Source organism: Streptomyces sp. NBC_00376, from assembly GCF_036077095.1.
Taxonomy (GTDB): domain Bacteria; phylum Actinomycetota; class Actinomycetes; order Streptomycetales; family Streptomycetaceae; genus Streptomyces.
This window is the reverse complement of the sequence record NZ_CP107961.1, coordinates 1-230,686: the sequence shown is the minus strand read 5'-3', so window position 1 is coordinate 230,686 and position 230,686 is coordinate 1. Positions and strand designations below refer to the sequence as shown.

Genomic DNA, 230,686 nt, shown 5'->3' with positions numbered 1-230,686 from the left:
TCGTACGCCTCCTGGTAGCGGCCGGGCATCGTCGCCCGGTGCCGTCTCAGGTCCTCCTCGACGAGGCGTCGCAGCTCGTCGACGTTCTCGGGGGTGAAGCGCTTCTTCCCCCGGGCGAAGTCGTTGACGTAGCGGGTGCAGCGGGCGGTGTCACCCAGGGTCTCCGAGATCTCCTCGGCAAGGGCCCACAGGCGTCCTTCGAGCCATGGGATGTCGTACTGGTCGAGAGAGAGCGCCATCGGGGGCGGCGGTTCGTCGTCCAGCCGGTACTTCGCCAGCTGCTTGGACACGGCGGGCTGGCTCATGGCCGCGAGCCGGGCGATCCTGTCCTGCGTCCAGCCGAAGCCGATGAACAGCTTGATCATTTCGGCGCGCAGCTTCCGCATCTCCTCGCCCGCGCGGATGACCTCGTTCATGTCGGCGAGCATCCGCCCGGCCTGTTCCTCGGTCAGCGCCTCGGGGACCCGGTCCGTGCTCTCTTCGCCTGCCATGTATCGGTTATACACCTCGCCCCCTCCGAGTCATAACCAGGTTGTACAACTTGGTTATGACTGGCATGGTCCTTGCCATGCCCACCTTCTGCGCACCTGACGGAACCCGGATCGCCTACCGCATACACGGAGGCGGAGACGCCTCTACCAATGGCGACCGCGACCCGGTCGTCTGCATCCCCGGAGGTCCCGCGGACTCCCGCTACCTCGGCGACCTCGGCGGCCTGTCCGCACACCGCCGGCTGATCGTCCTGGACCTTCGCGGCACCGGACGGTCCGCGATCCCCGACGACACCTCCTCCTACCGCTGCGACCGCCTCGTCGAGGACGTCGAGGCCCTGCGCACCCACCTCGGACTCCCTCGGATCGATCTGCTCGGCCACTCGGCCGGAGCGAACCTCGCGACGCAGTACGCGGCACGTCACCCGAAGAACGTCGGCAGGCTCGCCCTGATCGCCCCGGGCACCCGGGCCCTCGGAATCACGATCACCGGGCAGGCGCGACGTGAACTCGCCCGGCTTCGCAGGGACGAACCGTGGTTCCCGACGGCGTACGCCGCCCTGGAGGCGGTCACCGGGGGAACCGGCAGCGACTGGGAGGCCATCAGCCCCTTCTTCTACGGCCGGTGGGACGACACGGCGCGGCAGCACCTGGCGGCGAGCCGGCCGGACAACGAGGAGGCCGTCGCCCTCTTCGCGGCCGAGGGTGCCTTCGCGCCGGATGCCACCCGTGCGGCGCTCGCCGGCTTCGCGGCCCCCGTCCTGCTGCTCGCCGGAGAGTTCGACGTGAACAGCCCGCCCCGGTCGGTGGCCGAGGCGGGCGAGTCGTTCCGCGATGCCGAACTCGTCGTACAGCCAGGGGCAGGTCACTATCCCTGGCTCGACGACGCGGACCGGTTCACGGCAACCGTCGCGGCGTTCCTGGGCTGACGCCCGCACCCCTCCTGCCGGCTACTCCTGCGCGAATCGCTCGAACGCTTCGTACAGGGCCGCGCTCATGGCGGCGCTGCCCTTGTGGCCCGAGTCCTCGATGACCACGAGTTCCGAGCCGGGCCAGGCCCGGGCGAGTTCCCAGGCCGTGTCGAGCGGTCCGCTGATGTCGAGGCGGCCGTGGATCAGGACGCCGGGGATGCCCGCCAGGCGTCCCGCATCGCGGATCAGCTGACCCTCCTCCAGCCAGGCTCCGTGTGCGAAGTAGTGCGAGCAGATCCGTACGAGCGCCAGCATGGCCCGGGGCGGCCTGCTGCCGTACGGGTTGGGCGAGCCGTTCGGCTCCGCGGACAGGACCGCGTCCTCCCAGGCGCACCAGTCGGTCGCGGCCTTGGCCCGTACGTCCGGGTCGGGGCTGCCCATGAGACGCGCGTACGCCCCGACGAGGTCGCCCCCGCGGTCGGCCTCGGGGACACCGTTGCGGAATCGCTCCCACGCATCCGGGAAGAACCGGCCCGCACCCCGGTAGAGCCAGTCGATCTCGGAGCGGCGGGTGCTGGTGACAGCGGCGAGGACGATCTCCGACACCCGCTCCGGGTGCCGTTCGGCGTACGCGAGAGTGAGCGTGGACCCCCAGGAGCTGCCGAACAGCAACCACCGTTCGACACCGAGGTGTTCGCGCAGTTGCTCCATGTCGGCGATCAGATGCTCGGTGGTGTTGAGCTTCATCTCGGTGGTGGGGTCGGCGGCATGGGGTGTGCTCCGGCCGCAGCCGCGCTGGTCGAAGAGGATGATCCGGTAGCGCTCCGGGTCGAAGGACTTGCGCGGGCCCGTCGAGCAGCCCGAACCGGGGCCGCCGTGGACGACGAGGGCGGGTTTCCCGTCGGGGTTTCCGCAGGTCTCCCAGTAGACGAGGTTTCCGTCGCCGGTGTCGAGCATCCCGTGGTCGTAGGGGTCGATCGGTGGATACGGGGCTGTCATGTCCGGTTCTCCTACATCGAGTTCGTCGAGTTCGTCGAAGGCACAAGCCGAACACCATACGCACAAGTCGACGGCGTCACCTGTTTGACCGGTGACGAATCGCGTGGAACAGTCATGGCACACGGGCCCGCGGCGCCGCCGCACCGCCGCACCGCCGCACCGCCGCACCGCCGCACCGCCGCACTTCGATGTCCGCACTTCGACACGCACGGAGCGGAGTCCGGCCATGCAGGCCAATAACGCCGCGAACACGATGGACAGCGCCGCAGCGGCCCGGCACGAGCGGTTCGGGAAGCTGCCCGAGCGCGTCCCCTACCAGGACATGGTCGAGGTGAAGCCCGCCTCGCCGAAGGAGTCCGCGAGGGATGCGTACAACCCGGAGGGCTCGTGGATGTCCTTCTCCTGCCTGGCCGCCGACCTCGCGGTCTGTAGCCGGCCGTCCGACCGTCGTACGGCAAGAAATTGCGTGAGGCCGCCGAGGGGCTGCTGCTAAGCTCGCGAGAGCCTTGATCACGTTTTGAGGAGACCAGACATGGTGGGTGACGACGACATCTCGGGGTGAGACCCCGTTCTGTCAGGCCACCGGCCGATGCCCAGGAGCATCGCCGTCGTGGCCGTTCAGTCGTCCCCTTCTTCCATGTCCCGGGCAGCAGTCCGTGCCTGCCCGTATCTCATTCGAGGTCTCTCCATGTCCGACGCCGCCATCATCTGCTCGAACCTGTCCTTCGCCTGGCCCGACGACACCCCGGTCTTCGACGACCTCTCCTTCGCCATGGGCAGCGGCCGGACGGGCCTGGTCGCGCCCAACGGCTCCGGCAAGAGCACCCTTCTCAAGCTGATCGCCGGCGAGCTGCGGCCCGGCACCGGTTCCGTGTCCGTCGGTGGCACGCTCGGCTATCTCCCGCAGAGCCTCCCCCTGACCGGTGATCTCACGGTGGCCGAGGTCCTGGGCGTCGCCGAGGTGATCCGGGCCCTGGACGCCGTGGAGTCCGGGGACGTGGGCGAGGAGCACTTCACGGTCATCGGCGACGACTGGGACATCGAGGAACGCACCCGGGCCCAGCTGGACCGGCTCGGCCTCGCCGATCTCGCCCTCGACCGGAGCCTGAACACACTCAGCGGCGGCCAGGTCGTCTCGCTCGGCCTGGCGGCCCAGCTGCTGAAGCGGCCCGACGTACTGCTGCTCGACGAGCCGACCAACAACCTCGACCTCGACGCCCGGCACAAGCTCTACGACGTGCTGGAGGACTGGAACGGCTGTCTCCTGCTGGTCAGCCACGACCGGGCGCTGCTCGACCGCATGGAGCGCATCGCCGAACTCGAACGCGGCGAACTGCGTTTCTACGGTGGCGACTTCACCGAGTACGAAGAGGCCGTGCGGGCCGAGCAGGAGGTCGCCGAGAAGAACATCCGCAACGCCGAACAGGAGTTGAAGCGGGAGAAGCGGGAGATGCAGCAGGCCCGCGAACGCGCCGAGCGCCGGGCGAGCAATGCCGCCCGCAACCTCAAGAGCGCGGGCCTGCCGCGCATCTTCGCCGGAAACATGAAGCGCGGTGCCCAGGAGTCCGCGGGCCGGTCGGGCCAGCTGCACTCGTCCCGGGTCAGCGAGGCGAAGGCCCGGCTGGACGAGGCGGGGCGTGCCCTTCGCGACGAGCAGCGCATCACGCTGGACCTGCCGGACACCGATGTGCCCGCCGGACGCACACTCGTCCTCGGCGAGCAGATGCAGGTACGCCACGGCGGGCGGGCCCTGTTCGCCGAAGCGGGCGTCGACCTGACGGTCCGGGGCCCCGAACGCATCGCGCTGACCGGTCCCAACGGCTCGGGCAAGACCACACTGCTGCGGCTGCTCAACGGCGAACTGGGGCTGGACAGCGGGCAGATCAAGCGGGCCGACGGCCGGATCGCCTACCTCTCGCAGCGGCTGGACCTGCTGGACCTCGACCGAACCGTCGCCGAGAACTTCGCCGCGTTCGCACCGCACCGGACGGAGGCGGAGCGGATGAATCTGCTCGCCCGCTTCCTCTTCCGGGGCCCCCGGGCCCATCTCCCGGTCGGGGTGCTGTCCGGCGGTGAGCGGCTGCGCGCCACGCTGGCCTGCGTGCTGTGCGCCGAACCGGCTCCGCAGCTGCTGCTCCTGGACGAGCCCACGAACAACCTCGACCTGGTGAGCGCGGGCCAGCTGGAGGGCGCGCTGGGCTCGTACCGGGGAGCGTTCGTGGTGGTCAGCCACGACGAGCGTTTCCTCGCCCGGATCGGCGTGGACCGGTGGCTGCGGCTGGCCGGCGGTGAGCTGACGGAGACCGGAGCGCCCGAGACGGGAACTCCGGGGACGGGAGTGCCGGTTACGGGAGCGCCGGAGGTGTGAACCGCTGATGTGCTGACCGGGCCCGCGCCCGAGGTGGGTCACCCACCCGGCGGGCCGAACACCGATCGCATCAGGTGGAACACCATGTCCCGACCGGCCCTGCTCGCCCACGACGTCGTCCGCACCCTGGGGACCCGACGGGTCCTCGACGGCGTCTCCCTCACCGCCTCCCCCGGCCACCGCATCGGGCTGATCGGGGAGAACGGCGTCGGCAAGTCGACACTGCTGCGTCTGCTCGCCGGAGTGGACGAACCCGACGCCGGGAGCGTCACACGCCCTGCCGACCTGGGCTTCCTGCACCAGGAGCTGCCGTTCGACGACGCGTCGACGATCGCCGACGTGCTGGACGAGGCCCTGCGCGAGGCCCGCGACGACCTGGCCGAGCTCGACCGTCTCACCGAGCGGCTCGCCCACGTACCGCAGGACTCCCCCGGGTACGCCGAGCTGCTCGACGCGTACGGCAGACGGCTCGAACAGGCCCAGGAGCGGGAGGTCTGGGACGCCGACCGGCGTGCCGCGATCGTGCTCGACGGACTCGGCCTCGGCGCGTTCCGGCACGACCGGGTGCTCGGCTCCCTCTCCGGCGGGCAGCGCGGTCGGCTGGCGCTGGCCGCGCTGCTGGTCAGGCGCCCTTCGGCCCTGCTGCTGGACGAGCCGACCAACCATCTCGACGACGGCGCCGCCGCGTTCCTGGAGGAGCAGGTGCGCGGTCTGCCCGGGGTCGTCGTGGTGGCCAGCCACGACCGGGCCTTCCTCGACGCCGTCTGCACGGATCTGGTCGATCTCGACCCGGCCATGGACGGCCCGGTCCGCTACGGCGGCAACTACAGCGCCTACCTGGCCGAGAAGCGTGCCGAGCGGGAGCGCTGGGAACGGCGGTACGCCGAGGAGCAGGAGGAACTGGCGGCGCTGCGCCACGCGGCCGGGGTCACCGCGCGCCTCGTGGCACCGGACCGGGAGCGGCGCGACAACGAGAAGATGGGCTACGGCCATCGCGCCGGGCGGGTGCAGAGCCAGGTCTCCCGGCGGGTACGCAACGCCACCCGCCGGCTGGACGGACTGGAACGCCGTCGGACCGGTGAGCCGCCGCAGCCGTTGCGTTTCCACGGCACCGCACTCGCCGTCGCCGCACCCGCCGGCACCGCGCTCGGCGCCACTTCGCTCGACGAGGTGTCGGCGGACGGCGCCCTCGTCTCGCTGCGCGACGTGCGGGTGCCGGACCGGCTCGACGTCCCGCGGCTGGACGTGACGGCGACCGAACGCCTCCTCGTCACGGGAGGCAACGGCGCGGGGAAGTCGACGCTGCTGTCCGTGCTCGCCGGGCGTCTCGCGGCCGAGGGCGACGTGAGACGGCGGCGGGGGCTGACGGTGGGACTGCTGGCCCAGGACACCGTGTTCGGCCGCCCCGACCGGACCGGGCGTGAGACGTACGAGCGCTCGCTCGGCGCCGAGCGGGCGGAGACGGTCCCACTGCGCTCGCTGGGCCTGCTGCACGAGGCGGATCTGGACAAGCCGGTCGGTCAGTTGTCGGTCGGTCAGCGCCGCCGGCTCGCGCTGGCGCTCCTGGTGGCGCGTCCGCCGGAGCTGTTGCTGCTCGACGAGCCGACGAACCACTTGTCCCCGCGGTTGTGCGACGAACTGGAGGCCGCCCTGGGTACCGGCCCCGGCGCGATCGTCCTGGCCAGCCACGACCGTTGGCTGCGCAGACGCTGGCAGGGCCGCGAGATCCGGCTGGCCGCCGGCGGTCCGGCGGGGTGCGGTCCGGCGGGGTGCGAGCCTTGCTGACGCGATCGTCACCTGCCAGAATGGTGATGTGAATCTGGATCATGTCTTCGTGTGCGGAAACCCGGCACTCGACTTCGCCGCGACACTCCGGGCACGGCGCTCGGTGCGGTTCGAGATGTTCGTGACGCCGGAGCGGCTACGGGCGTGGTACCTGGAATCCGGCATCGTCGACGCGGTTTCCCCGGGCGACCGGGCCGACATCGATCGGGCGAAGTCCGTACGGGAAGCCGTCTACCAGCTGGTCACGGCCCGCCGCCTCGGCGAGGAGTACGCCGACGAGGCGCTGGACGTGCTGAACGGTGCGGCGCGCAAACCGCCCGCCGCACCGCAGCTCACCGCCTCGGGACGCTGGACGGAAGCGACGCCGGACGAAGCCCTGTCCACCGTGGCACGCCTTGCGATCGAGCTCCTGAGCGGGCCGGACGTACCCCTGCTCAAGGAGTGCGGGAATCCCGAGTGCACCCGTATCTACATCGACCGCTCCCGGGGCATGCGGCGGCAGTGGTGCGGCATGGAGTCCTGCGGGAACAAGATCAAGGCGGCCGCCTACCGGGCGCGCAAGAAGAGCACGCACACCGCGGCGGCACAGTAGCGGGCGCGCCCGGTTCCTCCGGGGCTCAGGCGGGGAGGATGGTGGGCGCCTCCCGGGGCCGAGCGATCGGGAGCACCCTGGGCTCGGCCAGTCGCTGGTAGTCGGCCGTGGCCAGGGCCACCGAGCGGTCGAGGCGGGCGGCGTTGAAGTAGATCTCGTCGTGGGCCAGGAGGCCCGGGTCGGCGAGCAGTTCGAGCTCCTGGTGGAAGGCGAACGGGATGATGGTCCCGCGCACGCTGCCGGCCAGTTCCTCGGCGACATCGGGGGCGGCGAACGACGCCTCGGTGCCGTCGTACAGATCGCGCAGGCGGTCGAGGTCGACCCTGCGGTCGCCGGGAATCACGGCCAGCACGTAGCGGCGCGCCTTCCGGCCCAGGGCCACCCGTACGACCAGGCACTTGGCCGCCTGGGCGAGGGGATGGCGGCGGAGCTCACTGGCCGGGGCGGTGCGGCCCTCGGGGGCGTGGTCGACGAGGCGGTAGCGGGCGTCGTTCTCGCCCAGCAGGTCGATCAGCCTCTGGTAGGTCGTGGTGGTCATGGCCACTGAGTGTGTGAGTGCACGCTCAGCTCGCGGTGGTGACCAGCTCGGGACGTCGGCTCACCGCTATCCGGACGCTCCCGGTGCCACACAACGCACTCTCTCCTCTTCGGCTCTCTTCTTCCTTCCGGCTCTCCCTCCTTCCGGCTCTCCCTCCTACGGGTCTCGAACGCTGCTCCAGCGATTCCTGAGACCGTGCCGTGGTCATTGGGTCCAGGTACCACGGGAGGCAGTTCATGTCCGCGTCTGTGTCCGAGTCCCCGCTGGAGGTGGCGGCGGCCGTCCCGACGGAACCCGGCCGGCGCGCCAGGCCCGCGCTCGCGCTCGCTGTCATCGCCGGCTGCAACGCGATGATCCAGCTCGACGACCCCATCATGAACATCGCGCTGCCGGGGATCAGGGCGGACCTGGGGCTTTCGACACTCGCCGCGTCCTGGGTGATCGGCGCCTATCTGCTGGCTTTCGGCGGGCTGTTGCTGCTCGGCGGCCGGGCCGGAGACATTCTGGGGCGGCGCCGGATGTTCGTCGCGGGCGTGGGGCTGTTCACGGCCGCGGCCGCCGCACGGGCCGCGGTCACCGGTGGCGAGCTGCTCATCGCGGTACGCGCGGCGGAGGGCGCCGGGGCCGCGTTCGCCGCGGCCAACGGGTTCGTACTGATGCTCGCCACCTTCCCCGAAGGTCCCGCCCGCAAGCGGGCGATCGCCCTCTGCACGGCGGTCGGTGCGTCCTCCACGGCCGGCGGCCTGCTGCTGGCGGGGGCGTTGGGCTCGGTCGGCTCCTGGCGCTGGCTGGTGCTGTTGAACGTGCCGGTGGGGCTGGCGATCGTCCTGCTCGCACCGCGCGTCATCGAGGAGACGGAGCGGGTCCGCGGGCGCTTCGACCTGCGCGGCACGCTGCTCTCCGCGACCGGCGTCGGCGCGGTGGTGTACGGCCTGTCGCAGGCCGGCGAACATCCGTGGAGCTCCGCGCGGGTGGCGGGGCCACTGCTGGCCGGACTGGCGCTGCTCTCCCTGTTCATCGGCTCGCAGCGGCGTACGGACCAGCCCATCGTGCGGCTCGCACTGTTCAAGGACCGTGACCGGGCACTGGCGTTCGGCAGCATGCTGGTGCTGCCCGGCGCGCTGATCGGCGCGTACTTCTTCCTCAGCCAGTTCTTCCAGCAGCACCACGGCTGGTCGGCGCTCACGGCCGCGTTCGCGCTGCTGCCGGTACCGCTGGCGATGGCCGCCACCGCGGCGGTGGCCCCGCGCATCGAACGGCGCCTGGGGCCGAAGCCGATGATGGCCATCGGTGCCACCGCGCTCGCCGTCGAGAACCTGTGGCTGTCGCACCTGCGGTACGGGGATGCGTATCTGACGGAGGTTCTGCCCTCGCTGGTCCTGCTCGGCGCCGGCATGACGTTCTGTGTGGTTCCGGCGACCGTGCTGGCCACCTCGCGGCTGCGGCCCCACGAGCTCGGCTCGGCGGGCAGCGTCCTCAACGCGTTCCAGGCCATCGGCGGTTCACTGTGCATCGCACTGCTGGTCACCGCGTCGGCGGGGTACTCCGACTTCGCCGACACCATGTCCGCCGGGTTCACCACCGGCTCCGGGTTCGCCGCAACGGGGCTCCTGATAGCCCTGGCCCTGCGCCCCGGCCCCACGGCCACCGCACGCCGGTCCTGGGCCTCACGCCTGTCCCGGTGACGTGCGGTGATTCGCGGCGGACGGCGAGGGACGCCTGCGGACAGTGGGCAACGGCGAGGGACGCCTGCGGACGGCTGCTGACGACGAAGGACGACGGCGGACGGCGGGGCGGATACTGCTGCGCCTCGCCGGCTGCGCTTCGCGCGCGCCGGCGAGGCGCGGTGCCGGGTGCCCGACGCCGTCCCGGACGGGGGATGACCGAGACGGCGTGGGGGTCCGGACGACCCCCGCTCCGGTGGTGGCCGGAGGGGAGCGGCTGGGGTGGAGCGGCCGGGTGAACGGCTGTCAGGACCGCCGTCTCAGCGCGTGGCGTGGCTGAGTACGGGCAGTACGGCGCGTTCCTCCGGGCGCAGTGGCGGCTCGGTCAGCGCCGGGACCTCGAATCCGCGGCGCAGCGCGGCGAGCAGCCACGGGGTCTGGATCTCGGCGACGGTGGTGGAGAGGGTCATCAGACCGACGGCGGCACGGCTGACCTCGCGGTTGCGGGTCGCCACACTGCTCATCACGTCCGAATCGCGGCGCCGGGTGCCGTCGTCGTCGGTGAGTCGCGGGTCACGGCTGTCGACCTCGACGTCGGGGTAGTTCACATCGCCGGAAGTGGCCAGTATCCAGGCGTCGTCGACCGCCTTGGCGACGGCGCGCTGAACGGCACGGCCGAGGCCCGGATCCAGGTCGCGCAGCTGTATCTGCTTCTCGAAGGCCGCGACGCTGCGAGCGGCGGCGCTCATGCCGTGCCCGTAGACGGGGTTGAAGGCCGTCGCCGCGTCACCGAGGACCACAAGTCCCGCGGGCCAGACCGGGAGACGGTCGTAGTGCAGGCGTCGGTTGATGGTGGAGCGGGAACGCTGCACGCCGGTGAGCGGTTCCAGGCCCGCGATCAGGTCCCCGATCAGGGGGTGCCGGACGCTTTCCCGGGCGTACGCCATGAACCCGGCCTCGTCCGCGGGCGGTTCACCGCCGCGGGTGCCGGAGAGCGTGACGATCCAGCGGTCGTCCTCGATGGGCATCAGCACGGCGTTGCGGCCGGGCCCGCCCTGGCGCGAGTCGGCGAGCACGCTGACGAGCGGGAACGTGCCGCCGGCGGTCTCGGGGGCGCGGAAGATCCGGGTCGCGTAGACCATGCCGGTGTCGACGGACTCCTCCTGCGGAGCCGCGATGCCCAGGCCGCTCAGCCATCGCTTCATCGCGGAGCCGCGGCCGGTGGTGTCGACGACGATGTCCGCCTCCAGCACCCGTTCCTCTCCGGAGGCGCTGTCGCGTACCCGGACTCCGGTGACGCGTTCGGCGGTGCCGGTCAGTCCGAGTGCCTCGGTCCGGTCGAGGACCGATATCCGGGGGTTGCGCAGCGCCTGATCGCGCACGGTCCAGTCGAGCAGCGCGCGGCTGCAGGCGATGGTGAACTCGGACTCCGGAAAGCGGTGCTGCCATCCGAAGGCGGTGTAGGAAACAAGGCCGTTCGGAATTCCGATACGGTGCGCGCCGGCCTCGATCAGGCGGTCGGTCGTCCCCGGGAGGAGCGACTCCATGATTCGGGCGCCGCCGGACCACAGAATGTGGCAGTGGCGGGCCTGTGGAACGCCCTTGCGAAGCTCTGGTCCGTGCGGGTATTCATCCCGGTCGATGACTGTCACGTCGTCGACATACCGGACCAGCATCGAAGAGGTGAGTGCGCCGGCGAAACCACCGCCCAACACCACGGCACGTCGATTTCCAGTCATCGGTCACCCGGTCCTTTCCCGCTGTGTGGAATCGCCAACTACCGTACGGTGAATCGGGGCGCAGTGATCCGTTCACCCCGTACCCCTCCAGAGACAGGGGTGTCTAGGGGTACGTGTAGGGGTAACCGGGATAATTTCCGTGGCGTACGGGGAAATCGCAGATCACCATGGCAGCGGCCGGTCACAAGATGTTTTCTGTACGACTGAAATCCCTACATCTCTGGCTACCGAATGACTGGTCATCCTCATTAGAGTTCCGCCCATGACGACAACACACAGGGCGACACCGGTGGTTGGATTCACCGGCGCTGTCAAGGAGTTCGGCGCGGTGCGCGCCGTCGACGGACTCGATCTCACCATCGGACCAGGCGAGAGAGTCGCCCTGCTCGGTCGCAACGGCGCGGGCAAGTCGACGGCCATCAGCCTGCTGCTGGGTCTGGACGACCCGACCACCGGCACGGTGGAACTGTTCGGGCAGGCCCCGGGCCATGCGGTGGGCGAGGGCCGGGTCGGCGCGATGCTGCAGGATTCCAAGCCGGTTTCCCGGGTGACGGTGCGTGAGCTGGTGTCCTTCGTGACCCGTACGTATCCGAACCCGATGGCGGTCGACGAGGCGCTTGAGCTGGCGGGCCTGACCGAGCTGGCCGGGCGGCGCGCGGACAAGCTCTCCGGGGGCCAGGCCCAGCGGGTCAGCTTCGCCATCGCGCTGGCCGGGGACCCCGATCTGCTGGTGCTGGACGAGCCGACGGCGGCGCTCGACGTGGAGGCCCGACGGCTGTTCTGGCAGTCGATGCGTGCGTTCACCGACCGTGGCAAGACGGTGCTGTTCTCCACGCACTATCTGGAGGAGGCGGACCAGAACGCCGACCGGATCGTCGTCATCGACCGCGGCCAGCTGATCGCCGACGGCAGCAGCGCCGACATCAAGCACACGGTGGGGTCCAGCATGGTCTCCTTCACCGTGCCGGACGGACCGGTGCCGGACGGCCTGGCCTCGCTGCCGGGTGTGCTGTCGGTCGAGATCGTCGACGGCCGGGTGCGGCTGCGTACGTCGGACTCGGACGCGACGGTGAGCGCCCTGCCGGGAGTGGTGACGCCGCGGGGCCTCGAAGTCGCCCCGGCGGGCCTGGAGGACGCGTTCCTGGCCCTGACGGCGCACCACTCGGGTCGTGACGGGGGCCGCCCGTTCGTCCCCTCCGCCTCGTCCGATTCCGCTGTCCAGACCCCGAAGGCAGGCGCGTGATGGCCAGTTCGATCGCCCTTGTTTCCAACTACGTAAATCTTGAGCTGCGTCGTACGTTCCGTGACACCGGCTTCGTGATCTTCGGCATCGGCACGCCGGTGCTGATGTACATCATGTTCACCAATGTCGGCGGCGGCTCCGGCGGGACGGACGAATGGGCCGTGACCGCGATGGTGGGCCTGGCGGCGTACGGCGCGCTGAGCGCCGGGCTCAGCTCGGGCACGGCGGTCGCCGAGGACAAGGCCGTGGGGTGGCTGCGGCAGCTGCGGATCACGCCGCTGTCTCCGGCACAGGTGGTCTTCGGGCGTGCGGTGACCGGCTCGCTGATGGTGCTGCCGGCGATCGTGGTGGTTCTGCTCACGGCCATGATCGTCAATGGTGTGCGGCTGGACGCCTGGCAGTGGCTCGTGCTGACGCTGCTGCTGTGGGTCGGTTCGCTGCCGTTCACCATGCTCGGGATCGCCAACGGCTACCAGCTCTCGTCCCAGACCACGAACGTCACGAACATCGTCTGCAACCTGGCGCTCGCACTGGTCGGCGGGCTGTGGTTCCCCATCAGCGAGTTCCCGGGCTGGATGGCTTCGGTGGCCAAGTGGACTCCGGGTTACCGCTTCGGTGAACTGGGCTGGAACACGACGGACGGCGAGGCGCCGAGCATGACGGGCATCGTGGTGCTGGTGGTCTGGCTGCTGGTCTTCGGCGCGTACGCGGCCTTCGCCTACCGCCGTTCGGGCCGTAAGGCATAGGGCGCAAGGCGCAAGGGCTCGTATCCCTCTCTGCACACATGGCTGTGGGCGGCACCCGGTTCGGGTGCCGCCCACAGCCATGTGTTGTACGGGGGTGCGGTGCGGGTCAGTCGACGGCGCGGCGGGTGAAGCCGCGGATGCCGACCACCGAGGCCACCACGATCGCGGCCGCGAGGACGGCGAGGTCGATGCCGAGCGGCACGGAGTCCACCTTGTCGAGGAGGACCGCGCGCAGGCCCTCGTTGATGTACGTGATCGGGTTGATGCCGACGACCACCTGGAACCACTTCAGCCCGTGCAGGCTGAGCAGCGAGTACTGTGCGGCCGCGGTGAACATCAGCGGCGTCAGGGCGAGGCCGAAGACCACACCGACGCGACGGGCCGGGACGACGGTGCCCAGGACGAGGCCGAGGGCGCCGCCGAGGAGCGAACCGAGCACGAGAACGGCCAGGATCGGCGGCAGGGCGGAGGCCGGCCACCAGGACACGCCCAGCACGAGGATGCCCACGGGGATCATGAGGGCGGCGGCGATGAAGCCGCGGATGCCGCCGAAGACGATCTTCTCCAGGGCCACCAGCCGGATGCCCACCGGGGCCATCAGCCGGTCCTCGATCTCCTTCGAGTACGAGAAGTCCATGACCAGGGGCAGTGCGGTGGCCTGGAGGGCGCTGATGAAGGCGGTCAGGCCCACGATGCCGGGCAGGAGCAGCGGAACGTAGGAACTGTCGACGTAGTCCATGTCGGCGAGGACCTTGCCGAAGATGAACAGGATGAAGAGCGGCTGGAGCAGCGCCTCCGCGAGGAACAGCCAGGGCTGGCGGGCGGTGACCAGGATGTCGCGCCACAGGATGGACCCGAGGATGCGACTCTGCGACACCTTCCGCGGCCCGGTGGACGCGGAGGACACGGTCGGCGCGGAGGGCGTGGGCAGCCCGGAGGGCGTGGTGGCCGCCGTCGCGTCTGCGGCTGTTTCTGCGCCTACGCCTGTGTCTGTGGCCGTGGCGGGCGTGGAAGTTGTGACAGTCACCGAAGTCCCCTACCAGTCATGTGAATGAAGACGTCCTCAAGGCTTGCCTCCCGGACGGTCAGGTCTCTGACCTCGCAGTTCAGCTCGCCGAGCACCTTGAACACGCCGGGCAGCACGTCACCGGCGCCGGACTCGACGCTGATCACGAAGCGGTCCTCCTCCGGCTCCGGGGCCGGCATGCCCGGGAAGGGGGGCGCAGCGGGTGCGCCGCCCGTCACGAATTCGGCGGCCGCGACCCACGGCACAGCGGTGAGCGCCTCGGTGACGGACTCCGGGGTCTCGTCCAGGAGGTTCAGCTTGAGGGTGAGCACCGTGCCGCCCGGCAGCGAGCGGATCAGGCCGTCGGGCGTGTCGACGGTCAGGAGCTTGCCGTGGTCGACGATGCCGATGCGGTCGCAGACCTTGGCCGCCTCGTCCATGTCGTGCGTGGTGATCACGACGGTCACGCCCTGCTTTCCCAGCTCCTCGACGAGGTCGTGCACGAAGAGCCGTGCCTGCGGGTCCAGGCCGGTGGCCGGCTCGTCCAGGAACATCACGCTCGGGTCGTGCATCAGGGCGCGGGCGATCATCACGCGCTGCGCCTGACCGCCGGACATCTGGTCCACCAGCGAGTCGGCCTTCTCGGTGAGCTGCATCCGTTCCAGCAGCTTGTCGGCGCGGCGGCGCCGCTCGGAGCGGCTCAGGCCGTGGTACGCCGCGTGGAACGTGAGGTTCTGCCTGACCGTCAGCGAGCGGTCCAGGTTGTTGTGCTGCGGGACGACCGCCAGCACGCCGCGCGCCCGGTCGGGGTGGGCGATCACGTCGATACCGTCGAGGGTGGCCCGGCCCGACGTGGCCTTGGCCATCGTGGTGAGCATGCGGATGGTGGTGGTCTTGCCCGCTCCGTTGGGGCCGAGGAGGCCGAAGACCTCGCCGCGCGCCACGGTGAAGCTCAGCCCGTCGACCGCCCGGGGCATGCCGGGCAGGTACTCCTTGACGAGATCCTCGACTATCACCGCGTCAGGTGCGGCTGTGTCCGTTTCTGGCACTTTGTGCCTCCTCATCGAAATCGAAAGAAAAACTCAGGCATTGATCAGCCGTTGATCAGCCGTCAATCAGCCATTGGCTCGACCGCTGTTCGTGGTCAGGATTTTCCGAACTCGCGCTGGATGAGATCGAACAGCTCGTCCGGCGTCGCGGTCTCGAGCAGGTCGTCGACCACGGGCTCCGGATCGCTCCGGTTCGCCCCTTGTGTCGCATTCCAGTGGGACAGGAGCGCTTCCAGTCGCTTGGTGATGCCGGCTCCGTCCGCGCCTTGTGGAGAAATGGACGTGAGAACGCGCTCAAGCCTCTCGATCTCCGCAACGGCTTCGGATTCGTTCACGGGTCCGCCGGCCCGGCCCGTGTTCTGCTGAGCGAATTGCTCACCGAGATGACGGACGAGATCGACGGATGTCGGGAAATCGAAAATCAGAGTTGCGGGAAGCCGGAATCCGGTCTGCTTCGTGAGCCCGTTGCGCAGTTCGACCGCCATGAGGGAGTCGAAGCCCATCTCGACGAACCCACGCCGCGGCTTTATCTGCGCGGGCGTCGTGATTCCGAGCACCCGGGCGGTCTCACCACGTACGAGTTCGAACAGAATTTCGTCACGGGCCGCCTCGTCCCCGGCAGCGGAGAGACGCTCCCGGAGGGCAGCGGCAGCGTCGCCGGTGCCGGCGGCAGGGGCCTGTTCCTGCAGGGCGGCCGCCTCGGCGAGCCGCTGGTTCTCGGGCAGATCGCCGAGCAGCGGGCTCGGCCGCATGGCCGTGAATGCCGGTGTGAAGCGGTCCCAGATCACATCGGCGACAGCCAGGCAGGTCTCGTCGCCGGTCAGCGCCTGCGCGAGCGCGGCCAGGGCACTCTCCGGTTCCATGACCGGCAGGCCACGGCGGCGCAGCATCTCCTCTTCCTCGACGTCCACGAGGCCGCCGCCGCCCCAGGGGCCCCAGGCGATCGAGGTGGCGGCCTGGCCACGGGTCCGGCGTTCCTGGGCCAGGGCGTCGAGGTAGGCGTTGGCCGCGGCGTAACCCGCCTGCCCACCACTGCCCCACACCGCGGCGATCGAGGAGAAGAGCACGAACGCATCCAGATCGGCATCCGCGAAGACGGCATCCAGATTCGCCGCACCGGCGACCTTCGCATGCAATACGTCGACCAGCTCAGCGCTCCCGATCTCGGAAAGCGGAGTGAGCTGACCGATACCTGCGGCATGGACGACGGTACGGACCGGGGTTCCGTCGGCTTCGAGGGAACGGGCGAGGGTGGTGAGGGCGGTCAGGTCGGTCGCGTCGCAGGCGACGACGGTTGCTCCGGCTCCCAGCTCCTGTATTTCTGCGACGAGTTCGTTTGTGCCGGGGGTGTCGGGTCCTCTGCGGCTGGTGAGGACGAGGTGCTGGGCGCCGTTGGTGGCGGCCCAGCGGGCGACCCGGGCACCGAGGCCTCCGGTGCCGCCGGTGATCAGGACCGTGCCCCGTACCTTCCAGTCGCTGTGCGGGCCTGCGGCGGCCCGCACGACACGCCGCACGAAGGCACCTGAGGACCGGACGGCGACCTGGTCCTCGCTCCCGCCGTCGCCGTGGTCACTGGCGTTGGCCAGGATGGTGGCGGTGCGGTCGAACGCGCGGGCGTCCAGGATCTCGGGCAGGTCGATCAGACCGCCCCAGCTCTTCGGGTGCTCCAGCGCCACGACCCGGCCCAGACCCCAGACCTGGGCCTGGACGGGGCTGCGCAGCGGGTCGGCGGGACCGGTCGAGACGGCGCCCCGGGTCAGGCACCACAACGGCGCCTCCACCCCGGCCGAGACCAGGCTCTGGACCAGGTGCAGCGTGGAGGACAGACCCGGGGAAACACCCCGGTCGGGAGCACTGTCGTCGATGCCCAGGAGGGAGACGACACCGGCAACGTCGAGGTCGGAGGGCAGGCCGGTGCCGTCCGCGCGGACGACCTGCGCACCGGCCGCACGCAGACCGGACTCGCACCAGTCCACGACATCCATGACGTCCGCAGGACCCGATTGCGGTACGACGAGCAGCCACCGGCCCGACAACGCGCCCGCCTGCGACTGCACGGGCTGTATGGGCTTCCAGGTGACGCGGTATCGCCATCCGTCGACCTCGGAACGCTGCTGCTGCCGGCGCCGCCACGACGACAACGCGGGCAGAACCTCGCCCAGCGGAGCATCGGCCGACAGCTCCAGATCACCGGCCAGCCCGGACAGATCCGCCCGCTCAACAGCCTCCCAGAACTCCGCGTCGACGGCCGAGTTCTTGTCTGTGCTGCGGGGTGCCGAGGTCTCCTTCAGCCAGTAGTGCTGGTGGTCGAAGGCGTAGGTGGGCAGATCGGTGCGCTGGGCGCCGGTGTTCGCGTAGTACGCGGCCCAGTCGACAGCCTTGCCTCGGACGTGGAGTTCGGCGAGGGCGGTGGTGAGGGCGTCGGGTTCGGTGCGGTTCTTGCGCAGGGCGGATACGAAGCCGGCCTCGTCGTCGGTGAGGCAGGACTGGCCCATGGCGGAGAGGACGCCGCCGGGGCCAAGTTCCAGGTACGTCGTGACGCCCTGGGACTCCAACTGCCGTACGCCGTCAAGGAAACGGACCGCCTGGCGGACGTGGTCCACCCAGTAATCGGCGCTCAGCAGCTCCGCGCCGGCGAGTTCGCCGGTCAGGTTGGAGACGATGGGGAGCTTCGGGGCGTGGAAGGTCAGGTTCTCGGCGATGGTCTTGAACTCGGCGAGCATGGGCTCCATGCGCGGCGAGTGGAACGCGTGGCTGACCCGCAGCCGCTTCGTCTTCGCGAAGCCGGATGCGATGGCGAGTACGGCGTCCTCGTCGCCGGAGATGACGACGGAGTCCGGACCGTTCAGAGCGGCGATCGAGACGCCGTCGACCAGCAGCGGCAGGACCTCTGCCTCGGTGGCCTGGACGGCGACCATGGCTCCGCCGGTGGGCAGTGCCTGCATGAGGCGGCCCCGGGCGGCGACCAGCGCCGCCGCGTCCTCCAGGGACCAGACGCCCGCGACGTGCGCGGCGGCCAGCTCACCGATGGAGTGGCCGAGGAGGTAGTCCGGGGTGACGCCCCAGTGCTCCAGCAGCCGGAAGAGGGAGACCTCAACAGCGAACAGTCCGGCCTGGGTGTAGACGGTCTGGTCGATCAGCTCCGACCCGTCGAACACGATGTCCTTGACCGGCTGGTCTAGATGCCGGTCGAGTTCGGCGCAGACCGCGTCGAACGCGTCGGCGAACACCGGGTACGCCTCGTACAGCTCACGGCCCATCCCGGCCCGCTGCGAACCCTGACCCGAGAACAGGAACGCCGAACGACCACCATGGACCGACCCACGCACCACACCCGGCACCGACCGGCCCTCGGACACCGCCCGCAGCAACGCCTCACGGTCCTCACCGACCACCACCGCACGGTGCTCGAAGACACTGCGCGAAGACACCAGCGACCAGCCGACATCCAACGGAGAAGCTTCCGCCAGACCGAGCAACCGCTCCGCCTGACCCGCCAACGCCTCCTCAGACTTCGCCGACAGCACCCACGGCACCACCGGCAACACCGACCCGACAAACGGCGCCTCAACAGGCTCTTCCTGCGCCTGCTCCAAAATCACGTGCGCGTTCGTCCCACTGATCCCGAACGACGACACACCCGCCCGACGCGGGCGACCACCCACCTCCGGCCACTCCCGCGCCTCCGCCAGCAACTCCACCGCACCCGCCGACCAGTCCACCTTCGACGAAGGCACACCGACGTGCAGAGTCTGCGGCAGTACGCCGTGACGCATCGCCAGGACCATCTTGATCACACCAGCGACACCCGCCGCAGCCTGCGTATGACCAATATTCGACTTCAACGAACCCAGCCAGAGGGGCCGGTCCTCCGGGCGATCCTGCCCATACGTGGCCAACACCGCCTGCGCCTCGATCGGGTCACCCAACTTCGTACCGGTGCCGTGGGCCTCCACGGTGTCCACATCGGCGGTGGTCAGGCCGGAGTTGGCCAGGGCCTGGCGGATGACGCGCTGCTGCGACGGACCGTTCGGGGCGGTCAGGCCGTTGGACGCGCCGTCCTGGTTGACGGCGGATCCGGCGACGACCGCGAGGACCTGGTGGCCCTTGCGGCGGGCCTCGGAGAGCCGCTCGACCAGCAGAACCCCGGCACCCTCGCCCCAGCCCGTACCGTCCGCATCGTCCGAGAACGACTTGCACCGGCCGTCGGCGGCCAGGCCGCCCTGCTTGCTGAACTCCACGAAACCGCTGGGCCCGGCCATCACGGTCACACCGCCGACGAGGGCCATCTCGCACTCGCCCGAGCGCAGCGACTGGGCCGCCAGGTGCAGGGCGACCAGCGACGACGAACAGGCCGTGTCCACCGTCACCGCCGGACCCTCCAGGCCGAAGGCGTAGGAGACGCGGCCCGACAGGACACTGGTGGCCGTTCCGGTCAGCAGCTGTCCACTGACACCTTCTTCACCCTGGGCGAGAGCTCCGGCACCGTACCCCTGACTGCAGCCACCGGCGAAGACACCGGTACGGGTGCCGCGTACGGACATTGGGTCGATCCCTGCCCGCTCGAACACCTCCCACGAGGTCTCCAGCAGCAGCCGCTGCTGCGGGTCCATCGCGAGGGCCTCGCGCGGCGAGATCCCGAAGAAATCCGGGTCGAAGTTTCCGGCGTCGTGCAGGAAGCCGCCCGCGCGGGCGAACCCGAGGTCCGTATCGCGGCCTCCGGAGGGTGCGTCCTCCCATCCACGGTCGGATGGGAAGCCGGTGATGCCGTCGGCGCCCGCGCTCACGAGTTGCCACAGCTGATCCGGGGACCGGACGTCGCCCGGCAGGCGGCAGCTCATTCCCACGATCGCGATCGGCTCGTCGTCGGACCCGGTCTGCTGGGACTGGCGGGCTCCGTGGGCGGTCTCCCGCTCCAGGATCCCGTCGACGAGGTGGTCGGCCAGGCCGTGGGCGTCCGGGTAGTCGAACACCAGGGTGGCGGGGAGCTGGAGTCCGGTCTCCTGGACCAGGCGGTTGCGCAGTTCGACCGCTGTGAGGGAGTCGAAGCCCAGATCGCGGAAGGCCGTCGTGGCGGGGATGGCGGACGGGTCACCATGGTTGAGCACTGCCGCCGCGTGCGTGCGGACCACGTCGAGGAGGACGGTGTGGGCTTCCGCTGCGTCGAGGCCCCGCAGCCGGTCGACCAGCTCCGGCCGACCGTTCCCCGTCGTACGCGTGAGCGCGTCGCCCACGTCGGCGTTGTCCGTCGCGTACAGGCGGGCGACTTCGGGGATGTCGCCGAGCAAGGGACTGGGCCTCAGCGCGGTGAAGGCGGGTGTGAAGCGGTCCCAGGCCACGTCGGCGACAGCCAGGCAGGTCTCGCTGTCGGTCAGCGCCTGTGCGAGTGCGATCAGGGCGTTGTCCGGTTCCATGACGGGCAGGCCACGGCGGCCGAGTTGTTCCTCGCCCTCGGCAGTCACGAGGCCGCCGCCGCCCCAGGGGCCCCAGGCGATCGAGGTGGCGGCCTGGCCACGGGTCCGGCGTTCCTGGGCCAGGGCGTCGAGGTAGGCGTTGGCCGCGGCGTAACCCGCCTGCCCGCCACTGCCCCACACCGCGGCGATCGAGGAGAAGAGCACGAACGCATCCAGATCGGCATCCGCGAAGACGGCATCCAGATTCGCCGCACCGGCGACCTTCGCATGCAATACATCGACCAGCTCAGCACTCCCGATCTCGGAAAGCGGAGTGAGCTGACCGACACCTGCGGCATGGACAACGGTACGGACCGGGCTTCCGTCGGCTTGAAGACCGGTGGCGAGGCGCGCCAAAGCTGCGCGGTCGGCGACGTCGCAGGCCGCGATGGTCACCCGTACGCCCATGGCGGTGAGTTCGTCGCGAAGTTCGTTTGTGCCGGGGGTGTCGGGTCCTCTGCGGCTGGTGAGGACGAGGTGCTGGGCGCCGTTGGTGGCGGCCCAGCGGGCGACCCGGGCACCGAGGCCTCCGGTGCCGCCGGTGATCAGGACCGTGCCCCGTACCTTCCAGTCGCTGTGCGGGCCTGCGGCGGCCCGCACGACACGCCGCACGAAGGCACCTGAGGACCGGACGGCGACCTGGTCCTCGCTCCCGCCGCCGCCGTGGTCACTGGCGTTGGCCAGGATGGTGGCGGTGCGGTCGAACGCGCGGGCGTCCAGGATCTCGGGCAGGTCGATCAGACCGCCCCAGCTCTTCGGGTGCTCCAGCGCCACGACCCGGCCCAGACCCCAGACCTGGGCCTGGACGGGGCTGCGCAGCGGGTCGGCGGGACCGGTCGAGACGGCGCCCCGGGTCAGGCACCACAACGGCGCCTCCACCCCGGCCGAGACCAGGTTCTGGACCAGGTGCAGCGTGGAGGACAGACCCGGGGAAACACCCCGGTCGGGAGCACTGTCGTCGATGCCCAGGAGGGAGACGACACCGGCAACGTCGAGGTCGGAGGGCAGGCCGGTGCCGTCCGCGCGGACGACCTGCGCACCGGCCGCACGCAGACCGGACTCGCACCAGTCCACGACATCCATGACGTCCGCAGGACCCGATTGCGGTACGACGAGCAGCCACCGGCCCGACAACGCGCCCGCCTGCGACTGCACGGGCTTCCAGGTGACGCGGTATCGCCATCCGTCAACCTCGGAACGCTGCTGCTGCCGGCGCCGCCACGACGACAACGCGGGCAGAACCTCGCCCAGCGGAGCATCGGCCGACAGCTCCAGATCACCGGCCAGCCCGGACAGATCCGCCCGCTCAACAGCCTCCCAGAACTCCGCGTCGACCGGGTCGGCGGAGGTTTCGGGGGCCGCCTTGGGCGGCGCCGGCCAGTACCGCTCGTGCTGGAAGGCGTAGGTGGGCAGATCGACGCGCTGGGCGCCGGTGTTCGCGTAGTACGCGGCCCAGTCGACAGCGGTGCCCCGCACGTGGAGCTCGGCCACAGCAGCCATGAGCGCTTCGGCCTCGGCGCGGTCCTTGCGCAGCGCCGGTACGAAACCGGCGTCCTCCGTCACGCACGCCTGGCCCATCGCGGAGAGGACTCCGCCGGGCCCGAGCTCCAGGTACGTGGTCACGCCCTGGGTTTCGAGGTGACGGATGCCGTCGAGGAAGCGGACGGCCTGGCGGACGTGGTCCACCCAGTACTCGGCGCTCAGCAGCTCCTCACCCGCAACCTCACCGGTCAGATTGGAGACGATCGGCAGCTTCGGAGCGTGGAAGGTCAGGCCCTCGGCGACCGCCTTGAACTCGGCGAGCATGGGCTCCATGCGCGGCGAGTGGAACGCGTGGCTGACCCGCAGCCGCTTCGTCTTCCCGAAGCCCGACGCGATGGCGAGTACGGCGTCCTCGTCACCCGAGATGACGACAGCATCCGGACCGTTCAGAGCGGCGATCGAGACGCCGTCGACCAGCAGCGGCAGGACTTCCGCCTCCGTCGCCTGGACGGCGACCATCGCGCCACCGGTCGGGAGCGCCTGCATCAGACGGCCCCGGGCGGCAACCAGCGCCGCCGCGTCCTCCAACGACCACACGCCCGCGACGTGCGCGGCGGCCAGCTCACCGATGGAGTGGCCGAGGAGGTAGTCCGGGGTGACGCCCCAGTGCTCCAGCAGCCGGAAGAGGGAGACCTCAACAGCGAACAGTCCGGCCTGGGTGTAGACGGTCTGGTCGATCAGCTCCGACCCGCCGAACACGATGTCCTTGACCGGCTGGTCGAGATGCCGGTCGAGTTCGGCGCAGACCGCGTCGAACGCGTCCGCGAACACCGGGTACGCCTCGTACAGCTCACGGCCCATCCCGGCCCGCTGCGAACCCTGACCCGAGAACAGGAACGCCGAACGACCACCCCGCACAGCGCCACGCACCACACCCGGCACCGACCGGCCCTCGGACACCGCCCGCAGCAACGCCTCACGGTCCTCACCGACCACCACCGCACGGTGCTCGAAGACACTGCGCGAAGACACCAGCGACCAGCCGACATCCAACGGAGAAGCTTCCGCCAGACCGAGCAACCGCTCCGCCTGACCCGCCAACGCCTCCTCAGACTTCGCCGACAGCACCCACGGCACCACCGGCAACACCGACCCGACAAACGGCGCCTCAACAGGCTCTTCCTGCGCCTGCTCCAAAATCACGTGCGCGTTCGTCCCACTGATCCCGAACGACGACACACCCGCCCGACGCGGGCGACCACCCACCTCCGGCCACTCCCGCGCCTCCGCCAGCAACTCCACCGCACCCGCCGACCAGTCCACCTTCGACGAAGGCACACCGACGTGCAGAGTCTGCGGCAGTACGCCGTGACGCATCGCCAGGACCATCTTGATCACACCAGCGACACCCGCCGCAGCCTGCGTATGACCGATATTCGACTTCAACGAACCCAGCCAGAGCGGCCGGTCCTCCGGGCGATCCTGCCCATACGTGGCCAACAACGCCTGCGCCTCGATCGGGTCACCCAACTTCGTACCCGTACCGTGGGCCTCCACGGCATCGACCTGATCGCCCGAGAGCTGAGCGTTGGCGAGGGCCTGGCGGATGACACGCTGTTGCGACGGGCCGTTCGGAGCCGTCAGACCGTTCGACGCACCGTCCTGGTTGACCGCCGAGCCGGCGACGACCGCCAGCACCTGGTGGCCCTTGCGCCGGGCCTCGGAAAGCCGCTCGACCAGCAGAACCCCGACACCCTCGCCCCAGCCCGTACCGTCCGCATCGTCCGAGAACGCCTTCACCCGGCCATCGGCGGCCAGGCCGTTCTGGCGGCTGAACTCGACGAAGCCGGCCGGGGTGGACATCACGGTCACACCGCCCGCGAGCGCCATGTCGCACTCCCCCGCCCGCAGCGCCTGGATCGCCCAGTGCAGGGCGACCAGCGACGACGAGCAGGCGGTGTCCACCGTCACCGCCGGGCCCTCCAGGCCGAAGGCGTAGGAGACGCGGCCCGACAGGACACTGGCGAGGCTTCCAATGACTCCGTGTCCGGCGAGCGCGTCGTCGGCGTTCTGGACGAGGTCGCCGTAGTCCTGGCCGTTGGTGCCGACGAACACGCCGGTGCGACTGCCCCTGAGCGAGGTCGGGTCGATGCCCGAGCGTTCGAAGACCTCCCAGGCGGTCTCCAGCATCAGCCGCTGCTGCGGGTCCATCGCCAGGGCCTCGCGCGGGCTGATCCCGAAAAGGGCCGGGTCGAAGCGGGCGGCGTCGAGAAGGAACGCACCCCGGTCGACGTACGAGGTATGCGGCCTTCGCCGCTCCGGGTCGTAGAGCGCATCGATGTCCCAGCCACGGTCGGCGGGGAAGGTGGTGATGCCGTCGGCGCCTTCGGCGAGCATGCGCCACAGGTCCTCCGGGGAGTCGACACCGCCAGGGAAGCGGCAGCTCATGCCGACGATCGCGATCGGGTCGTCGGCCCCCGTGCCGTCGTCGGCCGGGGTCCCGGTGGGACGGGTTGCGGTGTCGTCGGAACCGCTCAGCTCAGCAAGGAGATGGGCCGCGAGGGCAGCCGGGGTGGGGTAGTCGAAGACCAGGGTCGTGGGCAGCGTCATCCCGGTGACGACGCCCAGGTTGTTGCGCAGGTCCACGGCGCTCATGGAGTTGAAGCCGAGGTCCTGGAAGCTGCGGTCGCTCGGGACCTTGTCCGCGTCGGTGTGGCCGAGGACGGTCGCGGTTTCGCCGCGTACGAGGTCGAGGACGGCACGGGCCCGCTCGGGTGCGGCGAGGGACAGCAGGTGAGCGATCTGCGAGGGGGCGGCGGAGCCGCCGGGCGCGCGGTCGGCCGCGCCTGACGTAAACCGGCCGGTGGCGTCGGAGCCGCCGGAGAAGTCCGGGAGGTCGCGGAGCAGCGGGCTCGGGCGCCGGGTCGCGGTGTGCGCGACCATGCGCTCCCAGCGGATGTCCGCGACGACGACGCAGGTCTCGTCGTGTTCCAGCGCCTGCTCCAGCGCGGTCAGGGCGGTCTCGGGGTCCATGGCCCCGGCACCGATGCGCTCGAAGCGCTCTTCCGCGTCCCCTTCACCGAGGCCGGCTCCGGCCCAACGCCCCCAGGCGATGGACGTGGCGGGCAGGCCGAGGGAACGGCGTTGCTGGGCAAGTGCGTCGAGGAAGGCATTGCCCGGGGCGTAATTGCCCTGGCCGGGGGCGCCGACCGTGCCGCTGAGGGAGGAGAAGAGTACGAATGCGGACAGGTCCAGGTCTCGGGTGAGCTCGTGCAGGTTGCGGGCGCCGTGGACCTTGGCCCGCAGCGCGTACGCGATCCGGTCCGTGGTCAGCGAGTCGATGAGGCCGTCGTCGAGCGCCGCCGCCGCGTGCACGACGGCGGTGAGCGGGGTGTCGGCCGGAATGGACGCGAGGAGTTCGGCGACGGCTTCGCGGTCGTCGGCCTCGCAGGCGACGATACGCACCCGGCAGCCCGTGGCTTCGAGTTCGGCGAGCAGGGCATCGGCGCCCGGCGCGTCCGCTCCTCGGCGGCTGGTGAGGATGAGTTGCTCGGCACCGCTGCGGGCCAGCCGGCGCGCGACGTGTCCGCCGAGGGCTCCGGTGCCGCCGGTGACCAGGACGGTCCCGCCCGGGATCCACTGCCGCTCGGCGGCTGAGTCGTCGAGCGGGGCGCGGACGAGACGGCGGGCGAAGGCGCCGGTGGCCCGGATCGCGATCTGGTCCTCGTCCTCGGTACGGGCCAGGACTCGGCGCAGCTGCGCGCGGCCGCGTCGGTCGAGTTCCTCGGGCAGATCGACGATTCCGCCCCAGCGCTGCGGGTATTCGGTACCGAAGACTCCGCCGAAGCCCCAGGCCATGGCCTGGACGGCACTGACGACGGGTTCGGAGGGCCGGGCCGCCACGGCACCGCGGGTGGCGGTCCACAGGGGTGCGTCGAGGCCCGTGTCGTCGAGTGCCTGGACGAGGGCGACGGAAGCGGCGATGCCTGCGGGGACCCCCGGGGCCCGGGAGTGGTCGCTCTCGTCGAGCGGGAGCAGGGAGAGTACGCGGTCGATCCCGGACGGCTGGTCGGGGTCGGCGAGTACGTCGCGGAGCTGCTGCGCGATTTCCTCGCGGGCCTGTCCGGCCGGCAGCCGGAGGGTGATGGTCCGGTCGGCGCCGAGGGCGAGCAGGCATGCCTCGGCGAGCGGACCGCTCGCCGCCTGTTCCGGTACGACGAGCAGCGAGACGCCGGGCAGCTCCGGTACGGCGGAGGCGGAGCCGGGGATGCGCCGCCAGGTCGTGCGGTACCGCCATGAGTCCACGGTGTCGGACGCGTGGCGGCGCCGCCGCCAGTCGGAGAGTGCGGGAAGGACCTCGCTGAAGGGTGCGTCCGGGCCGACGGCCAGGGCCTGCGCGAGTGCTTCCACGTCGCCTTGGGCCACGGCGTCCCAGAACGCGGAGTCCATGGCGGGACCGTCGGTGATCGTGCGGGGACGGGACGAGGCGTTGAGCCAGAAGCGCTGCCGCTGGAAGGCGTAGGTGGGCAGGTCGACACGCTGGGCGCCGGTGTTCGCGTAGTACGTCGTCCAGTCGACGAAGGCGCCTCGGACGTGGAGCTCGGCAACGGCGGTGGTCAGCGCCTCGGTCTCGGTACGGCCCTTGCGCAGAGCCGGTACGAAAGCGGCCTCGTCCGTCACGCAGGACTGGCCCATCGCAGAGAGCACTCCGCCGGGCCCGAGTTCCAGGTACGTCGTGACGCCCTGGGCCTCCAACTGCCGTACCCCGTCAAGGAAACGGACCGCCTGGCGGACGTGGTCCACCCAGTAGTCGGCGCTCAGCAGCTCCTCACCGGCCAGTTCCCCAGTGAGGTTGGAGACGATGGGGATCCGCGGTGCATGGAAGGTCAGGCCCTCGGCGATGGTCTTGAACTCGGCGAGCATGGGCTCCATGCGCGGCGAGTGGAACGCGTGGCTGACCCGCAGCCGCTTCGTCTTCCCGAAACCGGACGCGATCGCGAGTACGGCTTCCTCGTCACCCGAGATGACGACGGAGTCCGGACCGTTCAGAGCGGCGATCGAAACGCCGTCGACCAGCAGCGGCAGGACTTCCGCCTCCGTGGCCTGGACGGCGACCATCGCGCCACCGGTCGGGAGCGCCTGCATCAGACGCCCACGCGCGGCAACGAGCGCCGCCGCGTCCTCCAACGACCACACGCCCGCGACGTGCGCGGCGGCCAGCTCACCGATGGAGTGGCCGAGGAGGTAGTCCGGGGTGACGCCCCAGTGCTCCAGCAGCCGGAACAGCGCAACCTCAACAGCGAACAGGCCCGCCTGGGTGTACACGGTCTGGTCGATCAGCTCCGACCCACCGAACACCACATCCCTGACCGACTGGTCGAGATGCCGGTCGAGTTCGGCACACACCGCGTCGAACGCGTCGGCAAACTCCGGGTACGCCCCGTACAGCTCGCGCCCCATCCCCGACCGCTGCGAACCCTGACCCGAGAACAGGAACGCAGTGTCCCCGCCCGTGACCGAGCCGCGCACCACGCCCGGTGCCGAGCGGCCCTCGGCCAGCGCTTCCAGGGTGTGCAGGAAGCTCTCGCGGTCGCCCGCGACGACGGCGGCGCCGTGGTCGAAGCGGGTTCGGGTGAGTGCCAGGGACCGGCCCAGGTCGGTGGGGGTGAGCGCGGGGTTGTCGCGTACCAGGTCGAGAAGGCGGCTTGCCTGGCCGGTCAGGGCCTGCGCGGTCCTGGCCGACAGGATCCACGGGACGGCCGGGAGGGTGCGTTGCGGGGTGACCGGTTCCGGAGCCGCCGCCGGCTCGGGCTGTTCCAGGATGACGTGGGCGTTCGTACCGCTGACTCCGAAGGAGGAAACTCCCGCGCGGCGCGGGCGATCTCCGGTGTCCGGCCAGTCGCGGGCCTCGGTCAGCAGTTCCACCGCGCCCGCCGACCAGTCCACCCGGGTGGACGGCGTTTCGGCGTGCAGGGTGCGTGGCAGCACACCATGGCGCATCGCCAGGACCATCTTGATGATTCCGCCGACGCCTGCCGCTGCCTGTGCGTGGCCGATGTTGGACTTGAGGGAGCCCAGCAGCAGAGGCCGGTCCGCAGGACGGTCCTGGCCGTACGTGTCGATGACGGCCTGTGCCTCGATGGGGTCGCCGAGGGTGGTGCCGGTGCCGTGGGCCTCGACGGCGTCGACTTCGGCTGCGGGGACACGGGCGTTGGCGAGGGCCTGGCGGATGACGCGTTCCTGCGCCGGGCCGTTGGGCGCGGTGAGGCCGTTGGACGCGCCGTCCTGGTTGACGGCGGAGCCTCGGATCACACCGAGTACGCGGTGGCCGTTGCGGCGGGCGTCGGAGAGCCGCTCGACCAGGAGCATGCCCACGCCCTCGGACCAGCCGGTGCCGTCCGCGCCGTCCGAGAAGGACTTGCATCGGCCGTCGGAAGACAGGCCGCCCTGGCGCTGGAAGTCGACGAAGGCGCTGGGGGTGGCCATGACGGTGGCGCCGCCCGCCAGGGCGAGCGTGCACTCGCCGGAGCGCAGGGACTGGACGGCGAAGTGGAGGGCGACCAGGGAGGAGGAGCAGGCGGTGTCGACGGTGACGGCGGGGCCTTCGAGACCGAAGGTGTAGGCGACGCGGCCGGAGGCGACGCTGCCGATGTTCCCGATGCCGAGCAGGCCGGCCACGCCGTCGGGGATGTCGGTGTCGGCGAGCTGGGCGGCGTAGTCGTGGTACATGAGGCCGGCGAAGACACCGGTCCGGCTGCCTCGCAGGGAGGCCGGGTCGATGCCCGCCCGCTCGATGGCCTCCCAGGAGGTTTCCAGCAGGAGGCGCTGCTGGGGGTTCATGGCCAGCGCCTCGCGCGGCGAAATCCTGAACGGGTCCGGGTCGAAGTCGCCCGCGTCGTAGAGGAATCCGCCCGCGCTCATCCCGGGGACCACGGGCTGGATGCCCTGGGGGTCGTACAGGTTCTCGGTGTCCCAGCCACGGTCGGTGGGGAAACCTCCGACCGCGTCGGTGCCGGTGGCGACGAGCTGCCACAGGTCGTCGGGGTCGGCAACGCCGCCCGGGTACCGGCAGCTCATGCCGACGATCGCGATCGGCTCGCGGTCCTTCGCCTCGGCCCGGCGCAGCCGCTCGCCGGTCTCGTGCAGGTCAGCCGTGACTCGCTTCAAGTATGAGCGGAGCTTGTCTTCGTTCGCCATCAGAGCGTCACCTGTCCGGGTACCGACGAGCTGGGAGTTCATGGATCAACACCCGTGGGGCCGACGGGTGTTGATGGTTTGGGGCGGGACGGCGAAAGCGGGCGGAGAGCGGCCTGTCCGGCCACGCCGCCCGCCCGTCCCGGTGCCTTGTGTCGTTGCGTGTGACGCAGCGTCCGTCGTGGCGTGTGTCGTTGTGCTTCTCGCCGCGTGTGTCGCTGTGCTGCTTCGTCGCTGCGCTGCTTAGTCGCTGCGCTGCCTCGTTGCCGTGCTGCTTCGTCGCTGCTACGTCGCGCCGACCGCGACGGGGGCCAGTCGGCCGGAGATCGTCCTGAGCATCGCCGGCTGGTGGTCGGTGAGGAAGAAGTGCCCGCCGGTGTAGGTGTTCATCTGGAAGTCGGCGGAGGTGTGGGTGGACCAGGCGCGTGCCTCGTCCAGAGTGACCTTGGGGTCGTTGTCACCGGTGAAGACAGTGATGGGGCAGGACAGGGCGGGCCCCGGCTCGTACACGTACGTCTCGGCGGCCCGGTAGTCGTTGCGGATGGCCGGCAGGGCCATGCGCAGGACCTCCTCGCTGCCCAGGACGCGGTCGTCGGTGCCGCTGAGTTCACGCAGTTCGGTGAGGATTCCCTCGTCGTCGCGCAGGTGCACGGACTCGTCGCGGGAGCGCGACGGGGCGCGGCGGCCTGAGGCGAAGAGGTGGACGGGGGCGGCGTCGCGCTCCTCCATCAGGCGGGCCATCTCGAAGCCGAGGGTGGCGCCGAGGCTGTGGCCGAAGAGGGCGATCGGCTGTCCGCCGGGCCGCGGGTCGAGAACCTCGACGATCTGGCGGGCGAGCTCACCGATGGTCTCCACGCACTTCTCCTGGCGGCGGTCCTGCCGACCCGGATACTGGATCGACACGACGTCCAGTTCGGAAGAAAGGGCTCGCGACACCGGGAAGAAGAAAGAAGCCGAACCGCCGGCGTGCGGCAGGCAGACGAGTCTGGTCTTCCGGCCGGGCATTTCGTGGAAATTGCGGATCCACAGTCCGCGGTCTATCTCCGGGACAGCCATATGAGAGATCGGTCCTTTCCGCTTTTCCCGCCACTTGATGACGACGGTAGGAGGCGGGGGCCGCTCCCCCAACCCCTCCGGTCCTTGCTATTCCCCCTATATTCGGGATTCCGGTAGGGGTCGGGGCCGCTCAGTGGTGGCAGTCGTCAGGTGAGAGCGGGCTCGGGAAGGCGGGCGCCCTGGCGGAGCAGCTCGCCGCGCACGTCTTCGGTGCTCAGCGCGATGCCGTCACGGGCGACGAGCGCGGCGGCGATACCGGCGGCCTGTCCGGTGGCGAAGGCCGTGCCCATGACCCGCAGGGATCCGCCCGCCATGCGGTCCCCGTCCACGTTCCGGCCCGCCGCGAACAGGTTGTCGGTGTCGACGCTCCACAGGGCGCGGAGGGGGATCTCGAAGTATCCGTCGTCGTCGATGAAGAACCACTGGGAGGGGACGCCGGGGGCCGGGTGGTACTCGATGGGCCAGGCGCCGACGGCGATGGCGTCGTCGAAGTGGGCGCCGCCGAGGACTTCGTCGACGCTCAGCCGGTAGCGGCCGGCGATGTGGCGGGACTCGCGGGTTCCGATCTCGGGCCCGGTGCTGACGATGTAGGCGTTCTCGCAGCCAGGGAGCGTACGTATGACGTCGAGGTAGGCGCGGGCCTGGACCCGGGCGCTGGCCTCGGCGCGGCTGACTTCGGCGGAGTCCCGGGCGTCGTAGCCCTCGTCGACGATGTACGCGATGACATCGCCGGACAACGGCAGCCGGGCCACCAGTCCGTTGGCGGAGACCAACGGGCCGATGCCGCGTTCGCGGGCCGCGTGGACTGCGGCGGAGACGCGGGCGCGGGAGACGTCCGCGTGCTGCGGGATTCCGCCGAAGCGGACGCCCAAGGAGCCGTTCTGAACCATGCCGTCATTGCCGTAGCGGACGGCGGAGCCGGCAAAGGCGGCGAGATCGGCCTCGCCGGTGGCATCGACGAAGGCCTCGGCGGTGACCTCCGTGATGCCGTGGTGGTCGGCGATACGGACGGATGTGACGCGACGGCCCTCGCGACGGGCCTCGGCGACGTGGCTGTACAGACGCACGTCGACACCGGCCTCGGCGCACAGTCTGTCGAGGGCGCGTTTGACGGCCTCGGGGTCGAAGACCACGCACACGCCGTTGAAGCGCTGGGGGGCGGTGACGGCGCCTTCGGCGCGCAGCGCCGCCAGGACCTCCTCGGCGATGCCGAAGACCACTTGGCGGGGCGGGTCCTCACGGGTGTAGATCCCGCAGTACGTGAGGACGTTGCGCAGGGTGGCCGCGCCGCCCAGGCACGGTCCGCGCTCCACGAGCAGGGTGCGGGCACCCGCCCTGGCGGCGGCGACCGCCGCTGCGACACCGGCGGACCCGCCGCCGGCCACGATCACGTCGTACTTCTCTGCCATGTCCCTGCCCTCTGAATCGGTCGGTGGTGGTGGTTCCAGTACGGGGTGCGGGGGTGCTGGGGGTCTGGGGGTGCGGGGGTGCCGGGAGTGCGGGAGGTCAGGCGGTCCGGCGCTTTGGTGAGGCCCCGTCCGGGGCTCCGTCCGAGGCCGGGCGGGGGCCCGGTACGGCGCGCAGGCCGCTGCACGGGGCGTCGGTCCAGCCGCGGGCGCCGGTGACCACGCCGATCTGGAACCGGCTCCTGACGCCGGTGCGGGTGAGCAGGTCGGACATGGTGCGGCGGACGGTCCGAAGGGATACGCCGAGCCTGCGGGCGGCCATCTCGTCGGTGAGCCCTTCGCAGAGCAGTTCGAGCAGCGCGTGTTCCTGGTCGCTGAGCCCGTTCTCGCGCCGTTGCGGCTGTACGCCGCCGGGCAGCGCCGCAGCCCATTCGCGTTCGAACAAGGCGTACAGGGCGGTCACCAGGATCGGGGAAGTCACGAGTTCGGCGGCGCCGGACGTGCCCGTCTCGTCGTCCGGGGTGCTCTGCACGACGGCGACGGAGCGGTCCACGACGGTCAGGGGTACGGGTACGGTCGCGGCGGTCCGGATCTCGGCGCCGCAGTCGGCGAGCCGACGGCCGTACGCGCTGCGGGTCGCGCTGTTGCGGGCGCCGGTGAGGTGCAGGGCGCGGATACGGACGCCACGGGCCAGGGCTCGTTCGGCGGTGTCGGGTTCGCCCTGCAGGACGTGCTGGAGTCCGGAGGTGCCGGGCAGGGCGCAGGCGATCTCCCCGGCAGCCTGGCGGAACAGCCGGTCGAGGCCGAGCCGTATCTCCTCGGGGCCTCGGAGGCGGGTGACTCCGGCGTCGGCGGTCCCGGTGCGGCGGGGTTCGTTGGCCGCCAGCAGCGACATGACGGCGGCACGGCTCTCGTGCGCCTCGTGGGCGCGGCGGGCGAGGTCGGCCTCCTGGCGGGCGAGGAGGGCGCCCAGTCCGAGCTCGGGTGCGACGACGGTCCAGACGGCGGGGCTGCCGGGCAGGCGGCGGACCAGGGAGAGTTCGGCGAGGCGGCCGAGCGCCTCGTCGACGCTGTCCTCCTCCTGGCCGAGACAGTCGGCGAGTTCGGCCGCCCGCCGGCCGTTCCGTTCCAGGAGCGCGCGGTACACGGGCTGCATTCGGGCGTCTATCCCCAAGGTTTCCACCAGAAGATCCCCTTCCAGCCTTTTCCGGCGTCCGGGATTCCGATCCGAACGGCATATGAATTAACGACAGTTACCCTCATGAGATCAGGAGAGGGTGCCCCCTACTCAAATCCCTGGCCCCCTATAGGGGGGAATCAGGGGTGCCCGGAACAGGGTGCCCGAAGAAGAATCGAAATCGAGACGAGAGGTGTTCCCATGCCAAATATCATCGCTATCTCCGCCGATACGGCGAAGGACCCCGTCCGACTCGAAGGAGGGCCTGTCGACCTTTCCGGGACCGTGAATCTGGCCGACTACAACAACGAGGTGATCTTCTCCGACGAGAAGATCAAGATCCGCTATGGCAACGGGTACGAGCACTACACGCCCCTCGACGTCGCAGTCGAAGCCGGCACCGGGATCGGGCCGGGCCCCAAGACCTTCCAGTGGGTCGGCCGCACCAAGATCGCCGAGTAGCCCACCACGCACGTCGGCCCCCTTCGGGCCTGCCCCGCCGCGGACGGCGGGGCAGGCCCTTTGTCGTTCTCTCCTGCCGTTCTGTCTTTCAGGAGGCGCTGAAGCGCTGGTCGATGAAGGCGAACAGCTCGTCGTCCGTCGCGGAGTCCAGCTCCTCACGCATGTCTTCCGAGCCGGCCCCGTCGGCTCCGTGGGGCCCATCGGGTGCGTCGGGGTTCTCCGCCATGGCGGCGAGCGTCTCCCGGGCCTCGCGCCATTGCGATGCCAGAGCCTTCAGACGGTCCGCCACCTCGTCCATCGCCTCGCTGTCGGGGGCCAGCTCCCGCACCCGTTCCGGGGTGAGCGCGGCGAACGCCGCCTCCAGTCGGTGCAGTTCCGCACCGGGATCGGCCGGTGCCGGGGTGGTACTGGCACCAGTGCCGGTACCGGCCGGAGCCGCCAGGCCGAGGATGTGAGCGGCCAGGGCTTCGGCCGTCGGGTAGTTGAAGATCAACGTCGGGGGCAGCCGCAGGCCCGTCGCAGCACCGAGCCGGTTCCTGAGCTCGACGGCCGTCAGGGAGTCGAAGCCCAGTTCGCTGAAGGTCTGCTGCGATTTGATCCGGTACCCGGGCGCGTGGCCGAGCACCGCGGCCGCCTCCGTGGTGACGACCTCCAGCATGGCACCCCGGCGTTCCTCCGGGGCGAGCGCCTCCAGGCGGGTCCACAGCGACTCCTCCGGCGCAGACACGCCCGAGTCGTTCGCGGCCCGTCGCGGTGTGACACGTACGAGCGACCGCATCAGGTGCGGGACGACGCCACTATCCGAGGCCGCACGGCGCCATTCGGACAGGTCGAGCAGGACAGGGACGACAGCGGGCTCACCGGACGCAACAGCGGTGTCGAACAGTTCCAGCCCCTCGGCCGACGACATCGGCACCATTCCGGACCGCCTGAGCCGTCGTACGTCGGCCTCGCTCATCCTCCCGAACATGCCGCCCTCGGCCCACGGCCCCCAGGCGAGGGAGGTGGCAGGCAGCCCTCGGGCCCTGCGGTACTGCGCCAGCGCGTCCAGATAGGTGTTCGCCGCCGCGTAGTTGGCCTGGCCAGGCTGCCCGACCACGCCGGAGACGGAGGAGAACAGGGCGAAGAAGGAGAGGTCCAGGTCCGCGGTCAGCTCGTGCAACTGCCAGGCCGCGTCGACCTTCGGGCGGAACACACCCGAGAGGCGCTCCCCGGTCAGCGAGCCGAACACCCCGTCGTCGAGGACGCCCGCGGTGTGCACGACACCGGCGAGCCGGCCCGTGGCGCGTATTCCGCCGACGAGCGCGGCGAGGGCCTGCCCGTCCGCCACATCGCACGCCTCGAAACGGACCGAGGCGCCGAGGGCTTCCAGTTCGGCGACGAGTTCGGCCGCACCCCGTGCCTGCGCGCCGCGCCGGCTCACCAGGACGAGATCCCGCGCACCCCAGGCTCCGGCGAGGTGCCGGGCCATCAGGCCGCCGAGGGTACCGGAGGCACCGGTGACGAGGACCGTGCCCTCGACATCCGGGCGCCCGGCGGTGGCGTCATCGGTCCCGGTGGGGGCCGTCCGGATCAGACGGGCGGCGTGGAGCTGTCGGCCGCGCACGGCGAGCTGCGGCTCTCCGACGGCGACGAGCACGCCCAGATCGGGATCCGGGTCCTGAACGTGACTGCGGTCCTGATCATGATCATGTTCGTGGTGCGTATCGATGAGAACGATGCGGCCGGGGTGTTCGGACTGGGCGGCACGTACGAGGCCCCACACAGCCGCCGCACCGAGGTCCCGCACCTCCTCGCCCTCGATCGCAACGGCACCACGAGTGGCCACGACCACCCGCTCGCCCTCGGGGCGCTCCTCGGACAGCCACACCTGCAACCGTTCCAAGGCCCGCGTCACCCGGTGGTGAACGTCGGCCACAACGTCCACACCGCCGGCCGGGCCCGGCACCTCGATGACATCGACCTCCGCAGTCGCGCCGGCGGCCGGCCGAGCCGCGTCCAGCGGGCTCCAGCCGATCCGATACAGGGATCGGGCACCTCCGCCGGAACCGTGGTTCCGTTCCGCCAGCTGCTCCCGCGTCACGGGCCGCAGCGCCAACGAGCCGATGGAGGCCACGGGAGCACCCGTACCGTCCGCGAGCACGACCGAGGCGCCCGGACTCTCCGGGTCGGCCGGATCACCGGTCCGGGTGATCCGCACCCGCAGCCGCTCGGCACCCACCGCGTGCAGCCGTACGTCGCTCCAGGCGAAGGGCAGCCCGGCACTGGTGCCCAGGCCCATGGGATGCAGGGCGGCGTCCATGAGCGCGGGATGAAGCCCGAAGCCGTCAGCTGCGCCGCGCAGCGCCTCCGGCAGGGCCGCCTCGGCAAAGATCTCGTCGCCACGCCGCCAGAGGGCGCGCAGGCCGCGGAAGGCCGGCCCGTACTCCAGGCCGAGTCCGGCGAGCTCCTCGTAGACCGCATCGACCTCGACCTCGACGGCCCCGGTGGGCGGCCAGTCCGTGAGCGACTCGACGTCCGCCACCGGGGCGTCCGCCAGCACACCCGAGGCATGCGAAACCCAGGTGCCACCGATGTCGGCGGCGGCACGCGAATGGACGCGGACGACACGCCGCCCATCCTCCGCCGGGGCCTCCACGGCGATCTGCACGACTACGGCGCCCTGTTCGGGCAGGACCAGCGGAGCCTGCAAGGTCAGCTCCTCCAGCACTACGGCACCCACACGCTCGCCCGCGTGAAGGGCCCACTCGACCAGGGCGGTACCCGGGACGAGCCGCGTGCCCATGACGACGTGATCGGCGAGCCAGGGGTGCAAGGTGGCAGCAAGGCGCCCGGTGAAGAGGACCAAGCCGGCACCGGCCATCTCGGTCATTGCACCGAGCAGCGGGTGCCCGGCCGATTCGAGGCCGAGATTGCCAGGATCCCCAGCGGAATGGCCTGAGGACACCAGCCAGTAGTGCTGGTGGTCGAAGGCGTAGGTGGGCAGATCGGTGCGCTGGGCGCCGGTGTTGGCGTAGTACGCCGTCCAGTCGACGGCCCGGCCCCGGACGTGGAGTTCGGCCACAGCAGCGACGAGCGCTTCGGCCTCGGCGCGGTTCTTGCGCAGGGCGGGTACGAAGCCGGCCTCGTCGTCGGTGGCGCAGGACTGGCCCATCGCGGAGAGCACTCCACCGGGGCCGAGTTCCAGGTACGTCGTGACGCCCTGGGCCTCCAACTGCCGTACGCCGTCGAGGAAACGGACCGCCTGGCGGACGTGGTCCACCCAGTAGCCGGCCGTCAGCAGCTCTTCTCCTGCGACCTCGCCGGTGAGGTTGGAGACGATGGGGATCCGCGGTGCATGGAAGGTCAGGTTCTCGGCGATGGTCTTGAACTCGGCGAGCATGGGCTCCATGCGCGGCGAGTGGAACGCGTGGCTGACCCGCAGCCGCTTCGTCTTCCCGAAGCCGGATGCGATGGCGAGTACGGCGTCCTCGTCACCCGAGATGACGACGGAATCCGGACCGTTCAGAGCGGCGATCGAGACGCCATCGACCAGCAGCGGCAGGACCTCTGCCTCGGTGGCCTGGACGGCGACCATGGCTCCGCCGGTGGGCAGTGCCTGCATGAGGCGGCCCCGCGCCGCGACCAGCGCCGCCGCGTCCTCCAGGGACCACACACCCGCCACGTGCGCAGCGGCCAGCTCACCGATCGAGTGGCCGAGCAGGTAGTCCGGGGTGACACCCCAGTGCTCCAACAGCCGGAACAGCGCAACCTCAACAGCGAAGAGTCCGGCCTGGGTGTACACGGTCTGGTCGATCAGCTCCGACCCACCGAACACCACATCCCTGACCGGCCGGTCGAGATGCCGGTCCAACTCCGCACACACCGCATCGAACGCATCGGCGAACACCGGGTACGCCTCGTACAGCTCACGGCCCATCCCGGCCCGCTGCGAACCCTGACCCGAGAACAGGAACGCCGAACGACCACCCCGCACAGCGCCACGCACCACACCCGGCACCGACCGGCCCTCGGACACCGCCCGCAGCAACGCCTCACGGTCCTCACCGACCACCACCGCACGGTGCTCGAACGCCGTACGCGTCACGGCCAGCGAGTAACCCACATCCAGCGCCGACGCAGCACCCACCAGGCCGAGCAACCGCTCCGCCTGACCCGCCAACGCCTCCTCAGACTTCGCCGACAGCACCCACGGCACCACCGGCAACACAGACCCGACAACCGAAGGCTCGACCGCCGCCTCCTCCTGCGCCTGCTCCAAAATCACGTGCGCGTTCGTCCCACTGATCCCGAACGACGACACACCAACCCGACGCGGACGATCGCCCACCTCCGGCCACTCCCGCGCCTCCGCCAGCAACTCCACCGCACCCGCCGACCAGTCCACCTTCGACGAAGGCACACCGACATTCAGAGTCTGCGGCAGCACACCATGACGCATCGCCAGAACCATCTTGATCACACCAGCGACACCCGCCGCAGCCTGCGTATGACCAATATTCGACTTCAACGAACCCAGCCACAACGGCCGCCCCTCCGGGCGATCCTGCCCATACGTGGCCAACAACGCCTGCGCCTCGATCGGGTCGCCCAACTTCGTACCCGTACCGTGCGCCTCGACCGCATCGACCTGATCGCCCGAGAGCCGAGCACTGGCAAGGGCCTGGCGGATCACCCGCTGCTGCGACGGACCGTTGGGGGCGGTCAGACCGTTCGACGCACCGTCCTGGTTGACCGCCGAGCCGGCAACGACCGCCAGCACCTGATGGCCGTTGCGCCGGGCGTCGGAGAGGCGCTCGACGAGGAGCATGCCGACGCCCTCGGACCAGCCGGTGCCGTCCGCGTCGTCCGAGAACGGCTTGCACCGGCCGTCGGCGGCCAGGCCGCCCTGGCGGCTGAACTCTATGAACGAGCCGGGCCCCGCCATGACGGTCACACCGCCCGCAAGTGCCAGGTCGCACTCCCCCGCCCGCAGCGCCTGGGCCGCCAGGTGCAGGGCGACCAGCGACGACGAGCAGGCCGTGTCCACCGTCACCGCCGGGCCCTCCAGGCCCAGGACATAGGAGACGCGGCCGGAAGCGACGCTGCCTGCGGTGCCGGTGCACACGTATCCCTCGGCCGCGCCGAGGGCGGCGCCGATGTCGTCGGCGTAGTCGTGGTTCATGAGGCCGACGTACACGCCGGTCCGGGTACCGCGAAGGGAGCGCGGGGTGATGCCCGCGCGCTCCAGGGTCTCCCAGGAGGTCTCCAGCACAAGGCGCTGCTGCGGGTCCATCGCGAGTGCCTCGCGTGGCTTGATGCCGAAGAAGTGGGCGTCGAACTCGGCGGCGTCGTGCAGGAATCCGCTGTCGCGGACGTACATCGTGCCCGGGTGCTCCGGGTCGGGGTGGTAGAGGGCGGTCAGGTCCCAGCCCCTGTCCTCGGGGAAGGGCGTGATGCCGTGGCCGCCGTCGGTGACCATCTTCCAGAGGTCGTCCGGTGATGCGATGCCGCCGGGGAGTCGGCAGGCCATCGCGACGATCGCGATCGGCTCGTCGGAAGTAACACTGGCCTTGGTGGTGTGCTCCGTCGAAGTGCCCGGGAGGCCCGTACCGATACTCGTGTCCGCGCTGGTCAGGAGTGTGTGGAGGTGGCGGGCGACGGCTTCCGGTGTGGGGTGGTCGAAGGCCAGGGTGGCCGGGAGGACGAGGCCGGTGGCGGCCGTGAGGCGGCTGCGGAGCCGGACGGCCGCCTGGGAGGTGAAGCCGAGGTCCTTGAACGCCCGGTCCGGCTCGATCTCGTGTGCCGTGGGCAGTTGGGCGACCTCGGCGGCTTCGGTGCGGACGAGTTCGAGGAGGCTTCGCAGCTGTTCATCCTCGCTCTGGCCCACGAGCTCGTCGCGCAGTCGCCGGACGGTTGCGGGTTCGGGTGCGGCGGACTGCGGCGCGGGCTCGGCCGCCGCAGTGGCCTCGGGGTCCGCGACGAGGCAGTGTTCGTCGTCGAGCAGCAGTGCGGCATCGAGCGCGGCCGTGCGTGCGCGGCCCGTGAGGCCGGCTCCGATCGTCAGGGCGAGAGCGGGCAGGCCGCGTGCGTGGCGCTGGGCTGCGAAGGCGCGCGCGAAGGCCTCGGCGGCGGGATCCGTGCCCGGCGGGGCGATCAGCAGGAGGCGGGCGGGCCCGGCGATGTGCTGGAGGGGCAGGGTGGTGTCGACGGCCGCGCGCAGCCCGGCGGGGAGGGTGTGCACCACGAGGGAGAGTGGGTGCGGGATCAGGGTGGCGAGAGCAGCCGGGTCTGCGGGGTCGACGGCGGCGGGGTCGACGGCGATGGCGGTGATCTCGGCTTCCGTGTCCGCCAGTTCGGCGCTCAGGGCCGTCGCCGTGTGCTCCTCGGTGGTGTACGGCAGCAGGACGCGTCGTACTCCGTGGGCATTGACGAGGTGACGAACGAGGTCGGCCGTGGCCGGGTCGTCGGCGCCGGTGACCAGGACCGTGCCCCGGGGGTCGAGTGGGCTGTCGGAGGATGTCCCGGACCCGATGTGGGGGATGTCGCGCAGTCCGGGAACGAGAACCCGGCCGTGGCGGACGGCTCCCTCGCCGACGCCGCTGTCGACGGCGTCGAGGAGAGCGAGCAGCTCCTGGTCCTCGGGGGCGGCCGCTTCCAGGTCGATGCGGGTGCAGCGGCCGGGGTGGCTGTCGTCGAGGGTGCGCAGGGCACTGCGTACCGCTGCCTGGGCCGGGTCGTGGAGCGGGTCTCCGGGGCCGGTGGACACCGCGCCGTGGGTGACCACGACGAGTCGGGCGGCCTGGAGGGCGCCGCACGCGAGGAGTTCGTCGACCGCTCCGGTCAACTCGTCCACGACGGCGACCGGATCGCTGTGCGCGACGGGCAGGAGCAGGACCCGGTCGGGCGCCGCGGCACCGCCGGCCAGGTCGGCGATGAGCGAGGCCGCATCGGGATGGGTCCGTACGGTGGACCCGGCGTTCCGCAGCGCGGACACCAGCCCGGATACGGGTGCCGGCCCGGATACGGGTGCCGGCCCGGATACGGGTGCCGGCCCGGATACGGGTGCCGGCCCGGCCCCACCCCCTCCGAGCACCGCCCAGCTCCCCTGCGCTGCGGTCCGGCCGCCGCCGGACGTGGCCGGGAGGGGGGACCACCGGGGGCGGTGGAGGACGTTGTCAGCGGTGGACGCGGCCAACAGGCGCGCAGGGTGGTCGAGCAGGGCGTGGCGGGTGATCTTGCCCGAGGCGGTACGGGGGATCCGGGCGACGGCGTGGAACTCGTGCGGGGCCTTGAAGTACGAGAGGTGGGTCCGGCAGGCGGCGAGGAGTTCGGCGGGGGCGGGCAGTCCTCCGGGGCCGGGCACGAGGAAGGCAACCGGAACTTCGCCGAGGACGGTGTCCGGCTTCCCGGTGACGGCGACGTCGGCGACGCCGGGCAGGGCGCGCAGGACGTCCTCGACCTCCGTGGGGTGGATGTTCTCCCCACCACGGATGATGAGTTCCTTCAGTCGGCCGCTGATGGTGATGTGGCCCGACGGAGCGCGGCGGGCGAGGTCGCCGGTCCGGTACCAGCCGTCGGTGAGGACTTCGGCGGTGGCCTCGGGCCGGTTGTGGTAACCGGCCATCACGTTGGGGCCCTTGACCCAGATCTCGCCCTCGGCGCCCGGCGCGCTGTCCCGTCCGCAGTCGGGGTCGACGAGTCGTACGTCGAGGCCGGGGACGGGCAGGCCGCAGGAGCCCTCGACGCGGGGGCCGGTGGCGGTGTTCATGGTGATGGCGCCGCAGGCCTCGGTACTGCCGTAGAGGTTGAGCAGCGGTACGCCGTACGCCGATTCGAAGGCCGTCTGGAGCGCGGCGGTCGTGATGGCGCCGGCGACCATGCAGGTGCGCAGTCCGGTGCCCCGGAGCGACTGTCCGTCGGCGGCGTCGACCAGATGCTGGTAGAGGGCCGGGACGCCGGCGAGGAAGGTGGCGGACTCCTCGCGCACGGCGGCCGCGACGTCCTCGGCCGAGAAGCCGTCGAGGATACGGGCGGTGGCACCGACGGCGGTCACGCCGACGACGCACGCGATGTGGGAGAAGCTGTGGAAGAGCGGGAGCGGCCAGACGACCCGGGCCTCGGCGGACAGCCCCGCGATCGGCGCGTACGAGGCGGCGACCGACCACAGGGCGCTCCGCTGGGTGGAGAGCACACCTTTGGGTTTGCCGGTGGTTCCGGAGGTGTACAGCTGCCAGGTGATGTCGTCCAGACCGAGGGAGTCCCGGGCGGGGGTGACGGGTTCGGTGGTGGCGAGCGTCTCGTAGCAGACGGTGCCGGGTCCAACGGCGGATTCCGGGAAGGCGGTGTCCGGAACGACGACCAGAACAGGCGCCCGGCCGGCAGCACTCGCAGCGCCCCCAGCACCACCGGGACCACCGGGACCACCGGCCGCACCAGGCTCACCAGCACTCCCGGCGCCCCCACCCGTCCCCGCGCGCCGGACCTGGTCGACATGTGCCGGGTCGGTGATGACGGCGCGGGCGCCGCTGTCGGCGAGGATGTGGGCGAGCTCGGTGTCGGCGGAGTGCGGGTTGACGGGGACGCCCACGGCCGCGGCGCGGATCGCCGCGAGGTAGCTCTCGACGGTCTCGACACGGTTGCCGAGCAGGATCACGACACGGTCCCCGGGTTCGAGCCCGAGGGCCGCCAGGTGTCCGGCGAGCCGACCGGTGCGCTGCTCCAGATCTGCGTACGTGACGGCCCTGCGCGCGTCGCGGAATGCCGTTTTCCCGGCGGACCGTTCGGCGTGCCCCCGCAGAATTTCAGGGAATGGGCGGATCAGCTCGGCACGCAGCATGTCACCATATCCGTCTCTCGATTCGGCCCCTCATGGCCTTGGCCCGCTTGGACCGCGTGCACCCTCTTGGCCTCGCACACGAGCGGCGGACTCCGGTCCGGAGTGTTGCGGACAGTTTGATCCGCCCGGATACGGGGGCTGAACCCCTGTCACCCCCTGTGTTGCCCCTGCGGGTGCAGGCCGAGGACGTCGATCCGCAGATCCGCGGGGAATCCGGCATCCGGTCCACCGACCCTGCGCGCGAACTCGGTGAGGGCAGCGAGCTGCCGTGGCCCGAAATCAAAATCGAGACCGTTGAGGTAATAGTCCTTCAGCGTCTCCGAAGTGAACGTCTCCCATTCCGCGGCCTGTTCGCAGATCAGGTCGATTTCCTGGAGGGAGAGGTCCCGCGCGATCCTGAGGTCCTCGTGGACGCGGTGGACGATTCCGGGCTCACGGGCCAGGAATTCCCGCCGGACGGCCATGACCGCGAAGACGAAGGGCAGTCCCGTCCAGTCCCGCCACATTCCGCCGAGGTCGTGCACCCGCAGGCCGAGCCCCGGGGCCTCGTACAGGGCGGCGCGCAGCGCTACATCACCGATGAGCACACCGGCCTGGGCGTCGCGCATCATCACGTCGAGATCGGGTTCGGTGACCTCGTACCGGGGGTTCACCCCGATCTGCTCGCCGAGCAGCAGCTGGGCGAGGCGGACGGAGGTGCGGCTGGCGGAACCGAGGGCGACCTTCGCGCCGTCGAGTTCGTCGAGCGGCACCTTGCTGAAGATCAGGCAGGACTGCACGTCGCCGTCGCTGCCGATCGCGATGTCCGGCAGGACGACCAGGTCCTCGGCGTGCTTGAGGAACTCGAAGACGCTGATCGGGCTGATGTCCAGCCGGCCCTCGGCCAGGGCGGCGCTGAGGATTTCGGGGCTGTCCCTGGTGACGTCGAGGTCGAGCAGGCTGCCGGTCTTCGCCAGGCCCCAGTACAGGGGCAGGCAGTTCAGGAACGAGATGTGGCCGACACGGGGGCGGTTCCGCTTGAACGTCGCAGCCCGCCCGAATTCACCGAACTCGCCGAACTCCATTCCAGCGAATTCCCGGTCCGTGCACTCCAGCGATCCGGAGAGCTGCGAAGGTTCTATTTCCGTCGTCTGTGCGCTCAAGGTTATCAACGCTTCCGATTGCTCGAATTCTGAATCCCTGACCGTGGCCGACAGGCTGCCGGAACTTATTTTTGGTGCATTTATCGGCCGCCGCCAAAGAGCTGTGAGAGCAGCCACCGTAGCGCGCCCCCGAGAGCGAACTCCGCTTTCCGGAGTGGCACCAAGTGTCCTTGCAGCAAGTGTCCTTCAACGGTAGGGGTGACACCCCTACCGATAAGGGTTGCCCACGTTTCTGGGCGCTCGTAGCCTGCTCGAAAAGCACTTGGCATTCGCTCACGACATCTCGACAACGAATGGAGACTTATGTCTTCCCATACGGAGGTGGCAAGCATCGTCGATCCGGTCTTGCACCTGGACGATGCGGAGAAAGCCGAACTCACCGCCCTGGCCGAAGAACTGTCCGGTACGGCTCCCCGTCTGATCGACGACCCCCGCTGGATCGCCGCCGCGCGCTCGCTGTCGAGCGAGCTGCCGTCCAGGCTGCGGGCCCGGCTGCGGGAGTTCACCTGGGATCCGGGGACCGACGCGATGCTGCTGTTGCGCAACCTGCCGCAGCATGCGCACGGCGAGACACCGGCCACGCCGTCCGTAGCCGGCTCGGTGCAGCGCACCGTCACGGTGCCGGCCGCGGCTCTCGCCCTCATCGGCATGGCTCTGGGCGAGGTGGTCGCCTTCGACAAGGAGAAGTCCGGCGCACTGGTGCAGGACGTGGTGCCGGTGCCCGGGATGGAGAGCTTCCAGGGCAACGCGGGCTCCGCCAAGCTGAACATGCACACGGAGAACGCCTTCCACCCGCTGCGTCCGGACTTCGTCGGCCTGATGTGTGTGCGCAACGACCACGCGAACGTGGCGAAGCTGCGCATAGCGTCGGTCCGCCGCATCGTGCCGCTGCTCCCGGAGCCGGTCCGGGCGATCCTGCACGAGCCGCGTTTCACGATCGCCGCACCGGCGTCGTTCGCCATGCCGCCGGGCAGCGAGGAGCCGCGCGGTGTCCTGACCGGCAGCGTCGACGACCCGGATCTGACGGTCGATTTCAGCAGCACGACGGCGCTGGACGACACCGCGGCCGACGCTCTGCTCCTGCTGGAGAAGGCGGTCGACCACAGCTACCAGGAGCTCCTGCTGGCTCCGGGCGACCTCGCGCTGGTCGACAACCGGATGGCGTTGCACGGCCGGAACGCGTTCCAGCCGCGCTATGACGGCGCTGACCGCTGGCTCCAGCGGATTTTCGTACACATCGACCACCGGAGGTCGCGCGCGTCGCGGCCGGGCGGCGGCCAGGTGCTGCAGAGCTCGGCACCCGGCCCGCTGAACACTCCGGACCGCTGAACACCAAGGAGAGGTAGCAGACCATGCCCATCGGGGCGGACCCCACCATCTACAGTCGGCCGGTCTCCCCCATGGAGGCCTGGTTCCTGGTCTATCCGGACTCGGTGCCCGGTGTCATGCATCTGTTCGTGCAGGGCACCGGGCTCGTCGGCCGGCCCGAGCTGGCCGCCGCCGTCGAGCGGGCGGCGCGCTCCTGCCCCGGTACCCGGCTCACCCGCACGGGCATGACCTGGACGGACAGCGGTGAGGCACCGGCCGTTCGGGAGCTGCCCGAAGGCAGCCTGGACCCTGCCGCCGACGCACCGGACCTGCACCGCCCGCTGATGGGCGACGGCGGACCCACCTGCGAAGTACTGCTGTCGGGGCACTCCGGTGGTACGCACATCGTCTTCCGTGCCTTCCACGGCGCGCTCGACGGCAAGGGCCTGATGTTCTGGGCCGAGGAGGTGTTCCGGGCGCTGCGCGGTGAACCGCTGCTCGGGGCGCCGGACGCGGTGAGCGAGGCGCAGCTGCTCGACCGGCTCGACGCGGCGGGCGTGAAGTCCTCCCCCGGTATCCAGGCGGATCTGGACTGGCCGTCCGCGCTGGGCCCCCGGGCCGCCGGCGGCGAGAACCGGGGCTTCTTCTGGCGCCGCCGCACCATCGACGGATCGCACCCCGGTGCGGTCGCCAAGGTGGCGCTCGCCATCGCCCGGGCCCGCGGTGTGCGGACCGGGCGTTTCATGGTTCCGGTGGACCTGCGCCGCTACGCGCCCGAGCTGCGCTCGACGGGCAACCTCACCCACAATCCGCTGTTCGAGGTGGATGCCGACGCGGGGTGGGAGGACGCTCATGAGCGAATGCTGACGCTGCTGGCCGAGGGGCACGACCTGGCGGCCCGCGCCGACACCGTCATGACGTCCGTGCCGCTGGACATCCTGCGCCGTCAGATCTCCGAGCTCGACGCGTACTCGGCCGCGCAGAACAAGTACTCCGCTCTCGCGACGCTCTCCAACATGGGGAGGATCACCCCGGACGCGCTGAGCACCCCGGCCTTCCGGGCCACCGACGTCTTCGCGCTGCCGAACTCCGGTCCGGTCGGTCCTCCGGAGGTGGACCTGCTGGAGTTCGACGGCCGTACGGAGATCACCATCGGCTGGCACGACGGCCCCGGGACCGCCCAGCGGGCGGAGGCGCTTCTCGACGCGATCGAGGAAGAGCTGTCGCCCGCCCACCGCAGGGAGTGGGCGGGCAACGCCCCGGCCCTGCCGCCGGCCCGGACCGGGACGGTGGTGGAGCAGTTCGAGGCGCAGGCGGCCCGTACGCCGGACGCGATCGCGCTGAACGGGCCGGAGGGGCCGGTCAGTTACGCGGAGCTGAGGCGCAAGGCGGACGCGATCGCGGCGGAGCTGCGGGACCGGGGGCTGGGCCGCGGTTCGGTCGTGGGTCTGGCGGCGGGTCGGACCGTCGCGGCGATGGCGGGCATCTGGGGTGTGCTCAAGGCCGGTGCGGCGTATCTGCCGCTGGACCCGGCCCACCCCGACCAGCGCCTGTCCGGGCTGCTTCGGGACGCCCGCGCGAGCGTGTGCCTGGTCGACCGGGCGCTCGCCAAGCGTGAGCTGGTGCCGGTGGGGTGCGAGGCAGCGGTCCTGGAGGACCTCGCCGACCGCGGAGGCCGCCCGGCCGCAGGCGGCGACGACAACGTACGGCCCGGCGATCTCGCGTACATCATCTACACGTCCGGCTCGACGGGCCGCCCCAAGGGTGTGGAGATCGAGCACGCCCAGCTGACGGTGTTCGCCGACTGGGCGATCCGTACCTACGGCGTGAACGACACCACCTGCTACCCGCTGTTCACCTCGCTGGCGTTCGACCTGTCCAACACGGCGCTGTTCCTGCCGCTGCTGGTCGGCGGTTCCATCACCCTGGTCCCGGACGACCTCGACCATGTGGTGCTGCGGGAGATGCTGACCTCCTCGGGAGCCAACGCGCTCAAGCTCACCCCGACCCACCTGGACCTGATCAGCCGGCTGGGGCTGCGGCCCACGGGCTTCCGTACGGTCGTCGCGGGGGGCGAGCTGCTGCGCGGCTCGGTCGCCGCGCGGGCGCAGGAGATCTTCGGCCCGCAGTGCCGCATCTTCAACGAGTACGGTCCGACGGAGACGACGATCGGCTGCATGTCCCGGGAGTTCGACCCGGCGCGCGATGCCGAGCTGGCGTCGGTCCCGATCGGCCTGCCGACCCCCGGCACCCACATCCATCTGCTGGACGCGCGCGGCTGCTTCGTCGAGCCGGGCGAGGTCGGCGAGATGTTCCTGGCCGGGGACCAGCTCGCCCGCGGCTACCGGGGCCGCCCCGACCTGAACGCGGAGCGCTTCCTGCGCCTCGCCGACGGCACCCGGGTCTACCGCAGCGGTGACCTGGCCCGGCTGCTGCCGTCCGGCGAACTGGAGTCGGCGGGCCGCACCGACGAGCAGGTCAAGGTGCACGGCCACCGGGTGGAGCCGGCCGAGATCGCCCACACCCTGGAGGAGCACCCGGCGGTGGCCAGCGCCTTCGTCGCGGGCCTGCCGCGCCCGGGGACGACCGACAAGGCGCTGTACGCGTGGGTCGTGCTCGACGACGCGGAGGTGCCGACCGACGCACTCGCCGCGTACGTCGCCGAGCGGCTGCCGCGCTACATGGTCCCCGGCACGACCCTGGTGATCCCGGAGCTGCCGCTGACCCCGAACGGCAAGGTCGACGTCTCCGCCCTGCCGACCCCGTTCGAGACATCCGGGGAGCCGTCGGAGGCACCGGACCCGGCCGGGGAACGCTCGGGCATCGAGGCTGCGGTGGCGGAGATCTGGTCCGACACCCTGGGCCTGCCCGCGACCCGACTGGGCCAGGAACCGGACTTCCACGCCCTGGGCGGCGACTCGGTGACCCTGCTGACGATGCTGGCCCGGGTGGCCTCGCAACTGGTGCCCCCGGCCCGGGAGAAGGAGTTCATGTCCCACCTGGCACGCTTCATCGCACGCCCGACCCTCCGACACGTCACGGAGGTCGCGGAGAGCCTGCGCTGACGTACGCCCCCGGCATGGAGGAGCACGACCCGCAACGGCTCAGCGCCGTCTGCAGCCCCGCAGTGCCTGCGGGGCTGCAGTTCGTTGCGACAAGGCCAGAATCACTCTCCAGCGGTCAGCACGGAACGTGCCGTGGTTCGGGACGCCGGACGGTCTGGCGGCCCGTTCAGCACCGCCCTGCCACCCGGCATCATGTGGGCCGCGTCCTCGCCACAGACGAGGCATACAGCCGGCCCGCTCACCACAAGAAGGGCACCAAGCCCAGGCGAACCGTCGCGGAGCTACCAGATCAGACACCTTGAGTGCGAGTGACGGCAGCAGCGATGCCGGACTCCCGAAGCGCGCGGGCCAGGTGCTCCATCTCGGGAAGCGTTCCTGAGTAATCACCGTCCAGCACACGGTTCAGCACAGCCTTGGCGCACTTCAGATCAATGCCGAGCTCAGCCCGTAGCACACGCATGATGACGACGCTCTTCGTCGGTGGACTGCTCACCTGCAGCCTCGCGGGTCCATGCTCGGAGAGCATCTGATCCCGCCGTTCGGCCGGCACGTCGGCACCGCACGCGGCAACCACAGATCCACAGGCGGAACAGGTTGATTCGACGTCCCATCGCAACCGGCCGTCCACCAGGGCCTGAACTCCCCAGCACTCCAGCTCAGCACCGCAGTCCCGGCACTCGGCGGAGTACCTGACGGATTCGAAAACCGCCTGCTCCATCCCCACCCCCAACGGAGACGAGGTTAAACGACGAGCCGAACTTGTTCTTTGACCTGCGCGCTGGCTGCGGGCAGTGACGGCCCTCTTTCGGTGGCGGCACCGCCCCTGTGGTCACCGCCGGTCATCGGTGCTTCGGGCGGCCTCGAGGCGGTTTCTATGGACGGCGGTGGCCGCAGTGGCTACATTCCGCGAATGATCACGGCACTGGACACCCTGACTGTGGACCTGGTACCCCACACCCAGTCGGTCACACGTGAGGGTTGGACGGGCAAAGATTCGGCGCGCCCACTGAGCCCACAGGGCCTGAGCCAGGCCGGCTCCCTGGCAGCGGTCATGCGGGACAGCATCGATGCGATCTATTCCAGCCCGGCGAAGCGGTGTGTGCAGACGGTTGAGCCGCTGGCCCGGTCCTTCGGCCTGAGCATTGCGACCGCTCCGGGCCTGGCTACCCCCGATGGCATCTACCAGCCGCAGGAATGGACCGAAGGGTTCTTCTCCCCGTTCCAGCGGGAGCTGGGCGGAGCCTGGATGGCCGGAGCAGCCCTTGCGGTGCTGATCACGATGGGCAACGCCCACCCAGGTGGCCACGTGGTGGCCTGCTCGCACGGTGACGTCATCCCTGTGCTTGTGGCCCAGGCGCTGGCCCTCTACGGCCGCTCGTCCCCGCCCCCCGTCGTGGACCGGGGCGGCTGGCACCGGATGCGGTTCGGCACAGATGCACTGACCATCGAGTCCCACGGTCCCGTGGTGTCACTGCCTACCCGCGCAGATTCGATCTGAGCACGCCTTCCGGCCGTTCAAGCAGACCCTCGTCTGGACCCGGCCGAAGATGGACCCGGCAGCCCCTGACCAGGACGCCCACCAGACTCCAGGAACCGCAGGCACCAAGTCACAGGCGGGCGTGCGTGATCCGGGCCAGGGGCCGCACAACCACCCAGCGGCGGAGCAGGATCTCTTTGGCCGCGTCGGCCCAACGGGCCATGAACCCGTAGCACGTGCGCCACGGCGGGAAGTCCTGGGGCAGGGCCCCAGGCTCCGGGCGGGGATTCCCACTCGCCGTCGTGCGAGGTCGCGTGCCTGTTCACGGCCGTCGGCCGGTCGGCGGAGGCGTCCGTCGTGGGACGGGCGCCTCCGACCGGCGGGATTGTCAGGGAACGGCTACAGACCCTGGTCGTTCAGCCACTCCTGGATGCGCTTGGCGACGTCCTCCGAGTGGTCGCCCAGCATCGTGAAGTGGTCACCGGGTACGTCGACCACATCGTGTTCGTACGGCCACTGGGCGCGCCAGTCGGCGTCCTCCGGGATGGTGCCGAGCGGGTCGGCCGCGCGGACCAGGAGGGTGGGTACGTCGAGCGGCTGGGCCTTCCAGTCGAAGAAGAACTGGAGGTACGCCGCCCAGGCCGTGGTGCGGTAGTCGTCCATCGGTGTGTACGCGCTGTCCCGTTCGACCATTCCGTCGAGCATCTGCGGGATCCAGTTGACGAGCACCTCGCTGTCGACGGGGTAGCTGTCCATGAGGACAACCGCGTCGGGGGCGCGGCCCTGGCGGGCCAGTTCCAGTGAGAGGACGTTGGCGACCATGGCGCCGCCGGAGTGGCCGGTGAGGACGAACGGGCGGTCGCCGACGGTACGCAGGACCGTGTCCGCGTGGGTGCGCAGCAGTGTGTCGCGGCTCGCGGGCAGGTCCTGGCCGGCTCCGAACCCGGGGTGCGGGAGGGCGTAGACGTCCCGCACCCCGCGGAAGCCCGCCGCCAGGCGTGCGTACTCGTGGGCGCCGGACAGCATCGACATGGTGCAGCAGCTGATCAGCGCGGGGCGTGCCTCCTCCCCGCCGGTCCGGCCCAGCGGGACCGCGCGGTGCGGTGTCTCCAGGCTCGTGTGGTCCTCGTACGTCGGGCGGAAGGAGGCCAGGTTGATCAGCAGTTCCGTGTACTCCACGGGCTTGCCGATGTCACGGCTGTGCCGGAAGAGCTGCCCGAGCAGGCCGTTGGCGCCGGGCTGCGGGGTCTCGTCCGCGGTCTCGTCGTCCTCGGCTCCGGCCTCGGCGCCGAGCAGACGTTCGGCGAGGTGGCGGGCGAGCCGGACCGGTGTGGAGTGGTCGAACAGCAGGGTCGGCGACAGGGTGACGCCGAGGACCTGCTGAAGGTTGTTGCGCATCCTGAGCGCGGTCAGGGAGTCGAAGCCCTGCTCAAGGAAGTTGGTGTCCTTCTCGATGGCCTCGGCCGAGTCGTGGCCCAGGACGGCGGCGGCGTGCTGCGTCACGAGGCCGACGAGCAGCCAGTGCCGCTCGGCGGCGGGCGTGTCCCGCAGGCGCGCGGCGAACTCCTCGCTCGCCTGGGCCACCTCTTCCTCGTCGATCGTCCCGGCCGACTCGCCCGAGGGCGCGGGGGCCGGGAAGAAGGTGCCGGGTGCGGGCGGGGCCGGCCAGTAGTGGGTGCGCTGGAAGGCGTACGTGGGGAGGTGGGTGCGGGTGGCACCGGTGTCGGCGAAGACGGTCTGCCAGTCGACAGTGGTGCCGTGGCAGTGGGCCTCGGCCAGGGAAGTCAGGAACCGGTCCTGGCCGCCTTCCTGGCGGCGCAGGGTGCCGAGGACCGCGGCATCGGCGCCGACGTTCTCGACGGTGCCCTGGAGGCCGATCGCGAGGACGGGATGCGGGCTGACCTCGATGAAAATGCTGTGGCCGTCGGCCAGGGCTGCGCGGGTGGCCTGTTCGAACTCGACCGTTTCACGAAGGTTGTTGTACCAGTAGCCCGAACCCATCTCCGTACCGTCGAGCAGCCTGCCGGTGAGGGAGGAGTAGAGGGGCGTACCGCCGGTATGCGGGGTGATGCCCGCCAGCAGCTTCGCGAGCTCGGGTTCGATCTCTTCGACGTGGGCGGAGTGGGAGGCGTAGTCCACGTCCACCTTGCGGGCGCGGATCTTGTCGTTCCGGCACTCGGCCAGCAGCTCGTCCAGGGCCTCCGGGTCGCCCGAAACGACCGCGGAGGAAGGGCCGTTGACGGCGGCGATGGAGATCCGGCCGTCCCAGGTCTTGATCTTCTCGCGCACCCAGGTTGCGGACTGGGCGACGGACACCATGCCGCCGCGGCCGGCGAGGGCGGTGATGGCCCGGCTGCGCAGGGCGACGACCTTGGCCGCGTCGCTCAGGGACAGGATGCCGGCGACGGCTGCCGCCGCGATCTCGCCCTGGGAGTGGCCGATCACGGCCGCCGGCTCGACACCGTACGACCGCCACACCTCGGCGAGGGACACCATCACGGCCCACAGCACCGGCTGCACCACATCCACCCGGTCGAGGCCCGGTGCGCCGTCCGCGCCGCGTACGACATCGGTCAGCGACCAGTCGGTGTACGGCTCCAGCGCCGCCGCGCATTCCGCCATCCGTGCCGCGAACACCGGGGAGGAGTCGAGCAGTTCCACTGCCATGCCGGTCCATTGGGCGCCCTGGCCCGGGAACACGAACACGGGGCGGGAGCCCCGGCCGGCCACGCCGGACATGGCCGTGGCCGCAGGTGCGCCCTCGGCGAGGGACTCCAGGGCGGTGAGGAAGTCCGCGCGTTCACCGGCCACCACGGCCGCCCGGTGGTTGAACGCCGTCCGGGTCAGGGCGAGGGAGTAGCCGATGTCCGTGAGGGACGTGTTCGTGTCCTCGCGTACGCGGTCGAGCAGGCGCCCGGCCTGGGCGCGCAGGGCCTTCTCCGTCTTGGCCGACAGCACCCAGGGGACGACGCTGGGCCCGGCCACGGAGGCTGCCTTCCCCGGCTCCCGCTCCGGCGGCGCGGGCTGCTCCTCCTCCGGCGCCTCCTCCACGATGATGTGGACGTTCGTACCGCTCATGCCGAACGAGGAGACACCCGCCCGGCGTGCCCGGCCGGTCTCGGGCCAGGGCTGCTGCTCGTCGAGCAGCCGGACCGCGCCCGCCGACCACTTGACGTGGGTCGACGGCTCCTCGGCGTGCAGGGTGCGCGGCAGGATGCCGTTGCGGATGGCCATGACCATCTTGATGACGCCCGCGACACCGGCGGTGGCCTGCGGGTGGCCCATGTTCGACTTCAGGGAGCCGAGCCACAGCGGGCGGTCCTCGGGGCGGTTCTGGCCGTACGTGGCGAGCAGGGCCTGGGCCTCGATCGGGTCGCCCAGGGTGGTGCCGGTGCCGTGTGCCTCGACGACGTCCACGTCGGCCGTGGTCAGGCGGGCGTCGGCGAGGGCCTGCCGGATGACCCGGCGCTGGGCCGGGCCGCTGGGGGCCGTGAGGCCGTTGCTCGCGCCGTCCTGGTTGACGGCGGAGCCACGGATGACGGCCAGTACCTCGTGTCCGTTGCGGCGGGCTTCCGAGAGCCGCTCCAGGAGCACCATGCCGGTGCCCTCGGCCCAGCCGGTGCCGTCGGCGGAGTCGGCGAAGGCCTTGCAGCGGCCGTCGGCGGCCAGCCCGCCCTGCTTGCTGAACTCGGAGAAGACACCGGGGGTGGCGATGACGGCGGCGCCGCCCGCGACGGCAAGCGTGCATTCGCCCTTGCGCAGCGACTGGACGGCCAGGTGGAGCGCCACGGACGACGACGAGCACGCCGTGTCCACGGTGACGGCGGGGCCCTCCAGGCCGAAGGCGTAGGAGATACGGCCGGAGAGCACACCACCGGCGGTACCGGTGAGCAGGTACGACTCGCTGCCCTGCGCGTCTCCGTACATGGTCGCGCTGTACCCGGAGGCCGAGCAGCCGACGAAGACGCCGGTGGGTGTCCCCTTCAGCGCGGTCGGGTCGAAGCCGCCGCGTTCGAAGGCCTCCCAGGTGGCCTCCAGCAGCAGGCGCTGCTGCGGGTCCATGGCGAGGGCCTCGCGCGGGCTGATCCCGAACGGGGCCGGGTCGAAGCACGGGGCGTCGTGGACGAAGCCGCCCTCCAACGAAACCGGTGCGTCGGCCGGTTCGTCGGGGCCGCGCAGCCACGCCGGGTCCCAGCCCCGGTCGGTGGGGACGGCCGAGACGGCGTCCCGGCCGTCGAGCACGAGTTGCCACAGCGCCTCCGGGGAGTCGGCGCCGCCGGGCAGCCGGCAGCTCATCCCGACGATGGCGATGGGCTCGGTCGACGCGTCGGTCAACCGCTGGTTCTGCAGTTTCAGCCGCTCGTTGTCCACGAGGGCGGAGCGGAGCGCCTCGACGATCTGGTCGGCACCGGAATCCATCAGCTGTTCCCCCTGTACGTTCGAGCCCTCATGCGCTCTTCGTCTCCAATGCCATGCGGATCAGCTCCTGGACGTCCATGGCCTTGATCTCGTCACTGCGGTCGGTGCGGTCACCGTCGACGCGGTCGTCACCGGCCTGCTGCCCGGCAACCGGGACGCCGTCCTCGTCGTCCGCCCCGGCGGCCGTGTCCGGCAGCAGTTCGTGGCGGATGCGCTCGGCGAGCGTCTCGGGCGACGGCTCGTCGAAGACGATCGTCGATTCGAGGTCCAGCCCGGTCGCCTCGTTGAGGCGGTTGCGCAGTTCGATGCCCATCACGGAGTCGAAGCCGAGGTCGCGGAAGGCCCGGTCCGGTTCGATCGCGTGGGCGGACGCGTAGCCGAGCACCTGCGCGGCCTCGGCGCGCACCAGCTCCTGAAGGATCCGCCGCTGTTCGTCGGCCGGTGCGGAGACCAGTCGTGCGTGCAGGGCGGCGGAGGCTTCCTGGGACCCTTCCGGAGCCTGGTCGGTGTCCGCCCCGGTCCGGCCTCCGGGCCGCGGGTCGTACAGCTCGCTCAGCAGCCGGCTGGCGCGCAGGGCTGTGAACGAGGGGGCGAACTTCTCCCAGGCCACATCGGCCACGGTGACGCATGCCTCGTCCAGGGCGAGTGCCCGGTCCATGGCCGCGATGGCGGTGTCCGGATCCATCAGGGTCAGGCCCCGGCGCTCCAGCTGTTCCACGGCCTCGCCCTGGGCGAGACCACCCCCGGCCCAGGGGCCCCAGGCGAGGGAGGTGGCGGCCAGGCCACGGGCTCGGCGTTCCTCGGCGAGGCCGTCCAGGTAGGCGTTGGCCGCGGCGTAGCCGCCCTGCCAGCCGCTGCCCCAGGTGGCCGAGATGGAGGAGAAGAGGACGAACGCGTCCAGGTCGGCGTCCGCGAAGACGGCATCGAGGTTGGCCGCGCCGGTCACCTTGGCGTCCAGTACGCCGGCCAGCTCCTCCGGAGTGATGGCAGCCAGGGCGGTGGCCTGTCCGACTCCCGCGGTGTGGACCACGGAGCGGACCGGTGTGCCTGCGGCCTCCAGCGAGCGGGCCAGTTCGGTGAGTGCGGTCCGGTCGGTCGCGTCGCAGGCGACGACCGTGGCGCGGGCGCCCAACTCCTCTATCTGCGCGCACAGTTCGGCGGCCCCGGGGGCATCCGTGCCGCGCCGGCTGGTGAGGACGACGCGGTCGGCGCCACCGGCGGCGGCCCAGCGGGCCACCCTGGCGCCGAGTCCGCCGGTACCGCCGGTGATGAGTACGGTGCCGCGTACGGTCCAGGCGGAGTCCGGCCCGGTCCGGCCGCGCACGACGCGGCGTACGAAGGTCCCTTCGGCGCGGATCGCGGCCTGGTCCTCGCCGTCGGAGCCCGCGAGGAGGGCGGCGGCCCGGTCCCAGGCCGTGGTGTCGAGGGTCTCGGGCAGGTCGATCAGGCCGCCCCAGCTCTTCGGGTGCTCCAGGGCGACCACCCGGCCCAGGCCCCAGACCTGAGTCTGGGCGGGGCTGCGCAGCGGGTCGGCCGGCCCTGTGGAGACGGCGCCCCGGGTGAGGGCCCACAGCGGTGCCTGGACACCGGCCTCGCCGAGCCGCTGGACGAGGGCGAGCGTTCCGGCCAGGCCGGGGGCCACGCCCTGTACGAGGGCCGTGTCGTCGGGGGCCGTGTCGTGGAGAGTCGTGCCGTCGAGTCCCAGCAGGGAGAGGACGCCGACGGCGTCGGTGTACGCGGAGAGGTCCGTGGCGCCGGGCTCCAGCCGGACCACCTCGGCGCCGGCCGACTTCAGGCCCTGTTCCGCCCACTCGGCGAGCTCGGCGGTGGCGAGCGACGCGGGGACGGCCAGCAGCCAGCGGCCGGAAAGCACGGTGCCGGAGGCGGGAGTGGACGCGGCGGCGGCGAAGGGGTGCCAGGTCGCCTCGTAACGCCAGTTGTCCACGGTGTCCTGCCGGCGCCGTCGTTGGCGCCAGGTGGACAGGGCGGGCAGGGCGTCCTTGAGCGGTACGTCACCGGTCAGGCCGATTCCGGCCAGGAGGGCCGAGAGGTCGCCCGAGTCGATGGCTTCCCACAGCGCCGTGTCGACCGCGTGCTCGGCGGGTGCGGCGGCGGCCGGGGCGGGGAGCACCGGCTGCTCGGGGGCCTGCGGCCAGTATCGCCGGCGGTCGAAGGCGTACGTGGGCAGGTCCACGCGCCGGGCACCGGTCCCGGCGTAGAAGCGGCTCCAGTCCAGGGGCGCGCCGTGCACATGGGCGGCGGCGATCGCGCCGATGACACTGCGTGGCTCGTCCAGCGCCTTGCGCAGCGCGGGGATCAGCGTCTTCTTGCGGGGGTCGACGAGGCAGTCCTGGCCGATCGCGGCGAGCGCGCCGCCGGGGCCGAGTTCCAGGTAGGTGGTGACGCCCTGGGTTTCGAGGTGGCGGATGCCGTCGAGGAAGCGGACGGCCTGGCGGACGTGGTCCACCCAGTAGTCGGCGCTCAGCAGTTCCTCGCCGGCGAGTTCGCCGGTCAGGTTGGAGACGATCGGGATCTGCGGTGCGTGGAAGGTCAGGTTCCTCGCGACCGCCCTGAACTCGGCGAGCATGGGCTCCATGCGCGGCGAGTGGAACGCGTGACTGACCCGCAGCCGCTTCGTCTTCTCAAAACCGGACGCGATGGCGAGTACGGCGTCCTCGCCGCCCGAAATGACCACGGCCTTCGGGCCGTTGATCGCGGCGATCGAGACGTCGTCGGTGAGGAGCGGCAGGATTTCCGCCTCGGTGGCCTGGACGGCGACCATCGCTCCGCCGGTGGGCAGCGCCTGCATCAGACGGCCCCGGGCAGCAACGAGTGCTGCCGCGTCCTCCAACGACCAGACGCCCGCCACGTGCGCGGCGGCCAGCTCACCGATCGAGTGGCCGAGCAGGTAGTCGGGCGTGATGCCCCAGTGCTCCAGCAGCTGGAAGAGGGAGACCTCGATCGCGAACAGTCCAGCCTGGGTGTAGACGGTCTGGTCGATCAGCTCCGACCCGTCGAAGACGATGTCCTTGACCGGCTGGTCGAGATGCCGGTCGAGTTCGGCGCAGACCGCGTCGAACGCATCGGCGAACACCGGGTACGCCTCGTACAACTCACGGCCCATCCCGGCCCGCTGCGACCCCTGACCCGAGAACAGGAACGCCGAACGGCCTGTGGTCGCCTGGCCCTTCACCACGCCCGCGGCCGTCGCTCCGGCGGCCAGGACCTCCAGGCCGCGCAGGAGTTCGGCGCGGTCGGCCGCCACCACGGCGGCCCGGCGCTCCAGTTGGGCCCGGTGCGTGACCAGCGAGTGGCCGATGTCGACGAGCGAGGAGCCGCCGTCCTCGCGGATGCGGGCGAGGAGCCGCTCGGCCTGGCCGGCCAGGGCCTGGTCCGACCTGGCCGACAGCACCAGCGGGACCAGTGGCGGCAGCGTCGCGGGCGTCGGGCCCGCATCGGCGGACTGCTCCGGATCGGCCGGTGCCTGCGCGAGGATCACGTGCGCGTTGGTGCCGCTGATACCGAAGGAGGAGACGGCGGAACGGCGCGGGCGGTCGCCCGTCTCGGGCCAGTCCCGGTTGCCGGTGAGCAGCTCGACCGCGCCGGCCTCCCAGTCCACCTGGGTGGAGGGCCGGTCGACGTGCAGGGTCTTCGGGAGTACGCCGTGGCGCATGGCCAGGACCATCTTGATGACGCCCGCGACACCCGCCGCCGCCTGGGTGTGGCCGATGTTCGACTTGATCGAGCCGAGCAGCAGGGGCTGTCCGCCCTCGGTGCGCTCACGGCCGTATGTGGCGAGCAGGGCCTGCGCCTCGATGGGGTCGCCCAGTGTCGTCCCCGTACCGTGTGCCTCGACCGCGTCGACCTCACTGCCGGACAGGCCGGCGTTGGCGAGGGCCTGGCGGATGACGCGCTGCTGGGAGGGGCCGTTGGGGGCGGTCAGGCCGTTGGAGGCGCCGTCCTGGTTGACGGCGGAGCCGGCCACGACGGCGAGGACCTGGTGGCCGTTGCGGCGGGCGGTGGAGAGCCGTTCGACGAGCAGGACGCCGACGCCCTCGCCCCAGCCGGTGCCGTCGGCGGAGTCCGCGAAGGCCTTCACCCGTCCGTCGGCGGCGAGTACGCCCTGCTGGCTGAACTCCAGGAACACGCCCGGGGTGGACATGACGGTGACGCCGCCCGCGACGGCGAGTTCGCATTCGCCGGTCCGCAGCGCCTGGACGGCCCAGTGGAGCGCGACGAGCGAGGAGGAACAGGCCGTGTCGACGGAGACCGCGGGGCCTTCGAAACCGAGGGTGTAGGCGATGCGTCCGGAGAGCACACTCGCGGAGCTGCCGGTGGCCACGTAGCCCTGGACGCCCTCGGTGGAGCCGATCAGCAGATTGGCGTAGTCCTGGCCGTTGGTGCCGACGAACACGCCGGTGCGGCTGCCCTTGAGCGAGGTCGGGTCGATGCCGGCCCGTTCGAAGGCGTCCCAGGCGGTCTCCAGCAGGAGCCGTTGCTGCGGGTCCATGGCGAGGGCCTCGCGCGGCGAGATCCCGAAGAAGGCGGGGTCGAACTCGCTGATGGCGTCGATGAATCCGCCTTCGCGGACGTGCGAGGCGCCGGGCTTGTTCGGGTCGGCGTCGTAGTACTGCTCCAGGCTCCAGCCTCGGTCGCCCGGGAGCGGCGAGATCGCGTCGGTGCCCGCGGCCAGCAGGTCCCACAGCTGCTCGGGCGAGCTGACTCCGGCCGGGAAGCGGCAGCCCATCCCCACGATCACCACGGGATCGTCGGCATCGGCCGGGAGGGCCGGGGCGGCGACGGCCCCGGCGGCCGAGGTGCTCGCCGTGGGGGCCAGCTCCGTGTGCAGGAAGGCGGCCAGATCGTTGGGGGTCGGGTAGTCGAAGACCAGGGTGGCGGGCAGGCGGAGCCCGGTGGTGGCGGCGAGCAGGTTGCGGAGCTCGACGGCGGTCAGGGAGTCGAAGCCGAGCTCCCGGAACGCCTTGCCGGGCTGCACGTTGTCGTCGGACTTGTGGCCGAGCACCGCGGCGGCCTGGCCGCGCACCAGGTCCAGCAGCATCCGGGTGCCGTCGGCGGGCGAGAGTTCGGCCAGCCGGGCGGCGAGGACTCCGGTGCTGCCGGTGTCGGCGGAGGCGGCGGAGACGGTCTGGGCGGTGAACGTGGCGGCGGCCCGGCGTACGTCGTCGATGTCGCCGATGAGCGCGGCCCGGCCGGTGGCCAGCCGGCCCGGCGCGAGCACGGCCCAGTCGACGTCGGCGATGGCGGCACACGCACCGCCGGCCGCGACGGACTTGGCCATGACGGCGACCGCGACCTCGGGGTCCATGGCGGGCATGCCGCCGCGCTCCATGCGCTGGGCGATGAGCGGGTCGGTGGCGAGGCCACCGCCGCCCCAGGCGCCCCAGGCGATGGAGGTGGCCGGGAGGCCGAGGGAGACGCGGTGGTGGGCCAGGGCGTCGAGCAGCGCGTTGGCGGAGGCGTAGTTGGCCTGGCCCGCGTTGCCGAACGTCCCGGCCAGCGAGGAGAACACGACGAACGCGTCGAGGTCGAGATCCTGGGTCAGCTCGTGCAGATGGACCGCGGCGGTCGACTTGGCGTCGAGGACCTGCGCGAAGCGCTCGGGGCTCATCGAGGGCAGCACGCCGTCGTCGAGCACGCCCGCCGTGTGGACGACGGCGGTCAGCGGGTGCTCGGCGGGAACCTGTTCGAGTACGGAGACCAGCGCGTCGCGATCGGCGACATCGCAGGTCGCGACGGTGACCGAGGCACCCAACGCGGTGAGTTCGTCGCGCAGTTCGGGCGCGCCGGGGGCGTCGAGGCCGCGTCGGCTGGTCAGTACGAGGTGCTGGGCGCCGTTGCGGGCCAGCCAGCGGGCGACGTGCCCGCCGAGGGCCCCGGTGCCGCCGGTGATCAGGACGGTGCCGCGCGGCGACCACTCGTCCGCCTCGGCGGCGAGCGGTGCGCGGGTCAGGCGGCGGGCCAGCACGCCTGCGGTGCGTACGGCGAACTCGTCCTCGGTGCCGTCGCTTCCGGCGAGGAGCCCAACCAGCCGGTCTGCGGCACGCTCGTCCACGACGACGGGCAGGTCGACCAGACCGCCCCAGGTGGCGGGCTGCTCGATGGCCACGACCTGGCCGAGCCCCCAGACGGCGGCGCGGGCGGGGTCGAGCAGGGTGTCTGCGCCGTTGACGGCCACCGCGCCGTGGGTGGCGCACCACAGGGGGGCGTCGACTCCGGCGTCGTTCAGCGCCTGGACGAGGGTGAGCTCGGCGGCCAGCCCGGCGGGAACGGCCGGGTGGTCACCGTGTGTGCCGTCGGCCAGGGAGAGCAGGGAGAGCACACCGGACAGGTTCCAGTCGCCCGCGAGCAGTCCGGCGAGTTCCTCGCGATCGGGAGCGCTGCCGGAGACGGTGATACGAGCGGTCCGGGCACCGTGCCGGGCCAGGCCCTCGGCGACGGTCTCGACGAGCAGGGTTTCGTCGGCGGAGAGGTCCGCGGGTACGGCGAGCAGCCAGCGGCCCGTCAGGGTGGCTTCGAGTGCGCTAGGGAGGGGCTTCCAGGTGACCCGGTAGTGCCAGGAGTCGGAGGCCGAGCGCTCACGGCGGTGGCGGCGCCATGCGGCCAGGACGGGCAGCACGGTTTCGAGCGAGGCCGCGGTGGGCTCGTCGACACGGCCGAGGGTCTCGGCGAGCGCGTCCAGGTCCTGGTGCTCGATGGCCTCCCAGAAGGCGGCGTCGTCCGGGTCGATGGCCTCGACCAGTGTCGCGGCGGGCGAGTCCGGCCAGTAGTGGGCGCGTTGGAAGGGGTAGGTGGGGAGGGGGACGCGGGTGGCGCCGGTGCCGGCGAAGACGGCCGTCCAGTCGACGGTGGTGCCGTGGACGTGGGCCTCGGTGAGCGAGGCCAGGAACCGGTCGAGTCCGCCCTCGTCGCGGCGGAGCGTGCCGAGGACGGTGGCGTCCGTGTCGGCGTCTCCGATGGTGCCCTGGAGGCCGAGGGAGAGGACGGGGTGGGGGCTGACCTCGATGAAGACGGAGTGTCCGTCGGCCAGGGCGGCGCGGGTGGCCTGCTCGAACTCGACGGTTTCGCGCAGGTTGTTGTACCAGTACCCGGCACCCATCTCCGTACCGTCGAGCAGTCCCCCGGTGAGGGACGAGTACAGGGTCGTACCGCCGGTCTGCGGTGCGATGCCCCCGAGGAGCTTCGCGAGCTCGGGTTCGATCTCCTCGACGTGGGCGGAGTGGGAGGCGTAGTCCACGTCCACCTTCCGGGCGCGGATCTCGTTGGCCTGGCAGTCGGTGACCAGCTCGTCCAGGGCCTCGGGGTCGCCGGAGACGACGACGGAGGAGGGGCCGTTGACGGCGGCGATGGAGATCCGCCCGTCCCACGCCGCGATCTTCTCCCGCACCCAGGCCGCAGGCTGCGCAACCGACACCATGCCACCACGGCCCGCGAGCGCGATGATCGCCCGGCTGCGCAGCGCAACGACCTTCGCCGCATCGCCCAGCGAGAGAATGCCTGCAACGGCGGCCGCCGCGATCTCACCCTGCGAGTGACCGATGACCGCCGCCGGCTCGACACCGTACGACCGCCACACCTCGGCGAGGGACACCATCACGGCCCACAGCACCGGCTGGACCACATCCACCCGGTCCAGACCGGGCGCGCCGTCGACGCCACGCACGACGTCGATCAGCGACCAGTCGACGTACGGCTCCAGCGCGGCGGCGCACTCCGTCATCCGTGCGGCGAACACCGGCGAGGACTCCAGCAGCCCCACCGCCATCCCGGCCCACTGCGCACCCTGACCCGGGAACACGAACACCGGACGCACCTCCGCGTCCGCCGCCACCCCCCGCACCACACCAGGAGCCGGACCACCCGCAGCAACCGCCTCCAGCGCGGCAACGAACTCCCCACGCCCACCGGCCACCACACCGGCCCGATACTCAAAACGAGACCGGGTCAACGCCAACGAATACCCCAGGTCAACCACCGAAAGCCCGGCATCATCACGAACCCGGGCCAACAGACGACCCGCCTGATCCGCCAGAGCCTGCGGCGACTTCGCCGACAACACCCACGGAACCGCCGACAGCCCCACCCCCACCGGACCCGCAGCACCCGAAACCTCCAGGACCTCGGGGGCCTGCTCCAGGATCACGTGGGCGTTCGTGCCGCTGACGCCGAACGCCGAGACGCCGGCCCGGCGCGGGGCGCCGGTCTCGGGCCAGTCGCGGCGTTCGTCCAGGAGCCGTACGTCGCCCTCGGACCAGTCCACGTGGGTTGACGGCTTGTCGATGTGCAGGGTCTGCGGCAGGACGCCGTGCTGCAGGGCCAGGACCATCTTCATGACCCCGGCGACACCGGCGGCGGCCTGCGTGTGGCCGATGTTCGACTTCAGCGAGCCGAGCCACAGCGGGCGGTCCTCGGGCCGGTCCTGGCCGTACGTGGCGAGGAGGGCCTGGGCCTCGATGGGGTCGCCCAGCGTCGTGCCGGTGCCGTGCGCCTCGACGACGTCGACCTGGTCGGCCGAGACCTTCGCGTTGTCGAGGGCCTTGAGGATGACGCGCTTCTGCGACGGCCCGTTGGGGGCGGTGAGGCCGTTGGAGGCGCCGTCCTGGTTGACCGCGGAGCCGCGTACGACGGCGAGGACCTGGTGGCCGTTGCGCTGGGCGTCGGAGAGCCGCTCCACGAGGAGCATGCCGACGCCCTCGGAGAAGCCGGTGCCGTCGGCGGCGTCCGCGAAGGCCTTGCAGCGGCCGTTCGTGGCGAGGCCGCGCTGGCGGCTGAAGTCGATGAACATGCCCGGGGTCGCCATGAGGGTCACGCCGCCGGCCAGGGCCATGGAGCATTCGCCGTTGCGCAGCGCCTGGGCGGCCAGGTGCAGGGCGACCAGCGATGACGAGCAGGCCGTGTCGACGGTCACGGCAGGGCCTTCCAGGCCCATCGTGTACGAGATGCGGCCCGAGACGACGGCCGCCGCGCTGCCGGTGCCGAGGTAGCCCTCCAGGCCGGCCTGGTTGCCGACGAGGAGGAGCGGGTAGTCCTGGCCGTTCGTTCCGGCGAACACGCCGACCTGGCTGCCCCGTACGGTCTCGGGGTCGATGCCCGCGTGCTCGAAGGCCTCCCAGGAGGTCTCCAGGAGGAGCCGCTGCTGCGGGTCCATCGCGAGGGCCTCGCGGGGCGAGATCCCGAAGAACCCCGGATCGAACTCGGCGACTCCGTCGAGGAATCCTCCGTCGGCGACGTAGGAGGTCCCCGTCTGGTCGGAGTCGGTGTCGATGATCGATCCGAGGTCCCATCCCCGGTCCGTCGGGAAGGGCGCCATGGCGTCGGTGCCGTCGAACACCAGCCGCCACAGGTCCGCGGGGGTGCGTACACCTCCGGGGAACCGGCAGCTCATGCCGACGATCGCGATCGGCTCCGTGTCACGGGCCTCCCGCTCGCGCAGGCGCTCCTGCGCCACGTCGAGATCGGTGCTGACCCGCTTGAGGAAGTAGCGGAGCTTCTCTTCGTTCGCCACCCTGACGTCCTTTCCTTGGCGTGACCTTGCCGCGCTGGGCAGCGGTTACGAAATGCCGAACTTCTTGCCGAGCAGCTGGAACATCTCGTCGTCCGAGGCGGAGTCGATCTCCGCCGCTGCCGAGGCCGGCACGTCCCCGCGCGGTTCCTCCTGCCAGCTGGCGACGAGCGCCTGCATGCGCAGGAGGACACGGGTACGGCCGACGTTGTCGGCACCGACTGTCGCCATCGCGGCCTCGATCCGGTCGAGTTCCTCAAGGGCGGCGGTCGCCGCGGCCTCACCGTCCTGGAGTAGCTGTTCGCGCATGAACGCGGCCAGAGTCTTGGACGTGGGGTAGTCGAATGCCGTGGTGACCGGCAGTTTCAGACCGGTGCGCAAGGACAGCCTGTTGCGCAGTTCCACGGCGGTGACGGAGTCGAATCCCATCTCGCGGAACGCCTTCTTGACCGGCACGGCCTCGTTTCCGGAGAAGCCGAGGACCGCGGACACGCACTCGCGGATCAGCTCGACGAGGGCGTTCTCCTGCTCCTGCTCGGTCAGGCCGGCCAGGCGCTGGACGAGTTCGGAGGGCTCGGCGCCGCTGCCCGCCTCGGCCATGGCGCGGGCGATGTCCCGGACCTCGGGTACGTCCTCCAGCAGGGGGCTGCTACGGATCGCCGTGAACGCGGTGTAGAAGCGTTCCCAGTCGATGTCGGCGATGAGCAGGCTGCTCTCGTTCTGCTCCACCGCCTGCTGGAGGGCGCCGGTGGCGAGGTCGGGCTGCATCTCGCGCAGGCCGTGGCGGTTGAGCGTGTCGCCGAAGTCGCCGTCGGCCATGCCGCCGCCGCCCCAGGCGCCCCAGGCGACGGAGGTGGCGGGCAGCCCCTGGCCGCGCCGGTGCAGGGCGAGTGCGTCGAGCACGGCGTTGCCGGGGGCGTAGTTGCCCTGGCCGGGGGTTCCGACGGTGCCGCCGAAGGAGGAGAACAGGACGAACGCCTTGAGGTCCTGGTCCCTGGTCAGCTCGTGGAGGTTGAGCGCCGCTCGGGCCTTGGCGTGCAGGGCCCGGTCGATCTGGTCCAGGCTCAGCGAGTCGATGACGCTGTCGTCGAGGACCGCCGCGGTGTGCACGACCGCGGTGAGCGGCTGGTGTGCGGGCAGGGACCCGAGCAGGGCGGCCAGGGCGTCGCGGTCGCCGGTGTCGCAGGCGGCGATGGTCACCTGGGCGCCGAGGCCGGTGAGTTCGGCGTACAAGGCGTCGGCGCCGGGGGCGTCGGTACCGCGGCGGCTGACGAGCAGCAGGTGCTCGGCGCCGCTGCCGGCCAGCCAGCGGGCGACCTGGCCGCCGAGGGCGCCGGTGCCGCCGGTGATCAGTACGGTGCCCTGGGTGCGCCAGGAGCTGTCGCCGGTGGCCGCCTTGAGGGGGAGGCGGCGCAGCCGGCGGACGAAGGTGCCGGCCGGGCGGACGGCGAGCTGGTCCTCCGGGCCCGAGTCGCCCAGGGCCCCGGCGAAGAGCGCGGTGGTGCGCTCGTCGAAGGTGGCCGGCAGGTCGATCAGGCCGCCCCAGCGGTCGGGGTGTTCGAGAGCGGCGACGCGGCCCAGGCCCCAGACGGCGGCCTGGTACGGGGCGTCGAGCGGGTCGGCGATGTTGACCGAGACGGCGCCTCGGGTGGCGGTCCACAGCGGGGCGCGTACCCCTGCCCGGCCCAGTGCCTGGAGCAGGGTGACGGAGGCGGCGTAGCCGCGCGGGACGGCGGGGCCGTCGGGGTGCGGGGTGCCGTCGAGGGCCAGCAGGGACAGGACGCCGGTGGGGGGCGAGAGGTGTTCCGGCGCGAGGGTCGCTTCGATGCGGTCGGCCAGCAGCTCGGGGTCGGTGGTCGCGGTCTCGTCGACGGTGAGGACGACGGTTTCGGCGCCCTGGGCCGTGAGGGCGTTCAGGACGTCGGCGGTGTACGGGTCGTCGGCGAGGCTCGCGGGCAGGGGGACCAGCCAGGTGCCGGCGAGGCGGCCGGCCGAGGGCTGGGAGTGGACGCGCCAGGAGACCTCGTAGCGCCAGTCGTCCGTGGCGGACTTGTCGCGCAGCCGCTTCCGCCAGGAGGACAGCAGCGGAACCATCGTGCCGAGGGTCTGCTCGGCGTCCTCGCCGTCCACCCGGAGCGTCTCGGCGAGGCCCTGGAGGTCGGCCCGTTCGACGGCTTCCCAGAAGGCGCTGTCGGTGGCGTCGGCCTCGTTCGTGGCGGCTGCCGCGAGGAGCGGGGCGATCTCGTCGGCGATCCAGTAGCGGGTGCCCTGGAAGGCGTAGGTGGGCAGGGCCACGCGGCGGGCGCCGGTGTTCGCGAAGACCGCCTCCCAGTCGACGGCCGCGCCGTGGACGTGGGCCTCGGCGAGCGAGGTCAGGAACCGGTCGAGTCCGCCCTCGTCGCGGCGGAGCGTGCCGAGGGTCGCCGCTTCGGCGTCCGCGTCGTCGATGGTTCCCTGGAGGCCGATCGCGAGGACGGAGTGGGGGCTGACCTCGATGAAGACGGAGTGTCCGTCGGCCAGGGCGGCGCGGGTGGCCTGCTCGAACTCGACGGTTTCGCGCAGGTTGTTGTACCAGTACCCGGCACCCATCTCCGTACCGTCGAGCAGTCCCCCGGTGAGGGACGAGTACAGGGTCGTACCGCCGGTCTGCGGGGCGATGCCCGCGAGCAGCTTCGCCAGCTCGGCCTCGATCTCCTCGACGTGGGCGGAGTGGGAGGCGTAGTCCACGTCCACCTTGCGGGCGCGGATCTTGTCGTTCCGGCACTCGGCCAGCAGCTCGTCCAGGGCCTCGGGGTCGCCCGAAACGACCACGGAGGAAGGGCCGTTGACGGCGGCGATGGAGATCCGCCCGTCCCACGCCGTGATCTTCTCCCGCACCCAGGCCGCGGGCTGGGCCACCGACACCATGCCGCCACGGCCCGCGAGCGCGATGATCGCCCGGCTGCGCAGCGCCACCACCTTCGCCGCGTCGCCCAGCGAGAGAATGCCCGCGACCGCCGCAGCGGCGATCTCACCCTGGGAGTGGCCGATCACGGCCGCCGGCTCGACACCGTACGACCGCCACACCTCGGCGAGGGACACCATCACGGCCCACAGCACCGGCTGAACCACATCCACCCGGTCGAAGCCGGGCGCGCCCGAGACGCCGCGCACGACGTCCAGCAGCGACCAGTCGACGTACGGCTCCAGCGCCGCCGAGCACTCCGCCATCCGCGCCGCGAACACCGGCGAGGACTCCAGCAGCCCCACCGCCATCCCGGCCCACTGGGCGCCCTGACCCGGGAAGACGAACACGGGCTTTGTGGCGCGTGCGGCGGATCCGGTGGCCACGTCGGAGCCGGGTTCGTCGGCGGCGACGGTCTCCAGCGCGTTGACGAACTCCTCCCGCGTACCGGCCACGATCGCGGCCCGGTGCTCGAAGCGGGACCGGGTCAGAGCGAGGGAGTAGCCGATGTCCGTGGCGTACGTCTCCGTGTCCTCGTCCTCGCGGATCTGCGCCAGCAGGTTCGCCGCCTGGTCTCGCAGTGCCGTGCGGGACTTGGCGGACAGGATCCAGGGGACGGCCGGGAGGCGGCTGGGCCGGGTCTGGACCGGGTCGGCCGCCTGCTCGGGGGCCGGCGGGGCCTGCTCGATGATGACGTGGGAGTTGGTGCCGCTGACACCGAACGAGGAGACGCCGGCGCGGCGCGGGGCACCGGTCTCGGGCCACGGGGTGGGCTCGGAGACGAGGGCGAGCTCGCCCGCGTTCCAGTCGACGTGCTCCGAGGGCGTGTCGATGTGGAGCGTGGGCGGCAGCACGCCGTGGCGCATCGCCATGACGGTCTTGATCAGCCCGGCGGCGCCCGCGGCGGCCTGGGTGTGGCCGATGTTCGACTTGACCGAGCCGAGCATCAGGGGCCGGCCCTCGGGGCGGCTCCTGCCGTACGCGGCGAGCAGCGCCTGGGCCTCGATCGGGTCGCCCAGCGTCGTACCCGTGCCGTGTGCCTCGACGAGGTCGATCTGGGCGGGCGAGAGGCCCGCGTCGTCGAGGGCGGCGCGGATGACGCGGGCCTGGGCAGGGCCGTTGGGTGCGGTGAGGCCGTTGGAGGCGCCGTCCTGGTTGATGCCGGAGCCCCGGATGACGGCCAGCACCTCGCGTCCGGCGGCCTGGGCGTCGGAGAGCCGCTCGACGAGGAACATGCCGATGCCCTCGCCCCAGCCGGTGCCGTCGGCCTCGGCGGAGAACGCCTTGCAGCGGCCGCTGGTGGACAGGCCGCGCTGGCGGCTGAACTCGGTGAACGCCCCGGCGTTGGCCATGATCGTCACACCGCCGACGAGGGCCATGGAGCACTCGTTCTTCCGCAGCGACTGGGCGGCCATGTGCAGGGCGACCAGCGAGGACGAGCAAGCGGTGTCGACGGTGACGGCGGGGCCGTTGAGGCCGAAGGTGTACGCGACCCGGCCCGAGGCCACGCTGATGGTGGTGCCGATGCCCAGGTAGAGCTCGGTGCCCTCCGGCGGGTTCTCGATGGAGGCGCCGTAGCCCTGGAAGCTGGTGCCGATGAACACACCGGTCTTGGTGGAGCGGAGCGACGCCATGTCGATCCCGGCCCGCTCGACGACCTCCCAGGCGGTCTCCAGGACGATGCGCTGCTGCGGGTCCATCGCAAGGGCCTCGCGGGGCGAGATCCCGAAGAACTCGGCGTCGAACTTGGGGACGTCGTAGACGAATCCGCCTTCGAGCGAGTACGACTGGTCGGGCTCGTCGGGGTCCTTGAAGAAGAGGCCCTCGAAGTCCCAGCCACGGTCCTCGGGGAAGGCGGACAGGGCGTCGGTGCCCGAGTGGACGACCTGCCACAGGTCCTCGGGGGAACGGACGTTGCCCGGGAAGCGGCAGCTCATCGCCGTGATGGCGATGGGCTCGTGCTCCTTGGCCTCGGCGGCCTGGAGCTTGCCACGGGTCTCCTGGAGGTCCGCCGTAACCCGCTTGAGGAAGTAGCGAAGCTTCTGCTCGTCGGTCTTCGATTCGTCAGTCATGGTGGGGTCGCTCCTCGAAGCGGATCTGGGTCGGTGAGGTCCGGCGGTGTCGGCGGAGGCTGCGGCTGCGACGGAGGCGGAGGCTGCAACTGCGGCTGGTCATGAGATGCCGAACTCCCGGCCGAGGAGGTCGAAGATCTCGTCGTCGCTGGCCTCGTCGAGACCGCCCGCGGTGTCCTCTCCCGCGGTGGTGTGCGCGGGGGCCCACTGGGCGAGCAGGCCCTTGAGCCGGTCGGTGATCTGGGTACGGGCGTCCTCGTCCCCGATGCCCGCCAGGACTGCCGCGAGCCGGTCGACCTCGGCGAGGACGGGGGTGGCGGCGTTGCCGGCGGCGTCGGGGACGACCTCGCCACGCACGTAGGCGGCGAGTTCCACGGGGGTCGGATAGTCGAAGACGAGCGTGGCGGGCAGCCGCAGCCCGGTCACGGTGTTGAGCCGGTTGCGCAGGTCGATGGCGATGAGGGAGTCGAAGCCGAGCTTCTTGAACGCCCCCTGCGGGTCGATGGCGTCCGGTGTGGCGTGGCCGAGCACGGCGGCGGCGTGGGTGCGGATCAGGTCGAGGACGACCCGGTCGCGCTCCTCCTCGGAGAGGCCCGCCAGCCGCTGCGCGAGCGGGACGACGGGGGCGCCGCCCGTGTCGCCCGCCCGCTTGACCTGGGCCCGGACGAGCTTGCGCATGATCGGCGGGAGACCGCCGGATGCGGCGCGGGCCCGCAGGGCCGCGAAGTCCAGCCGGATGGGCAGGACCAACGCACCGGCCTGCGCGGTGGCCCGGTCGAAGAGGTCGATGCCCTGCTCGTTGCTGAGTCCGGTGACACCGGCGCCGCTCATGCGGCGTACGTCGGCGTCGCCGAGGTGCCCGGTCATGCTGCTGGCCTGGGCCCAGAAGCCCCAGGCGAGAGCGGTGGCGGGCAGGCCGTGGGCGCGGCGGTGCTGGGCGAGCGCGTCGATGAAGGCGTTGCCCGCCGCGTAGTTGCCCTGTCCGGAGCTGCCGAGGGTTCCGGCGGCGGAGGAGAAGAGCACGAACGCGGCGAGGTTCCGGTCCTCGGTGAGCTCGTGGAGGTGGACGGCCGCGTCGATCTTGGGCCGCTGCACGGCGGCCATCCGCTCGGGGGTGAGGGAGGTGATGACACCGTCGTCGAGGGTGCCCGCCGTGTGGACGACCGCGGTCAGCGGGTGTGCGGCGGGGATCGAGTCGAGTACGTGGGCGAGCGCGTCGCGGTCCGCGACATCGCAGGCCACGGCTGTCGCCTCGGCGCCCAGGCCGGCCAGCTCCGCCACGAGTTCGGCGGCGCCGGGGGCGTCGCCGCCGCGCCGGCTGAGCAGCAGGAGCCGTCGTACGCCCTTCTCGGCCGCCAGGTGGCGGGCGATGTGGCCGCCGAGGACTCCGTTGCCGCCGGTGATCAGTACGGTGCCCTCGGGGTCGAGGGCGAGGGCGGCGTCCTCGTCGGGGGCCGGGGCCCGGTCCAGGCGCGGGGCGAGCACATTGCCGTCGCGCAGGGCGAGTTGGGTCTCGGCGAGGGACAGTGCGTCGGGCAGCGCGGTCCAGGAGGCGTCGCCGCCGTCGGTGTCGACGAGGGTGAAGCGGTCCGGGTGCTCGGACTGGGCGGACCTGACCAGACCCCACACGGGGGCGACGGCCAGATCGGTGACGTCCTCGCCGGGCACCGCGGCCAGGGCCCCGGTGGTGGTGAGGATGAGCCGGGTGTCCGAGAAGCGTTCGTCGCCGATCCACTGCTGGAGCAGTTCGAGGGCGCCGAGTCCGGTGGCGTGTGCCGCTTCGGCGAGCGAGGCGGCGGCGGTGGAGCGAATGTCGGCGACCACGAAGTCCGGCACCGGGGTACCGGCGTCCACGGCGTCGACGAGCGCGGCCAGGCCGGCGTACTCGCCGGGGCGGCTGCCCGCGACGGTGAACGGTGCCGGGCCGGTGCCGAGGAAGGCCCAGGTGCCGGCCGGTGCGGGCACGGTGGCCGGTACGGGGATCCAGTCGAGGGTGAACAGGGCGTCGTTGCCGCTGTCCTGGCTCGCGGCCTTGAGCTGCTCGGGCTCGACGGGCCGCATGGCGAGCTCGCCGATGGTGATGACCGGGGCTCCGGTGGCGTCGGCGATCTGGAAGCCGATGCCGTTGGCGCCGACGGGCAGCAGCCGGGCCCGCAGCACCGAGGCGCCGGTGGCGTGCACGGTCACCCCGCGCCAGGCGAAGGGCAGCCGCGGCTTGCCCGCGTCCTCGCCCTGGCCGGTGCCGGGCTTGAAGTCGCCGACGCCCATGGACTGGAGGGCGGCGTCGAGGAGGCCGGGGTGCAGGCCGTAGTCGGCGGCCTCGGCGCGGCCGTCCTGCGGGAGGGCGAGGTCGGCGTAGATGTCCTCGCCCAGCTGCCAGGCGCGGACGATGCCCTGGAACATCGGGCCGTAATCGAAGCCGGTCAGGAGCGCCTGCTCGTAGAAGCCCTCCATCGGCAGTTCGGTGGCACCGGCGGGCGGCCAGGCCGCGAAGTCGTACGCGGGTGCGGCACCGGCCTCGGCGGTGGCCAGTACGCCGGTGGCGTGCCGGAGCCAGGGCGTCTCGAATCCGGTGTCGGCGGCCGCTTCGGCGGGCCGGGAGTGGACGGTGAGGGTGCGGCGGCCGGTCTCGTCCGGAGCACCGACGGTGACCTGGAGCTGGCGGGCGCCGCCCTCGGGCAGCACCAGCGGTGCCTCGATGGTGAGTTCCTCGACGGTGTCGCACCCGGTCCGGTGGGCGGCGTGGGTCGCCATCTCGACGAATCCGGTGCCCGGCACGATGACCGTGCCCATCACGACGTGCTCGGCCATCCACGGGTGGCTCCCGGTGGAGAAACGGCCCGTGAACACGTACCCGTCGGAGTCAGCGAGCGGAACGGCGGCGCCGAGCATGGGGTGCTCGGTGACGCCGAGACCGACGGAGGCGAGGTCCCCGGCGCCGTCGCCCGGCATGGGCAGCCAGTACCGCTCGTGCTGGAAGGCGTAGGTGGGGAGGGCGACGCGGGTGGCGCCGGTCCCGAAGACGGTCGTCCAGTCGACGTCGACACCGTGGCAGTGCGCCTCGGAGAGGGACATCAGCAGCCGCTGCGCCTCGTCCTCGTCACGACGCAGCGTGCCGAGGGTCGCGGCGTCGGTCTCGGTGTCCTCGATGGTGCCCTGGAGCCCGATCGTGAGGACCGGGTGCGGGCTGACCTCGATGAAGACCGCGTGACCGTCCGCGAGAGCGGTACGGGTGGCCTGCTCGAACTCCACGGTCTCGCGGAGGTTGTTGTACCAGTACCCGGCACCCATCTCCGTACCGTCGAGCAAACCGCCCGTGAGCGACGAGTACAGGGCCGTGTCACCGGACTGCGGAGCGATACCCGCCAGGAGCCGGGCCAACTCGCTCTCGATCTCCTCCACATGGGCGGAGTGGGAGGCGTAGTCGACATCGATCCTGCGGGCGCGGATCTCGTTGGCCTGGCAATCGGTGACCAGCTCGCCCAGAGCCTCCGGATCACCCGAAACAACCACGGACGAAGGGCCGTTGACGGCAGCGATGGAGATCCGCCCGTCCCACGCCGCGATCTTCTCCCGCACCCAGGCAGCAGGCTGGGCCACCGACACCATGCCACCACGGCCCGCCAGCGCGATGATCGCCCGGCTGCGCAGGGCCACCACCTTCGCCGCGTCGCCCAGCGAGAGGATGCCCGCGACCGCCGCAGCGGCGATCTCACCCTGCGAGTGACCGATGACCGCCGCCGGACGGACCCCGAACGACCGCCACACCTCGGCAAGCGACACCATCACGGCCCACAGCACCGGCTGGACGACGTCCACCCGGTCGAGGCCGGGCGCGCCGTCGACGCCACGCACGACGTCCAGCAGCGACCACTCCACGTACGGCTCCAACGCCGCCGCGCACTCCGCCATCCGCGCCGCGAACACCGGCGAGGACTCCAGCAACCCCACCGCCATCCCGAACCACTGCGCACCCTGACCCGGGAACACGAACACCGGACGGGCCGACGGCCGGGTCCGGGCGGAGACCGTGCCCGGTGCGGCCAGGTCGGCCACGAAGGATTCCAGGCCGCGCAGCAGTTCGGCGCGGTCGCGTGTCACGAGGGCGGCCCGGTGGTCGAAGTGGGCGCGGGTGGCGGCCAGCGACCAGGCGATGTCCGCGAGGGCGGGCTCGGGGTGGTCGGTGAGGTGCTGGAGCAGGCTCTCCGCCTGGGCCCGGAGGGCCTGTTCGCTCTTCGCGGAGAGGACGAACGGGGTGGCGGGGGTGTTGAGCAGCGGGCCCTCGGCAAGGTCGGGGGTGTCGCCGGCCGGCTCGGGCTCGGGCGCCTGCTCCAGGATGATGTGGGCGTTGGTGCCCGAGACGCCGAAGGAGGACACGGCGCCTCGGCGCGGCTGCCCGGTCTCCGGCCAGTCCTGCTCCGTGGTGAGGAGCTCGACGGCACCGGCGGTCCAGTCGACGTGCGTGGACGGCTCGTCGATGTGGAGGCTCTTGGGCAGGATCCCGTTCCGGATCGCCATGACCATCTTGATGATGCCGGAGACTCCGGCGGCGGCCTGGGTGTGGCCGATGTTCGACTTGACGGAGCCGAGGCGCAGCGCGCGGCCTTCGGCGCGGTCCTGGCCGTAGGTGGCCAGCAGGGCCTGGGCCTCGATCGGGTCGCCCAGCTTGGTGCCGGTGCCGTGGGCCTCGACGGCGTCGACGTCGGCGGTGGTCAGGCGGGCGTTGGCGAGGGCCTGGCGGATGACGCGCTGCTGGGAGGGGCCGTTGGGGGCGGTGATGCCGTTGGAGGCGCCGTCCTGGTTGATGGCGGAGCCGCGGACGACGGCGAGGACTTCGTGTCCGTTGCGGCGGGCGTCGGAGAGCCGTTCGACGAGGAGGACGCCGACGCCTTCGGACCAGCCGGTGCCGTCGGCCGTCTCGGAGAAGGCCTTGCAGCGGCCGTCGGAGGCGAAGCCGCCCTGTCCGCTGAGGCCGGCGAAGGCGGCCGGGGTGGCCATCACCATCACGCCGCCGGCGAGGGCCATGGAGCATTCGCCCTGGCGCAGTGCCTGGGTGGCGAGGTGCAGGGCGACGAGGGAGGAGGAGCAGGCGGTGTCGACGGTGACGGCGGGGCCTTCGAAGCCGAAGGCGTACGAGACGCGGCCGGAGACGACGCTGGCGGTGGTGCCGGTGAGGAGGTAGCCCTCGTTGCCCTCGGAGGCGTTGAGCAGCGCGGAGTAGTCCTGGCCGCTGGAGCCGGCGAAGACGCCGACGCTGGTGCCCTTGACGGTGGCCGGGTCGATTCCGGCCCGTTCGAAGGCCTCCCAGGAGGTTTCCAGGAGCAGTCGCTGCTGCGGGTCCATGGTGGTGGCCTCGCGCGGCGAGATGCCGAAGAAGGCCGGGTCGAAGCCCGCCGGGTCGGCGACGAAGCCGCCGCGCAGTTCGAAGGGGCCGCCGTCCGGGCCGGTCTCGACGCCGGGCAGGCCGTTGATCCTCCAGCCGCGGTCGGACGGTACGGGGCCCATGGCGTCGACACCGTCGCGGACCAGCTGCCACAGGTCCTCGGGCGAGCGGACGTCGCCGGGCAGGCGGCAGCTCATGCCGATGATGGCGATCGGGTCGTCGTCCCCTGCGGTGGCGGCGGCGAACTCGGCGACGGCGGCGGGGCTGCCGAGGAGTTCGGCGCACAGGTGGTCGGCGAGGACGGCCGGGGTCGGGTAGTCGAAGACGAGAGTGGCGGGCAGGCGCAGTTCAGTGGCCAGGCTCAGCCGGTTGCGCATCTCGACGGCGGTCAGCGAGTCGAAGCCGAGGTCGCTGAAGGCCCGCTGGGCCTGGATGTCGTTCGCGGAACGGTAGCCGAGCACGGCGGCCGCGGCGTCGCGTACGACGTCCAGGACGAAGGCCGTACGGTCCGGCTCGGGCAGTTCGACGAGCTGCCGGACGAGCGAGGAGACCACGGTGGTGCCGGCGGTGGCGGCGGACGGGCGGGCGGTGGCCCTGATCAGGCCGCGCAGGATCGGCGGCACCGCCTCGGGGCTCTCGGCCCGCGACGGCAGGTTGATGTGCGCTGGGATGATCATCGCTTCGGGGCGGGCGGTCGCCGCGTCGAAGAGGGCGAGGCCGTCCTCGGAGGCGATGGCGGTGACGCCGGAGCTGTTGATGCGCTGGAGGTGGGACTCGTCCAGGTTGGCGGCGAGTCCGCTGCGTTCGGCCCACAGGCCCCAGGCGAGGGAGACGGCGGGCAGTCCGCGCTGCCGGCGCCACTGGGCGAGCTGGTCGAGGAAGAGGTTGGCGGCGGCGTAGTTGCCCTGGCCGGGGCCACCGAAGGTGGCGGCGAGGGAGGAGAACAGCACGAAGGACGTGAGGTTCAGGTCCTGGGTGAGTTCGTGCAGGTGGACGGCGGCGTCGGCCTTGGGGGTGAGGACGCCGTCGACGCGCTCGGGGGTCAGGGCGGTGAGGATGCCGTCGTCGGAGAGGCCGGCGGCGTGCAGGACGGCCGTGAGCGGGTGCGCGGCCGGGACGGTGCCGAGGGCCCGCGCCAGGCTGTCGCGGTCCCCGGCGTCGCAGGCGGCGAAGGTGACGTCGGCGCCCAGCTCCTCGAGTCGGGCGGTCAGCTCGGCGGCGCCCGGCGCGTCGGCACCGCGGCGGCTGAGCAGCAGCAGGTGGCGGGCGTCGTGGGTGCGTACGAGGTGCTCGGCGAGGAGGGTGCCGATGGCGCCGGTGGCACCGATGATCAGGACGGTGCCCTCGGGGTCGAGCAGCGGGCGGGGGGTGTCCGGGCCGTCGGCGCGGGGGGCACGCGCGAGACGGGGTGCGTACAACTCACCCTCGCGGACGGCGAGTTGTGGCTCTCCGGCGGCGAGGGCCTGGGGCAGTGCCCGGCGCGAGGGCTGGGTCCCGTCGAGGTCGACGAGGACGAAGCGTCCCGGGTTCTCGTTCTGCGCGGAGCGGATCAGGCCCCAGGCGGCGGACTGGGCGAGGTCGTCGAGGTCCTCGTCGGCGGTGGTGGCGACGGCCCCTCGGGTCACGAGGACCAGCCGGGACTGTTCGAACCGCTCGTCGGCCAGGAGTGCCTGGGCGAGTTCCAGTGCGCGGTGCGCGGCGGCGTGGGTGCCGGTGGCGAGCGGGGTGCCGGGGCGGGTGTGCAGCGGCGCGACGATGGTGCCGGGCAGCGGCATCCCCTCGTCGACGGCCGTGGCGAGGGCGTCGAGGCTGTCGAAGCGGGCGCCGGCGGGGAGCTTGAGGGTGTTGTCGCCGAGCAGCACCCAGTCGTCGGTGTCGTGGGCGGCGGTTGCGGGCACCCCGGTCCAGTCGACGCGGAACAGGGATTGGTTGCCGCTGCCGCCCCGGCCGTTGCCGAGCTGTTCGGCGGAGACGGGCCGGAACATGAGTTCCCCGACGGTGGCGACGGGTGCGCCGGTCTCGTCGGCGAGCCGGACGGTGACGCCGTCGCTGCCCGCGGTGCGGGCGAGCCGGACGCGTACCGAGGAGGCACCGGCGGCGTGCAGGGTGACGCCGTTCCAGGAGAACGGGAGCCTGCCGCGGCCCGCGCCCATGCCGCCGTCGAAGTCGTTGAGGGCGTTGAGGTGCATGGCCATGTCGAGCAGGGCCGGGTGCAGGCCGAAGGAGCGGGCCTCGGCGGCGATGTCCTCGGGGAGGCGGACCTCGGCGAAGAGCTCCTCGCCGAGGCGCCAGGCGGCGTGCAGGCCCTGGAAGGCGTGCCCGTAGTCGTAGCTCTGCGCGGAGAGGTTCTCGTAGAAGCCGTCGAGCGGCAGGGCGGTGGCGCCGGGCGGCGGCCAGGCGGTGAGGTCGCCGTCGGCCGTCCCGTCGGGGCCGGTCGGGGCGAGGGTGCCGCTGGCGTGGCGGGTCCACGGCTCGTCGCTGTCGGCGGTGGCCGGGCGGGAGTGCATGGTCACGGTGCGCAGGCCCTGGGCGTCGGCGGGGCCGACGGAGACCTGGAGGGCCACGCCACCCTGCTCGGGCAGGACGAGGGGGGCTTCCAGGTTGAGTTCGCGGACCTGGCCGCAGCCGACCTCGTCGCCCGCGGTGATCGCGAGCTCGACGAAGGCGGTGCCGGGCAGCAGCGTCGTCCCGAGGACGACGTGGTCGGCGAGCCACGGGTGGGTCTGCGGGGACAGGCAGCCGGTGAAGAGCATGCCGTCGCCGTCGGCGAGGCTGACGGCGGCGCCGAGCAGCGGGTGGCCGGCGGAGCGCTGGCCGATGGCGGAGATGTCGCCGGTCCAGCCGGTGGGCAGCTTGGGCCAGTAGCGCTCGTGCTGGAAGGCGTACGTGGGCAGGGTGACGGTGCGGGCACCGCTGCCGGCGTAGAAGGCGGACCAGTCGACGTGGGCGCCGCGTACGTGGAGTTCGGCGACGGCGCCGGTCAGCGCGTCGGTCTCCGGGCGGTCCTTGCGCAGTGCGGGTACGAAGGCGGCGGTGGCGGCCTCGACGGTGTCGTTGCCGAGGGCGGCGAGGGCGCCGCCGGCGCCGAGTTCGAGGTAGGTGGTGACGCCGAGGCCGTCGAGGGTGCGCAGCCCGTCGGCGAAGCGGACGGCCTCGCGGACGTGCCGGACCCAGTACTCCGGGGTGCGCAGCTCGTCGGCGGGGACGACGTCGCCGGTGAGGTTGGAGACGATCGGCAGCCTTGGTTCGTCGAACGTGAGGGTTCCGGCGACCTTGGCGAAGTCGTCGAGCATGCCGTCCATGTGCGGGGAGTGGAAGGCGTGGCTGACGCGGAGTCGCTTGGTCTTCCCGAAGCGGGCGGCGACGGCGAGTACGGCGTCCTCGTCGCCGGAGACGACGACGGAGTCGGGGCCGTTGACGGCGGCGAGGGAGACGCGATCGGTGAGGTCGTCCTGGTCGGTGAGGAACGGCAGGATGTCGGCCTCGGTGGCCTGGATGGCGACCATCGCGCCGCCGGCCGGGAGGGCCTGCATGAGGCGGCCCCGGGCGGCGACGAGGGCGGCCGCGTCCTCCAGGGACCAGAGACCGGCCACGTGGGCGGCGGCCAGTTCGCCGATGGAGTGGCCGAGCAGGTAGTCGGGCGTGATGCCCCAGTGCTCGACCAGCCGGAACAGCGCGACTTCGAGGGCGAAGAGACCGGCCTGGGTGTACACGGTCTGGTCCAGCAGCTCGGAGCCGCCGAAGACGATGTCCTTGACGGACTCGTCGAGGTACTTGTCGAGTTCGGCGCAGACGGCGTCGAAGGCGTCGGCGAACACCGGTTGGGCCGCGTACAGTTCGCGGCCCATGGCGGCACGCTGCGAGCCCTGGCCGGAGAACAGGAAGGCCAGTTGACCGTTTTCGAGGGCGGTGCCGGTGAGTACGCCGGGGGCGGCGGTGCCGTCGGCGACGGAGCGCAGCCCGGCGAGGAGTTCCTCGCGGTCCTTGCCGAGTACGGCGACGCGGTGGTCGAGGGCGGAGCGGGTGACGGCGGTCGACCAGCCGATGTCCAGTGCCTCGGCGGCGGGGTCGGCGGCGAGCCGGTCGAGGAGCCGGGCGGCCTGGGCGGCCACGGCCTCCTCGGTGCGGCCGGAGAGCAGCCACGCGAGGCCGGTGGGGGCCGTGGTGGCGGGCACTTCACCTGAGCCGGGCGTCTGCTCCGGAGCCGGCGCCTCCTCGATGGCGGGCGCTTCCTCGATGATGGTGTGGGCGTTGGTGCCGCTGATGCCGAACGAGGAGACGCCGAAGCGGCGCGGCTCGTCCGTCCCGGGCCACTCCCGGGCCTTGGTGAGCAGTTCGACGTTGCCCGCGGTCCAGTCGACGTGCGAGGAGGGCTCGTCCACGTGCAGGGTCTGCGGCAGGACCCCGTGGCGCAGGGCCATGACCATCTTGATGATGCCGGCGACACCGGCGGCGGCCTGGGTGTGGCCGAGGTTGGACTTCAGCGAGCCGAGCCAGAGCGGCCGGTCCTCCGGGCGGTCCTGGCCGTACGTGTTGATCAGCGCCTGGGCCTCGATCGGGTCGCCCAGCTTCGTGCCGGTGCCGTGCGCCTCGACGGCGTCGACCTGTGCGGCGGACAGCCCGGCGCTGGCCAGGGCCTGGCGGATGACGCGCTGCTGCGACGGACCGTTCGGGGCGGTCAGGCCGTTGGACGCGCCGTCCTGGTTGACGGCGGAGCCACGGATGACGGCGAGGACCTCGTGGCCGTTGCGGCGGGCGTCGGACAGCCGCTCCAGCAGGACCAGGCCGACGCCCTCGGACCAGCCGGTGCCGTCGGCGGAATCGGCGAACGCCTTGCAGCGGCCGTCGGAGGCGAGTCCGCGCTGGCGGCTGAACTCGATGAACATGCCGGGCGCGGACATGACCGTCACACCACCGGCGACGGCGAGGGTGCACTCGCGCTGGCGCAGCGACTGGGCGGCCAGGTGGATGGAGACGAGCGCCGAGGAGCAGGCGGTGTCGACCGAGACGGCCGGGCCTTCGAGCCCGAAGGTGTAGGCGATGCGGCCGGAGACCACGCTGCCGGAGGTGCCGGTGAGGTAGTAGCCCTCGATGCCCTCGGTGAACTGGAGCATCGTGGAGTAGTCCTCGCCGGACGCACCGGCGAACACACCGACCTGGCGGCCGCGCATCGAGGACGGGGCCATGCCCGCGCGCTCGAACAGTTCCCAGGTGCTCTCCAGCAGGAGCCGCTGCTGCGGGTCCATCGCCAGCGCCTCACGCGGGCTGATGTCGAACAGCGCCGGGTCGAAGTCGCCGACCCCGCCGAGGAAGCCGCCTGAACTCGCGTACGACGAACCGCGCTTGTCGGGGTCCGCGTCGTACAGCTTCTCCAGGTCCCAGCCCCGGTCCTCGGGGAACGCGGATATCGCGTCCTTCCCCTCGGACACCAGCTGCCACAGATCCTCCGGCGATCCCACTCCCCCGGGGAACCGGCAGCTCATCGAAACGATGGCGACCGGCTCGTGCTCACCCGCCTCCAGCTCGCGCACGCGCTGCCGGGTCTGGTGGAGATCGGCGGTCATCCGCTTCAGGTAATCAAGGACCTTCTTGTCATCCGCCATGGCCCGCCAACCCCTCCAAGAATTCCGCACACTCGACGAACACGCTTTTCAGACCTCTCCGAACTCGTTGTCGATAAAGGCCAGTACTTCTTCGGCACTCGCCGCATCCAGCTGGTCCACCACGCTGTCGCCCCCCTCGACGGGTGCTTGCGCCCCGTCCAGCCGGGCCACCAGGGCCCGCAGGCGCGAGGTGACCCGCTGGCGGGCTCCCTCGTCGCCGTCGAGAACGGACAGGCCCGACTCCAGCCGGTCCAGCTCCGACAGCACCGCCGTTTCCGGCGTCTCCTGCGCGCCCCCCAGCTCGCCGCGCAGGAATTCCGCCAGCGCGGTGGGCGTCGGGTGGTCGAAGACCAGGGTGACGGGCAGTCTTAGACCCGTCCTCGCGCTCAGCTGGTTCCGCAGGTTGACGGCGGTGAGCGACTCGAATCCGAGGTCCCGGAACGGCCGTTTGGCGCCGATCGGCTCCGCCGTTTCGTAGCCCAGCACCACGGCCGCCTCGGTCCGTACCAGTTCCAGCAGCTTCCGTGCCGCCTCCGCGTCCGACAGCCCGGCGAGCGAGGCCGTGAAGGCGGCGGAACCGCCCTCCGTCTCTCCGGCGGCGGACTCCGTGGCGTACTTCCGTACCTCCGGGATGTCCCCCAGCCAGGCCGCCGGGCGGGCGGCGAGGAAAGCGTTCAGGAAGGAGGTCCAGTCCACGTCCGCGACCAGCACGGCCGCCGTGTCGCGGGCCCCGGCGCCGGCCGCGACGCGGCCGAGTGCGGTCAGGGCCGCCTCGGTCGGCAGCACCGGCAGCCCGCGGCCGCGCATGCGGTCGGCGAACCCGGGGTCGCCGTGCGCCGTGCCGCCCTCGGCCCAGGGGCCCCACGCGATCGACGTACCCGCCAGGCCCAGTGCCCGGCGGTGGACCGCCAAGGCGTCGAGGTGGGCGTTGGCCGCGGCGTAACCGCCCTGGCCGATGCCGCCGACGGTGCCGGCGAACGCGGAGAACAGGACGAACGCGTCCAGGTCACGGTCCTCGGTGAGCTCGTGCAGGTGAACGGCGCCGGTCACCTTTGCCCGCAGCGCCGCCGCGACCCCGTCCGGGGTCAGGCCGTCGATGAGGCCGTCGGCCGTGGCATCGGCGGCGTGCAGCACCGCCGTCACGGGCGTACCGGCGACGTCGAGGCCGTCGAACAGGCCACGCAGGGCTTCCCGGTCGGCGACATCACAGGCCGCGATGGTGACCCGTACGCCGATGGCGGTGAGTTCGTCGCGGAGTTCGGTCGCGCCGGGGGCTTCGAGGCCGCGCCGGCTGGTCAGTACGAGGTGCTCGGCGCCGTTACGGGCCAGCCAGCGGGCGACGTGCCCGCCGAGGGCGCCGGTGCCACCGGTGACGAGCACGGTCCCGGTGGGCTGCCAGCCGCCGGAGGCGGTGGCAGTGGTGGTGGCGGTCTCCAGGCGGGTGCGGACGAGTCGTCGTACGAACACCCCCTGCTCACGCAGTGCGAGCTGGTCCTCCGCCTTGTCGCCCGCGGCCAGGATCCCGCACAAGCGGGCCGTGACCCGCTCGTCGAGCTCGGCCGGGAGGTCCACGAGACCGCCCCAGCGCTGCGGCAGTTCGAGCCCGGCGACCCGGCCCAGGCCCCAGACGGCCGCCTGTGCCGGGCTGACGAGCCGATCGGCCGCACCGACCGAGACGGCACCCCGGGTCAGGCACCACAGGGGTGCCTGGACACCCGCGTCGCCCAGGGCCTGGAGGAGCACGACCGTACCCAGCAGACCCAGCGGCTCCGTGGCCGCAGCGGCCTCGTCGGTCTCCGCGAGCGCCAGCAGCGAGACGACTCCGTCGATTCCCTCGGGTCCCTCGGGTTCCAGACCGGCGAGGGTGGCGGCGAGCGCCGAACGCTCGGCCACCGCGACCCGGCTGACGTCGGCACCGTGCTCGGCAAGCGCGGTCGCGAAGGCGTCGACGAGCTTGTCGTCGACGGAGAAGCTCTCCGGCACGGCCAGCAGCCAGCGCCCCGGGAGCAGCGGAGTGGAGCCGGTGCCGGACTCGGCCGGCTTCCAGGTGGTGCGGTAGGTCCAGTTGTCCAGCGCGGACTGCTCACGCTGCTGCCGCCGCCAGCTGAACAGGGTCGGCAGGGCCGCCCGCAACGGCTCGGCGTCGGCACCACCCAGTGCCTGCGACAGCGCATCCAGGTCCTCGTGCTCGACCGCCTCCCAGAATCGGGCGTCGATGGCGGCCGTGCCTGCCCCGACCGATTCGGCGGACAGCTCGGGCCAGTAGCGGGTGCGTTGGAAGGCGTAGGTGGGGAGGGTGGTGCGGGTGGCGTCGGTGTCGGCGAAGACGGTTGTCCAGTTGATGGTGGTGCCGTGGACGTGGGCTTCGGCGAGGGAGGTGAGGAAGCGGTCGAGTCCGCCTTCGTCGCGGCGGAGGGTGCCGAGGACGGCTGCGTCGGTGCCGGTGTTCTCGGTGGTGCCCTGGAGGCCGAGGGAGAGGACGGGGTGGGGGCTGACCTCGATGAAGACGGTGTGGCCGTCGGTGAGGGCGGTGCGGGTGGCCTGTTCGAACTCGACGGTTTCGCGGAGGTTGTTGTACCAGTAGCCTGCGCCCATTTCCGTGCCGTTGAGCAGTCCGCCCGTGAGGGAGGAGTACAGGGCCACATCGCCCGCGCTCGGTGCTATGCCCGCGAGGAGCTTCGCGAGCTCGGGTTCGATCTCTTCGACGTGGGCGGAGTGGGAGGCGTAGTCCACGTCCACCTTGCGGGCGCGGATCTCGTTCGCCTGGCAGTCGGCGACCAGCTCGTCCAGAGCCTCCGGGTCACCGGAAACCACCACGGACGAGGGGCCGTTGACGGCGGCGATGGAGATCCGCCCGTCCCAGGTCTTGGTCTTCTCGCGCACCCAGGTTGCGGACTGGGCGACGGAGACCATGCCGCCGCGGCCGGCGAGGGCGGTGATGGCCCGGCTGCGCAGGGCGACGACCTTCGCCGCGTCGCTCAGGGACAGGATGCCGGCGACGGCGGCTGCGGCGATCTCGCCCTGGGAGTGGCCGATGACGGCTGCGGGTTCGACTCCGTAGGAGCGCCACAGTTCGGCGAGGGAGACCATGACGGCCCATAGGACGGGCTGGACGACGTCGACGCGGTCGAAGCCGGGCGCGCCGTCGGTGCCGCGTACGACATCGGTCAGCGACCAGTCGGTGTACGGCTCCAGCGCCGCCGCGCACTCCGCCATCCGCGCCGCGAACACCGGCGAGGAGTCGAGGAGTTCCACGGCCATGCCGGTCCATTGGGCGCCCTGGCCGGGGAAGACGAATACGGGGCGGGGTGAGGTCTGGGTTTCGGCGGCGGTGGTGGTGTTGGTGGTGGGGTGGTTGTGGGTGAGGGCTTCGAGGGCGGTGAGGTAGTCGTCCCGGTGGGTGGCTGTGATGGCTGCGCGGTGGTCGAAGTGGGTTCGGGTGAGGGCGAGTGAGTAGGCGATGTCGGTGAGGGAGGTGTCCGTGTCCTGGCGTATGCGGTCGAGGAGTTTCCCGGCCTGGGCGCGCAGCGCGGTCTCCGACTTGCCCGACAGGACCCACGGCACCGCCACCCGAGAGGGGACGGGCTTCGGCTGCTGCTTCGCCTCCGGGGTCTCGGGGGCCTGCTCGATGATCACGTGGGCGTTGGTGCCGCTGAGCCCGAAGGAGGAGACACCCGCGCGGTGCGGGGCGCCGGTCTCGGGCCACGGTGTGTGCTCCGTGAGGAGCTGGATGTCGCCGTCGGTCCAGTCGACGTGGGTGGAGGGGGTGTCGATGTGGAGGGTCCGGGGGAGGATCCCGTTGCGCATGGCCAGGACCATCTTCATCACGCCGGCGACGCCGGCGGCGGCCTGGGTGTGGCCGATGTTGGACTTGATGGAGCCGAGGAGGAGGGGCTGGTCCTGGGGGCGTTCGCGGCCGTAGGTGGCCAGCAGGGCCTGGGCCTCGATCGGGTCGCCGAGCTTCGTGCCCGTTCCGTGTGCCTCGACCACGTCGACATCGGCGGTGGTCAGACCCGCGTTGGCCAGGGCCTGGCGGATCACCCGCTGCTGCGACGGACCGTTCGGAGCCGTCAGACCGTTCGACGCACCGTCCTGATTGACCGCCGAACCACGCACCACGGCCAGCACCTCATGACCCAGACGCCGCGCCTCCGACAACCGCTCCAGGAGCAGAACGCCCGCGCCCTCTCCCCAGCCGGTGCCGTCGGCGGCGTCCGCGAAGGCCTTGCACCGGCCGTCGGGCGCCAGACCCTGCTGCTTGTCGAAGTCGGCGAACGTTCCGGGGGTGGCCATGATGTTGACGCCACCGGCCAGGGCCATCGTGCACTCGCCGTTGCGCAGGGCGTGGGCGGCCAGATGCAGGGCGACCAGCGAGGACGAGCACGCGGTGTCGACGGTGACGGCCGGGCCTTCGAGGCCGAACGTGTACGAGATACGGCCGGAGGCGACGCTGCCGGAGGTGCCGCTCGCGACGTAGCCCTCGCCGCCCGCGGGGACCTTGGCCAGCAGGGTGACGTAGTCCTGCGTGTTGACGCCGACGAACACTCCGGCGGGGGTGCCCTTGAGGCTGCGCGGGTTGATGCCCGCGTTCTCGAAGGTCTCCCAGGAGGTCTCCAGCAGCAGCCGCTGCTGGGGGTCCATGGCGATGGCCTCGCGCGGCGAGATCCCGAAGAAGGCCGGATCGAAGTCCCCGGCGTCCTGGACGAATCCGCCCTGGAGGACGGGGGCCGCGGCCCGCTCGTCGTCGGATACGGGCGGGGCCATCAGGTCCCACTGGCGGTCGAGCGGTACGCCGCCGATGGCGTCGCGGCCCTCGGCGAGGAGCTGCCACAGGTCCTGCGGCGAACGGACCCCGCCCGGGAACCGGCAGCTCATCCCGATGATGGCGATCGGGTCGTCCGCATCGGCGGTCGCGGCGACGGAAGCGCCGGCCGTGGCCGCACCCGCGTCGAGCCCCAGCAGTTCGGAGCGCAGGTGGTCGACCAGCACCTCGGGGGTCGGGTAGTCGAAGACCAGGGTGGACGGGAGGCGTAGGCCGGTGGCGGTGTTGAGGCGGTTGCGGATTTCTACGGCGGTGAGGGAGTCGAAGCCGAGTTCGCGGAAGGCCTTGCCGGTTTCGATGGTGTCGGCGGAGGCGTGTCCGAGTACGGCGGCGACGTGGGTGCGGACGAGGTCGAGCAGGGTGCGTTCGGCCTGTTCTGCGGGCAGGGCGGCGAGTTGCTGGGCGAACGAGGACGCCTCGACCGCCGTCGCCGCGCCCCGGGCCTTCCTGGCCGGGGCCTTGACCAGGCCCTGCAGCAGCGGAAGCACGCCCGTGCCCTCGGTGTCCGCCTGCTTGCGGATGGCGGCCAGGTCCAGGCGGGTGCCGACGAGCAGCGCTTGTCCGGTTGCGGTGGCCGCGTCCAGCAGGGCGAGGCCGTGGTCGGTGGGCAGCGGCTGCATGCCGGCCCGGGTCATGCGGGCGATCTCGGCGTCGCCGAGGTGCGCCGTCATTCCGCTGCGCTCCTCCCACATGCCCCAGGCCACGGCCGTGGCGGGCAGGCCCTGGGCCTGCCGGTGCTGGGCCAGCACATCGAGGAACACGTTCGCCGCCGCGTAATTGCCCTGCCCCGGACCACCGAAGATGCCTGCGGTGGACGAGAACATGGCGAACTCGGCGAGTTCGTGGTGGTGACGGGTCAGCTCGTGAAGGTTCCAGGCGGCGTCGGCCTTGGGGCGCAGGACCGTGTCGATGCGGTCGGCGTCGAGTTCGGGGATCACTCCGTCGTCCAGGACACCGGCGGTGTGGACGATGCCGGTGAGGGGGTGTTCGGCCGGGACGGTGGCCAGGGCGGCGGCCAGTGCGTCGCGGTCGGACGCGTCGCAGGCCAGCAGCGAGACCCGGGCCCCGGCCGCCTCCAGCTCCGCGACCAGTTCGGCCGCGCCCGGGGCGTCGGTGCCCCGGCGGCTGAGTAGGAGCAGGCTGCGTACACCTCGTGCGGTGACCAGGTGGCGGGCGACCAGGCCGCCCAGGGTGCCGGTGGCCCCCGTGACCAGGTACGTACCCGCAGGATCGGGGATGCGCGGCATCGTCACGACGACCTTGCCCACGTGCCGGGCCTGGCTCATGAACCGCAGCGCTTCGGGGGCCTGACGGATGTCCCACGCCCGCACCGGAGGCAGGCTCAGCACACCCTCCCGGAACAGCCCCAGCAACTCCAGCAACATCCCCTGAAGCCGGTCCGGACCCGCATCCAGCAACTCGAAGGACCGGTAGTCGACCCCGGGGTGCGACTCGGCGACCTGCTCGGGGTGGCGTACATCGGTCTTGCCCATCTCCAGGAACCGGCCGCCGCGCGGCAGCAGTCCGAGCGAGGCGTCGACGAACTCCCCGGCAAGGGAGTTCAGCACGACGTCCATGCCCCGACCGCCCGTCTCCGCGGCGAAGGCCTCGGCGAAGTCGAGGGTCCGGGAAGAAGCGATCCTCTCGGCGGGGATACCCATCGCGGCCAGGACCGGCCACTTCGCCTCACTCGCCGTGCTGTACACCTCGGCCCCCAGATGCCGGGCCAGCTGCACCGCGGCCGTCCCCACACCCCCGGACGCCGCATGCACCAGCACCGAATCACCCGGCCGCACATCGGCCAACTCGACCAGCCCGTAGTAGGCGGTCAGGAACACCGCCGGCACGGCGGCAGCCTGTGCGTAGGACCAGTCGTCGGGGATCGGGGCGAGCATTCGGCGTTCGGTGACCGCGCTCGGACCGAACGAGCCGGAGAACAGCCCCATCACCCGGTCACCCGGACGCAGACCCGTCACCCCCGGACCGACCTCCACGACCACACCCGCACCCTCGGCACCCATCGGCACCTCAGGACCCGGATACATCCCCAGCGCGTTCAGCACATCACGGAAATTGACCCCCGCCGCCCGCACATCCACCCGCACCTGACCCTCGCCCAGCCCCGGCCGCTCCACGGGCAGCAGCGCCAGATTCTCCAGGGTGCCCTTGCCCGTGCTCTGCAACGACCACTCCGCCACACCCGACGGAACCACCAACCCACCACCAGCACCGCCAACGCCACCAGCCGCAGCCCGCACCAACCGAGGCACGAACAACCGACCCTCACGCACCACAACCTGCGGCTCACCCAACCCCGCAACACCACCGACATCGACACCGCCACCGTCGACATCGACATCGGCATCGACGTCCACCAGAACAATCCGACCCGGGTTCTCGGACTGCGCCGACCGGACCAGACCCCACACGGGCCCGCGATCGAGGTCACCGTCCGTGGCGCCCACGGCCACCGCGCCCCGGGTCACCACGACCAGACGCGCATCCGTGTCACGCTCCGCGGCCAGCCACTCCTGCAGCCGGGTCAGTGCATGGTTGAGGTGTTCGCGTACGTCCGTGCCCGCACCGTCCAGGACGAGAACGGCCGGCTCGGCAGCACCGTCCGGCGCCTGGGCCGGAGCGGTCGTCCGGACCCATTCGAGGCGGAAGAGGGAATCGGCGCCCTCCGCGGACGCGGCACCGTCCAACTGCTGTGCGGACACCGGCCGGAGCACCAGCGAGCCGACACGGCCCACCGGCGCACCCGTGCCGTCGGCGAGGTCCAGCGAGACCTTGCCGCCGTCGCCCACGGTCATCCGTACGCGCAGGACCGGCGATCCGACGGCGAACAGCTCGACGTCCGTCCAGGCGAACGGCAGACCCGGCCCCTCCATGCCGGAGAGACCGCCGCTGAGGCCGATCGCGTGCAGGGCGGAATCCAGCAGCGCCGGGTGCAGGCCGAACCGGGCCGCCTGCTCCCCCGCCTCCCCCGCCAGCTCGACCTCGGCGAACAGCTCTCCGTCACGGCGCCACACGGCCCGCAGGCCCTGGAACGCCGGGCCGTAGCCGTAGCCGAGCTCGCCGAGGAATTCGTACATGCCGTCCACGGAGACGGCCTCCGCGTCGCGCGGCGGCCATTCGACGAGTCCGGCAGCGGACTCCCCGGCCCGCTCGGAGCCTTCGGCGACGACACCGGAGGCGTGCAGGATCCAGTTGTCGTCGCCGTCGGCGGCGGAGCTCGAGTGAACGGTGACAGTGCGGCAACCGTCGGCCTCGGCCGCGCCGACGACGATCTGCAGGATGCGGGCACCGCGCTCGACCAGCACCAACGGGGCCTGGAGGGTCAGTTCCTCCAGCACTCCGCAGCCGACCTGGTCACCCGCGTGCAGCGCGAGTTCGACGAAGGCGGTGCCGGGCAGCAGCACCGAACCCAGGACGGCGTGGTCGGCGAGCCACGGGTGCGAGTCCAGGGACAGGCGACTGGTGAAGAGGGAGACGTCCTCACCCGCGAGCGCGACCGAGCCCACGAGCAACGGGTGCTCGGACGTGCTCAGGCCGACACTGGTGAGGTCACCGGTGCGGTTGAAGTTCTTGGGCCAGTAGTGCTCGTTCTGGAAGGCGTAGGTGGGCAGGTCGACGCGCCGGGCGCCGGTGTTCGCGTAGTACGCGGCCCAGTCGACGGAGGCGCCGTGCGCATGAAGCTCCGCCACGGCAGTGGTCAGCGCCTCTGTCTCGGTACGGTCCTTGCGCAGGGCGGGGAGGAAGACAGCGTCTTCGGTGACGCAGTCCTGGCCCATCGCGGAGAGGACTCCGCCGGGCCCGAGTTCCAGGTAGGTCGTGATGCCCTGGGCTTCGAGGTGGCGTACGCCGTCGAGGAAGCGGACGGTCTGGCGGACGTGGTCCACCCAGTAGTCGGCGGTCAGCAGCTCCGCGCCGGCGAGTTCGCCGGTCAGGTTGGAGACGATGGGGAGCTTCGGGGCGTGGAAGGTCAGGTTCTCGGCGATGGTCTTGAACTCGGCGAGCATGGGTTCCATGCGCGGCGAGTGGAAGGCATGGCTGACGCGGAGGCGCTTCGTCTTCCCGAAACCGGACGCGATGGCGAGTACGGCGTCCTCGTCACCCGAGATGACGACGGAGTCCGGACCGTTCAGGGCGGCGATCGAAACGCCGTCTGTGAGGAGCGGCAGGACTTCCGCCTCGGTGGCCTGGATGGCAACCATGGCTCCGCCGGTGGGCAGTGCCTGCATGAGGCGGCCCCGGGCGGCGACCAGCGCCGCCGCGTCCTCCAGGGACCACACACCCGCGACGTGCGCGGCGGCCAGTTCGCCGATGGAGTGGCCGAGGAGGTAGTCGGGCGTGATGCCCCAGTGCTCCAGCAGGCGGAAGAGGGAGACCTCGATCGCGAACAGGCCCGCCTGGGTGTAGACGGTTTGGTCGATCAGCTCCGACCCACCGAACACGATGTCCTTGACCGGCTGGTCGAGATGCCGGTCCAGCTCCGCGCACACCGCGTCGAACGCGTCCGCGAACACCGGGTACGCCTCGTACAGCTCACGGCCCATCCCGGCCCGCTGCGAACCCTGACCCGAGAACAAGAACGCCGAACGACCGGCCGCGCCCACAACACCCCGCACCGTGCCGTCGGCGATCGCCTCCAGCTGGCTCAGGACGTGCTCGGTGTCACCGGCCACGACCGCCGCCCGGCGGTCGAAAGCGGTGCGGGTCAGGGCGAGGGAGTAGCCGATGTCGAGCGGCGACAGGGCGGTGTTCTCCCGTACCAGCGCCAGCAGCCGTTCGGCCTGGCCGGCGAGAGAACTCTCCGACTTGGCCGACATGATCCAAGGCACCGTCGGCAGAAGGGACTTCGTCGATTCGGCAGACTCGGGTCCGGGCTGCGGCTCCTCCAGGATGACGTGGGTGTTGGTGCCGCTCACACCGAACGACGAGACGGCCGCACGGCGCAGTCGCTCGGCCGAGGCCGGCCAGTCCCGGGCCTCGGTCAGCAGCTCGACCGCGCCCGCCTGCCAGTCCACCTTCGTGGACGGCCGGTCCACGTGGAGGGTCTTCGGAAGTACGCCGTGGCGCATCGCCATGACCATCTTGATGACGCCCGCGACACCCGCCGCGGCCTGCGTGTGGCCGAGGTTCGACTTGACCGAGCCGAGCCACAGCGGCTGGTCCTCGGCGCGCTCCTGGCCGTACGTGTTGATCAGCGCCTGGGCCTCGATCGGGTCGCCGAGCCGGGTGCCGGTGCCGTGGGCCTCGACGACGTCGATGTCGGCGGCGCTCAGGCCGGAGCCGGCGAGGGCCTGGCGGATGACGCGCTGCTGCGAGGGGCCGTTGGGGGCGGTCAGGCCGTTGGACGCGCCGTCCTGGTTGATCGCCGAGCCACGGACGATCGCGAAGACTTCGTGGCCGTTGCGGCGGGCGTCCGAGAGCCGCTCGACAAGCAGGACGCCGACGCCCTCTCCCCAGCCGGTGCCGTCGGCGGCGTCCGCGAAGGACTTGCAGCGGCCGTCGGAGGCGAGGCCCTGCTGGCGGCTGAACTCGGTGAACGACATCGGCGTCGACATGACGGTCACGCCGCCCGCGAGCGCCAGGTCGCATTCGCCCTTGCGCAGCGCCTGGGCCGCCAGGTGCAGGGCCACCAATGAGGAGGAGCAGCCGGTGTCGATGGTCGCCGCCGGGCCCTCCAGGCCCAGGGTGTAGGAGATGCGGCCGGACAGCACACTGGCCGCGTTGCTGGTGAGGGTGGTGTCGGCGGCCTCGGCGGAGGCCATCAGGAGCGGAGCGTAGTCCTGGCCGTTGGTGCCGGCGTAGACACCGGTCAGGCTGCCGCGCAGCGTTTCGGGATCGATGCCGGCCCGCTCGAAGGCCTCCCAGGAGGCTTCGAGGAGCAGCCGCTGCTGCGGGTCCATGGCCAGGGCCTCGCGCGGCGAGATCCCGAAGAAGCCCGGGTCGAAGTGGCCCGCGTCGACGACGAATCCGCCCTCGTTGATGTACGAGGTGCCGGGGCGGCCGTCGGGGTCGTACACGACGTCCATGTCCCAGCCGCGGTTCGCGGGGAAGGGGCTCATGGTGTCGGTGCCGGAGGAAACGATCCGCCACAGGTCCTCGGGGGAGCCGACACCGCCGGGGAAGCGGCAGCTCATGCCGACGATGGCGATCTGCTCGTCGTCCTCGGACCAGGCCGCGCGCACGACGGTCGGGGCGGCGCTGTCGATGCCGAGGAATTCGGTGCGCAGCAGCTCGGCGATCCGGATGGCGTTCGGGTGGTCGAAGACGAGGGTGGTGGGCAGCTTGAGACCGGTGGCCTCGGTGAGCCGGTTGCGCAGTTCGACGGCGGTCAGCGAGTCGAAGCCGAGCTCCTTGAAGGCGCGGCCGGGCTGGACGGCGTCCGTGCTCCGGTGGCCGAGTACTGACGCGGCCTCGCCACGTACGAGGTCGAGGAGCTGCTGCTCCTGTTCGGCAGCGGTGAGTCCACGGAGCTGGGTGCGCAGCGCGGAGCCGTCCTGGCCGGTGCCGTCTGCTCCCTCGTCCTTCGCGGCGAGGGCGCGTGCCGCCTCGGGGATGTCGCCGATGAGCGGGCGCGGCCGGGACAGGGCGTAGACGGGGGCGAAGCGCTCCCAGTCCATGTCGGCGATGCTCACGCAGGTTTCGTCGTGCTCGACGGACTGGCGCAGGGCCGCGATGGCGAGACCGGTGGGCATGGCGGCGAGACCGCGGCGGGCGAGCTGCTCGCCGGCGTCGCCGCCGGACATGCCGCCGCCGTCCCAGGCGCCCCAGGCGATGGAGGTGGCGGTCAGGCCGCGGGCGCGGCGGCTGAGGGCGAGGCCGTCGAGGTAGGCGTTGGAGGCGGCGTAGGCGGCGTGGCCGCCGCTGCCCCAGACGCCGGAGTTGGAGGAGAAGAGCACGAAGGCGTCGAGCGATCCGTCGTCGAAGATCTCGTCGAGGTGGGCGGCGCCGAGGGTCTTGGCGGCCAGGACCTCGTGGAGCTGAGCGGCGTCGAGGGTGAGGAGTTCGCCGGTGCGGTCGACGCCTGCGGCGTGCAGGACGGCGGTGATCGTCTCGCCCGCCGCACGGAGCCCGTCGATCAGGGTCCGCAGGCTGTCGTGGTCGGCGACGTCGCAGGCCGCGATGGTCACCCGGGCGCCCAGGGTGGTGAGTTCGTCGCGCAGTTCGGGCGCGCCGGGGGCGTCGAGGCCGCGCCGGCTGGTCAGTACGAGGTGCCCGGCACCGGTCTCGGCCAGTTGGCGGGCGACGTGCGAGGCGATGGCGCCGGTGCCGCCCGTGATCAGTACGGTGCCGTGCGGGGTCCAGTCGCGGGTGCCGGGGCGGCTTCCGAGGGGGGCACGGGTCAGCCGGCAGGCGTGCGCGCCCGAATCGCGGAGGACGAGTTGGTCCTCGTCACCGCCCGCGATGAGGCCGGCGAGGCGGGAGGCGCCGCGGTCGTCCAGGTCGGCGGGCAGGTCGACGAGCCCGCCCCAGCCCTCGGGGAGTTCGAGTCCGGCGACCCGGCCCAGGCCCCAGACGGAGCTCTGTGCGGGGTCGACCTTGCGGTCGGAGGCACCGACGGAGACCGCGCCCCGGGTGAGGGTCCACAGCGGAGCGGTCGCCCCGGCGTCGGCCAGGGCACGGATGAGTGCGACCGTGCTCGCCAGGCCGGTGGTCACGCCCGGGTGGCCCGGGTGCGGCGTGGTGTCCAGTGCCAGGAGTGAGAGGAAGCCTGCGGCGTCCGAGAGGTCCTCGGTGTCGGCGAGTTCGGCGAGGGTGGTGGGGACGGCCTCGGCGCCGTGCCGGGTCAGGGCGGCGGTGAGGGTCTGGGCCAGGGTGGTCGCGGTGTCGTCCGCGTTCTCCGTGTTCTCCGCGTTCTCCGGTACGACAAGCAGCCAGCGCCCCGACAGGGCGGCGCCGAGAGGTGTGGCGACGGGCTTCCAGGTGACGCGGTAGCGCCACGAGTCGATGGTGGAGTTCTCACGGCGCTGACGGCGCCAGCTGACGAGCGCGGGAAGGGCTGCGCGCAGCGGCTCGGCGTCGGCGGGCTCCAGCGCGCCGACGAGGGCTTCGAGGTTGCCCTGCTCGACGGCCTCCCAGAAGGCGGCGTCGTCCGGGGCAGCCGTCTCGGCGAGCACGACGGCCGGGGACTCGGGCCAGTAGCGGGTGCGCTGGAAGGGGTAGGTGGGGAGGGGGACGCGGGTGGCGCCGGTGCCGGCGAAGACGGCCGTCCAGTCGACGGTGGTGCCGTGGACGTGGGCCTCGGTGAGCGAGGCCAGGAACCGGTCGAGTCCGCCCTCGTCGCGGCGGAGCGTGCCGAGGACGGCTGCGTCCGTGTCGGCGTCTCCGATGGTGCCCTGGAGGCCGAGGGAGAGGACGGGGTGGGGGCTGACCTCGATGAAGACGGTGTGCCCGTCGGCCAGGGCGGCGCGGGTGGCCTGCTCGAACTCGACGGTTTCGCGCAGGTTGTTGTACCAGTACCCGGCACCCATCTCCGTACCGTCGAGCAGTCCCCCGGTGAGGGACGAGTACAGGGTCGTACCGCCGGTCTGCGGGGCGATGCCCCCGAGGAGCTTCGCGAGCTCGGGTTCGATCTCCTCGACGTGGGCGGAGTGGGAGGCGTAGTCCACGTCCACCTTGCGGGCGCGGATCTCGTCGGCCTGGCAGTCGGTGACCAGCTCGTCCAGAGCCTCGGGATCACCCGAAACGACCACGGACGAAGGCCCGTTGACGGCGGCGATGGAGATCCGCCCGTCCCACGCCGCGATCTTCTCCCGCACCCAAGCGGCGGGCTGGGCGACGGACACCATGCCGCCACGGCCCGCGAGCGCGATGATCGCCCGGCTGCGCAGCGCCACCACCTTCGCCGCATCGCCCAGCGAGAGAATGCCCGCGACCGCCGCAGCGGCGATCTCACCCTGCGAGTGACCGATCACGGCCGCCGGCTCGACACCGTACGACCGCCACACCTCCGCCAGGGACACCATCACGGCCCACAGCACCGGCTGAACCACATCCACCCGGTCCAGACCGGGCGCGCCGTCGACGCCACGCACGACGTCGATCAGCGACCACTCCACGTACGGCTCCAGCGCCGCCGCGCACTCCGCCATCCGCGCCGCGAACACCGGCGAGGACTCCAGCAACCCCACCGCCATACCGGCCCACTGCGCACCCTGACCCGGGAACACGAACACCGGACGCACCTCCGCGTCCGCCGGAACCCCCCGCACCACACCAGGAGCCGGACCACCCGCAGCAACCGCCTCCAGCGCGGCAACGAACTCCCCACGCCCACCGGCCACCACACCGGCCCGATACTCAAAACGAGACCGGGTCAACGCCAACGAATACCCCAGGTCAACCACCGAAAGCCCGGCATCATCACGAACCCGGGCCAACAGACGACCCGCCTGATCCGCCAGAGCCTGCGGCGACTTCGCCGACAACACCCACGGAACCGCCGACAGCCCCACCCCCACCGGACCCGCAGCACCCGAAACCTCCGAGGCCTCGATGACGGGTTCCTGCTCCAGGATCACGTGGGCGTTGGTACCGCTGATTCCGAAGGAGGAGACACCGGCGATGCGCGGGGCGCCGGTCTCGGGCCACTCCCTGTGCTCGGTGACGAGCTCGACGGCGCCGGCGGTCCAGTCGACGTGCGTGGAAGGCTCGTCGATGTGAAGGCTCTTGGGCAGCACACCGTGCCGCATGGCCAGGACCATCTTCATCACGCCCGCGACACCGGCGGCGGCCTGCGTGTGACCGATGTTCGACTTCACCGAACCGAGCAGCAGCGGCCGTCCGGTCGGCCGGTCCTGGCCGTAGGTGGCCAGCAGGGCCTGGGCCTCGATCGGGTCGCCCAGCGAGGTGCCGGTGCCGTGCGCCTCGACGACGTCGACCTGGTCGGCCGAGACCTTCGCGTTGGCGAGGGCCTGACGGATGACGCGCTGCTGGGCCGGTCCGTTGGGGGCGGTGAGGCCGTTGGAGGCGCCGTCCTGGTTGATGGCGGAGCCACGGATGACGGCGAGGACGTCGTGGCCGTTGCGGCGGGCGTCCGAGAGCCGCTCCAGCAGCAGCATGCCGACACCCTCGGCCATGCCCATGCCGTCGGCGGAGTCCGCGAACGCCTTGCAGCGGCCGTCGCGCGCGAGGCCCTGCTGACGGCTGAACTCCATGAGTCCGGCCGGGCTCGGCATGATCGAGGCGCCGCCCGCCAGTGCCATGGCGCACTCGCCGTTGCGCAGCGCCTGGGCGGCCAGGTGCAGGGCGACGAGGGAGGAGGAGCACGCGGTGTCGAGCGTGACGGCCGGGCCTTCGAGGCCGAGGGTGTACGAGATGCGTCCGGACAGCACGGACGTGACGGTGCCGGTGAGGATGTAGCCCTCGGAGCCCGCGGCCCCGCTCAGGTCGCCGCCGTAGCCCTGGCCCGCCGCTCCGACGAACACGCCGGTGGCACTGCCGCCGACGGCCGTCGGGTCGATGCCGGCCCGCTCCAGCGCCTCCCATGAGGTCTCCAGCAGCAGCCGCTGCTGCGGGTCCATCGCCAGGGCCTCGCGCGGCGAGATCCCGAAGAAGGCCGGGTCGAACTCGCCCGCGTCGTGCAGGAAGCCGCCTTCGAGGGCGTAGATCTTGCCCGTGGCGGAGGGGTCGGGGTCGTACAGGTCCTCGATGTTCCAGCCGCGATCGGCCGGCAGGCCGGAGATGGCGTCGCCGCCCGAGGACACGAGGTCCCACAGGTCCTCGGGCGTGTCGACGCCCCCCGGGTAGCGGCAGCTCATGGAGACGATCGCGATCGGCTCCGCTTCCTGGGACTCGACGTTGCGCAGGTGCTGGCGGGTCTGCTGCAGCTCCGCAACCACACGGGTCAGGTATTCCCGCAGCTTCTCTTCATCCGCCATCGAAACGTCGCTCCCGTCGGGTTCTAACTAAAAAATGAGTGCGTGCTGCCGGGGTCGGAGGGTGAGGTCCGGAGCAGTCCGGTGTGGTCCGGCGCGGCCCGGTGCGGTCCGGTGTGGTCAGGAGAGCCCGAGGTCCCTGTCGATCAGATCGAACAGCTCGTCGTTAGTGGCAGATTCGAGTCCCGCCACAGCGCCGTCCCGGTCGGCCGCCGATTCGTCCGTACGCCGGTCCTGGCTGAGCTTCGAGAGCAGGGCTTCGAGCCGCATGACGACCCTGACCCGGCCGATGTCGTCGCTGTCGCGGGCGGCGAGTGCCTGCTCCAGGCGGTCGAGTTCGTCCACCGCCGGAAGGACCTGTTCCGCGGCGGCCGGCAGGATCTCGGCCTTGAGGAGGGCCGCGAGCGCGACCGGTGTCGGGTGGTCGAAGACCATGGTCGCCGGAAGCTTGAGACCGGTGGCCGCGCCGAGCCGGTTGCGCAGTTCGACGGCGGTCAGCGAGTCGAACCCGAGGTCCTGGAAGGCCCGGCGGGCCTCGATGTCCTGGGCCGACGCGTGGCCCAGGACCCCGGCAGTGTGTTCCCGTACCAGGTCCAGAACCAGTTGGTCCTGCTCGGCCTCGGGCAGCTCGGCGAGCTTCGCCCGCAGGGCGGGGACCGAGCCCGATGCCTCGGACGCCACCGCTGCCTGCTGCTCGTTGGCCCTCTTGACCTGCGGGATCTCCCCGATGAGGGGGCGGTCGCCGCTCATCGTGAAGACCGGTGCGAACCGCTCCCAGTCCATGTCCGCGAGGACCACCGCGGCATCCTCGTGGTCGAGGACCTCCTGCAGGGCAATCATGGCGAGTTCGGGCCGCAGCGCCAGCACACCGTGCCGGGTCAGCGCACCCTCTCCCTTGTTCTCGTCGGCGCCCGCGGCCATTCCGCCTTCGGCCCAGGGGCCCCAGGCCACGGCCGTGGCGGGCATCCCGCGGGCCCGGCTCTGCTGAGCAAGTGCGTCGAGATAGGCGTTGGCGGCGGCGTACACACCGTGGTCGCCCACGCCCCAGACACCGGCGACCGAGGTGAAGTAGACCACCGCATCGAGCCCGGCCGGGTCGAGGAGTTCGTCGAAGTGACGGGCCCCGGAGACCTTGCCGTTCGCGACGTAGGCGGCCGCTTCCGGACCGCATTCGGTCAGCGGCGCCAGGAGGCCGACACCGGCGGCGTGCAGGACCGTACGTACGTGGCACCCGTCCGCCGCCAGCCCGTCCAGCAACGCCTTGACGGAATCCCGGTCGGCCACATCGCAGGCCGCAACGGTGACCTTGGCACCGGAGGACTCCAGCTCTTCCTTCAACTCCCGTGCACCAGTGGCCTGTTCGCCGCTCCGACTGGTCAGGACGATGTGCTCGGCATCGTTCGCCGCGAGCCAGCGGGCGACGTGCTTGCCGATGGCCCCGGTGCCGCCGGTGACGATCACGGTGTCGGTGGGGCGCCACTGACGGCGCGCCTTCACTCCTGCGGTGGAGGCGGGGACCAGGCGTCGGGTGAAGACCCCGGACGCACGTACGGCCACCTGGTCCTCGACCCCGCCGCGCGGCGGACCGGCGGCGGCCGTGCGCTGCGCCAGCACGGAGGCCATCCGGTCGAGGGCTCCCGCGTCGGGCGTCTCGGGCAGGTCGACGAGTCCGCCCCAGAACGTGGCGTGTTCGAGGGCCACGACCCGGCCGAGGCCCCACATCTGAGCCTGGACGGGACGTGCGGGTCCATCGGTCTCGCTCACCGCGACGGCGGACCGGGTGACGGACCACAGCGGCGCAACCGACTCCGCCTCGGCCATCGCCCTGACCAGGGCATGGGCCTCCGTGAGACCCGTCGGAAGCACCTCGTACGCACTGTGCGGGCGTTCGTCCATGGCGAGCAGGGACAGCACACCGCCTAGGGGTTGCCCGACCGCCGCCGCAGTACGAAGACGGGCGGCAAGGTCCGGCTCGTCGGCGGGCCGAAGGAGCTCGACCACCGCTCCGTGATCGGTGAGCGCGTCCGCACACGCCCGCACCAGCTCCTCATCGGCGCCCGCAGCGGGGACGACGAGCAGCCAGGTGCCGGTGAGGGTGGGCACGGTCAGCTCGGTGAGCGGCCGCCACACGATCTTGTAGCGCCAGGAGTCGGCAGCCGAACGCTCACGGCTCTCCTGGTGCCAGGTGGAGAGCAGGGGCAGTACGTCGCCGAGCGCGGAGACCCGCGCGTCGTCGCCGCCGAGGTCGAGCGTCTCGGTGAGCGCAGCCAGGTCCGCCTGGTCGACGGCCTGCCAGAAGGCGGCATCGACGGCATTGGCATTGCCATTGGCATCGGTACTGCTGCCGATGCTCTGCTGACCTTCCGGGCTGCCGAAGGACACCTCGGGCCAGTAGTGCTTGTGCTGGAAGGCGTAGGTGGGCAGGTCGACGCGCTGGGCGCCGGTGTTCGCGTAGTACGTCGTCCACTCGATGCGGGTGCCTCGGACGTGGAGTTCGGCGAGGGCGGTGGTGAGCGCTTCGGTTTCGGTGCGGTTCTTGCGCAGGGCGGGTACGAAGCCGGCCTCGTCGTCGGTGACGCAGTCCTGGCCCATGGCGGAGAGGACGCCGCCGGGGCCGAGTTCCAGGTACGTGGTGACGCCCTGGGTCTGCAACTGCCGTACCCCGTCGAGGAAGCGGACCGCCTGGCGGACGTGGTCCACCCAGTAGTCGGCGCTCAGCAGCTCCTCGCCGGCGAGTTCGCCGGTCAGGTTGGAGACGATGGGGAGCTTCGGGGCGTGGAAGGTCAGGTTCTCGGCGATGGTCTTGAACTCGGCGAGCATGGGTTCCATGCGCGGTGAGTGGAAGGCATGGCTGACGCGGAGCCGCTTCGTCTTCCCGAAACCGGACGCGATGGCGAGTACGGCGTCCTCGTCGCCGGAGATGACGACGGAGTCCGGGCCGTTCAGGGCAGCGATCGAGACGCCGTCGACCAGCAGCGGCAGGACCTCTGCCTCGGTGGCCTGGACGGCGACCATCGCTCCGCCGGTGGGCAGCGCCTGCATCAGACGGCCACGCGCCGCGACCAGCGCCGCCGCGTCCTCCAACGACCACACGCCCGCGACGTGGGCGGCGGCCACCTCACCGATGGAGTGGCCGAGGAGGTAGTCCGGGGTGACAGCCCAGTGCTCCAGCAGCCGGAACAGCGCGACCTCAACAGCGAACAGTCCGGCCTGGGTGTAGACGGTCTGGTCGATCAGCTCCGACCCACCGAACACGATGTCCTTGACCGGCTGGTCTAGATGCCGGTCGAGTTCGGCGCACACAGCGTCGAACGCGTCCGCGAACACCGGGTACGCCTCGTACAGCTCACGGCCCATCCCGGCCCGCTGCGAACCCTGACCCGAGAACAAGAAGGCGGTCTCGCCGCCCAGGGCGGTGCCCTTGACCAGCCCGTTCACCGCAGTTCCGCGGGCAAGGCCGCTCAGGGCGGCAACGAGTGCGGCACGGTCGCGGCCCTGGACGACGGCCCGGTGTGCAAGCGCCGCGCGGGTGGTCGCCAGGGAGTAACCCGTGTCGAGCAGGTCGGGTTCGGTGGCGCCGGCCGCGTAGGCACGCAGTTGCTCGGCCTGGGCGCGCAGCGCTTCCTCCGTCATGCCGGACACGGGCCAGGAAACCAGCTGTCCATCGACCTTGTCCGTGCGGACGTCGGTCGGTGTGGGGTCTTGGGTCGGTGCTTCTTCGATGATGACGTGGGCGTTGGTGCCGCTGATACCGAAGGATGAGACGGCGGCGCGGCGGGGGTGTTGTTGGTGGTTCCAGGTGCGGGGTTGGGTGAGGAGTTCGACGGCTCCGGTGGTCCAGTCGACGTGGGTGGAGGGCTGGTCGACGTGGAGGGTGCGGGGCATGATGCCGTGCCGCATCGACATGATCATTTTGATGATGCCGGCGACTCCGGCGGCGGCCTGGGTGTGGCCGATGTTCGACTTGACCGAGCCGAGCCAGAGCGGCCGGTCCTTGGGCCGGTTCTGGCCGTAGGTGGCGAGGAGGGCCTGGGCCTCGATCGGGTCGCCGAGGGTGGTGCCGGTGCCGTGGGCCTCGACGACGTCGACGTCGCTGCCGGTCAGGCCGGCGCTGGTCAGGGCCTGGCGGATGACGCGTTGCTGGGCCGGTCCGTTGGGAGCGGTCAGGCCGTTGGAGGCGCCGTCCTGGTTGATCGCGGAGCCCCGGACGACGGCCAGGACCGGGTGTCCCTTGGCGCGGGCGTCGAACAGGCGCTCGACCAGGAGCATGCCCACGCCCTCGCCCCAGCCCGTGCCGTCCGCCGCTTCCGCGAACGCCTTGACCCGGCCGTCGGTGGCGAGTCCGCCCTGGCGGGAGAACTCGATGAACGCACCCGGTGTCGACATGACCGTCACACCGCCCGCGAGCGCCATCTCGCACTCACCCGACCGCAGTGCCTGCACCGCGAGGTGCAGGGCGACCAGCGAGGCCGAGCAGGCCGTGTCCACCGTCACGGCCGGTCCTTCCAGACCGAACGTGTACGAGATACGACCCGACACCACACTCGCCGCATTGCTGGTCATCGAGAGGCTGTCGGCATCGGTGACACCGAGCAGGAGGGTGGCGTAGTCCTGGCCGTTCGTGCCGGTGAACACACCGGTACGGCTGCCACGAACCGACGCCGGATCGATCCCGGACCGCTCGAACGCCTCCCACGACGTCTCCAGCAGCAGCCGCTGCTGCGGGTCCATGCCGAGGGCCTCGCGCGGCGAGATCCCGAAGAGGGCGGGGTCGAAGTAGCCGGCCTCGTAGAGGAATCCGCCCTGGTCCGTGTACGAGGTGTTGGGCGTGCCGCGCTCCGGGTCGTAGAGCCGCTCCACGTCCCAGCCCCGGTCGACGGGGAAGCCGCCGAGGGCGTCGCGGCCCTCGGCGAGCAGATCCCACAACTGCTCGGGGCTGTTCACACCGCCGGGGAAGCGGCAGCTCATCCCGACGACGGCGATCAGGTCGTCGTCGGCCACGGATCCGGCTCCGGCCGGGGCCGAGCCGTTGCGCGCCGCGCCGTTGGCGGCCGTGGCGTCGTCGTCGCCGAGGAGGCTGGTCCGCAGGTGGTGCGCGAGGGCCTCGGGCGACGGGTGGTCGAACGCGAGGGTCGCCGGCAGGGCCAGCCCGGTCACGGCCTTCAGGCGGTTACGCAGTTCGACCACGGTGAGGGAGTCGAAGCCGAGGTCCTGGAACACCCGGCCCGGCTGCACGGCTTCGGCGGTCGCGTGGCCGAGGACGGCGGCGGCCTCGCCGCGTACCAGCTTGAGCAGAGTCTGGTGCTGTTCGGCCGTGGAGAGGGCCCGCAGCCGGCCGAGGAACGCGGAGCTGGTCTCGTCCTCGCCGTCCCGGGCCCGCTCGACCGCGGCCAGCAGGCTGCGGACCTCCGGAATCTCGGAGATCAGCGGCTGCGGGCGGGCAGCGGTGAAGCGGGGGGTGAACCGGTCCCAGTCGATGTCGGCCATCGCCACGCAGGGCTCGTCGCCGGCCGCCGCGCGCTGCAGGGCGAGCACGGCCAGGTCCGGGTCCATGAGGGGCAGCCCGCGCTTGCGCATCAGCTCGCCGGCCTCGCCGTCGGCCATGCCGCCGCCGCCCCAGGCGCCCCAGGCGATGGAGGTGGCGGCCAGGCCGCGCGAGCGGCGCTGCTGGGCGAGCGCGTCGAGGTGGGCGTTGGCGGCGGCGTAGGCGCCCTGGCCCGCGCTGCCCCAGACACCGGCGCTGGAGGAGAAGAGGACGAACGCGTCCAGCGCGGTGTCTTCGGTGAAGTACGCGTCGAGGAGGGTCGCTCCGCCTGTCTTCGCTCCCAGAACGGCATCGATCTCAAGGTCGGTGAGGTCGGTGACGGCGCGGGTGGGGCCGATGCCCGCGGTGTGCAGAACGGCGGTGATCTTGTCGCCCGCCTCGTGCAGTCCGTCGAGAAGCCAGTACAGGGCCGTGCGGTCGGCGACGTCGCAGGCCGCGATGGTGACCCGTACGTCCATGGCGGTGAGTTCGTCGCGGAGTTCGGCCGCGCCGGGGGCGTCGGTGCCCCGGCGGCTGGTGAGGACGAGGTGCTCGGCGCCGTTGCCGGCCAGCCAGCGGGCGATGCGTCCGCCGAGAGCCCCGGTGCCGCCGGTGACGAGAACGGTCCCCCGTGGGGTCCAGGCCGGTGCCGGCTCGCCGAGCGGTGCCCGCACCAGTCGGCGTACGAAGACCCCGGAGCCGCGGACGGCCAGCTGGTCCTCGTCGTCGATGGCCGCCAGCACCGCGCAGAGGCGGGCGGCGGCGCGGTCGTCGAGTTCCTCCGGGAGGTCGACGAGACCGCCCCAGCGCTGCGGCAGTTCGAGGCCGACGACCCGTCCGAGGCCCCATACGGCGGCCTGCTCGGGGCTGGTGATCCGGTCGGCCGCCCCGACGGAGACGGCTCCCCGGGTCAGGCACCACAGCGGCGCCCGTACGTCCGCGTCGTCCAGCGCCTGGACGAGAACGGCCGTACCGTGCAGGCCCACGAGCGAGACCACACCGTCGGCCGGTGCACCTGCGAGGGTCGCGGCGAGCGAGGACCGGTCGGACAGGACGACACGCGTGACATCGGCACCATGCGCCACGAGTGCAGCGGCGACGGCTTCCGCGTACGGGGCCTCGGCAGCCTCCTCCGGAACGACCAGGAACCAATGGCCCGGCAGTTCGGGGTCGGTGGTCGGGACGGGCTTCCAGGTGATCCTGTACTGCCAGTCGTCCAGCGTGGCGTGGCTGCGCCGCTCGCGCCGCCACTCGGAGAGCAGCGGAAGCACGTTCGCCAGCGAGGCCTGGGTCGTGTCGTCGCCGTCGGCGATGTCGAGGGTGTCGAGCAGCTGAGCAACGTCCGCCCGCTCGACGGCCTCCCAGAAGCTCGCGTCGACCGGGTCGGCGGCAGCCTTGGCCTCGGCCGGAGCGGCAGGCGGCTCGGGCCAGTAGTGCTGGTGCTGGAAGGCGTAGGTGGGCAGGTCGGTGCGCCGGGCGCCGGTGTTGGAGTAGTACGTCAACCAGTCGATGCGGGTGCCTCGGACGTGGAGTTCGGCGAGGGCGGTGGTGAGCGCTTCGGTCTCGGTGCGGTTCTTGCGCAGGGCCGGTACGAAACCGGCGTCCTCCGTCACGCACGCCTGGCCCATCGCGGAGAGGACTCCGCCGGGCCCGAGTTCCAGGTAGGTCGTGATGCCCTGGGTTTCGAGGTGGCGGATGCCGTCGAGGAAGCGGACGGCCTGGCGGACGTGGTCCACCCAGTAGTCGGCGGTCAGCAGTTCCTCGCCGGCGAGTTCGCCGGTCAGGTTGGAGACGATCGGGAGCTTCGGTGCGTGGAAGGTCAGGCCCTCGGCGACCGCCTTGAACTCGGCGAGCATGGGTTCCATGCGCGGCGAGTGGAAGGCATGGCTGACGCGGAGGCGCTTTGTCTTCCCGAAACCGGCAGCGATGGCGAGTACGGCGTCCTCGTCACCCGAGATGACGACGGAGTCCGGACCGTTCAGGGCGGCGATCGAAACTCCGTCTGTGAGGAGCGGCAGGACTTCCGCCTCGGTGGCCTGGATGGCAACCATGGCTCCGCCGGTGGGCAGTGCCTGCATGAGGCGGCCCCGTGCGGCGACCAGCGCCGCCGCGTCCTCCAGGGACCACACGCCCGCGACGTGCGCGGCGGCCAGCTCACCGATGGAGTGGCCGAGGAGGTAGTCCGGGGTGACGCCCCAGTGCTCCAGCAGCCGGAACAGCGCGACCTCAACAGCGAACAGTCCGGCCTGGGTGTAGACGGTCTGGTCGATCAGCTCCGACCCACCGAAGACGATGTCCTTGACCGGCTGGTCGAGATGCCGGTCGAGTTCGGCACACACAGCGTCGAACGCATCGGCGAACACCGGGTACGCCTCGTACAGCTCACGGCCCATCCCGGCCCGCTGCGAACCCTGACCCGAGAACAGGAACGCCGAACGACCACCCCGCACAGCGCCACGCACCACACCCGGCACCGACCGGCCCTCGGACACCGCCCGCAGCAACGCCTCACGGTCCTCACCGACCACCACCGCACGGTGCTCGAACGCCGTACGCGTCACGGCCAGCGAGTAACCCACATCCAGCGCCGACGCCGCACCCACCAGGCCGAGCAACCGCTCCGCCTGACCCGCCAACGCCTCCTCAGACTTCGCCGACAGCACCCACGGCACCACCGGCAACACCGACCCGACAACCGAAGGCTCGACCGCCGCCTCCTCCTGCGCCTGCTCCAAAATCACGTGCGCGTTCGTCCCACTGATCCCGAACGACGACACACCCGCCCGACGCGGGCGATCGCCCACCTCCGGCCACTCCCGCGCCTCCGCCAGCAACTCCACCGCACCCGCCGACCAGTCGACGTGGGTGGAAGGCTCGTCCACGTGCAGGGTCTGGGGCATGACGCCGTGGTGCATGGCCATGACCATCTTGATGATGCCCGCGACACCGGCGGCGGCCTGGGTGTGGCCGAGGTTGGACTTGACGGAGCCGAGCCAGAGCGGCCGGTCCTCCGTGCGTTCCTGGCCGTAGGTGGCGATGAGGGCCTGGGCCTCGATGGGGTCGCCCAGGGAGGTGCCGGTGCCGTGGGCCTCGACGATGTCGACCTGGTCGGCCGAGACCTTGGCATTGGCCAGGGCCTGGCGGATGACGCGCTGCTGCGACGGACCGTTCGGCGCGGTCAGGCCGTTGGACGCGCCGTCCTGGTTGACGGCGGATCCGGCGACGACCGCGAGGACCTGGTGGCCCTTGCGCCGGGCCTCGGAGAGCCGCTCGACCAGCAGAACCCCGACACCCTCGCCCCAGCCCGTACCGTCCGCATCGTCCGAGAACGACTTGCACCGGCCGTTGAAAGCGAGGCCGCCCTGCCTGCTGAACTCGGCGAACGTCGTCGGCGTCGACATGACCGTCACACCGCCCGCGAGCGCCATCTCGCACTCGCCCGACCGCAGCGCCTGGATCGCCCAGTGCAGCGCGACCAGCGACGACGAGCAGGCCGTGTCCACCGTCACCGCCGGGCCCTCCAGACCCAGCGCGTACGCGACACGCCCCGAGACCACGCTGCCCGCATTGCCGGTGCCGAGGTACCCCTCGGTGTCGTCGGCACCGGACAGACGGGTGACGTAGTCGTGGTACATCAGGCCGGCGAAGACGCCGGTACGGCTGCCGCGTACGGTCGCCGGGTCGATTCCGGCCCGCTCCAGCGCCTCCCAGGACGCCTCCAGCAGCAGCCGCTGCTGCGGGTCCATCGCCAGGGCTTCGCGCGGGCTGATCCCGAAGAAGTCGGCGTCGAAGCCGGGGGCGCCGTAGAGGAACCCGCCCTCCAGCGTCAGCGACCTGCCGTCCTCGTCGTGCCGGGGGCCATCGCCGTAAAGGCTGTCCAGGTCCCAGCCGCGGTCGGTGGGGAAGGCTGAGATGCCGTCGGTGCCGGTGGCGACGAGGTTCCAGAGGTCTTCGGGGGAGGTGATGTTGCCGGGGTAGCGGCAGGCCATGCCGACGATGGCGATGGGTTCGTCGTCGCCGGCAGTGGTCGTGGCCGTCGTGTTCGTGGTGGTGGTTTCGCCGGAGAGTTCGTCGGTGAGGTGGTCGGCGAGTTGTCCGGCGGAGGGGTAGTCGAAGACGAGGGTGGCCGGGAGGCGCAGGCCGGTGACGGTGTTGAGGCGGTTGCGGAGTTCGACGGCGGTGAGGGAGTCGAAGCCCAGCTCGGTGAAGGCGCGTTCGGCCGGGACCGCGTCGCCGGACGTGTGGCCGAGGACGGCCGCGACCTCGCCTCGCACGGTGTCCAGGATCAGCTGGGTGCGCTCGTCGGTGCCGAGGGTCAGCAGGCGTTGCACGAGCGCGGAGGACTGACCGCTGCCGGCCCGCGCCGCACGACGATGCGTCGTACGGATCAGACCACGCAGCAGATGCGGAACGACCGGGGCCTTGCGCAGCACACCGAGGTCCAACCGGACCGGGGCAAGAACCGCCTCGTCAGCTCCGAAGGCCTGGTCGAAGAGCGCCAGCCCCTCCTCGACCGACAGTGGCGGGATGCCGCCGCGCCGCATGCGCGCGATGTCGGCCGCGTCGAGGCGACCTGCCATACCGCCCTCGGCCCAGGGGCCCCAGGCGAGGGAGGTGGCGGGCAGGCCCTGGGCGTGGCGTATGGAGGCCAGGGCGTCGAGGAAGGCGTTCGCGGCGGCGTAGTTGGCCTGGCCCGCGGAGCCCAGGACACCGGCGGCCGAGGAGAACAGCACGAAGAACGACAGATCGAGACCGGCCGTGAGCTCGTGGAGATACCAGGCCGCGTCGGCCTTGGGACGCAGAACACCCGCGACCCGCTCCGGGGTCAACGACTCCAGCACACCGTCGTCCACGACACCCGCGGCATGCACCACACCCGCCAGACCGCCCTCCCGGACGATCCCGGAAACCACACCCTCCAGCGCATCCCGGTCCGTGACATCACACTCCACCCACCGGACCGACGCCCCCAACCCCTCCAGCTCCGCGACCAGCCCGGTCCCCGCACGCCGCGACACCAGCACCAGATCCCGCACACCCCGCACCGTCACCAGATGACGCGCCACCAACCCACCCAGCGCACCACCCGCACCCGTGACCAGAACCGCACCCGCAACACCCGCAACGTCCGCACCAGCAACGTCCGCCCCGGCAACGTCCGCGCCGGCAGGCTCAGCAACCCGCCCCAACCGGGGCACCAGCACCTCACCCCCACGAACCGCCACCTGCGGCTCACCCAGACCAACCAGACCCGCAACCCCATCAAACCCCGCGGGATCACCCTCCACATCAACAAGAACAATCCGCTCCGGATGCTCCGACTGCGCCGAACGCACCAGCCCCCACACCGCAGCCGCACCAAGATCCGAAACCTCACCCACCGCACCACACGTCACCACCACCAGACGGGCGGACGACTCGTCGGTCAGCCGGCGCTGAAGCCGGGCGAGCACCTCGGTGACACGACCGTGGACATCCGCAACCACATCGGCGTCGGCATCAGGGCCAGGAACAGCCAGAACATCGAACTCCCCCACCGGATCGGCGACCGGGGCTGTCGGAGCCGGCACCCAGTCCAGCCGGAACAGCGAGTCGGAGCCCTCGCGCGGCGAAGCCCCTTCGATCTGTTCGGCCGTCACCGGCCGCAGGACGAGCGCGTCGACGCGCCCGACGGGGGCTCCGGTACCGTCGGCGAGGTCCAGCGCCACCGCGCCGCTCCGGCCTTCCGAGATCCGGACGCGCAGTACGGGCGAGCCGACTGCGGACAGGCTCACACCGGTCCAGACGAACGGCAGCCCCGGGCCCTCAAGACCGCCCAGGCCACCGCTCGCCCCGATGGCGTGCAGGGCGGAGTCGAGAAGCGCCGGGTGCAGACCGAACCGGCCCGCCTCGTCCCAGAGGTCCTGGTCGAGGGCGACCTCGGCGAACACCTCGTCCCCGCGCCGCCACACCGCCCGCAGGCCCTGGAAGACGGGCCCGTAGCCGAACCCGGCACCGGCCATGTCCTCGTACAGTCCGCCGGTCTCGACGACCACCGCATCGCGCGGCGGCCACTCGGCGAGCCCGACAGCGGGGTGCGCGACGGCCTCGGCGGCAACGACACCGGACGCGTGCAGAGTCCAGGTCTCGTCCTCGACGCTGCTGGCCGGGCTGGAGTGGATGGCGACCGGACGGCGGCCGTCCTCGGCCCCGGCACCCACGACGACCTGGAGGATCACGGCACCACGCTCGGGCAGAACCAGCGGCGCCTGGATGGTGAGTTCGTCGAGCACCGCACAGCCGACGCGCTCACCGGCATGCAGCGCAAGCTCGACGAACGCGGTGCCGGGCAGCAGGACGGAGCCGAAGACTGCGTGGTCGGCGAGCCACGGGTGCGAGTCCAGCGAAAGCCGGCTGGTGAAGAGGGAGACGGCCTCGCCCGCGAGCGCGACCGAGCCCACGAGCAGCGGATGCTCGGAAGAGCTCAGACCGACGCTGGTCAGATCACCGGCCGGGACGGAGTTCTTGGGCCAGTAGTGCTGGTGCTGGAAGGCGTAGGTGGGCAGGTCGACGCACTGGGCACCGGTGTTGGCGTAGTACGCGGCCCAGTCGACGGAGGCGCCGTGCGCATGCAGCTCCGCCACGGCGGTGGTCAGCGCCTCGGTCTCGGTACGGTCCTTGCGCAGGGCCGGTACGAAGCCGGCCTCGTCGTCGGTGACACAGGACTGGCCCATCGCGGAAAGGACACCGCCGGGACCGAGCTCCAGATACGTCGTGACGCCCTGGGCCTCCAACTGCCGTACCCCATCGAGGAAACGGACCGCCTGGCGGACGTGGTCCACCCAGTACTCGGCGGTCAGCAGCTCCTCACCCGCGAGTTCGCCGGTCAGGTTGGAGACGATGGGGAGCTTCGGGGCGTGGAAGGTCAGGCCCTCGGCGACCGCCTTGAACTCGGCGAGCATGGGCTCCATGCGCGGCGAGTGGAAGGCATGGCTGACCCGCAGCCGCTTCGTCTTCGCGAAGCCCGACGCGATGGCGAGTACGGCGTCCTCGTCACCCGAGATGACGACGGAGTCCGGACCGTTCACAGCGGCGATCGAGACGCCGTCGACCAGCAGCGGCAGGACCTCCGCCTCCGTCGCCTGGACGGCGACCATCGCCCCGCCCGTCGGGAGCGCCTGCATCAGACGACCACGCGCGGCAACGAGCGCCGCCGCGTCCTCCAACGACCACACACCCGCCACATGCGCAGCGGCCAGCTCACCGATCGAGTGCCCCAGGAGGTAGTCGGGGGTGACACCCCAGTGCTCCAGCAGCCGGAACAGCGCGACCTCAACAGCGAACAACCCCGCCTGCGTGTACACGGTCTGGTCGATCAGCTCCGACCCACCGAACACGATGTCCTTGACCGACTCGTCCAAGTGCCGGTCCAACTCCGCGCACACCGCGTCGAAGGCATCGGCGAACACCGGGTACGCCTCGTACAGCTCACGGCCCATCCCGGCCCGCTGCGAACCCTGACCCGAGAACAAGAACGCCGAACGACCGGCCGCGCCCACAACACCCCGCACCCTGCCGTCGGCGATCGCCTCCAGGCCGCGGACGAAGTCCTCGTGCGTGCCGCCGACCACCACCGCGCGGTGCTCGAAGCGTGCCCGTGTCAGGGCGAGCGAGTAACCGATGTCCAGCGGCGACGCCTGACCCACTCGGGCCAGCAGCCGTTCCGCCTGAGCCGCCAGCGCCTCCCCCGACTTGGCCGAAAGCACCCAAGGCACCACCGGCACCACCGACTCGACAACAGGAGTCTCGACCGGATCCTCCTGCGCCTGCTCCAGGATCACGTGCGCGTTCGTCCCGCTCACGCCGAAGGAGGAGACGGCGGCACGGCGCGGCCGCTCCCCCGTCCCGGGCCACTCCCGGGCGTCGGTCAGCAGCTCCACCGCGCCCGCCTCCCAGTCCACCTGGGAGGTCGGCCGGTCGGCGTGGAGGGTTCGGGGCATGACGCCGTGGCGCATGGCCATGACCATCTTGATGATGCCCGCGACACCTGCAGCGGCCTGGGTGTGGCCGATGTTCGACTTCAGGGAGCCCAGCCACAGCGGTCGGCCTTCCGCCCGTTCCTGGCCGTACGTGTTGATCAGCGCCTGGGCCTCGATCGGGTCGCCCAGGGTGGTGCCGGTGCCGTGGGCCTCGACGACGTCGATGTCGGCGGCGGAGACGCGCGCGTTGGCCAGGGCCTGGCGGATCACCCGCTGCTGCGACGGACCGTTCGGAGCGGTCAGGCCGCTGCTGGCGCCGTCCTGGTTGACGGCCGAGCCGCGGATCACCGCGAGGATCCGGTGGCCGTTGCGGCGGGCGTCCGAGAGCTTCTCGACGAGGAGCATGCCGACGCCCTCGGACCAGCCGGTGCCGTCCGCGTCGTCCGAGAAGGACTTGCAGCGACCGTCGAAGGAGAGGCCGTCCTGACGGCTGAAGTCGACGAAGGTGCCCGGCGTCGACATGACGGTCACGCCGCCCGCCAGCGCCATGGAGCACTCGCCCGAACGCAGCGCCTGGATCGCCATGTGCAGGGCGACCAGCGACGACGAGCAGGCCGTGTCCACCGTAACGGCCGGGCCCTCCAGGCCCAGGGTGTAGGCGATGCGGCCGGTCACGACGCTGCCGGAGGTGCCGGTGCCCAGGTAGCCTTCGACGCCCTCGGGGAGGGACTGCATGAGCGTCAGGTAGTCGTGGTACATCAGGCCTGCGAAGACGCCCGTACGGCTGCCCTTGACCGTGGCAGGGTCGATGCCCGCGCGCTCGAACACCTCCCAGGACGCTTCGAGCAGCAGCCGCTGCTGCGGGTCCATCGCCAGGGCTTCGCGCGGCGAGATCCCGAAGAAGCCGGGGTCGAACTCGGTGGCGCCGTCCAGGAAGCCGCCGGCCCATGCGTTGGACGTGCCCGCCTCGTCGACGCCGAACAGCCGCTCGACGTCCCATTCCCGGTCGGTCGGGAACTCCGAGATTCCGTCGCCGCCGTTCTCGACGAGCCGCCACAGGTCCTCGGGGGAGCCGATGCCTCCCGGGTAGCGGCAGCTCATTCCGACGATGGCGATGGGCTCGCGGTCCCGGTCCTCGAATTCACGCAGCCGGGTACGGGCCTCCCGCAGATCCGCCGTGGCGCGCTTGAGGTACTCGAGGAACTTTTCCTCGTTCGACATGACGTGGCACTCCTTGAGAGCGAGGCGGGGGCGGCGCAGGGGGCGCGGAAGTCCCCGCGCCGGTCGACGCGGGGACGATCACGAGGGGTCAGGAAAGTCCCAGCTCGCCGTCGAGAAGGTCGAAGAGCTCGTCCGCGGTCGCGGATTCGAGGTCGGTCGTGTCGTCCTGGCCGTCACCGGCCGTGGGCCGGCTGTCGGTCCAGGCCGAGAGCAGACCGCGCAGGCGTTCCGTGACCTGGGAACGGTCGTCGTCGTCCGCGGGGACGACGGCCAGCGAGGCTTCGATCCGGTCCAGTTCGCTGAGCAGCGCGAGGGCGGACACCTTGGTCTCCGAGGCGAGTTCCTCGGAGAGGTGGCGGGCCAGCGCCTCCGGCGACGGGTGGTCGAAGATCAGGGTGGCCGCCAGTTTGAGGCCGGTGACCTGGTTGATCCGGTTGCGGAGTTCGACGGCCGTGAGGGAGTCGAAGCCGATCTCCAGGAAGCCCCTGCTCACCTCGACCACGGCGGACGAGGAGTGGCCGAGCACGGTGGCGATCGCCTCGCGGACCACGTCGAGCACGGCGCGGTAGCGCTCGTCGTCGGTGTGCCGGGACAGTTGCTCCTTGAGGGACGCCGCCGTTTCGGCACCGGGCCGGCCGGCCGCGGCCTGCGGACGGGTGGCCGTACGGAAGTACGGGCGCAGCAGTGGCGGCAGCATGTCGGCGCGTACCTGCGACTCGTTCGGGGTCAGCCGGGTGAGGAGCAGGTGCGGTTCGGTGGCGCGGGCGGCGGCGTCGAAGAGGCCGAGGCCCTGCTCCGCGGAGAGCGGGGTCATGCCCGCCCGGCTCATGCGGGCGATGTCGCCCGCGCCGAGCTCGCCGAGCATGCCGCCCTCGCCCCAGGGCCCCCAGGCGAGCGAGGTGGCGGGCAGGCCCTGGGCACGGCGTACGGCGGCCAGGGCGTCCAGGAAGGCGTTGGCCGCCGCGTAGTTGGCCTGGCCGGGTCCGCCGAAGGTTCCGGCGGCGGAGGAGTACAGGGCGAAGAAGGACAGGTCGAGGTGGGCGGTGAGTTCGTGCAGGTGCCAGCCCGCGTCGGCCTTGGGCCGCAGCACGTCCGTGATCCGTTCGGGGGTGAGGGATTCGAGGACGCCGTCGTCCACGACACCGGCCGCGTGCACGACGCCGGCCAGGCCGCCGTCCTGCGCGGCGATCTCGTCGATGACCGCTGCGAGCGCGGCGCGGTCGCCCGCGTCGCAGGTCACCCAGCGGGCGGTGGCGCCGAGGCTCTCGATTTCCGCGATGAGTCCGGGGCCGTCGGGGCCGCCGCCGGGACGGCGGGCGGCGAGTACGAGGTTCCGTGCGCCCCACGTCTCGACGAGGTGGCGGGCCACCAGGCCGCCGAGGCCGCCGCTCGCGCCGGTGACGAGCACCGCACCGTCGACGGCGGGGAGCGGCTGGGCGTCCGGGTCCGGGTCCGTGACGCGTGCCAGGCGCGGTACGTACACCTCGCCGGCGCGGACCGCGGCCTGCTGCTCGCCGGAGGCCGCGAGAGCGGCGAGGAAGTCGTGACCCTCGACGGAGTCGTCGAGGTCGACCAGGCCGATCCGGTGCGGGTGTTCGGACTGGGCGGAGCGCACCAGGCCCCAGACCGCGGCCGCGGCCAGGTCCGAGACCTCGGAGCCGCCTGCGGCCACCGCGCCGCGGGTCACGACGACCAGGCGCGCCCGGTCGTCGTGGTCGGCGCCCAGCCAGTCCTGCAGCCGGTTCAGGACGTCGGACACCCGCTCATGCACGCCGGACACCACGTCGGTGCCGGTTACGGAGCCGAGCGCGGGCACTTCGAGGACCGTCACGACGTCGGCGTCGGCGTCGGCGTCGGCATCGGCATCGGCATCGGCATCGGCATCGGCAGAAGTGGAGGCAGAGGTGGGGACACCGGCGGGCGTCCATTCCAGGCGGAACAGCGAGTCGGAGCCGCCCTGGGAGGGCGGCGCCAGCTGTCCGGCGCTCAGCGGGCGCATGACGAGGGAGTCGATCCGCGCGACCGGGGAGCCGGCCGCATCGGCCAGATCGAGCGATACGGCTCCGCTGTCGGCGGTGGTGATCCGCACCCGCAGCACCGGCGAGCCGACCGCGTACACGCTCACGCCGGTCCAGGCGAAGGGCAGTTGGCCGCCCTCGGCGAGGGAGCCGCCGCTGACCCCGATGGCGTGCAGGGCGGAGTCGAGCAACGCCGGGTGCAACCCGAAGCGGCCCGCCTCGTCCCACACGTCCTCGGGCAGTGCCACCTCGGCGAAGACCTCGTCCTTGCCGCGCCACACCGCTCGCAGGCCCTGGAAGACGGGCCCGTATCCGTAGCCGATCCCGTTCATGAAGTCGTACACGCCGTCGACCGGTACCGGCTCCGCTTCCTGCGGCGGCCATGCCGTCAGGGCCAGGCCGGCCTGGCCGGCGGTGTCGGTCACGAGTACGCCGCTCGCGTGCCGCGTCCAGCGGGCCGCGGCTTCATGAGCCGGACGGGAGTGGATCTCCAGCGGGCGTCGGCCGTCCTCGGCGGGACCGGCCCACAGCTGGAGGACGACGGCGTCCGCGGTGCCCAGGACGAGCGGGGCGGCGATGGTCAGTTCCTCGACGCGGTCGCAGCCCGCCTCGGCCGCGGCATGAGCGGCGAGATCGACGAACGCGGCACCGGGCAGCAACACCGTGCCCATGACCGCGTGGTCGGCGAGCCAGGGGTGGGTGTCGAGCCCGATCCGGCCGCTGAGCAGCAGCCCGTCCGATCCGGCGATGCTGACGGAAGCGTCGAGGAAGGGGTGCTCCGTGGTTCCCATGCCCATCTGGCTGAGGTCGCCGAGTGCAGGTCCCGAGGAGCGAAGCCAGTAGTGCTCGTGCTGGAAGGCGTAGGTGGGCAGGCCGACGCGCCGGGCGCCGGTGTTGGCGTAGTACGCGGCCCAGTCGACGGAGGCGCCGTGCGCATACAGCTCCGCCACGGCGGTGGTCAGCGCTTCGGTCTCGGTACGGTCCTTGCGCAGGGCCGGTACGAAGCCGGCCTCGTCGTCGGTGACGCAGTCCTGGCCCATGGCGGAGAGGACACCGCCGGGGCCGAGCTCCAGGTACGTGGTGACGCCCTGGGCCTCCAACTGGCGTACGCCGTCAAGGTAACGGACCGCCTGGCGGACATGCTCCACCCAGTAGCCGGCCGTCAGCAGCTCCTCGCCTGCGACCTCACCCGTGAGGTTGGAGACGATCGGGAACTTCGGTGCGTGGAAGGTCAGGTTGTCCGCGACCGCCTTGAACTCAGCGAGCATGGGCTCCATGCGCGGCGAGTGGAACGCGTGACTGACGCGGAGCCGCTTCGTCTTCGCGAAGCCCGACGCGATGGCGAGTACGGCGTCCTCGTCGCCCGAGATGACGACGGAATCCGGGCCGTTCAGAGCGGCGATCGAGACGTCCCCGGTGAGGAGCGGCAGGACCTCTGCCTCCGTGGCCTGGACAGCGACCATCGCCCCGCCGGTCGGCAGCGCCTGCATCAGACGACCACGCGCGGCGACCAGCGCTGCCGCGTCCTCCAGGGACCAGACGCCCGCGACATGGGCGGCGGCCAGCTCACCGATCGAGTGGCCGAGCAAGTAATCGGGGGTGACCCCCCACTGCTCCAGCAGCCTGAACAGGGAGACCTCAACAGCGAACAGGCCCGCCTGGGTGTACACGGTCTGATCGATCAGCTCCGACCCACCGAACACCACATCCCTGACCGACTGGTCGAGATGCCGGTCCAACTCGGCACACACCGCGTCGAAGGCATCGGCGAACACCGGGTACGCCTCGTACAGCTCACGGCCCATCCCGGCCCGCTGCGAACCCTGACCCGAGAACAGGAACGCCGAACGACCACCCTGGACCGACCCACGCACCACACCCGGGGCCGGTATGCCTGCGGCGATCGCCTTCAGTCCGGTGAGGAACTTCTCCCGGTCGCCCGCGACGACGACGGCGCGGTGCTCCAGATGTGCGCGGCCCGTGGCCAGCGACCAGGCGGTGTCCAGCGGCGCCGGATCGGCGGACGTCTGCCCGCTCACCTGCTCCGCGAGCAGTTCCGCCTGTGCTCGCAGGGCGCTCTCCCCGCGGCCGGACAAGACCCACGGCACGGTGGCCGGGGCCGGTCGGCCGGGGGTCGTCGCGCCTGCGGTGCCGTGCGCGACGGCCGGCGGTTCCTCGAGGATGGTGTGGGCGTTGGTGCCGCTGACCCCGAAGGAGGACACTCCCGCGCGGCGCGGCCGCTCCTCGGTGGCCGGCCATTCGCGGGCCTCGGTGAGCAGTTCCACCGCGCCCGCCGACCAGTCCACCTCGGTGGACGGCGTATCGACGTGGAGGGTCCGGGGCAGCACCCCGTGACGCATCGCCATGACCATCTTGATGATGCTCGCGACACCCGCCGCAGCCTGCGTGTGACCGATGTTCGACTTCAGGGACCCCAGCCACAGCGGCCGGTCCTCCGCCCGCTCCTGTCCGTAGGTGGCGAGCAGCGCCTGGGCCTCGATGGGGTCGCCCAGGGTGGTGCCGGTGCCGTGGGCCTCGACGACGTCGATGTCGGCGGCGCTCAGGCCGGAGCCGGCGAGGGCCTGGCGGATCACGCGTTGCTGGGCCGGGCCGTTGGGGGCGGTCAGGCCGTTGGACGCACCGTCCTGATTGATCGCCGAGCCCCGTACGACCGCGAGAACGTCGTGGCCGTTGCGTACGGCGTCCGAGAGCCGCTCGACGAGCAGGACCCCGACGCCCTCGCCCCAGCCGGTGCCGTCCGCCGCGTCCGCGAACGCCTTGACGCGGCCGTCTCCGGCGAGCCCGCCCTGTCGGCTGAACTCGGCGAAGACCGTACCGGTCGCCATCACGGCGACACCGCCGACGAGGGCGGCCGAGCATTCACCGCCGCGCAGGGCCTGGACTGCCATGTGCAGGGCGACCAGTGAGGACGAGCAGGCCGTGTCGACCGTCACCGCCGGGCCCTCCAGGCCCAGCGTGTAGGAGACCCGGCCGGAGAGCACCGCGGTGGCCGTGCCGGTCATGAGGTAGCCCTCGGTGCCCTCGGGGGTACGGGTGACATCGCTGCCGTAGCCCTGCGAGGAGGCGCCGATGTACACGCCGGTGCGGCTGCCCCGCATCGATGAGGGGTCGATCCCGGACCGTTCGAGGGCCTCCCAGGAGGCTTCGAGCAGCAGCCGCTGCTGCGGGTCCATGGCCAGGGCCTCGCGCGGGTTGATGCCGAAGAACCCGGCGTCGAAGTCGCCCGCACCGGCGAGCCAGCCGCCCGCGGCCACCGGCCGGTCGGCCGTGTCGCTGCCCGGCCAGCCCCGGTCGGCGGGGATGTCGCCCACGGTGTCGATGCCGTGGGCGACCACGCGCCAGAGGTCCTCCGGGGAGTTCGCGCCGCCCGGGAAGCGGCAGCTCATGCCGACGATGACGACCGGGTCCTCGTCCGGTCCCGCCCCGGTCGGGGACAGTGCTGTGGAGTGCGCCGTGGACTGATCGGCGGACGGGTCCCCGGCCGGCTCGTCGAGGACCAGGGTGAGGAGGTGACCGGCGAGCTCCGCGACCGTGGGGTGGTCGAAGACGAGGGTGGCGGGCAGGCGCAGGCCGCTGGCGGTGTTCAGGCGGTTGCGTACGTCCACGGCGGTCAGCGAGTCGAAGCCGAGTTCGCGGAAGGGGCGCGAGGTGTCGAGCGGACCCGCGTCGGCGTAGCCGAGGACTGCGGCGGCCTCGCCGCGTACCAGTTCCACCATCCGGTTGCGCTGCTCGGCCGGGGTCAGCCCGGCGAGCCGGCGCTGGAGGGCGGAGGTGACGCCCGATTCGGCGCCGCCCGCCTCGGCCTCGGCCTCGTCGAGGATCTCCCGTACCTCGGGAAGGTCTTCGAGGAGCGGGCTGCGGCGCGCCACGGTGAAGGAAGGGACGAAGCGGTCCCAGCGGATGTCGGCGACGGTCAGGGTGGTCTCGCCGTGCTCGACGGCCTGGCGCATCGCGTTGATCGTCAGGTCGGGGTCCATGACCGGCAGACCGCGGCGGCTGAGCAGTTGCTCCGCCTCGCCCTTGGCCATGCCGGCGCCGCCCCAGGCGCCCCAGGAGACGGCGGTGGCGGTGCGGCCGCGGGCGCGGCGGTCCGCGGCGAAGGCATCGAGGTAGGTGTTGGCCGCGGCGTAGGCGCCCTGGCCGCCGCTTCCCCAGATGCCGGAGATCGACGAGAAGACGACGAAGGCGTCGAGCGGGTCGTCGCCGAGTGCGTGGTCGAGGTTGCGTGCGCCGGCCGCCTTGGCGGTGATGACATCGGCGAACGTGGGGTGGTCGGTGTCCTCGATGGAGCTGAGCTGGCTCACGCCTGCCGTGTGGATGACCGCGGTGACGGGGTCTCCCTGGCTGCGCAGGCCGGCGACGAGGTTCTCGACGGCGGTGCGGTCGCTCACATCGCAGGCGGCGATCGTGGCGCGGACGCCCTTGGCGGTGAGTTCGGCCTCCAGTTCGGCGGCGCCGGGTGCGGCGGGGCCCCGCCGGCTGGTCAGGACGAGGTGTTCGGCGCCCTGGTCCGCGAGCCAGCGGGCGATGAACGTGCCGAGGGCTCCCGTGCCGCCGGTGATCAGGATGGTGCCCCGGGGGTTCCAGGACTGTACGGGCTCGCCGAAGGGGGCGCGGACGAGGCGGCGGGCGAAGACGCCGGAGGCGCGTACGGCGACCTGGTCCTCGTCGCCGGTGGTGCCCAGGATTCCGGCGACCCGCGCGAGGGCTCGGTCGTCGAGGACGGCGGGCAGATCGATCTGGCCGCCCCACCAGCCCGGGTGTTCCAGGCCGACCACACGGCCGAAGCCGGTGACGGTCGCCTGCGCCGGGTCGGCCGGCGGGTCCGACCTGCCGACGGCCACGGCGCCGCGTGTGACAGTCCACAGCGGAGCCGGACCCGCGGCCTCGATCAGGAACTTGACCAGGTCGACGGTGGCGATGAGACCGCCCGGCAGGGCCGTGAACTCGGCGTGCGGGGTCTCGTCCAGACCGACGAGCGAGACGATCCCGTCGATGTCCGGCAGACCGGCGTCGGGGAGACCTCGGAGCGTCGTACGAACGATCTCGGCGCCGTGCCGGGCCAGGCCGTCCGCGAGGGTGTCCGCGAGTTCGGCGTCGCCGTCGGCCGGGTTCTCGGGCACGACGAGCAGCCAGCGGCCGGGGAGGGCGGCCTCGGTGGTCGAGGGGACGGGCTTCCAGGTGACGCGGTAGCGCCAGGAGTCGATGGTCGAGCGCTCCTGGCGGCTGCGGCGCCAGGAGGTGAGCGCGGGGAGAGCCGCGCGCAGCGGCTCGGTGTCGGCGCCGTCCAGGGCACCGGCGAGGGCTTCGAGGTTGCCCTGCTCGATGGCCTGCCAGAAGCGGGCCTCGTCCGGGTCGACGCTCTGCGCGGCCGCGACGGTGGCTCCGTACTGGAACTCGGGCCAGTAGCGGGTGCGTTGGAAGGCGTAGGTGGGGAGGGCGACGCGGGTGGCGCCGGTCCCGAAGACGGTCGTCCAGTCGACGTCGACACCGTGGCAGTGCGCCTCGGAGAGGGACATCAGCAGCCGCTGCGCCTCGTCCTCGTCACGACGCAGCGTGCCGATCGTTGCCGCGTCACTGCCGGCGTCATCGATGGTGCCCTGGAGGCCGATCGTGAGGACCGGGTGCGGGCTGACCTCGATGAAGACCGTGTGACCGTCCGCGAGAGCGGTACGGGTGGCCTGCTCGAACTCGACCGTCTCGCGGAGGTTGTTGTACCAGTACCCGGCACCCATCTCCGTACCGTCGAGCAAACCGCCCGTGAGCGACGAGTACAGGGCCGTGTCACCGGACTGCGGAGCGATACCCGCCAGCAGCTTCGCCAGCTCCGTCTCGATCTCCTCGACGTACGCGGAGTGGGAGGCGTAGTCGACATCGATCCTGCGGGCGCGGATCTCGTTGGCCTGGCAATCGGTGACCAGCTCGCCCAGAGCCTCCGGATCACCCGAAACAACCACGGACGAAGGGCCGTTGACGGCAGCGATGGAGATCCGCCCGTCCCACGCCGCGATCTTCTCCCGCACCCAGGCAGCAGGCTGGGCCACCGACACCATGCCACCACGGCCCGCGAGCGCGATGATCGCCCGGCTGCGCAGGGCAACGACCTTCGCCGCATCGCCCAGGGTCAAGATGCCCGCGACCGCCGCAGCGGCGATCTCACCCTGCGAGTGACCGATGACCGCCGCCGGACGGACCCCGAACGACCGCCACACCTCGGCGAGGGACACCATCACGGCCCACAGCACGGGCTGGACGACGTCCACCCGGTCGAGGCCGGGAGCACCTGAGGCCCCACGTACGACGTCCAGCAGCGACCAGTCGACGTACGGCTCCAACGCCGCCGCACACTCCGCCATCCGCGCCGCGAACACCGGCGAGGACTCCAGCAACCCCACCGCCATCCCGAACCACTGCGCACCCTGACCCGGGAACACGAACACCGGACGGGAACTGCGCCCGGCGGTCCCGCTCACCACGGCGGCGGAGGGTGTGCCCTCGGCAAGGGACTCCAGGGCGGCGAGGAAGTCCGCATGCTCACCGGCCACCACGGCCGCCCGGTGGTTGAACGCCGTCCGGGTCAGGGCGAGGGAGTGGCCGATGTCCGCGAGCGGAATGTCGAAGTGGTCGCGGAGGTGCGCGTGGAGGCGCTCGGCCTGGGCGGCCAGGGCCTGTTCGGTCTTGGCCGACAGCACCCACGGTACGGCGGGGGTGCGCAGGGCCGGGGCCCTGGATGCTTCGTCCGAAGCTCCATCAGTGGCTCCACCAGCGGCTTCGGCGTTCGCTTCGCCCGCCGTACCGTCCGCCGCACCCTCCGCCGACTGGGCGACGGTCTCCGGGGCCTGCTCGATGAGGATGTGTGCGTTGGTGCCGCTCATTCCGAACGAGGACACGCCGGCCCGGCGCGGCGCACCGGTCGCGGGCCAGGTGCGGGCCTCCGTGAGCAGCTCGACGGCACCTGCGGACCAGTCGACGTGCGGCGAGGGCTCGTCGGCGTGGAGGGTCTGCGGCAGGACGCCGTGCCGCATGGCCATCACCATCTTGATGACCCCGCCGACACCGGCGGCGCCCTGGGTGTGGCCGATGTTCGACTTCAGCGAGCCGAGCCACAGCGGGCGGTCCTCGGGCCGGTTCTGGCCGTAGGTCGCCAGCAGCGCCTCGGCCTCGATCGGGTCGCCCAGCCTCGTACCCGTGCCGTGTGCCTCGACGACGTCGACATCGGCGGTGGTCAGGCGGGCGTTGGCGAGGGCATCGAGGATGACGCGCTGCTGGGAGGGGCCGTTGGGGGCGGTCAGGCCGTTGGAGGCGCCGTCCTGGTTGACGGCGGAGCCGCGTACGACGGCGAGGATGTCGTGGCCGTTGCGGCGGGCGTCGGAGAGCCGTTCCAGCAGCAGGATCCCGACGCCCTCGCTCCAGCCGGTTCCGTCCGCGGCGGCGGAGAACGCCTTGCAGCGGGCGTCGGCGGCGAGGCCGCCCTGCTCGCTGAAGCCGCCGAAGGCGCTGGGCGTCGACATGATGGTCGCGCCGCCGGCCAGGGCGAGCGTGCATTCGCCGTTGCGCAGGGCCTGGGCGGCGAGGTGGATGTTCACGAGGGAGGTCGAGCAGGCCGTGTCGACGGACACGGCGGGGCCTTCGAGGCCGAGCGTGTAGGCGATGCGGCCGGAGACGACGCTTGCCGCCGTGCCGGTGAGGATGTAGCCCTCGGTGCCCGCGGGGGGCGGGGCCAGCAGATGGGAGTAGTCCTGGCCGGTGGTTCCGGTGAACACGCCGGTGCGGCTGCCCGCGAGGGAGTCGGGGGTGATCCCGGCGGTCTCCAGGGCTTCCCAGGCGCACTCCAGTAGCAGCCGCTGCTGCGGGTCCATGGCGAGGGCCTCGCGCGGCGAGATGCCGAAGAACGCCGGGTCGAAGTCGGTGGCGTCGTAGATGAAGCCGCCTTCCTCGCGGAAGGAAGCGCCCTCCTGGGGCCCGGAGCCCGTGTCGCCACGGCTCCATCCCCGGTCCTCGGGGAAGTCCGACACCGCGTCGATGCCGGAGTCGACCAGCTGCCACAGCTGTTCGGGGTTCCGTACACCGCCCGGATACCGGCAGCTCATGGCGACGACGGCAATAGGCTCGCTGTCGCGGGCCTCCACTTCCCGCAGGCGCTGACGTGTCTGGTGCAGGTCCGCCGCAACCAGCTTCAGGTAATCCCGAAGCGTCTCTTCGTTCGCCATTCATCCCCACCCTGGGCAGCAGCCAGCGCATCGCGTCTTTGGGAGTTCTTCTCCGTATCGAGGGAAAACGCGAAGGGATTCAGGACGACATCAGGACCGACCCGACCCGATCTCAGGTCCGCATTATTCTCCTCAATACAACTCTCGACGCGAAGCTATTCCAGCCGGTGAGTGGCCTTCAACCCCTGAAGAGATGCGAGGCCCCCCTATGAGGGCGGTCCGGATCGTTTCCCGAGTTTTTCTCTAGCGGGTTCATGTCCAGGCAGCGGCGGCGGCCGGCAGGCGACGCGTGGCCACGATCTCGGCGACGCGCTGGGCCAGTTCCAGGGACTGTTCGCGGTTGAGGCGCGGATCGCAGGCGGATTCGTAAGTGGAGGCCAGGTCGTCGTGGCCGATTCCGGCAAGGCCGCCGACGCACTCGGTCACGTCCTCTCCGGTCATCTCCAGGTGGATTCCGCCGGGGTGGGTGCCGAGGGCGCGGTGGACGTCGAAGAATCCGGTGATCTCGTCGAGGACGGCGTCGAAGCCGCGGGTCTTGTGGCCGGAGGGCGCTGTGTACGTGTTGCCGTGCATGGGGTCGGTGACCCAGCCCACGCGCGCACCGGAGGCGGCGACCTTCTCCACCAGGAGGGGCAGGTTCTCGCGTACGACCGTGGCCCCCATGCGCACGACGAAGGTGAGCCGGCCCGGTTCCTGGTCGGGGTCGAGCCGCTCGATCAGCGCCAGCAACTCGTCGGGCGCGGCCGTCGGCCCGATCTTCACCGCCACCGGATTGCGGATCCCGGCCAGGTAGGCGATGTGGGCGCCATCGGGGTCGCGGGTGCGCTCGCCGGCCCAGAGCAGGTGACCGGATCCGGCGTACGGGCGGCGCGAGTACGGGTCGATGCGGGTCAACGGCATCTCGTAGTCGAGAAGCAGCGCCTCGTGGGAGACGAACAGTTCCTCGGGTACCTGCCCCCGGGTCGTCGTGGGGCTGCCGCCGACCAGGGCGCGGGCGAGGTTCAGGGTCGCCGCGGCGGCCTCGTGGGCGCGCAGCATCCGGTACGGGTCCGGGGTGCGGGCCGCCGCCGTGAACTCCTGACCATTGACGGACTCGCCCCGGTACGAGGGGAGGGTGACCCCGTCGCGTACCTCGACGGCGCTGGACCGGGGCTTGGCGTACTGCCCGGCCATCCGGGCGAGCACGACGACGGGCAGGGCGGTGCGGCCGGACAGCGCGGCGGCCATCCGGGAGAGCGTGTCGAGCCGGTTCTCCATGACCGACAGGGAGGTGTCGAGGCTTTCCGCGCAGTCGCCGCCCTGGAGCAGCAGGGCCCGGCCCTCGGCCACCGCGGCCAGCCGGTGCTTGAGCAGGTCGCTCTCGCGCGGCATGACGAGCGGGAGGCTCACGGCCAGGCGGTGCTTGACCGTGCCGAGCGCCTCGCTGTCGGGCCAGCCGGGCTGCTGAGCAACGGAGCACTGGGCAACAGGTCGCTGGGCAACGGAGTGACGGACTGGGGAGGTTTGCATCAGACGGCCTCGTCATGTCGCAGGGAAGTCGCGTACGCCGGAGGGACCAGCAGGCACAGTGAGCGTCCTGCCGCGCGGACGAAAATCACCACACATTTGATCCAGATGCCCTCGAATTCCGGTCGACGATTAATGGAATGGCTGCTCCGGCACCGCTCGGACACTGCATCGATGCCGATTAGGGGACTGCTCCGGGCCCGTTGTTAGGGGTTGTCGGCCGCCCGTGCAGCCACATAGCTTCCACCATTGAGGGCGATCATGGATGCTTTTGATGACGCCGCCTGTCGGCCGCCGTGTCCGTATTCCATCGGCATCGATCCGGACAAAGCGTGATCGCCATGAGCGGACGAAGAGCGACGGTTCCTAAGAGGGCGGGAATTTTCCATGACAAGCGAAGAGAAGCTGCTTGATCACCTGAAGTGGATGACCGCTGAGCTGCGCCAGGCGAAACAACGCCTGCGCGAAGTGGATTCGGGTGAGCAGGAACCGATCGCGATCGTCGGAATGAGCTGCCGCTACCCGGGCGGGGTCGACTCCCCCGAGGACCTGTGGCGGCTGGTGGCCTCGGGCACCGATGCGGTGGCGGCGTTCCCGCAGGACCGCGGCTGGGACCTGGAGGCGCTGACCGCCCCTGACCCGGACAGCCCCGGATCCTCGATCAGCGACGAGGGCGGCTTCCTGTACGGCGCCACGGAGTTCGACGCCGGTTTCTTCGGTATCTCCCCGCGCGAGGCGCTCACGATGGACCCGCAGCAGCGGTTGATCCTCGAGTCCTCCTGGGAACTCTTCGAGCGGGCCGGAATCGATCCGGAGTCGCTGCGCGGCAGCCGTACCGGCGTGTTCGTCGGCACGAACGGCCAGGACTACCCGACTCTCCTGCCGAACAGCGCCGAGAACGTCGAGGGCTATCTCGTCGTCGGCGGTTCGGCCAGTGTCATCTCCGGGCGCATCTCGTACACCCTCGGTCTCGAAGGACCGGCCGCGACCGTGGACACTGCCTGCTCGTCGTCCCTGGTGGCCCTGCACTGGGCGTGCCAGGCGCTGCGCGAGCAGGAATGCTCGCTGGCCGCCGCGGGCGGTGTGGCGCTGATGTCGACGCCGGGCACCTTCCAGGAGTTCAGCCGCCAGCGTGCGATGGCCGCCGACGGCCGGTGCAAGGCGTTCGCCGACTCGGCGGACGGCACCGGCTGGGGCGAGGGCGTCGGCATGCTGCTGCTGGAGCGGCTCTCGGACGCCCGGCGCAACGGCCACAGGATCCTCGCCGTCGTACGGGGTTCCGCGGTCAACCAGGACGGCGCGAGCAGCGGCCTGACCGTCCCGAACGGCCCCGCTCAGCAGCGGGTGATCCGCCAGGCCCTCGCCAACGCCGGCCTGGGCGCGGGCGATGTCGACGTGGTCGAGGCGCACGGCACGGGTACGACGCTGGGTGACCCGATCGAGGCCCAGGCCCTGCTGGCCACCTATGGCCAGGACCGCCCGGAGGGGCAGCCGTTGTGGCTGGGCTCCCTGAAGTCGAACATCGGTCACACGCAGGCGGCGGCCGGTGTCGGCGGCATCATCAAGATGGTCATGGCGATGCGCCACGGTGTGCTGCCGCGCACCCTGCACGTCGACCGCCCCTCCACGCACGTCGACTGGTCGGCCGGTGCGGTGGAACTGCTCACCGAGGAGCGGACCTGGGTCACCCCGGGCCGCCCCCGCCGGGCGGCCGTCTCCTCGTTCGGCATGAGCGGCACCAACGCCCACGCCGTCATCGAGGCACCCCCGGCCGAGACCGCCGAGCCCGCCGCCGAACCTTCCGCCGAGCCTTCCGCCAGGCGCGACGGCACGGCTTCCGGTCCGGTGCCGTGGCTCGTCTCCGGACGCTCGGCGCAGGCCCTGGCCGCCCAGGCGGACCGGCTGCGTACGCATGTGCTCGACGCCCCGACTGCGCCCGCCCTCAACGACATCGGCCTCTCACTGACCCGGACGCGTACGGCGTTCGACCACCGGGCGGTCGTGATCGCCGACAGCACGTCGGACATGACGGACCGCCTCCAGGCCCTGGCCGGGGAAGCTCCGGACGGTGGCACCCTGCCCGCCGGCACGGCCCGCGGCACGGTCGGCGGATATGCCAAGCCTGTGTTCGTGTTCCCGGGTCAGGGTGCGCAGTGGGCCGGTATGGCGGTGGGGTTGCTGGAGTCCTCGCCGGTGTTCGCGGCGCGGATGGCGGAGTGTGCGGCGGCGCTGGAGCCGTACGTGGAGTGGTCGCTGATCGACGTCGTGCGTGGTGCCGACGGCGCGCCCGGTCTGGACCGGGTGGATGTGGTTCAGCCGGTGCTGTGGGCCGTGATGGTGTCCCTCGCCGAGGTGTGGCGGTCGTACGGTGTCGAGCCGGCGGCTGTGATCGGCCACTCCCAGGGCGAGATCGCGGCGGCCGCCGTCGCCGGCATCCTGTCCCTGAGCGACGCGGCCAAGGTCGTCGCCCTGCGCAGCCGGGCCATCACCGCCCTCGCGGGCCGTGGTGGCATGGTGTCCGTCGCCCAGCCCGCCGCTTGGGTGCGGGAGAAGATCGCGGCGTGGGACGGGCGGATCTCCATCGCCGCCGTCAACGGCCCCTCCTCCGTCGTCGTCTCCGGCGACCCCGAGGCTCTGGACGAGCTGGTCACCGACTGCCAGGCCAACGAGATCCGCGCCCGGAAGGTGGACGTGGACTACGCCTCCCACTCCGCCCACGTCGAAGAGATCGAACCCGAGCTCGCGAAGCTCCTCGCGGGCATCGCCCCGCAGACCGGCGGCACGACCCTCTACTCCTCCCTCACCGGGGGACTGCTCGACGGTACGGAGATGGGCGCCGGGTACTGGTACAACAACCTGCGCGAAACCGTCGAGTTCGAACAGGCCACCCGCACTGCCCTGGCCAACGGGCACACCGTCTTCATCGAGGTCAGCCCCCACCCCGTCCTCTCCCTCGGCCTCCAGGGCACCATCGACGACACCGACACGGACGCAGCCGTCCTCGGCACCCTCCGCCGCGACGAAGGCGGACTCGACCGGATGCTTCAGTCCGTCGCCGAGCTCTGGGTGCTCGGCGTGGACGTGGACTGGGACACCTTCTTCGAGGGCACCGATGCCCGTACCGTCGACCTGCCGACGTACGCCTTCCAGCGCGAGCGGTACTGGCCGCGCGCGGCCGAGTTCTCCGGTGATGTCGCCTCGGTGGGCCTGGAGGGCGCGGAGCATCCGCTCCTGGGTGCCGTGCTGGACCTGCCGGGCCCGGGTGGTGTGGTGCTGACCGGCCGGCTGGCGGTCCGTACGCATGGCTGGCTCGCCGATCACGTGGTCGACGGGCGGGTGCTCGTCCCGGGCACGGCTCTCGTCGAGATGGCGGTCCGGGCCGGGGACCAGGTCGGCCACGGCATCGTGTCCGAACTCGTCCTGGAATCCCCGCTGGTGCTGCCGGAGAACGGCGCGGCCGTCGTCCGGGTGGTCGTCGGTGCTGAGGGCGAGGACGGCATCGGATCCGGCACACGCCCGCTGACGGTGTACGGGCAGGCCGAGGGCGCCGAGACCTGGACCCGTCACGCGGCCGGTGTGCTGACCGCCACCATCACCGGCGGCGGCACGGATCAGCCGTCGGACGCGTCCTGGGCCGCCGTCTGGCCGCCGCAGGACGCAGAGGCGGTGGACGTATCCGACTTCTACGCGGAACTGGCGGCGACGGGCTACGGCTACGGCCCGGCGTTCCAGGGCCTGCGGGCGGTGTGGCGGCGGGCGGGCGAGGTGTTCGCGGAGGTCGCTCTCGGCGAGGAGACCGCCGGCCAGGCGGGCCGGTTCGGCCTGCATCCGGCGCTGCTGGACTCCGCCCTGCACGCGGTGGGCGCGGGCGGGCTGTTCCCGGGTGAGGCCGGGCTGCAACTGCCGTTCGCCTGGGAAGGCGTGGAGCTGCACGCGGCGGGCGCCTCGTCGCTGCGGGTGCGGCTGGCTCCGGCGGGCGGCCAGGCCGTCTCGGTCGAGGCCACCGACGGCGCCGGTGCTCCGGTCGCCTCGGTCCGGTCCCTGGCCTTCCGGCCCGTGAGCGCGGACCAGTTGAGGGAGGCGGAGAACCGGGCGGCGGCCGAGTCGCTGTTCCGCCTGGAGTGGGTCCCGGCCACGGGTGCTCCGGAGGCGGGTACGGCGACGGGTACGGGTGCGGCGGCGGATTTGGTTGCCGATGCCGGGTTCCAGGTCCTGACGGTCCCCGGTGCGCGGACCGGTACGGACGTGCTCCCGGGGGTACGTGAGCGCGTTGTCCATGTACTGACCCGGTTGCAGGAGTGGCTGGCCGCGGAGAGCGAGACGGATGCGCGTCTGGTCGTGGTGACCCGGGGCGCGGTGGCCGTCGCCGGTGGCGAGATCCAGGACATGGGAGCGGGCTCCGTGTGGGGCCTGGTGCGTTCCGCCCAGACGGAGAACCCGGGGCGGATTGTTCTGGTGGACGTCGATGTCGACGGTGGTGGTGTCGATGTCGGTGGTGTTGCGGGGTTGGGTGAGCCGCAGGTTGTGGTGCGTGAGGGTCGGTTGTTCGTGCCTCGGTTGGTGCGGGCTGCGGCTGGTGGCGTTGGTGGTGCTGGTGGTGGGTTGGTGGTTCCGTCTGGTGTGGCGGAGTGGTCGTTGCAGAGCACGGGCAAGGGCACGCTGGAGAATCTGGCGCTGCTGCCCGTGGAGCGGCCGGGGCTGGGCGAGGGTCAGGTGCGGGTGGATGTGCGGGCGGCGGGGGTCAATTTCCGTGATGTGCTGAACGCGCTGGGGATGTATCCGGGTCCTGAGGTGCCGATGGGTGCCGAGGGTGCTGGTGTGGTCGCGGAGGTCGGTCCGGGGGTGACGGGTCTGCGTCCGGGTGACCGGGTGATGGGGCTGTTCTCCGGCTCGTTCGGTCCGAGCGCGGTCACCGAACGCCGAATGCTCGCCCCCATCCCCGACGACTGGTCCTACGTCCAGGCATCCACGGTCCCGTCCGTCTACCTGACCGCCTACTACGGACTGGTAGACCTCGCGCAGGTACGGCCGGGTGATTCGGTGCTGGTGCATGCGGCGTCCGGGGGTGTGGGGACGGCCGCGGTGCAGCTGGCCCGGCATCTGGGGGCCGAGGTGTACGGCACGGCGAGTGAGGCGAAGTGGCCGGTCCTGGCCGCGATGGGTATCCCCGCCGAGAGGATCGCTTCTTCCCGAACCCTCGACTTCGCCGAGGCCTTCGCCGCGGAGACGGGCGGTCGGGGCATGGACGTCGTGCTGAACTCCCTTGCCGGGGAGTTCGTCGACGCCTCGCTCGGTCTGCTGCCGTGCGGCGGCCGGTTCCTGGAGATGGGCAAGACCGACATCCGGGATGCGGCGGCAGTGGCACAGAGCCACGAAGGCGTTCGGTACCAGGCTTTCGAGTTGCTGGATGCGGGTCCGGACCGGCTTCAGGGGATGTTGCTGGAGTTGCTGGGGCTGTTCCGGGAGGGTGTGCTGAGCCTGCCTCCGGTGCGGGCGTGGGACATCCGTCAGGCCCCCGAAGCGCTGCGGTTCATGAGCCGGGCCCGGCACGTGGGCAAGGTCGTCGTGACGATGCCGCGCATCCCCGATCCTGCGGGTACGTACCTGGTCACGGGGGCCACCGGCACCCTGGGCGGCCTGGTCGCCCGCCACCTGGTCACCGCACGAGGTGTACGCAGCCTGCTCCTACTCAGCCGCCGGGGCACCGACGCCCCGGGCGCGGCCGAACTGGTCGCGGAGCTGGAGGCGGCCGGGGCCCGGGTCTCGCTGCTGGCCTGCGACGCGTCCGACCGCGACGCACTGGCCGCCGCCCTGGCCACCGTCCCGGCCGAACACCCCCTCACCGGCATCGTCCACACCGCCGGTGTCCTGGACGACGGAGTGATCCCCGAACTCGACGCCGACCGCATCGACACGGTCCTGCGCCCCAAGGCCGACGCCGCCTGGAACCTCCACGAACTCACCCGTCACCACCACGAACTCGCCGAATTCATCCTCTTCTCCGGTGGAGCGGGCACGTTCGGTGGTCCGGGGCAGGGCAATTACGCGGCGGCGAACGTGTTCCTCGATGTGCTGGCCCAGCACCGGCAGGCCCAGGGCCTGCCCGCCACGGCCGTGGCCTGGGGCATGTGGGAGGAGCGCAGCGGAATGACGGCGCACCTCGGCGACGCCGAGATCGCCCGCATGACCCGGACGGGCATGCAGCCGCTGCCCACCGACCACGGCCTCGCCCTGCTGGACGCGGCCACCGCAACCGGACAAGCGCTGCTCGTCGCCGCACGCCTGGACCTGGCCGCCATGCGCAGGCACGGCGAGACCACGGGTACGGGCGTGCCGCCACTCTTCCAGGCCCTGGTGCGGGCTCCCGCGCGCCGCTCCCTCGGTGCGGCGAAGGCGGTCGAGGCGTCTTCGTTCGCCCAGCAACTCGCCGCCCTGCCCGCAGAACAGGCCGAACGCACCCTGCTCGACCTCGTCCGCACCCACGTCGCCGCCGTACTCGGACACGCCTCCGCCGACACCATCGAAACCGGCAGAGCCTTCCGCGAACTCGGCTTCGACTCCCTCACCGCCGTAGAAATCCGCAACCGCCTCAACACCGCCACCGGCCTACGCCTCCCGACGACCCTGGTCTTCGACTACCCGACCCCCGAGGTCCTCGCCGACCACCTGCGCTCCGAACTGGTCGGCTCCCGGCCGGGCGCGGTCGCGGCCGGCGCTGCGGCGGTGCCGGGCACGGGCCCCGCCGATGCGGACGACCCGATCGCCATCATCGGCATGGGCTGCCGGTTCCCGGGCGGGGTCCGTTCGCCGCAGGACCTGTGGCAGCTCCTCGCCGAGGGCCGCGACGCCATCGGCGGCGTACCGCTCGACCGCGAGTGGAACCTCGATGTGTTCCGGCACACGGAGGGCGACAGCCAGGGCACCTCGTACGTGGGTGAGGGCGGGTTCCTGCGGGACGCCGGGCAGTTCGATCCGGCCTTCTTCGGGATCTCGCCGCGCGAGGCCCTGGCCATGGACCCCCAGCAGCGGCTGCTGCTGGAAACCTCCTGGGAGGCCTTCGAGAACGCGGGCATCGATCCGGTCGACGTGCGCAGAACCCGTACCGGTGTGTACGCGGGCGCGGCGGCCTCCGGGTACGGCGGCACGACCCGGAGCCGGCCGAACGGCTTCGAGGGCCATCTTCTGACGGGCACGGCGGGCAGCGTCGTCTCGGGCCGCATCTCCTACGCCCTGGGTCTGGAAGGCCCCGCGATGACCGTGGACACGGCGTGCTCGTCGTCCCTGGTCGCGCTGCACATGGCCGTCCAGGGGCTGCGCAACGGCGAGTGCACGATGGCCCTGGCCGCCGGAGTGATGGTCATGGGAACACCCACGTCCTTCGTCGAGTTCAGCCGCCAGCAGGCGCTGGCCACGGACGGCCGGTGCAAGGCGTTCGCGGAGGCCGCGGACGGCTTCGGGCTTGCCGAGGGAGTCGGCGTCCTGCTTCTGGAGCGGTTGTCGGAGGCGCGGCGTCTGGGTCATGAGGTGCTGGCCGTGGTGCGTGGTTCGGCGGTCAATCAGGACGGTGCGTCGAACGGTCTGACGGCTCCGAACGGTCCGTCGCAGCAGCGGGTGATCCGCCAGGCCCTGGCCAACGCGGGTCTGACCACCGCCGATGTCGACGTGGTCGAGGCACACGGAACGGGCACGAAGCTCGGCGACCCGATCGAGGCCCAGGCCCTGCTGGCCACCTACGGCCGCGAACGCCCCCAGGACCAGCCCCTCCTCCTCGGCTCCATCAAGTCCAACATCGGCCACACCCAGGCCGCCGCCGGCGTCGCCGGCGTGATGAAGATGGTCCTGGCCATGCGCAACGGCGTCCTCCCGCAGACCCTCCACATCGACACCCCCTCCACCCACGTCGACTGGACCGACGGCGACATCGAACTCCTCACGGAGAACCGTGCCTGGCCACGGACCGACGCCCCTCGCCGGGCCGGCGTGTCCTCGTTCGGCATGAGCGGGACGAACGCCCACCTGATCCTGGAAGAGGCCCCGCACAACGAGCCCGCTACACCATCGGCCCCGTCTCGGGTGGCGGTGCCGTGGGTCCTGTCGGGCAAGTCGGAGACCGCGCTGCGCGCCCAGGCCGGGAAACTCCTCGACCGCATACGCCAGGACACGGACACCTCCCTCACCGACATCGCCTACTCACTCGCCCTCACCCGAACCCACTTCGACCACCGCGCAGCCATCACAGCCACCCACCGGGACGACTACCTCACCGCCCTCGAAGCCCTCACCCACAACCACCCCACCACCAACACCACCACCGCCGCCGAAACCCAGACCTCACCCCGCCCCGTATTCGTCTTCCCCGGCCAGGGCGCCCAATGGACCGGCATGGCCGTGGAACTCCTCGACACCTCACCCGCATTCGCAGCACGCATGGCCGAATGCGCCGCCGCGCTGGACCCGTACACCGACTGGTCGCTGACCGATGTCGTACGCGGCACCGACGGCGCGCCCGGCTTCGACCGCGTCGACGTCGTCCAGCCCGTCCTATGGGCCGTCATGGTCTCCCTCGCCGAACTGTGGCGCTCCTACGGAGTCGAACCCGCAGCCGTCATCGGCCACTCCCAGGGCGAGATCGCCGCAGCCGCCGTCGCCGGCATCCTGTCCCTGAGCGACGCAGCGAAGGTCGTCGCGCTACGCAGCCGGGCCATCACCGCCCTCGCCGGCCGCGGCGGCATGGTCTCCGTCGCCCAGCCCGCAACCTGGGTACGCGAGAAGATCACGGCGTGGGACGGGCGGATCTCCATCGCCGCCGTCAACGGCCCCTCGTCCGTGGTGGTTTCCGGTGATCCGGAGGCTCTGGACGAGCTGGTCACCGACTGCCAGGCGAACGAGATCCGCGCCCGCAAGGTGGACGTGGACTACGCCTCCCACTCCGCCCACGTCGAAGAGATCGAGGCCGAGCTCGCGAAGCTCCTCGCGGGCATCGCACCGAGCGCGGGCGATGTGGCCCTGTACTCCTCCCTCACGGGCGGACTGCTCAACGGCACGGAAATGGGCGCAGGCTACTGGTACAACAACCTCCGCGAAACCGTCGAGTTCGAACAGGCCACCCGCACCGCCCTCACCGACGGCCACACCGTCTTCATCGAGGTCAGCCCCCACCCCGTCCTCTCCCTCGGCCTCCAGGGCACCACCGAGAACACCGGCACCGACGCAGCCGTCCTCGGCACCCTCCGCCGCGACGAAGGCGGACTCGACCGCTTCCTCACCTCCCTCGCCGAAGCCCACGTCCACGGCACCACCATCAACTGGACAACCGTCTTCGCCGACACCGACGCCACCCGCACCACCCTCCCCACCTACCCCTTCCAACGCACCCGCTACTGGCTCAAGGACGAGCCCGAGACTCCTGCCACCGCCTCCGCCACCTCCGTAACGGCCGAACAGTCCACCGCGGAAGCGGAGTTCTGGAAGGCCGTGGAGGACGGTGACGCCGAGGCGCTCGCCCGACAGCTGGGCGGTGTCGATGCCGGACCGCTGAGTGCCGTACTGCCGGCGCTGGCCGGGTGGCGGCGGACTGCTACCGCTCTCACAACCCTGGACTCGTGGCGGTACCGGATCACCTGGAAGCCGTTGGTTTCCTCGGGTGCCCCCGGTGCTCTTTCCGGCGCGTGGCTGCTGGTCCTGCCCGAGGCGCTGGCCGACGGGGCGCTGGTGGCCGAATGCTCCCGGCAGCTGGCCGCACGGGGGGCCGGGGTGGTGCCGTTGCTGATCACCGAGCACCAGAGCGACCGGGCGGGAATCGCCAAGGCGCTGACGGCTCTCGGTGACGGGGACGCGCCCACGTACAGCGGTGCGCTGTCGCTGCTGGCCCTGGACGAGAGTGCCGATCCGGCTCTGGGTTCGGAGCTTCCGGCCGCGACCGCCCGCACGCTCGCCCTCGTGCAGGCTCTCGACGACACCGCCGTGCGAGCACCGCTGTGGTGCCTCACCAGTGGCGGCGTCCAGATTGGACAGACCGGTTACAGCGATCCGGCAAGCAGTCCGGTGCAGGCACAGCTGTGGGGCATGGGCCAGGCCATCGCCCTTGAGGCTCCGGGAAGTTGGGGTGGTCTCATCGACCTGCCCGACGCGGCGGCGGAAGGGGGCGACGCATCGGTGGCGGAACGGGTGTGCGCCGTGCTGTCCGGCGCTTACGGCGCCGAGGACCAGGTCGCGGTGCGCGGCGAGGGCGTTTTCGCCCGGCGGATCGGCCGGGCTTCGCTCGGCGAGGCCGTACGCCGATTCGAGCCCCGTGGTTCGGTGCTGGTCACCGGCGGCACCGGTTCCGTCGGCGGGCATGTCGCCCGTTGGCTGGCCGCCGAGGGCGCCGAGCACATCGTGTTGACGAGCCGCCGCGGTCCGGACAGTCCGGGAGCGGCGGAGCTGGTGGAGGAGCTGGCCCAGGCCGGTGCCTCCGCGTCGGTCGTGGCCTGTGACGTGGCCGACCGGGACCAGGTCGACGTGCTTGTCGAGCGGCTGCGGGCGGAGGGCCGCCCGGTGGGCAGCGTCTTCCACACGGCGGGCGTGGACGACACGGCGGCCGTGCAGGACACGGATGCGGCCGCCTACGCGACCGTCCTGTCCGGCAAGGTCAACGGCGCCCTGCACCTCGACGAGGCGCTGGGCGACTCCGTGGACGCGTTCGTCCTCTTCTCATCGATCTCCGGGGTGTGGGGCAATGCCCGGCACTCTGCGTACGCGGCGGCGAACGCGTCCCTCGACGCGCTGGCCCACCGGCGCCGGTCCCTGGGCCGGTCCGCGACGTCCGTGTCCTGGGGCTGGTGGGAGGGCGACGGGCTGGCCGGCGGCGCCGGCGTCGGGGGCGCGCTCAGCGGCCTCGGCCTGTCGGCGATGGCGCCGGACCTCGCGGTGTCCGCGATGCGGCAGGCCGTCGAGCACGGGGAGACGACGGTCGTCGTCGCCGACATCGACTGGCGGGACTTCGCCCCGGCATTCACCGGACTGCGCCCGAGTGCGCTGATCGGCGACCTGCCGGAGGTGCGCGGTGCGGTGCGGGCGGACGACGCCGCGGAGGCGGCGGACGGTCAGGACGCCGGGCAGGACGCGGCGGCCGTGCTGCGTGCCGAACTCGCCGAACTACCCGGTCCCGAGCAGGAGTACACGCTGCTCGAACTGGTACGGGATCACGCGGCGGCGGTGCTCGGTCTGGCCGGGCCCTCCGACGTACGGCCCGACAAGCCCTTCCGGACCCTCGGCTTCGACTCGCTGACCGCGGTGGACCTGAGAAACCGGATCACCCGGGCCACGGGGCTGCGGCTGCCCGCCGCGCTGGTCTTCGACCACCCGACCCCTGTGGTGCTCGCCGCTTTCCTGCGGACCAAGTTCGACCTGCCGGTGGCGACCGGCGCCGCGGAGCCGGTACCTGTTCCGGCGCCCGACGCGGCAACGGCTCCGGCCCCGGCCGTGGCAGCGGACGACTCGATTGACGACGACTCGATTGACGACATGGACGCCGAAAGCCTGATCCAGCTGGCTCTGGGAGACAACGGCTCATGATGACGTGCGAAATGTGGAGTGCATGATGGCTACTTCGGCGGACAAGGTTCTCGAGGCTCTGCGGGCGTCGGTCAAGGAGACCGAGCGGCTGCGGAAGGAGAACGCCCGGATCACCGAGGCGGCCCGGGAGCCCATTGCGATCATCGGTATGAGCTGCCGGTACCCCGGCGGTGTCGCGAGCCCCGAGGACCTGTGGCGGCTGGTGGACGAGGGCCGCGACGCGGTGGGCCCCTTCCCGGCCGACCGGGGGTGGGACATCGACGCCCTGTACGCGACGAGTCCGGCGGGCTCGGGTGCGTACGAGGGCGGGTTCGTCCCCGATGCCGCCGAGTTCGACGCCGGGTTCTTCGGGATCTCGCCGCGTGAGGCGCTTGCCATGGACCCGCAGCAGCGGCTCCTGCTGGAGGCCGCCTGGGAGGCGGTCGAGCGGGCCGGGGTGGCTCCGTCGGCGCTGCGCGGCACCCGTACCGGTGTTTTCGCCGGTGCGGCGGTCTCCGGGTACGAGAACAAGCTGCAGAACGCGTCCGAGAACGTCGAGGGCTACTTCCTGACCGGTACGGCGGGCAGTGTGGTCTCCGGCCGCATCGCCTACACCCTCGGTCTTGAGGGCCCGGCGGTGACGGTCGACACGGCCTGCTCGTCGTCGCTGGTCGCACTCCACATGGCCGTCCAGGCGCTGCGGTCCGGCGAGTGCGAGCTCGCGCTCGCGGGTGGTGTCGCCGTGATGGCGGTGCCCGAGGCGTACGCCGAGTTCAGCAAGCAGGGCGGGCTCGCCGTCGACGGGCGCTGCAAGTCCTTCGCCGCGGCCGCCGATGGCACCGGTTGGGCCGAGGGCGTCGGTGTGCTGCTCGTCGAGCGGCTTTCCGACGCGGTGCGCAACGGGCACCAGGTCCTGGCCGTCGTACGCGGTACGGGGGTCAACCAGGACGGCGCCTCCAACGGGCTGACCGCCCCGAACGGTACGGCCCAGCAGCGGGTCATCCGCCAGGCCCTGGCCAACGCGGACCTGGCGTCGGCGGAGGTCGACGCGGTCGAGGCGCACGGCACGGGCACCGTGCTGGGCGACCCGATCGAGGCGCAGGCCCTGGTGGACACGTACGGGCAGGAGCGCTCGGCGGGACAGCCGCTGTGGCTCGGCTCGATGAAGTCCAACATGGGTCACGCTCAGGCCGCTTCGGGTGTGGCCGGTGTGATCAAGATGGTCATGGCGATGCGTCATGGTGTGCTGCCGCGCACCCTGCACGTCGACGAGCCGACCCCGCACGTCGACTGGGCGGCGGGCGAGGTGGAGCTGCTCACCGAGGCGCGCGACTGGCCGGAGACCGGCCGGCCGCGCCGGGCCGCCGTGTCGTCCTTCGGCGTGAGCGGCACCAACGCGCACATCATCGTCGAGCAGGCTCCCGACCCGGTGTCCGACTCAATATCCAACCCGGACGGATCGGATGAATCGGCTGGATCGGCTGGATCGGTCGCCGTGCACCCGTGGCTCGTGTCCGGCGCCTCCGCGCAGGGCCTCGCGGCCCAGGCGGACCGGCTGCTGACGCATCTCGCGGCGGACGGTGCCGAGGACGACGGGCGACGCGTCCTCGACCTGGGCTTCTCGCTGGCCACCGGACGGTCGGCGCTGGAGCACCGGGCCGTCGTGCTGGGCGAGAGCCGGGACACCCTGCTGAACGGCCTGCGGGCGCTGGCCCGGGGCGAGAACGCGCAGGGCACGGTGCGCGGCCTGGCGGTGCCGGGCCGGCTCGGCCTGATGTTCTCCGGGCAGGGTTCGCAGCGGCCCGGCATGGGCCGTGAGCTGTACGAGGCGTACCCGGTGTACGCCGAGGCCTTCGACGCGGTCTGTGCCGAGCTGGACCGGCACCTGGCGGGCCATGTCGACCTGTCCGTGCGCGAGGTCGTCTTCTCGGAGCCGGGCAGCGCCGAGGCGGCGCTGCTCGACGCCACCGTGTACACGCAGGCTGGTCTGTTCGCCGTCGAGGTGGCCCTGTTCCGTCTGGTCAGCTCCTGGGGGGTCACCCCGGATCACCTGCTCGGGCACTCGGTCGGCGAGATCACGGCCGCCCATGTGGCGGGTGTGCTCACGCTTGAGGACGCGGGTGCGCTGGTCGCCGCCCGTGGCCGGCTCATGCAGGCGCTGCCCGCGGGCGGCGCGATGGTGTCCGTGCAGGCCACCGAGGAAGAGGTGGCCGGACTTCTCGACGGTCGTGCGGACGTGTCGGTCGCCGCGGTCAACGGGCCGCGCGCCGTGGTGATCTCGGGTGCCGAGGAAGCCGTGGCCGAGATCGCCGCCGCCCTCGGTGAGCAGGGCCGTAAGACGCGGCGGCTGCAGGTCAGCCATGCCTTCCACTCCCCGCTCATGGAGCCCATGCTCGACGAGTTCCGCCGGGTCGCGGAGAGCCTGACGTTCCACCCGCCCCGGCTGTCGGTCGTGTCCAACGTGACCGGCCGCATGCTGCGTTCGCAGGAGGTCCGCGACCCCGGTTACTGGGTGCGCCACGTCCGCGAGGCCGTCCGCTTCGCCGACGGTGTGCGCGCGCTGGCCGACCAGGGCGTCACCACGTTCCTCGAACTCGGACCGGGCGGCGTGCTGACCGCCATGGGCCAGGCCAGTGTCGCCGACGCGGAGACTGCTGGGACTGCTGGGAACGAGGGGAGCGCCGACTCCGTCTCCTTCGTGGCCGCCCTGCGCAAGGACCGGCCCGAGCCCCACGCGATCACCGCCTCGCTCGCCGCGCTGCACGTCCGGGGCACGGCCGTGGACTGGGCGTCCTTCTACGCCGGAACGGGCAGCCGTCGGGTGGACCTGCCGACGTACGCCTTCCAGCGGCAGCGCTTCTGGCCGACCCCGACCGCCGCGCAGGACGCGGCCGAGGTGCTGGCCACCTTCCGCAACGAGGCCCGCTTCTGGGAAGCGGTGGAACGCGAGGACCTCACCGCCCTCGCCGACGCCATGCGTCCCGTGGACGTCGACCCGCTGGCCGCCGCGCTTCCCGCGCTGGCCGCGTGGCGTCGCCGCAACCGCGATCTCGACATCGTCGACGGGCTGCGCCACCGCATCGACTGGAAGCCGGCCACCACGGCCGGCCCCGCTTCCCCGGTGGGCGACTGGCTGGTCCTGACGCCCACCCGGACCGCGTACGGAGCACTCGTCGACCGGGTGACGGAGGCGCTCCGGGACCGGGGCGACTCGGTCACCGTGGTCGACGTCGACCCCCAGGACCTGGACCGCGCGTCGCTCGCGGACCTCCTGGCCGGGCAGGTGGAGGGCGGCCCGGCCGGCGTGCTCTCGCTGCTGGCGCTCGCCGCGGACACCTCGGACAACTCCAGCGACTCCAACGCCTCCGACGACGCGTTCGCGATCGGGGCCGTCCCCGCCGGTACCCGTGCGACCGTGCTCCTCGCCCAGGCGCTCGGTGACGCCGGTCTCGACGCCCCGCTGTGGATCGCCACCCACGGCGCGGTCACCATCGGCCGCTCCGAGTCCCTCCACCAGCCCGCGCAGGCACCCCTGTGGGGCCTCGGCCGGGTTATCGGACTGGAACACGGCGAGCGCTGGGGCGGTCTGATCGACCTGCCCGCCGAACTCGACGAGCGCGCCGCCGACCGGCTGTGCGCGGCCCTCGCCGACGGCGCCGAGGACCAGATCGCGCTGCGTTCCTCCGGCCTGTTCGTACGCCGTCTCGCCCACGACCCGCGCAGCGCCGCCCCGGCAGGGCGCCCCGCGTTCGTCCCGCGCGGCACGGCTCTGATCACCGGCGGTACCGGCGCCCTGGGCGCACACACCGCCCGCTGGCTCGCCGCGAACGGCGCCGAGCGGATCGTCCTGACCAGCCGGCGCGGCCCCGAGGCCCCCGGCGCTTCCGAACTGGTCGCCGAACTGGGCACGTTGGGCGCCCCGGCGACCGTCGTCGCCTGCGACGTCTCCGACCGGGATGCCCTGGCGGCGCTGCTGGAGTCCGTACGGACGGACGGCGGCCCGGCCCTGCGCTCGGTGTTCCACACGGCCGGCATCGCCAGCGACACCCCGCTGACCGACATCGACCTCGGCACGTTCGGGGACGAGATACGGGCCAAAGCGGCCGGTGCCGCCCACCTGGACGAGCTGCTCCGCGACCAGGACGACGAGATCGACGCGTTCGTCCTGTTCTCCTCCATCTCCAGCGTCTGGGGCAGCCGGGGCCAGGGCGCGTACGCCACCGGAAACACCTATCTCGACGCGCTCGCCCAGCGGCGCCGCGAACGCGGTGCCGCCGCCACCTCGGTCTCCTGGGGCGCGTGGGGCGGCGGCGGGCTCGCCGACGGCCGCGAGGGCGAGCGGCTGGCCCGGCGCGGCATCCGCACCATGTCCCCCGAGCACGCCATCGGCGCGCTCAAGCACGCCCTCGACCACGACGACACCCATGTGGCCGTCGCCGATGTCGACTGGGACCGTTTCCTGCCCGCGTTCACCGCTGCCCGCCCGCGACCGCTGCTCAGTGACCTTCCCGAGGCCATCGCCCTGGCCGACGGGGAATCCGTGGACACCGCGTCCGGCGGCGAGGCGCACGACAGCCGGTCCCGGATGCGCGACCGGCTGGCGGGGTTGTCCCCGGCCGACCGTACGGCGCTGCTCATGGAACTCGTACGGACCGAGGCTGCCGCGGTGCTCGGCCACGGCACCGTCGACGAGATCCGTCCCGACCGCGCCTTCCGTGACCTGGGCTTCGACTCCCTCACCGCGATCGACCTGCGCAACCGGCTGGTCCAGGAGACCGGCGTACGGCTGCCCAGCACCCTGGTGTTCGACCACCCCAACCCGACCGCGCTGGCCCGCTTCATCGAGTCCGAACTCTTCGTGACCGGCACGGTTCCCGGCGGGGACGCGGCAGCCGTGGCGGGAGCGGGCGATGACGACGAGCCGATCGCGATCGTCGGCATGGCCTGCCGCTTCCCGGGCGGCGTGGCCGGCCCGGAGGACCTGTGGCGGCTCGTCGCCTCCGGCGGCGACGGCATCAGCTCCTTCCCCACGAACCGTGGTTGGGACCTCGACTCGCTGTACGACCCGGACCCCGAGGCGCACGGCACCTCGTACGTCCGCGACGGCGGATTCCTGCACGACGCCCCCGGCTTCGACGCGGACTTCTTCGGGATCTCGCCGCGCGAGGCCCTGGCGATGGACCCGCAGCAGCGACTGATGCTCGAAGTGTCCTGGGAGGTCTTCGAGCGGGCCGGCATCGACGCCGGATCCGTACGGGGCCACCGCATCGGCGTCTTCGCCGGCGCCTCCGCCTCCGGTTACGGCGCCGACCTCGGCCGCACCGCCGAAGGCACCGGCACCGAGGGCCACCTGCTCACCGGTATGGCCACCAGCGTGCTCTCCGGCCGCGTCTCCTACATCCTGGGCCTGGAGGGCCCGGCGGTGACGGTGGACACGGCCTGCTCGTCGTCGCTGGTCGCCCTGCACCTCGCGGCCCAGTCGCTGCGCTCGGGCGAGTGCACGATGGCCGTGGCCGGAGGTGTCGCCCTGATGGCGACACCCACGGGATTCGTGGAGTTCAGCCGCCAGCGCGGCCTGGCCACCGACGGCCGCTGCAAGTCCTTCTCGGACGACGCGGACGGCACCGGCTGGTCCGAGGGCGTCGGCGTGCTCCTCGTCGAGCGCCTCTCCGAGGCGCGCCGCAACGGCCACCAGGTGCTCGCTGTCATCCGCGGCTCGGCCGTCAACCAGGACGGTGCGTCGAACGGCCTGACCGCGCCGAACGGTCCGTCGCAGCAGCGCGTCATCCGCCAGGCCCTGGCCAACTCCGGCCTGACCACCGCCGATGTGGACACCGTGGAGGCCCACGGCACCGGTACGAAGCTGGGCGACCCCATCGAGGCCCAGGCTCTGCTGGCCACGTACGGCCGGGAACGCACGGAGGACCGGCCGCTCTGGCTCGGCTCGATCAAGTCGAACATCGGCCACGCAGCTGCCGCTTCGGGCGTCGGTGGCGTGATCAAGATGGTCATGGCCATGCGCCACGGCGTACTGCCGCAGACCCTGCACGTCGATGCGCCTTCGTCGAAGGTGGACTGGTCGGCGGGTGCGGTGGAGTTGCTGGCGGAGGCGCGGGAGTGGCCGGAGGTGGGCGATCGCCCGCGTCGGGCGGGTGTGTCGTCGTTCGGGATCAGTGGGACGAACGCGCACGTGATTTTGGAGCAGGCGCAGGAGGAGGCGGCGGTCGAGCCTTCGGTTGTCGGGTCTGTGTTGCCGGTGGTGCCGTGGGTGCTGTCGGCGAAGTCTGAGGAGGCGTTGGCGGGTCAGGCGGAGCGGTTGCTCGGCCTGGTGGGTGCGGCGTCGGCGCTGGATGTGGGTTACTCGCTGGCCGTGACGCGTACGGCGTTCGAGCACCGTGCGGTGGTGGTCGGTGAGGACCGTGAGGCACTGCTGCGGGCGGTGTCCGAGGGCCGGTCGGTGCCGGGTGTGGTGCGTGGCGCTGTACGGGGTGGTCGTTCGGCGTTCCTGTTCTCGGGTCAGGGTTCGCAGCGGGCCGGGATGGGCCGTGAGCTGTACGAGGCGTACCCGGTGTTCGCCGACGCGTTCGACGCTGTGTGCGCGGAGTTGGACCGGCATCTCGACCAGCCGGTCAGGGATGTGGTGTTCGGTGGGTCGGAGCTGATCGACCAGACCGTCTACACGCAGGCCGGACTGTTCGCGGTCGAGGTCGCGCTGTTCCGGCTGCTGGAACACTGGGCTGTCACGCCCGACTACCTGCTCGGCCACTCGATCGGTGAGCTGGCCGCCGCGCACGTGGCGGGTGTGTGGTCGTTGGAGGACGCGGCGGCGCTGGTCGCCGCCCGGGGCCGCCTCATGCAGGCACTACCCACCGGCGGAGCCATGGTTGCCATCCAGGCCACCGAAGCGGAAGTCCTGCCGCTGCTCACCGACGGCGTCTCGATCGCCGCCCTGAACGGTCCGGACTCCGTCGTCATCTCCGGCGACGAGGACGCCGTACTCGCCATCGCATCCGGCTTCGGGAAGACAAAGCGCCTCCGCGTCAGCCATGCCTTCCACTCGCCGCGCATGGAACCCATGCTCGCCGAGTTCAAGACCATCGCCGAGGGCCTGACCTTCCACGCCCCGAAGCTCCCGATCGTCTCCAACCTCACGGGTGAGGTTGCGGGTGAAGAGCTGCTGAGCGCCGAGTACTGGGTGGACCACGTCCGCCAGGCCGTCCGCTTCCTCGACGGAATGCGCCAGTTGGAGTCCCATGGCGTCACGACCTACGTGGAGCTCGGCCCCGGCGGTGTGCTCTCCGCCATGGGCCAGTCCTGCGCCACCGACGACGAGGCCGGCTTCGTACCGGCCCTGCGCAAGAACCGCACCGAGACCGAAGCGCTCACCACCGCCGTGGCGGAGCTGTACGCGCACGGTGCTTCCATCGACTGGGCCGCGTACTACGCCAACACCGGCGCCCGGCGCACCGACCTGCCCACCTACGCCTTCCAGCACCAGCACTACTGGCCGGAGGTCTTGCCGGGGCTGAACGGTGATGTCACCGGATTCGGTCTGCACAGTGCCGAACACCCGCTGCTGGGTGCCGAGGTGCTCCTCGCCGACGGCGACGGACTCGTACTGACGAGCCGGCTGTCCCTGGACTCGCACCCGTGGCTCGCCGACCACGCGATCTTCGGCTCCGTCCTGCTGCCCGGCACCGCGTTCGTCGAGCTCGCACTCCACGCAGGGGAGCGCATCGGCTGCGGGGCCCTGGAAGAGCTCACCCTGCAGGCGCCGCTGGTCCTGCCCGAGCGCGGCGCCATGGTGCTTCAGGTCGTCGTGGGCACGGCGGACGCGGACGGCCGGCGCCACGTCACCGTCCATTCGGCCCCCGCGGGTGCCGAGGACGGGACGTGGACGCTGCACGCCTCCGGTGTCGTCTCTGCCGAGACCCTCGTCCCGGGCGCGGAGCTGGCCGAATGGCCGCCGCGTGACGCCGAGGCCGTTCCGGTCGACGGCATGTACGACTCCATGACCGAGATCGGCTACGGCTACGGCCCCGTCTTCCAGGGCCTGCGAGCCGTGTGGCGGCGCGGTGGAGAGCTGTTCGCCGAGGTCGCCCTGCCCGAGGACGCCGTCGAGCAGGCGGGCCGGTTCGGTCTGCACCCGGCGCTTCTCGACTCCGCCCTGCACGCCATCGGCGTGGGTGGCGGCCTGGCCGGTCTTGAGGGCCCGGGGCTGCCGTTCGCCTGGACCGGTGTGAGCCTGTTCGCGGTGGGATCCCCCGTCCTGCGGGCCCGGATCACCGCCTCCGACGGCACGGTCTCGCTCGATCTGGCCGATGGAACCGGTTCGCCGGTGGGCCGGATCGGATCCCTGGTCCTGCGCCCGGTCACCGCGCAGCAGCTGGACGGCGCCGCGCAGAGCGGCAGTTCCGACTCCCTCTTCCGGCTGGAGTGGACCCCGGTACCGAGCGGCTCCGCTCCGGCCGCGCAGGACACGGCGGAGTTCGATGTCCTGGTCGTGCCGACCGCCGAGGCGGACGCCGATGTCGTATCGGGCGTGCACGCGACCGTCGTCGACGTACTGGCACAGGTGCAGGAGTGGCTGGCCACCGACCGGGACGCGTCCGCCCGTCTGGTGGTGGTGACGTGTGGTGCGGTGGGTGAGGTTTCGGATCTTGGTGCGGCTGCGGTGTGGGGGCTGGTGCGTTCGGCGCAGTCGGAGCATCCGGAGCGGATTGTTCTTGTTGATGTGGAGGGTGATCCCGCGGGGTTTGATGGGGTTGCGGGTCTGGTTGGTCTGGGTGAGCCGCAGGTGGCGGTTCGTGGGAGTGAGGTGCTGGTGCCCCGGTTGGGGCGGGTTGCTGAGCCTGCCGGCGCGGACGTTGCGGGGGCTGTGGGTGCGGGTGTTGCGGGTGCGGTTCTGGTCACGGGTGCGGGTGGTGCGCTGGGTGGGTTGGTGGCGCGTCATCTGGTGACGGTGCGGGGTGTGCGGGATCTGGTGCTGGTGTCGCGGCGTGCGGGGACCGGGCTGGTCGCGGAGCTGGAGGAGTTGGGGGCGTCGGTCCGGTGGGTGGAGTGTGATGTCACGGACCGGGATGCGCTGGAGGGTGTGGTTTCCGGGATCGTCCGGGAGGGCGGTCTGGCGGGTGTGGTGCATGCCGCGGGTGTCGTGGACGACGGTGTGCTGGAGTCGTTGACCCCGGAGCGGGTCACGGGTGTTCTGCGTCCCAAGGCCGACGCGGCCTGGTATCTCCACGAGCTCACGGCCGGTCTCGATCTGTCGTTCTTCGTGCTGTTCTCCTCGGCCGCCGGGGTCCTGGGCTCCGCGGGCCAGGCCAACTACGCCGCCGCGAACGCCTTCCTCGACGCCCTGGCCTCCATACGCCACGCCCAGGGACTGCCCGCCACCTCCCTCGCCTGGGGCCCCTGGGCCGACAGCGGCATGCTCCGGCTCGACGCGGCCGACATCGAGAAGATGAGCCGCAGCGGCATCGCGCCGTTCACGCACTCGCAGGGCCTGGAGCTCTTCGACGCGTCGTTCCGCGTGGACGAGGCGGTCCTCGCCCCGGTCCGCCTGAATCTGGCGGCCTTCCGCAAGGCCCCTGTCGTCCCGTCCCTGCTGCGTGGTCTGATCCGTACGACGCATCGTCGTGCGGCGCGGGCCGGCAGCGGTCAGTCCTCCGCGCTCGTGCAACGCCTGCTGACCCTCGGCACCGACGAGCGCACCCAGCTGATCCTGGACACCGTGCGAGGCGAGGTCGCGGCCGTCCTCGGCCACACGTCCGGCGACGCGGTCCCGGCCGAACGCGCCTTCACCGAGCTGGGCTTCGACTCCCTCACCGCCGTCGAACTCCGCAACCGCCTCAACACCGTCACCGGCCTGCGCCTCCCGGCCACCCTCGTCTTCGACTACCCCTCCGCCGGACAACTCGCCGACCACCTCACCGACGAACTCTCCGGCGAAACCACCACCACGAACACGACGGCCACGACCACTGCCGGCGACGACGAACCCATCGCCATCGTCGGCATGGCCTGCCGCTACCCCGGCAACATCACCTCCCCCGAAGACCTCTGGAACCTCGTCGCCACCGGCACCGACGGCATCTCAGCCTTCCCCACCGACCGCGGCTGGGACCTGGAACGGCTCCTCGATACGGACGGCGACCAGCAGGAACTCGCCCTGGAGGGCGGTTTCCTGCACGACGCGGGCCTGTTCGACCCGGCGTTCTTCGGGATCTCGCCACGCGAGGCCCTGGCGATGGACCCGCAGCAGCGGCTGCTGCTGGAGACCTCCTGGGAGGCCATGGAACAGGCCGGGATCGACCCGGCGACCGTACGCGGCAGCCGCACCGGCGTCTTCGCCGGCCTGATGTACCACGACTACGCGATGTCGCCGAACTCCGTGCCCGAGGGCGTGGAGGCGTTCCTCGGCATCGGGAACACCGGCAGCGTCGTGACCGGCCGCATCGCCTACACCCTCGGGCTGGAGGGCCCGGCGGTCACCGTCGACACGGCCTGCTCGTCCTCACTGGTCGCCCTGCACCTCGCGACCCAGGCACTGCGCTCGGGCGAGTGCGAGATGGCGCTGGCCGGCGGTGTGACCGTGATGGCCACGCCCACCGCATTCCTCGACTTCCAGCGCCAGGGCGGCCTCGCCGCCGACGGCCGCTGCAAGTCCTTCTCGGACGACGCGGACGGCACCGGCTGGTCCGAGGGCGTCGGCATGCTCCTCGTCGAGCGTCTCTCCGACGCCCGCCGCAAGGGCCACCAGGTCCTGGCGGTCGTGCGGGGAGTGGCAGTCAACCAGGACGGTGCGTCCAACGGCCTGACCGCCCCGAACGGTCCGTCGCAGCAGCGCGTCATCCGCCAGGCCCTGGCCAACGCACGCGTCTCGGCCGACCAGGTCGACATCGTCGAGGCCCACGGCACCGGCACGACGCTGGGCGACCCCATCGAGGCCCAGGCCCTGCTGGCCACCTACGGCCAGGACCGGCCCGAGGACCGGCCGCTCTGGCTCGGCTCACTGAAGTCCAACCTCGGCCACACCCAGGCCGCCGCCGGTGTCGCAGGCATCATCAAGATGATCATGGCCATGCGCCACGGCGTCATGCCGCAGACACTGAATGTCGGCCGCCCGTCCACGAAGGTGGACTGGGAGTCAGGTGCGATCGAGCTGCTCACCGAGGCCCGCGAGTGGCCGCAGCAGGGCAACCGTCCGCGCCGGGCCGCTGTCTCTTCCTTCGGCGTGAGCGGCACCAACGCGCATGTGATCATCGAGCAGCCGCAGGCCGGGCCCGAGCGGGCCGAGAACCTCGTTGCCGCGCTGCCGGCAGTGCCGTGGGTGCTGTCGGCCAAGTCGGAGGGGGCTCTGGCCGGTCAGGCGGAGCGCCTGCTGGACCGGATCGGCGAGGACACCGACACGTCCCCGCTCGATGTGGCCTGGTCCCTGGCCACAACACGTGCACGCTTCGAGCACCGGGCCGCGGTGGTGGCCGATGACCGCGAGGGGCTCCTGCGGGGGCTCACGGTGCTGGCCTCCGGCGGTACGGCGGCAGGTGTCGTCCGTGGTGCCGTGCAGGGTGGTCGTTCGGCGTTCCTGTTCTCGGGTCAGGGTTCGCAGCGGGCCGGGATGGGCCGTGAGCTGTACGAGGCGTACCCGGTGTTCGCCGACGCGTTCGACGCGGTGTGCGCCGAACTCGACCGGCATCTCGACCAGTCGGTCAGGGATGTGGTGTTCGGTGGGTCGGAGCTGATCGACCAGACCGTCTACACGCAGGCGGGCCTGTTCGCTGTTGAGGTCGCGCTGTTCCGGCTGCTGGAGCACTGGGCTGTCACCCCGGACTACCTCCTCGGCCACTCCATCGGTGAGCTGGCCGCCGCCCACGTCGCGGGCGTGTGGTCCCTGGAGGACGCGGCGGCGCTGGTCGCCGCCCGGGGCCGCCTCATGCAGGCACTACCCACCGGCGGAGCCATGGTCGCCGTCCAGGCCACCGAGGCAGAGGTCCTGCCTCTGCTCACAGACGGCGTCTCCATCGCCGCTCTGAACGGTCCGGACTCCGTCGTCATCTCGGGTGACGAGGACGCCGTACTCGCCATCGCGTCGGGTTTCGCGAAGACGAAGCGGCTCCGCGTCAGCCATGCCTTCCACTCGCCGCGCATGGAACCCATGCTCGCCGAGTTCAAGACGGTCGCGGACAACCTGACCTTCCATGCACCGCAGATCCCGATCGTCTCCAACCTGACCGGCGAACTCGCGGGTGAGGAGCTTCTGACCGCCGACTACTGGGTGGACCACGTCCGCCAGGCCGTCCGCTTCCTCGACGGGGTACGGCAGTTGCAGACCCGGGGCGTCACCACGTACCTGGAACTCGGCCCCGGCGGTGTCCTCTCCGCCATGGGCCAGTCCTGCGTCACTGAAAACGCCGCATTCCTCCCCGCCCTGCGCAAGGACCGTACCGAGACCGCAGCGCTCGTCGCGGCTGTGGCCGAACTCCACGTCCGGGGCCGGGCCGTCGACTGGACGGCGTACTACTCCAACACCGGCGCCCGGCGCACCGACCTGCCCACCTACGCCTTCGACCACCAGCACTACTGGCTCCTCTCGGGCACCAGGGCCGAGGACCCGACAGGGTTCGGCATGAGTGCTGCGGAGCACCCGCTGCTGGGTGCCGAGGTTCTCCTCGCGGACGGCGACGGACTCGTACTGACGAGCCGGTTGTCGCTGGACTCGCACCCGTGGCTCGCCGACCACGCCGTGTTCGGTTCGGTCCTGCTGCCCGGCACCGCGTTCGTCGAACTCGCACTCCACGCAGGCGAGCGCATCGGCTGCGGCGTGCTGGACGAGCTGACCATCCAGGCCCCGCTGGTCTTCCCGGAACACGGCGCGGTCGTTCTCCAGGTCGTCGTCGGCGCCGCCGAAGCCGACAACCACCGCTCGGTCACCATCCACTCCAGCACCGAGACCAACGCCTGGACCCTGCACGCCACAGGCTCCCTCTCCACCGAACCCGCCACCCCCGCCACCCCCCTCACCGAATGGCCGCCGCGCGACGCGGTCCTCGTCGAGACCGACGGCCTGTACGAGAACATGGCCGCCGCCGGATTCGGCTACGGCCCCGTCTTCCAGGGCCTGCGCACCGTCTGGCAACGCGACAACGAGATCTACGCCGAGGTCGCCCTCGACCAGGACCTCTGGGACGAAGCAAACCGCTTCGGCCTCCACCCCGCACTCCTCGACGCCACCCTCCACGCCATCGCAGCCACCGGCGGACCCACCGGACTCGACGGCCCCGGACTCCCCTTCGCCTGGACCGGCGTAACCCTCACCGCCATCGGCTCCCCCGTCCTGCGCGTCCGCATCACCCACCACCAGAACGCCACCATCACCCTCGACCTCGCCGACGGCACCGGAACCCCCGTCGGACACATCGACGCACTCACCCTCCGCCCCGTCACCGCCGAACAAATCGACGGAGCAACCCCCCACACCCACACCGACTCGCTCTTCCACCTCGAATGGGTCCCGGCCCCGGCAGTGCCGGACACCGCACCGGCCGGGGAGTTCGAAGTCCTGGAGATCCCCGGCCCCGACGCCGACATCGACCAGATCACCGACGTCCACACCCGGGTCACCGACACCCTCACCCACCTGCAGACCTGGCTCGACGAGGACCACCCCGACACCACCCACCTCATCGTCCTCACCCACGGCGCCACCCCCATCACCGACCTCACCGACCTCACCGCAGCCACCACCTGGGGCCTCATCCGCTCCGCCCAAGCCGAACACCCCGACCGCATCACCCTCATCGACACCCCCACCAACACACCCACCCCCGACCACCACACCCTCACCACCCTCACCACCCTCAACGAACCCCAAATCGCCCTCACCACCAACAACACCCCCCACATCCCCCGCCTCACCCAAACCCCCACACCCACACCCACCGAACCCACACCACTCAACACAAACGGCACCATCCTCATCACCGGAGCAAACGGCGCCCTCGGCACCCTCATCGCCCGCCACCTCGTCCAAACACACGGCGCACACAACCTCGTACTCGCCGCCCGCCGCCCCAACGGCGGCCCCAACGGCCCCCAACTCATCACCGAACTCCACAACCTCGGCGCCACCGCCCGCTGGGTCACCTGCGACACCACCGACCGCAACGCCCTCACCACCCTCATCAACGAAATCACCCAAAACGACCACCTCACCGGCATCATCCACACCGCCGGCACCCTCGACGACGCCACCCTCCAAACCCTCACCCCCCAACGACTCACCACCGTCCTACGCCCCAAAGTCGACGCCGCCTGGCACCTCCACCAACTCACCGCCCACCTCGACCTCTCCTTCTTCGTCCTGTTCTCCTCCGCCGCCGGTGTCCTGGGCTCCGCAGGTCAGGCCAACTACGCCGCCGGAAACGCCTTCCTCGACGCCCTGGCCTCCGTACGCCACGCCCAGGGACTGCCCGCCACCTCCCTCGCCTGGGGCCCCTGGGCCGAAGGCGGCATGGCAGGACGCCTCGACGCGGCCGACATCGCACGCATGCGGCGCGCGGGTGTGCCACCGCTGTCGAACGAGGAGGGCCTGGAGCTCTTCGACGCAGGCATGGCGGCCGATGCCGCCGCGCTGGTTCCGGTCCGTATCGACCTGTCCGTGGTCCGCAAGTCGGCGGCGCAGGGCGCGGAGGTCCCGCATCTGCTGCGCGGCCTGGTGCGAGTACCGCAGCGGCGCGCTGTGGCACAGGGCGGCTCCGCTGCGGGCGGCCTGGCCGGCCGACTGGCGGGCCGCTCGGCCGAAGAGCGTCTCCAGCTGGTGCTGGATGTCGTACGGAGCGAGGTCGCGGCCGTCCTCGGCCACGCGTCGGGCGACGCGGTTCCCGCCCAGCGTGCCTTCACCGAGCTGGGCTTCGACTCCCTCACCGCCGTCGAACTCCGCAACCGCCTCGGCAAGGTCACCGGCCTCCGCCTGCCCGCCACCCTCGTCTTCGACTACCCCTCCGCCACCGTCCTCGCCGAATTCCTGACCACGGAGCTGGTCGGTGAGGTCGGGGCGCAGGGCGCGGGCACCATCGTGGCCACGGCTGCCGGGGCCGACGATCCGATCGCGATCGTCGGCATGAGCTGCCGCTACCCCGGCGGCGTGACCGGCCCCGAGGACCTGTGGCGCCTGGTCGCCGCAGGTGGCGACGGCATCGCGCCGTTCCCGACCGACCGCGGCTGGGACCTCTCGCGGCTGTACGCGGACGCCGTGGCCGACGACGCGGAGGGCCGTTCGCTCACGCTTGAAGGCGGTTTCCTGCACGACGCGGGGATGTTCGACGCCGGATTCTTCGGGATCTCGCCGCGCGAAGCCCTCGCGATGGACCCCCAGCAGCGGCTGCTGCTCGAAGTCTCCTGGGAAGCGCTGGAGCGGGCCGGGATCGACCCGGACACGCTCCGGGGCAGCCGGACCGGCGTCTTCGCGGGGCTGATGTATCACGACTACGGCTCAGGGGTGGAGTCGATTCCCGCCGGGGTCGACGCCTTCCTGGGGCTGGGCACGTCCGGAAGCGTGCTCTCGGGGCGTGTCGCGTACGCGCTGGGTCTGGAGGGCCCGGCCGTCACCATCGACACGGCCTGCTCCTCGTCCCTCGTCGCGCTGCACTGGGCGATCCAGGCACTGCGCTCGGGTGAATGCGAGATGGCGCTCGCGGGCGGTGTGACGGTCATGTCGACGCCGACGACGTTCGCCGAGTTCAGCCGCCAGCGGGGCCTCGCCTCCGACGGCCGGTGCAAGTCGTTCTCGGACGATGCGGACGGTACGGGCTGGGGCGAGGGTGTCGGGGTTCTGCTGGTCGAGCGGCTCTCCGAGGCCCGCCGCAAGGGCCACCAGGTCCTCGCGGTCGTCGCCGGATCCGCCGTCAACCAGGACGGCGCGTCCAACGGCCTGACCGCCCCGAACGGACCCTCGCAGCAGCGCGTCATCCGCCAGGCCCTGGCCAACGCACGCGTCTCGGCCGACCAGGTCGACATCGTCGAGGCCCACGGCACCGGCACCTCCCTGGGCGACCCCATCGAGGCCCAGGCCCTCATCGCCACCTACGGCCAGGAACGCACGGAGGACCGGCCGCTCTGGCTCGGCTCCGTCAAGTCCAACCTCGGCCACACCCAGGCCGCCGCCGGTGTCGCGGGCATCATCAAGATGGTCATGGCCATGCACCACGGCGTCATGCCCCAGACCCTGCACGTGGACGAGCCTTCCACCCACGTCGACTGGTCGGCCGGTGCGGCGGAGCTCCTCACCGAGAGCCGCGCATGGCCCGAGACCGGCGACCGTCCGCGCCGGGCCGCCGTCTCCTCGTTCGGCATCAGCGGCACCAACGCCCACATCATCCTGGAACAGCCGCAGGAGCAGGAGCCTGCGTCGGCCGAGGAGCCGGAGGTCGTGCTGCCGGCGATCCCGTGGGTACTGTCCGCCAAGTCGGAACAGGCGTTGGCGGGTCAGGCGGAGCGGCTGCTGGCGCAGTTGCGGGCGGACTCCGTTCCGTCGCTCCTCGACATCGGCCATTCCCTTTCACTGACGCGTTCCCGGTTCGAACACCGGGTCGCGATCGTGGCGGCCGAACGCGCGGACTTCCTGACCGCGCTGGAGACGGTCGCGGGGGCGGAACCCTCGGCAGGCCGGGTGTTCGTGTTCCCCGACCGGGACACGCAGGATGCCGAGCTGGTCGCCCTCGCGGAGGCTCATGTCTCGGGTGAGTCCGTGGACTGGTCGGCCGTGTTCGCCGGTACGGGGGCACGTCGGGTGGATCTTCCGACGTACGCGTTCGAGCACGAGCGTTTCTGGCTGGCGTCGGCACTGGGCGGCAGCAGCCGTACGAGCCTGTCCTCGGCCGGTCTTGAGGCTGCCGAGCACCCGCTTCTGGTCGGCTCGGTCGGCGTCGCGGGCGAGGACGTCTCCCTCTTCACCAGCCGGTTGTCGCTGGACTCGCACCCGTGGCTCGCCGACCACGCCGTGTTCGGTTCGGTCCTGCTGCCCGGCACCGCGTTCGTCGAACTCGCACTCCACGCAGGCGAGCGCATCGGCTGCGGCGTGCTGGACGAGCTGACCATCCAGGCCCCGCTGGTCTTCCCGGAACACGGCGCGGTCGTTCTCCAGGTCGTCGTCGGCGCCGCCGAAGCCGACAACCACCGCTCGGTCACCATCCACTCCAGCACCGAGACCAACGCCTGGACCCTGCACGCCACAGGCTCCCTCTCCACCGAACCCGCCACCCCCGCCACCCCCCTCACCGAATGGCCGCCGCGCGACGCGGTCCTCGTCGAGACCGACGGCCTGTACGAGAACATGGCCGCCGCCGGATTCGGCTACGGCCCCGTCTTCCAGGGCCTGCGCACCGTCTGGCAACGCGACAACGAGATCTACGCCGAGGTCGCCCTCGACCAGGACCTCTGGGACGAAGCAAACCGCTTCGGCCTCCACCCCGCACTCCTCGACGCCACCCTCCACGCCATCGCAGCCACCGGCGGACCCACCGGACTCGACGGCCCCGGACTCCCCTTCGCCTGGACCGGCGTAACCCTCACCGCCATCGGCTCCCCCGTCCTGCGCGTCCGCATCACCCACCACCAGAACGCCACCATCACCCTCGACCTCGCCGACGGCACCGGAACCCCCGTCGGACACATCGACGCACTCACCCTCCGCCCCGTCACCGCCGAACAAATCGACGGAGCAACCCCCCACACCCACACCGACTCGCTCTTCCACCTCGAATGGGTCCCGGCCCCGGCAGTGCCGGACACCGCACCGGCCGGGGAGTTCGAAGTCCTGGAGATCCCCGGCCCCGACGCCGACATCGACCAGATCACCGACGTCCACACCCGGGTCACCGACACCCTCACCCACCTGCAGACCTGGCTCGACGAGGACCACCCCGACACCACCCACCTCATCGTCCTCACCCACGGCGCCACCCCCATCACCGACCTCACCGACCTCACCGCAGCCACCACCTGGGGCCTCATCCGCTCCGCCCAAGCCGAACACCCCGACCGCATCACCCTCATCGACACCCCCACCAACACACCCACCCCCGACCACCACACCCTCACCACCCTCACCACCCTCAACGAACCCCAAATCGCCCTCACCACCAACAACACCCCCCACATCCCCCGCCTCACCCAAACCCCCACACCCACACCCACCGAACCCACACCACTCAACACAAACGGCACCATCCTCATCACCGGAGCAAACGGCGCCCTCGGCACCCTCATCGCCCGCCACCTCGTCCAAACACACGGCGCACACAACCTCGTACTCGCCGCCCGCCGCCCCAACGGCGGCCCCAACGGCCCCCAACTCATCACCGAACTCCACAACCTCGGCGCCACCGCCCGCTGGGTCACCTGCGACACCACCGACCGCAACGCCCTCACCACCCTCATCAACGAAATCACCCAAAACGACCACCTCACCGGCATCATCCACACCGCCGGCACCCTCGACGACGCCACCCTCCAAACCCTCACCCCCCAACGACTCACCACCGTCCTACGCCCCAAAGTCGACGCCGCCTGGCACCTCCACCAACTCACCGCCCACCTCGACCTCTCCTTCTTCGTCCTGTTCTCCTCCGCCTCGGGCACATTCGGCGGGCCCGGTCAGGCCAACTACGCCGCCGGAAACGCCTTCCTCGACGCACTCGCCCAGCACCGCCACGCCCAGGGACTGCCCGCCACCTCCCTCGCCTGGGGACCCTGGGCCGAAGGCGGCATGGCAGGACGCCTCGACGCGGCCGATGCGGAGCGGATGAGCCGCAGCGGCATCACGCCCTTCTCGCCCGAGGAGGGGCTGACACTCTTCGACGCCGCGCTGCGCTCCGACTCGGCGACTCTCGTACCGGTCAAGCTGGATCTGGAGGCATTCCGTTCGGCGCCGGTCGTCCCGTATCTGCTGCGCGGCCTGGTCCGCACGACGAACCGGCGGACCGCTCGAGCGGGTGCCGGGCAGTCCGCCGACTTCGCCCAGCGGCTGCTGGCCCTCGGTGAGCAGGACCGGATCCGGCTGGTGCTGGATGTCGTACGGAGCGAGGTCGCGGCCGTCCTCGGCCACGCGTCGGGCGACGCGGTTCCCGCCGACCGTGCCTTCACCGAGCTGGGCTTCGACTCCCTCACCGCCGTCGAACTCCGCAACCGCCTCGGCAAGGTCACCGGCCTCCGCCTGCCCGCCACCCTCGTCTTCGACTACCCCTCCGCCACCGTCCTCGCCGAGCACATCGCCACGGAGAGCACGGGCGGTGTGCGGGCGCAGCAGGACACGGCCTCGGCTCCGGTCGCCGTCGACAGCGACGACCCGGTCGTCATCGTCGGCATGAGCTGCCGCTACCCCGGCGGCGTGACCGGCCCCGAGGACCTGTGGCAGCTGGTGGGTTCCGGCGGCGACGCCATCTCCCCGCTGCCGACGGACCGCGGCTGGGACGTCGGGCGCCTCTTCGAGCAGGGTGACGACCGCACCGGTACGTCGTACGCCACGGAGGGCGGCTTCCTGCACACGGCGGCCGAGTTCGACCCGGTGTTCTTCGGGATCTCGCCGCGCGAAGCCCTCGCGATGGACCCCCAGCAGCGGCTGCTGCTCGAAGCCTCCTGGGAGGCCATCGAGCACGCGGGCATCGACCCGACCGCTCTGCGAGGCAGCCAGACCGGCGTGTACGCAGGTCTCATGTACCACGACTACGTCGCCCAGTTGGTCGAGGTCCCGGAGGGTGTCGAGGGTTTCCTCACCACCGGGTCCGCCGGCAGTGTCGTCTCGGGGCGTGTCTCGTACACCCTGGGCCTGGAGGGGCCGGCGGTCACCGTCGACACGGCCTGCTCGTCCTCGCTGGTCGCCCTGCACCTGGCCGCTCAGGCGCTGCGCTCGGGCGAGTGCTCGATGGCACTTGCCGGTGGCGCGACCGTGATGGCGACGCCCGGCAGCTTCATCGAGTTCAGCAAGCAGCGGGGCCTGGCTCCCAACGGCCGGGTGAAGGCGTTCGCGGACTCCGCCGACGGCACCGCCTGGTCCGAGGGTGTGGGCGTGCTGCTCCTGGAGCGGCTGTCCGACGCCCGCCGCAACGGCCACCGCGTCCTCGCGGTGGTCCGCGGTTCGGCCGTGAACCAGGACGGTGCGTCGAACGGTCTTACCGCCCCGAGCGGCCCCTCGCAGCAGCGCGTCATCCGCCGGGCGCTGGCCAGTGCGGGCCTGTCCGCCGGCCAGATCGACGTGGTCGAGGCACACGGAACGGGTACGAAGCTGGGCGACCCGATCGAGGCGCAGGCCCTACTGGCCACGTACGGCCAGGAGCGTCCGGCCGACAAGCCGCTGCTTCTGGGGTCGGTCAAGTCGAACATCGGTCACACGCAGGCTGCCGCCGGTGTCGCGGGCATCATCAAGATGGTCATGGCCATGCGCCACGGCATGCTCCCGCAGACGCTCAACGTCGACGAGCCGTCCACACAGGTGGACTGGTCGGCGGGCGCGGTGGAACTCCTCACCGAGCCGGTCGCCTGGCCTGCGGGGGACGAGCCGCGCCGTGCCGGTGTGTCGTCGTTCGGCATCAGCGGCACGAACGCACACGTCATCGTGGAGGAGTCGCCCGACGGCTACGACCAGGGCGGCCTGCTGCCCCTGTCAGCGCCGACAGAACCGGAAGATGCCGCTGGACGGACCGCGTTCCTGTTCTCCGGCCAGGGTTCGCAGCGCGTCGGCATGGGGCGTGAACTGTACGAGGCGTTCCCGGTGTTCGCCGAGGCGTTCGACGCGGTCTGCGCGGAGCTCGACAGACACCTGAACCGCCCGGTGAAGGAGGTCGTCTTCGGCGACTCCGAGCTGCTGGACCGGACGGTGTTCACACAGGCGGGCCTGTTCGCCGTCGAGGTGGCACTGTTCCGCCTGGTCGAGCACTGGGGCATCACCCCCGACTACCTCCTCGGCCACTCCATCGGCGAACTGACCGCCGCGCACGTCGCGGGCGTCTGGTCCCTGGAGGACGCCGCCGCACTTGTCGCCGCCCGGGGCCGCCTCATGCAGGCCCTCCCCGCCGGCGGCGCCATGGTCGCGCTCAAGGCGGCCGAGGCGGACGTCCTGCCGCTGCTGACCGAGGGTGTCTCGATCGCGGCCGTCAACGGCCCGTCGTCGGTCGTCGTCTCGGGCGACGAGGACGCGGTACTGGCGGTGGCCGCCCGGTTCGACCGGTCGGCGCGACTGCGGGTCAGCCATGCCTTCCACTCGCCACGCATGGAGCCGATGCTCGCCGAGTTCAAGGCAGTCGCGGAGAACCTGACCTTCCACGCACCGCAGATCCCGATCGTCTCCAACCTCACCGGCGAACTCGCCGGCGAGGAACTGCTGACGGCCGGCTACTGGGTGGACCACGTCCGCCAGGCCGTCCGCTTCCTCGACGGCATGCACGCGCTCCGCGAGCTGGGCACAGAGCAGTTCGTGGAACTCGGCCCGGACAGTGTGCTCACCGCTCTCGGCCGGGCATGCCTCGGCGAGAGCACGGCACTGACCGTGTCGGTACTCCGCAAGAACGGCCCTGCCCTGGAACAGCTGACCACCGCCGTGGCGGCGCTGCGCAAGCGCGCGGTCGGCTGCGGGACGGACCTCGCGATCCGGGAGCTGAACGAGGCGGCTGCCTCGGCGCTGCCGGTGGTGCCGTGGGTGCTGTCGGCCCGGTCGGAGGAGGCACTGGCGGGTCAGGCGGAGCGGCTGCTCGGCCTGGTGGGCACTGCCTCGGCGCTGGATGTGGGTTACTCGCTGGCCGTGACGCGTACGGCGTTCGAGCACCGTGCGGTGGTGGTCGGTGAGGACCGTGAGGCGTTGCTGCGGGCGGTGGCTGCTGGAACGACGGCCGCGGGCGTTGTGAAGGGCCAGACGGTCACGGGTCGTTCGGCGTTCCTGTTCTCGGGTCAGGGTTCGCAGCGGGCCGGGATGGGCCGTGAGCTGTACGAGGCGTACCCAGTGTTTGCCGATGCGTTCGACGCGGTGTGTGCGGAGCTCGACCGGCACCTGGACCAGCCGGTCAAGGACATCGTGTTCGGTGGGTCGGAGCTGATCGACCAGACCGTCTACACCCAGGCCGGACTGTTCGCTGTTGAGGTTGCGCTGTTCCGGCTGCTGGAGCACTGGGGCGTCACCCCGGACTACCTCCTCGGCCACTCCATCGGTGAGCTGGCCGCCGCGCACGTCGCGGGCGTGTGGTCGTTGGAGGACGCGGCGGCGCTCGTTGCCGCCCGTGGTCGTCTGATGCAGGCGCTGCCGACCGGTGGCGCGATGGTCGCCGTCCAGGCCACGGAGGCGGAAGTCCTGCCGCTGCTGGTCGACGGCGTCTCGATCGCCGCTGTGAACGGTCCGGATGCTGTCGTCATCTCGGGTGACGAGGACGCCGTACTCGCCATCGCGTCGGGCTTCGCGAAGACGAAGCGGCTGCGGGTCAGCCACGCGTTCCACTCGCCGCGCATGGAGCCCATGCTCGCCGAGTTCAAGGCGGTCGCCGAGGGCCTGACCTTCCACGCTCCGAAGCTGCCGATCGTCTCCAATCTGACCGGTGAGGTTGCGGGTGAGGAGCTGCTGAGCGCCGAGTACTGGGTGGACCACGTCCGCCAGGCCGTCCGCTTCCTCGACGGCATCCGTCACCTCGAAACCCAGGGCGTGACCACGTACCTGGAGCTCGGGCCCGGCGGAGTCCTCTCCGCGATGGGCCAGGCGTGCGTGACGGAGGACGCCGGTTTCGTACCGGCGCTGCGCAAGGACCGCGCCGAGGCCGAAGCGCTCATGGCTGCTGTGGCCGAGCTCCACGTGCGGGGCACCGCTGTCGACTGGGCCGCGTACTACGCGAACACCGGCGCCCAGCGCGTCGATCTGCCCACCTACGCCTTCCAGCACGAGCGGTACTGGCCGGCGCCGCCCAAGGCGGCCCCCGAAACCTCCGCCGACCCGGTCGACGCGGAGTTCTGGGAGGCTGTTGAGCGGGCGGATCTGTCCGGGCTGGCCGGTGATCTGGAGCTGTCGGCCGATGCTCCGCTGGGCGAGGTTCTGCCCGCGTTGTCGTCCTGGCGGCGCCGGCAGCAGCAGCGTTCCGAGGTCGACGGATGGCGATACCGCGTCACCTGGAAACCCATACAGCCGCAGGCAGGCATGCTGTCGGGCCGGTGGCTGCTCGTCGTACCGCAATCGGGTCCTGCGGACGTCATGGATGTCGTGGACTGGTGCGAGTCCGGTCTGCGTGCGGCCGGTGCGCAGGTCGTCCGCGCGGACGGCACCGGCCTGCCCTCCGACCTCGACGTTGCCGGTGTCGTCTCCCTCCTGGGCATCGACGACAGTGCTCCCGACCGAGGTGTTTCCCCGGGTCTGTCCTCCACGCTGCACCTGGTCCAGAACCTGGTCTCGGCCGGAGTGGAGGCGCCGTTGTGGTGCCTGACCCGGGGCGCCGTCTCGACCGGTCCCGCCGACCCGCTGCGCAGCCCCGCCCAGGCCCAGGTCTGGGGTCTGGGCCGGGTCGTGGCGCTGGAGCACCCGAAGAGCTGGGGCGGTCTGATCGACCTGCCCGAGACCCTGGACGCCCGCGCGTTCGACCGCACCGCCACCATCCTGGCCAACGCCAGTGACCACGGCGACGGCGGGAGCGAGGACCAGGTCGCCGTCCGGTCCTCAGGTGCCTTCGTGCGGCGTGTCGTGCGGGCCGCCGCAGGCCCGCACAGCGACTGGAAGGTACGGGGCACGGTCCTGATCACCGGCGGCACCGGAGGCCTCGGTGCCCGGGTCGCCCGCTGGGCCGCCACCAACGGCGCCCAGCACCTCGTCCTCACCAGCCGCAGAGGACCCGACACCCCCGGCACAAACGAACTCGTCGCAGAAATACAGGAGCTGGGAGCCGGAGCAACCGTCGTCGCCTGCGACGCGACCGACCTGACCGCCCTCACCACCCTCGCCCGTTCCCTCGAAACCGACGGAACCCCGGTCCGTACCGTCGTCCATGCCGCAGGTATCGCCTCGGCCGGGTCGATCAGCGAGCTCGACGCTGAGGCACTGGCCGGACAGATGCTTGCGAAGGTCACCGGCGCGGCCAACCTGGACGCCGTCTTCGCAGACTCCGAACTGGACGCGTTCGTCCTCTTCTCCTCCATCGCGGGAGTCTGGGGCAGCGGTGGACAGGCGGGCTACGCCGCGGCCAACGCCTACCTCGACGCCCTGGCCCAGGAACGCCGGACCCGTGGCCAGGCCGCCACCTCGATCGCCTGGGGCCCCTGGGCCGAAGGCGGCATGGCGGACGACGAGATGGCTGCGGAGCTGAGCCGACGCGGTCTGCCGGCCATGGCTCCGGATGCGGCCGTGACGGCGATCGGCCAGGCGCTGGCGCTGGACGAGCCGTGCGTGACGGTCGCGGACGTGGACTGGGCGCGCTTCGTACCGCCCTTCACCGCGCTGCGACCGAGCCCGCTGCTCGGCGACCTGCCCGAGAACCAGCAGCCCGCCGAGACGGCGGCCGCTACGAAGTCGGCGGGCGCCGAATCGGCGCTGCGCGGTCGGCTGGCCGTCCTGACCGGGGCCGAGCAGCTACGACTGCTGCTGGGAATCGTCCGGGCGCAGGCCGCTGTGGTGCTGGGGCACAACGGTGCCGGTGCCATCGGAGAGACGGCGACCTTCCGGGAGCTGGGCTTCGACTCGCTCACGGCGGTGGAGTTCCGCAACGCGCTGGCGGGCGAGACGGGGCTCTCGCTGCCCGCGACCCTCGTCTTCGACTACCCGAGCCCGGCTGTGCTGGCCGAGCACGTACGTGACGAACTGCTGGGCTCCGATGCACAGACCACGAACGTCCCCGCAGTCGCAGGCGGGCCCGTCGACGGGGACGACCCCATCGCGATCGTCGGCATGAGCTGCCGATACCCGGGTGGCGTGCGGTCGCCGGAGGATCTGTGGGAGCTGCTGGCGTCCGGAGCCGACGCGGTCTCCGGGTTCCCGGTGGACCGTGGCTGGGACCTGGAGCGGCTTTACGACCCGTCCCGCGAGCGGGAAGCGGCGTCGTACGTCGACCAGGGCGGATTCCTGCACGACGCCGGGGAGTTCGACCCGGTCTTCTTCGGGATCTCGCCGCGCGAGGCCCTGGCGATGGACCCGCAGCAGCGACTGCTGCTGGAGACCTCGTGGGAGGCGTTCGAGCGGTCCGGGATCGATCCGGCGTCGGTTCGTGGCAGCCGTACCGGTGTGTTCACCGGCACGAACGGCCAGGACTACACCGGTCTGCTGCTCGCGTCCCCGGACAGCGCCGAGGGACATGTCGGCACCGGCAATGCGGCGAGTGTGGTGTCGGGTCGTATCTCGTACACGTTCGGTCTGGAAGGACCGGCCGTGACGGTGGACACGGCCTGCTCGGCCTCGCTGGTCGCCCTGCACCTCGCGGTGCAGGCACTGCGGTCGGGTGAGTGCGAGATGGCACTCGCGGGCGGTGTGACGGTCATGTCGACACCGGGTGCGTTCATCGAGTTCTCCCGCCAGGGCGGACTCGCCACCGACGGCCGGGTCAAGGCGTTCGCGGAAGCGGCGGACGGCACGGGCTGGGGCGAGGGCGTGGGCATGCTCCTGGTCGAGCGCCTGTCCGACGCCCGCGCCAAGGGACACCCGGTCCTGGCCGTCGTCCGGGGCTCCGCGATCAACCAGGACGGCGCCTCCAACGGCCTGACCGCTCCCAACGGACCGGCCCAGCAACGCGTCATCCGCCAGGCCCTGACCAGCGCCGGCCTGACCGGCAGCGACGTCGACGTCGTCGAGGCCCACGGCACCGGCACCACCCTCGGCGACCCGATCGAGGCCCAGGCCCTCCTCGCCACCTACGGCCAGAACCGGCCCAAGGACCGGCCGCTCTGGCTCGGCTCGGTCAAGTCGAACATCGGCCACACCCAGGCCGCCGCCGGAGTCGCCGGCATCATCAAAATGATCATGTCGATGCGGCACGGCATCATGCCCCGCACCCTCCACGTCGACCAGCCCTCCACCCACGTCGACTGGACCACCGGAGCCGTCGAACTCCTCACCCAACCCCGCACCTGGGACCACGACCAACACCCCCGCCGCGCCGCCGTCTCCTCCTTCGGCATCAGCGGCACCAACGCCCACGTCATCATCGAAGAAGCACCGACCCAAGACCCCACACCGACCGACGTCCGCACGGACACGCCTGCGCCAGTCGTTCCTTGGGTGCTGTCCGCGAAGACGCGGTCGGCAATGGCCGCTCAGGCACGGGAGTTGCACGCAAGGCTGCTGAGCCGGCCGGACCTGGACACGCAGGACGTGGCCTACTCGCTGGCCACAAGCCGCAGCGCCCTCGAATACCGGACCGCCGTCGTCGGCAGCGACCGGGCCGAACTGCTCGACGGCGTCAAGGCGCTGGCGGAGAGGGGCATGGAGGCGGACGCCATCGGCGGCCGGGCACACCCCGGCAGCCAGGTCGGCTTCCTGTTCTCGGGTCAGGGCTCGCAGCGGGCCGGGATGGGCCGTGAGCTGTACGAGGCGTACCCGGTGTTCGCGGACGCGTTCGACGCGGTCTGCGCCGAGCTGGACAGGCATCTCGACCAGCCGGTCAAGAACATCGTGTTCGGCGGGTCGGAGCTGATCGACCAGACCGTCTACACCCAGGCCGGACTGTTCGCTGTTGAGGTCGCGCTGTTCCGCCTGCTGGAGCACTGGGGCGTCACCCCGGACTACCTCCTCGGCCACTCCATCGGTGAGCTGGCCGCCGCGCACGTCGCGGGCGTCTGGTCCCTGGAGGACGCGGCGGCGCTGGTCGCGGCGCGGGGCCGCCTCATGCAGGCACTGCCCACCGGCGGAGCCATGGTCGCCGTCCAGGCCACCGAGGCAGAGGTCCTGCCGCTCCTCACAGACGGCGTTTCGATCGCCGCCCTGAACGGTCCGGACTCCGTCGTCATCTCCGGCGACGAGGACGCCGTACTCGCCATCGCATCCGGCTTCGCGAAGACGAAGCGGCTGCGGGTCAGCCACGCGTTCCACTCGCCGCGCATGGAGCCCATGCTCGCCGAGTTCAAGACCATCGCCGAGAACCTGACCTTCCACGCCCCGAAGCTCCCCATCGTCTCCAACCTGACCGGCGAACTCGCCGGCGCGGAGCTGCTGAGCGCCGATTACTGGGTGGACCACGTCCGCCAGGCGGTCCGCTTCCTCGACGGCGTACGGCAGTTGCAGACCCAGGGCGTCACCACCTACCTGGAACTCGGCCCCGGTGGCGTTCTCTCCGCCATGGGCCAGTCCTGCGTCACCGACGACGAGGCCGACTTCGTACCCGCCCTGCGCAAGAACCGCACCGAAACCGAAGCGCTCACCACCGCCCTCGCCGAACTCCACGTCCGAGGCACCCGCATCGACTGGACGACGTACTACGCCAACACCGGCGCCCAGCGCGTCGACCTGCCCACCTACGCCTTCCAACGGCAGCGCTTCTGGCCCAAGGCTCCGGTGGCGGGCGGGCACCCCGGTGGCGTCGGTGAGGCTCCGGTCGCGGACTCGGCCTTCTGGGAGGCCGTGGCGCGCGAGGACCTTTCGGCGCTGGTGGGCGGTCGGGAACTGACGGCCGACAGTCCGCTCAGCGAAGTGCTCCCGGTGCTGTCGTCCTGGCACAGCCGACAGCAGCAGCGTTCGGTGGCCGACGGGTGGCGCTATCGCGTCACCTGGAAGCCCGTGCAGCCCCAGGCAGGCACGCTGTCGGGCCGCTGGCTGCTGGCCCTGCCGGAGGCACTGTCCGGCACCACCGTCGTCGAGTGGTGCGAGCACGGGCTGAAGGCAGCGGGTGCCGAAGTCGTACGCGTCACCGGCACCACCGACCTGTCCCCGTACGCCGACGCGGCCGGGGTGCTGTCCCTGCTGGGGCTGGCGAAGGACGAGACCCTCGACGAGGGGGTCGCGCCCGGCTTGGCGGCCACGCTCGGACTCGTCCAGAAGCTGGGCGAGGCCGGAGTGGAGGCCCCGCTGTGGTGCCTGACGCAGGGTGCCGTCTCGACCGGGACCTCCGATCCGCTGCGCAACGCCGCCCAGACGCAGGTCTGGGGCCTGGGCCGGGTCGTGGCCCTGGAGCACCCGAAGCGCTGGGGCGGCCTGATCGACCTGCCCGAGAGCCTCGACACCCGGACCTGGGAGCAGGCCGTGGCGGTGCTTTCGGGCACGCCGGGCACGCCGGGCGAGGACCAGGTCGCGCTCCGCTCTTCCGGCGTCTTCGCGAGCCGGCTGCTGGCGGCGTCGGTTCCGGCCGGCGACCGCGAGTGGATCCCGCGCGGCACGGTACTGATCGGCGACGGCACCACGCCGCTCGCCGGGCACCTCGCGGGCTGGCTGGCGGGTACTGCGGTGGAGCGGGTCGTCCTGCTGACTCCGGCCGGCGGCACGCCCGACCCGGACGTCCTCGTGAAGTTGGGCGAGCGGGCCGTGGTGCGGACCGTCGACGTGACCGACCGTACGCAACTGAGCGCTCTGGCCTCCGAGCTGGCGGCCGAAGGCACTCCGGTCCGGGCCGTGGTCCACACCTCGGGCACGAGCCACTTCGCACCGGTCACCGACACGGACCCGGCGCAGCTGACCGAGGCACTGCGGGCCCGCGTCGCAGGAGCGGCAGCTCTGGACGCCGTGTTCGCGGAAACCGCGCTCGATGCGTTCGTCCTCTTCTCCTCCATCGCCGGTGTCTGGGGCGGTGGCGGGCAGGGGGCCTACGCGGCGGGTACTGCCTATCTGGACGGGCTGGCCCAGCTCCGGCGCGCCCGGGGCCTGGTCGCCACGTCCGTGGCATGGGGCCCGTGGGCCGGCGTCGACACGGCCGTACTGTCCGAACCGACCGACTCGGTCGACTCGGTCGAAGCGGTCGGCTCGGTCGGCTCCGGTGACGGGAACGGTGAGGAGCAGATGCGGCGGCGCGGGCTGCTGGCCCTGGAGCCGGCACAGGCGCTCACCGCGCTGGCGCGGGCGGTGGCCGAGGAGTCTCCGGTCCTGACCCTCGCCCACGTGGACTGGGGATCCTTCGCCCGCGCGTTCACCGCGCTGCGACCGAGCCCGCTGCTGGCGGACCTGCCGGACGTCGCCCGGATCGCGGCGGCCTCGGCCGAGAGCGAGGCGGAGAACACCGATGTCTCCGACGAGCTGCGGCAACGCCTCGCCGTTCTGCCGGAGTCGGAGCAGGAGGCCGAGCTGGTCGAGCTCATCCGCCAGCAGGCGGCCTCGGTGCTCGGGTACGCCTCGGTGGGCGACATCGAGGCGGGCCGGGCCTTCCGCGAAATGGGCTTCGACTCGCTGATGGCCGTCGAGCTGCGCAATCGGCTCACCCGGGCCACGGGACTGCGCCTGGCGGCGGGCTTCGTATTCGACTACCCGAACGCGATCGCGGCCGCCCGTCTGCTGCGGCAGGACATCTTCCGCGACGGCGCGGCGAGCGGGGACTCCCTGCTCACCGAGTTGGACAAGCTGGAGGCCTCGCTGGTCACCTCGGAGCCCGATGCCCTCACCCGTACGCGGGTGGCGGTGCGGCTCCAGGCGTTCCTCGCGAAGTGGCAGGGCGAGGAGACGGAGTCGTCGTCGGCTGCGGCGGAGGGCGGCGTGCTGGGGCAGCTGGAGTCCGCTTCCGACGACGAGCTGCTCAACTTCATCAACCGGGAGATGGGGCGGTAGCCCCCGTCCCACCGGGTCTTCCGATCGGGTCGTCCAACCAGGTACTGCAGTCGGGGCGGCGGACCACGAGTTTCGGCCAGAAGCTCGTGGTCCGCCGCCCCGACCGTTCTCGAACGGGTGTCCCGCGTGGTGTTCCGCCCCGGCTCGACCCGCCCTGTAGGCGTCGGCAGCAGCCTTTGTGCCTTAGGGGTTACGCGTCGGCTAGATGCTCAGGGGGGCGCAGTGGAGCGGGACTGCCGTGAAGCGTTGGACGGTCTTGCCCGGCAACTCGGCGAGTGCGCCGACGGCGCCGGCCAGCTCGCGCTGATCTCAGGGGGCCTGGCCAGCGGAAAGACACGTCTGCTCCACGAGTTCTCGCGGTATGCGAGGGAGTCGGGTGCGCTGTATCTGACGGCCACCGGATCGCGCGCGGAGGACGATTTCCCGGTAGGGGGCGTGGATCAGCTGTTCCGCAACCCGGACATCCCGCCGGAGGTCGCCGAGTGCGCCGCCCGGCTGCTGCCGGACGCGACGGGGGCCGCCGGGGCGGCCGGTGCCGTCCATGAACTCACCGTACGGCTGCTGGAACTGGCCAGACACCGCCCGCTGGTCGTCAGCATCGACGACATCCAGTTCGCCGACGAGTTCACCCTGCGGCTGGTCCGGCATCTGCGGCAGCGGATCGCCTCGGCGCGGGTCCTGATCGTGCTGACCGAGTGGAGCTGGGCCCACCCGGCGATGACGCGCTTCCACGCCGAGATCACACAGCATCCGCATCTGCGGCTGCGGCTGGCGCCGATGGACGAACCAGCCCTGCGGCAACTGATCGCAGAACAGACCACCGACCGTGCCGAATCCCCCACCCCAGCGCAGCCCGCGCCCGAGCACGAATGCGAGTACGAGCACGAGCACGAGTACGAGTACGACGCATCCTCGTTACTGCGGTTGACTGGCGGCAATCCGCTGTTGGCGGGGGCGCTGCTGGAGGACCACCGGGCCTGGCAGCTGGCGCATCCCGGTGCGACGGCCGAACACCCGGTGGTCGGTTCGTCGTACGCGCAAGGAGTACTGAACTGCCTCTACCGCTGGGACACGGGTCTGCTGACCGTGGCGCAGGGGCTGGCCGTCCTGGGCCCGGAGCGGGCCTCGGCCCCGCTGGTGGCGCAGTTGGTCGCGCTGCCGGTGGACGTGGTCGAGCAGGTGCTGAACGTCCTGTCGGCCGCGGGAGTGCTGGACGGTGTGCGGTTCCACCCCGTGGCCGCGCAGGCCGTTCTGGGCACGCTCGCACCCGGGGAGCGGGCACGGCTGCACGCCACCGCCGCCGAACTGCTGCAGCTCCGGGGCACGGATCCGGTGACGGTCGCGGAACAGTTGATCGCCTCCGCAACCGCGACCACAGCTGCGCCCTCGACTGCGACCACGACCACGGCTGCGCCCTGGCCTGCATGGGCGGCCGATGTGCTGCGCCGCGCGGCGGCCGAGGCGGCCACGGGTGACGATGTCGAGCTGGTGACCCGCTGTCTGGAGCTGGCGCTGGAGGCGACCGCGGACCCGGCGGAGCAGGAGGTGCTGCGGCGCGGACTGTCCCGGGCAGTGTGGCAGGTCGATCCGGCGGCGTCCGACCGCTGGCAGGCCGCCCCGCGCAGCGCGCTCGCGCAGGGCGCACTCGCCGGGCGGGAAGCGCTGCCTCTGCTGAAGCAGGCCTTGTGGAAGGGCGACACCGGAACCGCGCGCACGGCCCGTGAGGCGTACGAGCAGCGCGGGGCCGGCCGGGACGGTGACCGGTACGCGGAGGCCGAACTCCACCTGGCGTACCGCTGGTTCTACGGCCCCGGAACCGACGCAGGCACAAACACAAGCCCCAGCACACTCACGGGCACAGGCACAGGCACAGGCACAGACACAGGTACAGGTACAGGCACACGCACAGGCGCAGGCGCAGGTGGGGACCCGCACCGGGAGGATCCGTGGATCCGGGCGGTGCACGCCGTCGCGGAGGGCGCGGCGGGGGCGAACGCGCGGGGCGCACTGCCCAGCGCGGAACACATCCTGGAAAGCTGCCGACCGGGCGATTCCCTGCTGGAGGTCGTGCTGGCCGCGCTGTTCACCCTGATCGGCGGCAACCAGCTCCAACAGGCCGGGGAGCAGACGGAACGGCTGTACGCGGAGGCGAGGCGGCGCGGCGCGCTCACCTGGCAGGCCGCCCTGGGCACCGTACGGGCCGAGATCGCACTGGGCAGGGGTGAGCCGGCGGCGGCCGCCAACCGGGCGCGGGCCGCACTCGACGTGCTGTCGCCCCAGGGCTGGGGTGTGATGCGGGGGTACCCGCTGAGCGTGCTGATCTCCGCGCAGACGGCGATGGGCCGGCACACAGAGGCCGAGGAACCGATTCGCCAGATGGCTCCGGAGGCCATGCCGACCACGGTGTGGGGCCTGCGCTTCCTGTGCGCCCGCGGTCACCATCACCTGGCGGCCGACCGGCTGCTCGCGGCCGTCCGGGACTTCCAGACCTGCGGCAGTCTGGCCCAGGAAGCTCATCTGGACCTTCCCTTCGTGCCGTGGCGCATCGGCCTGGCGGAGGCGCATCTACGGCTCGGCCGTACGGTCGTCGCCCGGGACCTGGTCAAGCAGCAGTTGGACCGGGCGCAGGCGATCGGCCCGCGTACCCGGGGGATCTCGTTGCGGCTGCTCGCGGCGTGCGGCGAGCTGATGCAGCGGCCGGCTCTGCTGCGCAAGTCCGTCGAGGTGCTTCAGGCGGCGGGCGACCGGATGGAGCTGGCACGTTCGCTGGCGGATCTCTCCGTGGCCTGCCGCAATGTCGGCGAGCTGGACGAGGCCCGGGCGGCCTCCTGGCGCGCGGCCCAGGAGGCGAAGATCTGCCAGTCCGGGTTCAGGGCAGCGGCTGCGGCCGATGCCGTGACGCATGCGCCGCGTATGTCACGTACGCCGCACACAGGGCACGGGGCCACGGCCCATGCGGCCGAGTGGGGCGAACAGGCCTCGGGCACCGCAAAGATCGGTGGTGCCGGTGGGATCGGTGGGATCGGTGACGCCAGAGGCATTGGTGACACCAGGGGCGTTGGCGGTCTCAGAAATGTCGGTGATGCCGGTGATTCGGAGGCGTCGCTGCTCAGCGATGCGGAGAACCGGGTGGCCCTGCTGGCCGCCCGTGGCTTCAGCAACCGGGACATCAGCCAGCAGTTGTTCATCACGGTGAGCACGGTCGAGCAGCACCTGACGCGCGTCTACCGGAAGTTGGGGGTCAGCAGCCGCCGGGCCCTGCCCACCCGTCTTCTGACACCTCCCCTGCAGGCTCTGTGACCAGTGACCTGCGTCCCCCGTGAGGGCTTCCTCAAGAACTCCCTCAAGAACTCTCTCAAGAACGCTCTCATGTCCGCTCGAACACCGATCGGGCATTACGCCCGAGGCGCGGGTGACGGACTAGCGTCGCCATGACAGGCTCCTCGCCCGTGGAACGGAGATCACGATGCGATTCGGCGGCACCCTGCGGCTGTTCGTGTTCCCGCACGCGGGCGGCTCCCGGCTGATGTTCAACGAGTGGGCCCGGCTCTTCCCGGCGGGCTGGCGGCTGCTGCCGCAGGACTATCCGGGGCACGGGCTGCTGGCCGGCGAACCGCCGATCGGTGACGCGGACACGCTCGTGGACTGGTTCCTGGACCGGCTGTCCGCCGAACTCGACGACGCGGACGTGCCCTTCGCCTGCTTCGGGCACAGCATGGGCTCCCTGATCGCGTTCGAACTGACCCGCAGGCTCGTCGACGAGGGCCGCCGGCCACCCGTGTGGCTGGGCCTGTCGGGCTGCGGGGCGCCGCGTCCCGGCCGGCCGGCCGAGGAGCCCGGCGAGCTGACCGACGCGGAACTGCGCCGCAAGTTGATCCGGCTGGGCGGCACCCCGCCACGCATCCTGGACAACCCGGAGCTGTGGAGCGTCTTCGCCCCCGTCATCCGGGCGGACATCTCCCTCGTACGGAACTGGCGTCCGCCGCAGAACGTGACGCCGCTGCCCGTGCCGCTCACCGTGTTCCACGGCGAGCAGGACACCACCGCGCCCGCGGGACCGCTGGAGCAGTGGGCGGAGTCCACCGACCACTTCCTCGGTGTCCGGCGCTTCGAGGGCGGCCACTTCTACTTCCAGGACGATCCGGCGGCGCTGGCCGACGCGGTCACCGCCGATGTGCGGGCCGGACTGGAGGCCCTGGCAGGCACCCCGTGACCGAGTTCCGCATCCTGGGGCCGGTCGAGGTCCACGACGGCCGGACGGGGCGGCGCGTCGTCCCGTCCGGCACCAAGCAGCGCACGCTGCTCGCCGCCCTCGTCGTCGAGGCAGGACGGACGCTGACGGTCGACCGGCTGGCCGACGAGCTGTGGGGCGACGAACCGCCGCAGCGGGCGGCCAACGCGGTACAGGCCCATGTGGCCCGGCTGCGCCGGATGCTGAGCGATTCCGGCGACGGGGACTGGATCAGCACCGAGCCCATGGGTTATCTGCTCCGGCTGGGCAGCGCCACCACGGACGCCCAGCGCTTCCAGCGGCTCTCCGCCGAGGGCCGCGCCGCGGCCTCCACCGACCCGGCGCACGCCACCGAACTGCTGGAGCGCGCGCTGGCGGTGTGGCGCGGACCGGCGCTGCAGGACTGTCTGCGCGGGCCGCTGTGCGCGGCCGAGGCCGAGCGGTTCGAGGAACACCGGCTGGCGACCCTGGAGAAGCTGTACGAGACACGTCTGCACGAGACACGGCTGCGCTCGGCGCCGCTCGATGACGTCACGGGTGAGCTGGAGCGGCTGACGTACGAGCATCCGCTGCGGGAGCGGTTCTACGACCTGTCGATGGTCGCGCTGTGCCTGGCGGGCCGGCCCGCCGAGGCGCTCGGTGTGTACGAACGGGCGCGCAAGGTCCTGCTCCACATGCTCGGCGTGGAACCGGGCCCGGCGCTGCGTGCCCGGATGGAAGCGACGATCCGGCACTCGCCGTTCGCGGACCTCGGGACGACACCTCCGCCGCGCACCCTGGCACACGACGCGTCGGGCGGTACGCCCAGCGGCACTCCCGGCGGCATGCCTGGCAGCCCCTCTGGCAGTACTCCCAGCAGTACCCCCGGCGGCATTTCGGATGTGGCGGCCCTGCTCGATCTCGGCGGTACGGTCGCCCGGCTGCGGGAGCGCGTCGATGAGCTCTCCCGTGAGCAGGGCACCCTGCTGCGCAGGATCGACGAGCTCGCGGCCGCCGCGGGCGGCGGCGCGCAGAGCCGGGAGTACGGCGGAGCCGCCCGACGGACACGGACGGCCCGGAACTCCCTCGCCGGGCAGGAGTCCGGGCCCGTGATCACGAGGCCCATGCCCCCGGCGGCGTGAACGGGGCGGGCCCGCGGTGACGGAGCGCCCGGACCGGCGCGACGGAGGAGGTCCGTTCCTGCCCCCGTGCCCCGTTCTCCCGTGCCTCGTTCGCCAGCCGGATCCGGGCCGTGAGCAGCACGGCCAGGGCGGCGACCTCCTCGGCCGTCGGGTTCCCCTTGGAGACCCGGACGGACGCCGAGGTGAGCGCGACGACGGGGTTCCCGTTCCCGGTGATGGCCGGCGTCCTGCTCCCGGCGGCGGTCACAGCGGCAGGTTCCCGTGCTTGCGGCTGGGCTGCTCGGCGTACTTCGTACGGAGCATGTCCAGGGTGGAGATCAGCCGGGCGCGGGTGTCGGCCGGGTCGATGACGTCGTCGACGAGGCCGCGTTCGGCCGCGTAGTACGGGTGCATCAGCTCGGTCTGGTACTCCTTGATCTTCTGCCGGCGGGTCTCCTCCGGGTTGTCCGAGGCGTTGATCTCCCGGCGGAAGATGACGTTCGCGGCGCCTTCGGCTCCCATGACGGCGATCTCGTTCGAGGGCCAGGCCAGGGCGATGTCGGCGCCGATGGAACGGGAGTCCATGACGATGTACGCGCCGCCGTAGGCCTTGCGCACCACCAGCGAGATGCGCGGCACCGTCGCGTTGCAGTAGGCGTACAGGAGCTTGGCGCCGTGCCGGATGATGCCGTTGTGTTCCTGGTCGACGCCGGGCAGGAAGCCCGGGACGTCGATCAGGGTGACCAGCGGGATGCTGAACGAGTCGCAGAACTGCACGAACCGCGCGGCCTTCTCGGAGGCGTGGATGTCCAGTACGCCCGCGAGGCAGGCCGGCTGGTTGGCCACGATGCCGACCACCTGGCCGCCGAGCCGGGCCAGGGCGCACACGATGTTCTGCGCCCACTGACTGTGCACCTCGAAGTAGTCGCCGTGGTCGGCGATCTCCTCGATCAGGTCGCGCATGTCGTACGAGCGGTTCGGCTGGGCCGGTACCAGGTCCAGCAGGCTCTCGTTGCGGCGGTCGACCGGGTCGTCGAGGTCGCCGGCGGGGGCGAGTTCGCGGTTGTTCTGCGGCAGGAGCGAGAGCAGGTGCCGTACGTCCTCCAAGCAGCTCTCCTCGTCGTCGTAGGCGAAGGCCGCGACGCCCGAGGACTCGGCGTGGCTGTCGGCGCCGCCTAGGTGCTCCATGCTGACGGCCTCGCCGGTGACCGCCTGGACGACGTCCGGGCCGGTGATGAACATCTGCGAGGTGCCGCGCACCATGAAGACGAAGTCCGTGAGCGCCGGGGAGTACGCGGCGCCGCCGGCGCACGGGCCGAGGATCACGGAGATCTGCGGTATGACACCGGAGTTGCGGACGTTGCGCTGGAAGATGCCGCCGTATCCGGCGAGCGCGGTCACGCCCTCCTGGATGCGGGCGCCCGCGCCGTCGCAGAGGCCCACGACGGGGGCGCCGGCGGCCTCGGCGAGGTCCATCAGTTTGTGGATCTTCTCGGCGTGGGCCTCGCCCAGTGCCCCGCCGAAAATGCGGAAGTCGTGGGCGTAGGTGAAGACGGTGCGGCCGTGGACCTTGCCCCAGCCGATGACGACGCCGTCGGTGTGGGGCTTCTTGTCCTCCAGGCCGAAGCCGGTTGCGCGGTGTCTGCGCAACCCTTCGACCTCGTTGAACGTGCCCTCGTCGAAGAAGAGGGCGATGCGTTCCCGGGCGGTCAGTTTGCCCTTGGCGTGCTGTGCGGCGGTGGCCCGCTCTCCGGGTCCGGATTCGGCAAGCGCCTGTATGGCGTGGAGTTCGGCCGTGCGCTCGCGCATGGTCGCGACACGGTTCTCGTCGCGGCCCGCGGCGGCCGGGCGCATGCTCCCGGGTTCCGGGGCCGGCGCGGTCTTCAGCGGTTTTTCCTCGACGATGCTCATGGAGGCCCTTTCGACACAGAGGCACCGGGTTCCGGCCGGTGTCGCGTCGTCCAGCATCGGCGCAGGCGCTACAGCCGGACTCGAATAACGCACGGGAACGCCTACGGCTCCGGTACAGGGTTTTCCGCCCGGCTCCCCGTCCTGTCTTCCGTCTGGTGTTCCGTCCGGTCCTCCGCCCCGATCAGTCCGGAGACCGTCGCCATGAACCCCTCGTCGAGCATGGTGGCGGCGGCGGTGTCCCGGGAGGTGTCCAGGCCGGTGTCGTGGCAGGCGATGCTGACGAGGTAGCGGCCGAGCACCGGGTAGGTGCCGAACGCCCACTCTCCATGGGCGGCGGGGGTGCCGTCGGGGGCGAGCAGGCCGGTGTCACCGGAGGATCCGGAGGCGCCGGAGGATCCGGAGGCGAAGCCGAACGAGGAGAAGTCGAGCCGCAGGCCCTGGCCGAGCGCCTTGGTGTAGGCCTCCTTCAGGGTCCACAGCCGCAGCATCCCCGCGGTCTGTTCCGCCTCCGGGAGAGCGGCGAGCGTGTCCCGTTCCGCCGGGGTGCAGACCTGGTCCTGGAGCAGTTCGAACGACAGCTTGCGGTCCACGGGTTCGGTGTCGATCCCGATGCGCCCGGTGCGGCTGATGCCGACGGCGATCAGGTCGTCGGTGTGGGTGAGGCTCAGGTCGATCTGGTCGAAGCCCCGCAGGTAGGGCCGGCCGCCGACCTTGTACGCCAGGTCGAGCTGGGCGGGCGAGGTGCCGAGCGCGGCGGCGGCCGTGTACTTGACGGCCAGCCGGGATGCCACGAAGCGGTACCGCAGGACGGGGTCGGCGGTCTGCCGGTAGCGCGGCCAGTCCCGCCCCAGCAGCGGGCGCAGCACCGGGTCGGCGAGGGCGGCGGGCAGCCATTCGCCCCAGGTGGTGAACACGGATGCGTTGCCGCGCCGGGCCAGCCCCTCACGGACCTCGTACCAGGGCCCCGCGGGGCCGGTGGCGTGCACGGGTGGCGTGATGCGACGTGCGGCTTCCGCGTCCATGGGCGGCCTCCTCGGGCCGGTCACAGGGCCAGTTCGGTGGAGTCGAGGTCGTAGCTGAGGCCGGTGCGGTAGCGGCGTACGAGTTCGTCGAGGACCTGGGTGCGGCAGTCCTCGGGCAGCTCCGGCATCGGGATGCCGAGGCGCCCGCCGATCCGGGTGAGGGCGAGTACGGCCCAGGCGGGCGCGGCGAGGAAGGGGTCGCTGCCGTCCTGACCTTCCCAGGTGGCCAGGATCGCGGCGGCCGCGAGGACGAGGGAGTAGCGATCGCTGAGCACGCACCAGGCGGGGTCGGCGAGGGCGGCGGCGCCCGGCGGGATGGCCCGGCAGCGCTCGCGCAGGGCCCGCAGTTCGTCGGTGAACGCCTCGGCGAGATCGGCGAGTACGGCGAGCTGGCCGCCCAGGCTCCGTACGTCGGCCAGGCGGGCGGCGGCGCCGTTGAGGGAGGCGGCGAGGAAGTCGCCGCCTCCGGCGATGCCGAGGAGCCGGTAGTCGAGCAGGGGAAGCGAGGTGCCGGAACGGTACAGCTCGGGCGGCGGTTCCTCGTCCCGGAACCAGGCGTGTTCGGCGAGGCTGCGCAGCTGGGGCACGATCACGGCCTGGCAGGCGGCGGTTCCGGCGTGGCCGAGGCCGGCCACGGGCAGGTCGCGGGAGAGCTTGTCCAGCGCACCGTACTCGGGGGTGCCGTGCTCGTAACCGTGGGAGCCGAGGACGCTCGCGAGCTCCTCCAGGCTCTCCCGCAGCAGGTCGGGTACGACGTATTTGACGGCGGCGGCGAGGATGTGGGTGCGGTCGGGCAGCAGGCTCAGGGCGCGCAGCGCGATGGTGGCCATGCTGTCGCAGGCGAGCAGGTCGGCGAAGACCCCGGCGAGGGGCTTGTGCCGGCGGCGGGCGATGGGGCGGCTGCGGCCGGCGGTGGCGGCGCGGACGGCGGAGTGCAGGACGGTACCGGCGGCGGCGACGGCCGTTCCGGCGATGACGCAGCGGTTGACCTGGTAGGTGCGCAGCGCCAGGGCCACGCCTTCGCCCGGCCGGCCGACCAGGGCGTCGGCCGGTATGTCGCAGTCGGTGAACGACAGCCCGGAGAACAGGTTTCCCCGCATGCCGGCCGTGCGGATCCGGGGCAGCGCGCTGACCCCGGCGCCGAGGCCGTCGGGGTCGAGGAGCAGCACGGAGTGGCTGAGGGGAGTGCGGGCCGGGTCGGTCCGGGCATAGACGACGTAGGCCCCGGAGACGGCCGCGTTGATGATGACGTCCTTGCGGCCGGCGAGTGTGAAGCCGCCGCCGGGGCGTGTCCGGGCGGTGAACTCGTCGCGCAGGATGGCGTTGGAGTGGGCCAGTTCGTGGTGGACGATCGAGGCACGGCCGCCCGCGAGCAGCAGGTCGGCCGTCGCGCGCCGCTGGCCGGGGTTACCGGCCGCCCATACGGCGGAGGTGGCGAACAGCGAGGTGATACCGGCGCCGAAGCCGAGCGCGAGGTCGCGGCGGAAGACCGGGCGCAGCACCTTGACGAGCAGGTCGGCGCGGGTGAGCCGGCCGCCGAACTCGGCGGGTACGAACTCGGAGCCCAGCCCTGCTTCGACGAGGAGCCGTTCGGTGGCGGCGGGCGGTTCGTGGCGCTCGTCGGCGGCGAAGAGGGCGCCGAGACCGTGCGGGTTGGCGGGATCGTAGGGGTCGCCGAGGAGAGCTTCGAGCCGGGCGGCCCGGCGCAGGGCGTCGGTCTCCTCGGCGGCACGCCCGGCGGTCCGTTCCGCGTGGATCTGGGTGGTGGCCATGGTGGCGTGGATCAGCTCCTTCGTCACGGGACAGTCCTGGGGAGGGGGCTGAACATGTCCGCGAAGCGGCCGGGCGACACTGCGCCGGCACACCCGGTGGCCGCGGGGGGCGGGCCCGCCCCTGTGCGCGGAAGCTACGCGGGAGTTGCGCGGGGGTGTGCGGCAGTGCGTGGGCGTTGCACGGGAGTGTGGCGGCAGTGCGTGGGCATTGCGCGGCAGTACGCGGCAGCCGCGCGCGGGAGTATCAGCGTCGCCAGAGTCGCTCGACATCCGCTTGAGGCGGCCTAAAGCCGGGCCGGGGACGGGCCGGGGACGGGCCGGGGACGGGCCGGGGACGGGCCGGGGACCGCTGGTGGGAAGCCGTACCTCCGGCCCGGCTTCCGGCCTGCCCGGCATCCGGTCAGCCCGGTTCCCGGCCGAGTGCGTGTATCCGGCCGGCGACGCCGAGTACGGCGCGCAGTTCGCGGCCCGGACGGGTGTCCGCGGGGTCGGGCCCGCAGGGGTACGGACGGGGGAAGCCCGCCCGGACCAGGGTCCGTACCGCGTCGGTGGTGTGGGACATCCGGCGGGCCTCACTCAGCAGGTAGCCGGGCGAAAGCGGCTGCCGGTCCGGTCCGGGTCCCATGCTCCGGCCGGTCGTCGCGCACACCAGCGGAATCCGGGGCGGTGCGACGGCGCTGTCCGCCGCGGCCCGTGCGAACGCCGCCTCGGAGTCGAGGGCGGCGGCGAAGTCCCCGGCGAGCACGGCCGGGTGCACGGGGGCGAGCCTGCTGCGCGCGGCCACGAGCCGGGCCGCGTCGGCCAGGTTCAGCGCGTCCGCCACATGGGCCGCTGCGATCTCTCCGGCACCGTGGCCGGACACAGCGCCGACCCGGAGCCCCCACGACTGCCAGAGCCGGAAGACCGCCACGTGAAAGGCGAACAGGGCCGGCTGCCCGAATTCGGACCGGCGGATCAGAGCCGCGTCGACTCCGCCCTCGGGCGCGAACACCACGGCGGCCAGGGGCAGCCGCAGCCAGTGGTCGAGAGCGCCGCGCACGGTGTCGTACGCGGCGCGGAAGGCGGGAAAGGCGCCGTACAGCTCGCGGCCGAGGCCGGGCCGGATCCCGGCGCCACCGGTGAAGAGCACGGTCACGGCCGGGCCGGTCGGCGGCCGGCACCGGCGGGCGACCGGCGCCGGGGTCTCATCGGTCACGGGGAGCCGCCTCCACCGTCTCGTACAGACCGGGCTCGGGGGTGGCCAGCGGGCCGAGGTCCTTGACCAGGGCCTGGAACTCCTCGCTGCGCACGGCCCGCTGGTGGGCGGCGGGGTCCTCCCAGACGGCGAGTTCGAGGAAGACCCGCTCGTCGCCGAGGCTGCGCAGGCCCTCGTGGCCGAGGTAACCGGGCTGGCTGCTCATGTAGGCGGTCAGCCGGTCCTTGACGGCCAGGAACTCGTCGATGTCGCCGTGGACGGTCAGCTTGTTGACGAAGGTCACCATGTGAGGCTCCTCGGGTCGGCCACGGCAGCAGTGCCGTTTACGGGTACGGGGCGGGGCCGCCCCTGCGGATGCCACGCTCGGCGAGAAGGCTCAAGGAACCCCGGAAGAGCGCTCGACTCCCGCTTGAGGAAGCGCGGTGATCCGGCGGAGGGCGAAGGCCGCTTCCGGCGGGGCCCGGAGGGCGGGTCGTGACGGTTCCTCCGGGTTTTCCGGGGCGTGTCGCGGACGGTTCCTCCAGGTTCCCTCCGCGCTTTCCTGAGCATGACGCGGACGGTTCCTCCGGGCTTTCCGGGGCATGGCGCGGCGGCCCCGTATTACGCCGCCGGGCGCCTCGGATTCCGGCCGGACGGAAAACCGGCAGGGCCCCTGGTTTTCCGTACCCACGGAACCGGAGGTATTCGGTCCGGTGAAGTGATCCGGATTTCCGGACCGCTCATTCCTTTCATTCCATACGGATGGACGAAATCCGGCCGCTATCCCGGCGAGGATTCGCACTCGGCCGACGGCCGCCCGGGACGGGTGGCCCGGGGCGTGACGCGGGCGCCGGAAGCGCGGCGGTCCAGCCCGGGGCTCGCCCCCACGCCCCCCTATCCCGTGCACGCCGGGGTCCGCCGGCATAGGGGTGCGGGTACCGCGAACCCCAGAGTGCGGCCGTCGTCATGGATCTGGCGGGCGTTCCGAAATAACTTGAGGCTTCCTCGATCGGTTGAAGAGAACCGACGCTCAGGAAAGTGTCTCCGGGGGACCCCGGCACTGGAGGTGTCCGTGCTTGTTCGACCGATGCCCGGGGTGAGTGTCGCCTCGGTGGACGCCGCCGGTCGCCTGGAACTCCTGGCGGAATCAGCGGTGGGAACAATGCGCTACTGGTGCGGTCCGGTGGGCGCCGCGATGTGGATCGCGCTCCGCCAGCACGAGGGCGACGCGGGCGCCGCCGCACGTCTGCTCGCCGATTTGTGGAATACCGCGCCCGAGAATGCGCGCGCCGATCTCGACATATGGGTCGAGGAAATGCGCGACGCGGGTCTCATGTGCGCCGAGCCCTGCCCCTGACCCGACCCCTACCCGCCCTCAGCGGTGGCTCGACCACCCCTGTAGGCGCAGACTTCACCCTGTCCCGGATAGGGGTGGACCTTCATCAACAGGGGCGAGTATGCGGTTGGTCGGCAGGACATCGGTGATCGGAGCCTTGGACGAGGCGCTCGCGGACTGCGCTGCGGGCGGCTCTCAGGCCGTCCTGATCGAAGGCGCCGCCGGGTGCGGCCGGAGCGCCCTGGCCGACACCGTCGCCGAGCGGGCCGCTGCGGCCGGCGCCCTGGTCCTGTCCGCCGTCGCCACGGTGGCCGAGCGGCAGATCCCGTGGGGCGTTCTGCGGCAACTCGTCCACCGGACGCCAGGGTTCCGGCTGCCCGACGGCGGCACCGGAGGCAGCTCCTCCGGGAACACTGCCGGAAACCCCGCCGGGAACTCCGGCGTGAACTCCGGCGTGAACTCCGGCGGTGAGCCCTCGCGGGTCGAGGACCTGCGCGAGTTCTGCGACCGGGTGTGCGAACTGGGCCTCGACCGGCCGGTGCTGCTCTGCGTGGACGATGTGCAGCACGCGGACGCCGAGTCCTTGCGCCACCTCCAGTACCTCGTACGTCATGCCCGTGGGTCCCGGGTCCTCGTCGTCCTCACCGGTTCGCAGCACCCGCCGTCGCAGGACCCCTTGTTCACCACCGAGTTGATGCGCCAGCCCCACTTCCGCCGGATCCGGCTCAGTCCGCTGTCCCCGACGGAGACGGCCCGGTTCCTGGAACTGGACGGCTGTGACGGCCTCACCTCGGACGAGGCGTATCGCATCAGCGGAGGCAACCCCCTGCTGCTGCGTGCCCTGACCGCCGAGTACGCGGACACAGCCGGGGACACAGCCGGGGACGCGCACGGCGAGGCGGCGTTCCCCGCCCCCGGCGGCCCGTTCGCGCAGGCGGTCGTCGCCTGCGTTCACCGGGCCGGGCCGGTCACCACCGCCGTGGCCCGTGCCATCGCGCTGCTCGGCGACCACGCCTCCCCCACCCGCGCCGCCCGGACGGCGGAGCTGACCGGTGCCGCCGCGAACCGGGGTCTTGCCGCGCTGCGGGCGGCCGGCCTTCTCGACGGCGTACGGTTCCGGCACCCGGCCGTGCGGGACGCGGTGCTGGAGGAAGCCGGTCCGGCCGCCCGGGGCAGGCTGCTCCGGCAGGCCGCACGGGTGCTGCACGAGGACGGCGTCCCGGCCCCGGCGGTCGCGAAGCTGCTGCTCGCCGCCGCCTCCGAGGACGTGGTGCCGGCGGAAGATGCGGCGACGGCGGGCGAACCGTGGGACGTGGATGTGGACGTGGACGTACTGCGCGAGGCTGCGGAGGAGTCCCTCGCACGGGGCGAGGCCCGTCCGGCGACGCGGCTGCTCGAACTCGCCCTCGAAACCGGCACCGACGACCAGGTGCGGGCCGCGCTGCGCATCCGGCTGGCCCAGATCGCGTCCCGCTTCGACCCGGCCGCGGCCGAACGCCGCGTGGACGCACTGCTGGAGACGGTGCGCTCCGGCCGGCCGGCCGCCGAGCACGAACAGCCGCTGGCCGGACTGCTACTGGCCCAGGGACGGATCTCCGACGCGGCGGAGCTGATCCTCGGCACCGGTGCCGACCAGGCGGGCGCCTCGCCCCTGGACACCATGGTCGACACCGCTCCCGGCGCCGCGGAGCGGCTGCTGCGGTCGGCCCGGCTGACGGATGCCACGCTCGCGCCGCTCGCCCAGGCCGTGACGTCGCTGCTCTGCTCCGAGCAGCCGGACCTGGCGGTGCGGTGGAGCCGCAAGCTGCTCGACGAGGCGGACCGCAGCCGGGCCCCGGGCTGGAGCGCCGTGTTCGGGACGCTGCACGCCGAGTCACTGCTGCGCCTCGGCGACCTGCGCGGCGCCCACACCCGTGCGACGGCAGCCCTCGCGGCGCTCCCCGCGCAGGGCCACGGAACCTTCGTCTGCGCGCCGACGGCGGTGGTCGTACGTGCGTGCACGGAGATGGGCCAGTACACCGAGGCGTCCCGCCTGACCGGTCGGCAGCTGCCCCGGCGGCAGCTGATGAGCCTGCACGGACTGGCGTATCTGCGCGCCCGCGGACTGCATCACCTGGCTCTCCATCAGCCGCACGCGGCACTGGCCGACTTCCTGGAGGTAGGCCGGCTGATGGAGAGCTGGGGGGTGGACCGGCCCGCGTTCCTGCCCTGGCGTACGGATGCGACGCGGGCGCTGCTGTGCCTCGGGGAAGACCACCGGGCGGAGCAGTTGGCCCTGCGCCAGCTCGCGATGGCCGACGCGCGGCGCCCGCACGTGCGCGGTCTCGCGCTGCGCATGCGGGCGCTGGCCGGGGATGCCCAGCAGCGGCCGACGGTCCTTGCCCAGGCGATCGACGAGCTGCACCGCTCCGGCGACCGGGTGGAGACGGCCCGTGCGATGGCGGATCTGGGCCGGACGCTCCAGGCGGACGGCTCCTCGTCGAAGGGCTGCGTGATGATCCGTTCGGCCTGGCAGCTCGCGAAGGACACCGGCGCGGCGCCGCTGTGCCAGGAGATCCTTCCCGACGCACCGCTGGTGACGGCGCCGGGCACCGCCCCGGCCAGGGCGGAGAGCCGTCCGGGCCGGGCCGGGAAGGCGGGCGCGGACAAGGACCGGCCCGGCACCTCGGCGGCCAGGCTGAGCGGTTCCGAGCAGCGGGTGGCCACCCTGGCCGCGCAGGGCCTGACCAACCGGGAGATCTCGGCCCGGCTCTTCCTGACGGTGAGCACGGTCGAGCAGCACCTGACCCGGGTCTACCGCAAGCTCCGGATCACCTCCCGGGGCGACCTCCCGCTCGACCTGGAACGAGCCGACGGCGCCCCGGTCCGCGCCTGAGCGGCGGACCGCCGCCCGCTGAAGCCGTCGCGGTTCACCGTCGCCACCGGCCTGTGCGCACGGTCAGCCGGCGCCGGCCACCTCGGCGAGGGTGCGGGAGAGGGCGGCCGCGCCGGCTTCGGCAGCGGCGGCGGTGCCTGCGATGGCAACCGGCGGCGGCAGCCATCCGTGCCCGGCGATCTGCTGGGCGACCTCGTAGGCGAGGGCGCCGCCGCCCGAGTAGCAGCCGAACGTGACGGGTTCGGCCGCCGCGAGGGCCGGGCGCAGCGCGGCCAGGCAGCCCGCCGCGTCCACCGCCCCGTTCACGGTGAGCAGGGTCTGCGGACCGGGGTAGATCCGGGCCAGCTCGTCGTAGCAGCCGGCCGGGGCGTCCGGCGGCGGTACGAGCAGCACGGTGCCCGCGCCGGGCCGGGTGGCCGGTCGCAGCACGGTGGGGCCCGGCGCCGGTCCGGGGTGGTGCGTCCGGGCGGGTGCGGCGGGACCGAGCAGGGCCAGGGCCTCGGCGACCGGTGTGCCCGCCGCGATGAACCGGGGGAACTCCCGTAGCAGCAGAGCGGTCTGGGCGAGGGCCGTCGCCGCGTCGGGGTCGGCGAGATGCGTTCGGTCGTTCACCGCTGTCAGCGCGAGGCCGCCGTCGGCGTCGTGGTGGGCGGTCAGGGAGAGCGGCACCCCGGTGTCCGCAGGCACCGTCTCGGGTGGGGTCAGCCGGATGTCCTGGGCGTCGAACTCGTTGCGCAGCGGGTCTCCGGTGGCCGGTGGTGCCAAGGAGGCGGGCGGTTCGAAGGCGATCACCGTCCCGGTTAGCCGGTCCTCGGCGGGCCGGCCGCTCCAGGCGTGCACCTGGCCCTCGGAGACCCATTCGTACGCGGCCATGTCCATGGCCCGTTCGCCGAGTTCGGTCAGCAGCCGGACCAGCGGCATCGCCGGGTCGACCTCGGTGCTCAGGGGCAGCGGATTGCGCAGTGGTCCGGGCAGCAGGGCGGCACCGTCGAGCAGGATGCCCCGGCCGGAGACGGTCATGCCGAAGGCGACGGGGGCGGGGCCGGTGCGGCCGGACGCCCGATGCAGCAGCAGCGCCCAGGCGGCGTGCAGCGCGGTGCACTCGGTGACGCCGATGTCACCGGCCCAGTGGCGCAGCCGGACCGCCTCGTGGGGAGTGAGCCGCTGACCGGTACGCCCGTGGCCCGGCCGGGACGGGGTGCTGGACGGCCGGGGCGGCAGGATGGCGGCACCGGCCGGCGGAGCGGCCCGGGTCCAGAACTCGCGGGCCGGGGCGGTGTCCTGACGGTCCAGCCAGTCGAGGTGGTCGCACAGGTCGGGGCGGCGCTGCCCGCCGGGGGGCGGGCCGTCGGCGAGGTAGGCGCGGTGCACGGCGCGCAGCAGCATGCGCACGCTGGGGCCGTCGATGAAGGCGAGGTGGTACGTGACGACTACCCGTACCGGTCCCATCGTGCCTGGCTGTTCGTCGATGAGCAGGACCCGGAGCGGTCCGGGCCTCAGCGGGTCGAAGGCGCTCAGCCGCTCGCTGCCGAGCAGCGCCTGCCGGTCGACGGAGCCGCAGGGGTGCCGGACCACTCGCGGGGTGGCTTTCGGGTGCACCGCGACCCTGGGGCCGTCGGGCGCGTCCGCCCGCGCGAAGGACCCGCGCAGCACCGCCTCGCGGTCGGCGACTGATGCCCAGGCGGCCCGGTAGCGCCGGGTGTCGAGCGGGCCGTACCAGCGCCAGTGCTGCTGCTCGACGTACGGGACGGTCCCGGGGGCGGCGGTCATCAGGTCGAGGAGGATCTCCCGCTGCCGGGGGGACGCCGGGAAGAGAGCAGCGGCGGAGTGGTGCGGCTCCCCCTGCACCGGGGAGACCGAAGACTCTTCGGGGCCAGGCAGCGGTACGAGCAACGGTGCGCCCGCCGCGTCGGTGCTCACGTCAGTGCTCACCTCAGTGCTCGCGTCGGCGCTCGCGCCGCTGCCCAGAGGGCCCGTGAACGCGGTGAGCAGGTCCCCGAGGGCGCCCGCGGGCAGGTGGCGCGGGGAGAGGTACAGGGTGTGGTGGGTCGCGGTGTGCCTGCGCAGGGTGGGCGTGCACCCGGGAAGCTCGGCGAGCGCCCGCGCCAGTGCCGCCGGGTCGAGCGGGCCGCGCAGTTCGAGCTCGGGAGGCATGCCGGAGGAGATGACGACGGTCATGCTGCCGGTCATCCGGTCCCCCTGTCTCCGATGGCGCCCGCGCCCCGGCGCGCCGGACCCGGCTCCGGAGGGCACGAAGGGACGGCCCGAGTGTGCACGCACCGGCCACGTAGCGCTGACACGGCGCTGACGTGGTACTCGGATCCTGTCGGTCGACCGCTGACCACCTCTGATCGGGCGGCCATGCCCGATCAGAGATCGTAAGTGGTCGTCAGAGGTCGGCAGGCCCTCAGAGAGTCCGGACGGCCGTCTCGGCGTGCTGCCCGGCGAACTCCAGGGTGGCGAGGCTGAACCGGCTCGCCGTCTCACGGACGTGGGCCCGTGCCCGCGCGAGGTCCGCCCCGGCTCCGAGGACCTCCTCGATGCCTTCCTCGCGCAGCAGCACGCTGTGCCGGGCGATCACCTGGACGCCCCGTTCGTCGGGGATCACCGACCATTCGCCGGTGTGGGCATCCGCGAGCGGGGAGGGCCGCGTGTGCTTCCACAGAATCCGGCCCGAGTGCGGGAAGCACACCCGGACCGCCTCCACGGTGTGGGTCGCGCCGTCGGCCGAGAGGATGTCCGCTCCGGTGAGCTGGACGCCGGGCCGCGGCTCGGCCACGTCGGTCCGGGCCACGTGCGGCATGAGGTCCGGCCAGTCGGCGATCCGGTACAGGAAGTCGTAGACCAGCTCGGCCGGGCCGTTGATGCGTACGGAGTCCTCGAAGGTCAGCAGGAGGTCGTCCAGGCGGTTCCAGCGCTCCGCGGTCTCCCGCAGCCGCTCCAGTTCGGCCCTGCTGTTGGTGTCGGTGGCGCGCCGGACCCAGGCGACGTCCTCAGGGCGGTTCCCGGCGACGGTGAAGTCGTGTTCCAGGTTCAGCCGGCAGCGGTCGGGGCCGAGCGGCTCCACGGTCCAGCCGCCGCCCATCGAACTGACCGGCTCGGCGGGCGTCTCCTGCCGGAACTCGATGCGGCGGCGGGCCGCGTCCAGTGTGCGGTGCGAGAGCCAGGAACGTACCTGGCCGTTGGCGAGCACCCACATGTGGAAGCGGTCCTGGGAGCCGTCGAAGTCCAGCCGCTCCACATGGATGCTCGCCGGCACGAACAACGGCCACTGTGTCGTGTCCGCGATCAGCCCGTAGACAACGCCGGCCGGCGCTGCCACATCGACCGCGTACTGCGTGCGGTGCACTCGCTCGACGGCCATCGTCCATACCCTCTCTGGATCCTGTACAGATGCTGTCCGCAGTCGCTAGAGGACCACTGGAGATTCCGCGTACCGCTTGGCGTGGGTCAGGGTCGCGGTGCTGTTGCGGCCGAGCGCCTCGCGTACGTACCGCCGCGCCCTCGCGAGGTCCGCGCCCGCGCCCAGTACCCGTTCCACCGCCTCCTCCCGGAGGACGACGCTGTGCCGGGAGGTGGCGACGGTGGTCCCTGCGGGGCCGGGTGCCACCGTCCAGACGCCGGTGTGGGCCGACATGAGAGCCGGGGTGACGGTCTGCTTGTAGACGATCCGGGCGGCGTCGGGGAAGCAGACCCGCACCGACTCGGTGGTGTGCGAGGAACCGTCGGCGGCGAGCGTCTGCATCGACATGACCTGGACGCCGCCCGGCTCCTCGGTGAGGTCGAGGCGCGAGACGTGGGGCAGCCGGTCGGGCCACCGCCCGGCCTGCTCCAGGAACGCGTACACGGGCTCCGGCGGGGCGTCGACCGCCACCGAGTCCTCGAAGGACAGCACGAGCGAGTCCAGCCGCGCCCACTGCGCGGCCAGCGCCGCGATCCCGGCGAGTTCGGCCCGGCTGTTGGTGTCGGTGGCCCGCTCGACCCACTCGACGTCCTCGGGACGGTCGCCGGCCACCGAGAAGTCGTGGAGCAGGGTCAGCCGCGAGGTCTCGGCCCCGATCGGCTCGACGATCCAGGTGCCGGTCATCACCGACAACGGGGCCGCCGGGGTCTCCTGGCGGAACTCGATCCGCCGGGCCGCCGCGTCCAGTACGCGGTGCGAGGTCCAGGACTTCACCCGGCCGTTCGCCGTCGCCCACATGCGCAGGCGCTCGTGCGTGCCGTCGAACTCCAGCCGGTCCACGTGCACGTTGGGCGGGAAGTACAGCGGCCACTGGGTCGCGTCCGCGATCAGCCCGTAGACCACCCCGGCGGGTGCCGCCACCTCGGTCCCGTGGACCGTGCGGTGGTTCCGCCCGTCATGCGTCGTACGTCCGTCCGCCATCATCGGCCGTCCGGTCGTCATCACCGGCCTCCCGCTCGTCATCAGAAGTTGCCCAGCCCGCCGCAGACGTTGAGCGCCTGGGCCGTGATCGAAGCGGCGAGGTCCGTCGTCAGATAGCCGACCAGCCCCGCCACCTCCTCGGGTGTCGAATAGCGCCCGAGGGGGATCTTCGCCTCGAAACGCTCCAGCACGTCCTCGTCAGTGGTGTCCCAGGCGGCCGCGTAACCGGCCCGCACCCGCTCGGCCATCGGCGTCTCGACGTACCCGGGGCAGACCGCGTTGACGGTGATCCCGGACGGGGCGAGCTCCTTGCCCAGCGCCTTGGTGAAGCCGACGACGGCGTGCTTGGAGGCCGAGTAGGGGGCGCCCAGCAGCACACCCTGCTTGCCGGCCGTGGAGGCGATGCTGATGATCCGTCCGTGGCGGCCCGCCGCCGCTGCCTCGGTCAACCCGCCGTGCTTGAGCACCTCACGGGTGAGCAGGAAGACGCTGTTGAGGTTGGTGTCGATGACGTCGTACCAGAGCTCGTCGCTGATGTCGGCGGTCGGACCGCCGCCGCTGCGACCGGCGTTGTTGACCAGGACCGTGATCGGCCCGTAGGCCGCGACGGCCGCCGCGACCAGGGACCGCACCTGCTCCTTGGAGCGCACGTCGGCGACGGTGCCGGACACCTCCAGTCCGTCGGCGCGCAGCTTTCCGACGGTCTCCTCGACCGCCTCGGCGGTGCGGGCGCACAGGAACACCCGGTGTCCGCGGGTGGCCAGGTCCCTGGCCACCGCCAGGCCGATGCCGCTCGTGGCGCCGGTGACCAGCGCCACCGGGCTCTCGGGTGCCGCCGTCGATGCCGTCATCGGGGTGCCTCCAGTTCTTGGGTCGTGGCCTCGACCGTGTCCGGAACCGCTTGAGGAACGCCGGACGAGTGCTGGAGACCGCGCTGCGTACGGACCCGGTCCGGGATCTCATGCCCGGACCGGGCCGGAGAGCCGAGCGGGGTCTCACGCCCGGACCGGACGGGGGAGCCGAGCGGGGACAGGGCCCGCTCCAGTTCGTGCCGCGTCAGCCGGGCGCCGCCGCTCGCGACATAGCCGTCGGGGCGGATCAGCAGCCAGCCGCCCGCGTCCAGGCCCATCGCCCTGCGCAGCCGCCCGCGCGGGTCGTCCAGCGGATCGGGGCCGGTGGCTTCGCCGACGGCGCGCATCGTCCGCACGGACAGCCAGGACGCGTGGGCGTGGGCCGTGTCCGCCACGACCAGGTCCGCTTCCGCTCCCCCGCCCGCCGCGTACAGCAGGGTCCACCGGGTGTCGCGCAGTTCGGCCCGCAGCTCCTGCGCCCCGGGGTCACCGGGCTGCCGTGCGGCGACGGCGGCCGCGGCCCGGCTGCCCGGGGCGATTCCCCGGCCGGACCCAGCGGTGGTCAGCGAGCTGTGCGCGTAGCCGATCCGCAGCCCGGACAGCCCGCCGAGCACCTTGCGCTGGATGGCCCGGCGCAGCGGCGGCACCCGGCGCACGACGCCGAAGACGACCGGCAGCATGACACCGGCCAGGGTGTTCTTGAACTGGACCAGGAACGTCGCCGTGCGGGTGGAGCCGAGCAGCGCCCTGCCGATGGGGACGCGCTCCTCGTCGTAGGTGGTGAGCAGTTCGCGGCCGGCCTGGCCCTGCGCCACCATGGCGAGTTTCCAGGCCAGGTTGTACGCCTCCTGGATGCCGGTGTTCATGCCCTGCCCGGAGGCGGGGCTGTGTACGTGGGCGGCGTCCCCGGCGACGAAGCAGCGGCCGTCGTGCATGCGCGGCACCATGCGCTGCTGGAAGGTGAAGACGGAAGACCAGTCGGGTGCGCCGACGGTCACCCGGTGGCCGAGGCCGACGCTGAGTTTGGCGCCGAAGCGGGCGGCTGCCTGCGCGGGGTCGGCACCGGGGCGGGGCGCGGTGTCGAGCAGCCGCCAGCGTCCCTCGTCCTGGTAGGGGACCATCATCAGGGCCTGCCCGCCGGTGTGCACCCAGTAGATGCTGTCCTGCGGGAGTCCGGTGGTGACCGTCGCGTCGGCGAGTTCCCAGGTCTCGCTGGACTCGCCGATCAGGGGCAGCCGCAGTTCCTTGCGTACGGTGCTGTGGCCGCCGTCGCAGCCGACCAGCCACGGGACGTCGTACTCCTCGGTGGTGCCGTCGGCGTGCTCCAGACCGGCCCGGACGCCGTGCCGGTCCTGGGCGATGCCGGTGAGCCGGACGCCCCATTCGACGGTGACGCCGAGCCGGGCCACCGCCGCGCGCAGCACCTCCTCGGTGCGGGTCTGCTCGATGATGACGGTGTACGGGTAGCGGGTCGGCATGGTCCGGTAGTCGGCGTTCAGCCGGACCAGGCGGCTTCCCCCGGCGTACATCGTGAACGCCCGGTTGTGGCGCCCGCGTTCGAGTACCGGCTCCACCACTCCCATCTGGTCGAAGGTCTCCAGTGTGCGCGGGTGCACCGCCACCGCCCTGCTGGTGGTCACCGGCCCGGGAGCCGCGTCGACCAGCCGTACACGCAGGCCCCGGCGGGCCAGTTCGTGGGCGGCGGTCAGCCCCACCGGGCCGGCGCCCACGACGAGTACACGGTCCATGTGCTTCATACGGCGGCCTCCTCGGCTGCACGGGTACTCAACTGCTGGCGCAACACGCGCCGTTCCGGCTTGCCGACCGGGGTGCGCGGGACCGCGTCGAGCACTTCGGCGCGGCGGATCCGTTCGTACGGTGCGAGGCGTTCGTTGGCCCGCTCGACGATGGAGTCGAGCACCGCGGTCAGGCCGGGGGCGGCCGGGTCGCGCAGCACGATGCCCGTCCAGACCACCGCTCCGTGGATGTCGTCGGGCCAGCCGGCAGCAATGCAGTCGGTGACCCGGGGGTCCTCTCCGAGGACCGCTTCGACGGCGCTGGGCGAGACGAGTTCGTTGTCGTGCTTGAAGACGTCGCCGAGCCGGTCGACGAGGAACAGCTGCCCGTCCTCGTTCAGGTGGCCGACGTCCCCGGTGGAGAACCACCCGTCGGCGTCCACGGGCGACGGCCCCGGGTCGTCCAGGTACCCGGCCATCACCTGCGGCCCGCGGATCTGCACCTCTCCGGTGGCGTGGGCGCCCAGCACCTGGCGGGTGTCGAGCTGCACGATCCGGCACTCGGTCCCAGGCACCACCGCACCAACCCCACCCGCCGCCCCCGGCCCGTGCGGGCTCTGGCAGTGGGAGAGCGGTGAGAGCTCGGCCATCCCGTACCCCTGCACGACGGGTACATCGATGTGCTCGCTCAGCACCCGGGCGGCCGGGGGCGCGAGCGCGGTGCCGCCGGACAGTACGACCGCCAGCCGCGCCCCGCCGGGCGCCCCTCCCCCGTCCGTGAGGAGCCGCTCGTCCCTGGCCAGGCGGTGCAGGCGCGCGGGCAGCCCGTAGTAGTGAGTGGCCCCGACTTCCGCCGCGTGCCGCAGCGAGGCCCACGGGTCGGGGTCGACGCACAGCACCTGCTCGGCGCCCGCGTACATCGCCGAGTTGAGGTGCATGACGTGGTAGAGCGGCAGGTGGTTGAGGGTGACGGAGTCGCTGCCGAGGTGGTGGGCGGCGGCGGTCTGGGCGGCGTTGGCGACCAGATTGCGGTGGCTGAGCCGGACGCCCTTGGGCCGGCCGGTGGTTCCGGTCGTGAACTGGACGCAGACGTCCGCGTCGAGATCGGTGGCGAGGGCGGGCAGCGGCCGCCGGCCGGGTACGGAGTCCAGCGCGGCCCGGAGCGGCACGGCATCGGAAGGCACGATCCCCTCGGACGCGTCGGTGACGACGACGGTGCGCAGGGTGGGCAGCCGGTCGGCCAGTTTCACCAGCAGTTCGGCGGTGGCCGTGGGCACGAACGCCACCTCGACGGCCGCCGAGGCCAGGACGTGTTCCAGGCCCTCCGCCCTGAGCAGCGGATTGACCAGCACGACCGTGTTCCCGCTGCGCGCCGTCCCGTAGTACGCGGCGGGAAAGACCGCGTCGAGGGTGTTGGCCACGCCGACGCGCGCGCCGCGGCGGCCAAGGGCGTGTTCGAGGTAGGCGGCGATCCGGTCGGCCCGGTCGTCGAGTTCCGCGAAGGTGACCGGGCCGGCTGCCGTGCGCAGGGCGCAGCCCGCCGGGTCGCGTACCGCGGCCTGCCGAAGCAGGCCGTCGAGCCGGATTCTCGGGTACACGAACGTCGGCATGGTGCTGCCCTCCTGGCTCCCGAAGCGAGTGAACGCTTCGAAAGCCTTGGCGGGGGCGCTTGAGGAATCTTCGAAGGCCGCTCGATCTTCGGGGCAGAAGCTGTCAGGAACCGACGGAACGGAGTCAGTCCATGACCGTGCTCGCCGCCGAGCGGCACCATGTGAGCCCGCTGGATCAGCAGCCCGGCCAGTTCGGCCTGCTGTATGCGGAGGTCCAGCAGTTCTACGCCCACCAGATGCAGCTGTTCGACTCCTTCGCCGCCCAGGAGTGGGCGGGCACGTTCACCCCGGACGCCGTTTTCGACGTACCGACGCTGCCGCAGCCGGTACGGGGCCGGGAGGAGCTCGCCGCGAACGTGCGGCGCAACAAGGAGGCGCAGGCGCGCAGCGGCGAGCAGTTGCGCCATTGGCTGGGCATGGTCGATGTCCAGCCACAGCCCAACGGGACGCTGCGCACCCGTGCGTACGCCCTGGTGTACCTGACCCCGAAGGGCGGGGAGGCCCGGGTGCACCGGGTGTGCGTCATGGAGGACACCCTCGCGCGCTCGCGCGGCGACTGGCGGGTCGTCCAGCGGCTCGTGACACGCGACGACCTGGCGTGACAGGGGCGGCCGGGCGCAGATCGACCGTGGCCCGATCGGGCCCACCGGCCCCGGCAGCATCACCGAACCCGGCTGTGTTCAGTCTGCCGCCGGACCACCGCCGCTCATGACCCGCTACGCCCCTGCCCGACCACAGCCGGGCAGGGGCGGCTGCGCCTCGTCTCCCCGTTTCCGGTCCTGCCCGCGAAGGGGAACGGGGCATCGAGCCGGGTGACCTCCCCCGACAGAGCGGTTGCCTGCTCGACGTACCGGACACTGCGGTCCTCCGGCAGCGCGAGGACGTCGGCGACGGTCCACGGCCCGGTGTGATCGGTTGCAACGCTCATTCCCTCCACCTCCTCATCCGCACGGCGCTGCCAGTGTGGCCCGGACCGGTGCCGGGTGTCTCCTGGCAGGCCGTACGACTGTGGCCGTCGGTCCCGTAGAAGCAGGCCGGTATCGCCGCCGCGGGGCCCCGGCCCCAGCGCTCCTGAGGCGCTTCTTCTGGATCACCCTGCCGACCAGATGGGGACGGCGGAGACGTGGAGGGCGGCGAGGTAGTTGGTTCCGGCCTTGTCGTAGGTGGTGGATAGCCTGCGGGAATGAGTAACGCGATGTGGGATGCCCTGGCAGCGACCCCCCTCCCGGAAGCGCGGCGCCGCGCGACCATCATGGACGACCTCGCCGGGGTCGAACCGGTGACGGTGACCGGCGCACGCCGTCTGGCCTGGAACGACGGCGGCGGCCAGTCCGCGGTCTGGTACTTCGCGGAGGACGGCCGCGTGCTGCTGCTGACGTTCGACCACGAGTCGGCGCTGAATCTGTACGCCGAGGAGGATTTCGCCCTTCAGGAGTCCTTCTACGAGGGCGTCCCCGAGCCCCTCGTCGCCCTGGTTCGCGACCGTCCCGAGAACTACGAGTCGCTGAACCTCACGGACTCCGCGACGGGCCGGACGATTCACTACGCAGGTGGTGTCTTCTGGTACGACGGCACGCGCTGGCACGTGTCCGACGGCCTGGCGGAGTACTGCCGCCGCGAGGACGCGGACCTCTTCGGCGAGTCCGGCTTCGACTACTGCCTGGACGTCTACCGCTTCGGCCAGGACTTCACCCCGGAGACCGTCGTGGCGATCCGGGACGAGGACGGTTCGTACGAGGACGAGAAGGAGAAGGAAGCGGACCTGCCCGACGTCCGCGAAGTCTTCACCCGGCACGGGTAGGGCCGGTTGCGAATGGATCGTCTGTCAGACCTGCCTGGGATGCTCCGGGCATGGAGATGACAGTGCAGCTGACGATCGACTGCTCCGATCCGCAGAGAATGGTGGCTTTCTGGGCCAAGGCCCTGGGCTACGTGCCTGAGCCTCCGCCTGCCGGGCACGCCACATGGCGTGCCTACTGGGCGGCGATGGGGGTGCCCGAGGCAGAGTTGCCGGCCGGTGCCGGGGATATCCCGGAGTCCATCATCGATCCCGCGGGACTCGGACCGAGGGTGTGGTTCCAGCAGGTTCCGGAGCCGAAGGTCGCCAAGAACCGGTGGCACTTCGACCTGAAGGTCGGTGGGGGCCGCGACGTCCCGCTGGACGTCCGCACACAGCGGGTCGAGGCTACGGTGGAACGGCTGGTCAAAGCCGGTGCCACCGTGCTGCGGACCAAGGATGAGCCGGACATGGGGCTCTACGCCGCCGCCATGCGGGACCCCGAGGGCAACGAATTCGACGTCGTCTGAGGACCATTGCCACGATGCTGGTCACAGGGGCGAAGCTCTCGTGCCGGATGCAAGCGGATGAACCGCAAGGAGCTGAGTACCGTCGCGAGACACGCCGACGGACCGGCTGGTCGGCCGAGCCCACGCCCGAATGGGAGGCACTCCTCGAACAGCGCCCGGGATGATCTGAAGTAAGAGCGTCCGGCTGGGACGGGCATCCAGACCGGGAGCGGTGCCCGACGCTCCGGGCCGAGGCGAGGAACGCCGAGCTGGGCCTGCCGTGGGCTGGCTCGACGACCTCGCGGAACCCTGAATGGCACGTTCCTGAACGGGGTCCCGGGATTCCGGGTGATCTGGATCAGCGGCGGGGGCGGCGGCACGCAGCGCCGCTTCGACCCGGCGGTTCCTGGTCATGGTCGCGGTGACGGTGGTCATGGCGCGGAGGAGGCCGGCGGCGGTGCAGAGCGGGGTGCGTACGTCGTAGGTGGTGGCCAGCCGGCCGCCGAGGAAGGCGCCGAACGGGGCGGCGCACATGGCGAGATGCGGGAGGTGGAGGCGACCCGGCCCATCAGGTGGGCGGGGACGATCGCCTGCCGGAGGGAGGGGCCGAGCACCATCGTGGCGCCCATGCCCGCTCCGCAGACGGCGAGCACGAGGCCGGCGACGTACGGGTTCGGGGCGGCGGCAAGGCCCAGGATGGCGAGTCCCTCGACTGCGGCCGTGCAGGTCAGCGCGGTGCCGGTGCCGAGTCGTCGGCCGGGGAAGGAGGCGATGCCCGCGCCGAGCAGACCGCCGCTGGCCTCCGCCGTGAGGAGCAGACCGAAGCCGAAGGTGCCGATGCCGAGACGATCGTGCGCGAAGAGGGCGAGTACGGTCTCCACGGCGAGGAAGGCGATGTTCCCGACCGCCGGACGCAGCGCGAGCCCGAGCAGCAGCTGATCCCGGAATACGTACGAGGCGCTGGCCCGCGCCTGCCGCAGCAGCAACTCACGGGCCTGCGGTACGGGCCGGGGTGCGGCGGGCAGCGACCGTACGAGCAGTGCGGAGAGCGCGAACGAGACCGCGTCGGCGAGCAGCGGAACCGCCCGCCCTAGCGCGAGCAGTGCACTGCCCGCAGGCGGCCCGGCGAAGCCGGACGCGGCGGTCTGGGTGCCGCACAGGCGGGAGTTGGCGCGCTCCAGGAGCACGGGGTCACGGCCGAGCAGATCCGGCAGATAGGCCGTGGCGGCCGTGTCGAAGAAGAGTCCGCCGAGGCCGAGGAGGAAGGCGACGGCCGCGAGCAGTGGAATGCCGCTCGCCATCCGCGGGCGCTGCCTCCAGGTCCGCCACCGCGTGCCGCAGTCCCGTCCGGCTGCTCTGGCCCTTGGGTTCACGGGAACCGACGGCCGGTCTTGCTCTGCGGCTGTGCCCGGGATCCCCCGGCAGCGGGATGCCTCGGTGCAGCGGATGCGGTCGACGATCAGCTCGCTGTTCGGGGAGAATCGGCTGCCATGCGGAAGAACAGAGCCATGATGCTCACCCTGCTGATGTCAAATGTCGTGCTGCTGACGCTCCTGGTCGCTACGTACATGCCGTCCGAGGGTGATGTTGCGATAGGCAAGGCCGCCCCCCGAGATGCGACTGTCAACCTTCCTGAACTCAAGGGTGGGGCGATCCTGGCCGCGAATCAGTGGCCGGACGCGTGCTCGTTCGTGGACCAGGAGGAGATCAAGGCGATCCTCCCTGATGCCAAGGACATCAAACAGGAGAGCCGTCCGATCAGCGCTTTGTCGATCAAGGACTTCGCTGCCGACTCCTCGTGGAGGGAGAGTGACAGGTCCAAGTCCGGCCAGTGCCTCTACAGCATGCGCCTTCCGGGCGAGACCTACGCCGCTACCCAGTTCTGGTTCCGCATCGAGGCCGTGGCCGACCCCAAGCTGATTGTCGGCTACGAAGATCGCCTCGTGTCAGGATCCAGTACCAACCAGGGTGCACAGGGCGCGGATCACTGCGTCATCACCGGTACCTACGAGGGAAGTTGGAACTGCCGCAAAGGTCCGCTGCTGTTCACCGTGGGCGGGCAGAGCAGCGTGGCCTTCAAGGGCGAGTTGGCCCCAGCACCTTTCGTCTGGCGGGACGATGTGCTCCCTGAGTTCGTCCGGACCATCGCCGCGAAAATCAAATAGCTTCCCCAGAAGCGGCAGGAACTACGTCATCTGCGCGGGCCCGATGTCGCCGAGCACAGGACCAGTCACCTCTGTGCGGCGATCAGCGGTCGGCCCCCGGACGAGGTCGACGGCTGTGAAGCTCGCCGGTGCGGGCTACGGTTCCAGGATGGCCGGCCCAATATCCTGCGCGAAGTATGGACTGGAGGATCCGGTCGACGGCGGAGGCCCAACACTAATGATCACCGGATTCACCAGGGAGCTCGCAGCATGACCGGCGCCACGGAGGCCCTTGGCGGGTCGGCTGCGGTAGACAATGCAGCACGAAGTGTCACGCGCCCGTTCTACGTATACGCCGTGCTCGCCAACTCACTGTTCCAGCGCGGCGTATTCGTCCTCTTCCTTCAGCAGCGAGGCTTCTCCGCCGGGCAAGTGGCCCTACTGCAGACACTGCTCTACCTGGTCAGCGGACTTGCGGAGTTGCCGACGGGAGTCATCGCCGACCGAATCGGCAGGCGTGCCAGCATCGTGATCGGCCAGATGCTGGTAGCTGGATGTCTGCTCGGTCAGGTGGCGTTCTCCAACTACTGGGTTTTCCTGGCGCTGTTCATCGGGCAGGGCGTGGGCATGGCATGTGTGTCCGGTTCGGACACCGCCCTGCTGTACGACCTGCTCGTGCGTCGTGGTGCAACGGCCAGCTACGTCAAGATCAAGTCCCGGTTCACCATGCTCGGGACGGTCACCTCGGGAGCCGCCATCGTCCTCGGCGGCCAACTGCAGCAGATTTCCTGGGGAGTCGTCTACGTCGGTTCGGCAGCGTGCCTCGTCCTGGCCGTGGTGGTGCTGATGTCACGGGTGCCCGAGATCCGCGGCGCGGACGCGGTGGACGAGCAGGACGGAGCCGAGGAGGAGCACAGCGACGCCACAGCATGGCGGGCGATGCTTCGGGTCGCCACGCCGGCGCTCGTGACGCTTGTCGTGGTGTCCGGATTGATGCATGCGACTTTGACGCCGTACATCATTTTTACGCAGAAGACCCTCTCTGATCAGGGAGCGGGCACCGCATTGGTCAGCGTGGTCATATCGGCGGGATTCTTCGCCGGCGGGCTCACTTCGCTGCTGTCGGACCGCACGGACCGGCGCATCGGGTATCGGGTCACAGTCCCGGTGTCTCTCCTGACGCTCGCCGCGGCACTCGGTCTGAGCGGCCTCGGCCTTGTCTGGGTCACCATCGCCGCGTTCCTGGCCCTGGTCGGGATTCCCGAGATCACCGCCGTGATCGTGGACAACGTGTTCAACGAGGCCGTGCCGTCGCGCCACCGGGCGAGCCTGCTGTCGATGATCGCATTCGTGGAGTCGGCGCTCATCGGCATCGGCTATCTCGTCCTCGGCGCGCTCATGGACTGGCTGGGCTCCAGTGCGGGCATGGCCGCCTACGCCGCGGTCCCCCTGCTGGCATGTCTCCTGTGGCTCCCGGTGCTCTTCCGAGGAGCACGGGTGACCACCGAGATCGAGAAGCCCGCCGACCAAAAGGCATCCTGAAACAGACCATCTTGAGCAACGCCCCTGCCCGATGGCAGGGGCGTTGCTCGTTGACATGTCGCTCCCAGTCGGCGACGGAGCTGTCATCGCGACGATCAGCGCCAAACGGGATGGGAAGAATCGCGCCACTGCGGCAGCTGTTCAGCCTGGAGCCACCGCGTAACGGTCGGCCTGCGGACGGCGAAACGAGAAGAGGTGCCCGCTGACCTGCGAAAATTGGAGTTCCTACGCTTCCATCCACCGCTCGCAGCAAGGCACCTCATAAGTGAAAATCTCCCACAGGTCCGCGGAGCTGTTCGCCGCGTTCGACGCCCCGGCCTGATCGCGCATGCCGGGCCTATCCCCACGATCCGGCCGGCCGAGCGGTGCGGCCTGCCTGCCCTGATGGTTGAGAAGGTGAAACTCACCGGCGCGAAGAACGGTGCCGGGACGGCCGCCGACGCGAAGGCTCTGTCGATCGTGGACGGGACGGTGGCCGGTGCGGACAGCATCGACGATCTGGACGTGCTGCGCCACGGCGGGCTGCCCCGCCTGTTCGACGGCGAGCGTGCCCGTCCACACTCGGCACCTTCCTGCGTGTGTTCACCTGGGGGCATGTGCGTCAACTGGAGTCCGCCATGCGGGCATCCACCTGTCGACTGGCCGCGCACACCGGCCTGGTCCCCACCGGTGACGAGGTGGTGTTCGTCGACATCGACTCCAAGGTCAAGCCCGTGTACGGGCCGGCCAAGCAGAACGCCCCCTTCGGCTACACCAAACAGCGCGGCCTGCATCCAGATCGTCACCGTCAAGACGTCCACGTGCGCGCCGGTGATCGTGGCAACGAGGCTGCGCAAGGGCTCGGCCAACTCCGGCAAGGGCGCCGCGTCACTGCTGCGCGAGGCCCTGGCCACGGTCCGCGCGATGGGCATTACCGCGCAGATCATCGTGCGGGCCGACTCGGCGTACTTCTCTCACAAAACGGTCGCCGCCTGCCGCGCCCACGGCGCCCGGTTCCCCCTCACCGTCGCGGTGAAGAAGGGGAAGTTCACCGCGAACGCCGCCTGGCTGCCCCTGCCCGAGCGGCCTACCTCGCGGTGTGGCACGACACCCAGAAGAGCCGCACCGGAGATATGAACCACCTCGGGAAGAAATACGCACCCACCGGCGATCCGCAGGAAGTCACCGCCGATCAGACAGCAGGCATGCCCGAGGTCCTGGCCTCAGCGGTCCGCGGCCTGGTCGCGGAGTACGAGGCCAAGGAATCACCGGAAGCCATCTGTGCCCGCGACGCGGACAAGCTGGAGTGCCTCCTCCAGGGCATCGAGTACAAGGCACAGGGTTACGAGAACGCCCAGCGATGGATCGACAACAGCCGCAGGCAGCTCGTCACCGAAACCGCGAACCGGCCGGCCGATGAACTGCTGTCACAAGGAACCCTCGACTGGCTGCGCACCGCCCTGAGCGAGGGAAAAAGTAACCCCACCGCCCCCGGTACCTGAACGGAAGAGCGGGACGCAATGCCAATTTCGACCTCGCCCGCTCGACCGTCATGTACGTGAGGTCAATGAGTACCGATCCCGGGATCGGTACTCATTGACCTCACGTACATGAGCTCTGCTCCTCGGAGCCGCTCAGGTTGCGCGGCGCAGGGGGATGACGACGTCCTCGCCTGTGCTCTTCACGCTGAGCCGGTAGTAGCTGATGTGCGCGAGCCGGTCGGATTCCTCCAGCCAGCCGGCCTCGATGACCTGGCGCCGGGTCCGGGAGAAGACAGTCGGAGACATGCCGACGAGCTTGGCGAGGTTGGCGCCGGTCTCGATGACGGCACCGGCACGGTCGGTGGGGTGCATCGCGTAGAGCATGACGACCAGACGCTGGTTGGCGGTCATGCCGACGGTGCGATGGAGGACGTCCAGGAGCCTCTGCTTGTCGTCGTTGTTCACTGGGCCTCCCAGAGCGAAGGGATGGTGTTGTCGAAGCCGGGGATGTCCGGCGGGTTGCACGTCCTGATCGCTTCCCGCTGCTCGATCCCGGGTCCGTGAAAGGCGATGTACGGGCTGATGCGGTACAGCCTGTAGTTGCCGATGCGCCCGCGCTCGATCAGGATGCGCCGCTTGAGGAGTTTCCGGTTGATCTTGCCCACGGCATCGGCGGTCATGCCGACCTTCTTGGCGATGTCCGCACCGGTAGCTCTTAGCGGTGCCATGCCCTGCGGGGAGACCCCGATCCACCACAGCACCATGAACTTCTGGCTCGGGGTGAATTCCTTGCTCTCGGTGATCGCTTCGACCCTGGCCTTGTCGACCTGGATGTGTTCGCCGGAGAAGGCGTAGGGCGCATAGGGGATGGCCTCGCCCGTGTCGGCATCGACCAGTCTTCGTACCGCTCCCAACGGGCCCTCCCCTGAATGGGCATTGCTGTGATGTGCATGAGCAGCGACCCTGCGGGCCGACCAGATGAACTTAACGTACATGAGCACCAAGTGGATGGACCCCGCCTCCAGGGCGTGCCGATCGACCTGCCGTCCATCCGTCGCCGCGGTCGTCGCCCGCCCGGTCATGGCATCTACTCATGTACGTGACGTCAATCCACTCAGATCCTGCAGCAGTGGTCACGGTTCTCAGGACATGGGCACCACGATCTTTGAAACTGCCTGCCCTGATCTCAGGAACTGGGTGCACGACGCTGAGAACTGGGTGCCAGATCGTCAGAACCTGGTGAAAAATGCGTTTCCACAGGCCAAGACGCCTTTGACGTCTGCGCGCTCTCTAACAGGTAGGACAGGCCGTCGATCCGACAGCTTCACAGCGCCTCGGGCGGCGAAAAGCAGTCGGGAAGCGCGGGGCCCGGCGCTTCCCGACAAGGCCTTCAGCGCGAGCCCCGCTCGCTCCAGTCGGTGAAAACCTCGCCCGCATCCCCCGGCCTCAGCCCGCGAAAGCACGCCACGACGCGGCCGCTGCCGACGGAACACCCGCCACGTATGTCTCGATCAGCCCCGCCCGGCCTCAGCCACTCCGTTCCCCACCGCCCCCGCCGGTCTGCAGCCGCCCGACCACCTGCGGACCCCGTCGGTGCACCGGAGGCCCGCCAGGGCCGAGGATGCACCGACCGATGGGCGTGAAGAGCCGCTCTCCCCCGACGCCTGGTACTGCTGGTGCTACGCAGGGTCAAGGAGATCCGGTGCCGTAGGCCACCTTGTGGGTGATCAGGGCGCCAAGCCGGGTGTGGGTCACCAGGGTCGCGGCGCGGGCGCGCAGGAAGCCGGCGACGGGGTTCCCGCCGCCGAACATGGCCTTTGCCTGCATGCGCTGCATCCGGTGGACCGATGCCGCGGCCGGGGCTCGCAGCCGGGCATAGGGAGCCAGGCGTTCGCGGGTCGGCTGCCCGGCGGCGAGCACGTCGAGCAGCACGGGGTGCAGGGCGGCCGCGTCCTGGAGGGCCAGGTTGATGCCCTGGGCGCCGATGGGGCCGTGGGTGTGGGCGGCGTCCCCGATGAGGACGAGCCCGTCGCGCACCCATTCGCGGGCGTGTGCGGCAAACACGTCAAGCAGGGTGAGGTCGCTCATCGACCTGATCTGATCGTGCAGCAGGTCCTCGAACTGCGGCAGTGCACGGGCCAGTTCCGCCCGGATGTCGTCGATCCCGCGCCGTGCGACCTGGCGCCAGCCGCCGTGCGGCAGGGTCCAGCCGACGCGCAGCCGGTCGGGGTGGGTGTCGTGGACGAGCACGGCGCTGCCGGCCGCGCGGTGCACCCGTACCCGTCCGGTCTCCCGGCCGGGCGCGCGCAGCGAGAACCACGCCACGTCGTGCGCGAAGGACTCGGAGCGCCCCGCGTCGATCCCGGCCAGCGCGCGCGTCTTCGAGAACCGCCCGTCGGCGCCGACGACGACCCGGGCCTCGATGCTGACCTGGGTACGGTCCGGGCCGTTCGCGAAGATGCCGGTGCAGGGGCTACCCGGACGGCGTTCACGCAGGGCGGCGATCCGGTGGCCCTCCAACAGGGTGAACCCGGGCAGCCGACGGCAGGCCGCGAGCAGTTCGTCCAGCAGGTGCGGCTGGGGCAGGGCCAGCAGGCAGTCATACGGGGCGGGCAGCCGGGAGTAGTCGATGTCCAGGAGCACCCGCTCCCGTTCCAGCACCTGGAAGCCGCCCAGCGGCGCGGCCCCGCGGGCCCGCGCCGCGTCGAGCACCCCGAGCTCGCCGAGCACCCGCTGACCGCCGGGTTGCAGGATCTCGCCGTGGAACGTGCGGCGCAGCGCGGTGGAGCGCTCGACGAGCGTCACCCGGACCCCGGAGCGCAGCAGCATGAGGGCCAGGGCGAGGCCCGCGGGCCCCGCCCCGACGATGCAGACGTCGGTCTCGGCCTCTTCCATGCGGACGTCGGTCCCGGGCGCTTCCATCGGTTCGCCGGCCGTCCGCTCAGACCGTGGCACTGGCGGCGAGCGCCTCGTTGACCATCGTCAGGAACAGCCGCGGGGTGTCGGCCTCGTCCAGCGCCTCCTCGTCGAGGAGCACCCCGTACTCCCGCTCGATCTGGCCGACGGTCTGCAGGAAGGCGAGGGAGTCGTAGCCGAGCTCCATCCAGTTCAGGTCGAGGACGTCGCCGTCGAGGTCGACGCCCTCCTCCTCGCCCGCGCACTCGCGCAGGATGCGGGTCAGGTCACTGAGTCCGAGCCGGTCCATGGGTGCCTCTTCTCCTCGGTCGTGCGGTTCTTCGGTGGTTCCTGGGTGCGCGTCGCTCAGGCGGTGGTTTCGGGGGCCCGGACCACGACGGCGGAGTTGAAGCCGCCGCGTCCTCGGGCCAGTACCAGCGCGGTGCGCAGCGGCAGCCCCAGGCGGGGGCTGGGGACTCCGGTCACCAGGTTCAGCAGGCAGTCGTCCGCCGGGAGTTCGGTGCCGGTGGTCGGCGGGATGATCTGGTCGCGCAGGGTGAGCAGGGCGGCGGCCACATCGAGGGCCGCGCCGCCCGCAGCCAGCCGCCCGGTCATCGACTTGGGCGCGGTGACGGGCACCCCGTACGGCCCGAAGAGCGCGGTGATCGCCTCCGCCTCGGCACGGTCGGCCATGCGGTCCCCCGCGGCGTCGGCAAAGACGACATCCACCTCGTCGGGGTGCAGGTCCGCGTCGGCGAGGGCGAGTTCCGCGGCCGCGCCGAGCCGGCAGCCCCCGTCCGCGTCGAAGGTGGCGGCGTGCCCGGCGAGCGTTCCGTACACCTGGGCCCCGCGACGGCGTGCCTCCTCGGCGTTCTCAAGGATCAGGTGCGCACCGCCCTCGCCCACGACATGGCCGCTCGCGTCCTGGGAGAAGGGCAGATAGGCGCGTGCCGGGTCCGCGCGGCCGGAGAGCCCGCCACCGGCGACATAGGCCGCCCAGCCCCATGGACACAGTGCGGAGTCGATGCCTCCGGTGACCACGAGCCGGGCACCCTTGCGGATCTGACGGCGGGCGTGCGCCATGGCGTCGAGGCCGCCGGCCTGCTCGGAGACGATCACCCCGCAGGCTCCGCGCAGCCCGTGCCGGATGGAGATCTGGCCGCTGTTCACCGCGTAGAACCACGCGAAGGACTGGTACGCCGAGACATGCCGGCCGCCCTTGCTCCACAGCGCCTCAAGCTCTCGCTGGCCGAACTCGAAGCCGCCGAAGGAGTTGGCGGTGACCACACCCGCGGCGTGGTCGGGCAGTTGAGCCGGGTCGGCTCCGGCGTCGTCGAGCGCCTCCTTGGCAGCGGCGAGCGAGAGCCGGGTGACCCGGTCGGTCTGCGGGAGCAGTCGGCTGGAGACATGGTCGGCGTCGACGAATCCGGGCACCTCACCGGCCAGCTTCACCGGATAGCCGCCCGCGTCGAACCGGGTCAGCGGACGGATGCCGCTCTCGCCGCGCAGGGTGGCCGCCCACCACGCCTCGGTGCCGAGGCCGTTGGGGGCGGCGACGCCGATCCCGGTGACGACGGCCTCGGCGGTGCGCGCGGGCCCGCCAGTGGCGGATTCGGCGCGGTCGCGAGGGGCTTCGGCGCGGCCGTGGGCAGCTTCGACGTGATCGGGAGAAACTTTGGTGCGGTCGCGGGGAACTTCTGTGCGGTCGTGGGGAGCGATGACGGTCGTCATGCGGCTGCGCCCTCCAGGCTCGGGCTGGTCAGGATCATCGCGCTCTGGAAGCCGCCGAAGCCGCTGCCGACGGTCAGTACCGCGTCGGTACGCAGATGGCGTGCGGTGAGCGGGGTGTAGTCGAGGTCGCAGGCCGGGTCGGGCTCGTGCAGATTCGCCGTCGGCGGGACCGTGTCGTGCTCGATGGCCAGGGCGCAGGCGGCTACTTCGAGGGCGCCGATCGCGCCGAGCGAGTGCCCGATCATCGACTTGATGGAGCTGACGGGGACCTCGTGGGCCCGCTGCCCCAGGCTGCGCTTGAACGCCTCGGTCTCGTGCTTGTCGTTCTGCTTCGTGCCGGAGCCGTGCGCGTTGATGTAGTCGATGTCCGCGGGCAGCAGCCGCGCTTCGTCGAGCGCGGCGGTGATCGCGGCGGCCATCTCCACCCCGTCGGGTCGCAGCCCGGTCATGTGGTACGCGTTGCTGCGCGAGGCGAAGCCGGAGATCTCGGCGTAGATGTGCGCGCCGCGGCTGCGGGCGTGCTCGTACTCCTCGACGACGAGGACGGCGGCCCCCTCCCCCAGGACGAACCCGTTACGGGTGTGGTCGAAGGGCCTGGAGGCGGTTTCCGGTTCGTCGTTGCGGGTGGAGGTGGCGCGGATGGCGTCGAAGCAGGCAGCCGTGATCGGGGTGATGGGTGCCTCGGCCGCACCGGTGACCATCACGTCGGCGCTTCCCTCGCGGATCAGGTCCACGGCATGGCCGATCGCGTCGAGGCCGGAGGTGCAGCCGGTGGACACCAGCGCCACGGGCCCCTGGGCACCGGCCGTGCGGGCCACCTCGGCCGCCATGGAGCTGGGCACGAAGTAGTCGTACAGGTGGGGCACGGCCCTGGTGTGGTCGACGAGGGTACGGGTGCCCTGCTCGCTGACGACCCCGTACTCGGCGTCGAGCCCGGTGGTGCAGCCGAGCGCGCTGCCCAGGGTGACGCCGGTGCGCGTGGCGTCGTAGGTACCGGCCAGGCCGCTGTCGGCCAGCGCCTCCCGGGCGCTGACGACGGCGAACTGGGCGGCGCGGTCCAGGCGCCCGGACTGCTCGGCGGTGAGGCCGGACTCCTGCGGGTCGAAGTCGGCCTCGGCGGCGATCCGGGAGCGGAAGCCGGAGGCGTCGAAGAGTGTGATGGCGCGGGTGGCCGTACGGCCCTCGGTCAGCAGCGCCCAGAATTCCTTGGTGCCCGGACGGCCCGGGGCCACGACCCCGATGCCCGTGATGACGACTCGTCTCATCGCCCTTACCCCTGTCCTGTCTGGTCGCGGTGGCCGCGCAGCACGATGCGGGCGGCCCGGCCGAGCATCCGGGGCAGTTCGCGGCCCCGTACGAAGAAGTGGCCGCCGGGCACGGTTCGCCGGACGAACCTCCCGGTGGTGCAGCGTTCCCAGCCCGCGACGGCCTCGGCATCGGCGAGGGGGTCCTCGCGCCCGGCAATCGCGAGCAGCGGTACTGGCACGGGGCCGGGTGCCGCCGGCCCGGTGGCGGCGGCGCGGAGGTTGCGGACGAGCCGCAGATCGGCGCGGAGCACCGGGAACACCGACCGGAACCACACGTCTCCCTGTCGCACTCCGGGCGGCAGCGCGCCGAACCCGTCCAGTACGCACAGCAGTTCCTCGTCGGGCAGCTCGGCGGCGTCCATGAGTGCGGCCGGTGCGTGGGGCGGCGGGCAGGCCCCGACGGCGAGCAGCGCGGGCATCGGCAGCCCGGTCCTCCGCAGTTCCTGGGTGACCGTGAGGGCGACCATCGCTCCGAGGCTGTGCCCGTAGAGCATGTACGGCTGCGCCGGCTCCTCGGCTATCCGCTCGAACAGGGGCCCCAGGTCTGCGAGCAGCTCTTCGCGTCGGGTCAGCCGGGGTTCACGGCGCCGCTTGTCCCTTCCCGGCAACGGCCGGGCCGAGGTCCGCACCGCACCGCCGGCGGCCTTGTCCCACAGGTGGAACGAGGACACTCCGGCCCCCGCGTGTGCGAAGCAGTGCAGCCGCAGGGTCTGACTGTCACCCATCGCCACCTCCCCGAGAACCACCACGTCGGCCTCCACCCTCACCGACCTCGCTCGAGAAGGGCTCGAACGGGTCTGCAGGGTGCGAGGCCGCGCTGCGGCGGGACGGCGGGCGGTGAATGCCGGGGCGCGGCGGGCAGCGGATGGGGACGCGGCGGGGCGGCGGGGGCGCCCCGGCTGCGGCCGGAGTTACGCCGCGTAGAGGTCGAACGTCGATCCGCGGCGCGGCCCCGCCATCACGTCCAGCGCGGGATCGACCGTCAGCATCGCCTGGTGCAGGCGCTGCAGCTGCGGGGACGGCTCCACACCGAGCTCGTCCGTCAGGCGGCCGCGCAGCCTGCGGTAGACGTCCAGGGCGGTGGCCTGACGACCGGAGCGGTACAGCGCGACCATGGCCTGCGAGTGCAGCCCCTCGTGCTGCGGGTGCCGGGCGATCAGTTCGGTCAGCTCGGCAATGACCTCGGCGTGCCTGCCGAGCCGGAGGTCCGCGTCGATGCGCCGCTCGATCGTCACGAGCCGGCTCTCCTCCAGCCGCATGACCTCGATCTCCAGGATCGGCCCGACCCGGACGTCGACCAGCGCCTGACCGTTCCACAGCCCGAGGGCCTTGCGCAGCAGTTCGGCCGCGCGCTCGTCGTCCCCCGTCTCGAACGCGCCCTGCCCTTCGGCCACGAGACTGTCGTACGCGTGGACGTCCACGGAGTCCGACGGTATCTGGAGCAGGTAGCCGCCGTGCCGCGTCGCGAGCACGTCCTTGGCGTTGCCCGGAGCGCCCGGCCCCATGGCCGTGCCGAGTCTTCTGCGCAGTTGCAGGATGTACGTCTGCAGGGTGGTGAGCGCGCTCTGCGGAAGTTCGGTGCCCCAGATCTCCTCCATGAGGGTCTGTACGGGCATCACCCGCCCCGGGTACAGCGCGAGCAACGCCAGAATCTGGCGCGGCTTGCCGGCCGTCGGAACAATCGAGCCCCCGTTGACCTCGGCACTCAACGGACCCAGAACCTGAATCTTCACGGTCTCCTCCGTAATTCGTCGAGTTCCCATCGATTTTCAGCCTTCGACTTCCCGAACAGTAGCGGGGCACAGGGCAATGTCCCGAAATTCTCAAGCCGGTGTCGAGCGGCCCTCCGCCACACCGACCGCGCGCCGGAAAAACGCTGGTGAATTCCGTTCGAGGGGCGAGAAACGAAGAGAAACGACCGGCCGGCGAGGGGCCGCGGAACCGGCTTCCGGGTGCCCGGGGCGGTTCAGGCGAGGCACTCCGGAGGGCGGCCGTGGTACTCGGCCATCTCCGCGAAGAGGGCCGGGACGTCCAGCGGCGAGCCCTCGGGCAGGCCCTGCTCCTCGGCGTACCCGCGGTGCAGGTTGGGGAGCAGGCGCTCGCTGTCGAGCAGGTGCGCGTACGGGCCGGGGCCGGCGGTCCGGGCCAGTTCGAGCGGGGTCGCCCCGGCCTCGGTACCCTCCTTGGCCAGCTGCCGGATCCGGCGCAGGTACGCCTCGTTGACGTCGAGGATCTCCGGGCCGCCGACCGGCCCGTGCCCGGGGACGACGGTCGTGGCGCCCAGGGCGCGCAACTGCTCCAGGGCGCGTAGGGATCCGGTGACCGAGCCCATGACGCAGAACGGCGTGACGCCGTTCATCACGAGGTCACCGGTGAACAGAACGCCCTGGTCGGGCAGCCAGACGATGGTGTCGTCGGTGGTGTGCGCGGCCGGGCCGATGTGGATGAGCTCGGCCCTGATCGTGCCCACGTGGAGCGTCGTACGGTCCCGGAAGGTCAGCTCGGGCGGGGTGATCTCGATGTCGCCCCAGCAGACGTCCGGCCACAGGCCGGCCATGTGCAGCCCGGCCGCCCGGACCATGGTGCGGGTCCGCTCGTGGCCGATGGTCAGGGCTTCGGGGAAGACGAAGTTGCCGTAGGTGTGGTCGCCGTGGAAGTGCGTGTTGACCACGGCGCGCGGCGGGCGGGGCGCCAGTGCGAGGGCGGCCCGGCGCAGCCGGCGGGCCCGGCTCTCGGTGGCGGCGGTGTCGATGAGCGCGCTGTGGCCGCCGTCGGTGAGGATGCCCGCGTTGTTCAGGCACCAGCCGCCCGCGCCCTGGACGTACGCGTGAACACCCTCGGCCACCTCGATGACATCGGTGACGTCGGCGGAATCGATGGCACCGGCGGCATCGGTGGCGGCATGCACGGAGCACCTCTTTCTTCGTCATCGACGGGCCACGGCGAGGCCCCGCCGGTGATCCGGAATCCGAATTCACGCTATCCGGATCCCGGTCCGTCTCTTCCGCCGTCTCGACCGCCCTTCAAGCGCTTTCCCGGCGATTGTTCGGAATTACTCCAGCGGAATTCTCCGCCTCGTTCATCGCCGCTACAGGGGTGTGGTTCCGGCCACGGCGCGAAGGCCGGGACGTCACACACCGGCTGTCTCCTGCAACACCAGACGGCGCGGAGCGGCGCGGCCCCAGGGGAACCCGTGGTGCAGTTGCACGGCCGGTACCTGCCCGGAGTCGACCTCCACCGCCACCGCGGCCAGCGCCTCGGGCACCGGTTCGATCTCCAGGAACCGCCAGCAGGTGGCCGAGTCGTCGGCGGGCGGCCGGAAGGCGAGCACGCCCCGGTCCTCGGCCAGGGTGAACGCGAAGGAGTCGAAGGGCAGTCCGAGCCCCAGCCCGCGCGCCTTGGAGTACGCCTCCTTCAGCGTCCACAGGCGCAGCGCGCGCCGGTCCCTCGACCGCCCGGGGGCCGCCCCGGCGATCCAGGCCTGCTCCTCGGCGGCGAAGGTGGCGATGATGTTCTCCAGGCCGCGTTCACCGCGGTCCAGCCGCTCGACATCGACGCCGATGCGCAGCCCGCGCGAAACGCCCAGCAGGTTGTACGCGTTGGCGTGCGAGAGGTTGAAGTCCAGGGTGTCGGCGCCACGCGGCAGCCCCCCGGCGGGCGTCTGGAGGAACGGCCGCCCGCGCGAGGAACGCCAGATGATCGCCTCGGCCTCCGGGATACCGGTCTCCAGCGCCAGCACCCGGCGCACCAGGGCGTGGGCGACGAGGTACTGGCGGCGGTCGCGTTCGAAGAGGAAGCGGCCCGCCACCTCCTGTTCGTTCTCGTCCAGCCAGTGCGAGGCCAGAGTGGCGGCGATCTGGGGCGTGAGCTCGTCGTTGGGGCAGAACCACAGATTGACGGGTTCCGGCTCGGACTTGCCCGGCTCGGCGGGGCGGGCGGAGGTCAGCGCGGTCATGCCGGGCCCTCCTCGCCGCCCAGCCACAGCGGGACGCGCAGGAACGCGGACGCGGGCAGCGGTACGGACACGGCACCCGCTCCGTGGGCCCGCTCCAGGACGGCCCAGTCGACGTCTAGCCCGGACAGCCACAGGCCGCACAGCTGGTGCAGCCGCCCGGCCTGCCACAGCGCGGCGAGATACCCGTCCGTCTCGGGTGCGTCGGCCAGCCCCAGCGGGTCGGCGCTGCCGTCCCTCAGGTCGGCGCAGGGCGCACCGTCCCGTACGAACTGCTCCAGGGCGTCACCCAGTTCGCCGGTGTCGCCGACGACGGCCGCGAACCGGCAGTCCATGGCGGACCGGCCGGTACGCAGGGCCCGTGCGAGCACCCCGAGCGGTGGCACCGGCCCCGGCCCGGTGCCACCGAGCAGCTCCGCGAACCGCTGTGCGGTGGCGGCCAGATGGGCGGGGGTGGGAGCGGACAGGACGAACAGCTCGCCGGCCCCGGACAGCTCCGGAGCCGGGCCCCGGTCCACCACCACCGGCCCCGCTCCTGTTACCGGTCCCGCTGCCGGTCCCGGTCCCGGCTCCGCTGCCGCCACCGCGCCCGCGCCGGCCGGGAGGTACTCCTCCAGGACCACGTGCGCGTCCGCGCCGCCCGCCCCGCGCACCCCGACGCGGATCCGGCGGGGTGCCGCGTCCTCGCGCTCCCAGGCCTCGGCCTCGGCACGCCTCGGACCGGGCGCCAGCACCTGGTGGCGCAGCTGGAGAACCGCCCGGGTGAGCGAGGCCGCCCCGGTCGCCGCCCCGGCCTCGCCCACGAGTGCGCGTACGGATCCGGCATCCTCCCGGACGACGGTGGCCGACGCCTCCACACCGGCCGCGCGCAGCGCCGCGTGCGGCACCCGCAGCACGGCGGCGTGCGCCGGGGCCGCGTCGGTGGTCCGGGAGCGGCGGCCGGGGCCCTGGGCCGCGGAGTCCGGTGCGAGGTGGCCCACGGCGCTGCCGCGGACCAGGCAGTGGATGCTGTCGCCGTCGGCCAGGGCCCGCGCCAGGGGCTTGAGGAGCAGTACACCGACGCCTTCGCCCGCTCCGGGCCGCCGGCTGGACGGGTGCAGGAGCAGCTGGACGCCGCCCACGAGCGCGGCAGCGCATTCGCCCCGGTTCAGGGCTGCCAGCGCAAGATGGAGAGCGACGAGCACGGAGGACTGTTCGGTGTCCACCGACTGGCTGGGGCCGGTGAGGCCGAGCAGGGAAGAGAACCGGTTGGGCAGGCTCCACCGTCCGCCGCCGGGCATCGGCCGGGGCCGCTCGGACGTCCACGTACCGGCCGCGAGCAGCGCGTAGTCACCGCTGCCCGCTCCGGTGAACACGCCGACACTGCGCGCCGTGCCGTCCGCGGCGGTCAGGGCGTCCAGCCGGCCGCCGGTGCATCCGGCGTCCTCCAGGGCCTCCCACGCGGTCTCCAGGAACAGCCGCTCCTGGGGGTCCATCAGGGCCGCTTCACGCACATCGATCCCGAAGAACCCGGGGTCGAAGTCCTGTACGCGGTCCAGGTAGTGGCCGATCTCGTCGCCGGGCCGTCCGGGCGGCGGCGCCGAGACGCTGCCGTGCCCGGCGCGCAACCGCCGCCAGAAGGCGGCGAGATCTGGCGCCCCCGGGTAGCGCCCGGCCATCCCGACCACGGCGACGGGTTCGGCGGATACAGGGGCGACAGGCGCAGGGGCGACGGCACGGCCCGCAACCGGTCCCTCCATGACCTCCAGCTCGGGCCAGGCGTCCGGCAGGCGGAGGACGACGGGCGCCGGTCCGGTGGCGGCGATGCCGACGGCACCGGCCGCGCCGGTCAGCAGCGCGGCCGCCTGGGCCCGGTCCAGATGGCCGTTCTTGAACCGGGTCAGGACTTCCTTCTCGTCCATCGGGACGCGCTCCTTATGGGGTGGAACAGCTTCAGCCACGGCGGGCGAGCAGCACGACTGCCTCGTCCACGGTGAGCCGGTCGTCGCGGATCGCGTCCAGCAGGACGTCGACGTCGCCGCGGAGCGTCGGCCGAAGGGCGGAGGCGGCCACCGGGACCGGCGTCCGGACGGGTTCGGCATCCGGCACGAACGCGCCCGTACGGGTCGCGATGTACGCCGCGACGGCGGCCAGGTTGGGGTGCTCGTACAGCAGGACCGAACGCTCACGGAGTCCGAAGGTGCGGTTGACCGCGGCGATGAACTCCGCGGCCACGATGGAGTCCATGCCGAGCACGTTGAAGGCCGCGGTGGTGTTGATCTCCCACGCGTCGCAGCACAGGATCGCCGCCAGCTGCTCACGCAACACCTCCGCGATCCGCGTCGCCCCCTCGGGAGCCGCAGAGCCTGCAGAGCCGGCAGGAGCAACAGCATCGGCGGGAACGGCGGGACCCGTGGAACCGGCGGGTGCCGCACTTGTGGAGGCTGCCGCCCTGGCCCGCCCGACCTCCTGGGCGAAGGATGCCGGGGTCGGGTAGTCGTACAGGTCCGTGGCGCGCACCTGGAGCCCGTACCGTCCGTTGACGACGGCCACGAACTCCACGATCAGCAGCGAGTCGAGGCCCAGGGACGGAAAGGTCTGGTCGGGGTCGATCTTCTCCGGCTTGACCCGCAGGACGTCGCCGAGGACCCCGATGAGGTCCGTCAGCACATCCGCGGGATGTTCAATCGTCATCGCAGGCTCCTCCAAGCCGTCGGTGGCACACGTTCACCCGGTGCTGCCGGTGACCCCGGCCGGTACCGGTGCCCCAAAGGCGTCCAAGGGGGCGTCCGCAGGATCGTCCACGGGGCGGAACAGCGGGTACGTCCCCGGCGTCCCGGCGCGGTAGTTCGCCTCCGCGCCCTCAAGCACCAGGCTCGGCAACAGCAGCGACCACAGCCCGGTCACCCGGCGCTGGAGCTCGGCGTAAGGCATTCCCGTACCGGCCAGCGTCTCGATTCCGCAGGCCGCCGCGGCCACCAGCGATTCGATGCTCTCCCAGGCGATTTCGGTGCGGAGCTCCCCCGCTTCCCGGGCCTGCCCCAGCAGCTCGCAGACCGCCGCGAGCCAGACGCGGTGGAAGTCGGTGACTCCCTCACGCAGGCCCGCCCACTCCTTGGCGATGCGGATGCCGGCCGGGATCGCCGGTTCCTCCCGCAGGTTCCGTGCCAGCCAATGGGTCGTGTCGATCAGGATCTGCAGCGGACGGAGCCCGGATGCGCCCAGTTCGTGCACCGACTCGTGCAGCAGCGCGCATCCCCGTAGCTGTACGGCTTCCGCCAACTCCTCCTTGGAGGCGAAGTGGAAGTACAGCGCTCCTTTGGTCACTCCGGCGTACGCGGCGATCTCGCCGAGCGTCGCGTTCGTGTAGCCGTTGCGGTGGAACAGCTCGGCCCCCGCCTGCACCAGCTTCCTGCGGGTCCGCTCCGACCTCTCCTGCACCACGGTGCCCGCTCGGCCCATGGACCGGTCACGTGTCCGGGCCTTCGGGCGGACGGCGGTCGCACCCCCGGCGTTCCGCGCGGCCATCTCAGCCCACGCGGACAAGTCGTTCGGCGCCGCTCTCCGCCATCGCCGGGTTCTCGGGGCTGGCCATGAGGATCGAGCGCTGCAGCCTGCGCAGGGCGGCGGACGGTTCGAGCCCGAGCTCACGCACCAGTGTGGTGCGCAGCCGCTGGTAGACGTCGAGGGCCTCGCCCCGGCGGCCGGAGCGGTGCAGGGCGAGCATGAACTGCCCGTGCAGGTTCTCGTGGGTGCGGTACCGGCTGACGAGTACGGTCAGTTCGGCGAGCAGCTCACGGTGGCGGCCGATCCGCAGATCGGCCTCGATGCGCTGGTCGAGCGCGCACAGTCGGGTCTCCTCCAGCCGCTGGGTCTCCATGTCCAGCTGGATACCGCCCTGTACGTCGGCGAAGGCCGGGCCGGACCACAGGGACAGCGCCTCGCGCAGCAGCCGGGCCGCGCCCGGGAAGTCACCCCCGTCCATCGCCCGGTAGCCCATGCCTGCGAGCCGGTCGAACTCGCGTACGTCGCTGGTGCCGCCGCCGCTGTTGAGCAGATAACCGCCCGGCAGCGTGACGAGCACGTCCTTGGCGGTGCCGCGGCCCGTGTCCCCGTCGGCCGGACTCTGCTCCAGCGCGGTCGCGATGAGGGCCCGCAGCTGCAGCACGTAGGTCTGCAGTGTTGTCCTGGCGCTGCGCGGCGGGGCTCCCGCCCACAACTCCTCTATCAGAGCCGACACCGGAACGACCTGGTCGGCATGGAGCGCCAGCAGCGCCAGAACCTGTCTCGGCTTGGCGGCGGTGGGTGTGACCGAGACCCCGTTTTCCCGCACCGCCAATGTGCCCAGTACTTCGATGTCCACGCCATACTCCCCTGTCCGTGGATGAGCCTCGGCCAGTAAAAAACAGGACAGGCGGTTTGTCAACACAAAACCGACCGGGTCGTTCGTTACCCTCAGACCCCCTGTCGGCCCCTCAAATATCCACTCTGAGCTGCGCAGTTGTCATGCGGCGAGAGTACGGAGGCTTCCTAGAGGGCCGACCCATCCTGCATCCACAACAGAAGGAACGCGCCAAAACAAACCAGCAGGTCTTCTCCTTGATCGGCAACCGGGGAACCCGTCACACCACCACCTACGGACGCCGGGTTCCCCCGGCCTCGATTCCGGCGAGATTCGCCGCCGGCACCAGCGTCGGCAGCAGCAATCGCCAGAACCGCGCCACCGTCGACGCCGAGAGCCACGCCGGGTCCCGCACCCCGAGCACCTCGAATCCGACAGTCGCGGCCACCACGGCGGTCACCACGTCCTGGACCCCTGCCCCCCGGCGCAGTTCTCCTGCGGACTCGGCCTGCTTCAGGGTCTCCTCGACCCAGCGCCGCCAGCGCTCGCGCAGATCCATCCGTCGCGGGCGGGACGTCTCGCCGCTCAGCGCGAAGCCGACCCGCAGCACCACATCGCCGCGCAGCGCCTCGGCGAGCGCGTGGGTGACATCGACGAGGAGCTGCACATGGCTCACCCCGAGCGACAACGCGCTGTTCGTGACGGCCAGCAGCCTCGTCAGCGCCTCCTCCTCGACGACGTCCACCAGGACGGCCTTGCTCGCGAAGTGAAAGTGCAGCGCCCCGTTGCTCACCCCTGCACGCGAACTGATCGCGGTGAGCGACGCCGCCGAGAAACCGTCACGGTCGAAGACCTCGGCCGCGGACCGGATCAGGGTGTCACGCGTACGCGCCGCGCGTTCCTGTTTGACCATCAACTGCTCCGTCACTGCCAGAGGTTGCCGTGCCTGCCGAAGGGCAGACGTCGACTATAACAAACCGCCCGTGCGGTTTTTGAAAAGATTCCCTGCTCATCCGTCAAAGCTCAGAAGGAGACATGACCATCCGGCAGAACGCCGCGGGCGCACCTTGAGTCACTCCGCTCAAGAACGACTCGTGTCACGCTCGAGCCACGTCGGACCGGAAACGGACGCCAACTCGGCTACAGCCCGCGCCGGCCTGGCCCCATCCTCAAGAACAGGCAGATCGGAATGAACGGCTCCGCTGTTTTTGGATGACAAGGAGTCAGGAGCACTAGAAATTAAACCGGTTGGTATGTATTTTCAGGCCAGGAACAGCCCGGAACACACCTCTCGCACCAGCCCAGGGGGAGCAATGTCTGCGAGCACGTTTCAGGTCGAACGAACCACGTTCGACAGAGAAATGACGAGAAGCACCAAGGCCTCCACCATCAAGCCCGGCGGCTTCTACCCCGACACTCTGACTATGACCGTGCCCAAAGAACTCGTACACCGCTCCGCAGTCGCAGAGGTCATGCTCACCGACTGGGACCGCGTCGACGACACCCACTTCGTCATGTCCGCCCAATGGCCGCGCGGCCACAGCTTCTTCACCCCGGTCGCGGACGGCTACCACGATCCGCTCATAGGCTGCGAAACGCTCCGGCAGATCGGCATACTCCTGGGGCACGCGGAGTTCGGTGTGCCCTTCGGCCACCAGTTCCTCGTCTGGGACCTCGACCTCGCCGTACGTCCGCAGCACCTGCGGATGGGGTACGAGCCCGCCGCCCTCAGCATCGACGTCCACTGCACGGAGATCAACCAACGCGGCAGGAACCTGTCGGGGCTGCGCTTCGAGGCGGTCTTCCACCGCGACGGGAACATCGTCGCGACCGGTGGCGGATCCTTCTCCTGCATGGCGCCCGCGGTCTACCGGCGGGTGCGCGGCGAGCACATTCCCGGTGGCAACTGGGACCAGCTGCCACTGATCAGTCCAGCAGCCCCGCAGAGCGTCGGGCGCATGTCCCCCATGGACGTGGTGCTCTCCCCCACGAACGAGCAGAACCGCTGGCAGCTGCGGGTGGACACGCGGCACCCCGTGCTCTTCGAGCACGCGGTCGACCATGTGCCGGGCATGGTGCTGGTCGAAGCCGCCCGCCAGGCCACGGCGGCGGTCCTCGGCCGGTCCTCCTATCTCCCGCTCGCCATCGCAAATGAGTTCAAGCGGTACGTCGAGCTGGACTCCCCGTGCATGATCGAGGCGACCCTGCTGCCCGACACCACCACCGAAGGCGAGCAGAGCGTCCTGGTGACCGCCCATCAGGACGGTGCACTGGTCTTCAACTCCACGGTGACCGCAGGATCGCACGGGATCTGACCGTGCCGAACAGCGACTTAGCCATGCCGAACGGCGGCTGCCCACCGGGCAGCCGCCGTCTTCTTCTTTTCACCGGTACGCCCTCAACGACTCGCGTTCCCGAAGGCGCTCAAGTGATCGGCCGCCCAGCCGCGAAAGGTCCCGGCCGGCCGGCCGAGCAGTCCGGCGACCGTGCCGTCCACCTCCGCCTTCGCGCCCTCACGTCCGCGCTCCGCGCTCTCAAGCAGCGCCTCGACGATGTCTGCCGGATAGCGCGCGCCAAGCGCGGTACGCGCCTGTTCCGGGCCCAGTTCCTCGAAACGGAGCGGACGGCGCAGCAGTTCGGCGAGCTGGGCCGTCTGCTCGGCCGCCGAGATCGCCTCCGGCCCGGTCAGGGTGTGGACCCTGCCCGCATGGCCGTCCTCGGTGAGGGCGCGTACCGCCACCTCCGCCACGTCACGCGGATCGACGCAGGCGTTGGCCGACGCCCCGTACAGGGCCCGCACGACGTCGTCCGAGCGGATGGATCCCGCCCAGGAAAGCGCGTTGGACATGAACGCGCGGGGACGCAGCAGCGTCCACTCCATCCCGGAGCCGCGCAACAGGTCCTCGTTGCGGCGCTGCCACCGGGTGATCAGATCCTCGGCCCGGCTGTCCGCGACGGCGGCGGCGGACAGCTTCACCACCTGCCGCACCCCCGCCGACCGGGCGGCCCGGATGAAGCCCTCGTCGTCGTCCCTGCCAGGGTTGGTCACCAGAAAAACGGTGCGAACCCCACGCAGAACACCTGCCAGCGAGGCCGGATCCGAGAAATCTCCGTGGACGATCTCGGCCCCCGCGCCCGCTCCCGTGACCCGCTCCGGATGCCTGGCCATGATGCGAACTGCCAGGTCAGCCGGGATCCTTCGGACCACTTCCCGCCCGATGGTCCCTGTGGCACCGGTGACAAGAATCATGGATTTGCCTCTCTTGCCCGACATTTCCCCGACCGGTACGGACAAGGAAGCGGCCTGTAAGATACGAACTGGACGGTTTCTTTCACCGGCCTCCCGACGTTCACCACCCTGAGGAGGGAGGAGGCAGAGTGGCTGAGCAGCTACGAGCCATCCGTACCCGTCAGACGATTCTTTCGGCTGCGGCCAAGATCTTCGAGGAACACGGGTACCAAGCGGCCACGATCTCCCAGATCCTCACCGAGGCAGGCGTCACCAAGGGCGCCCTGTATTTCCACTTCCACTCCAAGGAAGACCTGGCTCAAGGCGTCCTCGCCGAGCAGGACCGACGGATCATCGTCCCTCCCCGCGCCTCCAAGGTGCAGGAGATCGTGGACGTCGTGATGCTGCATGCCCACCAGTTGCAGACCGACCCCATGGTCCGCGCCGGCGTGCGGCTGACCATGGACCAGCTGGCGCAGAGCCTCGACCGCAGCGGCCCGTTCCTGCGCTGGGCCGAGGTCGGCCACGAGCTGCTCCAAATGGCGCAGGCCCAGGGCGAGTTGCTGCCCCACATCACGCCGTCCGAGACAGCCGATGTCATCGTGGGTTCCTTCGCCGGCATTCAGTCCATGTCGCAGGCCGTCTGCGAGTACAACGACCTGGTCCGCCGGGTCTCCGCCCTGATGCGTCACGTACTGCCCAGCGCGGTGGTGCCTTCCGTCCTCGCCTCGCTCGACCTCTCCGAGGGCCGGGGAGCCGCGGTCTACGACGAGGCACTGAAGGCGGCCGACATAAGGGACCTCGTCGACACGGCGGGCTGAGCACCGCTCGTGTCTGCGGGCCACTGTCAACGGTGCCCCGCAGACACGGCGTCCTCGACGAAGTACGCCGACAACGCCTCCCTCAGATCATGGCCGCCCGGCAGCCAGGCGATGTAGCCGTCGGGCCGCACCAGCAACGCCTCGTACGGCACCTCGGCGGTGGGCCGGGCGTGGACCACGTTCAGAATCCCCTCCCACCCCCGGGCCGCCTCCCGGTGGCCGTCGCCCTCCTCGCCGAGGAGCAGCAGCAGCGGCCTGCCCTCGCGCAGCAGCCCCATCACATCCGTCTCGCCGTCCGCCGAGCTGAGCACCGCATTGCGCAGGAACGTTCCCGTTGCCCCGCCGGAGGGCCCACCGGTCCGGTCCGGAAGCACCGTGTCCTGCGCGCTGATCATGTCGCCGAGATGCCCGTGCGCACGGTCCGCCGACAGAATTCCGGTGAACACGCCCCGCAACGCATCGAGTTCGGGGCCTGACCGCATCAGCGCGAGCTGCGCCTGTGTCTGTTCGATGACCTTCCGGGCGACGGGACGGCGCTCCAGGTCGTAGGTGCCCAGCAGACCCGCGTCCGCCGATCCGTGCACCGCCAGCGCCAGCTTCCAGCCCAGATTCAGGGCGTCGAGCACCCCGGCGCTGAGGCCCTGTCCCCCGATCGGGAAGTGCACATGCGCCGCGTCGCCCACCAGAAAGACCCGCCCCGCACGGTAGCTCCGGGCCAGCCGCGCGAAGTCGCTGAACCTGCTGAGCCAGCGCGGTGCGTCCATCGCGATGTCCCGGCCCGCGATCCAGGACACCTCCTGCTGCAACTCCGCCAGCGTGGGGGGCTGCTGCCGGTCCGCATGGGCGCCGGTGCAGTTCAGCGTCCGGATGTGTGTGCTGCCCTCCGCATCGTGCTTGGCCACGATCCAGCCGCGCGGGGTACGGTGCCAGCCCTTGGCGAGCGCGTCCGGCTGCGCGAGCGTGACGGTACCCATGAGCGCGGACACCGTCGCCGGATGAGTGTCGGAAGCAATGCCCGCCCGGTCCCGGACCGTGCTGCGGGCGCCGTCCGCCCCCACCACGTACTCGGCGAAGCAGACCACGCTCCCCTCCGGCCCTTCGGCCGTGACCCGTACCCCGCCGTCCTCCTGGACGACCTCGGTCACCCGGTGCTCGCGCAGGACCCGCGCCCCGGCCGCCCGCGCCCGCGCCCCGAAGTGCCGCTCCAACTCCGCCTGGGGGGACTTGAGGATCGGCTCGGGTTCACGTGCGGGAGCCGTGATCACCAGTCCGGGCAGACCCGCGAAGTGGAAGGGGCTCTCCGCCGCGCCACCGGTGTACGGGTACCCGTCCCCCGGCAGGTGGCCACGCCGGGCCAGCGTCTGCACCGCACGGGCATGCAGCGTGGTCGCCTTCGGCTGCCCGGACACCTCGGCCCGGGATTCCAGGAGCACGGTGTCGACCCCGTACCCCGCCAGTTCGGCGGCGACGAGCATGCCGACCGGTCCCCCACCGACCACCACGACCTGTGCCCGTACCGGATGTTCCCCCTGCACAGCGACGCCTTCCCCTGGCCGTGATCCACCCTCGCAACGGGAAATATACCGGAGGGACTGTTTCTAATCCATCCACCGAAGAACGGGATCCTGGGAGCCGAAGCTAAAGCTGAGGTCAAGGCTGAGACCGTCGAGGCCGAGGCTAGGGCTGGAGCTCCCGCATCGTGGACGACATCGGTCCGCCCTCCGAACGCTCGGTCTTGTGCCCCTTGCTGCCCGGCGCCAGCGTCCGCACATCCACGGCCTCCGCCGGCGCCCCCCTCGCGTACAGCCCGTCGGGCTCGGTGTCCCGGTCGTGCGGCAGCAGCCAGAACACCCGCCGCCTGAACGTGCCGGAGGAACGGGACGGCTTGGCCTTCGGGCCCAGCAGGGCGTACCCGACCATCCGGCCGTCACGGTGGTACGCGGGTCTGCCACGCCGGGTCGGCAACCGGTCCAGGCTCTGTCGGACATAGTCGAGCCGACTGATGTCCTCAAGCCAGACGAGGTCCATCTCGTCGACGATCTCGTCCTCTGCGATGAGGGCACTCATACTGTCTCCTCGTCCGCGAGCAGGCCGATGCCCGGGTAGTACTTGCGCTGATTGGAAAGGATCATTTCCTTCGGTGACGCCAGTCCCACCACCTCGCGAACACGTGCCGCGAAAGCCCGGGACGATATCGCCGGAGCACCCTCATTCTGGCACCAGCTCCTGTAGGCCGCGTAGAGCTGCGACTGCTCCGCCCGCAGATCGGCCTCAAGCCGACAGGTCTCGTGGACGAAGCGCCCGGTGTGGTCCTCGGTCTCGGCGTACGCCGTGGTCGCGATGCGGACCCGCTCGGGGCCCGCCAGGTCCTTGTCGCCCCCCAGGTAGCGACGGGCGCCCTCGATGAGCCAGTTGAGGATGCCCGGACCCTCCTGAGTGACGAGGATGTCCGCCAGGTTGTCGATCTTGCGGTCGTCGGAGACGACCCGCTCGAACGGGATCAGCCGCATCCGCCGCCAGAACGCGAACCCACCCGTGCCCACCTCGGGGCGGTGGTTGCCGAGCAGCCACATCTTGTGCGTCGGCTCGAAGCTGAAGAAGTCCTGCCGCATCCGGCGCGCCTTGATGCGGTCACCACCGGTCAACAGTTTGACCCGCGCCTCGTCGAAGCGGTCCCCCGGCTTGACCTCACTGCACACGATCACGCGCCGGCCGTGCAGCTCGGCCAAATCGGTGGGATGCCCCTCGTACGGACGTGACATCAGGAACCCCGGAGGCGCCGCGTCCGCGTAGTCCCCGAGCAGCTTCATCAGCACATCCAGCAGTACGGACTTGCCGTTCTTCCCTGAGCCGAACAGGAACGGCATGACCTGGGCGCCGACATCCCCGGTGACGGAGTAGCCGAGCAGCAGCTGGAGAAAGTCGATCATCTCCGCACCGTCCGGCCCCTCGCCGAAGGTGTCGGTCAGGAACCGGTTCCAGCGCGGCGTCGGCATCGGCTCAGGTGCGGCCGAGGTGGACCGGGAATGGAAGTCCTTCGTGGGCTCGGCAGGACGGATGCGCCCGGAACGCAGGTCGACGACGCCCGCGGGCGTGCACAACGCGTACGGATCCGCGTCCAGCCGCGCCGCGTTGAGCACCATCCCCGGGGCGGACTTCGCCTGCGTCAGCATCGCGTTCATCCCGCTGGTGCTCAGCGTGCGGCGGCGGTGCTGCTGCAACGCGGTCGGGGTGTAGACGCCTCGCGGATCGGTGGTGGCGATGGACTCCGCCAGATCGCCCGCCGACCACATCACCGTGTCGTCCTCGTCGATCTGCCACCGGGTGCCGTCCCACCGGTACCAGCCGATCCCGGGGACGTGCCGGTAGTCGTTGGAGTAGAGCTTGACGAACAACTTGGCGTTACCGCGGTCCGTCAGCGTGTCGGGCAACAGCCCGTCCGCCGTCGCCTCGCCGTCCCCCTCCGGGGCGGCCACGGCCTCGTACCGCGCGGATTCCTCGCTCTGCCTGGGCGCCGGGACGGGCTGCGCGAGGATCTGCGCGGCCACCGCCTGGACGTCGAAGGCAGACAGTGCTCTCTCCTCGTCCACACTCACGCCCGCCCCCCGAGGGACAGCGGACGTGCCAGACCTGCGCTCAGCCCACTCCGGATGATCGCCAGGCAACGCCGCTGTTGCCCCGGGCGGGCCTGCTCGGCCGCATCCTGCAACACACGCGTGGCTTCGGCCTCCGTGATGTGCCCCGCCGCGACCAGCCCCCCTGCTGTGTACGCAGCCCGGTTCAACTTCTCGGAGAACGCGGCGCCTTCGGGTACTGCCGCACACGCGGAAACCTCGGCGAGAACACCGGTCAGCACTCGGTCCCCCGCACCGCGGCCACCACCGGCCGCGAGAACCGCCTGCCTGGCCCGGGGCGGCACCGGCCGGGTCCCCGGCACGGACGCGGACGGCAGATGCCCGGTGCGCTCCAGTTCCCTGGCGAGCCAGGCGGGAAGCGGAGCCGGAACCCGTACGGTCCCCACGGGCCGGTAGATCCCTGCAGGGGTCACGGTCCCGGGCGCCACGATGTACCCACCGTGCGCCCGGACATCGACCTGCCAGGCGAGGGCACGGCCACCGCCCGACCCGGAGGAGCACTGCCACCGGTGCCCGCCGTCGTTGCGGTACCACACGTGGAGTCCCCCGGACGGGGTGCGGACCCGGAGCGTCGACTCGTCGTCCGCCGGGCTGGCCGCGCCGCGCAGTGCAGCCAGCACGCCCAGGGTGTGGAAGCCATTGGCCAGCCCGGTCAGGTCGACCCCGGCGGATATCCCGACACCGGGCAGCAGCCGGTCACGGTCGGGGAGTTCGCACGCATGCGCATCGATATCGATGACCACGAGGCCGGCCGGACCGGTGGCGACCCCCACCCCGAGATCGGGCCGGGATCCCCACCACTGCTGGATCCGGTCGAAATCAAGCGTTGCCGCATGAAACCCATGACACCAGCGACCCGCACGAATACAGTCACACCCCCCTCGGGCATGACCTTGAACACGGCACACCTCACAGTTGCCCACAGGCGTTTTACGGCCCGGAGCAAGAGGATGAACCGGCCACCCCTGGCGCGCACACCACGAGGCAGTTGTCAGAGGCTGCGAAGCGACCGATGCAGATCTCACGAACTGCCGTGGGTCGCTGCGCGAAACCTGCAGCTCAGCTGCCATTCACTTCCCCCATCAGCGACTGAAGCGACTCAACTCCCAAAATCAGATTAGCGAAATCTAAGGGAGAGGAGAGGCACATGGGGCAGAACAGGTGTACGCATCTGCAAGATGCCCGAGCGACGGAGCAACCGAGGCCCCAGAGACCGACAGTCGCTTCAGTCGCTGCCGGACAGGCACACAAAACACCAGGTCACAGGCGTATGCAACAGAGAACAGCGACTGAAGCGACTCAAGCTCGCTATATATGACGCACGCACGCGCTCACACGCACACGCACGAATGTCTCCATATACCTGAAACTTGAGTCGCTTCAGTCGCTGTTCCCCCCAGCAAGCCCTTCTGACCTGCGGTTTTACATTTCCGAGCGAAGCGACTCAACACTCATTCAGTCGCTGACATTCAGTCGCTGAGGCCTCTCCCCCACCGTCCGGACCGCTCAAGTCCGTCTGCATCCAGGCTCAAGCGGCTTCCCCATTACGACTGCTCTCACCGGTGCATACCAGCCAATCGCGCCTGCCGGCGGACACGAACCTGCAGGCCGGACAACCGAAGTTCAAACACATCAGGACCAACACGCCTACTGCACCTGACAGTTCCTCGCCTCACCTCCGACAACCGCCCCGGGGCGGGCCGGGTACTGACACCGCCCCGGCCCCGGCCCGCCCTCACCGGGCTATTCACCGAACGGAGTTGGTGCCTTCCGCGAGGATCCTGTCGACGAGGATCTTCCGCTGCGCCTCGTCCATCTTCCTCAGTACGAGGTCGGCGACCTGATGACCGTCGTGCCAGGGCATCTTCGTCACCTTGCCGAGCGCGACGATGCCCGACTCCCCCGGCGCGAGCTGAGCCGGTGCGACCTGGTGCCCGGCATGCTCCGACCGCTGTCCAGGCACCTCATCGTGTGTCGCCGATGCTGGCTCCTGGGCCTCGGAGCTATCACGGCGTGATAGCTCAGCCTGCCGAGCTCCGGGATTATCACGCCGTGATAGGACGGCCTGTTCCTCGCTCGGGCTATCACGCCGTGATAGGGCAGCATGACTCTCCTCCGAGCTATCACGCCGTGATACTTCTTCCGGTCCCTCCCCCGGATTATCACGCCGTGATACTGACGCCCCCTGTTCCCCGGAGCTACCCGAAGCACCGGCACCATCTGACGTCTCAGCCTCTCCCCCGCCCTCCGGGCTATCACGCCGTGATAGCTCCCGCACTGCCGAGCGCCGCTGAACCCCCGCGGCAGCCCGCGCATCCGCCTGCTGGCGCTGCTCATCGGGTGGCAGCTTGGAGAGATTCCGTACGTGCTCGATCTTGCGGCGCCCCTCCACCAGGTCCGCCTGGAGCTGAGGATCGAGGTCGAGAACGGATAGCTTCGAGGAAATGGTCGACTGCGCAATGCCGAGCCGCTTGGCAGCCTTGGTCTGAGAACCGTAGAAGTCGACGAGCGTACGAAGGGCCTGAGCCTGCTCCAACGGGTTCATGTCGTCGCGGTGGACGTTGGCCACGAAGGCTGCCTCGAGCAGCGCCTCATCCGTAGAGACAAGGGCGTTGTCGACGCTGACGCGAATCTTCGCAGCTCCGGCAAGACGTGCTGCGGCAAGACGACGGTGACCGTCGACGATGATGTACCGGGCCCCCTCGTCGAGGTCGGCCGCGCGATGCGGCCGCTCCTCCAAGTAAGCCTCGATGGAGGCCACCGTCACGGCGTTGACGAGGCCGATCTCTGCGATGCTCTCCGCCAGACCCTCAAGATCGCGGAGCTCCTCGCGGGGGTTGTCAGGGTTCTGACTGATGAGATTCAGAGAAAGCTCGGTCGGCTCGGGCACACCCGCCGTCGGCACACCCGTAGCAGCGCCGATCGCGGCCCGACGAGCGCTGATGGGTCGGGCCTGGGCGAAGGAGGCGCCGGCGCCAAGGTTCTTGGCCTTACTCACTTGCTGATCTCCCGGGCGAGGGCGCGGAGGGCAACGGACTGTTCGCAGCGGGGTGCGTAGGCAAGCAGGGGCCGCTTGGCACGGACGGCTTCCTTCTGTTCCTTGAGGTCTCCGATGACGCCCACGACGCGCGGATCCTTTATGGCCATCCAGGACTGGAGGGAGGAAGTGGCGATGTAACCGCGGCGGGCGTCGTAGTGGTTGACGACCAGCCCGAGGTAGTCGACGTCGAGCGCGAGGTCATTGCGCATGTCCTCGATCTGCGACGTGAGCAGCTCGTAGGCGTCGGCACTGCTGTCCTCGGCCTGGACGACGATGAGAACGCCGGAGTTGCCCGGCACTTCCTGCGGGCGACGGCGCCCGTAGTAAGTAGCAGCGTCCATGCTGAGCCCGAGGCTGGGAGGGCAGTCGATCAGGATGACGTCGTAATCGGGCTCGACCGCGGCAAGGGCACGTTCGAGAGCGGCTTCGCGTGCACGGACGGAGGCGAGTCGCACGTCGAGGAGGAAGGCATCGGTGCAGGCGGGCAGAAGGTGCAGACGCCCGCCGAACCGGTCCTCCTCGATCGTCACGATGAGATCGCTCAGCGAACCCTTGCCGTCACCGGCCATGTGATTGGTGAGAGAGTCCCCGTCCATGGCGAGGGGAGCATGGCCGAGCTGCTTGGTGAGGTGTCCCTGGGGGTCGAAGTCGACGAGAAGAACGCGCTGTCCGAGCCCGGGCAGATCCTCCAGAGCGAGCGGATCATTGGCGACCTCCTCGTCCTCTTCGAGAAGTGCGGCGAAGTGCTTGGAGACACGGACCGGCACAAGGGCGGTGGCGTCTTCCGCGAGAGCTTCGCCGGTCCCGGCAGTCACGGCGGTCTTGCCGACGCCGCCCTTCTGATTGCAGATGACGACGCGTCGGACGATATCGGGGCGCCGAACCGCGGGCGCAGGATGACTGTCCAACCAGACCCGCACGGACTGGGCCAGGCCCTGGATGAGCGAAACCCCGCGGCGCTTGCAGTCCGAACGGAATCCGGCCCACAGCTGGGAAGGCAGGAACGTCGCGAAGGATTCCGCCCCAGAAGTATCGATGGGGGAGAGGTTGGAGCCGAGACCGCGCCAGGCAGTGATGCCGGCTTCCACGGCGTCCTGCATGTCGATGCCGTGCTGAACGGCGCGGACCTTGAGTTCCTGGCGAAGCCAGGAGGGCAGCTTCGAGACGACCTTCTCTCGGTCGCCCCGGATGTCGGGTGTCGTCATAGTCCGTCACTCTACTAACGCCGTAGATCAATTGAGCGCACAAAACGTTAGCTGTGTCAGCTTTTTCGCTGTGGGGGGAGCTATCACGGCGTGATAGCTCCCCCCACAGCGCCACACCATGAACCGGAACGCCCGAATGTGCGGGGGAGAGGATCTAAATAAAAAACATCACCTATAATGCCCCACCCTGCGCCTCTCCAACGCTACTCCGCCCGCCCGCAATTACCCCCAAGACAGCAACTGCGCGCGACCCTCAGGGCATCTTGTCCATCGCGGGTGCCGACTCGGCCTCGACTCAACTGCTGAGCCGTCGCGGTCCGCCGGGTTCACTGGACCGCGGGTGGTCAAAGCGGCACAGTGGCTGATCCCAGTGGGTGGCTCGGGTGGGCACTCCCGCCGCAGAGTCCATGAACCTATCGTCGGGGCTGGCTTTCGTGGGCCGAGGTTCAGTCAGGCGAGTAGAGAGCCCAGTCCGTGACACCCCCTCAGGAAGGGTGGCTGACGCCTCCCGTTGCCGATTCACGAGCCCAACGAAGCGCGGCCGCCACAGCACACACTCCGGCTTCGCACGCTGCCATACGTAGCGTGCGGCTCTTCTTTTATAAGAGGCGCCGGACCCTCGCAAGGCTCTGACCTGCATGTACGCGATGTTGATCATGCTCTGGCCGACACATTTGGTGGGCCGAAATGTTAACCTGGCCAGCACATTTGGCCTTGAAAGTAAGGCTCAGCCTAACTTTTCAAACCGACCATGATCGCCAGAGAAACCGCAGGTCAGGGGAGTGGCGGTTCCAGGCGAACCCCCCGGGCCGTGGCACCGATTCGATCAAAATGTGCTGCAGAACGAAACTGGAAGTTAGGCTCACGCTAACTTTCACCGCTTTCGTGCGCCAAAAGTTCAGCTCACGCAAACTTTTGAAGCGCGCCCGTCACCCCTTCAGACTCGAAGCGTGTCGAGCCGTCAAAAGTAAGGCTCAGCCGAACTTTTGGGATAGCCTCGGACCGCCTGAGCAACAAGGAGGGTCCAGTGACATCTGAAACGCCGTCGCGCCAGCCGCGTCGGCCCCGAGCAGTGCCTTCTCCTGCGTCCTCGCCGGAGAGCAACGCCGTGTTCGACGACATCCTGAACCTGTTGGGTGAGCAACTCGGCACGACTGTCCCGGAGACGGAGACAACACAGCCAAGGGCAGGGAAACGCAAGCTCAAAGGCGTCACCTTCGAGTACGAGAACGACCCGCGGTCCGTCCACAGCTTCGCCGGAGGCGCCGGCTACAGCCTCGCCAGCAACTGGTTCACGCAGCTGCTGCCCCAGCTCTTCATCGCCAACGGCATCACGAAGAGCCAGCTGTGCGTGTTCCTGTACGTGGCGGGCGGGCAGCGCCCCGGCACCGGGATCGCGGAGTACACCCAGCAGGAGATCACCGATGGCCTGAACGGCCTCGCAGCCAAGAAGTCAGGCGCCAAGATGATCACCAGGCCCACGGTGAACCGCGCCGTCCGTACCCTCTGCGAGTACAAGTGGCTCGAACCAGCAGGAAACGGACGGATTCGCCTCAATGTCACGCTCTGGTTCCAGGGCAACAGCACCTCCCAGCACGAGGTGCTTGCCCAGATCGCCGCAGACCACGATGACGATCCGACTGCGTTTCCGCACAGAATTGGTCCTGAGCTGGTTCACCACCAGGAAGCGCTGGACCTTAACCTGGATGGCGAAGTGCCCGAGCCTGTCAGAAGGAAGCGCACCGGGTGATGTTCGCTACCAAGACAAGCCGATTCGATATGGAGGAAGGCACCGATGGCCGTTGCAGTCATGTCGCCGCTCGTCGCTGAGCGCATCTGGGCGCTGCCCATCGGAGCTGCCCCGGTGAAGTTCCTTCAGTACCTGATCTTCCGGAGCGAGAACGGCGGCGCATTGCCGAGCCAGCGTGAGATGGCGGTGGAGTACAAGGTGAAGCCGCCCACCGTCAGCGCGCTGATGGAGCCGCTGTTCGAGCTGAACCTCGTGCTGCGCTCCCGCGCCGAAGGCCGCGGGGGCAACCGCTATCGACTCCACCCGCTCGCCGCCAAGTACGAGAGCGTGACGGACATGGAAGCCGCCTTCGCGTACGCCCTCGAAGAGATGAAGAGCGGCAAACTGCCGACCATCCACCTTCCGGAATACCGAGCAGCACCGCCGGCCGAGGGCCGCCCCGACCTTCGCATTGCCTGACCCGACAAAACAGAGGCCCCGCCATCAGTGATGGCGGGGCCTCTGTGCCTGAACAACAAGTTGTGCCCTCACTATACCGGTACGCGCGACGGTCGGCGAGGCGTCGCCGTCGACAGCCCGCCACCCTTGACCGCACTGGTGCAACCGACCCCGAGCCGAAGAGACGGGCCGCCTCCGTCGCCGCCCTGAGCGTCCCCGGCACGGCGGCCGCCCAGGATCCGTCCGGTACCACCACCGTCGCCCCACCCATCCGTTGGGACGCCCGCCTCAAGCTGTACCGCCTCATCCCGACCCCGGCCCGAAGGCGCAGTGCGGAACGGCAGAGGTGCCGCGGTCCTGGGCGAAGCCAAAGGGCCCGAAATCGGCTTGCCGGAGGCGCAGCGCATGGTCAGCTCATTCCCGGAGGCATCAGACGGACCGGCCGCGCGGAAGAACACCAACAACAAAAAAAGCACTTCGAACCCAGGGACACTAGCGAGTCCGGCCCTCGCAGACGAACATGGAACGCATGAATGATCAACCCGCACGATGGACCCAGGCCACCGTCTACCCCGACATGTGGACTGACCCGGACAACGACCCCCGCAACAGCGAAGGAATCGGTCCGGATGGCGAACAAGCCACGCTGGATGGCTACCTGACGGACTATCGGCTGACCCTGCGGATGAAGTGCGAGGGCCTGGGCGCGGAGCAGATGGCCCGTCGCTCGGTGCCGCCGTCGACGATGTCGCTGCTCGGCCTGGTCCGGCACCTCGCTGAGGTGGAACGGGACTGGCGTAACTGGATCAGTGACAATGAGCCGCTGTCGAAGCTGTACGGCAAGCGTGACGCGGACTTCGACGAAGCCGTCGCCGATCAGGCCGTGGTCGATGCCGCGTACGCCGATCTGGAGCGCGAGCAGGCGGCGACCGACGCCGCGCTCGCCGAGCACCCGGACCTGGGCGAGCGTCTAGGAAAGGACAGGATCTCCGTCCGGGAGTTGCTGGTGCACAGGATCGAGGAGTACGCCCGCCACTGCGGGCACGCAGACCTGCTGCGCGAGTGCATCGACGGAAGAGTGGGCCAGTGACCAGAGGCCGCCGTGGAACTCGCCACGGCGGCCTCTGAGCCCTTGTCCGGCAGATCTCGCCGGACAAGGGCCTCAGCGCTTGAGCAGGAAGGCGAAGTCACCGGAGAGCTTGCCGTTCAACCGGGTCGCGGAGACGAGATTCCCCTCCGTGACCAGCCTCTCGACCTCGGTCCGTGAGAGGCCGAAACCCTGAGCGATCAGTTGTACGGGCCGGATAGGGATCCGTGCTGCGAAGCGTACTGAGACGTCATTTACCTCGTGCTCCAGATGATCTGATCTTCCGGTATCGAGGCGCCAGGCGTTGTCCCAGTCGAGAGTGATGCGATTACGACGCCGTATGACCGGATCCTGGAGCAGCTCGGCTGCGAGGCCAGGGTCGTTGCCATGCAGCCGGTCCAGCAGCTCAAGCCGTACGGAGCGCACATTCATCCGCTCCAGGACCGTGAGCTTTGTCGTTTGTCCGCAGACGGTACAGAGCGCGAGGAGCCAGGCATCGATGAGCTTGTGGTTCGCGTTGACACGGAATTTACCGCTTGTCCGGAACCGCTCGGACGCGCACGAGTGGCAGCGACGGCGAACGAGCGGCAGGCAGGTGGGCATGACTACCCAGTTATTGAGCACAGAAGTACACCGTTTCCAGTGAGAAGTCCGCAGCAAAAAGCAGCGCGGCGCACATGCGCGACGCGCGACAGATCAGCGCTCGGGAGGTCTCACAGGGTGTACAACGGCATGTCCTTGCCTGGACGACGTGACTTGGGCAGCACGGTAGCGGCGCTCAGCGCCGCCGTTCCACTGGTTTTCGAGGACCCCGGCCGCCCAGCGTTCTGCCTGTGCACGAGTGAGGAAGGTGATGGGGCGCATACCAACTGCGACCAGACCGTCGGTCTCCCCGACCGCGAGGAGGCCGCACGCCGCCGGGCCCGGCAATACCCCGACGCCGACGGACGCACCCATCCCAGCACCAGCAAGACAATGACCTGGAGCGTCGACGACACCGGTCACACCCCGGACCGTATCCCGCAGACGCCGCGCAGAAAGGTCCGCGCAACCGAGGAGGCAGCACGAGACGTACGCCCGCTCAACCACCCCCACAGATCACTCACTCATTGCCCCGGTCCGGGCACCGACTGACACTCTGCAACAGTCCCTCATGACCAGACCGAACCCCAGCCCGGGCGAGAATGTCCCCTCCCCAACAACAGAATTCCTCTCCCGCTCCCCGGACGAACGGTTCAGCTCCCACACCCCTGGCGGGTCAGGCCTGGAACCAGCCCGGAGTCGGCACGGCGGACCCGTGGTCCATCTCGCGGCCCACCGACCACTTCGGAGCCTCAATGCTCACGGTGCCTGGCGGCGAGAACCAGTGCAGGGCCCCACGCCCGTACAGCCCTCGGGCCGTATCACAGTCCCGCTTGTAGTCGATCCAGCCTTCGATCCCGAGTTCCCGCAGCACGGTCAGGACATGGTGCAGGTCGTCGATGTCGCGGTAGTCCCGGGTATAGATACAGGCCGGGGTGAAGTCCTTCAGGATCTTGGACCAAGTTCCGAGATACCCCTCGATTGTGGCACCCCGGATCCGTTCCCACAGCTCCAGGTCGATGCCCTTGGGCATCCACTTCCCAGCGACTCGGTTACCGAACTCGTCCAGACCCTCATCCAGTCTCTCCGGAGCACGGACCAAGTCGGTCCACCCAGGGCCCCTCGGGGCCGGCAACCCGGCACGCCTCGCGGTCCCGCCAGCAGACGAAAAGCCCGGGGTGGTCATGGCATATGAGCGTAGCCCCGATTCAACCCCCTGCTCAGGGCCCTACAAACACAGAACCACGCAAGGAACGACTCTCCGAGCTGTTTCAACTCTTCCCCGCTTCTACCAGCGCATACCAAGCTGATCGAGGTCTGCGCGGCGTTGTTCGGGGAGTTTGCGGCGCGTTTGCGGGTGTTGTCGAGCCAGGTGCCTAGTTTGACCACCACGCCGCCGTCAGAGCCGCCCTGACGGCCCGACAGTGCATCTGCCGACTCCAGGTGCTCGGCGTGCTTCCGGGACACTCGAAGGTGTTTTGCGGGCGTGGAACTGCCGTGCTGTTGCCAGGTTGGCCGCCCACTTCGCACCCTGCGTCTGCTTCACCGGCCGCTCGTCTTCCTCGACTGGTGTGATCTTGAGGGTGTTCTCCGGGATTCATTGCTGTACGGGCAGGAGCTGTTCCCACCCGAACCGCTGCGCCGTGACCCAGTGTCCGAGGTCTTCGCCCTGGACCACGACGTCACCCGCAGCCTCCGGGAGCGTTCCGCCGGCCTGGACGTGGTTCTGGACCAGCCGGTAGCACCGCTGCCACCCGGTGTCCCAGGCAGGGCACCACCCCGGATCGATCGCGTCCAGCTCATCCCGCCGCGCCTGGGTCATCGCCCCGGCCGCCGAAGGGACGGGGCGGTCGGCCGCGTGCAGCTCCTCGTTCTCCCGCGCCCTCCGTGCTGCCGCACGGGCCTTCTTCGCCCACACCCCGATCGGATGCCCGTCCCATACCGCGGTGGTCGTCGGGAGGAAGTGGCCGTGGACGGCGGCGTCCTGCCTGGCGACGGCGACCCCATCCGCCCAGGCCGCCTCCTGCTCCGACCACACCATCTCGAGCTGCTCCACCTCGGCCACCCGCCCGGCCTCCAGTGTCCCGGCCGCGTGGGCGCGGCGCTGGTCGGCGATCCACTGCCCGAGCGGATACCCGCCGACCCCGCCCCAGTCCTGCGGCGTGACGACCGTTTACGGCACCCGCAGTACACCGTTCCCGGGCCCGGCCGTTTCGACCCCGCGCCGCAAGTAGGCGCGCTCGGGGTCGATGACCCGCAGTCGGACTAGCCGGGTATGAGTCGCCTTGGTCCGATCGTCTGTTGAGAGGCCTGCCCTCACTGCCCGAGCGCGTCGAGGGGACGTCGTTCCCGCATGCGGCCGTGTCGGCATCTGTCGGTCTCTTCGCGGTGGCGGTACCGGAGAATCGCGGGGATCCTGGCAGGGGAACGTGGCTGTCTTCGCACGGGCCGTGTGCGTCGGTGGCCGCACCGAACAGGAAGGCTACGGCCATGACAGCGATGCCGAATAAGACACCGCCAGGGCCCAAGGGGTCCGGCGCGAGGATCGACGGTGCGTCCCAGGTAGCCGGGGCCCTGCTGATGATCAGCGGGCCGCTCAGCATTCTCCTGGGCGCGTCCGGTATCGCAGAGGACAACCTGTTCGCCGCCTCGACCCGTTACGTCTACCGGTTCGATCTCACGGCCTGGGGCGTGATTCACCTCGTGGTCGGTGTGGCGCTCGTCGTTGCCGGGCTGGCGATCCTGACGAACAAGAGCTGGGGTCGCGGGGCCGGTGTGGCGGTGACGGGGATCAGCATGATCACGCAGTTCATGTTCGTTCCGTACTATCCGGCCTGGGCCATCCCTGTCATGGCACTCGACCTCGTGATCCTTTTCGCGCTGACGAGGTTCCATGTGGGAGCCGACGGAGGCCGGTGAACCCAGACAGTCACGATCTCGATCTGGACCGCTCAGTCTCCCGGGATGCGATGACCGTGCGTCCGGGGAGACGACCATGACCCGCCTGTCTTCGTTCACTTCAAGGGGGTTCTGGCACACATGCCGTGAGAACGATCAGCGGAATTCCATGGCGACGTCGCGTCATCTGGGACCGTGGTGCGGTGTGATGACCTCATAGCGGTGCTGTTTCCGCACTTCAGCGCAGTTCTCGGGAGCGGGTGTTCACAGAGTGCGGTGTGGTGCACATTGTTGCGAGAACCCTCGATGGCACTGAGCCGTGCCCCGACTGTGAGTGTCCGTCGAATCGTGTGCATAGCTGCTACCAGCATCCGGTTGTCCCACCGCCGCGTTCAGCACCGCCTTTGTCGTTCGCCGGCACACTTCGGTCCTCATGCCCGGGGCCGGGGACCACGCTACCGCCAGCGAGACCGCAGGGCTTTCGCGTTCATCCCGTAGGGGCCGCGACGCGGCCGATCAGCGACGATGTCATCTCCCCAGTAAGAGGAGCGACACGAAAGGCCCCAGGCACCACACCGCCGGCACGGACAACCCCGTCACCATCAGGCACCTGCACCCCTCCAGCTGTTACCCGGGCGCCCAGACCGGCCCGTGCGGTATCAGGGTGTCCGGCAGAACAGCGAGGAACAGTCCCGTCCGGTCAAAGGACGGTTCCTGCACGCCCTCGCCTACCAGCGCATACCAAGCTGATCGAGGTCTGCGTGGCGTTGCTCGGTGAGCTTGTGGGCGCGTTTGCGGACGTTGTCGAGCCAGGTGCCCAGCCGTACGGTCACAGGCTCTCCAGCGCCTGCTTGACGGCTTGCTGGGCCCGTCGTCCCCTCTGCTGCTCCTTCCAGGTGTTCGACGTGTTTGCGGGGTACGCGTAGGTGTCCTTCCCGGGCGTGGTACTGCCGTGCCGCTGCGAGGTTGAGGGCCCACATGGTGTCCTGCGTCCGTTTCACCGGCCGTTCTGTCTCTTCGGCGGGTTCGATTCCGAGGACGTTTTCCAGGAGCCATTGCTGTGCGGGCAGGAGCTGTTCCCACCCGTGCCGCTGCGCGGTGACCCACCTTCCGAGGTCTTCTCCTTGCACGATCACTTTGTCGGCCGTCACCGGCAGGGCCCCGCCGTCCTGGAGGAGGTTCTGGATGAGCCGGAAGCACCGCTGCCACCCGGTGTCCCATACCGGGCACCATCCCGGGTCGATCTCGTCCAGCGCTGCGCGCCGTGCCTCGGTCGACGCACCCGCACTGCTCTCGACAGCCAGGCCGGCCTCACGGCGTTCCGCGTTCGTGTCCGCGGTCCGGGCGGCGAATCGCTGGTTCTTGGTCCAGGTCCCGACCGGGTATCCGTCCCAGACCGCGGTGACGGGCGGCAACAGGTGACCGTGCACGGCCGCCCAGGCGCGGGCGGCTGTGAGGCCTTCCTCGAACGCAACGTCCTGATGGGACCACACCATCCCCAGCCCATCGAGCTGTTCCACCCGCCCCGCATCCAGACGCCCCACTTTGTGGGATTTCCGCTGGTCGGCGAGCCAGGTCCCCAGCGGGAACCCGGCCGGCACCCAGTCATCAGGGGTGACGTAGTCGTACGGCACCCGCAACTGCCCTGCCCCGGTCTCCTTCACATACCGAACGCATGCCTGGATACCACGCCGCCAGAACGTGTTCTCCGGCTCGATCACCCGCAGCTTCACGAACCGCGCCAGCAACGCAGGATCCCGGGGCGTGCTGAACTTCAGCAGCTCCTGCGCAGGCGTGCTCGGTCCCCGCTCACCCTCCGACACTTCCCGCTCAGCTACCGCCTCGCCTACCTCGGCACCCTCCGGGAGCCAACTCCCACTCCGGACACGAGGATCCGCCAGGTGCTCGATCGTTTCGGTGTCGTGCGCCCGCAGCGCTGAGAGAACCTTCGCCAGGGCTCCATAGGCATCCGAGGTCAGCATTTCGTCCGGTGTTTCACCCGGAGCGAGGAATACCGGAACAATCAGAGAAGCAATTTTCCCTTGACCAGGCTTGATTCTCAGGGCACGTCCGACCATTTGCACGATATCGATCATCGACCCCCGCGCATCACAGAAAGCGACGGAATCACAATTCGCCGTATCGACACCCTCGCCCAGCACCTTCACCGAGCTCAGCACCCGCAACGCCGCCGGCACCGGCCTTTTCCCCGACCGCTGCCCACTCCTGCCGTGCCCGCCGCCCCTGCCATCCCTGCTGCGCCCCTCGACGCCACCCTCGACCAGTTGCGCCTGACCCTGCGCCTGACCCTGGTTCTCGATGGTGTCGGAGGCGAACTCCTCCAGCACAGCCCGCCGGTGGGCGGGCGAGTGTTCGCCATACAGCCAGTCGGCCCATACCCGCTCCGGCTCCGGATAGCGTCGCGGATCGTCTTCCCACAGCTTCCGGGCCGCATCCACCACACCGGTGGCCATGGCTTCGGCTTCACTGACCCGGCTGTGGAACGTCAACACCTTCCGCAGGTTCTCCTCGGCGGCCGCGGTCACGAGCCCGGTCTGCAGCGCCGCGAGCCGTGCCCCGCGTGCGGCGTCCGACCCGTACCCGGCTTCCTCGCGCAGCTGATGGAACTCAGGGTCGGAGATGTCGACGCACACCACCTGGTACGGGGCCACCAGGCCCCGGCTCACAGCTTGTGAGAGCGTCAGTTTGTACGCCACCGGCCCGAACACCCGCGACCCCGGATCCATGCTCGCGATCAACCGCGGCTCACCCGACTCACCACCCTGAGCATGCTCGGGCGCTTCCCAGATCCGGGCCGTGGCGGTCATGTACAAACGGCGGGTCGCCGGGATCCGCACCTGGTCGTGCACCGCGGCCCACGGCTTACCCGCGTACCCACTGGTGCGGTGCGCCTCGTCGACGACCATCAGGTCCCACGCACCAAGGCCGACTGTATGGGCGTTCTGGAGGATGCCGAGTCCGACGGCGGCGTACGTGGCGAACACCGTGACCCGCTCCAGCCCCCTTACCCAGGAGACGAGTTCGCCAGGGTCGGTCGTGCACGGCACACCGTCGGAGTCGTCGGCCCGGAGAGAGCAGACCCCGACCATTGCCCCTGTACGGCCTCCTTCCCGCCATGCGGCCGCGGTCTGGGTCAGCAGATCCAGTGTCGGCACCAGGACCAGGACATGCCGCGCGCCGAGTTTCTCGGCGGCCGCGACGGCGATCAGGGTCTTCCCGGAGCCGGTCGCGGCGATCACCTGGGTCCGCAGCCCCTCGGCCGGCAGGTGCCCGCTCGCAGGCGTCTGCAAGCCCCTCAGAACCGCGTCGACCGCCTCCACCTGATGCGGAAACAACTCCTTCAGCGTCACCAGAACTTCCTCTCCTCAACCGCTTCAGACATATTTCCAAGCCAGAAAAGACCCGGATCCCTGTGCAGCAACATGCATTTTTCAGCGACAACCAAGCACAGACAATCGACCCCAGGGACAGCGGCAGGGTGTCGGCTCCCACTCCTTAATCTAGCTGGGCATTAAGAGTGACGCACACCGACAGTAGAAGTGTTTCCGAACCGCTAGTCTGTCATCTGCGCAGGACCGCCCCTGCCAGCCCCTGAACCCTCCTGACAGGGACTCAAGGGACCAGAGAACGGGCAGGAAGCCCCGGTCCTCACGACCCGTCACCGAACATCCCAGCAAGACCACCCCCAACTCATGGCCCGCCACCCGGATCGCGGAGCGATCCGAGCCGCAATCAACGAAGTTGACTGACCGGGCCACGGAGTGGACCGGCAACCCCGGACGAAGTCCGGGAACAACGCACGGAGTGCGTTGTCGTCTTCCGCCGCGTAGCGGCGGCG

At 71.2% G+C, this 230,686-nt stretch carries 90 protein-coding genes and 4 pseudogenes (1 of these 94 cut by a window edge); 32 read left to right on the top strand and 62 right to left on the bottom strand.

Features of this window, described 5'->3' with window-relative positions; genetic code table 11:
- Window positions 1-491, bottom strand: the 5' portion of a protein-coding gene (locus tag OG842_RS40780) for a sigma-70 family RNA polymerase sigma factor (protein WP_266737945.1). Its footprint begins 133 nt before the window's first position; only the first 491 of its 624 coding nucleotides appear in the window; it begins with the start codon at window positions 489-491; its stop codon lies off the left edge, out of view.
- Between the two features lie 77 nt (window positions 492-568).
- Here OG842_RS40780 and OG842_RS40775 point away from each other — a divergent pair, with 77 nt between their 5' ends.
- Window positions 569-1,420, top strand: a complete 852-nt coding sequence (locus OG842_RS40775; protein WP_266738132.1) for an alpha/beta fold hydrolase — start codon at window positions 569-571, stop codon at window positions 1,418-1,420.
- A 21-nt stretch (window positions 1,421-1,441) separates the two neighbouring features.
- On the opposite strand, the gene pip is transcribed toward OG842_RS40775, so the two are convergent.
- A complete protein-coding gene (pip, locus tag OG842_RS40770; RefSeq protein ID WP_266737946.1) occupies window positions 1,442-2,401 on the bottom strand; it encodes a prolyl aminopeptidase in 960 nt (319 codons plus the stop codon).
- 226 nt (window positions 2,402-2,627) lie between these two features.
- Here pip and OG842_RS40765 point away from each other — a divergent pair, with 226 nt between their 5' ends.
- The 4 genes from OG842_RS40765 to OG842_RS40750 all read left to right on the top strand — a co-directional run bounded on the left by OG842_RS40765 (window position 2,628) and on the right by OG842_RS40750 (window position 7,146).
- Complete coding sequence (locus OG842_RS40765; RefSeq protein WP_323185929.1) at window positions 2,628-2,894, top strand: hypothetical protein; 267 nt, start codon at window positions 2,628-2,630, stop codon at window positions 2,892-2,894.
- Window positions 2,895-3,089: 195 nt separating this feature from the next.
- Complete coding sequence (abc-f, locus tag OG842_RS40760; RefSeq protein WP_266737947.1) at window positions 3,090-4,769, top strand: ribosomal protection-like ABC-F family protein; 1,680 nt, start codon at window positions 3,090-3,092, stop codon at window positions 4,767-4,769.
- Window positions 4,770-4,853: 84 nt separating this feature from the next.
- On the top strand, window positions 4,854-6,554 hold the full coding sequence (locus tag OG842_RS40755) for an ABC-F family ATP-binding cassette domain-containing protein (protein ID WP_266737949.1): 1,701 nt from the start codon (window positions 4,854-4,856) through the stop codon (window positions 6,552-6,554).
- Window positions 6,555-6,582: 28 nt separating this feature from the next.
- Window positions 6,583-7,146: a CGNR zinc finger domain-containing protein gene (locus tag OG842_RS40750; protein ID WP_266737950.1), complete on the top strand. Its 564-nt coding sequence runs from the start codon at window positions 6,583-6,585 to the stop codon at window positions 7,144-7,146.
- A 25-nt stretch (window positions 7,147-7,171) separates the two neighbouring features.
- On the opposite strand, the gene OG842_RS40745 is transcribed toward OG842_RS40750, so the two are convergent.
- The gene (locus OG842_RS40745; RefSeq protein WP_266737951.1) at window positions 7,172-7,684 is read right to left on the bottom strand and encodes a YbaK/EbsC family protein; all 513 of its coding nucleotides are present in this window, start codon (window positions 7,682-7,684) and stop codon (window positions 7,172-7,174) included.
- 236 nt (window positions 7,685-7,920) lie between these two features.
- Here OG842_RS40745 and OG842_RS40740 point away from each other — a divergent pair, with 236 nt between their 5' ends.
- A complete protein-coding gene (locus tag OG842_RS40740; protein WP_266737952.1) occupies window positions 7,921-9,369 on the top strand; it encodes an MFS transporter in 1,449 nt (482 codons plus the stop codon).
- A gap of 299 nt (window positions 9,370-9,668) precedes the next feature.
- On the opposite strand, the gene OG842_RS40735 is transcribed toward OG842_RS40740, so the two are convergent.
- Window positions 9,669-11,087: an FAD-dependent monooxygenase gene (locus OG842_RS40735; RefSeq protein WP_266737954.1), complete on the bottom strand. Its 1,419-nt coding sequence runs from the start codon at window positions 11,085-11,087 to the stop codon at window positions 9,669-9,671.
- Between the two features lie 262 nt (window positions 11,088-11,349).
- On the opposite strand from OG842_RS40735, the gene OG842_RS40730 reads away from it, so the two are divergent.
- Window positions 11,350-12,330, top strand: coding sequence for an ABC transporter ATP-binding protein (locus tag OG842_RS40730; protein WP_266737956.1), 981 nt, complete (start codon window positions 11,350-11,352; stop codon window positions 12,328-12,330).
- The gene (locus tag OG842_RS40725; RefSeq protein ID WP_266737958.1) at window positions 12,330-13,076 is read left to right on the top strand and encodes an ABC transporter permease; all 747 of its coding nucleotides are present in this window, start codon (window positions 12,330-12,332) and stop codon (window positions 13,074-13,076) included. The genes OG842_RS40730 and OG842_RS40725 overlap by 1 nt, the downstream gene beginning before the upstream one ends.
- A 106-nt stretch (window positions 13,077-13,182) precedes the next feature.
- On the opposite strand, the gene OG842_RS40720 is transcribed toward OG842_RS40725, so the two are convergent.
- From OG842_RS40720 to OG842_RS40695, 6 genes are all read right to left on the bottom strand, one after another.
- Window positions 13,183-14,103: an ABC transporter permease gene (locus OG842_RS40720; RefSeq protein ID WP_266737959.1), complete on the bottom strand. Its 921-nt coding sequence runs from the start codon at window positions 14,101-14,103 to the stop codon at window positions 13,183-13,185.
- Window positions 14,100-15,059 carry an ABC transporter ATP-binding protein gene (locus OG842_RS40715; RefSeq protein ID WP_328512732.1) on the bottom strand — a complete coding sequence of 320 codons (960 nt, stop codon included), beginning with the start codon at window positions 15,057-15,059 and terminating at the stop codon, window positions 14,100-14,102. The genes OG842_RS40720 and OG842_RS40715 overlap by 4 nt, the downstream gene beginning before the upstream one ends.
- Before the next feature lie 167 nt (window positions 15,060-15,226).
- Window positions 15,227-29,233 (bottom strand): type I polyketide synthase, encoded by a 14,007-nt coding sequence (locus tag OG842_RS40710; protein WP_443064097.1) that lies wholly within the window; start codon window positions 29,231-29,233, stop codon window positions 15,227-15,229.
- A gap of 312 nt (window positions 29,234-29,545) precedes the next feature.
- Window positions 29,546-30,316, bottom strand: a complete 771-nt coding sequence (locus OG842_RS40705) for a thioesterase II family protein (protein ID WP_323185930.1) — start codon at window positions 30,314-30,316, stop codon at window positions 29,546-29,548.
- A 146-nt stretch (window positions 30,317-30,462) separates the two neighbouring features.
- Window positions 30,463-31,725, bottom strand: coding sequence for an FAD-dependent oxidoreductase (locus OG842_RS40700; protein WP_266737965.1), 1,263 nt, complete (start codon window positions 31,723-31,725; stop codon window positions 30,463-30,465).
- 97 nt (window positions 31,726-31,822) lie between these two features.
- Window positions 31,823-32,878 carry a helix-turn-helix transcriptional regulator gene (locus OG842_RS40695; protein ID WP_266737966.1) on the bottom strand — a complete coding sequence of 352 codons (1,056 nt, stop codon included), beginning with the start codon at window positions 32,876-32,878 and terminating at the stop codon, window positions 31,823-31,825.
- Window positions 32,879-33,100: 222 nt separating this feature from the next.
- Here OG842_RS40695 and OG842_RS40690 point away from each other — a divergent pair, with 222 nt between their 5' ends.
- The gene (locus OG842_RS40690; RefSeq protein ID WP_266737968.1) at window positions 33,101-33,361 is read left to right on the top strand and encodes a DUF5988 family protein; all 261 of its coding nucleotides are present in this window, start codon (window positions 33,101-33,103) and stop codon (window positions 33,359-33,361) included.
- An 88-nt stretch (window positions 33,362-33,449) separates the two neighbouring features.
- Here the strand turns inward: OG842_RS40690 and OG842_RS40685 are convergent, their stop codons facing one another.
- Together OG842_RS40685 and OG842_RS40680 are read right to left on the bottom strand one after the other, a co-directional pair.
- Window positions 33,450-42,179, bottom strand: coding sequence for an SDR family NAD(P)-dependent oxidoreductase (locus tag OG842_RS40685; RefSeq protein ID WP_328512715.1), 8,730 nt, complete (start codon window positions 42,177-42,179; stop codon window positions 33,450-33,452).
- 149 nt (window positions 42,180-42,328) lie between these two features.
- The gene (locus tag OG842_RS40680) at window positions 42,329-43,243 is read right to left on the bottom strand and encodes a menaquinone biosynthetic enzyme MqnA/MqnD family protein (protein WP_266738136.1); all 915 of its coding nucleotides are present in this window, start codon (window positions 43,241-43,243) and stop codon (window positions 42,329-42,331) included.
- Window positions 43,244-43,642: 399 nt separating this feature from the next.
- Between OG842_RS40680 and OG842_RS40675 the strand changes: the two genes are divergently transcribed.
- Entirely contained in the window at window positions 43,643-44,650 is a 1,008-nt protein-coding gene (locus OG842_RS40675) for a TauD/TfdA family dioxygenase (protein WP_266737972.1), read from the top strand.
- 23 nt (window positions 44,651-44,673) lie between these two features.
- The gene (locus tag OG842_RS40670) at window positions 44,674-47,694 is read left to right on the top strand and encodes a non-ribosomal peptide synthetase (RefSeq protein WP_266737973.1); all 3,021 of its coding nucleotides are present in this window, start codon (window positions 44,674-44,676) and stop codon (window positions 47,692-47,694) included.
- A gap of 289 nt (window positions 47,695-47,983) precedes the next feature.
- Here OG842_RS40670 and OG842_RS40665 read toward each other — a convergent pair whose 3' ends face one another.
- Window positions 47,984-48,412, bottom strand: coding sequence for a hypothetical protein (locus OG842_RS40665; protein WP_266737974.1), 429 nt, complete (start codon window positions 48,410-48,412; stop codon window positions 47,984-47,986).
- A gap of 192 nt (window positions 48,413-48,604) precedes the next feature.
- Here OG842_RS40665 and OG842_RS40660 point away from each other — a divergent pair, with 192 nt between their 5' ends.
- A complete protein-coding gene (locus OG842_RS40660; protein ID WP_266737975.1) occupies window positions 48,605-49,192 on the top strand; it encodes a histidine phosphatase family protein in 588 nt (195 codons plus the stop codon).
- A 411-nt stretch (window positions 49,193-49,603) separates the two neighbouring features.
- Here OG842_RS40660 and OG842_RS40655 read toward each other — a convergent pair.
- The 8 genes and pseudogenes from OG842_RS40655 to OG842_RS40620 all read right to left on the bottom strand — a co-directional run.
- Window positions 49,604-53,590 (bottom strand): annotated as a pseudogene (locus tag OG842_RS40655) (type I polyketide synthase); the annotation flags it as partial.
- 28 nt (window positions 53,591-53,618) lie between these two features.
- Window positions 53,619-63,113 carry a type I polyketide synthase gene (locus tag OG842_RS40650; protein WP_266737979.1) on the bottom strand — a complete coding sequence of 3,165 codons (9,495 nt, stop codon included), beginning with the start codon at window positions 63,111-63,113 and terminating at the stop codon, window positions 53,619-53,621.
- Between the two features lie 45 nt (window positions 63,114-63,158).
- Entirely contained in the window at window positions 63,159-68,126 is a 4,968-nt protein-coding gene (locus tag OG842_RS40645; protein WP_266737981.1) for a type I polyketide synthase, read from the bottom strand.
- A gap of 99 nt (window positions 68,127-68,225) precedes the next feature.
- Entirely contained in the window at window positions 68,226-79,112 is a 10,887-nt protein-coding gene (locus tag OG842_RS40640) for a type I polyketide synthase (RefSeq protein ID WP_328512714.1), read from the bottom strand.
- 48 nt (window positions 79,113-79,160) lie between these two features.
- Complete coding sequence (locus tag OG842_RS40635; RefSeq protein ID WP_328512713.1) at window positions 79,161-94,826, bottom strand: type I polyketide synthase; 15,666 nt, start codon at window positions 94,824-94,826, stop codon at window positions 79,161-79,163.
- A gap of 117 nt (window positions 94,827-94,943) precedes the next feature.
- Window positions 94,944-109,565, bottom strand: coding sequence for a type I polyketide synthase (locus OG842_RS40630; RefSeq protein WP_443064096.1), 14,622 nt, complete (start codon window positions 109,563-109,565; stop codon window positions 94,944-94,946).
- A gap of 49 nt (window positions 109,566-109,614) precedes the next feature.
- Window positions 109,615-119,775 carry a type I polyketide synthase gene (locus OG842_RS40625; RefSeq protein WP_328512711.1) on the bottom strand — a complete coding sequence of 3,387 codons (10,161 nt, stop codon included), beginning with the start codon at window positions 119,773-119,775 and terminating at the stop codon, window positions 109,615-109,617.
- A 252-nt stretch (window positions 119,776-120,027) separates the two neighbouring features.
- Entirely contained in the window at window positions 120,028-121,284 is a 1,257-nt protein-coding gene (locus OG842_RS40620) for a 3-deoxy-7-phosphoheptulonate synthase class II (protein ID WP_328512710.1), read from the bottom strand.
- 396 nt (window positions 121,285-121,680) lie between these two features.
- On the opposite strand from OG842_RS40620, the pseudogene OG842_RS40615 reads away from it, so the two are divergent.
- The 5 genes and pseudogenes from OG842_RS40615 to OG842_RS40595 form a co-directional block, all read left to right on the top strand.
- Window positions 121,681-132,837: pseudogene (locus OG842_RS40615) on the top strand (type I polyketide synthase); the annotation flags it as partial.
- A 25-nt stretch (window positions 132,838-132,862) separates the two neighbouring features.
- On the top strand, window positions 132,863-162,502 hold the full coding sequence (locus OG842_RS40610; protein ID WP_443064095.1) for a type I polyketide synthase: 29,640 nt from the start codon (window positions 132,863-132,865) through the stop codon (window positions 162,500-162,502).
- A 246-nt stretch (window positions 162,503-162,748) separates the two neighbouring features.
- Window positions 162,749-165,802: a helix-turn-helix transcriptional regulator gene (locus OG842_RS40605; RefSeq protein WP_328512707.1), complete on the top strand. Its 3,054-nt coding sequence runs from the start codon at window positions 162,749-162,751 to the stop codon at window positions 165,800-165,802.
- 166 nt (window positions 165,803-165,968) lie between these two features.
- Entirely contained in the window at window positions 165,969-166,715 is a 747-nt protein-coding gene (locus tag OG842_RS40600) for a thioesterase II family protein (RefSeq protein ID WP_266737997.1), read from the top strand.
- Complete coding sequence (locus OG842_RS40595) at window positions 166,712-167,854, top strand: AfsR/SARP family transcriptional regulator (RefSeq protein WP_266737998.1); 1,143 nt, start codon at window positions 166,712-166,714, stop codon at window positions 167,852-167,854. The genes OG842_RS40600 and OG842_RS40595 overlap by 4 nt, the downstream gene beginning before the upstream one ends.
- Here the strand turns inward: OG842_RS40595 and OG842_RS40590 are convergent.
- From OG842_RS40590 to OG842_RS40565, 6 genes are all read right to left on the bottom strand, one after another.
- Window positions 167,826-168,101 (bottom strand): acyl-CoA carboxylase subunit epsilon, encoded by a 276-nt coding sequence (locus OG842_RS40590; protein WP_266737999.1) that lies wholly within the window; start codon window positions 168,099-168,101, stop codon window positions 167,826-167,828. The two genes, OG842_RS40595 and OG842_RS40590, sit on opposite strands and share 29 nt — an antisense overlap.
- Window positions 168,098-169,687 (bottom strand): acyl-CoA carboxylase subunit beta, encoded by a 1,590-nt coding sequence (locus OG842_RS40585; protein WP_328512731.1) that lies wholly within the window; start codon window positions 169,685-169,687, stop codon window positions 168,098-168,100. The genes OG842_RS40590 and OG842_RS40585 overlap by 4 nt, the downstream gene beginning before the upstream one ends.
- 158 nt (window positions 169,688-169,845) lie before the next feature.
- Window positions 169,846-170,766, bottom strand: coding sequence for a 4'-phosphopantetheinyl transferase family protein (locus OG842_RS40580; RefSeq protein ID WP_266738001.1), 921 nt, complete (start codon window positions 170,764-170,766; stop codon window positions 169,846-169,848).
- A 20-nt stretch (window positions 170,767-170,786) separates the two neighbouring features.
- Complete coding sequence (locus OG842_RS40575; RefSeq protein ID WP_266738003.1) at window positions 170,787-172,565, bottom strand: acyl-CoA dehydrogenase; 1,779 nt, start codon at window positions 172,563-172,565, stop codon at window positions 170,787-170,789.
- Between the two features lie 373 nt (window positions 172,566-172,938).
- Window positions 172,939-173,733, bottom strand: coding sequence for an acyltransferase domain-containing protein (locus OG842_RS40570; protein ID WP_328512706.1), 795 nt, complete (start codon window positions 173,731-173,733; stop codon window positions 172,939-172,941).
- On the bottom strand, window positions 173,723-174,019 hold the full coding sequence (locus tag OG842_RS40565; RefSeq protein WP_266738007.1) for an antibiotic biosynthesis monooxygenase family protein: 297 nt from the start codon (window positions 174,017-174,019) through the stop codon (window positions 173,723-173,725). The genes OG842_RS40570 and OG842_RS40565 overlap by 11 nt, the downstream gene beginning before the upstream one ends.
- Window positions 174,020-174,799: 780 nt before the next feature.
- On the opposite strand from OG842_RS40565, the gene OG842_RS40560 reads away from it, so the two are divergent.
- Both OG842_RS40560 and OG842_RS40555 read left to right on the top strand, forming a co-directional pair.
- Window positions 174,800-175,069, top strand: a complete 270-nt coding sequence (locus OG842_RS40560; RefSeq protein ID WP_328512730.1) for a PqqD family peptide modification chaperone — start codon at window positions 174,800-174,802, stop codon at window positions 175,067-175,069.
- Window positions 174,993-177,923 carry a BREX system ATP-binding domain-containing protein gene (locus OG842_RS40555; RefSeq protein WP_328512705.1) on the top strand — a complete coding sequence of 977 codons (2,931 nt, stop codon included), beginning with the start codon at window positions 174,993-174,995 and terminating at the stop codon, window positions 177,921-177,923. The genes OG842_RS40560 and OG842_RS40555 overlap by 77 nt, the downstream gene beginning before the upstream one ends.
- A gap of 63 nt (window positions 177,924-177,986) precedes the next feature.
- Here OG842_RS40555 and OG842_RS40550 read toward each other — a convergent pair whose 3' ends face one another.
- The 6 genes from OG842_RS40550 to OG842_RS40525 all read right to left on the bottom strand — a co-directional run bounded on the left by OG842_RS40550 (window position 177,987) and on the right by OG842_RS40525 (window position 186,504).
- Entirely contained in the window at window positions 177,987-180,113 is a 2,127-nt protein-coding gene (locus OG842_RS40550) for a condensation domain-containing protein (protein WP_266738013.1), read from the bottom strand.
- A 217-nt stretch (window positions 180,114-180,330) separates the two neighbouring features.
- Window positions 180,331-181,287, bottom strand: a complete 957-nt coding sequence (locus OG842_RS40545; RefSeq protein WP_266738014.1) for an aromatase/cyclase — start codon at window positions 181,285-181,287, stop codon at window positions 180,331-180,333.
- Between the two features lie 45 nt (window positions 181,288-181,332).
- Window positions 181,333-182,328, bottom strand: coding sequence for an aromatase/cyclase (locus tag OG842_RS40540; RefSeq protein WP_323185931.1), 996 nt, complete (start codon window positions 182,326-182,328; stop codon window positions 181,333-181,335).
- Between the two features lie 20 nt (window positions 182,329-182,348).
- A complete protein-coding gene (locus OG842_RS40535) occupies window positions 182,349-183,158 on the bottom strand; it encodes an SDR family NAD(P)-dependent oxidoreductase (RefSeq protein WP_266738016.1) in 810 nt (269 codons plus the stop codon).
- Window positions 183,155-184,915 carry an FAD-dependent oxidoreductase gene (locus OG842_RS40530; protein WP_266738018.1) on the bottom strand — a complete coding sequence of 587 codons (1,761 nt, stop codon included), beginning with the start codon at window positions 184,913-184,915 and terminating at the stop codon, window positions 183,155-183,157. The genes OG842_RS40535 and OG842_RS40530 overlap by 4 nt, the downstream gene beginning before the upstream one ends.
- Window positions 184,912-186,504: a class I adenylate-forming enzyme family protein gene (locus OG842_RS40525; protein ID WP_266738020.1), complete on the bottom strand. Its 1,593-nt coding sequence runs from the start codon at window positions 186,502-186,504 to the stop codon at window positions 184,912-184,914. Before OG842_RS40525 ends, OG842_RS40530 begins: the two co-directional genes overlap by 4 nt.
- 131 nt (window positions 186,505-186,635) lie before the next feature.
- Here OG842_RS40525 and OG842_RS40520 point away from each other — a divergent pair, with 131 nt between their 5' ends.
- Window positions 186,636-187,106 carry a nuclear transport factor 2 family protein gene (locus OG842_RS40520; RefSeq protein ID WP_266738022.1) on the top strand — a complete coding sequence of 157 codons (471 nt, stop codon included), beginning with the start codon at window positions 186,636-186,638 and terminating at the stop codon, window positions 187,104-187,106.
- Window positions 187,107-187,210: 104 nt separating this feature from the next.
- Here the strand turns inward: OG842_RS40520 and OG842_RS40515 are convergent, their stop codons facing one another.
- On the bottom strand, window positions 187,211-187,432 hold the full coding sequence (locus OG842_RS40515) for a hypothetical protein (protein ID WP_266738023.1): 222 nt from the start codon (window positions 187,430-187,432) through the stop codon (window positions 187,211-187,213).
- Between the two features lie 255 nt (window positions 187,433-187,687).
- Here OG842_RS40515 and OG842_RS40510 point away from each other — a divergent pair, with 255 nt between their 5' ends.
- Window positions 187,688-188,305 carry a hypothetical protein gene (locus OG842_RS40510; protein ID WP_266738024.1) on the top strand — a complete coding sequence of 206 codons (618 nt, stop codon included), beginning with the start codon at window positions 187,688-187,690 and terminating at the stop codon, window positions 188,303-188,305.
- Window positions 188,306-188,355: 50 nt separating this feature from the next.
- Window positions 188,356-188,811 carry a VOC family protein gene (locus OG842_RS40505; protein ID WP_266738025.1) on the top strand — a complete coding sequence of 152 codons (456 nt, stop codon included), beginning with the start codon at window positions 188,356-188,358 and terminating at the stop codon, window positions 188,809-188,811.
- Window positions 188,812-189,105: 294 nt separating this feature from the next.
- Here OG842_RS40505 and OG842_RS40500 read toward each other — a convergent pair.
- Window positions 189,106-190,079 (bottom strand): annotated as a pseudogene (locus OG842_RS40500) (MFS transporter); the annotation flags it as partial.
- A 219-nt stretch (window positions 190,080-190,298) separates the two neighbouring features.
- On the opposite strand from OG842_RS40500, the gene OG842_RS40495 reads away from it, so the two are divergent.
- Window positions 190,299-190,955, top strand: a complete 657-nt coding sequence (locus OG842_RS40495) for a hypothetical protein (protein WP_266738026.1) — start codon at window positions 190,299-190,301, stop codon at window positions 190,953-190,955.
- Between the two features lie 249 nt (window positions 190,956-191,204).
- Window positions 191,205-192,476: an MFS transporter gene (locus OG842_RS40490; protein ID WP_266738028.1), complete on the top strand. Its 1,272-nt coding sequence runs from the start codon at window positions 191,205-191,207 to the stop codon at window positions 192,474-192,476.
- A 225-nt stretch (window positions 192,477-192,701) separates the two neighbouring features.
- Here OG842_RS40490 and OG842_RS40485 read toward each other — a convergent pair whose 3' ends face one another.
- The gene (locus OG842_RS40485; protein ID WP_266738030.1) at window positions 192,702-193,037 is read right to left on the bottom strand and encodes a hypothetical protein; all 336 of its coding nucleotides are present in this window, start codon (window positions 193,035-193,037) and stop codon (window positions 192,702-192,704) included.
- A 249-nt stretch (window positions 193,038-193,286) separates the two neighbouring features.
- Between OG842_RS40485 and OG842_RS40480 the strand changes: the two genes are divergently transcribed.
- Both OG842_RS40480 and OG842_RS40475 read left to right on the top strand, forming a co-directional pair.
- Complete coding sequence (locus tag OG842_RS40480) at window positions 193,287-193,592, top strand: transposase (RefSeq protein WP_266738144.1); 306 nt, start codon at window positions 193,287-193,289, stop codon at window positions 193,590-193,592.
- Window positions 193,523-193,957: pseudogene (locus OG842_RS40475) on the top strand (HD domain-containing protein); the annotation flags it as partial. The gene OG842_RS40480 and the pseudogene OG842_RS40475, both read left to right, overlap by 70 nt.
- A gap of 132 nt (window positions 193,958-194,089) precedes the next feature.
- Here the strand turns inward: OG842_RS40475 and OG842_RS40470 are convergent.
- The 15 genes from OG842_RS40470 to OG842_RS40400 all read right to left on the bottom strand — a co-directional run bounded on the left by OG842_RS40470 (window position 194,090) and on the right by OG842_RS40400 (window position 209,070).
- Window positions 194,090-194,401, bottom strand: coding sequence for a replication initiation protein, RepL2 (locus OG842_RS40470; protein ID WP_266738032.1), 312 nt, complete (start codon window positions 194,399-194,401; stop codon window positions 194,090-194,092).
- Entirely contained in the window at window positions 194,398-194,850 is a 453-nt protein-coding gene (locus OG842_RS40465; protein WP_266738034.1) for a MarR family transcriptional regulator, read from the bottom strand. Before OG842_RS40465 ends, OG842_RS40470 begins: the two co-directional genes overlap by 4 nt.
- 775 nt (window positions 194,851-195,625) lie before the next feature.
- On the bottom strand, window positions 195,626-196,831 hold the full coding sequence (locus OG842_RS40460; RefSeq protein WP_266738036.1) for an FAD-dependent oxidoreductase: 1,206 nt from the start codon (window positions 196,829-196,831) through the stop codon (window positions 195,626-195,628).
- A gap of 46 nt (window positions 196,832-196,877) precedes the next feature.
- Complete coding sequence (locus OG842_RS40455; protein ID WP_266738038.1) at window positions 196,878-197,141, bottom strand: acyl carrier protein; 264 nt, start codon at window positions 197,139-197,141, stop codon at window positions 196,878-196,880.
- A 56-nt stretch (window positions 197,142-197,197) separates the two neighbouring features.
- Window positions 197,198-198,562, bottom strand: a complete 1,365-nt coding sequence (locus OG842_RS40450; protein WP_266738041.1) for a ketosynthase chain-length factor — start codon at window positions 198,560-198,562, stop codon at window positions 197,198-197,200.
- Complete coding sequence (locus tag OG842_RS40445) at window positions 198,559-199,827, bottom strand: beta-ketoacyl-[acyl-carrier-protein] synthase family protein (protein ID WP_266738043.1); 1,269 nt, start codon at window positions 199,825-199,827, stop codon at window positions 198,559-198,561. Before OG842_RS40445 ends, OG842_RS40450 begins: the two co-directional genes overlap by 4 nt.
- Before the next feature lie 5 nt (window positions 199,828-199,832).
- A complete protein-coding gene (locus tag OG842_RS40440; RefSeq protein ID WP_266738045.1) occupies window positions 199,833-200,594 on the bottom strand; it encodes a thioesterase II family protein in 762 nt (253 codons plus the stop codon).
- Window positions 200,595-200,780: 186 nt separating this feature from the next.
- Window positions 200,781-201,602, bottom strand: a complete 822-nt coding sequence (locus tag OG842_RS40435) for an AfsR/SARP family transcriptional regulator (protein WP_266738047.1) — start codon at window positions 201,600-201,602, stop codon at window positions 200,781-200,783.
- Window positions 201,603-201,835: 233 nt separating this feature from the next.
- Window positions 201,836-202,777 (bottom strand): MBL fold metallo-hydrolase, encoded by a 942-nt coding sequence (locus tag OG842_RS40430; RefSeq protein ID WP_266738049.1) that lies wholly within the window; start codon window positions 202,775-202,777, stop codon window positions 201,836-201,838.
- A 222-nt stretch (window positions 202,778-202,999) separates the two neighbouring features.
- Entirely contained in the window at window positions 203,000-203,824 is an 825-nt protein-coding gene (locus OG842_RS40425) for a 4'-phosphopantetheinyl transferase family protein (RefSeq protein ID WP_266738051.1), read from the bottom strand.
- Window positions 203,821-205,722 carry a beta-ketoacyl [acyl carrier protein] synthase domain-containing protein gene (locus OG842_RS40420; RefSeq protein WP_266738052.1) on the bottom strand — a complete coding sequence of 634 codons (1,902 nt, stop codon included), beginning with the start codon at window positions 205,720-205,722 and terminating at the stop codon, window positions 203,821-203,823. The genes OG842_RS40425 and OG842_RS40420 overlap by 4 nt, the downstream gene beginning before the upstream one ends.
- A gap of 31 nt (window positions 205,723-205,753) precedes the next feature.
- Entirely contained in the window at window positions 205,754-206,494 is a 741-nt protein-coding gene (locus OG842_RS40415; protein ID WP_266738054.1) for a phosphopantetheine-binding protein, read from the bottom strand.
- A 33-nt stretch (window positions 206,495-206,527) separates the two neighbouring features.
- Window positions 206,528-207,328, bottom strand: a complete 801-nt coding sequence (locus tag OG842_RS40410) for a ScbR family autoregulator-binding transcription factor (protein ID WP_328512704.1) — start codon at window positions 207,326-207,328, stop codon at window positions 206,528-206,530.
- 1 nt (window position 207,329) lies between these two features.
- Window positions 207,330-208,163: an AfsR/SARP family transcriptional regulator gene (locus OG842_RS40405; RefSeq protein ID WP_266738057.1), complete on the bottom strand. Its 834-nt coding sequence runs from the start codon at window positions 208,161-208,163 to the stop codon at window positions 207,330-207,332.
- Window positions 208,164-208,434: 271 nt separating this feature from the next.
- A complete protein-coding gene (locus tag OG842_RS40400; protein ID WP_266738059.1) occupies window positions 208,435-209,070 on the bottom strand; it encodes a ScbR family autoregulator-binding transcription factor in 636 nt (211 codons plus the stop codon).
- 433 nt (window positions 209,071-209,503) lie between these two features.
- Between OG842_RS40400 and OG842_RS40395 the strand changes: the two genes are divergently transcribed.
- Entirely contained in the window at window positions 209,504-210,457 is a 954-nt protein-coding gene (locus OG842_RS40395; protein ID WP_266738061.1) for a ScbA/BarX family gamma-butyrolactone biosynthesis protein, read from the top strand.
- Between the two features lie 83 nt (window positions 210,458-210,540).
- On the opposite strand, the gene OG842_RS40390 is transcribed toward OG842_RS40395, so the two are convergent.
- Window positions 210,541-211,392, bottom strand: a complete 852-nt coding sequence (locus OG842_RS40390; RefSeq protein WP_266738063.1) for an SDR family oxidoreductase — start codon at window positions 211,390-211,392, stop codon at window positions 210,541-210,543.
- 128 nt (window positions 211,393-211,520) lie between these two features.
- On the opposite strand from OG842_RS40390, the gene OG842_RS40385 reads away from it, so the two are divergent.
- A complete protein-coding gene (locus OG842_RS40385; protein ID WP_266738064.1) occupies window positions 211,521-212,192 on the top strand; it encodes a ScbR family autoregulator-binding transcription factor in 672 nt (223 codons plus the stop codon).
- Window positions 212,193-212,218: 26 nt separating this feature from the next.
- On the opposite strand, the gene OG842_RS40380 is transcribed toward OG842_RS40385, so the two are convergent.
- The 6 genes from OG842_RS40380 to OG842_RS40355 form a co-directional block, all read right to left on the bottom strand.
- The gene (locus tag OG842_RS40380) at window positions 212,219-213,727 is read right to left on the bottom strand and encodes an FAD-dependent monooxygenase (protein ID WP_266738065.1); all 1,509 of its coding nucleotides are present in this window, start codon (window positions 213,725-213,727) and stop codon (window positions 212,219-212,221) included.
- A 142-nt stretch (window positions 213,728-213,869) separates the two neighbouring features.
- Window positions 213,870-214,259, bottom strand: coding sequence for a DUF6009 family protein (locus OG842_RS40375; protein WP_124723573.1), 390 nt, complete (start codon window positions 214,257-214,259; stop codon window positions 213,870-213,872).
- Window positions 214,256-215,788 (bottom strand): DNA primase family protein, encoded by a 1,533-nt coding sequence (locus OG842_RS40370; protein ID WP_266738067.1) that lies wholly within the window; start codon window positions 215,786-215,788, stop codon window positions 214,256-214,258. Before OG842_RS40370 ends, OG842_RS40375 begins: the two co-directional genes overlap by 4 nt.
- Window positions 215,785-216,897 carry a bifunctional DNA primase/polymerase gene (locus OG842_RS40365; RefSeq protein WP_266738069.1) on the bottom strand — a complete coding sequence of 371 codons (1,113 nt, stop codon included), beginning with the start codon at window positions 216,895-216,897 and terminating at the stop codon, window positions 215,785-215,787. Before OG842_RS40365 ends, OG842_RS40370 begins: the two co-directional genes overlap by 4 nt.
- A 677-nt stretch (window positions 216,898-217,574) precedes the next feature.
- Window positions 217,575-218,825, bottom strand: coding sequence for a ParB/RepB/Spo0J family partition protein (locus tag OG842_RS40360; protein ID WP_266738071.1), 1,251 nt, complete (start codon window positions 218,823-218,825; stop codon window positions 217,575-217,577).
- Window positions 218,822-220,072, bottom strand: coding sequence for a ParA family protein (locus OG842_RS40355; protein ID WP_266738072.1), 1,251 nt, complete (start codon window positions 220,070-220,072; stop codon window positions 218,822-218,824). The genes OG842_RS40360 and OG842_RS40355 overlap by 4 nt, the downstream gene beginning before the upstream one ends.
- Window positions 220,073-221,180: 1,108 nt before the next feature.
- Between OG842_RS40355 and OG842_RS40350 the strand changes: the two genes are divergently transcribed.
- From OG842_RS40350 to OG842_RS40340, 3 genes are all read left to right on the top strand, one after another.
- Window positions 221,181-221,822 (top strand): hypothetical protein, encoded by a 642-nt coding sequence (locus OG842_RS40350; RefSeq protein ID WP_266738073.1) that lies wholly within the window; start codon window positions 221,181-221,183, stop codon window positions 221,820-221,822.
- A 60-nt stretch (window positions 221,823-221,882) separates the two neighbouring features.
- Complete coding sequence (locus OG842_RS40345) at window positions 221,883-222,281, top strand: hypothetical protein (protein WP_266738075.1); 399 nt, start codon at window positions 221,883-221,885, stop codon at window positions 222,279-222,281.
- Window positions 222,282-222,780: 499 nt separating this feature from the next.
- Window positions 222,781-223,350, top strand: coding sequence for a DinB family protein (locus OG842_RS40340; protein ID WP_266738076.1), 570 nt, complete (start codon window positions 222,781-222,783; stop codon window positions 223,348-223,350).
- A gap of 72 nt (window positions 223,351-223,422) precedes the next feature.
- On the opposite strand, the gene OG842_RS40335 is transcribed toward OG842_RS40340, so the two are convergent.
- From OG842_RS40335 to OG842_RS40325, 3 genes are all read right to left on the bottom strand, one after another.
- Window positions 223,423-223,971 carry a DUF1062 domain-containing protein gene (locus OG842_RS40335; RefSeq protein WP_266738077.1) on the bottom strand — a complete coding sequence of 183 codons (549 nt, stop codon included), beginning with the start codon at window positions 223,969-223,971 and terminating at the stop codon, window positions 223,423-223,425.
- A 634-nt stretch (window positions 223,972-224,605) separates the two neighbouring features.
- On the bottom strand, window positions 224,606-225,115 hold the full coding sequence (locus tag OG842_RS40330; protein WP_266738078.1) for a putative phosphothreonine lyase domain-containing protein: 510 nt from the start codon (window positions 225,113-225,115) through the stop codon (window positions 224,606-224,608).
- A 411-nt stretch (window positions 225,116-225,526) separates the two neighbouring features.
- Window positions 225,527-225,985, bottom strand: coding sequence for a Helicase associated domain protein (locus OG842_RS40325; RefSeq protein WP_266738080.1), 459 nt, complete (start codon window positions 225,983-225,985; stop codon window positions 225,527-225,529).
- 434 nt (window positions 225,986-226,419) lie between these two features.
- On the opposite strand from OG842_RS40325, the gene OG842_RS40320 reads away from it, so the two are divergent.
- Window positions 226,420-226,848: a DUF7144 family membrane protein gene (locus OG842_RS40320; protein WP_443064088.1), complete on the top strand. Its 429-nt coding sequence runs from the start codon at window positions 226,420-226,422 to the stop codon at window positions 226,846-226,848.
- A gap of 707 nt (window positions 226,849-227,555) precedes the next feature.
- Here the strand turns inward: OG842_RS40320 and OG842_RS40315 are convergent.
- Window positions 227,556-230,198 (bottom strand): DEAD/DEAH box helicase, encoded by a 2,643-nt coding sequence (locus tag OG842_RS40315; RefSeq protein ID WP_266726416.1) that lies wholly within the window; start codon window positions 230,196-230,198, stop codon window positions 227,556-227,558.
- Window positions 230,199-230,686 lie beyond the last annotated feature (488 nt).

Bases quoted from the DNA above. Each gene is read 5' to 3' on its own strand.
- OG842_RS40745 (WP_266737951.1), bottom strand. From the start codon at position 7,684: ATGACCACCACGACCTACCAGAGGCTGATCGACCTGCTGGGCGAGAAC.
- OG842_RS40775 (WP_266738132.1), top strand. From the start codon at position 569: ATGCCCACCTTCTGCGCACCTGACGGAACCCGGATCGCCTACCGCATA.
- OG842_RS40740 (WP_266737952.1), top strand. From the start codon at position 7,921: ATGTCCGCGTCTGTGTCCGAGTCCCCGCTGGAGGTGGCGGCGGCCGTC.
- OG842_RS40665 (WP_266737974.1), bottom strand. From the start codon at position 48,412: ATGGAGCAGGCGGTTTTCGAATCCGTCAGGTACTCCGCCGAGTGCCGG.
- OG842_RS40730 (WP_266737956.1), top strand. From the start codon at position 11,350: ATGACGACAACACACAGGGCGACACCGGTGGTTGGATTCACCGGCGCT.
- OG842_RS40390 (WP_266738063.1), bottom strand. From the start codon at position 211,392: ATGATTCTTGTCACCGGTGCCACAGGGACCATCGGGCGGGAAGTGGTC.
- OG842_RS40545 (WP_266738014.1), bottom strand. From the start codon at position 181,287: ATGGCCGTCGAGCGAGTGCACCGCACGCAGTACGCGGTCGATGTGGCA.
- OG842_RS40645 (WP_266737981.1), bottom strand. From the start codon at position 68,126: ATGACTGACGAATCGAAGACCGACGAGCAGAAGCTTCGCTACTTCCTC.
- OG842_RS40565 (WP_266738007.1), bottom strand. From the start codon at position 174,019: ATGGTGACCTTCGTCAACAAGCTGACCGTCCACGGCGACATCGACGAG.
- OG842_RS40330 (WP_266738078.1), bottom strand. From the start codon at position 225,115: ATGACCACCCCGGGCTTTTCGTCTGCTGGCGGGACCGCGAGGCGTGCC.
- OG842_RS40455 (WP_266738038.1), bottom strand. From the start codon at position 197,141: ATGGACCGGCTCGGACTCAGTGACCTGACCCGCATCCTGCGCGAGTGC.
- OG842_RS40525 (WP_266738020.1), bottom strand. From the start codon at position 186,504: ATGCCGACGTTCGTGTACCCGAGAATCCGGCTCGACGGCCTGCTTCGG.
- OG842_RS40700 (WP_266737965.1), bottom strand. From the start codon at position 31,725: ATGGCAGAGAAGTACGACGTGATCGTGGCCGGCGGCGGGTCCGCCGGT.
- pip (WP_266737946.1), bottom strand. From the start codon at position 2,401: ATGACAGCCCCGTATCCACCGATCGACCCCTACGACCACGGGATGCTC.
- OG842_RS40755 (WP_266737949.1), top strand. From the start codon at position 4,854: ATGTCCCGACCGGCCCTGCTCGCCCACGACGTCGTCCGCACCCTGGGG.
- OG842_RS40490 (WP_266738028.1), top strand. From the start codon at position 191,205: ATGACCGGCGCCACGGAGGCCCTTGGCGGGTCGGCTGCGGTAGACAAT.
- OG842_RS40420 (WP_266738052.1), bottom strand. From the start codon at position 205,722: ATGGACGAGAAGGAAGTCCTGACCCGGTTCAAGAACGGCCATCTGGAC.
- OG842_RS40625 (WP_328512711.1), bottom strand. From the start codon at position 119,775: ATGGCGAACGAAGAGACGCTTCGGGATTACCTGAAGCTGGTTGCGGCG.
- abc-f (WP_266737947.1), top strand. From the start codon at position 3,090: ATGTCCGACGCCGCCATCATCTGCTCGAACCTGTCCTTCGCCTGGCCC.
- OG842_RS40670 (WP_266737973.1), top strand. From the start codon at position 44,674: ATGCCCATCGGGGCGGACCCCACCATCTACAGTCGGCCGGTCTCCCCC.
- OG842_RS40715 (WP_328512732.1), bottom strand. From the start codon at position 15,059: ATGCCCCGGGCGGTCGACGGGCTGAGCTTCACCGTGGCGCGCGGCGAG.
- OG842_RS40460 (WP_266738036.1), bottom strand. From the start codon at position 196,831: ATGGAAGAGGCCGAGACCGACGTCTGCATCGTCGGGGCGGGGCCCGCG.
- OG842_RS40765 (WP_323185929.1), top strand. From the start codon at position 2,628: ATGCAGGCCAATAACGCCGCGAACACGATGGACAGCGCCGCAGCGGCC.
- OG842_RS40560 (WP_328512730.1), top strand. From the start codon at position 174,800: ATGCCCGGGGTGAGTGTCGCCTCGGTGGACGCCGCCGGTCGCCTGGAA.
- OG842_RS40550 (WP_266738013.1), bottom strand. From the start codon at position 180,113: ATGACCGGCAGCATGACCGTCGTCATCTCCTCCGGCATGCCTCCCGAG.
- OG842_RS40555 (WP_328512705.1), top strand. From the start codon at position 174,993: ATGCGCGCGCCGATCTCGACATATGGGTCGAGGAAATGCGCGACGCGG.
- OG842_RS40685 (WP_328512715.1), bottom strand. From the start codon at position 42,179: ATGCTGCGTGCCGAGCTGATCCGCCCATTCCCTGAAATTCTGCGGGGG.
- OG842_RS40725 (WP_266737958.1), top strand. From the start codon at position 12,330: ATGGCCAGTTCGATCGCCCTTGTTTCCAACTACGTAAATCTTGAGCTG.
- OG842_RS40600 (WP_266737997.1), top strand. From the start codon at position 165,969: ATGCGATTCGGCGGCACCCTGCGGCTGTTCGTGTTCCCGCACGCGGGC.
- OG842_RS40640 (WP_328512714.1), bottom strand. From the start codon at position 79,112: ATGGCGGATGACAAGAAGGTCCTTGATTACCTGAAGCGGATGACCGCC.
- OG842_RS40445 (WP_266738043.1), bottom strand. From the start codon at position 199,827: ATGAGACGAGTCGTCATCACGGGCATCGGGGTCGTGGCCCCGGGCCGT.
- OG842_RS40610 (WP_443064095.1), top strand. From the start codon at position 132,863: ATGGCTACTTCGGCGGACAAGGTTCTCGAGGCTCTGCGGGCGTCGGTC.
- OG842_RS40505 (WP_266738025.1), top strand. From the start codon at position 188,356: ATGGAGATGACAGTGCAGCTGACGATCGACTGCTCCGATCCGCAGAGA.
- OG842_RS40660 (WP_266737975.1), top strand. From the start codon at position 48,605: ATGATCACGGCACTGGACACCCTGACTGTGGACCTGGTACCCCACACC.
- OG842_RS40535 (WP_266738016.1), bottom strand. From the start codon at position 183,158: ATGACGGCATCGACGGCGGCACCCGAGAGCCCGGTGGCGCTGGTCACC.
- OG842_RS40365 (WP_266738069.1), bottom strand. From the start codon at position 216,897: ATGGCAGCTGAGCTGCAGGTTTCGCGCAGCGACCCACGGCAGTTCGTG.
- OG842_RS40495 (WP_266738026.1), top strand. From the start codon at position 190,299: ATGATGCTCACCCTGCTGATGTCAAATGTCGTGCTGCTGACGCTCCTG.
- OG842_RS40415 (WP_266738054.1), bottom strand. From the start codon at position 206,494: ATGACGATTGAACATCCCGCGGATGTGCTGACGGACCTCATCGGGGTC.
- OG842_RS40450 (WP_266738041.1), bottom strand. From the start codon at position 198,562: ATGACGACCGTCATCGCTCCCCACGACCGCACAGAAGTTCCCCGCGAC.
- OG842_RS40530 (WP_266738018.1), bottom strand. From the start codon at position 184,915: ATGAAGCACATGGACCGTGTACTCGTCGTGGGCGCCGGCCCGGTGGGG.
- OG842_RS40510 (WP_266738024.1), top strand. From the start codon at position 187,688: ATGAGTAACGCGATGTGGGATGCCCTGGCAGCGACCCCCCTCCCGGAA.
- OG842_RS40585 (WP_328512731.1), bottom strand. From the start codon at position 169,687: ATGCGCCCGGCCGCCGCGGGCCGCGACGAGAACCGTGTCGCGACCATG.
- OG842_RS40540 (WP_323185931.1), bottom strand. From the start codon at position 182,328: ATGACGACCGGACGGCCGATGATGGCGGACGGACGTACGACGCATGAC.
- OG842_RS40580 (WP_266738001.1), bottom strand. From the start codon at position 170,766: ATGGACGCGGAAGCCGCACGTCGCATCACGCCACCCGTGCACGCCACC.
- OG842_RS40340 (WP_266738076.1), top strand. From the start codon at position 222,781: ATGGAACGCATGAATGATCAACCCGCACGATGGACCCAGGCCACCGTC.
- OG842_RS40680 (WP_266738136.1), bottom strand. From the start codon at position 43,243: ATGGAGTTCGGCGAGTTCGGTGAATTCGGGCGGGCTGCGACGTTCAAG.
- OG842_RS40395 (WP_266738061.1), top strand. From the start codon at position 209,504: ATGACGAGAAGCACCAAGGCCTCCACCATCAAGCCCGGCGGCTTCTAC.
- OG842_RS40520 (WP_266738022.1), top strand. From the start codon at position 186,636: ATGACCGTGCTCGCCGCCGAGCGGCACCATGTGAGCCCGCTGGATCAG.
- OG842_RS40735 (WP_266737954.1), bottom strand. From the start codon at position 11,087: ATGACTGGAAATCGACGTGCCGTGGTGTTGGGCGGTGGTTTCGCCGGC.
- OG842_RS40705 (WP_323185930.1), bottom strand. From the start codon at position 30,316: ATGGCTGTCCCGGAGATAGACCGCGGACTGTGGATCCGCAATTTCCAC.
- OG842_RS40355 (WP_266738072.1), bottom strand. From the start codon at position 220,072: ATGACGACACCCGACATCCGGGGCGACCGAGAGAAGGTCGTCTCGAAG.
- OG842_RS40425 (WP_266738051.1), bottom strand. From the start codon at position 203,824: ATGACCGCGCTGACCTCCGCCCGCCCCGCCGAGCCGGGCAAGTCCGAG.
- OG842_RS40635 (WP_328512713.1), bottom strand. From the start codon at position 94,826: ATGGCGGATGAAGAGAAGCTGCGGGAATACCTGACCCGTGTGGTTGCG.
- OG842_RS40320 (WP_443064088.1), top strand. From the start codon at position 226,420: ATGACAGCGATGCCGAATAAGACACCGCCAGGGCCCAAGGGGTCCGGC.
- OG842_RS40440 (WP_266738045.1), bottom strand. From the start codon at position 200,594: ATGGGTGACAGTCAGACCCTGCGGCTGCACTGCTTCGCACACGCGGGG.
- OG842_RS40345 (WP_266738075.1), top strand. From the start codon at position 221,883: ATGTCGCCGCTCGTCGCTGAGCGCATCTGGGCGCTGCCCATCGGAGCT.
- OG842_RS40515 (WP_266738023.1), bottom strand. From the start codon at position 187,432: ATGAGCGTTGCAACCGATCACACCGGGCCGTGGACCGTCGCCGACGTC.
- OG842_RS40620 (WP_328512710.1), bottom strand. From the start codon at position 121,284: ATGCAAACCTCCCCAGTCCGTCACTCCGTTGCCCAGCGACCTGTTGCC.
- OG842_RS40375 (WP_124723573.1), bottom strand. From the start codon at position 214,259: ATGAGTGCCCTCATCGCAGAGGACGAGATCGTCGACGAGATGGACCTC.
- OG842_RS40695 (WP_266737966.1), bottom strand. From the start codon at position 32,878: ATGCAGCCCGTGTACCGCGCGCTCCTGGAACGGAACGGCCGGCGGGCG.
- OG842_RS40690 (WP_266737968.1), top strand. From the start codon at position 33,101: ATGCCAAATATCATCGCTATCTCCGCCGATACGGCGAAGGACCCCGTC.
- OG842_RS40410 (WP_328512704.1), bottom strand. From the start codon at position 207,328: ATGGCCGCGCGGAACGCCGGGGGTGCGACCGCCGTCCGCCCGAAGGCC.